Here is a 180167-nt window from a genome sequence, read left to right as displayed (position 1 = left end):
TCGAACTTTTCCTTGGCCATCGTCTTAACCTTCGCGCGGACAGGGTGTTGGAGGTGGAAGAGGGATCTGGAGCGGGTAGCGGGAATCGAACCCGCATCCTCAGCTTGGAAGGCTGCTGCACTACCATTGTGCTATACCCGCCCAAAGCGCGTTTACTTCGGTGGCGGGACGCGCCGCAAATCTCCTGTTTCATCCGGCGCCTTCGCCTTCCTTCAAGAACCTTAGAATTCTCGCGCGTGGTGGGGGAAGAAGGACTCGAACCTTCGAAGCTTTCGCAGCGGATTTACAGTCCGCCCCCTTTGCCGCTCGGGACATTCCCCCAGCGCGCGTGAACTCTCTGGCTCCCTGTTGCGTCGTCCTGCCAGGACCGGCGAACCGGGCCCGACGAGAACAAAAGCCTCCGCTAACGGTTGCGACCGGTGCTAAGAGCCAGGCCGGCCGTGTCACGGAGGCCTCAAGGCCCCAAATCGGAGCGCGTCTTATAGTGTCCTCTTCCCACGAACGCAACGACCGCAAATCGCGTTCTGACCATCATCGCAAACCGGCCCATTCCGGGCGCCGCGACGCGCCGAAAAGGCATGTGCGGGAAGAGGGTTACGACTGGTTGTGGGGCTGGCATGCGGTCGAAGCGGCCCTGGCCAACCCCCGGCGCGAGGCGCCCAAGCGCCTGCTCGCCACCGCCGAGCGGGCCAGGCAGATCACCCAGAAATTCGGCCGCGTCGATTCGCTCGAAGTCGCCGAGAACGCCGCCATCGCCCAGCTGCTGCCGCAAGGGGCCGTGCACCAGGGCGTGGCGCTGAAGTCGCCGTCCCTGGACTCCGCTTCGATCGACGAACTGGGCGCGCCAGCCAGCGGCCTTCTGCTGATGCTCGACCAGGTCACCGACCCCCAGAATGTCGGGGCCATCTTCCGCTCGGCCGCCGCGTTCGGCGCCAAGGGCGTCATCGTCCAGGACCGCCACGCCCCGGCCCTGGACGGCGCCCTGGCCAAGGCCGCCGCCGGCGCGGTCGACCTCATTCCCCACGCGCGCGTGGTCAACCTGTCGCGCGCCCTGGAGCGTCTGGCCGACCTCGGCTGGCGGGCGGTCGGACTGGACGGGAGCGCCGAGGGCGACCTGGCCCAGGTTCTCGATGGAACCCCTACGGTGCTGGTCATGGGCTCGGAAGGCGAAGGCCTGCGCCGGCTGGTGGCCGAGCACTGCGACGTCCTGGCCAAGATCCCGATGCCCGGCGGCTTCGAGAGCCTGAACGTCTCGGCGGCGGCGGCGGTGGCGCTTTACGAGGCGTCACGCCCGCGCGGGTGAGACAAACCGCGCACCCCCGCCTTGCACAAATAACCATGCTCGCGCATGTCAGTCGGCATGACCTTGCCAGTGCTCGCTGACATCGCCGGCGGATGGGCCGCGCCGCTCACCGCCTTCTTCCAGGTGCTGATGATCGACCTCGTCCTGGCCGGCGACAACGCCGTGGCCGTGGGCTTGGCCGCCGGGGGCCTGCCGGAGAAGGACCGCAAGAAGGTCATCCTCTACGGCCTGGGCGCGGCGGTAGCCATGCGCATCGGCTTCGCGCTGATCACCACCTGGCTGCTCGGCCTGATCGGCCTGCTGCTGGCCGGCGGCCTCTTGCTGCTGTGGGTGTGCTGGAAGATGTGGCGCGAACTGCGCGCCCAGGGCCACGCCGAGGCTCACGCCATCGAGCAGCCGCCCAAGACCTTCCGTCAGGCGTTCCTGCAGATCTTCATCGCCGACCTGTCGATGTCGCTGGACAACGTCCTGGCCGTGGCCGGGGCGGCGCGCGAGCACCCGATGATCATGGTGTTCGGCCTCCTGCTGTCGATCGTGCTGATGGGGCTGGCGGCGACCTGGATCGCCAACCTGCTGCAGAAGCACCGCTGGATCGGCTATGTCGGCCTGCTCATCGTGATCTACGTCGCCCTGCACATGATCTGGGAGGGCCACCGCAGCGTGGTCATGGATCTGAACGAGGTGCCCGCCTACAACGCCGCCGCGCCCAATCCGATCGACATCACGCCCAAGGAAATCGAAAAGCACGAAAAGCATCGGTGACCCGTGCGGGTCGCCGACGCCCGGCGCCTGAGCCCTATTCGGCGCCGCCGAAACGCTCGCCCCATTCGGCGATCTGGGTTTCCTCGATCTTCTTGAACAGCACCTCGGGCGCGCGCACCGGCTGGCCGGGAGCCAGGATCGACAGCGCCGCCTCGCCTTCCAGCTCGGGCCACGCCGCCGGATAGGCGTCGCCGACCGCCTCGGCGATCTTCTCGGCGGTGAACGGGATGAACGGCGCCGAGATGCGGGCGAACAGGGCCACCAGATTGAGGCCGGTGCGCACGATCACCGCCGCGCGGTCGCGGTCGGTCTTGATCGCCGTCCAGGGGGCGGCCTCCTGCAGGTATTCGTTGCCGAGCACCCACAGCGCCCGCAGCGCCTGGGCCGACTTGCGCAGCTCGATGGTCTCCATCTGCGTCGTCAGCTCGGCCAGGCGCGCGCCAACTTCATCATAGAGCTTGCGTTCCAGCTCGCCCGGCTCGCCGCCTTCCGGAACCACGCCGTCGAAGCGGCTCTCGCAGAACTTTAGGATGCGGTTGACGAAGTTGCCGAGCACGTCGGCCAGGTCGCGGTTGATGGCGCTGGCGAACTGCTCCCAGGTGAAGGCTGTGTCCGAGCCTTCCGGCGCGTTCGAGGTCAGGTACCAGCGCCAGTAGTCGGCCGGCAGGATGTCCAGCGCGGCGTCCATGAACACCCCCCGCTTCTGCGAGGTCGAGAACTTGCCGCCGTACCAGTTCAGCCAGTTGAAGGCCTTGAGCATGTCGACGGTCTTCCACGGCTCCTCCGAGCCGAGCAGGGTCGCCGGGAAGCTGACCGTGTGGAAGGCGACGTTGTCCTTGCCCATGAATTCGACATAGCGGACGTCGGACGCGCCCTTGTCGGTGCGCCACCAGCGCTCCCAGTCGCGATCCGGCTGGGCGTCGGCCCATTCCCGGGTGGCGGCGATGTATTCGACCGGCGCGTCGAACCAGACGTAGAAGACCTTGTCCTCGAAGCCCGGCCGCGGCAGGCCGTTGCGGGTGACGGGCACGCCCCAGGCCAGGTCGCGGGTGATCCCACGGTCGATCAGCCCCTCGTCCAGGTGCTTGTAGGCGATCGAGCGCGCCAAGTGGGGCCAGTCGGCGTGGCCGTCGACCCAGGCGCGGATGCGCTCGGCCATCCTGGTCTGCAGCAGATAGAGATGGCGGGTCTCGCGCACCTCCAGGTTCCGCGAGCCGGAGATCACCGAATAGGGGTTCTTCAGGTCGATCGGGTCGAGCAGCGAGCCGCAGTTGTCGCACTGGTCGCCGCGCGCCTTCTCGTAGTTGCAGATCGGGCACGTGCCCTCGACGTAACGGTCCGGCAGGAACCGCTTGTCGTCGATCGAATAGATCATCTTGTCGAGGCGTTCCTCGATCAGGCCCCTGTCCTCCAGCACGTCGGCGAAATGCTGGGTCAGCTTGTGGTTCTGCGGCGAGGACGAGCGGCCGAACCAGTCCCAGGACAGGCCGAAGGCGCGGCCGATGTCGTGTTGCAGGACGTGCTGCTCCTGGCAGTATGTCATCACGTCCTGGCCGGCGGCGGCGGCGGCCAGCTCGGCCGGCGTGCCATGCTCGTCGGTGGCGCAGATATAGAGCACCTCCCGCCCCCGCCCTCGCTGGAACCGGGCGTAGACGTCCGCCGGCAGCATCGACCCGGCCAGGTTGCCAAGGTGCTTGATCCCGTTGATGTACGGCAGGGCGGACGTGATGAGGATGCGGGACATGGGCTCGCTTCGTGAAATGGACGCGGCATATAAGGCCGGTGCGGGCGCGACGCAAAACCGCATGAATGGCCTGGGCTAGAACCAGCCCCGCCACTTGAACCAGGCGATGGGCGCCAGCGTCGACACCAGGATCACCGCCAAGCCGAACGGATAGCCGAAGTTCCAGTGCAGTTCGGGCATGTTGGCGAAGTTCATGCCGTAGATGCTGGCCACCAGGGTCGGTGGAATGCCGACCACCGAGGCGATGGTCAGCACCTTGAAGATGTCGTTCTGCTGGATGTTGATCAGGCCCAGCACGGCGTCGAGCAGGAACTGCACCTTGTCGGTGAGGTGCGTCTCGTAGTCGATCAGCGACTGGATGTCCTGCTTGGCGGCCTGCAGGCGGCTGTCGTATTCGTCGAGCGGCTGCTCGCCCTTGCGCTTGATCTCCAGAACGAACGGCGCGATCCGCCCCAGGCCCAGCAGCACAGCCCGCAGTTCCGACAGCCGGTCGCCCAGCCGCCCGAGCGAGGCCAGCAGGCGGCGGTGGCCGACATTGGTGCGGACCGCCTTCGAGGACTGCAGGTCCCGGATCGAGAACACGCTGTGGGAGATGCCGGTGAGCTCGGCGCCGCAACGTTCCAGCAGGTCGGCCTGGCGATCGATCACCGCCTCGACCAGCAGGGTGAACGCCCCCAGGGCGTCGCACGGCTTGCCCAGCGCCTGGATGGCCTCGGCGGCGGTCGCGAACGACTTGAACCGGTCGAAACGGATGGTGATCAGGGCCGTCGGCGCCAGCACGAACCCCACCGGCGACAGGTAGGGCTCCTCGCTTTCCGACTGCGACATCATCGGGGTGCTGAGATAGAGCACCCCCTGCTCCGTCCGCAGCCGGCTGGACACCTCGATCTCGCTCAAGGCCTCGCGCGAGGGAATCCGCACGCCGAGCATGGCCTCGACGGCGCCGATCTCGTCGGCGTCGGCGTTGAAAAGGTCGATCCAGATGGCTGACGGGTGGATCGGACCGGCGTCGGCGTGGTCCGGAAGGCGCGGATAGGCGCTCAGCATGAGAGGCGGGTCCTTGGGACGACAGGAGCCGCAGCATTACTCGATTTGCCCGATTTGGAACGCCGGGCGGCGCCAGTTTCGCTATTCGATGCGCTTCATGGCCGGCGGCCCGCGAAACGGTTGCCTACGACGCTGGGACGCGGCTAAAGATGCGGAGAATGACGCAGCTCGCGAAACGCTCCTGTGGTTTGCGCACGGCGCATCCTCGACGCCCCTGAAGACGCAGTCTTCCCAAGACGCCGGTTTAGCTCAGCTGGTAGAGCAGCGGTTTTGTAAACCGAAGGTCACGGGTTCGATCCCTGTAACCGGCACCACTCTTCTTCTCCCGCCGACGCCGCAGAAGCTCAAAAACTTGCCGGATCGACGCTCGCGCGCCTTGCGCCTGGCGCATATCGCTGTTGACTTCTATCCTGGCGTCAATTGACCACGCCGAAGACGGGCCGCCGGGCGATCTAAAGCGGCGGACGACGCCCCCGCAACCTTGACGCCCGGCGCCAGCGTGCGCATTCTGATGGGACTGGGCTAAACTTCGATGAGGCCGATCTGCATCGTCATGTGACAAATAGCCCGCGTCAGCGCAGGTGTTCCTAGCGTGCGCCCAGATTTCCGGGTAGATGATGAAATCGGGAATCCCGCCGGTCGCCAGCCGGCTCATAACGGCCGTCCGAAGGCGGTCAATTTTTCAGGACGAGATATGGCTCGCGGTACGGTCAAGTGGTTCAATTCGACCAAGGGGTTTGGGTTTATTCAGCCGGATGACGGCGGCGCAGACGTTTTCGTCCATGTCTCGGCTGTCGAACAGGCTGGTCTCCATGGTCTGAACGAAGGCGATCAGGTCGCCTACGAGATGGAGCAGGATCGCCGCTCCGGGAAGCTGTCGGCGGGCGCGCTCGAACTGCTCGCCGCCGGCGAGCCGTCGGCGGCCCCGCGGCGTGAACGGTCGTTCGACCGTCCGCAGCGCTCGTTCGATCGTCCGCAGCGCTCGTCCGAGCGTTCGGCGACCGGCGGCACGGGCGACGGCGTCGTCAAGTGGTTCAACCCGACCAAGGGCTTCGGCTTCATCCAGCCCAACGACGGCGGCGGCGACGTGTTCGTGCACATCTCCGCGGTCGAGCAGGCTGGCCTGCGCGGCCTGTCGGAAGGCCAGGCGGTGAGCTACGAGCTCGAACAGGATCGTCGCTCGGGCAAGACCTCGGCGACCAACCTGCGCGTCGTCGGCTAAAACGGGCTTCGGCGGCCCTCGCGGCCGCCGTCTCCCCTGTGGATCATAGGCCGTTCCGGCTCGCCGGGCGGCCTATATCTTTATCTGGCAGCAAAGAAGCTCATGAGCGACACGCCTCCGGACCGTCTGTCCGTCAATCCCAAAAGCCCCCACTACGACGCCGAGGTGCTGGCGCGCGGCGTCGGCGTCCGTTTCAAGGGCGTCGAGAAGACCAATGTCGAGGAATACTGCGTCAGCGAGGGCTGGGTCCGCCTCAGCGTCGGCTCGACGGTCGACCGCAAGGGCGATCCGATGACCATCAAGCTGCAGGGACCGGTCGAGCCCTATTTCCAGACCGAGGCCTGAACCGTTCCGGGCGCCCATTGCGCCCGGAGCGCCCCTCCACGCTGGAACGGCGGGCGGCGGGGCGATGTCAGATAAAACCAAGAGTTGCCTTTCGCGCCACTTCCCCCATAGGATGACCTATCTGTTCCGGGGGGAAATCAGATGCTGCGATCGTTTCTGCGCGCCGGTCTGGCCGCCGCCCTGCTGTTCGCGCCCGCCGGGCTGACGGCCGCCGCTCCCGCCATTCCCAACCCCATGACGGCGCCCGCCGGGTTTCTGCCCTGCGCCGGAGCGAACGCCGACGCCCTGTCCTATTCCCGATGCCTGACCGAGCAGGCGACGGTGATCGATCAGGTGCGCAAGCGCATGGCCGAGTTGGAGAACGCTCCGCCGCGCGGCGGCTGCCTCGGCCAGGACGACATCACCTGCATCGCCATGGCGACGCGCAAGCTGGTCGTGTCGTCCAACCCCTACGGCCCCACCTTCACGCCCCTGAAGCCGCCGGAGCGGACCCTCGACGGCGCGCCGCTGAAGCGGCTGCGCTATTTCGACGTCTACGTCCCGCGCCCGGGCGCCGACGCCGTCGGACGACAGGGGCTGGACATGAATCTCGACATCGCCGCCGACGGCGGCGTCTACGCGGCCCGGGTGGAATTGCCGCGCCCGGTCTTTCCCGCCGTCAGCGTCGGCGACTTCGACGAGACCGGCGTCTATGAGCTCGCCGCCGCCCTGCTCGGCGAAGCCTGCGTCGGCGAGGACCGCCTGGCCTTCTACCGCCTGGTGCGGGACATGCTGGCCCATGAGCGCGCCAAGGACGACTGGGCCGACCACCGCGTCAACGTCATCAGCGGCTCGCGCGAGATGTGCGGCCACCTGCTGACCATCACCTCCAAATGGACCTCTCCCAGCGTCCGCCGCCATTCGGACAAGGACAGCAACGTCCTCTCCGTCACGGCGCCGCCGACCTTCGCCCAGTCGGTGGCCAGGTTCCTGCTGGAAAACCCGCCCGAGCCGCGAAAGCCCCGCCGCCATCGCCGCGACGGCGACTGACGCGCGCGCCGCTGGCGGCCGCCCCCGCCCCGGCCTATGAGAGGGCATGTCCGACGCCGCGCGCAAACCCATCGAGATCTTCATCGACGCCGACGCCTGCCCGGTGAAAGACGAGGCCTACAAGGTCGCGGCCCGCTACGGCCTCAAGACCTGGGTGGTGGCCAACGCCTTCATGACGATCCCCGCCTCGCCGCTGATCGAACGCGTCGTCGTCGAGGCCGGGCCCGACGTCGCCGACGACTGGATCGCCGAGCATGTCGCGCCGGGCGACGTGGTGGTGACCAACGACATCCCCCTGGCCGAACGCACGCTGAACGCCGGCGGGGCGGCCATCGCGCCCAACGGCCGCCCGTTCACCCGCGATTCCATCGGCTCGGCCATCGCCCAGCGGGCGTTGATGGAGCAGCTTCGCTCGACCGGCGACATCCTCGGCGGCCCCAAGCCCTTCGACCGCAACGATCGATCGCGGTTCCTGCAGGCCCTCGACGAGGCCATCGTCCGTGAGCGGAGAAAGAGCGGGCGATGATCGTCGTCAACGACAGGCTGGTCATCGGCGAGGACGAGTTCTCCGAGAAGGCGGCCAAGGCCAGCGGCCCGGGCGGACAGCACGTCAACAAGACCAGCACCGCCATCGAGCTGCGCTACGACGTCCGCGCCTCGGCGCTTCCCGACGACGTCAAGGAGCGGCTTGAACGTCTGGCGGGCAGCCGCCTGACCCAGGACGGGGTCATCGTGCTGTTCTCGCAAGGCAGCCGGTCGCAGGAGATGAACCGCCAGGAGGTGCGCGAGCGGCTGGCCGAGCTGGTCCGCCAGGCGCTGTTCAGACCCAAGGCGCGCAAGAAGACCAAGCCGACCTACGCCTCCAAGCTGAAGCGGCTCGACGGCAAGACACGCCGCGGCGGCGTCAAGGCCATGCGCGGCCGGCCCGGCCGTGACGACTAGCGCCCGCACGCTAGGACGTTCCGCCCAGTAGGCAGCGGCCGCGGCGACCGCTAGCCTGCCCGTCGATCAAGCGCGGGGAGAGTCGGGATGCGAGCAGCTCATCTGGTGTTGACCACGGCGGCGATGGCGGCGGCCCTGGCCGCCTGCGGCAAGAGCGGCTCCAGCGACCAAGCCTCCACCGCCTCCGGCGCCGGCTCGCCGCCGGCCGCCGCGGCCAAGGGACCGAGCGCCGAGGAGAAGAAGGCCCTGCTGGCCGCCCTGCCCGCCCCCTACAACGCCGGCGACCTGGACAACGGCCAGCGCAAGTTCGCCCTCTGCCGCTCGTGTCACACCATCACCCAGGGCGGCCCGGACATGACCGGCCCCAACCTCTATGGCGTGTTCGGCCGCAAGGCCGGCTCCAAGCCGGGCTATCGCTATTCGGACGTGGTCAAGAACGCCGGCTTCGACTGGGACGCCGAACACCTGGACAAGTGGCTGTCGAGCCCGCGCACCTTCATGCCCGGCACCAAGATGTCGTTCCTGGGCATTCCCAACGAAAAGGATCGGGTCGACCTGATCGCCTATCTCAAGGTCGAGACCGGCTACCAGCCGCCCAAATAGACCCCTTCGGGGAAGGAGCCGTCGCCATGCGCCACGAAGAAAGCCTGCTGCGCGAACTCTACACCGCGTTCGACAACCGGGTGGTCGAGGAGGCTCTGGGCCTGCTGCACCCGCAGGTCGATTGGCCCGACCTGATCGACCACGACCGCCTGAACGGCCGCGAGGCGGTGCATGCCTACTGGAACCGCCGGTTCGCCAACACCGCCATGACCATGACCCCGACCCATTTCCACTTCGAGCCGGACGGCCGGGTGGCGGTCACCGTCGATCAGGTGCTGCGCGACCTCGCCGGCGACCTGCTGTCCGAACGGAAGGTGACCCACACCTACAGCTTCAAGGACGGGCTGGTGGCGCGGATGGACATCAGCCACGGCTGACGCGCCGCCCTTTCGCGGTCAGGCCAGCAGGTCGGCGCAGGCGTCGAGGATGGCGTCGGCGTCGAGGCGGTAGGTGCGGTAGAGGTCGGGCAGATCGCCCGACTGGCCGAAGGTCTCAAGGCCGAGCGCCCGCACCCGCTGCCCCCGCACCGAGCCCAGCCACGACAGGGCGGCCGGCGCGCCGTCCAGCACCGTGACCAGCCCGGCCTCGCGCGGCAGGACCGACAGCAGCCGTTCGATGGTCGAGGTCTCGGCCGCCCCCTTGGTCCAGCGCGAGCGCCCGGCGGCCGTCCAGTCGCGATGCAGCACGTCCGGCGAGGTCACCGCCAGCAGGCCCGCGCCCGGCTCGTCCTCCAGCAGGGCCTCGAAGGCCGCCAGGGCCTCGGGCGCGATGGCGCCGCTATAGACCAGGGCCAGTTTGGCGCCGGCCGCCGGGGCCTTGAACCAATAGGCCCCGTCGACCGCGCCCTGCCTCCAGGCGTCGTCCTCGCGCTTCGGCTGGACAAGGCTGCGGGTGGACAGCCGCAGATAGGTCGAGCCGCCGCCGTCGGCCTGGATGCGGTCGAAGGCGTGGGCCATCAGCACCGCCGTCTCGTCGGCGAAGGCCGGCTCGTAAGAATCGAGGCCCGGCTGGCTCATGCCGATCAGCGGCGTGCCGATCGACTGGTGCGCCCCGCCCTCCGGCGCCAGGGTCAGGCCCGAGGGCGTGGCCACCAGCAGGAAGCGCGCGTCCTGGTAGCAGGCGTAGTTCAGCGCATCGAGGCCGCGCGCGATGAACGGGTCGTACAGGGTGCCGACCGGGAACAGCCGCTCGCCGAACACCGAGGCCGACAGGCCCAGCGCCGCCAGGGCGATGAACAGGTTGTTCTCGGCGATGCCCAGTTCGACGTGCTGGCCGGTCTCGCCCTGGGCCCAGATCTGGGCCGAGGGGATGCGGCGGGCCTTGAACACGTCCTCCATGGTCCGGCGCTGGAACACCCCGCGGCGATTGACGAAACCGCCGAGATTGGTCGAGACGGTGACGTCGGGCGATGTGGTGACCACCCGGCCGGCGAACTCGTCGGCGGTCTTGGCGATCTCGAACATCACCTTGCCGAAGGCCGCCTGGGTCGACTGCTCGTCCGCGCCCTCGACGGCCTTGAGCAGGGTCTGCGCCGTGGGCGTGGCCACCTTGGGCGCGGCGTGGCGGCGTTCGGCCGGAGCGGCGAAGGGCGCGGCCTCGACCAGCGCCTTCATGGCGTCGATCTCGGCGTTGGACAGGCCGGAGAAGGCGTCCCACTCCTCGCCGGCGCGCACGCCCAGCCGGTCGCGCAGTTCGGCGATCTGGGCCGGGGTCATCAGGCCGGCGTGGTTGTCCTTGTGCCCCTGGAAGGGCAGGCGCCAGCCCTTGACCGTATAGGCGATGAAGAAGCGCGGGGCGTCGTCCTGGGCGGCGTGCTCGAACGCCTCCAGCACGGTCTCCAGGCAATGGCCGCCGAGTTCGGTCATCAGCAGGGCCAGCTCGGCGTCGTCATAGGCCGCTATCAAGGCCAGGGCCGGCTTGTCGGCGGCCAGGTCGGCGTTCAACCGCTCGCGCCACGCCGCCCCGCCCTGGTAGGTCAGGGCCGAAAACAGATCGTTGGGCGCGTTCTCGATCCAGGCCTGCAGAGCCGCGCCGCCGGGCTTGGCGAAGGCCAGGCGCTGGCGCTTGGACCACTTCAGCGTCACCACCTGCCAGCCGGCGGCCTCGAAGATCTCGCCATAGCGGGTGAACATGCGGTCCGAGGTGGTGGCGTCCAGGCTCTGGCGGTTGTAGTCGACGATCCACCAGGTGTTGCGCACGTCGTGTTTGCAGGCCTCGATCAGGGCCTCGTAGATGTTGCCCTCGTCCAGTTCGGCGTCGCCGAGCAGCGAGATCATCCGGCCCATCGATTGCGGATCGACCGCGCCGCGCGCGGCCAGATAGTCCTGGGTCAGCGAGGCGAAGGCGGTCATGGCCACGCCCAGGCCGACCGAGCCGGTCGAGAAGTCGACGTCGTCCTTGTCCTTGGTCCGCGACGGATAGGACTGCGCCCCGCCCAGGGCGCGGAAGCGTTGCAGCTGGTCCAGGGACTGACGCCCGAACAGGTGCTGGATGGCGTGGAACACCGGGCTGGCGTGCGGCTTGACCGCCACCCGGTCCTGCGGCCGCAGGGCCCGCAGATAGAGCGCCGCCATCAGGGTGGTCATCGAGGCGCAGGAGGCCTGGTGGCCGCCGACCTTCAGGCCGTCGCGGCTTTCGCGCAGGTGGTTGGCGTTGTGGATGGTCCACGACGCCAGCCAGAGAATTCGTTCCTCCAGCCGCCGGAGGGTCGCAATATCGTGCTCGCGAACCCCGATGCTCCCGTCAGCCATGACCGCCCTGTCGTTATTCGGCGGGCGAACTCTCCGCACCGCCTTCGCCGTGCTCATACGCCTCGATCCGCCTCGCCGTCCACTCCGGCGATTTCGTGAAGCGGGCGAGCAGGTTGTAGAACACCGGCACCACGAACAGGGTCAGCAGGGTGGCGAAGATCGCCCCCGAGAAGATCACCGCCCCGATGGTCTGGCGGCTGCCGGCGCCGGGCCCGGCCGCCAGGATCAGGGGCAGCGCGCCCATGGCCGCGGCGATCGAGGTCATGATGATCGGCCGCAGGCGCAGGCCGGCCGCCTCGATCACCGCCTCGCGCACCGGACGCCCCTCGTCGCGCAGCTGGTTGGCGAACTCGACGATGAGGATGCCGTTCTTGGCGGCGATGCCGACCAGGATGATCAGGCCGATCTCGGAATAGGTGTTCACCGACGAGCCCGCCATCAACAGGCCGAACAGCCCGCCCAGGGCCGCCAGCGGCACGGTCAGCATGATGACGCCGGGGTGGATCCAGCTCTCGAACTGGGCGGCCAGCACCAGGAACACCAGCAGCAGGGCGAGACCGAAGGCCAGGCCGACGCCGCCGGAAGCCTCCAGATAGTCCTTGGCCTGTCCGCCCCAGGCGATGACCACGCCGGGGTCGGGGTTCTTGGCGGCCAGGTCGCGATAGAACTTCACGGCCTCCGCGACGGTGTAGCCGGGCGCCAGCTCGGCCGTCAGGGTGATGGCGCGCTGGCGGTCGACGCGCGCGCGGTCGGGGGTGTCGCCGCGCACCTCGGTGCGCACCACCACGCCCAGCGGCACGAGGTCGCCCGCCCCGCCGCGCACATAGAGCTTGTTCAGGTCCTCCACGGTGCGGCGCTGGTCCAGCGGCGTCTGGAGGATGACGTAGTACTCCTGGCCGTTCTTGACGTAGGTGGTCTGGCGGACCGAGCCGAACATGGTCTGCAGGGCCGAACCGACCGCATCCACCGGCACGCCGAGGGCGGCGGCCTTCTCGCGGTCGATGTCGACCAGCAGGCGCGGCGAGGTCGGCTCGAAGTCGAGGCGCGGGCGGGCCAGACCCGGATTGCCCTGGGCCGCGGCCAGCATCGGCTGCATCCAGCGGGCCAGTTCGGCGTAGTCGTTGCCCTCGGCGATCAGGTCGATGTTCGAACCAGAGCCCGAGCCGCCGCCGCGCTGGAACGGGCCGCGCACGCTGGCGATCACCCGCACGCCGGTGATGCGGCTGAACTCCTTGTTGAGCTGGGCGGCGACCTGGGCGGCGCTTTCCTTGCGGTGACGCCAGTCGCCGAGCACGAGACTGCCGAAGCCGGTGTTGAACGCCCCGGCCCCGAAGCCGGGCACGCCGAGGAGGTAGCGGTCGGCCGTCCCGTCGCGACGCAGCTTGTCGAGCACCGGCTCGGCCGCCGCGGCGGCGGCGCGGGTGTAGTCGTAGCCCGCCCCCACCGGCCCGGCGATGCCGATGTCGACGCGGCCGCGATCCTCGGTCGGCACCAGCTCCTTGGGCAGGACCAGGAACAGCGCCGCGGCGGCGGCGGCCAGCAGCAGGACGCCGCCGCCGATCCCCGCCGTCCAGGCGCGGGCGCCCAGCATCATGCCCAGCGAGGCCTCGTAGGAGGCGCGCAGGCGGTTCATCGCCAGGTTGACGCGGCGCGCCAGCCAGCCCTCGCCCGAGGCCGGCCGCAGCAGCTTGGAGCTGAGCATCGGCGACAGGCTGAGCGCCAGGACCGCCGAGAAGGCCACGGCGGCGGCGATGGCCACCGCCAGCTCGACGAACAGGCGGCCGATATAGCCGGGCAGGAACATCAGCGGCGCGAACACCGAGATCAGCACCACCGTGGTGGCGACCACGGCGAAGAACACCTGCCGCGCGCCGCGTTCGGCGGCGACCAGGGGCGGCTCGCCCTCGTCGACCCGCCGCTGGATGTTCTCGACCACCACGATGGCGTCGTCGACCACCAGGCCGATGGCCAGCACCAGGGCCAGCAGGGTCAGCAGGTTGATCGAGAAGCCCAGCGGGGCCAGGACGATGAAGGTCGCCAGGATGCAGATCGGCGCCACGATCGACGGGATCAGGGCCGAGCGCCAGCTGCCGAGGAAGATGATGTTCACCGCCGCCACCAGCACCAGCGACAGGGCCATGGTGAACCAGACCTCGTGGATGGCCTCGGCGGTGAACACCGAATAGTCGACGGCGATGGCCAGCTTGGTCCCGGCCGGCAGGGTCCGGTTGACCTCCTCAATGGTCTTCTTGACGTTGCGCGAGATCTCCAGGTCGTTGGCCTGAGACTGGCGCGTCAGGGTGATGCCGATCTGGTCCTGGCCGTTCGAGCGGAACATCGCCCGGCGCTCGTCAGGCCCCTCCTCCACCCGCGCCACGTCGCCCAGCCGGGTGACATAGGCGCTGGCGACGCCGCCCGGATTGGTCACGCCGTTGGCGACGGCCTGGGTCCCCGCCGCCGGCTTGCGCGCGATGGGCAGCTTGGCGAAGTCCTCGGGGCGGACGTACTGGCGGTTCACCCGGATGGTGTAGTCCTTCGAGGCCGACTCCAAAGCGCCGGCCGGCAGCTCGACGTTCTGGCTGTTCAAGGCGGCGGCGACGTCCTCGACCGTCAGGCCACGCGAGGCCAGGGCGTCGGAATCCAGCCAGATGCGCATGGCGTAGAGCGGCGCGCCGCGCAGGTTGACCTGGGCGACGCCGGGAATCGTCGACAGCCGCTGCACCAGGAAGCGGTTGCCGTAGTCGGCCAGGGCCAGCCGGTCGAGGGTGGTCGAGGTCAGGCTGAGGAAGATCAGCGGCGAGGAATCGGCGTTGGCCTTGGCGATCTGCGGGGCCAGCGCCTGGTCCGGCAGTTGCGACAGCACCCGGCTGACGGCGTCGCGGACGTCGTTGGCCGCCTCGTCCAGGTTGCGGTCGAGGGTGAAGGTGATCGAGATGCGGGACTGGCCGTCGCGGGACGACGAATATACCCGGTCGATGCCCTGGATGCCGGCGACCTGCTGTTCGATGATCTGGGTGATGCGCACCTCGACCACCTCGGCCGAGGCCCCGGTGTAGGTGGTCGAGATCGACACCACCGGCGGATCGACATTGGGCAGTTCGCGCACCGGCAGGGCGAAGAAGGCCGCGGCCCCGATCACGCACAGGATGATGGCGGCGACCGCCGCGAACACCGGCCGCCGGACGGAGAGGTCCGAAAGCGTCATGAGCGGGCCGCGACCGGCGCGGCCGCGCCCTGCACCAGCCGCAGCGGCGCGTTGGGCTGCACCCGGTTGACGCCGTCGGCGACGATGCGGTCGCCGGCCTTGAGCCCTTCGCGGATTTCGATGAAGCCGTCCTCGCGGACGCCGGCGACCACGCCCCGCTGTTCGGCGACCAGCTTGCCGCCGCGCTCGGCGATGACGAAGACGTAGGGCTGGTCGGTCTCGAACTGCACGGCGGCCTCCGGCACCCCCACCGCCCGCCGCTGGCCGTGCTCGACCGCGACGCGCAGCATCATGCCCGGCTTCAGCCGGCCGTCGGGATTGGGGAACTCGGCCCGCGCCCGGATCGAGCGGGTGTTCTGGTTCACCCGGCTGTCGAGCTTGGCGATGACCCCGCCCGACTTCTGGCCGGGATAGGCGTCGGGCCGGGCCACGATCGGCAGGCCTTCGCGCAGGGTGGGCGCATAGCGGTCGGGCACGTCGAAATCGACGCGCATCACCGCGACGTCGTCGAGCGAGACGATCGGCGTTCCGGCGTTGATCAGCGTGCCGGGCGCGACGTCGCTGAGCCCCACCACGCCGGAGAACGGCGCGCGGATGACCCGGTCGAGCTTGTTGGCCTGGGCCACGCGCAGGGCCGCCAGCGCCTGGTCGTAGGTGGTCTTGTACTGTTCGGCCGTGGCGCGCGGCGCGACGCCCTTCTCGGCCAGGGCCCGCCAGCGGTCATGGTTGGATTTGGCCAGGGCCAGGGTCGCCTCGGCCTGGGCGATGGCGGCGTCCTGGGCCTGGGCCTTGAGGTCGACCAGCACCTGCCCCTTGGCCACCCGCTGGCCGTCGCGGAAATGCACGTCGGTGATCAGCTCGGTGGTGTTCGAGGTGATGGTCACCGACTGGCGGCCCTTGGCCACGCCGATAGCCTCGATACGGTCGGTGAAGGCGCGCTCGGCGACCACCAGCGGCGTCACCGTGGTGGCGCGCGCCGCGGCGGCCCCGGCCTGGGCTTGGGCCTTGCCCTGCCCGGCGGCCGACGCCGCGATCTTCAGTCCGCCGGCCACGGCCATCAGCACCAGCGCGCCCAGGGCGGCGAACAAGAAGAAATGGCGTCGGATCAAGGAAACTACTCCGGCGTCAGGTCCTGTAATCGTCGGACCAAGGATCGTTCGGAGGATATCGCCCAGGGGTTCAGCTTCGTCCAGCTACAGAAGTGTGACCGAACATATCAATTCTGTAATATTCCAGACCAAGCGGCCATACGCGCCGACGACGTTACCGCCATCGGCGCAGCCAGAGCGCGAAAACTTGGTTGTATCTAGGCGTCGTACCCCGGCAGAGCGCGATCGAGCTGACGCAGACAGCCGGGCCAGGCCAGGTTGCCGATCATGCCCATGCCGCCACCGGTCTGGCCCCGGACCTCGGCCTGGGCGGCGTCGGGCGCCAGCAGCACATTCTCGCGGCCGATCGACAGCGCCATCACCTGCTGCTTGCAGGCCCGCTCCAGGAAGAACATCCCCAGCCAGCATTCGGCCGCCGTCGCGCCGACCGACAAGGTGCCGTGGTTGCGCAGCAACATGGTCTTCTTGTCGCCGAGATCGGCGACCAGCCGCTCGCGCTCGTCGAGGTTCAGGGCGATGCCCTCGTAGTCGTGATAGGCCAGCCGGGGCAGCACGATCAGGGCGTGCTGGGTCAGGGGCAGAAGCCCGTCCTTGTGCGCCGACACCGCCACGCCCTGGTCCGAGTGCAGGTGCATGACGAACTGGGCGTCCTCGCGCGCGGCGTGGATGGCCGAGTGGATGGTGAAGCCCGCCGGATTGATGAAGTACGGCGTCTCCTGGATGATGTTTCCGTCGAGGTCGATCTTGACCAGGGCCGACGCCGTCATCTCGCCGAAGAACATGCCGTAGGGATTGATCAGGAAGTGGTGCTCAGGCCCCGGAATGCGGGCCGAGATGTGGGTGAAGATCATGTCGTCCCACCCGTGCAGCGCCACCAGCCGGTAGAGCGCGGCCAGATCGACCCGCGCCTTCCACTCGGCCTCGCTGACCTTGCCCTTGAGCGAGCCCACGCCGGGCAGCGAACCATCGGCCATGGCGTCATCCTTCCTGATCGGTGTTTATATTTGCCGGCAAGGTCGCCCCCGGCTCACCGGGCGTCAAGGGGAATGAGGCTCAGGCCTTCGGCAATCGCGCCCAGATCGCGTCCAGCGGCGCGGGCGAGGTCAGGCCGAAGACCCGGTCCAGCACCTCGGCCAGCTCCCGGGGGCCGGCGATGGGCCGGGTCTCGACGGTTCCGTCCGGTCGCCGCAGGCTGACCTGGTCGTTGAGCAGGGTGTGGCGCAGCGGCCCCTCGGTCCGCGCGGCGACAAGATGGCTGACGAAACGGGCGCTGGGATGGGTGGCGCTGTACCAGTTCGACACCTCGTAGTCGGCGCGGGCGCGGGGCTCCAGGGTGAAGCGGTAGAGCCCCGCCCAGCGCCCAGGCTCCAGTCGCAACTCCAACCGGAAGCCGTCCTCGGTCTCGTTCAGCCGATAGAGCCCGTGCGGCGTCGCCTGCTCCAGGCCCGCGACCAGCCGCAGCGCCGCCGTCGGGGTCTGGCCGCCGAAGCCGACGTCGGCCATCCACGGCTCGCCGTCGATGTCGAGGCGCAGCAGCATGTGCGTCAGGGGCGGCGTCGGCGCGTCCTCGGCCGCGCCCCACACCACGCGGGCCAGCAGGCCGGTGGTGCGAAAGCCCAGGGCGTCGAGCGCGGCGCGGAACAGGGCGTTCTGCTCGAAGCAGTAGCCGCCGCGCCGGCGGTCGACCAGCTTGGCGGCGATGTCGTCGAGGTCGAGCGACGGCGGCGCGCCGAACAGCGGATCGAGATTCTCGAAGGCGATCGCCTGGGTGTGCGCGGCGATCAGGCGGTCCAGAGTCGCCGCCGTCGGCGCGCGCGATCCGTCGTCGCCGACACGGGCCAGATAGGCGTCGAGATCGAAGGCCATGATCGCTCCTTTGCGCTTCGGCGGCGCGGACGGCGGATATTGGGCGGGCGGCGGGCCTCGGCAAGCCGGACGAACGGCATTTCGGGCTCCCGCTTTGCGGCGTTAGGCCGTAAAGACAGCCGCCATGACCGACCAAGCCGTCCAGATCATCGCCCGCGGCCCGCGCGCCGACGCCGAGACCGCCGCCGCCGCCATCGACGCCGACCCGGCCCTGGAGGGCGCGACCTATTCGATCCTGGAAGAGGACGAGGACCGCGGGATCTGGCGCATCGACGCCTTCCCGACCACGAACGACGAGGCCGACGGCCTGCGCCGCGTGCTGGCCGAGCATCCGGCCCTGACCACCGTCACCGAAAAGCTGGCCGACGCCGACTGGCTGGCCATGGCGCTGTCGGGCCTGCCGCCGGTGCGGGCCGGCCGCTTCTTCGTCTACGGCATGCACGACCGCGGCCGCACCCCGCCCAACGCCGTCAACCTGCGCATCGAGGCGGGCGCGGCCTTCGGCACCGGCCACCACGGCACCACGGTCGGCTGCCTTATGGCCTATGATCGCCTGCTCAAGGCCCATCGCTACGCCAAGGTGCTGGATGTCGGCGCCGGCACCGGCGTGCTGGCCATCGCCGCCGCCCGCACCGGGACCAAGACCGCCGTCGGCACCGACATCGACCGCGTCTCGGTGCGCATCAGCCGCGAGAACGCCCGCGTCAACCGCACGAGCGCCCGCTTCGTCCACGCCTCGGGCCTGGGACACCGGCTGGTGCGTGACGCCGCGCCCTACGACCTGGTGTTCGCCAACATCCTGGCCCGGCCGCTGGTGACGCTGGCCCAGGACATCAAGGGCGCTCTGCGCCCCGGCGGCACCGCCATCCTGTCGGGCCTGCTGCGCACCCAGGAGCGTTACGTGAAGGCCGCCTATCTGGCGCGGGGCTTCCGCGTCACCCGCCGCATCCACCGCGACGCCTGGGCGACGCTGGTCCTGCAACGCGCCTGACGGTCGATCGCCCCGGCGATCACCCATCCGTCAACGACCAAGCCTTGGCGCCGAGGGGGCGTCGAGCTTACATCCGCGCCATGCGCCAGACCTTCGACGAACACACCTCGCCCGACTTCGGTCCCCGCCACGTGCCGCTGATCCGCGCCGCCATGGCCCAGCAGGGCCTCGACGGCTTCCTGGTCCCGCACGAGGACGAGCATCAGAACGAATACCTGCCCGAGGCCAACGACCGCCTCGCCTGGGCCACCGGCTTCACCGGCTCGGCCGGGGCGGCGGTGATCCTGAAGGACAAGGCCGCCGTCTTCGTCGACGGCCGCTATACGCTCCAGGTCCGCGACCAGGTCGACCAGGCCCTGTTCGAGATCCGCGACCTCGTCGAGGGCGGCGTGCCGGCCTATCTGGAGACGGCCCCGAGAGCCGGCTGGACCATCGGCTACGACGCGCGCTTGCACAGCCCCGAGGCGCTGGAGCGCCTGCGCGCCGCCGCCGCCAAGGCCGGCGCGGCGCTCAAGCCCGTCGACGCCAACCCGCTCGACCTCGCCTGGGGTTCGGCCCGCCCGCCGCAGCCCGCCGCCCCGGTGGTCGCGCACGAACTGCGATACGCCGGCGAGGACTCGGCCTCCAAGCGCGCCCGCGTCGGCAAGGGCCTGGCCCAGCATGGCGCCGAGGCGACCGTGCTGACCGCTCCGGCCTCGATCGCCTGGCTGTTCAACATCCGCGGCGGCGACGTCATCCGCTCGCCACTGCCCCTGGCCCAGGCCATCCTGAGCGCCGACGGAACCGCCCGCCTGTTCCTCGATCCAGCCAAGGTCACGCCCGGCCTCGTCGCCTGGCTGGGCAACGAGGTCAGCCTGGAGACACCCGACGCCCTGCCGGCCGCCCTGGCGGCGCTGAAGGGCAAGACGGTGCTGGTCGACCCGGCCCAGTCCTCGGCCTGGTACTTCGATACGTTGGCCGAAGCCGGCGCGACCGTGGTCCGCGCCATGGACCCCTGCGCCCTGCCCCGCGCCTGCAAGAACGCCGTCGAGATCGAAGGTTCGCGCCAGGCCCACGCCCGCGACGGGGCCGCCGTGACCCGCTTCCTGCACTGGGTGGCCACCGAGGGCCAGGCCAACCCGCCCGACGAGAAGACGGCGGTGGCCAGGCTCGAGGCCTTCCGCGAAGCGTTGGGCGCGATGAAGGACCTGTCCTTCGACACCATCGCCGGGGCCGGCGCCAACGGCGCCCTGCCGCACTATCGCCCGACGGAGCGCAGCAACGCCCGCGCCCGCGCCGGCTCCCTGTTGCTGGTCGACAGCGGGGCTCAATATCTGGACGGCACCACCGACATCACCCGCACCATGGCCATCGGCGAGCCGACCGCCGAGATGCGCCAGCGTTTCACCCTGGTGCTGAAGGGCAACCTCGCCCTCGCCGGCGTCCGCTTCCCGGCCGGAACCACCGGCTCGGCCCTCGACGCCCTGGCGCGCGCGCCGCTGTGGATGGCCGGCCTCGACTACGACCACGGCACCGGCCACGGCGTCGGCAGCTATCTGGGCGTCCACGAGGGCCCGCAGCGCATCTCCAAGGCCCCGAACGCCGTCGCCCTGCAACCCGGCATGATCGTCTCCAACGAGCCGGGCTATTACAAGGAAGGCGACTACGGCATCCGCATCGAGAACCTGCAGGTGGTCACGCCGGCGCAGGAAATCCCCGGCGGCGAGCGGCCGATGCTGGGCTTCGAGACCCTGACCTTCGCGCCGATCGACCGGCGACTGGTCGACAAGGACCTGTTGTCGGCCGAAGAGATCGCCCAGTTCGACGCCTATCACGCCAAGGTGGTCGAGGTGGTCGGCCCGCAGTTGGAGCCGGACGTCCGCACCTGGCTGGAAGAGGCCTGCGCGCCGCTCTAAAGCCCCCTTTCCCCCTTGATGGGGGAAAGGTCGGCTATGGGGACGAGCGCGAAGCGCGTTTTCAACAAGGAAGGCGACACGCTCTGCGCCAGTCTTCGACGGGCCGCGCCTTCACCCCCACCCAGCCCTCCCCCATCGAGGGGGAGGGCGTTTGTGCGCCTACTTGACCCGCGTCCACTCCTGCGTCTTGCACAGCGGCACGACGATGCAGCCCTTGAGCTTGAGCGTGTCGGTCGACAGCATCTCGATGGTTCCCGAATAGGTGCCGCCGTCGTCGGGGTTGTAGACCTTGCCGTCGGTCCACTTGGTCGGTCCGCCCTTGAAGCCGGACAGCATGGGCAGGCCCTTCAGCAGCCGGCCGCGCTGGGCCTCGTCCTTGTTGCGGACATCCTTCAGTTCCGGATTGGCCTTGATGTTGTTCGAGGTGAGCAGCTTGCCGCAGAGATGATCGCCGCAATGGCTGATCTCGACCTGGCCGCCGGCGGTCGGCGTCTGCCACACGCCGGCGACGTCGGCGGCGAAAGCTTGCCCGGACAGGGCGACGGCCGCGACAGCGGCGAACATGGCGGTTCTGATCATGGGCGTCTCCTAGGGCCGGCGCTTCAAGAGGCTGATCTGAAGCCTCTGAAGCTTGGTCTTCTAAAGCGTGAAACCTGACAGCCGCCTGAACCGAAAACGCCGGACGGCGGCCGCGATGAAGCACATCAGCCTTTCGTTGCGCGATCCGGGTGGGGACGGCAAGCTCCACTTGAAAACAGGTCCCGAAGAGGACGGGGAAACGCTCATGTTCGTCGGACACTATTCGGCCGCCCTGGCCGCCAAGGCGGTCGAACCGCGCGCGCCGTTGTGGACCTATGTCGCCGCCGCGCAGTTGGTCGACATCGGCTGGAGCGCCCTGGTCATCGCCGGGGTCGAGAAGGTGCGCATCGATCCTTCGCTTCCCGGCAGCGACCTCGACCTCTATTTCATGCCCTACACCCATAGCCTGCCAGGCGCCCTGCTGTGGGCGCTGGCGGCGGCGCTGCTGGCCCGCTGGCTGCTGAAACTGCCCGTCGCCGCCGCAGCCATGGTCGGCCTGACCGTCTTCTCGCACTGGTTCCTGGATTTCCTGGTCCACCGGCCGGACCTGCCGCTGTGGTTCGGCGGGCCCAAGGTCGGCCTGGCCTGGTGGAACCACCCGCTGCCGGAGATGGCGCTGGAGATCGGCCTGGTCGCCGTAGCGGGCGCCGCCTGGGCGTGGCGGCGGGGCGCGGCGGGGCGCACGGGCTGGCCCGCCCTGACCTTCGTCGCCATCCTGGTCGCGGTGGCGGTGATCGGCTCCATGGGCGGCGCGGGCGGCGGCGACGCCGTCAGCATGGGCGTCACCGCCCTGACCACCTATCTCGTCCTCACCGTCATCGCCTGGCTGGTCGACCGCGGGCCGAAGCAACGGCTGGCCTGAGCCCTCAGCCGCCGACCAGGGCGATCCACTCGTCCTCGGTCAGCACCTGGACGCCAAGCTCGGTCGCCGTTTTCAGCTTGGAGCCGGCGCCGGGACCGGCCACCACCAGGTCGGTCTTCTTCGACACCGATGAGGCGACCTTGGCGCCCAGCCCCTCGGCCTGGGCCTTGGCCTCGTCGCGGGTCAGCTTCTCCAGAGAGCCGGTGAACACCACCGTCTTGCCGGCCACCGCCGTGTCGGTCTTGGGCCGGGCCACGGGCTGGATGATCAGTTCGGCCGTCAGCCGCTCGACCAGCCGGCGGTTGTGCTCCTCGCGGAAGAATTCGGCCAGCGACTTGGCCGCCACCGGCCCGACCCCGTCGATCGAGGCCAGGGCCAGATAGTCGTCGCCCGGCGCGCCCCGCGCCGCCTCAGCCAGGGCGGCGGCGAGCGCGGGCCAATCGGGGTAGCGCTCGGCCAGGGCGTTGCGGGTCGGTCGCGACAGGCCCGGCGCGACCTGGCCGATCTTGACCTCCAGGCTGTCGGCCTCGGGCCAGGGATCGGCGGAAAGGTCTCCCCTGCCCGCCTGGACCAGCAGGTCCAGCGCCTTGGGCCCGAGCCCTTTCGCCTCGGCCAGCTCCAGATAGGTCGCCCCCGGCAACTGCTGGGCCGCGCGCGTGGCGGCCGCCTCCAGTTCTGGGAAGTCGGCGAAGTTGCGGGCCAGCACGGTCGAGGTGGTCTCGCCGATGTCGCGAACGCCCAGGCCGTAGATGAACCGGTCCAGGCCGATGGTCCGCCGGCTCTCGATGCCGCGCACGAGATTGGCGACCGACGTCTCGCCGTAACCGTCGCGGGTCTTCAGCGCCTCCAGGCGCTCCGGATCGCGCGCCAGGCGGAAGATGTCGGCCGGCTCCTTGATCCAGCCCTCGTCGAAGAAGGCCTGGAGCTGCTTCTCGCCCAGCCCCTCGATGTCGAAGGCCCGGCGCGAGACGAAGTGGCGCAGATGCTCGATGCGCTGGAACGGACAGGCGAACTCGCCGGTGCAGCGCCGCGCCACCGTCTCGACCCCGCCGGCGGTCAGCTCGCGCGCCAACGGCGTGTGCAGCGGACAAGGACAGTGGGTCGGGAAGACGTAGGGTTCGGCGTCCGCCGGCCGTTCCTCAAACACCACGCCGACGATCTGAGGGATCACGTCGCCGGCCCGCTGCAGGATGACGGTGTCGCCGATGCGGACGTCCTTGCGGGCGATCTCGTCGGCGTTGTGCAAGGTGGCGTTGACCACGGTCACCCCGCCGACCGTCACCGGCCGCAGCCGGGCCACCGGCGTCACCGCGCCTGTGCGGCCGACCTGCACGTCGATGGCCTCGAGCACGGTGCGCGCCTGCTGGGCGGGGAACTTGCGCGCCACCGCCCAGCGGGGCGAGCGCGAGACGAAGCCCAGGCGCTGCTGCCAGTCGAGGCGGTCGACCTTGTAGACGACGCCGTCGATGTCGTAGTCGAGCTTGGGCCTCAGGGTCTCGAACTCGGCATAGGCCGCCAGCAGGCCTTCGGCGTTCTCGACGCGCCGCGCCTGCGGCGTGACCACGAAACCCCAGTCGCGCAGCTTGCCCAGGGCCTCCCACTGGGTCTCGGCGAACGGCGCGCTGAGCAAGCCCCAGGCATAGGCGAAGAACCGCAACGGCCGCCGGGCGGTGATGGACGGGTCGATCTGGCGCAGCGAGCCGGAGGCGAAGTTGCGCGGATTGGCGTAGGTCCGCTCGCCGGCCGCCGCCGCATCCTCGTTGAACGCCTTGAAGGCGGCCAGCGGCATATAGACCTCGCCGCGCACCTCGATCACCTCGGGCCAGCCGGAGCCCTTCAGGCGGTGGGGAATGTCGGCGATGGTCTTGAGGTTGACGGTGACGTCCTCGCCCGTGCGGCCGTCGCCGCGCGTCGCGCCCTGGACCAGCACGCCGTTCTCGTAGCGCAGCGACGCCGAAAGCCCGTCGATCTTCGGCTCGGCGGTATAACCGACCGTCTCGACGCCGCCCAGGCGCAGGAAGCGGCGCACGCGGGCGTCGAACTCGACCGCATCGTCGTTGGAGAAGGCGTTGTCGAGCGACAGCATCGGCACGCCGTGCTCGACCGGCGCGAACTGCTCGGCCCGCGCCGCGCCGACCCGCAGGCTCGGCGAGTTGTCGCGGATCAGGTGCGGGAACCGCGCCTCGATCTCGCCGTTGCGGCGCTTGAGCGCGTCGTAGTCGGCGTCCGACACCGCCGGCGCCTCGTCCTGGTAGTAGCGGATGTCGTGGGCGGCGATCTCGTCGGCCAACGCCGTCAGCGCATCGAGCGCCTCGGCCTCGGTCAGATCGGCTACGGGTTTGGAATCGAGGGAAGCCATGGGTCTGGTCTAGCCTTCTCTCCGGGCGGCGTCAGGCCCTGGCGGGCCTCATGCGTCCATCAGCGCCCGGGCGGCGGCGCGGGCGGCCTCGGTGACCTGGCTGCCCGACAGCATGCGGGCGAGCTCTTCCTCGCGCGCCGCCGGCGTCAGCACCTCGACGGCGGTGCGGATTTCCTCGCCGCCGGCCTTGGACACCCGCCAGTGCGCCTCGGCGCGGGCGGCGACCTGGGCGCTGTGGGTGACGACCAGCACCTGCGCCCCGGCGGCGAGGCGCTTGAGACGCAGGCCGACGGCGTCGGCCACCGCGCCGCCGACGCCCTGGTCGACCTCGTCGAAGATCATCAGCGGCTGGACGTCGCCGCGCGCCGCCAAGGCCGCCTTCAGCGCCAGGGCGAAGCGGGCCAGTTCGCCGCCCGAGGCGATGACGCCCAGGCCGCCGAACGGCGCGCCGGGATTGGTGGCCACCTCGAACTCCACCCGGTCGGCGCCCGAGGGCCCGGCCCGGTCCTCGCCCAGCGGCTCCACCGCCACACGGAAGCGGGCCTTGTCCAGCTTGAGCGGCGGCAGTTCGGCCTCCACCGCCTTGGCCAGGCGGTCGCCGGCGGCGCGGCGGGCGGCGGTCAGGGCGGCGGCGGCGGCGGCGTAGGCCTTGCGGGCGGCGGCGGCCTCGGCGTCGGCGGCCTTGAGCGCCTCCTCGGCGTTCTCGACGGCGCCAAGCTGGGCGGCCAGACGCACGCGGGTTCCGGGCAGATCCTCGACGGCGACGCCCAGCTTGCGGGCCATGGCGCGCAGGGCGAACAGGCGCTCCTCGGTCTTCTCCAGACGGTCGGGCTCGAAATCGAAGGCGGCGGCGGCGGCGTCGACGGCGGCCTGGGCCTCGACCGCCTCGACCAGCGCCCGATCGACGGCCTCGGCGGCGCGGGCGATCAGCGTGGCGGCCGATCCCTCGGCGCTGGCACCGGCCTGCACCGCGCGCTCGCGGGCGCGCTCCAGGGCGCGGAACGCCTGGGCCAGGCAGCCAGACAGGTTGTCGCCCAGACTGTCCCGGGCCGAGGCTATGTCGGCCAAGGCCTTTTCGGCGGCGCCCAGCAGCGCCCGCTCTTCGGCCAGGCGCGTCTCCTCGCCCTCGCGCGGGTCGAGCCGGTCGAGCTCGCCCAGGCGAAGGGTCATTTCTTCCAGTTCGGCGGCGGCGCGACCGGTCTGCTCGCGCAGGACACGGGCGCGTTCGTCGGCGGCGCGCCAGACGCTCCAGGCCTCGCCCGTCGCGGCCAGCTCGGGGCCGCAGCCGCCGAAGACGTCCAGCAGGGGGCGGTGGTTGCGCGCGTCGAGAAGGCCGACGGTCTCGTGCTGGCCATGCACCTCGATCAGCATAGCGCCGAGTTCGCGCAGCACGGCCACGCTGGTCGCCTGGTCGTTGACGAACGCCCGCGAACGGCCGTCGGCGCTGACCACCCTGCGCAGCACGAGGTCCTCGTCACGCTCGTAGGCGAGGCCCTTGTCGTCGAGGCTGGCCCAGACGGCGTGGTCGGCCGGCAGGGCGAAGATGGCGGCGGCCGAGGCCTGGGCCGCGCCACGGCGAACCAGCCCGGCGTCGGCGCGCGCGCCGGTCGCCAGACCCAGGGCGTCGAGGATGATCGACTTGCCAGCGCCGGTCTCGCCGGTGAGCGCGGTCAGGCCCGGACCGATCGACAGGTCCAGGCTTTCGATAAGCACCACGTCGCGAATGGCGAGGCCGATCAGCATGGGCGCAAGATCGCCGCGAATCCGTCAGGGCTCAAGGCCCGACGTTCGCTCCTTGTTCAGGTCTCACCAGGGAACGGGAACGCCGAAGATCTTCTTCTTTTTCTTGGCGGGCTGGTCGGCGGCCGCGGCGGGCGTCGCCTCGGCGGCCGGTTGGGCCGCGGGCTGGTCGGCCGGGGCCGCCGAAGCCGGGGCCTGGGCGACCGGGGCGCCGGCGACGGGCGGCGGCACGGCGGTCTTGGCCCCGGCGGTCGGCGCGGCGGCCTGCTGCGGACCATGTCCGTGCCAGAAGCTGCGGCGAGGTCCGGCCGTCGGCTCGACCGTCGGGCGCAGGCCGTTGTTGGTCATCAGCTTGTAGGCGTCCAGGTACCAGCGGTCGCCCGGATAGTTGTAGCCCAGCACGGCGGCGTTCTTCTTGGCCTCGTCCATCAGGCCGAGCGTCAGATTGGCCTCGACCAGACGATACAGCGCCTCGGGCGTATGGGTGGTGGTCTGGTAGCGGGCGATGACCGAATGGAACCGGCCGATGGCGGACAGGGTCTCGCCCTGGCGCAGGTACCAGCGGCCGATGGACATCTCCTTGCCGGCCAGCTGGTCGTTGACCATGTCGATCTTGACGCGGGCGTCGGCGGCGTAGGGCGTGCGCGGATAACGCTGCACCACCTCGCGCAGGGCGGCCTGGGCCTGTTCGGTGGCGGCCTGGTCGCGGCCGACGTCGACGATCTGTTCGAAATAGCAGATCGACTTCAGGTAATAGGCGTAGGCCGCCGACGGGTTGCCCGGGTACAGCGACACGAAGCGGTCGGCGTCGGCGATCGCCTCTTCGTACTGGTTGCCCTGGTAGTGGGCGTAGGCGGTCATCAGGATCGCCCGGCGCGACCATTCCGAATAGGGGTGCTGGCGCTCCACCTCGCGGAAGTAGTCGACGGCCTCGTTCCACTGGCCCTTGTCGAGGCGGTCGGCCCCGGTGGCGTACAGCAGTTCGACCGGCCGCTCCTCGTAGGCGATCTGCGGCTTCTTCGGCTTGCCGGCGCACGCCGAGACCGACAGCGCCGCGGTCAGGGCGGCGAAGACGACGGCCGAGCGGCCCAGAGAGTTACGAAGCACCGACCATCACCTCAATCACGGGACGCCCCCCAACGAGCGCTGTCGGGGCGGTTCTACACCACGCACGAACCTGCGCAAACGCGCGTTGATCGCGCGGATGTCGGGCGAAACTGCGGCGATTCAGACCGCCTCGGCCAGGTCTTCCGGCAGGTTGACCACCCGCCAGGCCGCCGGCCGGGCGTGCAGGGCCCGCACAAGGGCGTTGTTCAGGCCGTGACCGGCGTAACGCCCCTCGAAACGGCCGAGCACCGGCGCGCCGAGGACATAGAGGTCCCCGACCGCGTCCAGGGCCTTGTGGCGTACGAACTCGTCCGGGCGACGCAGGCCTTCCGGGTTGAGGATGCGGTCGCCGTCGATGACCACGGCGTTGTCCATGCTGCCGCCGCGCGCCAGGCCCATGCGGCGCAGCGCCTCGACCTCGTGGACGAAGCCGAAGGTGCGGCAATCGGCCAGCTCCTCGCGGAAGCCCTGTTCGTCGCAGAAGATATCCACGGCCTGCCGGCCGATGGCGGCCGAATCGAAAGCGATCTCGAACGCCATCTCGAAGCGGTCGGACGGCAGCAGCGCCGCGCGCTTGTCGCCGTCGACGACCTCGACCGGCGCCAGGATTTCGATGTAGCGGCGCGGGGCCTCCTGCCGGCGGCGGCCGGCGCGGTCGAGCAGCGCCACGAACGGCGCGGCCGAGCCGTCCATGATCGGCACTTCCGGCCCGTCCAGCTCAACGACCGCGTTGTCGACGCCCAGGGCGGCCATGGCCGCCATCAGGTGTTCGATGGTCGAGACCGAGACGCCGGCCGCGTTGGCGATCACGGTGCCGAGCTGGGTCTTGATCACCGCCTCGGCCGAAACCGGCACGCGGTTGTCGCGATCCTGGACGTCGGTCCGGACGAAGACGATCCCCGCGCCGACCGGCGCGGGACGGATCGACACGCGGACATGCTGGCCCGTATGAACGCCAACGCCCGCGAAGATCGCGGGCGCCGCCAGAGTGTGCTGATGAAACGCGGACACAGCCACGATGGAAACCTTCCACAATCCGCGCAGCCGAGCCGGCCGCTTCGATGCCTCGCCTACCATTTAGGAGGCGAGGCGCCGCACCGCAAAACAACTCCTGTTTCGGAATGTTTCGGGTGTAAGTTGCGGAATTATTTCAACTAATTCGCAAGCCTGCGAAGGAAGGAAGGAATTTCCAAATCGTCCGCCTGGTCGTGCGTTTCGGCCTCCGGCGCGGGCTGCGCCGAGCTGGTCGACCGGGCCTGGAGCACAGGCGTCGGATCGGCGCGATAGTCGCGGATCGGCGCCGGCGCCTCCTGCCGCGGACGGCCGAACATGCTGAAGAAGCCGCCCTTGCGCCGCTCCTCGCCCAGATGGGCGTCGGGGAACAGCGGGCTGTCGTCCACCGCCTCGTCGACGATGCGCGTCACCGGCCGCTCATAGCCGCGCTGCGGCGCGACCGAGGGCTCGGCGGCGATAGTCGGCGCGGCGTACAGATCATCCTGACGCGGAGCGATCTCCGGAGCCTGGGCGGCGGGACGGACCTCGACCGGCGCCTCGTAGGCGGCCGGGCGCGGCGGCTCGGCCCACTGCGGCGCCGGCTCGACCTGGGCGGCGGGGGCCGGAGCCTCGTAGCGCGGCGCCGGAGCGGCCTGCCGGGCGATCGGCGCGGTCTTTTCGACGATCAGCGGCTTGGCGGCGGTGTTGGTCGCCGTCTTGGGCTCGATGGCCGAGATCGAAGCGCCGTCCATGCCGGTGGCGACCACCGACACGCGAATCTTGCCCTCCAGCGCCGGATCGAAAGCGGCGCCGAAGATGATGTTGGCTTCCGGATCGACCTGGTCGGAGATGGCGTTGGCCGCCTCGTCGACTTCGAGCAGGGTCATGTCCAGGCCGCCGGTGACGTTGACCAGCACGGCCTTGGCGCCCTTGAGCGACACTTCGTCGAGCAGCGGGTTCTGGATGGCGTTCTGGGCGGCCATCAGCGCGCGGTCCTCGCCGCTCGCCTCGCCGGTGCCCATCATCGCCTTGCCCATCTCGGTCATCACCGTGCGGACGTCGGCGAAGTCGAGGTTGATCAGGCCCGGCAGCACCATCAGGTCGGTGATCGAGCGGACGCCCGAATGCAGGACCTGATCGGCCATGCCGAAGGCCTCGGCGAAGGTGGTGCGCTCGTTGGCGACGCGGAACAGGTTCTGGTTCGGGATGACGATCAGGGTGTCGACATACCGTTGCAGCTCGGCGATGCCGGCGTCGGCCAACCGCATGCGGTGGCGGCCTTCGAAGGTGAACGGCTTGGTCACCACGCCGACGGTCAGGATGCCGCGCTCGCGGGCGCACTTGGCGATGATCGGGGCCGCGCCGGTGCCGGTGCCGCCGCCCATGCCGGCGGTGATGAACACCATGTGCGCGCCGTCGAGATGCTCGCCGATCTCCGGCGCGCTTTCTTCGGCGGCGCTCATGCCGACCTCGGGATGGGCGCCGGCGCCCAGGCCCTGGGTCACCGCCACGCCGAGCTGGATGCGGCGGTCGGTCTTGGCGAACTGGAGTTGCTGGGCGTCGGTGTTGCCGACGACGAACTCGACGCCCTCCAACCCCGCCTCGATCATGTTGTTGACCGCGTTGCCGCCGGCTCCGCCGATTCCGAACACGACGATCCGGGGCTTGAGCTCAGTCGCACGCGGCGCGGAAAGATGAATAGCCATGGGACCCCTGCGTCCTTACACCCGTTAGTGACGAAGCGTTGGCGACCCGCCCGCCAAGCTCCGTGACGGATGGTGTTAACTAAGCCCCCACCATCCTTAATCGTGAGTTAACTTGCATAATATGAGTCGGGAGCCCGTCGACTCCGGTATCGAAGAAAAATCCGTTATTCCACAGACACTTTCCCCGCCGTGGTTAACCTGGGCGGGGGACGGACGCCGCCGCCGCCCATGCCGGCGGGGATCGGAATGGTGAACGGCCGCCGTTCGGCGCGGAACGAATGCTGTGGATGTCCGTGTACGGAGCCTGTCGCCGGGAGCGCCGGCTAGGCTGCGCCGCCCTTCTGGGGATGGATCGTCTCGCCGCGCTCCAGCATGTCCACGAACTTGGCGATGCGGGCGGCGCGGGTCTGCGGCTTCTTGGCGTCGTGGACCCGGTGAAGGATGGCGTAGCGGTTGGCCCGGCTCAGGCGGTCGAACATCGCCTGCGCCCGGGGCGAGGCGTCGAGCGCGGCCTGCAGGTCCGCCGGCGCGACCGCCGTCGCCTGCGACTGGTAGGCCGCCTCCCAGCGGCCGTCGGCCTGGGCCGCCGCCGCCTCGGCCAGTCCGGCCGGCGCCATCAGGCCGGCGGCGATCAGCGCCTCGGCCGCCTCGCGGTTGATCCGCGACCATTTGCTGCGCGCGGCGCGCGGCGTGAAGCGGACCAGCCAGCAATGCTCGTCGAACTTTTCGAGCCGGCCGTCGATCCAGCCGTGGCGCAGCGCCCCCTCGACGGCCTCCGGCTTGGAGAGCGTGACCATCGGCGCGCCCTTCTTGGCGAACTTCAGCCAGACGCCGCCGGCGTCGCGCGGCGCGGCCGCGAGCCAATCCAGCCATGCGGCCAGATCGGCGAAGGCCAGGATCGGCTGGCCGTCCTTCATGGAGACGCGGTCGCCCATCGGGGCCCGCGGGACTAGAGGTTCTCGCGCAGCCAGGCGGCGGCCTTGGCCAGCGGATTGGCGCGAGGGTCCAGGGTCTGCGGCCGCGCGCGGGCGGCGGTCAGCGGACGCACCTCGCGCGGGCCGAAGGCGGCCCGCTGCAACACGCCGGCGGCGGCGCAGAAGGCCGGGCCCGAGGCGGCGTCGGCCAGATGCGGCACCCGGCGCGGCCGGCCCAGGCGCACCGGCCGGTCGAACACCCGCACAGCCACCTCGCGCACGCCGGCCAGCTGGCTGGCGCCGCCGGTCAGGACGATGCCGGCGCCCGGCTCGACCGGCGCGCCCGAGGCCTTCAACCGTTCACGGAGCAGTTCCAGGGTCTCTTCGACCCGCGGGGCGATGATGCCCTTGAGCAGCGAGCGCGGCGCGACCACCGGGCCCGCGCCCGGATCGTCGCCGCGCGGCGGGGCCTCGATCATCTCGCGGTCCTCGTTAGCCGAGGCGATGGCCGAGCCGTGCAGGGTCTTGATCCGCTCGGCCCCGGCCAGCGAGGTCGAGAGCCCGCGCGCGATATCGGCGGTGACGTGGCCGCCGCCCACCGTCAGGCTGTCGACGTGGACGAGGCTGCCGTTGGAGAACACCGCGGTCGAGGTCGAGCCGCCGCCCATGTCGATGCAGATGCAGCCGAGGTCCATCTCGTCGTCCTCGAGCGCGGCCAGGGCCGAGGCGAACGGCGCGGCGACCACGCCCTCGAACGACAGGTGGGCGCGCTCGACGCAATGGCCGATGGTCTGGAACACGCTCTCGCTGATCGAGACCACCAGCAGCTCCAGGCCGAGGACGCGGCCGAACATGGCGCGCGGGTCGCGCACGCCCTTCTGGCCGTCCACCGACCAGGCGATCGGCAGCAGGTGCACGGCGCGCCGGCCCGGCAGGCGCACCTGGGCCAGGGCGGCGGAGATGGCCCGCATCAGGTCGGTGTCGGCGATGGGACGGGCGCCCAGCGAGACCTGGGCGGTGACGCGGTTGCTGGCCAGCTGGCCGCCGGAGGTGGTGACGGTCACGCCGGAGACGCTGACGCCGGCCACGGTCTCGGCCCGCTCCACCGCCTGGGCGATGGCCTGGGTGGCCTCGTCCATGTTGACGATCGCGCCGCCGCGCACCCCGTGCGACTGGACATAGCCGACGCCGGCCGTCTGCAGGGTGCGCTCGCTGCGATTGACGCCGCCCGGCTTCATGACGAAGCAGGTCACCTTGGCCGCGCCCAGGTCGACGGTCGCCACCACCGGTTGTCGGTGCAGCGCCGCCTTGAGGCCGTCCCGGGCCTCGCGTCGATCTTCCAGTCGCGACATGTTCTTCGCCGCCCCGCCTCGTCCTTAAGCCCCGCCGACGACCGTCGCCGCCGGCGTGTTGTCCCTCGGCCTCACGGCCACCGCTTCCGGATCGCGCAGGTCGATCCGCGCGAAACCCAGCTCCAGCAGCCGCGAACGCTGATCCAGCTGGTCCAGCTGGATCAGCGCCGAATCCTCGCCCACGGCCGGCAGCTGGATCAGCCCCCCGTCCTTCATCCGCAGGTCCCACCGCCGGTCGTCGACCCGCACCAGCGCCTCCAGCCGCTCCATCAGGCGCGGCCGCGCCCGCACCAGGGGCAGGATGGCGGCGGCGTTCTCGGCGGCCCCGTCCCCGACCACCATCGGCAGGTCCGGGAAGCGGCCGGGATCGGCCTCGGGGATCACCTTGCCCTCGGCGTCGACCACATGGGTCGCGCCCTGGTGCTGCCACACCGCCAGCGTCGGCCGCTCGGTGACGGCGATGACGATGGTGTCCGGCAGCAGCCGCACCACCCTCGCCTCCTTGACCCAGCCGACGGCCAGGATGCGCTGGCGCAGTTCGGTCAGGTCGACGCCCAGGATGGGCTGGTCCTTGTAGATTCCCGAAGCGCGGACGATGTCCGGCTGGGCCATGGCCGACGCCCCCTGGACGTGCAGGGCGCCGACGCGAAAGCCGAGGCCGGCGAACCGCCCGGCCAGCCCGCTCTCGGCGCCGTGGACCAGGGTCTGCGGCCGGTCGCCCGAGAACAGCGCCACGGCCGCGCCGATGACCAGCACGCCGCCGGCGACGATCAGGGTCAGCTTGGGATCGAGGCCCGCGCCGGCGCCGGCGCGGAGCTTGGCCGGCGCATAGGCGGCGGCCACGGGACGGCCGCCACGGGCGGCCTTGGAGGCAGGGCTCTTGGCTTGGGGCTTGGCCGAACTACGCGTTCCCCCCCGCACCGCCGCGCCCATAAGCGTCCTCCACAATCCACAAAACCAATTCGTCGAACCCGATTCCGACATGGGCGGCCTGCTCTGGAGCGAGCGAGGTCGGCGTGAAGCCGGGTTGGGTGTTGACCTCTAAAAGGACCAGAAGGTCGTTAATGTCGTCATAACGAAAGTCGCTTCGCGTAAGGCCTCGGCAACCAAGCGCGGCGTGGGCGGCCTCGGCCATGCGCAGGGCCCGCTCGAATGCGGCGGCGGGAATCTGAGCCGGAACAACATGTTGCGACCCGCCGTCGCCGTATTTGGCGTCGTAGTCGTAGAATCCCGTGCGCGGCACGATGTCGGTGACGGTTAACGCCTTGCCGTTCATCACCGCCACCGCCAGCTCCTTGCCGGCGATATAGGGCTCGATCATCACCTCTTCGCCGTAGGTCCAGGACGGCGAGGCCAGCTCCTGCGGCGGGCCGTTGGCGCCCTCGAACACCAGGAACACGCCGACCGACGAGCCCTCGGCGTTCGGCTTGACCACATAGGGCGGCTTCATCACGTGGTCGCGGGCCGCCTCGAAGCGGTTGTAGAGGCCGCCGCCGGGGACCACCACGCCGGCCGCCGCCAGCACCGCCTTGGCCTTGGCCTTGTCCATGGCCAGGGCCGAGGCCAGCACGCCGCTGTGCGTATAGGGCAGGCCCAGGGTCTCCAGCACGCCCTGGACGCAGCCGTCCTCGCCCCAGACGCCGTGCAGCGAGTTGTAGACCAAGTCCGGCCCGAGGGCGGTCAGCACCTGGGCGACGTCGCGGCCGGCGTCGACCTCGGTGACCTTGGCCCCCAGCCGGCGCAGAGCCTCGACGCAGGCCGCGCCCGACACCAGGCTGACCTCGCGCTCCGGCGAAAGGCCGCCCACCAGGACGGCGACATGTTTTCCGGCGAGAGGGGCGGACATGGGCGACTCCGAGAAACGACCGGCTGCTTTTGGCCGAAACGGAGCCGCCTGTTAAGCTCGAGCCCTATTTCTTGGCGGCGGCCCTCGGGTTGCGGAAGTCGACGTCGCTCTCGGCCGCCAGATAGAGCAAGGCCGCCCAGGCGGCGACGTTCTGGTCGAGGTCCCCGCGGTCGACCTTGTCCAGGGTGTCGTCGGCCGAGTGGTGCAGGTCGAAATAGTGGCTGGCGTCGTTGTAGAGAGACGCCACCGGCACGCCCAGCGCCTCCAGGCCCTCGACGTCGGAGCCGGCGAAGCGCGCCGCCTCGCGGGTGACGACGATCTTCAGCGGCGCGAGGATCGACGGCAGCGCCGCCATGGCCGGGTCGGCCGCCGCGCCCTTGGGCAGGTCGACCTTGAACAGCCGCCCGCCGCCGAGATCGCTCTCGCCGGCCAGGACCATCTTGGCGACCTCGTTCTTGTGCGCCTCGGCGTAGGCCTCGCCGGCGCCGCCGGTCTCCTCCGAACCCCACATCACCACGCGGATGGTGCGCCTGGGCCGTTGCGGCAGATCGCCGATCAGCTTGGCGGCGGCGGTGGTGATGGCCACGCCCGCGCCGTCGTCGATGGCGCCCTCGGCCGGGTCCCAGCTGTCGAGGTGGCCGCCGATGACGATGACCTCGTCCGGCTTCTCCCGGCCCTTGATCTCGCCGACGATGTTCCAGGCCGGGGCCTGGGCGATGACGGTCGAGGCCAGGTTCAGCTTCACCTTCACCGGCTTGCCGCGCTTGTAGAGGCGGGCCAGCAGGTCGGCGTCGGGCACGCCCAGGGCGGCGGTCGGGATCTTGGCGACGCCGTCGGCGTATTGCATGGCGCCGGTGTGGGGCTGGTTGGAATCCCCGGTCGAGATCGAGCGGGTCAGATAGGCGACCGCGCCGCGCCTGGCCGCCTCGGACGCGCCGCTGCGGGCGCGCACCGCCGCGCCGTAGCCCTCGCCCGTCTGGGTGCGGACCATCGGCTGGTTGACCACGGCGATCTTGCCGGAGAGCGAGCCGGCCGGCGCGGCCAGCATGTCGTTCAGGCTGTCGAACACGACGATCTCGGCCTCGATCCCCGCCGCCGGGGTGGCGACCGAGTTGCCCAGGCCCAGGATGGACAGCTTGTGCGGATAGGGCAGCGTCACCGACGCCGATTCAGGACCGCGCAGCCAGGCGTTCTGCTTCACGAACGGCTCGACATGGACGTTCTCGAAGCCCAGCGCCTTGAGCTTGGCCACGCCCCAGTCCTTGGCCCGCTCCATGGCCGGGGAGCCGGTCGGGCGGCCGCCGATCTCGGTGGTCAGGGACTCGACGATCTCCCAGGCGCCCGATCCGGCCAGCGCCTTGTCGCGCAGGCCTTCGGCGGTCGCGCGGACGGGATCGGCGTGGGCGGCGGCGGCGAAGGACAGGGCCGCGCCGGCGGCGGCGAGCAGAAGGAAACGACGCATCGAGGACTCCCCAACCCCTTCCCTTCCCGGAAGGGCCGAATGAACACAGGGGCGAGTCGAAGGCCGCCCCCATTGGCCGCCCTTGTCGAAGCACGCGACAGGCGCGCGCTCAAGGCCCCGCGCGCCCGAGCGGCGTTATTTCGACCGCCTATGACACACTCCTGACAAGACGTTGTCAGGAGGCCCGGCGCAAATAGACGGTCAAGAACACAACCGGAACGGAGACGCAGGTCATGGTCGTCGAAATGGTGCTTATGAAACTGCGTACCGGCGTGTCCGAGCCGGCCTTCCTGTGGGCCGCGGAGGGGACCACCGCCTTCCTGCAGGCCTGCCCCGGCTTCATCCGCCGCCGGCTGGCCAAGGACGCTTACGGCCAGTGGGTCGACTATCTGGAATGGGAGACCATGGACGCGGCGCGGCAGGCGGCCGAACGCTTCCACAGCGATCCGGCCATGGTGGTGTTCAACGCCGTCATCGATCCGGGCAGCGTGATCGGCCGCCACATGACGCTGCAGGCCAGCGCCGAACGGGCGGCGGCGGGCGGTCCCGCGTCCAAGGCCCTGCTCGCCCGATGCGCTTAAGGTTTCCGCCCCCATCCCTGCGCAATCGGGGATGGGGGTGATGAAATCCGCCCCCTAGGGCCGGCCGATCCGCTTGATCTCCCAGTCGAGCTGAACGCCGAGCTTGGCCCGAACATCGGCCCGGACCGCCTCGCCCAGCCCTTCCAGGTCGGCGGCGGTGGCGTCGCCGGTGTTGATCAGGAAGTTGGCGTGCAGCGGCGAGAACATCGCCCCCTGCCCGCCGCTCAGGCTGAACGGCCTGCCGCGCCAGCCGGCCTCGTCGACCAGCTTCCAGGACGAATGTCCCGGCGGGTTCTTGAAGGTCGAGCCGCCGGTCTTCTCGCGGATGGGCTGGGTGGTCTCGCGGCGGGCGGTGATCTCGGCCATGCGCGCCTTGATGGCGACCGGATCGCCCGGGACGCCCCGGAACGTCGCGCCCAGCACGATCAGGTCGGCCTCGTGCAGCACGCTGTGGCGGTAGGTGTAGCCCAGATCGGCATGGCCCATCTCGCGCACGGCGCCGGCGCGATCCATGACCCGGGCCGAGGCCAGCACCTCGGTAGTTTCCGAACCGTAGCAGCCGGCGTTCATCACCACCGCGCCGCCGACCGTGCCGGGGATGCCGGCGTAGAACTCCAGCCCCGCGACCCCGGCCTCGGCCGCCTTGCGGGCCAGCACCGCGTCGGGCACGGCCGCGCCGGCGCGCAGGCCGGAGGCCTCCAGCGGCTCGATCTCGCTGAAGCCCCGCCCGAGGCGGACCACCACCCCCTCGACCCCGCCGTCGCGGACCAGGAGATTGGAGCCGACGCCGATCGGCGTGACGGGCACGCCGGCGTCGAGCGTCCCGAGGAAATCGGCCAGGTCGGCCTCGTCGGCCGGCATGAACACCACCTCGGCCGGTCCGCCGACGCGGAACCAGGTGAACGGCGCCAGCGGCTCGTCGCGCAACAGCCGGCCGCGAACCTGCGGCAGCCGGTCCTTCCAGCTCATCGGGCCAGGGCTTCCAGCTGGCCCGGCAAGGCGTAGGCCCAGGCGGTGATGTCGCCGGCGCCCAGACAGACGACAAGGTCGCCGGCCTTGGCTTCCTCGGCGACGACGCCCGCCAGTTCGGCCGGACCGTCGAGGGCGATGACGCGGCGATGGCCCCAGCGGCGCAGGCCTTCGACCAGGGCGTCGCGGCTGACGCCCTCGATCGGCTGCTCGCCGGCGGTGTAGACGTCGGCGACGATCACCGCATCGGCGTCGTTGAAGCAGGCGCAGAACTCGTCGAACAGGTCGCGCAGGCGGGTGTAGCGGTGCGGCTGCACCACGGCGATCACCTTGCCTTCCGACACGGCGCGGGCAGCCTTGAGCACATAGGCGATCTCGACCGGGTGGTGGCCGTAGTCGTCGATGACGCGAACCCCGCCCGCCACGCCGGTGGTGGTGAAGCGGCGCTTGACCCCGCCGAACTTGGCCAGGCCCTCGCGGATGGCCTCGCCCGAGACGCCCAGCTCGCGGGCCACGGCGATGGCGCCGGCGGCGTTGAGCACGTTGTGCATGCCCGCCATCGGCAGCTTGAGGCCCTCGAGCGCCACCTGCTCGCCTTCCAGGGGCGAAATGGTCACGTCGAACTGCGCCCCTTCCGGGCCCATGGCGACGTTCTGGACGCGGACCTCGGCCTGCGGGTTGGTCCCGTAGGCGATCAGGCGGCGGTTCTCGACCCGCGCGGCCATGGCCAGGACTTCCGGGTGGTCGGTGCAGACGGCGGCGAAGCCGTAGAAGGGAATGTTCTCGACGAAGTCCTGGAAGCCCTTCTTCACCGCGTCGAAGTCGCCCCAGTGGTCGAGGTGCTCGGCGTCGATGTTGGTGACGATGGCCACCGTCGACTTCAGGCGCAGGAAGGTGCCGTCGCTCTCGTCGGCCTCGACCACGATCCAGTCGCCCTCGCCGACCTTGGCGTTGGTGCCGTAGGCGTTGATGATGCCGCCGTTGACCACGGTCGGATCGAGCCCGCCGGCGTCGAGCAGGCTGGCGACCATCGAGGTGGTGGTGGTCTTGCCGTGGGTCCCTGCGACCCCGATCGAGAACTGCAGCCGCATCAGCTCGGCCAGCATTTCGGCGCGCCGCACCAAGGGCAGGCGCTTGTCGCGGCCGGCGACCATCTCGGGATTGTCGGCCTTGACCGCGGTCGAATAGACGATGGCCGAGGCCCCGTCGACGTGGGCGGCGTCGTGGCCGATGAAGATCCTCGCGCCCAGCTTCTCCAGCCGCTCGGTGTTGGCGCTGGCCTTGGCGTCGGAGCCTTGGACGGTGTAGCCGATGCGCAGCATGATCTCGGCGATGCCGCTCATGCCGATGCCGCCGATGCCGATGAAGTGCACGGGGCCGAGGTCGAAGGGTACGGGGCGACGGTTCATCACGGCTGATTAGACGATTTGTCCGGCCGCGAAAACCGCCGCCGGCCGTTAATCCCCGGTCAGCATTATCGGCCCATCATCGCGCACAGGCGATACGCGCGAGACCTTCGCAACCCATGGTCATGTCGATCGACACCTCGATCCTGACGGCCTACTTCAACGCGAAGGAAGGCCTGTCGGCCGACGGCTCGGGCGCCGCCGGGGCCAGTCCCGCCGGCGCGGCCCCGACCAATCCGACGCCGCCCTGGTCCAACCGCTCGACCGCGGCCCAGCCCAGCGCCCTGATGCAGTCGGTGCTGGCCGGCGGCAAGTTCATCGACACCGACGCCGCCAAGCTCGACGTCGCCGCCGGCGGGGCGACGGCCAACGCCAACTACCGCAACACCTTCGCGCTCTATCAGGGCTTGTCGGCCCTGCAGGCCCTGGCCGCGCGGATGACCGCGACCAATGTCGGCTCGGCCGAGAAGGCCCAGATCCAGCAGGCGTTCCAGGCCGGCCTCGCCCAGGTCCAAACCTATCTGGGAACCAGCCCGTTCAACGGTTTCAAGGTGGTCCAGGGCGCGCTGATGAGCAGCGACCAGAGCACCGTCGGCGCGCCGACCCAGACCAACACCTACGCCACCGGCGTGCTGCACACCGGCGCGGCCACCGACGAGGTTCCGGCGTTCCAGGGACCGCTGCAGTTCAACCTGACCGTGACCAAGTATTCCGGCGCCCAGACGCAGGTCGCCTTCGACCTGTCCGAGATGGGGTCGACGCCGCGCTCGATGCCCAACGTGGTCAGCTACCTGAACGGCAAGCTGCAGGCGGCCGGCGTCAGCACCCGCTTCGCCGACCAGATGACCCCGGCCGCCCCCCGCACCGTGCAGATCGGCGGACAGAGCGTCACCCTGCCCGCGCTCGGCGACCAGTACGCGCTGAAGATCGTCGGCTCGTCGGTCGAGACCCTGTCGTTCTCGGCGCCCGCCGCCGACCCGGCGGTCTATGTGGCCCAGTCGATGGGCGCCGCCGGCGCCTCGCAGCAGCAGCAACTGGCCAAGTTCGACGCGTCCTCCGCGCCGACCGCGACGGCGACCGCCAACGGCCAGGTGTTCGCCCAGTCTCTGGGGGCCAAGGCCGGCGCGGTCCACGCCACGGCCACGGCGCCGGACGGCTCGGTCTATGTCCTGGCCGACGTGGTCGGGGCCACCGACGACGGCAAGGCGATCAAGGGGGCGCAGGACGTCGCCCTGTTCAAATACGATTCCGCCGGCCATCTGACCTATTCGCGGACCCTGGGCGCGGCGAGCAGCGCCTCGGGCCTGGCGCTCGCCGTCTCGTCCGACGGCAAGCAGGTGGCCATCGCCGGCTCGGTGACCGGCGCGCTGGACGCCAAGGACGGCCAGGCCGCCGCGACCGCCTCCGACAGCTTCGTCAGCGTCTACGATTCGGAGGGCCAGTCGCTGTGGAGCCAGCGGACCGGCGCGACCGGGGCGAACGACCAGGTGAACGCGGTCGCGTTCGGCCCCGACGGCACGGTCTATGTCGCAGGCCAGACCGACGCGGCCCTGCCCGGGGCCGGCGGCTCCCAGGGCGGCACGGACGCCTTCGTCCAGTCGTTCCACGCCAAGGCCGTGCCGTTGTACGACGGCTCCGGCGGTCAGGCCTGGGTGGCGACGCCCGCCTATGTCAGCCAGTACGGCACCAGCGGCCAGGACAAGGCGACGGGGATCGCCGTCTCCGGCGGGCAGGTCTATGTCGCCGGAGTCGAGAACGGCCACGCGGTGGTGCGGGCCTTCGCCGCGGGAACCGGCGGGGCCTTGTCGGCCGGGACGACGCGCGACCTGGGCGACCTGCAAGGCGGCTCGGTCGCCGGGATCGCCGTCGCCGCCGACGGCTCGCTGGTGGTGGCCGGCTCGACCCACAACGGCGCGCTGGCCGCCGGGACCACGACCCAGGCCTACGCCGGCGGCAAGGCGGCCTTCGTCGCCGACATCGCCTCCAGCCTGCAGCCCGCCGGCTCGGACCGGCTGACCTATCTCGGCGGCGGCGCCGACCAGACGGCGTCGGCGGTGACGGTGTCGGGCGGACAGGTCTACGTCGCCGGCCAGATCGCCGTCGCGCCCTTGCCCGGCGACGGCCAGACCACCGCCTTCGACGCCTATGTGGCCGCCGTCGATCCCCTGACCGGACAGGTCGGCTGGACCCAGCGCTACGGCGGCCCGGACCGGCAGGCGGCCCCGACCTCGATCGCCGTGGCCCAGGGCGGCGCCTCGGTCCTCGACCGGCTGGGCCTGCCGTCGGGAACCATCGACTATTCGGCCTCGCCGCTGGTGACGGCGGCCACGTCGATCCGCCCCGGCGACCAGTTCTTCGTGCAGAGCGGCTCCAGCGGCCTGACCCAGCCGGTGACCATCGCCGCCAACGACACCTACCAGACCCTGGCGCGCAAGATCATGCAGGCGTCGGGCTTCAACGCCTCGGCCTCGGTGGTCACCGTCGCCGGCCGCCAGCAGATCCAGATCAAGGCCGCCGGCGGAACGCCGGTGCAGCTGTTCGCCGGCCCAGGCGGCCAGACCCTGCAGTTGCTCGGCCTGCGCGAGGGGGCGATCAGCACGACCGCCGACCAGGCGTCGTCGCTGATCCCGGGCGATACGCCCCAGGGCGGCGGACGGCCGACCGCCTCGCTGAAGCAGGCCTACGCCCTCAACCTGTCTTCGGCGCTGGACCTCAAAACGCCGGCCGACGCCAAGGCGGCCCAGGCGGCGCTGGCCTACGCCATCTCCGAGGTGCAGAACATCTATCGCGACATGACCACCGCGCCGCCCCTTCCAGGCGCCGGCGCGGCCAGTGGCGGCGACGTGCCCGCCTACCTGACCAACCAGATCGCCAACTATCAGGCCGCGCTCGACCGGCTGACCGGCGGCTCCTGAAGCCCCCGCGCCGGCTCAGACGCTGGCGGCGGTCTTCTCCACCACATCGGCCAGCCGCTCGGCGGCGTCCGGCATCGCCGCCGAACGGGCGCCCGCCGCCATGCGCGCCAGCCGCGCGGGGTCCTTCAGCAGGGCGTTGAGCGCCCCGGCCATGGAATCGACCGTCAGTTCGTCCTCCAGCGCCACCGCCGCGCCGCCGGCGTCGGCCAGCAAGCGGGCGTTGAGCCGCTGGTGGTCGTCCATGGCGATCTTGAGCGGCACCAGGATCGAGGGCCGCCCGGCCACGGCCAGCTCGCACACCGTCGAGGCGCCGGCCCGGCCGACCACCAGATGCGCCATGCGCAGCCGCCCGGCCATGTCGCGGAAGAAGGGGGCGACCTCGCAGTCGACCAGGGCGTCGCGATAGACCTTGCGGGCCTGCTCCATCGATTCCGGCCGGCTCTGCTGCTGGACCTTGAGCCGCAGGCGGATGTCCTCCGGCAGCTTGGCCACCGCCTCGGGCACCAGTTCGGACAGCAGGCGCGCGCCCTGGCTGCCACCGGTGACCAGCAGGCGAAGCTGCACTTCCGGCGGGATGTACGGCACCTCGGCCAGGGCCCGGACCTCGGGGCGGACCGGGTTGCCCACCACCACCGCGCGGGCCTTGACCTTGGGCTTGGCCATTTCCAGCGTCGGGAAGGCGCAGGCGAGGTTGCCGACATAGGGGGCCAGGAAGCGGTTCACCCGGCCGAGCACCGCGTTCTGCTCGTGGATGACCGTCGGGCGCTTCTGGCTGATCGCCGCCAGCAGGGCCGGCAGCGACGGATAGCCGCCGAAGCCGACCACCACGGCCGGGTCCATGTCGCGGAAGGCGGCGCGGGCCTGCATCACGCCCTGGAAGATCTCGATCCCCGCCTTGGCCAGGCCCAGCACGTCGCCCTTGGCCGCCGTGGCCGCCGACAGGGCCAGCCGATGCTCGGCCGGGAACTTGTCGGCGTAGAGCGCGCCCCGCTCGTCGGTGGCCAGGACGATGCGCCAGCCGCGGGCCTTGAGGACTTCAGCCAGGGCCTGGGCGGGAAACAGGTGGCCGCCGGTGCCCCCGGCGGCGACGACCGCGATCTTTCTACTCATGACCCGCCTTTGGCTTTCAAATGCGCCGCTTTTGGGGAAAGCCGCCTGTTTAGGCGAAGTCGCCCGCGCGAGCCAACCCGTCTCCCTGGGCGTAGGCGCCGGGGCGGCGGCGTGTCAGGGCCAGGGCCAGGCCCATGGTCAGGCCCATGGCCAGCATCGACGAGCCGCCATAGCTGATGAAGGGCAGCGTCATCCCCTTGGTGGGGATCATGTTCAGGTTCACCGCGACATTGATGAAGGCCTGCTGGCCGACCAGCACGAACAGGGCGCCGGCCGCCACCTGCTCGAACGGGTCGGACAGTTTCATCGACTTGTAGAGGCCGCGGATGACGATGAAGGCGAACAGGGTGATCAGGCACAGCGAGAAGACCAGGCCGAACTCTTCGGCCGCGCCGGAATAGGCGAAGTCGGTGTGAACGTCGGGCACCTGCCGCTTGAGCACGCCCTCGCCCGGGCCGCGCCCGAACAGGCCGCCGGCGGCGATGGCCTCCTGGGCGCGGTCGATCTGGTGGGTGTCGGTCTTGTCGGGGTCGAGGAAGCGGTTCACGCGGCTGGCCACGTGGTCGAACACGAAATAGAGCGACAGCGCCCCGCCCATGGCCACCGTCGCCAGGCCGATGATCCAGGCCCAGGGCACGCCGGCCATGAAGAAGGCCGCCCCGAAGGCGATGGTGATCAGGATGGTCTGGCCGACGTCGGGCTGCAGCAGCAGCAGGACCACCGCCAGTCCGTAGAGGCAGAAGGCGATCGACACGCCGGGAACGCCCTGCCCCTTCTGCCCTTCGGCGAACATCCACGACACCAGGATGATCAGCGCCGGCTTCATGAACTCGGACGGCTGCAGGGTGAAGCCGCCGAGCTCCAGCCAGCGGGTGGCCCCCTTGGCGTGGTGTCCCAGGAACGGCAGCGCCGCCATCACCAGGATCGCCAGCAGATAGATCATCACCGACGCCCGCCGCGCCCCGCGCGGCGTCAGCAGCGACACCGACAGCACGATGGCCAGGGACGCGACGCCGAACAGGGTCTGGCGGGTGGCGAAATGGAAGGGGTCGCCCACGTGCATGCGCGCCGCCGCCGCCGGGCTGTTGCCGAAGGACAGCAGCACGCCGATCAGGATCAGCAGCACCGTGGCGCCCAAGAGCCAGCGGTCGGTGGTCCACCACCAAAGGCCCAGGGCCGACCTGTCGGTGCGGGCGAAGGCGTGGTGTTGGGAGGGATTGGCGGCGGTCACGCCCGCGCCTCCTTGGCCGGCGCCCCGCCGAGGCCCTGCACCGCCGCGCGGAAGGCGTCGCCGCGAACCTCGAAATCGGGGAACTGGTCGAACGAGGCGCAGGCTGGCGACAGCAGGACGATGGCGTCCTCGCCGGAAAGCGCCGCGTCGGCGTAGGCGGCGGCGGCGGCGGCGGCGATGTCGCCCGACCGCTCATAGGCGGCCTTGCCCTCCAGCGTCTCGGCGAAGGCCTCGGCCGCCTCGCCGATCAGATAGGCCTTCTCGATCCGGGGAAACAGGTCGACCAGGCCGTCGATGCCGCCCGCCTTGGGCACGCCGCCGGCGATCCAGTAGAACTTGGGGTAGCTCGACATCGCCTGGCGCGCGGCGTCGGCGTTGGTGGCCTTGCTGTCGTTGATGAAGCGGACGCGGCCGATCTGGCCGACCGTCTCCATGCGGTGGGCGAGGCCGGGGAAGCTCATCAGGCCGGCGGCGGCGTCCTCGACCGACACGCCCAGGGCGCGGGCGGCGGCGTAGGCGGCGGCGGCGTTCTGCCAGTTATGCCGGCCGGGCAGCGAACGGGCGTTGAGCAGGTCGGCGACCTCGATCACCCGCTCGCCGGTGGCGTCGTACAGCACGCCCTGCAAGGCGTACACGCCCCGGCCCATGGCGCGCCCGGCGCTGATCGGCCAGATGGTGCGGCGGTTGGCGGCGGTGATCTCGGTGCAGATGCGCTGGCACCAAGCGTCGTCGACGCCGATGACGGCGGTGTCGCCCTTGCCCTGGTTCAGCAGCACGCGGCGCTTGGCCGCGACATAGCCCTCCATGCCGCCGTGGCGGTCCAGATGGTCGGGCGTGATGTTGAGCAGGATCGCCACGTCCGGCTTCAGGCTGGAGGTCAGGTCGAGCTGATAGGACGAGACCTCCAGCACATAGACCGCGCCCCCGTGCATGTCGTCGAGGCCGAGCACGCCATAGCCGATGTTGCCGCCCACCCGCGCGTCGCGCCCGGCGGCGGTCAGCAGGTGCCCGATCAGGGCGGTGGTGGTCGACTTGCCGTTGGTGCCGGTGATGGCCACGACCTTGGGCTTCTTGTGCGCCGGCGCGGCGTTGACGGTACGGGCGAAAAGCTCGATGTCGCCGACGATCTCGACCCCGGCGGCCTTGGCTTTCTCGACGGTCCAGTGCGGCGTGGGATGGGTCAGCGGCACGCCCGGCGACAGCATCAGGGCGGCGAACTGCGACCAGTCGGCCGTGCTCAGGTCGACCAGCGGCAGGCCCTCGGCCTCGGCCGCCTCCCGCGACGCCGGCTTCTCGTCCCACAGAGCGACCTCGGCCCCGCCGGCCTGGAGCGCGCGCGCGGCGGTCAGCCCGGTCCGGCCCAAGCCGAACACGGCCACTCGCTCGCCCTCGAAGCCACGAACGGGGATCACGGTCGCGCGCCCTCCCCTATCTCAGCTTCAGGGTGGCCAGGCCGATGATGGCCAGCATCACGCTGATGATCCAGAAACGGACCACGACGGTGCTTTCCTTCCAGCCGAGCTTTTCGAAGTGGTGGTGGATCGGGGCCATGCGGAACACCCGCTTGCCGGTCAGCTTGAACGAGGCGACCTGGATCATCACCGACAGGGCCTCGACCACGAACAGGCCGCCGACGATGGCCAGCACGATCTCGTGCTTGGTCGCCACCGCCACGGCGCCCAGGGCGCCGCCGAGGGCGAGCGAGCCGGTGTCGCCCATGAAGATCTTGGCCGGCGGGGCGTTGTACCAGAGAAAGCCCTGACCCGCGCCGATCAGCGCGCCGCAGAACACCGCGATCTCGCCGACGCCGGGGACGAAGTGGACCTGCAGGTACTGGGCGAACACGAAGTTGCCGACGAGGTAGGCGATCAGGCCGAAGGCGGCGGCGGCGAACATCACCGGCACGATGGCCAGCCCGTCCAGGCCGTCGGTCAGGTTCACGGCGTTGGACGCCCCCACGATGACAAAGCCGCCGAACACGACGTAGAACCAGCCGAGGTCGAGCAGCATCCGCTTCAGGATCGGGAAGGCCACCGAGGTCGACAGGCCCGGCGCCTCCGGCGACTTGCCGCCGTAGAGCACCAGCAGGGCCACGGCGGCGAAGGCGATCAGGAACTGGACGAGCAGCTTGACCCGGCCCGAGACCCCGGCCGTGGTCTGCTTGGTGACCTTGGCGTAGTCGTCGAGGAAGCCCAGCAGCCCGTAGCCGGCGGTGACCAGCAGCACCACCCAGACATAGAGGTTGGACAGGTCCGCCCACAACAGCGTGCCGACCAGCAGGCCGGCCAGGATCATGAAGCCGCCCATGGTCGGCGTGCCCGCCTTCTCGACCACGTGGCGCTCGATGCCGTCGGTGCGGATCGGCTGGCCCTTGCCCTGCTTGGCCTGCATCCAGCGGATGAAGCGCGAGCCCATGGCCACCGCCACCAACTGCCCGGTGAACAGCGCCGCGCCCGTGCGGAAAGTCAGATATTTCAGAAGGTTGAGCAGCGGGATGTGCTCGCGGTAGCCCGACAAATGCTCGTACAGCAGATAGAGCATCAGACGCGCCCTCCCCGATCGCCCGTCGACCCCGCGGCGAGCGCCGCCAGGGCGGAAACCACCATCGACGCCTTCGAGCCGTTGGACCCCTTCACCATGACCGCGTCGCCCGGCGCGACGGCGCGCGCGACGTGCGGCGCAAGCTCGGCCGCGCTTTCGGCGTACCCGCCAAGGCGAGTCGAAGGAAGGGCGTCGGCGAGAGATTTCATCAACGGTCCGGCGCAGAACACCAGATCGATCCCGGCGGCCTGGACGTCGCGCGCCAAGTCGGCGTGGAATTCCGCCGCGCGCGGGCCCAGTTCGAGCATGTCGGTCAGCGCGACGATCCGCCGCCCCTCGGTCGGCCGCGCGCCGAAGGCCCGCAGGGCCGCGCTCATCGACACGGGGTTGGCGTTGTAGCTTTCGTCGATCAGCACGAACGGGCCGCCGGCGGCCGTGATCGTCCGCTCGGCGCCGCGCCCTTCGAGCGGTTCGAAAGCCGCCAGGGCGGCGACGCCGACATCCAGGTCGACGTCCAGCGCTTCCAGCATCAGCAGCACCGCCATGCAGTTCAGCCCCCAGTGGAAGCCGGTCTGCCGGATCGGGAAGCTCAGGGCGCGGCCGTGCAGCCGCGCCTCGATCCGCGAGCCTGCCTCGGTGCGGACGATGTCGACCAGGCGCGCGTCGCAGGTCTCGTCCGAACCGAAGGCGACTACGCGCGCCCCCGCCTGCTCGGCCTCGCGACGGAGCAGGTCGAACCAGACGTTGTCGGCGTTCAGCACCGCCGCGCCGCCGGGCTCCAGGCCGGCGAAGATCTCGGCCTTGGCGCGGGCGACGCCGGCCTCGCCGTCCGGGAAGTTCTCGGTGTGGACCGGGCCGACCGTGGTGATCGCCGCCGCGTGCGGCCGGACCATGCGCGACAGGGGACGGATCTCGTCGGCGTGGTTCATGCCGATCTCGAAGACCGCCCGCTCGGTGTCGGCCGGCATCCGCGCCAGGGTCAGCGGCACGCCGATATGGTTGTTGTAGGACTTCACCGAGGAGTGCGCCCGCCCGGCCAGGGCCAGCCCGACCCGGATCGCCTGGGTGACGCTGGTCTTGCCGACCGAGCCGGTGACCGCGCCGCGCCGGGCGTGGACGGCGCGGTCGCGGGCCGCCGCGCCCAGGCGCTCCAGTCCCTTGAGGGTGTCGTCGACGATGACCTGCGGCCCGGCGACCGGGCGCGAGACCAGCGCGCCGCCGGCGCCGGCGGCCATGGCGGCGGGGATGAACTCGTGCCCGTCGCGCACGCCGCCCAGGGCGACGAACAGGTCGCCCGGCTCGACAGTGCGGCTGTCGATCGAGACGCCGTACGCCTCGAACGCCGCCCCCTCGCGCCGGCCCCCGACGGCGCGGGCGATGTCGTCCGCCGTCCAGAGCGGCCCGCGCGCGTCAGTCATCGCCTGCCTCCAGGGCGGCGCGGGTCTCGGCCATGTCGTCGAAGGGATGGACGACGCCGGCGACGGTCTGGCCCTGCTCGTGCCCCTTGCCGGCGATCACCAGCACGTCGCCCTCGCCCAGCAGGCGCACGCCCTCGCGGATGGCGGCGCGGCGGTCGCCGATGTCGGCCGCGCCCGGGGCGGCGGCCAGGATGGCGGCGCGGATGGCGGCCGGATCTTCCGAACGCGGATTGTCGTCGGTGACGATGGCGACGTCGGCCAGCCGCTGGGCGATCTCGCCCATCTGCGGACGCTTGCCGCGGTCGCGGTCGCCGCCGGCCCCGAACACCACGATCAGGCGGCCCCGGACGTGCGGCCGCAGGGCGGCGAGCACGGTCTCCAGGCCGTCGGGGGTATGGGCGTAGTCGACATAGGCCTCGCCGCCCCGGCGGCCGGTCCCGACCCGTTGCAGCCGGCCCGGCGCGCCCTGGAGGGTCTCCAGCGCCGCCAGGACGTCGCGGGCGTCCTCGCCGGCGGCGATGCACAGCCCGGCCGCCACCAGCGCGTTGGAGGCCTGGAAGGCGCCCGCCAGCGGCAGGCGCACGTCGTGGACCTTGCCGGCGGCGCGGATCTTCAGGCGCTGGCCCTCGGGCAGCAGCGAGCGTTCCAGCAAGGCCAGGCCCTGGCCCTGCTCGCCGACCGAGAACAGCGTCTGCCCCGAAAGGCGGGCGGTGGCGGCGAAGGCGCCGAAGGCGTCGGAATCGGCGTTGAGCACCGCCGTCCCGCCACGCGGCAGCAGGGTGTCGAACAGCCGCAGCTTGGCCGCCCGGTAGACGCCCATGGTGCCGTGATAGTCGAGATGGTCCTGGGTCAGGTTGAGGAAGCCGGCGGCCGTCAGCGCCACGCCGTCGAGACGGCGCTGGTCGACCCCGTGGGACGAAGCCTCCATCGCCAGATGGGTGACGCCCTCCCCGGCCATGGCCGCCATCAGCTGGGCGACGTCGGCGGCGTCCGGCGTGGTCAGTCCTGGCGGGGTGATCTGGCGGTCGGCCTCGCCGGCGGCCGAGATCGAGACGCCCAACGTGCCCATGCTGGCGGCCCGCCGGCCGAGCCGAGCGAAGATCTGCCGGCAGAAGGTGGCCACCGAGGTCTTGCCGTTGGTGCCGGTGACCGCCACCACCGTCGCCGGCTGGGCGCTCCAGAAGGCCGCCGCGGCCAGGGCGTAGGCCCGCCGCAGGTCGCCGGCGTGGACCACCGGGGTCGGAAGACCGGAGACGTCGTCCGGCGCCAGGAAGGCCGCCGCCCCGGCCTGCAGGGCCGCGGGGATGAAGCTGCGGCCGTCGACCTTGGAGCCGGGCAGCGCGGCGAACAGCATGCCCGGCTTCACCCGACGGCTGTCGGCGGTGACGCCGGTTATCAAGGGATCGCCCAGCCCCTGGCCGGAAAGATCGCGGCGGACCAGTTCGGAAAGCTTGCGCGCGGCGCTCATCAGTCGGCTCCCAGCGCGCCGGACACCGGCGCCGGCGCGGTCGGCCCCGGCGGCGTCATCGGCGGCGCGGCGCGCTTGACGCCGAGGAACGGCGCGATGCGGTTGATCACCGCCCCGGCGGTCGGGGCGGCGGTGAAGCCGGCGGTGGCGAAGCCGAAGGTGCCGGGCGCCGGATGCGGCTCGTCCAGCAGGATATAGACGAAGTACCGCTTGTCGCTGATCAGGCCCGAGGTCGGGAACACCGCCGCGAACGAGGCGACGCGGGTGTTCAGCATGTAGCGGCCGTCCTTGGCCTTCTGGGCCGTGCCGGTCTTGCCGCCGACCGAAAGGCCGGGCACGTCGGCCTTCTTGCCCGAGCCCTTGGGCTCGGTGACGTTCAGGCGCATGAAGTCGAGCATGGTGCGCGAGGTGGCCTCGGAGATCACCCGGTGGCCCTTGCGCTGGGCGTCGGGCGCCTGCTTGCGGATGGTCAGGGGCAGGTATTCGCCGCCGTTGAAGATGGCGGTCATGGCCGTCGCCACCTGCAGCGGCGTCACCGAGATGCCCTGGCCGAACGACATCTGGGCCATGGTGATGTCGCTGAGATTGCCCTGGCTGTTGCGGCGGGGCAGCAGCGGGCGGGTCGATTCCGCCAGCTCGCTGGGCGCGGCGTTGTAGAGGCCGAGCCCCTTCATGTAGCGGTCGACCGTCGGGCTGCCGGCGGCCATGGCGATCTTGCTGGCCCCGATGTTCGACGAGTGGGTGAACACCTGCGGCAGCGCCAGGATGGTGTCGCCCTTGTCGTAGTCGTGGATCGGCTTGCTGTTGCCGATCACCAGCGGGTGGGCGACGTCGAAGGTGGTCAGCGGCGTCACCAGCCCGGCGTCGAGGCCCATGGCCACGGTGAACACCTTGAACACCGACCCGGCCTCGTACACCGAGGCGGCGACGTTGTTCTTGCGGTTGACGTCCGGCGAGGCGTTCAGGTTGTTCGGATCGAAGGTCGGATAGCTGGCCATGCCCAGGATCTCGCCCGTGTGGACGTCGATCACCAGGCCGGCGCCGCCGAGCGCCTGGAAGCGCACCGCCGCCTTGTCCAGCTCGTCCTCCAGGGCCGCCTGGATGCGCATGTCGATGGACAGCGGCGTCGGCGCCTTGCCCACGTCCGACTTCAGCACGTCGTCGAGGGCCAGCTCGGCGCCGGCTATGCCCGTCCCGCCCCGGTCGGCGAAACCGATCAGGTGGGCGGCGGTGGTCCCCAGCGGGTAGACGCGGCGATCCTCGTCCTCGAACGTCACGCCGGGCAGGCCCAGGTCGTGGACGCGCGCCTTCTCCTGCGGGGTCAGGCCGCCGATCAGATAGGTGCGGCGGTCGGAGCTCAGCGCCGCCTCGAGCCGCGCCGGCGCCAGCCCCGGCAGGGCGGCGGCCAGCTTGCGGCGGGTCTCGTCGGTGTTCCAGATCTCGCGCTTGTCGATGTAGACGCCGTAGTGCGGCAGGTCGAGCGCCAGCAACTGGCCGTTGCGGTCGACCAGGTCGGCCCGAGCGCCGGGGGGGCCCAGCGCCGCGCCGGCTCCGCGCCCGGCGTCGGCGAACAGGGCCGAGCGGGTGGCGCCGACGCCCAGGGTCAGGAACCCGGCCACGAACAGCGCCAGCACGAAGAAGATGCGCAGGCGGGTGTCGTCCTCGGCCCGGCCGCGCGCCTTGGCGCTCTCGAAGGCGCGCTCGACCAGCCACACCCGCTCGATCAGCCAGCGCCACAGGAACGGCGCACGATAAAGGGCGAGGTCGGCCGGCCTCATCGCGGCGCCCCCGAAGCGGCGGCGGATGCGGACGCGGCGGGAGAAGCGGCGGTCGTCGCGGGAGCGGCCGGCGGAGGCGGAACGGGCGAAGGCGGAACGGGCGTCGAGGCCGCGCCTCCCTTGGCGGGCTTGGCCATGGCCGCGTCGCGGGCGATCTCGACCAGGGCGTCGGGATCGGTCTCCCGCTTGGCCACGGTGGGCTGCAGGCCCAGATACTGGCTCGACAGCCGTTCGATGCGCTCGGGCTGCTCCAGATAGGCCACCTCGGCGCGCAACATGCGGATGCGGCTGCGCTCGTCCTGGATCTCGCGCTGAACCTTGGCGGTCTCGGCCCCCTCGCGGCCGGCGCCGGTCTTCGACAGATAGACGCCGAGGGCGAGCGCCAGCAGGACGGCCAGCGCCCCGACCTCGATCACCCGGAAACCGCGGACGCGGCGGTCGAACAGGTCCGACAGGCTCATGGCGCGCGCTCCCAGGCCGGAGCGGCGGTTCGCACCGCGGCCCTTAGCTTGGCCGAGCGCGCGCGGGGGTTCTCGGCGGCCTCGCGCTCGTCCGGCGCCCGGGCGCCGTTGAACAGCAGCGAGAAGGTGGGGGCCGGACCATGGACCTGCGGCGGCAGGTGGCGCGACCCCGCCGGGGTGCGTCCTGCGCGTTCTGTGAAGAAAGCCTTCACGATGCGGTCCTCGAGCGAGTGAAAGGTTACGACAGCCAGTCTGCCACCTTCCCGCAGGATTCGCTCCGCCGCGTCTAGTCCCGCGTCGAGTTCAGACAGTTCTTCGTTCACCGCGATACGCAAGGCTTGGAACACACGGGTCGCCGGATGCACCTTGGCGCCGCGCCGGCCGCCCAACGCCCTCTCGACCGTCTCGGCCAAATCCAGGGTCCGCGTGAACGGTTGCTCGGCGCGGCGGCGGACGATGAACGAGGCGATGCGCCGGCTCTCGCGCTCCTCGCCATAGAGCCAGAAGATGCGGGCCAGTTCGGCCTGCTCGGCCTCGTTGACGAGGTCGGCGGCGGTGACGCCGTCGGCGGCCATGCGCATGTCCAGCGGCCCGTCGCGCATGAACGAGAAGCCCCGCTCGGCCTCGTCGATCTGCATGGACGACACGCCGATGTCGAGCGCCACGCCGTCACAGGCCTCGACATGGTCGGCCATGGCCGAGAAGCGGTCCTCGATCAGGCGGAAGCGCCCCGTCGCCTCCAGCGGCGCGGCGAACCGGCGGGCGCTGGGGTCGCGGTCGAAGGCGACCACCTCCGCGCCGGCGTCGAGAAAGGCCCGGCTGTAGCCGCCGGCGCCGAAGGTGCCGTCGACGATCAGCTTGCCGGGGCCGGGCGCGAGCGCGGCGACCACTTCGTCGCGCAGGACCGAAACGTGCGGAGCCTCGATCATGCCGCGCTCCCGGCCTTGGCCTGGCGTTGGCGGAGGCGCAGGGCGGCGAGCCCGTCGCGGGCCCCCTGGCGGGCGGCGGCGCGGCGAGCCTGGAAGGCTTCCAGCGGCCAGATCTGGAACCGGTCGCCCAGCCCGACCACCGCCACCTGGTCGGTCATGCCGAAGGCGTCGCACAGGGCTTCGGGCAAGGTGATGCGGCCGGCGGCGTCGAAGGCCAGCTTGACCATGCCGCCATAGATCGCCGTTTCGAGGTCGTGGCGCAGCTCGTCGCCCGGCGGCAGCTCCTCGATCAGGGCGGCGTAGCGGTCGAACAGCGCCTTGCCGCCGCATTCGATGCAGTCGGCGTCGATGGCCGGCAGGCAGAACACCCCGTCGAAAGGCCCGGACAGGGCGGCGCGGTACTCCTGCGGCACGACGATGCGCCGCTTCGCGTCCAGCTGTTTCTCGAAGGTCGAGAGAAACACCTCGTGCAGCCCCTGAACAACCCATCCGGCGCTCGCGGCGCCCCGCGCCAAACCCGCCGCCCATCGCCGAGTTCGGACTTGATTGGGTTAACATGGGATTGACTGGGATACAATGACACCGACGCCCGATTCATAGAAAAAACAAGGATATTTACAACATTGGCGACCGCGCCAGAGCGACTATCAACAGAACATACAGAGAACTGTTAAGCATCGACGCCGGCCGGAGGCGCCGCGTCCCATTTTCTCGAAGACGATGATGACCAGACGGCCTGTAAGCCGGGTTCTGTGCCGCCCCGCGAGGGGACGCGGCGATCATTCCTCTGGACCGCCCATTGCTGGACGGTTCTCGCACCCTACCCGGGCGACTGGGCCGGTGAAGCCCTGCCCTCGACGGATCGAGAGCGCGCCGCCCCTATTCGGGCTTGCTCCAGGCGGGGCTTGCCATGCCGTCCCCATTGCTGGGTCCGCGGTGGGCTCTTACCCCACCCTTTCACCCTTCCCGGCCGCGAACGGCCGGCGGTTTGCTTTCTGTGGCGCTATCCCTGGGATCGCTCCCGGCGGGCGTTACCCGCCGCCTTTTCACCGTGGAGCCCGGACTTTCCTCGACGCCCGCAAGCGAGCGCCGCGACCGCCCGGCCGTCTGGTCGGCGCGGAAAGTGATCGCGACCGGCCGTTCAGTCAACCGCGTCGTTCACCCGCCCATAGACGATCTGGTCGCAATAGGCGCCTTTCCAGAGGGCGTAGTCGCGCAACACGCCCTCGCGCTGGAAGCCGTGACGTTCGAGCAGGCCGCAGGAGCGGGCGTTGCCGGGCGTGACCATCGCCTCCAGGCGGCGCAACGCCAGCGCCTCGAAACCGAAGGCGACCATCCTGGGCAGCACCTCGGCCATCACGCCCCGCCCCCAGTGCGCCCGCGACAGGTCGTAGGCGATCTCGCCGCGCCGCCCGCGCTGGACGACCACCGCGTTGAAGCCGCAGGTGCCGATCAGGGCCTCCCCGCCCAGGGCCCGGATCGCCCAGCGGACGCCGACGCCGTCAGCGCGCACGCCCTGGGCCCAGTCGACGATCTCGTGCGCCTGCGACCGCACGGTCAGCGGCTCGATGTCCATGAACTCGGTCACGGCCGGGTCGGAGAAGTGGTCGAACAGCGCGCCGACGTCGCCCCGCTCCAGCGGCCGCAGCTCGAAACGGGGCGTGGTCAGGACGATGTCGCCGCCGAGGACCGCGCCCACGTCCATGGCCTCAGGCCGCCGCCCGCAGCAGATTGACCAGCCGCGCCCGGGTCTCGCCGTCGGCGACGCCGTCGACGCGGGCCGGACGCCAGTGCCGCTGGAAGGCCTCGACGATGGTCGCGGTCCCTTCGTCGAACCTGCCCGAGGGGGCGCTGTCGTAGCCCAGGCGGGTCAGGCCGGCCTGCAGCGCGAACACACCCGTCCCCTCGTCTCCGAGCGACAGCGGCGCGCCGGGCGAAGCCGGCGGCTCGACCCACAGGCCGTGCCCGGCCTCGGCCAGGCGCTTCCAGGGGAACAGCTCGCCCGGGTCCTGCTTGCGGCCGGGGGCGACGTCGGAATGGCCGAGGATGCGGGCGTCCGCCACGTCCCAGCGGCCGCGGACCTCGCCCAGCAGTTCGATCACCGCCGCGATCTGGGCGTCGGGAAAGGGCCGATAGCCGAACTCGTGCCCCGGATTGACGATCTCGACGCCGATCGAGACGCTGTTGATGTCGTTCTCGCCGCGCCAGAACGACTTGCCCGCGTGCCAGGCGCGGCGTTCTTCGGCGACCAGCGAGAACACCCGGCCGTCCTCCTCGACCAGATAATGCGCCGACACCTTGGCGGCCGGATCGCGCAGCCGGGCCAGAGCCGCCTCGCCGCCGCGCATGCCGGTGTAGTGCAGGACGATCATGTCCGGCGGCGCCTTGCGGGCGTCGAAGTTCGGCGACGGCGCGGGGATGAGGTCCATCAGACCCGGTTCCTCATGAGCAAGAGCAGCGAAGCGGCCCGGTTGGGCCGCAGGGCGATGATCAGCACGCCCAATAGCGCGATCGCGGCGCCGACCGCCATCCGCAAGTCGAAATGGTCGTGGGTGATCGCCACGCCGAAACCGATGGTGGCCAGGGGCGTCATCAGGGTGAGCGGCGAGATCAGATTGGCCTCGTAGCGCTGGATCAGGCCGTAATAGGCGGTGTGGGCGGCGACCGACACCACCAGGGCCGAGAACACCACCCCGGCGACGAAACCCCAGCCGGCCGAGACGCCGGCCGCGACCTGGCCCGGCTCGACGAACGCCGACAGCGCCGCCAGCGGCGGGAACGAGCAGAAACCCACCCAAGCCTGGAACTGCAATGGCCGCACGCCGTCCATCTGCTTCATCATCACCGCGCCCAGCGAGCCGGTGAAGGCCGAGCCGACGATGAATAGAAGGCCGCCCGACAGCGCCACCCCGCGCGGGTCCCAGATCACCGTCAGGGCTCCGATGAAGGTCAGGGCGATGCCCAGGCCGCGCCGCCAGCGGATGCGCTCGCCCAGGATCAGCACCGAGAGCAGCGTGGTGATCGGCACGCCGAGCTGGCTGACCACGGCCACGCCCGACGGGCTGGCCGTCTTCAGGCCCACGAACAACAGGGCGAAATTGCCGGCCCCCATCAGCAGGCCCACCGCGATCAGCCGCCAGATCGGCCGCGGCGCCGGCAGCAGCCAGGGCGACACCGCCGCCGCGACGATGGCGAAGCGGACGGCGGCGTAGAACAGCGGCGGCACGCCCATGTGGGCGATGACGATCTTGCTGATGACGTTGTTGAGCGCCCACACCAGGCAGACGGCGACCAGCAGGACGAAATCGCGGAGGGTCATGCCCTCGGCTTAGAGCGTTTCCGCGAGGGTCGGCAAGCCGGCTTATCGCCGTTCAGGAAACCCGCACCATCCGCTTGCCGACATTGTCGCCGGCCAGCAGGCCGATCAGCGCGGCCGGGGTGTTCTCCAGGCCGTCGACGATGTCCTCGCGCACCTTGAGGCGGCCCTCGTCGACCCAGGCCTGGAGATCGGCCAGGGCCTGCTCGCGACGGTCGTCGAAGTCGGTGACCACGAAGCCGCGCAGGGTGAGCCGCTTGGTGACGATCAGGCCCGGCACGCCGCGCGGGCCGTGGGCGGGCGCGGCCCCGTCGTACTGGGACACCGCGCCGCAGCAGGCGATGCGCCCGCCCAGGTTCATGGCGAACAGGCAGGTCTCCAGCACATCGCCCCCGACATTGTCGAAATAGACGTCGACGCCTTGCGGGCAGGCCGCCCTGAGCGCCCGGCGGAAGTCCGGCGCCTTGTAGTCGACGGCGGCGTCGAAGCCGAGTTCGTCCACCAGCAGCGCGCCCTTGGCCGCGCCGCCGGCGACGCCCACCACCCGGCAGCCCTTGATCTTGCCGATCTGGCCGACGATCGAGCCGACCGAGCCGGCGGCGGCCGACACCACCAGGGTCTCGCCCGGGTTCGGCCGACCGCATTCCAGCAGGCCGAAATAGGCGGTCAGGCCGGCGATCCCGAACACGCTGAGCAGGCGACTGAGCGGCTCGATCCTCGGCAGCTTCTGGACGCTGTCCGCCGCCAGGACGGCGAAGTCGCGCCAGCCGACGTCGGCGAAGACCAGGTCGCCGGGAGCGAGGCCCGGCGCGCGGGACTCCAGCACCTCGGCGACGCCGCCGCCGGCCATCACCTGCCCCGCCTCGACGGCGGAGCGATAGGTCGCGCCCTGCATCCAGGCCCGGTTGGCGGCGTCCAGCGAGATCAGGCGGACGCGGACCAGGATCTCGCCCGGGCCCGGCCGCGGCGTCGGGGCCTCGGCCAGCCGGAAATGTTCCAGCTCAAGCTTGCCCTGCGGCCTGGCGGCCAGAAGGATCTGGCGGTTGATCTCGGCCATCGGCGTTCCTCCGCGTTTTCTTCAGCCGACGATCCGCCGAAGCGCAGGGCGATCCAAGTGAAAACAGGAGCGGGGCGCAAAGCGAAACGGCCGCCTTCCCATGGAAGGCGGCCGCCCGCTCGGCTGATCCAGCCGCGAAATCGTGAAGGTCAGCGGGCCTGGCGGTCCCAGCCGTAGGCCACCCAGGAATGGCCGCCGACGTTGTGCGCCTCGATGATCGAGGGGTCGGCGGGCCGCGCGCGGGCGGTCGATCGGCGCGCGCGCATGGCCAACCCGGCCAGGGCCAGCAGGCAGCTGGCCATCAGCGCGATGACCACCACCGTCGCCGCGAAGAACACCGCCAGCACCGCCGCGACCGCGGCGGCGGCGGCGGTCGCCAGCGCACCGCCGATCCAGGCGAGACTCTTCCAGGCGGAACCGCCGTTCCGAGCGGCGCTCGATTGTGCGCCCATCAGCCTGTCCATCCGTATCCTCGTCGTAGGGGTCAAGCCCCAGCCAAACAGTATGTCGGCGCCCTCGGAGCTTCCGTCAACCTTTCGGCGGCGGAAGGGACCGAATTCGCCGAAGAAAACAGCACCTCGTCTTCAATAAGCGGCCAGAACGGGCGCCAGTTCCCGCCGCTCGCGAACCACCGCGTCATAGGCCGCGTTGATGGCCGCCGACTTGATCTGGGCCACCTCGACATATTCGGCCGGCAGGCCCTGGGCGATGACCCTGTCGGGGTGGGCGGCGGCCAGGGCGCGCCGCCAGGCCGCCCGCACCGTCTCGTCCGGGGCGTCGGCCGCCACGTCCAGCACCACGTAGGGATCGTCGGCGCCGGCGCCCAGATGGATCGCCTTGATCCGGCGGAAGGCCAGCGGCGACAGGCCGAACATCAGCGCCACCTGCTCCAGGTAGTCGAGCTCGTCGTGGGTGACGACGCCGTCGGACTTGGCGATATGGAACAGGCCGTCGAGCACGTCCTCCAGCAGCTGCGGGCAACCGCGATACCGCTTGGCCAGGCGCCGGGCGTAGCTTTCGAATCCCCTGGTGGACTGCCGCGCAAGATCGTACAGCCGTTCCACGTCGCGCTCGGCGGCGGGATCGGGTTGGAAGACTTCTGCGAAGGCCGCGAACTCCGAATGGTCGGCGCGGCCGTCGGCCTTGGCCAGCTTCGCGCCCAGGGCGGTGACGGCGGTCGAGAACGCCGGGTCCTCGCCGGGCGGGCCGGCAGGACAGTCCGGGCATTCGGCCGCGTCCACCTTGCGGACGGCCAAGCCTGCTATCTTGCGCCAGAAGCTCATGGGAACCATTGCAGTTTAGGATCGTGGCCGCACAATGACAACGACCAACGCCGCCGCAAGTTACGAATGGGTCATCTGGATCGACCGCGGCGGAACCTTCACCGACATCATCGGCCGCGACGGGGCGGGACGCACCCACAGCCTGAAACTGCTGTCGACCTCGGACGCCTACGAGGACGCCGCCGTCGAGGGGATGCGCCGGCTGCTGGGCGCGCAGCCCGGCCAGCCCTTCCCCGCCGAGCGCGTCACCGCCATCAAGATGGGCACGACGGTGGCCACCAACGCCCTGCTGGAGCGCAAGGGCGCCAAGACCCTGCTGGTCGCCACCCGCGGCTTCGCCGACGCCCTGGTCCTCGGCGACCAGGCCCGGCCGGACCTCTTCGCCCTCGACGTCGTCCGCCCCGCCCCCCTCTACGCCGGCGTCGTCGAGGCGGACGAGCGGCTGGCGGCGGACGGCGCGGTGGTCGCCCCCCTCGACCGCGATGCGTTGCTCGCCCGCCTGAAGCAGGCGGCCCTCGACGGCTACGAAAGCGCGGCCGTCGCCTTCCTGCACGCCGACCTCAATCCGGTCCACGAACTGGCCGCCGCCGAGCTGGCCCGCGAGGCCGGCCTGTCGTTCGTGGCCCTGTCGCACCAGGTCTCGCCCCTGCCCCGCTATGTCGCGCGGGCCGAGACCACGGTGGCGGACGCCTATCTGACCCCCGCCCTGCAGGCCTATGTCCAGCGGGTGGCCCGCGCGGTCGCGGGCGCGCCGCTGTACTTCATGACCTCGAACGGCGGCCTGGTCCGCGCCGAGACCTTCCGGGGCAAGGACGCCGTAGTCTCCGGCCCGGCCGGCGGCGTGGTCGGCGTGGCGCGGACGGCCGACGCCGCCGGCGCCCGCGCCGCCCTCGGCTTCGACATGGGCGGCACCTCGACCGACGTCTGCCGCTACGCCGGCGCGCTGGAGCGGCGCGACACCGCCAAGGTGGCCGGGGTCAAGGTCCGCGCGCCGATGCTGGACGTCGAGACGGTGGCCGCCGGCGGCGGCTCGATCCTGGCCTTCGACGGCCTGCGCGCCCGCGTCGGCCCGGACAGCGCCGGGGCCGATCCCGGCCCGGCCGCCTACGGCAAGGGCGGCCCGGCCACCGTGACCGACGCCAATCTGGTGCTGGGGCGGATCGACCCGCGCTTCTTCCCGGCGGTGTTCGGGCCGACCCACGACCGACCGCTCGACCTCGCCGCCGCCCGCGCGCGCCTCCAGGCCCTGGCCGACGCCATGGGCGCCGAGAGCGCCGAAGCCGCCGCCGAGGGCTTCATCGCCGTCGCCGTCGAACAGACCGCCCAGGCGGTGCGCCGCATATCCACCGAGCGCGGCTTCGACCCCCGCGACCACGCCCTGGTCGCCTTCGGCGGCGCCGCCGGCCAGATCGCCTGCTGGGCGGCCGAAGCCCTCGGCGCCGCCGACATCCTCAGCCCCCGCTACGCCTCGTTGCTTTCGGCCTGGGGCATCGGCCAGGCCGAGGTGCGCGCCCTGCGTCAGGCGGGACTGGAAAAACCATTGGACGACAACGGCTTGGCTCAGGCTCGTGACACGGCCGAGGCCCTGCGTCGGGAAGCCGAGACCGCCCTCGCCGCCCAGGGCGCGGCCGTGGGCGAGGTGCAGCTTCGCCTGATGCTGCGCTATGACGGCGCCGACGCCGCCCTGCCGGTCCCGCTAGGTCCCGTCGCCGAGGCCAAGGCCGCCTTCGAGACCGCCCACCAGCGGCTGTTCGGCTTCGTCGAGCCGACCCGGCCGATCCTCGTCGCCAGCGTCGAGGTCGAGGCGGCCGCGGCGGCCTCGCTGACGCCACCCGCCACAGCCGCCGCCCCGCCGCCGGCCGCTGGCGACGAAGGCGCGACGACGACGCGGCTCTACGCCGACGACGCCTTCCACGCCGCGCCCATCCTGCACGCCGAACGGCTGACCCAGGCTGTGGACGGGCCGGCCCTGATCGTGCGGGGCGACACCCAGATCGCCGTCGCCCCCGGCTGGCGCGCCCGTCCGGAGGCGGACGGCCTGATCCGCCTGGAGCGCATCGCCGCCGCCGCGATCCGCGCCGACGAGGCCGGCGACCGCCCAGACCCGGTGACGCTGGAGTTGTTCAACCGGCGCTTCATGGGCGTGGCCGAGGCGATGGGCGCGGCGCTGGAGCGCACCGCCCACTCGGTGAACATCAAGGAGCGGCTGGACTTCTCCTGCGCCCTGTTCGACGTCGAGGGCGGGCTGGTGGCCAACGCCCCGCACATGCCGGTGCACCTGGGCTCGATGGGGGCCAGCGTGCGGGCCGTCCGCGACCGCCATCCGGCCCTGCGGCCGGGCGACGCCTTCGTGCTCAACAACCCCTATGCCGGCGGCACCCACCTGCCCGACATCACCGTGGTCATGCCGGTGTTCATGAGCCAGGGCGACGCCGCGCCCAGCTTCTATGTCGCCGCGCGGGGACACCACGCCGACGTCGGCGGCGTGCAGCCGGGCTCGATGCCCCCCTTCTCGACCACCATCGCCGAGGAAGGCGTCCTGCTCGACGCCCTGCCGTTGATGCGCGACGGCCGGCTGCTCGAGGCCGAGATCCGCGCGGCCCTGGCCGCCGGCCCATGGCCCGCCCGCAATCCCGACCAGAACATCGCCGACCTCAAGGCCCAGATCGCCGCCTGCCAGGCGGGGGCGGCCTCGGTGGCCGAGATGATCCGGGCCTTCGGCCCCGGCGTGGTCGCCCGCTACATGGGCTTCGTGCAGGACAACGCCGCCGCCTCGGTGCGGCGGGCGATCGGGCGCCTGCGCGACGGGGCGGCCCGGGCGCCGATGGACGGCGGCGGCGAGATCGTGGTGCGCACCACCGTCGACGCGGCCGCCGGCGAGGCCGTGCTCGACTTCACCGGCACCAGCGCCGTGCTCGGCTCGAACTTCAACGCCCCGTCGGCCATCGTCGACGCGGCCGCCCTCTATGTGTTCCGCACCCTGGTCGACGACGAGATCCCGCTGAACGCCGGCTGCCTCAAGCCCCTGCGCATCGTCGTGCCGCCCGGCTCGATGCTGAACCCCGCCCCGCCGGCCGCCGTGGTCGCCGGCAATGTCGAGACCAGCCAGCATGTGGTCGACGCGCTCTACGCCGCCCTCGGCGTCATGGCCAACGCCCAGGGCACGATGAACAACTTCACCTTCGGCGACGCGACGCGGCAGTACTATGAAACCATCTGCGGCGGCGCAGGGGCGACCGCCGACGCCGACGGGGCCTCGGGCGTGCATACCCACATGACCAACTCGCGGCTGACCGATCCCGAGATCCTGGAACGGCGTTTCCCCGTGCGCGTCGAGACCTTCGCCCTGCGGCCCGGCTCAGGCGGCGCAGGGAACAAGCGCGGCGGCGACGGCGTGGTCCGGCGCATCCGCTTCCTCGCGCCCATGGAGGCGGCTCTGCTGTCCACCCGGCGCGAGCATGCGCCGCAGGGATTGGCCGGGGGCGATGCAGCCCTTTGCGGCCGTCAGCGTTTGATAACCTCCTCCGGCGCGGTAAACACCCTGCCGGGCTGTTTCTCAGTCGCCGTCCAGCCCGGCGACGCCATCGAGATCGAGACGCCGGGAGGCGGCGGCTTCGGTCCGGTCGGCGCCGCCGGCTGACGCAAGCAAGGACGTTTCCTGTATGGCCGTTGCGCCCCTTTTCGCCCTAGCCCTGATGATGACCGGCGCCGCCGGAGCGGCCGACGCGCCGCCCGGCCCGGAGACGGAGGAGCGCCTGCCCGCCGGCGCGCCCTCCGACGACTACGAGTTCGTCGCCTGGTGCTACGGGGTCCTCGGCGGCCACATGGAGCTGTTCAAGGAGGTCAAGCCGGAGCTGGACGCGATCTCCAAGCGCTGGAACAGCGTCAAGGAGGACGCCAAGGACTACGCCGAGCAGCAGGCGGCCGGCCGCGACGCGCTGAAGCTGTTCTCCGCCTCGATAACGGCGGCCGAGAAGGCCAGCCCGCAGCCGATTCACGACCGCGGTCTGGCCGCGGCCGCCAAGGGGCGCGGCATGTGGTCCCCCGCCCAGTTCGCCGACAAGAAGCTGGCCGCCTATTCCTGGATGAACTGGGGCCTGCCGGAACGGTGCGAGACCGTGGCCAAGCGGCTGCAGGTCCGCTCGCTGCTGGCCGCGCCCGCCTTGCAGGCCAACGCCGACCCGGCGCCGGCCGACGCCGCCAAGGACGCCCCCAAGGTCGAGGACGCCGCGCCGGCGGCGCCCGACGCGCCGGCCCCGGCCGAGAGCGCCGCGCCGGCCCCGGCCCCGGCCAAGAAGGGCAAGGCGGCCAAGAAGCCCGCCAGCTTCGTCGTCGATCCCAACAACCCGCAGCCCTGCCCCGGCCGGCTTGAGCCGGGCAAGAACGGCGCGATGCTCTGCAAGCTCTGACCGCAGGGCGAGGCGGTCAGGCGGCCGCCTCGCGCCTCGGGGCGTTGGGGTCGTAGTTGAGGATCGGCGACAGCCACCGCTCGGCCTTGGCGACCTCCCAGCCCTTGCGGCGGGCGTAGTCCTCGACCTGATCGCGGTCGATCTTGCCGACGCCGAAATAGTGCGCCTGCGGGTGGCCGAAATAGAGCCCGCTGACCGCCGCGCCGGGGCTCATGGCGAAGCTCTCTGTCAGGGTGATCCCGGTCTCAGCCTCGGCGTCCAACAGACGGAAAAGCGTGTCCTTTTCGGTGTGGTCGGGCTGGGCCGGATAACCGGGCGCCGGGCGGATGCCCTGGTATTTCTCGCCGATCAGCGCCTCGGCGTCGAAGCCCTCGTCCGGCGCGTAGCCCCAAAGCTCGGTGCGGACCTTGTGGTGCAGCGCCTCGGCGAAGGCTTCGGCCAGCCGGTCGGCCAGGGCCGAGGCCATGATCGCCGAATAGTCGTCCCCCGCCGCCTTGAACCTGGCGACGATCTCGTCCTCGCCATGGCCGGCGGTGACCGCGAAGCCGCCGACATAGTCGGCCCCCGCCCCGACCGGCGCGACGAAGTCGGCCAAGGCGAGGTTGGCCTTGCCCTCGGTCTTGGCCATCTGCTGGCGCAGAGTGTGCAGGCGGCCGATCTCACGGTCGCGGTTCTCATCGGCATAGACGACGACGTCATCGCCTTCGGCGTTGGCGGGCCACAGGCCGACCACGCCCCTGGCCTCGAACCAGTTCTCGGCGACGATCTTGTCCAGCATCTCGCGCGCGTCGGCGTAGAGGCTGCGAGCGGCCTCGCCGACCACGTCGTCTTCAAGGATCTGCGGATAGCGGCCGATCAGCTCCCAACTGGCGAAGAAGGGCGACCAATCGATGTATTTAACTAAATCTTTCAGATCATAAGGCGCGAAAGTTCGCGTTCCGATGAACGTCGGCTTCGGCGCGGCATAGGCCGGCCAATCGATAGCGAACCGCCGGGCGCGGGCGTCGGCCAGGCTGGTGCGGGCCTTGACCTCCTGGCCGCGGGCGAACTGCTCGCGCACGCGGATGTACTCGGCGCGGGTGGCGGCGACGGTCTTCTCCCGCTCGGTCGGCGACAGCAGGTTCGAGACCACCCCGACCGCCCGGCTGGCGTCCAGCACATAGGTGGTCGAGCCGCGATGATAGGCCGGCTCGATCTTGACCGCCGTGTGGGTGCGGCTGGTGGTGGCCCCGCCGATCAGCAGCGGAATGTCGAAGCCGCGCCGCTCCATCTCGGCGGCGACGAACACCATCTCGTCCAGCGACGGGGTGATCAGGCCCGACAGGCCGACCACGTCGACCTTGTGCTTCTCGGCCTCGTCGAGGATGCGGTCGGCCGGCACCATCACGCCGAGGTCGATGACCTCGTAATTGTTGCACTGTAGGACCACGCCGACGATGTTCTTGCCGATGTCGTGGACGTCGCCCTTGACGGTGGCCATCAGGATCTTGCCCGCCGCCTCGCGCGGCTTGCCTTCCTTCTCGGCCTCCATGAACGGCATCAGATAGGCCACGGCCTGCTTCATCACCCGCGCCGACTTGACCACCTGGGGCAGGAACATCTTGCCCGCGCCGAACAGGTCGCCGACCACGTTCATGCCGCTCATCAGCGGGCCTTCGATGACGTGCAGCGGCCGCTCGGCCTGCAGCCGCGCCTCTTCGGTGTCGGCGATGATGAATTCGGTATTGCCGTGGACCAGGGCGTAGCTCAGCCGCTCGGCCACCGGCGCGTTGCGCCAGGCCAGGTCGACGACCTTCTCGGCCCCCTTCTCGCCCTTGTACTTGGGCGCGAGGTCGACCAGCCGCTCGGTCTGCGAGCCGCCGCCTTTCGGCTTGCGATTGAGGATGACGTCCTCGACCGCCTCGCGCAGTTCGGCGTCGATGTCGTCATAGACCGGCAGGTCGCCGGCGTTGACGATGCCCATGTCCATGCCGGCGTTGATGGCGTGGTACAGGAACACCGAGTGGATCGCCCGCCGCACCGGCTCGTTGCCGCGGAAGCTGAACGACACGTTCGACACCCCGCCCGACACCCGCGCATAGGGCAGAAGCTGCTTGATCCGCCGCGTCGCCTCGATGAAGTCGACGGCGTAGTTGTCGTGCTCCTCGATCCCGGTCGCCACGGCGAAGATGTTGGGGTCGAAGATGATGTCCTCGGGCGCGAACCCGACCTTGTCGACCAGGGTGTTATAGGCCCGCTCGCAGATCTCGACCTTGCGGTCGGCGGTGTCGGCCTGCCCGATCTCGTCGAAGGCCATCACCACCACCGCCGCGCCGTAGCGCTGGCAGAGCCGGGCCTGCTGCAGGAACTTCTCCTCGCCCTCCTTCAGGCTGATCGAATTGACGATCGCCTTGCCCTGGACGCACTTCAGTCCGGCCTCGATCACCTCCCACTTGGAGCTGTCGATCATGATCGGCACGCGGGCGATGTCGGGCTCGGAGGCGATCAGGTTCAGGAAGGTGACCATGGCCTGCTTCGAATCCAGCAGGCCTTCGTCCATGTTGATGTCGATGACCTGGGCGCCCGCCTCGACCTGCTGGCGCGCCACCGACAGGGCGGCCGCGTAGTCGCCCTCGACCACCAGCTTCTTGAACTTGGCCGAGCCGGTGACGTTGGTGCGCTCGCCGATATTGACGAAAACAGGTCTCACTTACGCAGTTCCTTGATCGACGGGCGGCTCGCGGCCGGCCAGGGCCAGCCGTCGGCTGATGATCGCCTGGGGCGCGCCGGCGACGACGATGGCCGGCCAGCTCTCGGGCGACTTCTGTTTCTGTTGCTGAAGGATGGCGACAAGGCGCGACAGCAGGGTCATGTCCGCCTGCCCGGCCAGGCGCACGATGGCGGCCGGCGGGGCGGCAAGATCGGCGGCGGCGGTCGGTCCCGGCGGCAGCTCAAGGCGGCGGCAGACCTCGAAGAACGCCGTGCCCAGCGCGCCGAGCGCCTTGTCGCTGACCGCCTTGCGGCTCAGGCGGTTGCGCATGTCGCGGGCCTGCTCGACCTCGACGGGGCTGAGCGCCAGTTTCTTGTCGTGCGGCAGCATCAGGCGAGCTCGAACGGCTCCAGGCCCGACAGGCGCATGGCTTTCGGCCGCTCGGGGATCTGGCGCGGGGTCACTCCGGCCACCGCCTCGGCGACATGGCGGATGTGGTCGGGCGTCGTGCCGCAGCAGCCGCCAAGGATGTTGACCAGCCCCGCCTCGGCCCATTCGTGCAGCATGTGGCCGGTCTCGTGCGGCTCCTCGTCGTACTCGCCGAAGGCGTTGGGCAGGCCGGCGTTGGGATAGGCCGCGACCAGGGTGTCGGCGATGCGGGCGATGTCGGCGATGTGCGGCCGCATCAACTCGGCGCCGAGGGCGCAGTTGAAGCCGACCGCGAACGGCTTGGCGTGGCGCACCGAGTTCCAGAACGCCTCGGCCGTCTGGCCCGACAGGGTGCGGCCCGAACGGTCGGTGATGGTGCCGGAGATCCAGATCGGCAGCGGCTCCAGCCCGTCGTCCTCCAGGTCGAGGATGGCCTTGATCGCCGCCTTGCAGTTCAGGGTGTCGAACACCGTCTCGACCAGGAACAGGTCGACGCCGCCGTCGTGCAGGGCCAGGGCCTGCTCGCGGTAGGAATCATAGACCTGATCGAAGGTCACCGCCCGCGCGCCGGGATCGTTGACGTCAGGGCTGATCGACAGGGTGCGGTTCAGCGGCCCGATCGAGCCGGCGACGAAACGCGGCTTGTGCGGCTCCTTCGCGGTCCAGGCGTCGGCGCTGGCGCGGGCGATGCGCGCGCCTTGCAGGTTGAGGTCGCGGACCGCCGCCTCCATGCCGTAGTCGGCCATGCCGATGGCGGTCGAGGAGAAGGTGTTGGTCTCGGAAATGTCGGCGCCGGCGGCGTAGTAGGCGTCGTGCAGCTTGCCGATGATGTCCGGCCGGGTCAGGCACAGAAGGTCGTTGTTGCCCTTCTGCGGGTGGTTGTGGTCCCGGAACAGCGCGCCGCGATAGTCCTCCTCGGACAGCTTCTCCTTCTGGATCATCACGCCCCAGGAGCCGTCGAGGATCAGAATGCGCTCCTTGGCGGCCGCCTTGAGGGCGGCGATACGGTCGGCGCGAGTCATCGTGCGGCCCCCTGCTGGCGGGCGAGCTCCCGCTGGAATTCCTGTTCCGACCTGGCGACGTAGCGCGACATCTCGCCGGGATCGACAAACGGGTTCGAACCCGGGGTCAGCGCCCTGCCGCGCTTCGCGGCCAGGTCGGCCATTTCGGGATGGTTGGGCAGGAAGAGGTCGGCTGGCGTGGCCTTGAGGCGGGTGAAGCTCTGGCGATAATCATCGACGATGCGGGGATAGGCCTTGTTGCCGACCAGCGCGTTACCGGCCACCGAGGTCGACCCGTAGAACACCGCGTTCAGCGGCCGTCCCTTGTCGTTGACCGCCAGGGTCCAGGTCGTGCAGCCCGGCGTGTGGCCCGGCGTCAGCACGGCGATGAGCACCGTCTCGCCCAGCTTGATCTTGTCGCCGTCGCGCACGGTGCGGTCGACCTTGACCGGCGGGAAGCTGACCTCGCCGTTCTCGTTGTCGCCGATGTGCCGGCCCTGCTCCAGCGCCTTGCGGTCGCCGCCGCTGGCGTAGAGTTTGGCGCCGGTGTCGGCCTTGAGCTTGGCCAGCCCCCCGGCGTGGTCGATATGGGCGTGGGTGTTGAGCAGGATCTTCACGTCCGCCGCCTTGAAACCCAGCCTGCGGATATTGGCCTCGATGATGTCGGCGCCGCCGTCCGGCATGCCGCCGTCGATCAGGATCAGCCCGCTCGAGGTCGAGATCAGATAGGCGCTTAGCCCTTCGGACCCGACGTAATAGATGTTGCCGGCCACGTGATAGGGCTCGGTCGGCTTGGTCCAGGCCGCCGGCCAGGCCGCCGCCAGGGCCGGAAGCGCGAGGGCGACGAGGCCCGCGGCGATGCTGGCGAACTTCCTCATGCCCCGACGGCCTCCGCATGTTCGCGCACGCCCAGCACGCGGCAGATCGCGTAGACGAGGTCGGCGCGGTTGAGGGTGTAGAAGTGGAAGTCGGAGAAGCCCTGCTCCTCCAGCTTGGCGCACATCTCGGCGGCCACCGAACAGGCGATCAGCCGGCGGGTGTCGGGATCGCCATCCAGCCCGTCGAACAGGTTGGCCAGCCAGGCGGGAATGGTCGCCTGGCAGGCGGCCGCCATCTTCACCAGCCCCTTGAAATTGGTCACCGGCATGATCGCCGGCACGATGGGGATGGTGATCCCGGCGCCGCGCACCCGGTCGACGAAGCGCAGGAAGGCGTCGATGTCGAAGAAGAACTGGCTGACGCCCAGCGTCGCGCCAGCGTCGACCTTGGCCTTGAGCACGTCGATGTCGTGCTCCATCGACGGGCTTTCGGGGTGTTTCTCGGGATAGACGCCGACCAGCACCTCGAACGGGGCGACCGCGCGCAGGGCGGCGGTCAGCTCGGTGGCGTTCTTGTAGCCGTCCTCGCGCGGGACATAGACCCCGCCCACGCCGCCGGGCGGATCACCGCGCAGGGCGACGACATGGCGCACGCCGGCCGCCCAGTAGTCGCGGATCACCGCATCGACCTCCTCGCGCGAGGCGTCGACGCAGGTCAGGTGCGCGGCGGGCTTGAGCCCGGTCTCCTCGATGATCCGGCGCACGGTGCGGTGGGTGCGCTCCCGGGTCGAACCGCCGGCCCCGTAGGTCACCGAGACGAAGGACGGGTTCAGCGGCTCCAGCCGGCGGATCGCCGACCACAGGCTCTCCTCCATCTCCGGCGTCTTGGGCGGGAAGAACTCGAACGAGCAGCGGATACGGCTGTGTTCGCGCTCGCCGGCACGGGCCACCGGGCCGATCACGCGGCGAGGTTCGATGATGGCGGCGGCGGCGGTCATGCGGCGGTCCTTTGTTTCTCACCCTGGCGGGCGGCGGACCAGACCTTGACGGTCAGGCCCTGGGCGTCGGTCGGCGGCAGGGCGGCCGACGCGGGCGCCTCCAGGCCGGCGGCGGCGAACCAGCGGCCGATCTCGTCGTCCGAGAAGCCGAGCCGGCGATGCTGATGCGCCTCGCGCAGGAATTCCAGCCCGTGCGGGGCGAAGTCGACGATGAGCAGGCGGCCGCCCGGCGCCACCAGGCGCGCGGCCTCGGCCACGGCGGCGGCGGGGTCGGACAGGTAGTGCAGCACCTGGTGCACCACCACCAGATCGGCGGCGCCGTCCGGCAGCCGGGTGGCGAAGATGTCGCCATGACGCAGCTCGGCGCCCTCCAGCCCCTCCTCCGAGGCGTGGCGGCGGGCGATGTTCAGCATCTGCTGCGACATGTCGAGGCCGAGCACCGACCTGGCCCGCGGCGCCAGCAGGGTCAGCATGCGGCCGGTGCCGGTGCCCAGGTCGACCAGCCGCTCGAACGGCCCCGCCCCGGCGGCGGCCAGGATGGCGGCCTCGACATCGGCCTCGGAGACGTAGAGCGAACGGATCTCGTCCCAGCGGGCGGCGTTCTGGGCGAAGTAGGCGGCCGCCTCGGCCGACCGCTCGGCCCGCACCGCCTCCAGCCGCTCGGCGTCACGCTGGGTGACCGGGTCGGCGGGATCGATGAGGTCCAGCGCGCCGTCCAGCAGGGGCCGTGCGCCGCCGTGGGCGGAAAGCCGATAGAAGACCCAGGCGCCGTCGGGGAATCGCTCGATAAGGCCGGCTTCGCTGAGCAGCTTCAGGTGCCGCGAGACCCGGGGCTGGCTCTGGTCCAGTATGCGGCTGAGCTCCATCACGGCCAGCTCTTCGCTGGCCAGCAGAGCCAGGATGCGCAGGCGCGTGGGCTCGCCCGCCGCGCGCAGCACCTCGACCACCTGATCCGAACCCATCGCCATGGACCATATAAAGATATCTTTATATGGTTATGTAAAGCGAAAATCTCGCCTTGGGGACGGGTTCCTCGGGGGCGGGCTCGGAGACGGGCTCAGGCGGCCTTGGGCTCCCACAGCTCGATCTTGAGCCCGGCCGGGTCCAGCAGCCAGGCGAAGCGGCCGTTCGGATCGCTGTCGTCGCGGCTCAGCGGCTCGACGCCCTCGGTCTTGGCCCGCTCCAGCACCCCGTCGAGGTCGTCGACCATCAGGTTGATCATGAACGTCGCCTGCGACGGCGCGAAATAGTTGGAGTCGGCGCGAAACGGGCTCCAGATCGCCGCGCCCCGGCCAAGGGCCGGAAAAGCCGCTCCGCCCCACGGCTCGATCTCGAAGCCGAGCACCCGCCGGTACCACGCCCGCAAGTCGTCGGCGTTCTCGACCTTGAAGAACACGCCGCCCAGTCCGATCACCTTGGCCATATGCCGCTCCCCGCCAACGTCCGCGTTCCTCAGCGATATTCCTCGACCGCTTCTCTCGCGCGCGGCTCGGCCGAGCCGCCGACCGGGCTGGCCAGGGGTTCGCCATGGAAGAAGCAGCGCAGGTTCTCCAGGCACATGGCCACCATCTGCGGCGCCGATTCCAGGGTCGCGCCGGCGGTGTGCGGCGTCAGCACCGTGTTGGGCACGTCCTTCCAGCGGGCGGCCGGCGTCGGCTCCTTCTCGAACACGTCCAGGGCCGCCATGCCCAGCCGGCCGTCCTTCAGCGCCGCGATCAGGGCGTCCTCGTCCACCACCGAGCCGCGGGCGACATTGACCAGGCAGCCGCGCGGCCCCAGGGCCTCGATCACCGCCCGGTCGATCAGGCCCCGGTTCGCCGCCTCGGCCCGGCAGGCGACCACCAGCACGTCGGAATCCTTGGCCAGGTCGAGCAGGCTGGAGGCGCGCGGCCAGCGGGCGTCGGGCTTGGGCCGCGGCCCCCACCACGCCACCTGCAGGCCGAAGACCTCGAGCCGCCGCGCCACCGCCTCGCCGATGCCGCCCAGTCCGACCACGCCGGCCTTCTTGCGGCCGAGCGAGCGGCGGGCGTTGAGCCGCTCATGCCCCTCCCAACGGCCGTCGCGCACCCGGCGGTCGCCCTCCACCAGACCGCGCCACACCGCGATCAGCGAACCGACCGCGTGGTCGGCCACATCGTCGGCGTTGAGGCTGGGGGCGTGGGTGACGGCGACGCCGTGCGCCCGGCACCACGGCACGTCGACGCCGTCATAGCCGACGCTGACGCAGGCGATCAGGCCGAGCCTGGGCATCTCGGCCAGGAGGTCCGGCTCCAGGCGGAATTCTCCGGCGTGGACGACGGCCTGCACCTTGCGGCCGACGCCGTCCAGGAAGGCCAGCCGATCCTTGTGCTCCCACAATCGCGCGACGACATAGGCCGGTTCGAGCAGGGGCTGCATCGGCAGCAGCATCTCGTGCGAGAGCAGGATGACGGGCTTGGCGTCGGGCATCGGCGGGCTCCACGGACAGCGTCCGCCGAAAGACTATACCCGCCGGGCGCAGCCCGTCATGATATTCAACCGTATCGCGACGCGCCGCCGCGCAGATCGTCGTCCGTTCGCAAAACGAGAAAAGATCGCTCTCAAGGCGAAATCCAATGCAACGCTCCTCGTCCATCGGCGTTGTGCGCAGTGCTGGCTGCGATCTTGCAGCCGCCGAGATGAGGAAAACCGCGCAATGCTGTCGAAGACCTTTGTCCTTGGGGTCGCCGCCCTGTCCCTGGCCGTTGCGCCCGCCATGGCGAAAACGACGCACAAGAAGGCCGCCGAACCGGAGGCCGCCGGCAGCCCCAACGCCGGCCCGATCCCCTACGACCAACTGCCCAAGGACGATGCGCCGGCCGCCAAGGCGCCGGCCCACAAGGCCAAGGCGCACAAGGCCAAGCACCACAAGGCCAAGCCGAAGGCCGCCCCGGCCGCCGCCGCCCCGGCTCCCGACGCCGGCGCGCAGCCCAAGTAGGAGCGGATACGGCTCCCGACAAAAAAGGCCCGGCGATCGCCGGGCCTTTTCCTTTTCGGACGCGCCGTCAGGTCAGCGGCTGAACTTCTGGAACTTGATCCGGTGCGGGATCAGGCTGTCGGCGCCCAGGCGGCGCTTCTTGTCTTCCTCATAGGCCTCGAAGTTGCCTTCGAACCATTCGACGTGGCTGTCGCCCTCGAAGGCCAGGATGTGGGTCGCCAGGCGGTCGAGGAACCAGCGGTCGTGGCTGATGACCACGGCGCAGCCCGCGAAGTCTTCCAGCGCCTCTTCCAGGGCCTGCAAGGTTTCGATGTCCAGGTCATTGGTCGGTTCGTCGAGCAGGATCAGGTTGCCGCCGGCGGCCAGCGTCTTGGCCAGGTGGACGCGGTTGCGCTCGCCGCCCGACAGCAGGCCGACCTTCTTCTGCTGGTCGCCGCCCTTGAAGTTGAAGCCGCCGACATAGGCGCGCGAATTGATCTCGCGCTTGCCGACGACCATGACGTCGGTGCCGCCGCTGATCTCCTGCCAGACGGTCTTGTTCGGGTCGAGCGCGTCGCGGCTCTGGTCGACATAGGCCAGCTTGACCGTCTCGCCGACCTTGATCGCCCCGGCGTCGGGCGTTTCCTGGCCGGTGATCAGCTTGAACAGGGTCGACTTGCCGGCGCCGTTCGGGCCGATGACGCCGACGATGCCGTTCGGCGGCAGCCTGAACGACAGGTCCTTGAACAGCAGCTTGTCGCCGTATTCCTTTTCCAGATTGTCGACTTCGAGCACGACGTTGCCGAGGCGCGGGCCGGGCGGGATCTGGATGGTGGCGAAGGTCTGGGCGCCGCGGGCGTTCTCCTGCTCGGTGACCATCTTCTCATAGGCGGCCAGGCGGGCCTTCGACTTGGACTGGCGGGCCTTGGCGTTGGAGCGCACCCAGTCCAGTTCGCGGGTGAGCGCGCGCTGGCGGGCTTCGCTTTCGCTCTGCTCCTGCACGACGCGCTTCTGCTTCTGCTCCAGCCAGCCGGAATAGTTGCCCTCGTAGGGCACGCCCTTGCCGCGGTCGAGCTCCAGGGTCCACTTGGTGACCTGGTCGAGGAAGTAACGGTCGTGGGTGACCAGGATCACGCAGCCGGGGAAGGCTTCCAGGTGGTGCTGCAGCCAGGCCACCGACTCGGCGTCGAGGTGGTTGGTCGGCTCGTCGAGCAGCAGCATGTCCGGCTTGGACAGCAGCAGGCGGGCGAGCGCGATGCGGCGCTTCTCACCGCCCGACAGGCTTTCGACCGACCAGTCGTTGGGCGGACAGCGCAGGGCGTCCATGGCCATTTCGATGCGGCTGTCGATGTCCCACAGATCGCCGGCGTCGAGCTTCTCCTGGAGGGCGGTCATCTCCTCCATCAGCTCGTCGGTGTATTCCTCGCCCATCAGGGTGGCGACTTCGTTGTAGCGGTCGAAGATCTTCTTCTCTTCGCACCACGAGATGACGTTGCCCCAGACGTTGAGCTGCTCGTCGAGCTGCGGCTCCTGCTCCAGGTAGCCCATCTTGACGCCGTCGGCGGCGCGGGCCTCGCCCGAGAACTCCTTGTCGATCCCAGCCATGATCTTCAGCAGGGTCGACTTACCCGAGCCGTTGACCCCGACCACGCCGATCTTGGCGTCGGAGTAGAACGACAGCCAGATGTTCTCGAAGACCTTCTTGCCGCCGGGATAGGCCTTGGTCAGGCCCTGCATCTGGAAAATGTACTGCTGCGCCATGGCGGCTCGGGTCCGTTCGGTATCTGCGGGAGTTGGGCGCTCTCATAGCTGAGGGCGCCCCGCCCGTGCAACGTCGGCGCAGTATTCGAGCCGAGATCACCGCCCCGTCGGCATGTCCTTGAACGGCACGTCCTTGTCGACGCGGACCTCGCCCGGCAGGCCCAGGACCCGCTCGGCGATGATGTTCTTGAGGATCTCGTCGGTGCCGCCGGCGATGCGCAGGCCCGGCGCCCACATCAGGCTCTGCTGGAACGCCGCCTCCATCGGGGCCAGGGCCGGATCGTTGATGATCCCGTACTGGTCCTCCATCTCGACCGCCAGGTTCGACAGGTCCTGCAGCTGATTGGCGGAAATGATCTTGCCGATTGAACTTTCCGGTCCCGGCGTCTGGCCTCGCGACAGCGCCGTCATGGTGCGGAAACGGGTCAGCTTCAGCCCTTCGGCCTGGACGTACCAGTCGGCCAGCTTCTCGCGGAACGAGGCGTCCGACAGGGCCGGCCCGTTCCCGGCCGGCAGGTCGCGGGCGAGGTTCATGATCTCGGCGTAGTTCGGCCCGGCCGACCCGCCGACGGCGAGGCGCTCGTTCATCAGCGTGACCAAGGCGACCTGCCAGCCCTGCCCCGGCTCGCCCAGGCGCTGGCTGTCCTTGACACGGACGTCGGTGAAATAGACCTCGTTGAACTCCGAACCGCCCGACATCTGGTAGATCGGCCGCACCTCCACGCCCGGCGACTTCATGTCGATCCAGAACATGGTCAGGCCCTTGTGCTTGGGCGTGTCGGGATCGGTGCGCACCAGCACGATGCCGTAGTCGGAATACTGGGCGCCGGTGGTCCACACCTTCTGGCCGTTGATCACCCAGTCGTCGCCGTCGCGCACGGCGCGGGTGCGCGCCGCCGCCACGTCCGAGCCGCCGGCCGGCTCGGAGAACAGCTGGCACCAGATCTCCTCGCCGCGCACGGCCGGGCCGACGAAGCGCTGCTTGGTCTCGTCATCGGCGAAGGCCATCACCGTCGGCACGCACATGCCCAGGCCGATGGTGAAATAGCCGTAGTTGACGCCGGCCTTGCCCTCTTCCTGGTTGAAGATCACCTGCTGGATCGGCGATCCGCCGCCGCCGCCCCAGGCCTTGGGCCAGGTGATGCAGGCGTAGCCGGCCTCGGCCTTGCGGGCCTGCCAGGACTTGGCGGCGGCCATGTGGTCGTCGGTGTTGGGCCGGCGCCCGCCCGCGCTTCTGGCGGCGTGGTCGGCGGCGTTGGCCTCCAGCCAGGCCTTGGCCTGGGCGCGGTAGGCGGCCTCTTCGGGGCTGTCGTTGAAGTCCATGTTCGTTTCCTCGAATGTCGTTGAGCGGTGCGCGGCGCGGCGGTCAGGCCGCGTTGCGGCGCTCCAGCTGCTGAACCAGGCGTTCCTTCCAGACCTTGGGCGCGCCGGCGACCAGGGAAAGCTGTCGCGAGCGGCGATAATAGAGGTGACAATCGACGTCCCAGGTGAAGCCCATGCCGCCGTGGGTCTGGATGTTCTCCTTCGCGGCGAACCAGAAGGCTTCCGACGCCGCCACCCGCGCCGCCGAGGCGGCGATGGGCAGTTCGGCCGCGCCGGTGTTGAGCGCCCAGGCGCCGTAATAGGCGTTGGAGCGGGCGACCTCGTTCTTGACGTAGATGTCGGCCAGCTTGTGCTTGATCGCCTGATAGCCGGCGATGACGCGGCCGAAGGCGTAGCGTTCAAGAGCGTAAGCCTTGGCCATCTCCAGGCAGCGGTCGGCGCCGCCGACCTGTTCGAAGGCCAGCAGCACCGCCGCACGGTCCATCACCTGCTCGACCAAGGCGAAGCCCTCGCCCGCCGCGCCGACGCGGGTCGCCGAAGCGCCGCTGAAGGTCAGCCTGGCCGCGCCGCGGGCCGGATCGAGGGTCTTGAGGGTCTCGCTCTGGACGCCCGCGCCCTTGAGGTCGACCAGGAACAGGCCGGGCTTGCCGCCCTCGTTGGCCAGGACCAGCGCCACGTCGGCGATGTCGCCGTCGGTGACCGGGATCTTGACGCCGGTCAGCTTGCCGCCCTCGACCTTGGCCTTGACCGAAGCGGGCGTGACCGGGCCGGGACCTTCGGAGGTGGCGAAGGCGCCGATCAGTTCGCCGGCGGCGATCTTGGGCAGCAGCTCGCCCTTCTGCTTGTCGTCGCCGGCCAGCAGCAGCGCCTCGGCGAGGAAATAGACGGTCGAGGCGAACGGGATCGGGGCGACGACGCGGCCCAACTCCTCGGCGATGGCGCAAAGCTCGACATGGCCGAGCCCCAGGCCGCCGAAGTCCTCGGGAATGGCCGCGCCCAGCCAGCCCTGAGCGGCCACGGCCTTCCACAGGCCCTCGTCATAGGAACGGTCGGCGTTGTCCATCACGCCGCGGACCACCGCAGGCCCGCAGTTCGCCTCCAAGAACTTGCGCGCTTCGTTCTTGAGGAATTTCTGGTCGTCGGAATAGTCGAAGTTCACGGCCCAAACGCCCTCCCGGCATGCGCGCCCAGGCGGCGCGTCGTCTTTGTAGGCGACGAGCATAACCACTTGTGCGCACAGGAAAAGATTGACCTGGCGTCAACGATTCCGGGCGATAAGCGAAGGTTGCGAACAACGGTTTGGGGGCGTGCGCATGGCCAAGGCTCAGTTTCACCGCAACCAGAAGGTCTGGGTCGAGAGCGTCGGCGCCTGGGCGGTGGTCGAGAAGATCGTCCCGGTCTGGGCCAAGGGCTTCGACGAGCCGGTGCGGATCACCTACGACGTCGGCCTCGGCCGCGAGTTCCTGGCCAACGAACTGCGGGCCGAGGACAAGGGCGAGGACGGCGGCGACGCCGACCTCGGCGACTGGCGGTTGCTGCGCGCCCGCAACAAGTGGCAGACCCAGGAGGACTGCGCTCATCACCCCTATCCCGGCACCTATCCGGTGGTGGTGACAGACCCCAACGACTGGGGCGGCTGGCGCACGCCGGGGGCCGAATACGACCGCGACCCGCGCAAGATCGAGTTCCAGGCCCGGCTGATCGCCAGCGCCCCGAGGTTGCTGAAACTGGCCCAGGACCTCAACGACCTCGTCGCCGAGGCGCCCGAGGACGCCCCTGGCGACATCCTGGCCCTGGCGCGGCGCGCCCAGACGGTGCTGCGCTACCTCGCCGAGGTCCCGGCGCCGGCGGCCCAATGAGCGCCGCGGCCCGGGTCGGCGGCGAACGGGCGAGGCCGCTCGGGGGCTGAAAAAGAAGACGCCGCCTCGAGATGACACCGCGACGCGGCGGCGCTACATCCGGAGCATGCGCACCGACACGCCCGAACCCGTCCGCCTTTCCGACTATCGCCCGCCCGCGTTCCTGATCGACGAGGCGGCGCTGGAGTTCCGGCTGGAGCCGACGGCGACGCGGGTTCGGGCCCGCCTGTCGGTGCGGCGCAACGGCGTCCACGATCAGCCGCTGACGCTCGACGGCGTGCGCCTGTCGCTGCTCGGGATCGAGATCGACGGCCGCGCCCTGTCGCCCGCCGAATACGAGGTCGCCCCCGAGACCCTGACCATCGCCGCCGTCCCCGACGCCTTCGTCCTGGTCACCGAGGTCGAGATCGATCCTGAGGGCAACAAGGCCCTGGAAGGCCTCTACATGTCCGGCGGCCGCTTCTGCACCCAGTGCGAGGCCGAGGGCTTCCGCAAGATCACCTACTTCCCCGACCGGCCGGACGTGCTGGCCCGGTACACCGTCCGGATCGAGGCCGACGCGGCCTATCCGCGCCTGCTGTCCAACGGCAACCTGATCGAAAGCGGCGAGACCGCCGACGGCCGCCGCTACGCGGTCTGGAACGACCCCTTCCCCAAGCCCTGCTATCTGTTCGCCCTGGTCGCCGGCGAGCTGGACGAACTGGCCGACAGCTTCGTCACCCTGTCCGGGCGCGAGGTCGCGCTGCGGATCTATGTCGATCCTGGCCAGGCGCCCCGGGCCGCCTACGCCATGGACGCCCTCAAGCGCTCCATGAAGTGGGACGAACAAGCCTTTGGCCGGGAATACGATCTCGACCTGTTCATGATCGTCGCCGTGCGCGATTTCAATTTCGGCGCGATGGAGAACAAGGGGCTGAACATCTTCAACAGCTCCCTGCTGCTCGCCGACGCCGAAACCGCCACCGACCTCGACTATGAGCGCATCGAGAGCGTCGTCGCCCACGAGTATTTCCACAACTGGACCGGCGACCGCATCACTTGCCGAGACTGGTTCCAGCTGTGCCTCAAGGAGGGCCTGACCGTCTTCCGCGACCAGAGCTTCTCGGCCGACATGCGCGGCGAGGCGGTGCAACGGATCAAGGACGTCAAGGCGCTGCGCGCGCGGCAGTTCCCCGAGGACGCCGGCCCCCTCGCCCATCCAGTGCGGCCGTCCAGCTATATGAAGATCGACAACTTCTACACGGCGACCGTCTACGAGAAGGGCGCCGAGGTCATCCGCATGCTCAAGCTGCTGCTGGGCGAGGCGGACTTCCGGCGCGGCATGGACCTCTATTTCGACCGCTGGGACGGCCAGGCCGCCACGGTCGAGGCCTTCATCGCCTGCTTCGCCGAGGCCTCGGGCGCCGATCTCGGCGACTTCTTCCGCTGGTACGAGCAGGCCGGCACCCCCGAGGTGTCGATCTCGGCCGAGTGGGACGAGGCCGGCGCGGCGCTCGACGTGCTGCTCACCCAGAAGACCGCTCCCACGCCCGGCCAGGCGATCAAGGCGGCGCTGGTGACGCCGGTGGCCCTGGGCCTGCTCGACGAGGACGGCCGGGTCCTCAAGGACACCGAGGTCGTCCTGCTGGCCGAGGCCGAACGCCGGGTGCGGATCGAGGGCGTGCCCCGTCGCCCGGTGCTGTCTGCGCTGCGCGGCTTCTCCGCGCCGGTGCAGTTGGCCGTCGACGCCCCGTCCCGCCACCGCTACGTGCTGCTCGCCGCCGACGTCGACCTGTTCAACCGCTGGGAGGCCGGCCAGGAGCTGGCGCGGGAGCTGATCCTGGCCCGCGCCGCCGGCCACGCCGACGAAGTCGGCGAGGAACGCTTCGCCGAAGCCCTCGGCCGCGCCCTTGACGACCAGGCGGCCGAACCGGCGTTCAAGGCGCTGCTGCTATCCCTGCCCGGCGAGCAGGACCTGGCCATGGCCAGCACGCCGGCCGATCCGCACGCCATCCACGCGGCGCGCCAGGCCTTGCGCCTGCGCATCGCCGCCCATCTCGGCGACCGGCTGCGCCGCCTGCACGCCGACATGCGGGACGCCGCCCCCTTCTCGCCCGACGCCGCCAGCGCCGGCCGCCGCGCCCTGCGCAACGGCGCGCTCGAGGCCCTGGCCTGCGATCCCCACGCCGACAACGTCGCCCTGACCGTCGCGCACTTCGAAGGCGCGGCCAACATGACCGACGCCATGGGCGGGCTGACCGCGCTGTCGCAGATCGGCGGCCCGGCCTTCGAACAGGCGCTGGCGGCGTTCTACGCCCGCTGGAAGGACGAACCGCTGGTGATCGACAAGTGGTTCGCGATCCAGGCGCGCGATCCGTCCGACCTGGCGCTCGGCCGGGTGCTCGGCCTCACCGCCCACCCCGCCTTCGACCTCAAGACCCCGAACCGCATGCGCGCCCTGGTGCAGACCTTCGCCAACGGCAACCCCGCCCGCTTCCACGACCCCAGCGGGGCGGGCTACCGCTTCCTGGCCGACCAGATCCTGGCCGTGGACGCCTTCAATCCGATGACCGCCGCCCGGCTGGTCGAGCCGCTGGGCGGCTGGCGACGCTACGCGCCGGCCCTGGGCCAGGCCATGCGCGCCGAGCTGGAGCGGATCGCCGCCGCGCCGGGCCTGTCGAAGAACGTCCTCGAACTGGCGTCGAAAGCCCTGGCCTGACCCTTAGATTTCCAGCGCCGCCACGCTGTTTTGCGCCGTTACGGCCGTGACTCGAATCTAAGGCGCCGCCTAAGCTGGTTAATCGGGATTCGGGGCGAGGACGACGTTTTGGCGCGCGTTGGGGGCGACAGCAGGAAGGAGGCTCGCGGAGCGACCGCGGCCGCCATGCCGGCCCACATCCGGGTCGCCCTGCTCGCCGCCCTGCTGATGCTGGCCGTCTACACCGCCTTCGCCGCCATCCGCCTGCAGCGGCCGCCGGCCGCCGGCCCCGAGGCGGCGGCTTCCGCCGCCGCCCTGACGGCGGCGCGGCTGGACGGGGAGTTCGCCGCCACCCGCGCCGCGCTGACGGCCGCCGTCGAGGTCGCCGGCCGCAACCCCGACCGCCCGCTCGACGCCGCCGAGACCGGCCTCAAGGCCGCCGACGGCGCAGCCGACGCCCTGGGCCTGGTCGGCGCGGACGGCCTGAAGGCCTCGGCCGGACGCCCCTCGCCCACCCTGGTGCGGGCCGCCCAGGCCGCCGCCCGCTCCGGTGAAAGCTTCTGGGTCGGGCCGGTCGAGGGCGACGGCGCGGGACGGATCTATGCGGTGCTGGCCGCCCCGGCGGGCCGCGAGCGCGCCTGGGCCGTCGCGGCCCTGCGCCTCCAGAAAAGCCTGGACGACGTCGCCGAGGCGGTGGCGGTGACGACGCCGGCCGGCAAGATCCTGGCCGCGACCGGCGGCGTCGCCAAGGCCGGCTCCCTGGCCGAGGCCTTCTCCGTCAATCCTACCGATTTCAAGTCCGGCGCCGCCGCCGGGGTCTTGCCGTCCGGTGCGGCGGCGCGGGTGGCGATGAAGCCGGTCGCCGGCGGCGCGCTGCTGATCGTGGCCGCCGTCAAGACCGGCGGGCCGGCGGGCCGGCGGGCGATCTCCACCGACGACCTGGTGTCGCTGGTCGCGCCGCTGGCCATCGGCGTCGCCCTCATCGTCCTGCTGCTGCTCCAAGGGCGCAAGGCCAAGCAGGTCCAGCAGGCCGCCAGCGTCAGCGAAAAGCGCTTCCGCATAGCGGTCGAGGCCGCGCGGTGCGGCATCTGGGAATGGGACCTGCACGAAGACCGCGTGTTCATGTCCGACGTCACCGGCGCCATCCTCGGATGGGGCGGCGGCGGCGTCGTCTCCGGGCGCGAGGTGCTCGAACGCGTGGCCGCCGACCATCGCGACCGCGTGCGCCAGGCCCTGACCTCGGCGGCGGCCTACGGCGCCTTCGACGTCTCGTTCCGGGTGCCCAACCGCAACGGCCGCTCGGCCTGGATCGACGCCCGCGGCCAGGCGTTCGACACCGATCCGGCGTCGGGCGACTACGGCCGCATCGTCGGGGTGGCGCTGGACGTCACCGAGGAGCGCATCGCCCAGGCGCGGGCCCAGGCGGCCGAGACCCGGCTGCGCGACGCCATCGATTCCACCTCGGAAGCGTTCGTGCTGTGGGACCGCGCCGGCCGCCTGCTGATGTGCAACCGCAACTACCGGGAGTTCTTCTCGATCGAGCCGCGCGTCCTCAAGCCCGGCACGCCGCGCGACAGCGTGATCAGCATCGCCGCCCTGGCGGTGAAGCAGGAGCTGCCCGCGCCCGACGGCCGGCCGGGCGTGCGCGAGGCCGAGTTGAACGACGGACGCTGGGTGCAGATCTCCGAGCGCCGCACCGCCGAGGGCGGGCTGGTGATGACCGCCGCCGACATCACCGCCATCAAGAACCAGGAAGAGGCCCGTCGTCTCAACGAGGAGGCGCTGCAACGCGCCGTCGACAGCCTGGAGAGCAGCCAGGCGCAGCTGGCCGAGCTCGCCCGCAAATACGAGAGCGAGAAGATCCGCGCCGAGGGGGCCAACAAGGCCAAGAGCGAGTTCCTGGCCAATATGAGCCACGAGCTGCGCACGCCGCTGAACGCCATCAACGGCTTCTCGGAGATCATGGTCCACGAGATGTTCGGCCCGCTGGGCGACGACCGCTACAAGGAGTATTCGCGCGACATCTTGAGCTCGGGCCAGCATCTGCTCGCCCTCATCAACGACATCCTCGACATGTCCAAGATCGAGGCGGGCAAGATGAACCTCAAGCTGGAGCCGCTCCATCTCGACGAGGTGGTCGAGGACACGGTCCGGCTGATGCGCAACCGGGCCGAGACGGCCGGCCTGCGCCTGATCGTCGACCTGCCGCCCCTGCCCCTGATCGAGGCCGACTACCGCGCGCTCAAGCAGGTGCTGCTGAACCTGTTGTCGAACGCCCTGAAGTTCACGCCGCGCGGCGGGCGGGTGACCATCAGCGCCAGCACCGAACCCGCCGCCTCGGGCGAGCAGATGCGCATCTCGGTAGCCGACACCGGCATCGGCATCGCCAAGGAAGACCTGAAGCGCCTGGCCAGGCCGTTCGAGCAGATCGAGAACCAGCACGCCAAGACCCAGCAGGGCACCGGCCTCGGCCTCGCCCTGACCAAGTCGCTGGTCGAGATGCACGACGGCAGGCTGACGCTGGAGAGCGAGCCGGGCGTGGGCACCACGGTCAGCGTCATCCTGCCGGTGCGCCGCCCCGGGTCACTGGGCTCGGCCTACGTCGCGGCCTGAGCCGCCAGGTCAGCGGTTATTCTGTTTCTTAGGGGGCGGGCGGCGCAGCCCTTCGCCCAGCGCCGCCCGCTCGTCGGGCGGGAGGCCGGCGGCGTAGGCGACGACGGCGGTCTCAAGCTGCCCCCGCGCGGCGACGTCGGCGTCGCGGGCCCGGCCGAGCAGGGCGTTGGCCGCGGCCGGATCGAACTGCGGCTTGGCGAACTCGTCGGCGGCGGCGTTGCGCGCCTGCTTGGCGGCGGCGGTGATCGGGTGGACCTTGATCCCCTCTTCCTTGAGCATGTCGCGATAGGCCTCGCGATCCTTCTCGTTGAGGGCGTCGCCCGCCTTGACCAGGGCGCTGGGCTGCTTGGCCTGGGCCTTCTGGCGCTCGGCCCGCAGCTGCATGGCTCCGGCCCCCACGAAGGCGCCGACCACGAACACGTTGAAGATCAGCGAGATCGCCAGGGCGATCTGGAGGCCGCGCCCGTTCATCAGCTTTCCTCGGGCTCAAGGCCGACGCCGGGGCTCGGCGCCCCCTGGAACACGGTGGCCACCGCGATCAACGCCTCGCCGGCCGGATCGGGCGCGGCGCGGCCGGACAGGGCGGCCCCGGCCATCACGCCGGCGGCGCAGGCCGCGGCCAGGCCGGCTCCACGCAGCCAGGGGCTCGCCCAGACCCATGGGGACCGCCTGCGAGGGGCGGGCGCGGACGCGATGATCCGCTCGCGCAGAGCCGCAGAGGCCTCGGGCGAGCGCCAGGCGTCCAGCGCCGCGTCCAGGCCCCGCGCCTCGGCCAGAGCCTGGGCGGCGTCCGGCGACACGGCCAGGAACGCCCTGGCCTGGTCTCGCTCGGCCGCCGGCCAGCGATCGAGATCGCCGCCCCAGGCCTCGGCCAGGCCGCGAAAACGTTCCGCGTTCACAGTCGTTCCCTTCGCATCATCTCAGGTCGCCCAGCCGCGAACGCAGCGTCCGGCGTCCGCGCGCCAACAGGCTCTCCAAAGCCTCGACGCTGATCCCCAGGACATCCGCAGCCTCTATATTGCCCAACTCTTGATAGTGGCACAGCACTATGGCCTCGCGCTGCCGGTCGGGCAGCGCCCGTACGGCGGCCTCGACCCGCCGCCCGACGTCCAGCGCCATCAACCCACGATCGGGCGGCGCGCCGGGATCGACCTGCTCCGGCGGCTCGGCCGTCGGCTGTTCGCGTCGTCGCCTCAGCCGGTCGTAGCAGAGGTTCATCGCCACCCGATGCATCCAGGTGTCGAACCGGGCCGCGCCCGGCCGCCACTTGGGCGCCTGTCGCCAAGCCCGCAGGAACACTTCCTGCGCCACGTCCTCGGCCTCCGCTCCGTCGCCCAGCATGCGGACCGCCAGGGCCACCATGCGCGGCAGCTTGCGGGCGATCAGGGCGCGCACCGCCGCCGGGTCGCCACGCCCGACCCGTTCGACCAATTCTCCGTCCGGATCGGCGTCGCCGCCTGCCAACCGCCACCTCGCCCTGATCGACCCCGCGCGTCATTGGATCAGATCGAACCGCATCCGTCAGCCGCCAGGTCGCGACTGGGCGGCTCGCCTTTCGTCTTCGGTCAGCACGCCGTCATGGTCGGTGTCGGCGCGCATCAGGCGGTCGGCCTGCGCCTTCTGGAACTGCGCCAGGGTAAGGCCGGCCGGCGCCGGACCCAGCGGCGCGGCGTGGGCGGCCATGGCGCCGACGCCCGCCACGCCCAGCGCGCCAGCCGCCATCAGAAAGGTCTCGAGCATCGGCGTCTCCTTCCGAGCGCGCCGACGCTTCGGCTCGCCGCAGGTTCCGGTCGTTCAACGGCGGAGGCGGCTCGTTCCGTCGCCTGTCGGACGCTCAGCGAATCAACATCGCCGCAGCCGTCGCCGCCTCGGCCCGCGCGCCGCGCAGTTTCGCCTGCAGGGCGCGGAAGTCGCGCGCCTGTCCCGCCCGGGCCAGCAAAGCCTTGAAGGCGCGCGGCTCCTCGGCCGGGTCGACGTCGTCGTCCAGGGCCACCTTGAGCACCTGCGACAGGTCCTGCTGCAGCCGCCAGGCGGTCTCCAGCGTCTCGACGGCGCGAGCGTCGGCCAATCCAGCCTCGGCCAGGGCCCGCAGCGCCTCGCCGGTATGGGCGCGCAACGGGCCGCCCCGCGAAGCGTGCACGATCTGGAGATGCTGGGCGGCGAATTCGATGTCGACCAAGCCGCCGGGCGACAGCTTCAGGTCCCAGAATCCCTTGGCCGGGCGCTCCTCGGTCATCAGGGCGCGCATGTCGCGCACGTCACGGGCGGCGCGGGCGGCGTCGCGCGGGCGACGCAGGGCCGCCTCCAGCGCCGAGGCCGCCTCGGCGGCGAAGGCCGGGCTGGTGGCCCAGGCCACCCGTCCCCGCGTCAGGGCCAGCAGCTCCCAGGTCTCGGCCTCGCGGGCGTAGTAGTCGGCGAAGGCGGCGGCGCTGACCGCCACCGGCCCCTTGGTGCCGGACGGGCGCAGCTGCAGGTCGACCTCGTAGAGGCCGCCCTCCCCGGTCGGCGCCGACAGGGCCGCGACCAGCCGCTGGGTGAAACGCCCGTAGAAGGTCTCGGCCGCCCACCCCTTGCCGGCCGAGGCGGCGGCCGGGTCGGCGGCGCGATAGAAGGTCATCAGGTCGAGGTCGGAGCGCGCCGTCATCTCGCGCGAGCCGCACTTGCCCAGGGCGACGACGGCGACCTCGCCGGGGAAGGCCCCGCCCAGCCGTTCGACCTCGGCCAGGGCGGCCGGGGCCAAGGCTTCGATGCAGGCGTCGGCGAGATCGGCGAAGGCCGGCCCCGCCTGGGCGGCGGCGGCGGCTCCGCTCATCACTTGCACGCCGACGCGGAAGGCCTGTTCGCGCTGGGCGCGCCGCGCCGCGTCCATCGCCGCCTCGAAGCCGTCGGCCCGCCGGACCGCCTCGGTCACCGCCTCCGCCAGCTCGCCCGGCTCGACGGCGGCGAAGAAGCGGCTGTCGAGCATGGCGTCGAGCGCCGCCGGCCGTCGCGCCAGGGTGGCGGCGAGATTGGGCGCGAAGGCCATCACCTCGACGATCAGGCCGAACAGCCTCGGCTGGGCCAGGAACAGCGACTGGATCTGCACGCCGGACGACAGCCGGGAGAAGAAATCCGCGAACCGCAGGAAGGCCTCGTTGGGAGCCCCGGTGGCGTTGGCCGCCTCCAGCAGCCGGGGGGCCAGGCGGGTGAACAGCTCGCGGCCCCGCTCGGTCCGGGTGGCGCTGATGTGGCCATGATGCCAGGAACGGATGGTCGACGAGACCTGCGCGGGATTGGAGAATCCCATCCGCTTCAGGGTGGCCAGGGTCTCGGGATCGTCCTCGACCCCGGTGAAGACGAGGCTGCCGAAGCGCGAGGACAGGTCCTCGTCCTCCGAGAACAGCTCGCCGTAGCGGGCGTTGACGCCCTTGAGGATGCGTTTGACGGCGGCGTCGAACCGCCGCAGGTCGTCGTGGCCCCACAGCGCCGCCGGTCGCCGCCGCTCGGCGTCGGATTCGGGCAGCTTGTGGGTTTGCTCGTCGGCGACCATCTGCACCCGGTGCTCCAGCGCCCGCAGGTCGGCATAGGCCTCGGTCAGCTCGGCGCAGGCCTCGGGCGTCACGTGCCCCGCCTCGGTCAGCGCCGCCAGCGCCGCCAGGGTGCGTCCGGCGCGCAGGGCCGGGTTGCGCCCGCCGAGGATCAACTGCTGGGTCTGGACGTAGAACTCGATCTCGCGGATGCCGCCGCGCCCCAGCTTGAGGTCCGCGCCCTTGGCCTGCAGCCGGTCGTCGACCTTGTAGGTGTGGATCTGCCGCTTGATCGAATGGATGTCGGCGATGGCGGCGAAATCGAGGTTCTTGCGCCAGATGAACGGCTGCAGCTCGCGCAGGAACGCCTCGGCGCGCGGCAGGTCGCCGGCGCAGGCCCGCGCCTTGATGAAGGCCGCCCGCTCCCAGTTCTGGCCGACGGTCTCGTAATAGTCGAGGGCGGCCGCCACCGGCACGGCCGGCGGCGTCGACGACGGATCGGGCCGCAGGCGCAGGTCGACGCGGAAGACGTACCCTTCGGGGGTGCGGTCCTGCATCAGCCGCGAAACCGCCTGGGCCAGACGGACGGCGAACCCCTGCGGCTCGACGCCCTCGGCCAGCGGCAGGGCGGACGGCTCGTAGAACACCGAGATGTCGATGTCGCTGGAATAGTTCAGCTCGAAGGCGCCGTGCTTGCCCATGGCCAGCAAGAAGAAGCCGGGAACCGGCCCGGCCGCCGCCGCCGGATCGCTCGCGAGCAGGCGGCCGCGGGCGACCTCGGCCCTCGCCGCCAGCGCCAGGGCGGCGCGCAGGGCGGCGTCGGCGAACCGGCTGAGCGCGTCCGTGACCTGATCCAGCGTCCAGACGCCGCCGAGGTCGGCCAGGGCGATGGCCAGGTGGGCGTCTGCCTTGAGCTCGCGCAGGCGCGCGCCGCCGGCCTCCGGGTCGGCCTCCGAGGCCTCGACTGCGCCGGCCTCGGCGAGGATGGCCGCCAGGCGGACATCGGGGTCCTCGCCCAGGGTCCGCCGCAGCCGCTCGGGAGAGCGGCGGGCGAGCGCCGCCAGGTACGGGGCCGCCGAGAACACCGGCGCCAGGGCCGGCCAGCCTTTGGCCAGCAGGTCGGACCAGCCGTCCCGCGCCGCCGCCTTGGCGATCTGTTCGCGGGCCCGCTCGGCCGCCGCCGCGTCGAGAACGGGACCGCAGGGGACGGCTCGCTCGCTCAGGGACACCGCCCGCTCCTCAACCGACACGCGGCAGGACGAAGGCCACCCGCAGGCCCGGCCCCATCTCGCCGACCTTGCCCGGCCCCTCGCTCAGCTCCAGCCGCCCGCCGTGCGCCTCGGCGACGGCCGAGACCAGCGACAGGCCCAGGCCGACCCCCGGCTGGCTGCGGCTGTTCTCCAGGCGGACGAACCGCTGGACGACCCGCTCGCGGTCCTCGTCCGGCACGCCGGGTCCGGTGTCGGTGACCGAGAACTCGATCTCGCCGGACGAGCGCCGCCGCACGCGCAGCATCACCGCCCCGCCTTCGGGGGTGTACTTGACCGCGTTGTCGAGGATGTTGGCCAGGGCCTGGGCGATGAACTCGCGATTGCCCCGCGCGATCAGTCCCGGCGTCAGCTCGGCCTTGAACTCGACGCCCTTGTCCTCGCACAGCGGCTCGTACAGTTCGGAGACCCCGGCCGCCAGCTCGCCCGGGTCGAAATTGATCTGGTCGGGAGCGTTGCGCGCGGCTTGCAGCCGGGCGATGGCCAGCACGGCGTTGAAGGTCTTGAGCACGCCGTCGGCGTCCTGGAGGGCCTGCTCCAGCGCGCGGGTCGGGTCGCCCTTGCCGGCCTCGACGTCGAGCAGCGCCACCTCCAGCCGCGTCCGCAGCCGGGTCAGCGGCGAGCGCAGGTCGTGGGCGATGGCGTCGCCGGCGTGGCGCAACGCGCCCATGGTGCGTTCGAGCCGGTCGAGCATGTCGTTGAGCCCGCCGGCGAGGTCGTCGAACTCGTCATGGGCGCCGCGCAGTTGCACGCGCGCGCCGATATCCCCGGCCTGCACCGCCGCCACCGTGGTGTTCAGGCCGCTCATGATGCGGTTGACGTTGCGGCTGATCAGCGCCCCGCCGACGAGGCCGAGCACGATCACCAGCGCCCCGGCCCCCCAGAGCGCGCGGACGATCTTGGTGACATAGGCTTCCTGGGCGCCGACGTCGGCGCCGATGAACAGGCTCTCGCCGCCGGCCAGCTTCTGCTGCAGGCCGCGCGCCGGCCGCTTGACCTCGGCGCCGTCCATGTCGGTCTCGGTGACCTGGAAGCCGACCCACTGTTCGCCGCCCTTGAAGTTGCGGACCGGGCTCTCCTCAATGGTGCCGGAGATGCGCCGGCCGTCCTTATCGAGCAGGAGATAGAAGAACGGCCGGTCGCCGGCCGCGCGTTCGACCATGGCGGCGTTGAGCGCGTTCATGCCGCCCTGGCGATAGACTCCCTGGAGCGAGGTCATCTCGCGGGTGACCTCGCGGTCGGCCTTGCGCGTCACCTCCCCGGCCGTGGCGATGTAGATATAGGCCAGGAACGCCGCCGCCGCCGCGGCGAACAGCGCCAGAAACAGCAGGGTCAGCCGGAACGGCGTCGTTCTGAATATGGCGGGCAGGCGCATCCTGGCGCGCGATCAGGCGTCGAGGCGATAGCCCGCGCCGCGCACGGTCTGCAGCATGGCCCGGTCGAAACCCTTGTCGATCTTCGAGCGCAGGCGCGAGATGTGCACGTCGATGACGTTGGTCTGCGGGTCGAAATGGTATTCCCAGACCTTCTCCAGCAGCATGGTCCGCGTCACCGACTGGCCGGCGTGGCGCATCATGAACTCCAGGAGCTGGAATTCGCGCGGCTGCAGGTCGATCTCCCGTCCCTGGCGGTGAACCGTGCGGGCGATGAGGTTCATCTCCAGGTCGCCGACCCGCAGCAGGGTCTGCACCGAGCCGGTCTCGCGCCGGCGCGACAGCGCCTCGACGCGGGCGATGAGTTCGGCGAAGGCGTAGGGCTTGACCAGATAGTCGTCGCCGCCGGCCTTGAGCCCGGTGACCCGGTCCTCGATCTCGCCCAGGGCCGACAGGAACAGCACCGGCGTCTGGTCGCCCTGCCCGCGCAGGGTCTCGACCATGGTCAGGCCGTCCATGTTGGGCATCATGCGATCGACGACGAGGACGTCGAACTCGGCCGCCTGGGCGGCCTTCAGGCCCTCGGCCCCGTCGGGGGCGTGCGTCGGCTCGTGCCCGGCTTCGGTCAGGCCGCGGACCACGGCCGCCGCGGCGTCGAGGTCGTCTTCGATGATCAGAATACGCACGCGCTCACTCCCCCAATAGTCTTGGTCCCTCGGGACGGCTCCTTAGAGCCGGACGGACCGCCCCAGCCCCTGGGACGGCCCGCCTGAACGACCTATTTTTCGATCTTCACCGGCAGGAACAGCGGCCGGCCGTCGCGGACGATCTGCAGCAGGACGCTGGTGCGGCCGGCCTTGCGGGCCGCGTCGACCGCGCCGGCCACCTGGGCCGGCGAGGCCGCCACGACGGTGGCGTCGGCCAGCTTGACCCCCGAGATGACGTCGCCGCGGCGAAGCCCCTTCTGGCCGGCGTCGGACGAAGCCTGCACGGCGTCGATCACCACGCCGCGCACGTCCTTGCCGATCGTGTAGCGCCGGCGCGCGGCCTCATCGAGCGGCGCCAGGGTCATGCCCAGCACGTTCGGGCGGGCGGCGGGCGCGTTGTCGGGCGCGGCCGGCGCGTCGTCGTCGCCGCTGTTGTCGTTGGCCGCCAGCGTCTTCTCGGACGGACGGACCCCCGCGCGCACCTCGATGGTCTTGGTCTTGCCGTCGCGGACCACGTCCAGGCGCATGACGTCGCCGGTCTTGGTCGCCGCCACCTGACGGGTCAGGTCGGTGTTGTTGGCCACCGGCTTGCCGTTGATGCCGACCACGACGTCCCCTTGATGCACGCCGGCCTTGTCGGCCGGGCCGCCGGGCGTCAGCTCGGCCACCAGCGCGCCCTTGCGGCCGCTGAGGCCGATGGAGTCGGCGGTCTCGGGGGTCAGGGTCTGGATCACCGCGCCCATATAGCCGCGCGTGACCTTGCCGCCGCTGATCAGCTGCTTGACCACGCGGTCGGCGATTTCGGACGGAATGGCGAAGCCGATGCCCACCGATCCGCCCGAGGGCGAGAAGATCGCGGTGTTGACCCCGATCACCCGGCCATAGACGTCGAAGGTCGGGCCGCCGGAATTGCCCCGGTTGATGGGGGCGTCGATCTGGATGTAGTCGACGAACTGCTCGCCGATGTCGCGGCCGTAGGCCGAGACGATGCCGGCCGTGGCCGTGCCGCCCAGGCCGAACGGATTGCCGACGGTCATCACCCAGTCGCCGACGCGCGGCTTGCCCGAGTTCTCGAAGTCGACGAACGGAAAGTCGCCGCCGGTCTGGACCTTGAGCACCGCCAGGTCGGTGCCTTCGTCGCGGCCCACGACCTTGGCCTTCAGTTCGCGCTCGTCCTTCATGATGACGGTGATGTCCTCGGCGTTCTCGACGACGTGGTTGTTGGTCACCACGTAGCCGTCACGCGAGACGAAGAAGCCCGAGCCGGCCGACAGCGCCTCGCGCTGGGCGGGGGGGCCGTCCTGACCCTGCGGCGTCTGCGGCAGGATGTCGAACGGGAACCCGGGGATGCGCTTGGTCATGGCGCGGGCGTCGACCTTGGACTTGACGTTGATCGACACCACCGCCGGGGACACCCGGTCGAAGATGTCGGCGAACGACAGCGGCGCGCCGGGCGGCGGCGCGAAGATCGGCGACATCGAGGTCTTGGTCACGGCCAGCGGCTGATGCTGGGCGGTCTGCCCGACCGCGGGCGGCAGCCGCAGGCCTGCTCCCGCCAACGCCGCGGCCGCGACGCCTGCACCGGCGACCGCGCCAACAATGAAACCCGTCTTCTTAGCGGCCATACTAATGATCCTCGTCCTCAGGCCATGCAGCGCGCCCGAGCCTTTCAGCACCAAGTTAAGGTGCGTTGCCCGAACACGCCAATCCTCTCAAGTTATCTTTCAGTCATGTCGGAGGTGTTTCATGGGGCGGAAGTATGGCCGGGCGGTGTCAATCGCCCTTGTCGGGCTCGCCGCGCCCGATCAGGGCCGCCAAACGCGCCTCCTCCTCCGCGCTCAGACCGGCCGCCGCCTCGCCGCCCTCGCCCGCGCCGCGGCGGCGCAGGAACAGGACCGCGCCCACGCCGACGATCAGGAACGGCGCGCCCCACAGCGCCAGGTTGCCCCATGAGAACGCCGGCTTGAGCAGGATGAACTCGCCGTAGCGACGGACCAGGAAGGCGCGGACGTCGGCGTCGGTGCGGCCGGCGGCGATCTGGCCACGCACCGTCTGGCGCAGGTCGTGGGCGAGATCGGCTTCGGAATCGTCGATCGACTCGTTCTGGCAGACGACGCAGCGCACCTCGCGGAACAGCGACCGGGCCCGCGCCTCCTGCACGGGGTCGGGCAGGCGCTCGCCGGGATCGGCGGCGGCGGCCAGGCAGAACAACGCCGCCGCGACGACGGCCGCCCGCCGCGCCGCGCCGCCCGCCCAGGCGCGGCCGCGCGTCACGTGGCGGCCTCGGCGGCGGTCGCGGCGGAAGCCCGGCGAGGAAGGGCGAAACGCAGACGCCGGTCGGACAGCGAGATCGCCCCGCCCAGCGCCATCAGCAACGGCCCAAGGAAGATCAGCCGCGCCAGCGGGTTCCAGTAGACCCGCACCAGCCAGGCCGGCGCGCCGCCCTCGCCGGCCCGACGCTCGCCCATCACCACATAGAGGTCGTCGAGGCCGCGCGCGCAGATATGCACCTCGGAGGTGGTCTGGCGGCTGGCCGTGTAGAATCGTCGCTCGGGCGTGGCCACGCAGGCCTGGGCTCCGTCGCGCGTCGCCGTCAGGACGGCCCGCTCGGCCAGGTAGTTGGGCCCGTCGACGTCGCGCACGTCGTCCAGCCGCAGGCTGTAGCCTCCGACCTGCAGCGACTGGCCGATGGACAGGGCGCGCGCGCCCTCGTCGCGGGCGGCGATCTCGAAACAGGCCCCGAGCACGAACACGCCCAGGCCGGCGTGAGCCAGGGTCATGCCCCAGGCGCCGCGCGGCAGGCCGCCCAGCCGCCGGCCGACCTCGCCCAGCGGCGCGCGGCCGAGACGGACCCGTTCGGCCAGCTCGACCACGGCCCCGACCACCAGCCAGGTCCCCATCGCCAGCCCGCCCGCCGCCAGGCCCTTGCCCGGCTCGGCCGCGACGAAGCCGACGACCGCCGCCGCCAGGGCGGCCAGGGCCGCGCCCCACAGCCTTTGGACCGCGCCCAGCAGGTCGCCTCGCTTCCAGGCCAGCAGCGGCCCCGCCGGCAGGATCAGCAGGCAGGCGGCCATGATCGGCGCGAAGGTCAGGTTGAAATAGGGCGGTCCCACCGACAGCGGCTGGCCGCTGATCGCCTCGCGCAGCAGCGGATAGAGCGTGCCGAGCAGGACGGTGGCCGTCGCCGCCGACAGAAACAGGTTGTTGAGCACCAGCGCGCCCTCGCGGCTCACCGGCGCGAACAGCCCGCCGGGGGCGAGCCGGGGGGCGCGCCAGGCGAACAGCGCGAACCCGCCTCCGGCGGCGGCGGCGAGGATCGACAGCAGCAGCACGCCCCGGGTCGGGTCGACGGCGAAGGCGTGGACCGAGGTCAGCACGCCGGAGCGGACCAGGAAGGCTCCCAGCATCGAGAACGTGAAGGCGGCCAGGGCCAGGAACACCGTCCACCCCGCCAGCGCCCCGCGCTTTTCCGTCACCACGGCCGAATGCAGCAGCGCCGCGCCCACCAGCCAGGGCATGAAGCTGGCGTTCTCGACCGGGTCCCAGAACCACCAGCCGCCCCAGCCCAGCTCGTAATAGGCCCAGAACGAACCCAGGGTGATGCCGACGGTGAGGAAGCTCCAGGCCGCCAGGGTCCAGGGCCGCACCCAGCGCGCCCAGGCCGCGTCGACGCGGCCCTCGATCAGGGCGGCGACGGCGAAGGAGAACACCACCGAAAAGCCGACATAGCCCGAGTAGAGAAACGGCGGATGGAAGGCCAGCGCCGGGTCCTGCAGCAACGGATTGAGCGAGCGCCCCTCGACCGGCGGCGTCGCCAGCCGCAGGAAAGGATTGGAGGCCAGCGTCGCATAGGCCAGGAACAGCACGCCCAGCCCGCCCTGCACCGCCACCACGGCCGCCTTCAGCGTGGCCGGCAGGCCCCGCCCGGTCAGCGCCACCGCCGCGCCGAACCCGGTCAGGGCCAGGCACCACAGCAGCATCGAGCCCTCGTGGCTGCCCCATACCCCGGCGACCTTGTACAGCAGCGGCTTGGCGGTGTGCGAATTGGCCGCCACGTTCGAGACTGAGAAATCCGAGGTCACGAACGCGTACATCAGCGCCGCGAAGGCCAGGGCCACGGCGACGAAGGCTCCGCCCGCCGCGCCCTCGCCGGCGCCCGACAGCACGGGCGAGCGCGTGATCCGCCCGGCGGCGGAAAGGCCGGTCTGGGCCAGCGACAGCGCCAGCGCCAGCACAAGGGCGAAGGCCCCCAGCTCGGCGATCATCGGCCGCCCGCCTGGGCCGGGGCCGCCTCGGCGATCCCCGCCCCCTCGCCGCGCCACTCGCCCGAGGCCTTCAGCGCCTTGGTCACCTCGCGCGGCATGTACCGCTCGTCGTGCTTGGCCAGCACCTCGGTGGCGACGAAGACCCCGTCCTGGCGGAACGCGCCCTTGGTGACCACCCCCTGCCCTTCGCGGAACAGGTCGGGCAGGTCGCCGCGATAGACCACAGTGTCGGCGGCGGCGTGGTCGGCCACGGCGAACTCGACCGTGCCGTCCGGATGCTTGGCGACGCTGCCCGGACGCACGAGGCCGCCGAGTTGGATGGTGCGGCCGGCGGGAACCTTGGCCGCCTGGGCCTGGGCCGGCGAATAGAAGAAGGAGACGGTGTCGCCCAGGGCGAAGAAGGCCATGACCGCCGCGCCGCCGAGAACCACGGCGGCGGCGGAGACGACGAACAGGCGGCGGCGGGCCTTGCGGGATTTGGGCAACAGGGACATCAGCGCTCTCGGCGGCGAGACATAGCCGCATCCCCCGGGCGACGCATCATTTTCCGCCTCCGGCCTCGGACTCGACGACCTTGAGGGCCTCGGGACGGCCGGCGAACAGGCGGCGCGCCTCGGCCAGGGCCGCGTCGCGCCGGGCCTTGTCGCCGAGGACGCCGTACGAGCGCACCAGCCGCGCCCAGCCCTGCGGGTCGTCGGGCTGGGCCTTGAGGCGCGCGGCCAGTCCGTCGACCATCGAACGGATGAAGGCCTGTTGCGCGCCGGCTTCTTCCGGAACGGCGGCGGCCGACGCGGCGGCGGGCTTCAGCCCTCCGTCGCGAACGACGGCGGCGATCTCGTCCTCCAGCCCGGCGCGGCGCGGATCTCCGGCCGGCAGCTCGGCCGCCAGACGACGCCATTCGGCCAACCCGGCCGCGACATCGCCGGCCGCGAGGTTGGCCCTGGCCAGATGGTAGCGGGCCGACGGCGCGGCCGGATCGAGCGCCACGGCGCGACGGAAGGCCGCCTTGGCGTCAGGGCCGATCTCGCCGCCGGCCTCGGCGACCAGGGCCTCGCCCGCCGCCGTCCACAGGTCGGCGCGGGACGGGGCCAGCGCCACCGCCTTCTGCAGGCTGCGCACGGCCGAGACCATGTCTCCCGACGCGGCCTGGGCGCGGGCGAGATAGTAGAGCGCCTGGGGATCGCCGGGCCGCTCGGCGGTCGCCGCCTGCAACAGGGCGACCATCCGCTCAGGATCGAGGGTGGCGGGATCGGCGGCGCGCCATTCGGCCAGCCGCTTCGAGAACGGCTGATCCGCATACTGCGGCGAGCCGATCGCCAAGTAGATGGAGACCGCCAGCAGCGGCGCGCCGGCGGCGATCAGCACCACCGCCCGGCGGCCGGCCGGCCGCCCAGCCGCCGGCTCGGGCCGCGCCTCCCGGTCGGCGGCCGACAGCAGCCGTCGCGCGGCCTCGGCGCGGGCCGACCGGCGCTCGGTCTCGGCCAGCAGGCCGCGCTCGGCCAGTTCGTCGATCTCGCTCAGCTGCCTTTCATAGACGGCGGCGGTCGGATCGACGCCCCCGCCGGCGCCCGCCCGCGCGGCGCGATGCAGGATCAGCGCGGCGGCGGCGGCGGACAAAAGGGCGGCGACGAGCCAAAGGGCGATCATGCCGCGCTGTTAGCCCATCATCCGCCAGCATGCGAGGGTCTATCGCCGCGATCAGGCGGCGGCGGCCCGGCGGCGCATCACCTCGGCGGCGCGGTCGCCGTTGACCCGGCGGGTCAGGCGCGCCGCCGCGTCCAGGAAGCGGCGGACCCGGCCAGGGTCCTCGGCGTCGCCGACGTGCAGCAGGTCGAGCAGATCCTCGCTGTACTGATCGATCTGCTTGGCCGCCGCCTCGGACGCCTTCTGCCAGGCCACCCCGAAACCGGCGTGACCGGCGCTGACCCGGGTGGCTTGCAGAAAGACCAGCATGGCGTCGGCGCGATCGACCGCGCCGAGGTCGAGCTCCTCGCTCAGGCGCGGCACGTTGCGCTGCTGCCGGCCGAGCCCGCGCTGGGGCTGCACGGGCAGAGCGGCGGCCAGCGCCTTGTCCAGGGCGCGAAGCCGCGCCTCCACCACCGCGGCCAAGGTCTGCTTCTGCTGGGCGATGCGCCGCCCCCAGGGGCCGTCGCGGCTGAGGTCGAAGTCGCTTTCGAACTGGGCGACGATACGGGCGGCGACATCGACCGAGCGGGCGGCGGCCAGGGCGGCCTCGTCGCCGGCGCCGTCGAAGTGCTTGATCGTATCGAGGCGGGTGTCGACCTCGTCCAGCAACTGCTCGCCGAACCGCGCCACCTCCGAGCCGGACACGTAGCTGTCGCCCGGCCGGTCCATCACCGCCGACAGGACGCGCAGGATCATCCACGGCTCGTCGAGATGCAGGGCCAGGATGTCGAACAGCCAGGGCCCCGCCCCCGCCGACACCGCCACGGAGTCTGCGTAGGCCAGGCGGGCGGCGGCGGCGCCTTCGTCGCTCATCCGCCCGAACCAGTCCGGCAGGCGGCGCAGGGCGCCCCTGACGATGGGCGCGAGGTCAAGGCAGATGGCGAACGCCTCGGCGCCGCCGGCCTGGTCGGCGTCGAGCAGCCTGGCCGCCGCCGCATAGGCCGCGGCGGGTTCGCGCAAGCCCTTCGCCGCGCGCCGGCAAAGCTGGTCGAACACCTCGGGCTCGGGCGCGTCGGGGTCGCGCAGGTCGCGAAAGGTCGCGGCGGCGGCGGCGATCTCGTCCGGCGCATGCGCCTTCAGACCGCGCCAGACGGCCGCCAAGGTCGAGGGTGGAAAGCCGAGTTTCCGGCCGCCGCGCTCGGCCGCGCACAGCCGGGCGATGGGGTGGAACACCGCCGCGCGGACGCGTCGCTGCTCCAGTTCGGCCCGCACGAGGTCGCGGATTTCGGCCATGGCGCCCGAGGCGCGCAGATCGGCCGCGAGAGCCTGGGCGAGCGCGCCGACCGTGCGGTCCGGCGCCATGTCGAGCATGGTCAGGACGCCCGCCGCCTGCTTGTCGGTGAGACCCGTCATCACCACCCCGCCACACGCCCTGCTCCACCAGGGCCACCGATGATGCTCAACGACGGGTTAAGGCTTTCCGAAAATCCAGCTTTCAGTTTTCTGCGCGCGGCAGGACGACCTTGACCATCAGGCCGCCGAGCGGGGAATCCGACAGGATGATCGAGCCGCCATAGGCCCGCGCCAGTTCGTCGACGATGGACAGGCCCAGTCCCGACCCCGGCGCGTTCTCGTCCAGGCGGGTCCCGCGCTTGAGCACCTCGTCGCGGCGGTCGGGCGGCAGGCCGGGGCCGTCGTCCTCGACCACCAGCCGCAGCCGGTCGGGCGCGATGGCCGAGGCCGAGACCCGCACCCGCCCGTTGCTCCACTTGCAGGCGTTCTCCATGACGTTGCCGGCGACTTCGAGCAGGTCCTGCCGCTCGCCCTGGAAACAGAGGTCCTCGGGCGCCCGCCAGTCGATGGTGACGCCGTCGCTGCGGAAGATGCGCTCCAGCGTCCGCGCCAGTTCGTCCAGCACCGGCTCGACCAGCGTCCGCTCGCCCGAGCCCTGGGCTCGCGCCGCCGCCCGCGCCCGGCGCAGATGGTGGTCGACGTGGTCGCGCATGGCCTCGGCCTGGCGGGCGACCACGTCGGCGAGAGAGCCAGGCTGGCTCCGGGCCTCGGCCAGCATCACCGACAGCGGCGTCTTCAGCGCATGGGCGAGGTTGCCGACGTGGGTGCGCTGGCGCTCGACGACCTCCTGGTTGTGCGCCACCAGCGCGTTGAGTTCGTAGGCCAGGGGCTCCAGCTCGACCGGATAGCGGCGCACCAGCCGCTCGGCCCGGCCCTTGCGCACGTCGGCCACCTCGCGGCGCAGGGCGAACAGCGGCTGCAGGCCCACCCGGACCTGGAACAGCACGGCGGCGATCAGGCCGCCGCCGAGCAGGACCAGGGCGATGGCCGCCGTGGTGGCGAAGCGCCGGGCGTCGGCGTCGATCGGACCGCGGTCCTCGGCGGCGATGAAGATCACCGGCGTCGAACGCCCCGGCAGGCGGCTGAGCATGGCCACCGCCCGCAGACGCTGATCGAGCGGGCCCACGGTGTCGTAATAGATCGGCTTGCCCGGCTTGGCGGCCAGGGCGGCGGCCCCGCCCGGCGGCCCTTTCAGCTCGCTGTCGAACAGCGACCGCGACGGGACCAGCGTGGCCAGGCCGCCGTTCTTGCCGGGTTCGGAAATCTGCCAGTACTTGCCGGAATAGGCGCGCAGGGCGCGGGCGTCGGTCAGGGCCGGGGCCAGCACCTCGCCGTTGTCGCCGATGGTCGAGCCGGCGTAGAGGCCGTCGGCGACGTCGGTCAGGCTCTTGTCGAACCGGCTGAGCGCCGCCTGCTGGAAAAGGGCGGTCAGGACGCCGCCGGTGATGAGCAGGGCGGCGAGAATCCAGGCGGCGGCCAGGACGACCAGCCGCCGGACCAGCGACGGGCGCCGCCAGACGCGGGCGGTGTCGCCCAGCGTCACGACGCGGCCGCCTCGCCCTCCAGCGGCACCAGGCGGTAGCCGAGCCCGCGCACCGTCTCGATGCGGTCGGGGCCGACCTTCTTGCGGACGCGGCCGATGAACACCTCGATGGTGTTGGAGTCGCGGTCGAAGTCCTGGTCGTAGAGATGCTCGACCAGCTCGGTCCGGCTGATCACCCGGCCCTGGTGCATCATCAGATAGTGCAGGAGCCGGTACTCCAGCGAGGTCAGGCGCAGGGGCTCGCCCTCGACGCTGGCGCGCGCGGCGCGCGGGTCGAGCCGCAGCCCGCCGCAGGACAGCGTCGCCGCCGCATGACCGGCCGACCGGCGCAGCAGCGCCCGCAGGCGGGCCAGCAGCTCCTCGGTATGGAAGGGCTTGGTCAGATAGTCGTCGGCGCCGGCGTCGAAGCCGGCGACCTTCTCGCTCCAGGCGCCCCGCGCCGTCAGGATCAGCACCGGCGTGGCCACCCCGCCCCGTCGCCAGCGCTCCAGCACCGAGACCCCGTCGACCTTGGGCAGGCCGAGGTCGAGGACCACCGCGTCATAGGGCTCGGTCTCGCCGAGGAACTGGGCCTCCTCGCCGTCGGGCGCGTGGTCGACAGCGTAGCCGGCGTCGGCCAGGGCCGTGCGCAGCTGGCGCGACAGATCGGGATCGTCCTCGACGAGCAGGATACGCATTCGTTTCTCAACCCCCGCGCAGAATGGCGCCGCTGACGGCGTCGACGATGTAGTCGATCCGGCGGCCGTCCTCGGTCGCCCACCGCACACGGTAGACGGCGCGGCCGCCCTGATCCTCCAAGCCGGCGTCCAGGGGACGGCCCGGCGTGCGGCGCCGGATCTCCTCGATCACGCGGCCGAGCGGAACATACTGGCCGCGGCGCACGCCCTGACGGGCGTCGTCCTGCTGGGCCCGCCAGTCCGGTCCCAGGGAGTCGGGGTCGCCGCGGTCGCCGGGCCGCGCCTCCGCCGCCGTCATCGGGACGGCGGCGAGGAAGGCGCTGGCGATCAGGATTGCGAGCCGTTTCATGCGACCGGTGTAGGCGCGTCCGGCTGAACGAGGACTGAATGTCCGATTTCGGAACAGGCTAGGTTTCACCGCCGGCCCCGCTCAACCCTTGCGGCGCGGCGCGTAGGGCCGCTCCCGGCGCCAGGCCTCGGCGAAATGCTCCAGCTCGGCGTCGACCGTCTCGGGCAGGCTGACCACCAGCCGGGCCAGCAGGTCGCCGCGCTTGCCGGTCTTGGCGTTGGGCATCCCCCGTCCTTTAAGGCGAAGGACCGATCCCGAGTTCGAATGCTTCGGCACGGTCAGGGCGACGGCGCCGTCCGGCGTCGGAGCTTGGATCTTGGCCCCCAGCACGGCGTCGGGCACCGAGACCGGCAGGTCCATGGTCAGGTTGTCGCCGTCGATGCGGAAGACCGCGTGCGGGCGGATGTTCAGCTCGATCAGGGCGTCGCCGGCGCCGCCGCGTCCGGGCTGGCCCTGGCCCTTGAGCCGCAGCACCTGCCCCTGCGCGGCGCCGGCGGGAATGGTGACGTCGATCGGCCGGCCGTCGGAGAAGGCGATGCGCTTCTTGCCGCCCTGGATGGCCTCCTCCAGGTCGATCTCCAGCGTGGCGCGCACGTCCGAGCCCTTGGCCGGGGCGCCGCCGAAGCCGCGCCCGCCCCCGCCCGCCGCGCCGCCGCGGCCGCCGAACATCTGGCCGAGGATCTCGCTGAAATCGACGTCCTCGAACTGGCCCTGGAAACCGCCGCGCCCGAAGGGCTCGCCGCCGGCCCCGCCGCCGAAGCCGCGGGCGTTGAAGGTCTCGCGGCCGTCGGCGTCGATCTCGCCGGCGTCGAACTTCTTGCGCTTGTCGGCGTCGCCGACGATGTCGAAGGCGGCGCTGACCCGCTTGAAGCGTTCCTCGGCGGCCTTGTCGCCGGGATTGGCGTCGGGGTGGTTCTGCTTGGCGAGCTTGCGGAACGCCTTGCGGATTTCGTCCGCGCCGGCGGTGCGGGATACGCCCAGCTCCTGATACGGATCCTTCGCCAAGTCTCTACGGCCCCTGTTCGATAAACACGGTCATGGGGCCGCCGAGCGTTCCGGTCAACCGACCGCGCCCCAGCCCCAGCGGCATCAATTAGGGGGTTCGCCTCTCCGCGCAAGAGGGACTGTTGCACTTTTGCAACGGTCGACCCCGGCCCCGCGAAGGCGCTCAGCCGCCGAACAGCCGCTTCAGGACCCCCGACAGGCGATGGCTCGCCTCTTTCTTCTCCAGGGCCTGGCGGTCGCGCAGCCAGGCGGCCTGCACCACCCGGCGCTCGCCGGTGAACGGCGTATGGCCGTGCCAGGAGCTGTCGGAGCGCAGGAACGCCACAAAGGTTCCGGTGATGGGCGGTATCTCCAGCACGCTGTCGTCGAGGGAGGCGCTCCGCAGCAGGCGCAGGCGGCCGTCGGGCGAGGTCCAGGCGTCGTTGAGATAGAGCAGCAGGCTCATCACCTTCTTGTCGCCGTCGGTATGGGCCCGCCCCTCGTGCGGCGCCGAGACCCGCCGGACGGTGACCAGCTGGGGCAGGTTGTTGAAATCGCGACCGAACTTCTCGCCCAGCGCCGCGCCGAACTCGGTGTCGCGCAGGTCGTCCGTCAGATCGGCGAAGGCGCCGCCCGCCTTGATGGAATCGACCGGATGGAAGCCGCTGTGGCGGATGTCGGGAAAGCTCGCCCGCAGGTCGGCGGCGGTCTCCGGCCGGACCAGCCCCTGACCGCTGATGAAGACGAAGGGCTCCGAGCGAACCTCGGCCCTGCGGATCACGTCCAGATCGAGCACCCTGGTCATCGCCAAGACGCCTCCGCCCCGCCGCCGACGCCCCGATAACGATGTTACGACGTAACAGGTCCGCCCATGCGCACTTTTGCCGCACCCGGACAATCCGCCCCGGGGTCAGTCCTCGTAGGGCTCGTCGCCGCGATCGCGCAGCAGGTCGGCGGCCTCGAAGTCGAGCGCGTCGTCGGGGTCGTCCAGGCAGGCCTCGTTGACCACCTGCCCGCGCACGCTGACGCCGGCCTTGTGGACGCTGTCCGGATCGCCGGTGATCAGCGGGTGCCAGTCGGGGAGCGGCTTGCCCTCATGCAGGCGGCGATAGGCGCAGCTGGCCGGCATCCACATCAGGTCGTCGATATTGTCCGGCGTCAGCTTGATGCAGTCGGGCACGTGTTTGCGCCGCTCGGCGTAGTTGGAGCACCGGCAGAGGTCGGCGTCGAACAGCTTGCAGGCCACCCGCGTCGGGATGATCTCGCCGGTGTCCTCGTCCTCGAAGCGGATCAGGCAGCACAGGCCGCAGCCGTCGCACAGGCTCTCCCATTCCCTGACGGTCATCTGGCGGAGAGTCTTGGTCTCCCAAAAAGGTCTGTGCGTCATGACGCCGCCGTCCTAAACGGAACGCCCGCCAAACGCCAATCAATCCCGGGGCATCGTGACAGAGGACAGGCCGCCCGAACCCGCAGACGCCACGGCCTTCGGCCGGCGCCGGACGCCGCCGTCCGAACCTGCGTGGCCGCCGCGCCGGCCAAAGCCGCGGCGCGGCGTCGGCGGCGTGATCCTGAGGCTGGTCCTGGCGCTGGCCCTGCTGGCGGCCGTCGGCGCGGCGGCCGGCGGCTTCTACGTCTGGCGCACCTATCTGTCCGACCTGCCGCCCATTCCCGACCAGCAAGCGCTTTGGTCGGTCAACCGCGCCCCCGGCATGCGCTTCGAGGACCGCTACGGCCGGGTGATCGCCACGCGGGGCCCCAAGCACGGGTCGCCGGTGCGGCTGGCCGGACTGCCCAGCTATGTCCCGCGCGCCTTCCTGGCCGCCGAGGACCGCCGCTTCTACCGGCACGGGGCGCTCGACTGGCAGGGCATGACCCGGGCGATGCGCGCCAACCTCGCCGCCCATCGCTGGGTGCAGGGCGGCTCGACCATCACCCAGCAGATCGCCAAGACCCTGTTCCTGAAACCCGACCGCACCCTGAAGCGCAAGGCGCAGGAGGCGGTGATCGCCTGGCGGCTGGAACAGCGGATGGGCAAGGACGAGATCCTCGAGCTCTATCTCAACCGCATCTTCTTCGGGGCCAACGCCTACGGCCTGGACGCCGCCGCCCAGACCTATTTCGCCAAGCCGGCCAGTCAGCTGACCCTGCCGGAGGCGGCGCTGCTGGCCGCCTTGCCCAAGGCCCCGACGCGCCTGGCCCTGACCAACGACTACGACGCCGCCCTCGCCCGCTCCCGGCTGGTGCTGGCCAACATGCGCGAGGAGGGCTGGATCACGCCGGACGACGAGCGCGCCGCCCTGGCCCAACCGCCGAAGCTGGCGCCGGAATCCCCCGGCGAGGGCGACTTCGGCTACGTGCTCGACCTCGCCGCCGCCCAGGCGGTCAAGATCGCCGGCGAGACCGCGCCCGACCTGGTGGTCCGCCTGACCATCGACCCGGCGCTGCAGACCGCCGGCCAGACCATCGTCCGCCAGGAGATGGCCGGCGCGGGCCGCGCCGCCGGCGCCCGCCAGGCCGCCCTGGCGGCCATGACCCCGGACGGAGCCATCCGCGCCCTGGTCGGCGGCGTCGACCACCGGCTCAGCCCCTTCAACCGCGCGGTGCAGGCCCAGCGCCAGCCGGGCTCGTCCTACAAGCCGTTCGTCTACGCCGCCGCCGTCGAGAACGGCGCCCGGGCCGGCGACATCCGCCAGGACGCGCCGATCCGCTTCGGCCGCTGGGCGCCCGAGAACTACGGCGGCGGCTATCGCGGGCCGGTCAACCTGGCCACGGCCCTGGCGCTGTCGATCAACACGGTGGCGGTGCGCCTGGGGGCCGAGGTCGGCCAGGCCAAGCTGGGCGAGATCGCCCATCGCTTCGGCCTCGTCGACATTCCAGAACGGCCGGACCTTTCGGTGTCGCTGGGCGCCTACGAGGTCAACCTGCTGGAGCTGACCTCGGCCTACCAGGTGTTCCAGAACGCCGGCGGCCGGGTCGATCCCTACCTGATCGAACAGATATCGACCTCGCGCGGCGACCTGATCTTCGCCCACGCCGGCTCGGCCCCGACGCCGGTCTACGGCCGCGACGACGCCGGGCGGATGGTGGCCATGCTGGAGGGCGTCGTCACGCGCGGCACCGGAACCCGCGCCGGCTTCGGCCGGCCGGCGGCGGGCAAGACCGGCACCAGCCAGAATTGGCGCGACGCCTGGTTCATCGGCTTCACGCCCGACTGGATCGCCGGGGTCTGGGTCGGCAACGACGACGAGCGGCCGATGAACAAGGTCACCGGCGGCTCGATCCCCACCGAGATCTGGCGGCGGTTCATGGTCGCCGCCCACGACAAGCTGCCGCCCAGGGACTTCGACTTCATCCCCGTCGACCAGCCCGGCGAAGGCGACGGCAAAGAAGCGGTTCCCGATCCGCGCAATGGGTTCTATGACGGGCTCTCCTCGGACTTCGCGCGCGCGGCCGACGAGGCGGACTCGGATGCCGGGCCGCCGCGGCGCGAACCCGATCCCAACGACCCGCAGCCTCCGGAGCCGCCAAACTGAACGCGCGCGCGCCTGTCCTGGCCCTCAAGGACGTCCGCCTGGCGGACGGCCCCTCCATGTTGTTCGACGGCGTCGACCTCGGCGTCGAGCCGCGCACGCGCGCCTGCCTGGTCGGCCGCAACGGCGCCGGCAAGTCCACCCTGCTGCGCATCCTGGCCGGCGAGGTTCTGCCCGACGCTGGCGACCGCTTCGTCACGCCTTCGCTCAAGGTGGCGATGGTGCCGCAGGAGCCCCGGATCGTCGGGGCGACCCTGCTCGACTACGCCGTCGCCGGCGGCGCCGAGCACTACGAGGCCGAGGCGGCCCTGGAGACCTTTGGCCTTTCGCCGACCAAGTCGACCGAGGGCCTGTCCGGCGGCGAGATCCGCCGCGCCGCCCTGGCCCGCGCCTTCGCCGAACAGCCGGACGTTCTGCTGCTGGATGAGCCGACCAACCACCTCGACATCTTCGCCATCGAGACGCTGGAGGCCGAGATCGCCGCCTGCCGGGCGGCGTGCCTGATCATCAGCCACGACCGCGCATTCCTGGAACGCACCACCCAGCGCTGCTTCTGGCTGGAGAACCGCCGGGTGCGGCGGCTGGACAAGGGCTTTTCCCATTTCGACGACTGGGCCGAGAAGATCATGGCCCAGGAGGCCGACGAGGCCCGCCGCCTGGACAAGGCCATCGAGCGCGAGCAGCACTGGATGGCGCGCGGCGTCACCGCCCGGCGCGCCCGCAACGAGGGCCGCCGCCGCCGCCTGATCGAGATGCGCGAAACCCGCGCCGCCCGGCTGAGGGAAGGTCGCGGCGCCCTGTCGATGGGTCTCGATTCCGGCGCCGTCTCCGGCCAGCGCGTCGCCGAGGCCAAGAACGTCTCCAAGAGCTGGCTGGCCGCCGACGGCGGCGAGCGGGTGATCTTCAAGGACTTCTCCACCCGCATCCTGCGCGGCGACCGCATCGCCGTGGCCGGTCCCAACGGCGCGGGCAAGACCACCCTGGTGCGCCTGCTGCTCGGCGAAATCCCGCCGGATTCCGGCTCGGTGAAGCTCGGCGTCAATCTCGAGATCGCCTATGTCGACCAGGCCCGCGCCGAGTTGAAGCCCGACGCCACGCTGTGGAGCACCCTGGCCCCGTTCGGCGGCGACCAGATCATGGTCCGCGGCCAGCCCAAGCACGTCGCCGCCTACGCCAAGGAATTCCTGTTCAAGGACAGCCAGTTGCGCCAGCCGGTCGCCAGCCTGTCCGGCGGCGAGCGCAACCGCCTGCTGCTGGCCCGCGCCCTGGCGACCCCGGCCAACCTGCTGGTGCTGGACGAGCCGACCAACGACCTGGACATGGACACCCTCGACCTGCTCGAGGACCTGCTGGCCGACTACGACGGCACCCTGATCCTGGTCAGCCACGACCGCGACTTCATCGACCGGCTGGCCACCTCGACCATCGCCCTCAACGGCCACGGCAAGGTGGTCGAGACGCCCGGCGGCTGGACCGACCTGATCGCCCAGAATCCCGGCTTCTTCGACAAGCCCGAGATCAAGGCGCCCAAGGCCCCCGCCCTGGCCGCGCCCGTCCGGGCCGAGCCCAGGAAGGCCGCCAAGCTGACCTACAAGGATCAGCGGCGGCTGGAGGAGCTGGAGGGCCTGGTCGCCAAGCTGCCGGCCGACATCGCCGCCCTGGAGAAGCGCCTGGAGGACCCCGGCCTCTACGCCCGCGACCCGGCCGGCTTCGACAAGATCATGAAGGCGCTCGACGCCGCCCGGCTCCAGCTCGGCGCGGCCGAGGAGGAGTGGCTGGCGCTGGAGGAGAAGCGCGAGTCCCTGGGCGCCTGAGCGAAACCGCCGGCCAGTTTCCTGTGGATATCTTCAAGCTGCGGATCGAAAACGGTTAATCCGGAAAATCCTCCGGATACCCACAAGTTTTCAACCGGCCGTCACGCCGCAGCGCACACCGCGCACGGCGTGGAGCGTTGCGTCATAGCGGGTTTGGTGGGACCGTCAAGTCGCCGAGGGAAACCAGCGGCCCTGACCACGGAGGGCGACCGAAGTAGACAGGCGGCAGGAAGGCCTTCGGTTCGGCGCGGCGGTGCAACCCGCTCCGCCCAATTGGAGGGCCAAGTCGAGGGGCCTGACATGCCTGTCGATCCGCAAGGATCGCCGGACGTGATCTCCCAGCGGCGAAAACCCCCGGCGCAAGTCCGCCTAGGACTTGGGTGAGAGGACAGTGTCGGGAGCGATCCGGACATTGCCCTCTCGCTCTGCGTTCGGGCCTCAGCCCTCGGCGAACCTCCGCAGATCTTCGTTCAGCCGCGCCGCATGGGTCATGAACAGGCCGTGCGGGGCCTCGTCATAAACCTCCAGCCGCGCGCCCGGTATCAGCGCCGCCGTCGGCCGGCCGGTCAGGTCGATGGGCGCCGAAGCGTCCCGGGTCCCGTGCACGACCAAGACCGGCCGGCGGATCGCACGCAGCTCCGGCCGGAAGTCGGTCCGGGTCATCACCCGGTTCATCTCGATCACCGCCTGCAGCGAAGTCCGCTGCATGAGGTCCTTGATCCAGCGGCGCCGGCCGGCCGAGGTTTCCGGCGTGACGAACGCCTCCTCGTTATCGTCCATCCACTTGGGAAAATCGTCGGCCATAGCCTGGCGCAGCGCCTCGAACGCCTCGGCCGGAACGCCGTGCGGGTTGTCGGCCGTCCGCAGCAGGAACGGCGTGGTCGGCGCGACCAGGACGACGCCCCGCACCGCCGCGTCGCCGTGCCGCGACAGGTAGCGCGCCACCTCGCCGCCGCCGAACGAGTGGCTGACCAGCACGGCGTCGCGCGCCTCCCTGGCCGCCATCACCGCCGCCAGATCGTCGGCGAGGGTGTCGTAGTCGTAGCCGCCGCCCGTGTCGCTGGAGCGGCCGTGCCCGCGCCGGTCGAAGGCGATGCAGCGGAAGCCCTGCCCCGACAGGGCCAGCATCTGAGAGGTCCACATATCCGACGGCAGCATGGCGCTGGCGACGAACACGATCGGCCGCCCCCGCCCCCATTCGCGGACGAACAGACGGGCGCCGTCGGCGGCGACCGCCGTGGAGACGGGAATGGTCGCGCGTGCGGCGGCCGGCTTGAAAACGTCCTGTTCGATCATGGCGGTCTCCTTCGTTCGATGGGCTTCGATGGGCCGATCAAACCGCCGGTGCGGACGCAAAGCGATTACGCGCCGGGTAATGGCGACGGCGAGACCGCCGCCCGGGATTGGCGCGCGCCGCCAACCGCCCTAACCTCCGCGCCGCATCGGGAGGGATCGCCTTGAAAGTCTTGCGTCTTGTCGCCGTCGCCGCGCTGCTCGCGCTGGCCGCCGCCTGCTCACCCGGCAAGAAGGCCGAGGCGCCGGCCGCGCCGGGCGCGACCAAGATCCGCTTCGCCACCGACTGGCGGGCCCAGGCCGAACAGGGCGGCTTCTATCAGGCGCTGGCCACCGGCGAGTACAAGAAGCGCGGCCTGGAGGTGACCATCATCCAGGGCGGACCGGCGGTGAACGTGCCGCAGCTGCTGGCCGCCGGCGCGGTCGAGATGGGCATGGGCTCCAACAGCTTCACCGTGCTCAACCTCGCCGCCGAGAAGGCGCCGGTGAAGGCGGTGATGGCCTCGATGCAGAAGGACCCGCAGGTGCTGATCGCCCACGCCGACCAGGGCCTCAAGGGCTTCGCCGACATGAAGGGCCGGCCGATCCTGATCTCGGACTCGGCGGTGACCACCTTCTGGACCTGGCTGAAGGCCAAGTACGGCTTCACCGACGATCAGGTGCGCAAATACACCCACAGCAACGCCACCTTCCTCGCCGACCGCCGCGCGATCCAGGAGGGCTATGTCACCTCCGAGCCGTACACCATCGAGAAGGCGGCCAAGGAGAAGCCGGCGGTGTTCCTGCTGGCCGACGCCGGCTATCCCGGCTACGCGGCCATGGTGCTGGCCCCGGACAGCCTGATCGCCAACAATCCCAAGGCGGTGCAGGCCTTCGTCGACGCCACCGCCGCCGGCTGGACGTCCTATCTGCATGGCGATCCCCGGCCTGGCGACGCCCTGATTCTCAAGGACAATCCGGAAATGACCCAGGACGTCCTCGACCAGGCCCGCGACAAGATGCGCGCGTATGGCGTCGTCGACGGCGGCGAGGCCAAAACCGCCGGGATCGGCGCGATGAGCGACGCCCGCTGGAAGGAGGTGTTCGACGTCGCCGCCGGCCAGGGCGTCTATCCCAAGACCATGGACGTCGGGCGCGCCTACACCCTGCAGTTCGTGAACAAGAGCACCGCGAACTGACATGGCCATAGCCGCGCTGGAGGCCGTCGAGGTCGACTATCCGGGTCGGGGCCGGGCGCTCGGGCCGTTCAGCCTGTCGCTGGAGGCCGGCGAGATCGTCGCCCTGGTCGGCCCGTCGGGCTGCGGCAAGTCGACGGCCTTGCGACTGCTGGCCGGGCTGGAGACGCCGACGCGAGGCGCGGTCCGGCGCACGCCGGGGCGCGGCGAGACCTCGGTGGTGTTCCAGGCCCCGACCCTAGCGCCGTGGGCGGATGCGGCCGCCAACGTCGCCCTGCCGCTGGAGTTGGCCGGCGTCGACCGCAAGGCCGCTCGCGCCCGGGCGTCCGAGGCGCTGGCCCTGGTGAAGCTGCATGGCGTCGAGACCGCCAAGCCGGCCCAGTTGTCCGGCGGCATGGCCATGCGCGTGTCGCTGGCCCGCGCCCTGGTCACCCGCCCGCGCCTGCTGCTGCTCGACGAGCCGTTCGCCGCCCTCGACGAGATCACCCGCCGCGCCCTGGCCGAGGACGTCCACCAGCTCTGGCGTGAACTCGAACCGGCCGTGGTCTTCGTCACCCACAACGTCGAGGAGGCGGCCTATACCGCCCAGCGCGTGGTGGTGATGAGCGCCGGCCCCGGCCGCGCCGCCGGCGAGACGGCGATCGGCGCCCCCCTGCCCCGGCCGCCCGGCTTTCGGGCGACCGCCCCGTTCCGCGAGGCGGTCGAGGCGATCTCGAACCAGCTCGAACGGGCGATGGCGGCATGAGCCGGATCGCCGACCTCCTCGCCCCGCTGATCCTGGCCGGGCTGCTGCTGGCGGCGTGGGAGATCGCCTGCCGCGCCCTCGCCGTGCCGACCTATTTCCTGCCGACGCCGACGGCCGTGGCCAAGGCGGCGGTCGACAACGCGCCGATCCTGCTGGCCTCGGCCTGGAACACGCTGCTGATGGCGCTGGCGGCCCTGGCGTGCGCCAGCGTGATCGCCTGCGGCCTGGCCCTTCTGGTGGCGACCCATCCGCTGTTGGAGCGGGCGGTGCAGCCGCTGGCGGTGGCCATCCAGGTGACGCCGGTGGTCGCCATCGCCCCGATCGTGGTGATCTGGGCCGGCCTCGAGCATCCGGAGCGCGCCATCGTCGCCCTGGCGGTGATCGTCGCCTTCTTCCCGATCTTCTCGGGCGCCCTGACCGGCTTCAAGGCCGCCGACCCCGATCTGGAGCGATTGTTCGACCTCTATGGCGCGACCCGGCTGCAAAGGCTGCTGCGCCTGCGCCTGCCGTCCGCCGTGCCCTACCTGCTGGTGGGGCACAAGATCGCGGCCGGCCTCGCCCTGATCGGCGCCGTGGTCGCCGAGTTCGTCGCCGGCTCCGGCGGGGCCCAGGGCCTCGCCTGGCGGATTCTGGAAGCCTCCAACCGCCTGCAGACCGCCAAGATGTTCGCGGCCGTGGCCATCCTGGCCCTGATGGGCGGGGCGCTCTACGCCCTCATGCAGGCGGTCGAGACCATGCTGCTGCGGCGCTGGCGCGGCCGTTAGCGCGGGGTTAAGCGCCACGGGACTAAGGGATTCGGGATCGACCTTATTGGGGGGTCCCGATGCGCTTCATCATCGCGTTCGCGGCCGTCGCGCTCGCCGCGCCTTTGACGGCCCAGGCCGAAGACCGATACGGAGCCGGCCCCGGGCCGGCGGCCGCGCCCGTCCCCGCCTCCGCCCTCGCCGCCCAGGGCGCTCCGGCGTCCGGCCGCGTGCTCAGCTGGCCTGGCAAGCGATCCGGCCCGGCCGAGACGCCCTCGCCCGCCGCGTCCCAGGAAGTCGCCTCGGCCCCGGCCGCGCCGCCGGCCTTCGTTCGCGCCCGCCCGCCCGCCGCCGCGCCGACGTCCGCTCCCGCGCCGACCTTGCCGACGAGCATCTACGCCCCGGCGCCGCCCCGGACGATGACCGCCGCGCCGCTGGCGCCCGCCACGCCCGCCCATGTCCAATCCGCGCCGGCCGCGGTCGCCGCGCCCCAGGCGGTCGCGACCGCGCCGCGCAACCCCAACGGCCCGCATTTCTATTCGGTGCACCGCGAGTTCGGCATGTCGCCCGATCCGATCCCGCTGTCGCCGCAGTTCTTCGCCGGCGCCTCCGCCGGCATGGCCGAGCCCGACCCGCCGCCGACGGCCGCCGCCAAGCGGGTGACCAACGCCAGCGGCGTCACCCAGGTCGTCCGCGACACCACCCAGCCCTCTTCCTCGCCGGCCTCGAACGCCCCCAACCTGTTCTGATCCGTTTTTCCAGATGTCCGAAAAGCTGCAACGCCTGATCGCGCTCGCCCACGAGCCCTCCAGCCAGAGGCGGCGCGACCTGCTTCGCGAGGTGACCGACCTGTTCCTGGTCGCCCCCGAGGGACATGGCGCCAGCGAGATGGGCCTGTTCGACGACGTGATGAGCCAGCTCGCCGGCGAGATGGAGGAAGCCGTGCGGGCCGAGCTGTCCCAGCGGGTGGCCTCGGCCGCGGCGGCCCCGCGCAACCTGCTGCGCAACCTCGCCGCCGACGCCTCGATCCAGGTCGCCGGCCCGGTGCTGACCGAGGCGGCCAGCCTCAGCGACGCCGACCTGCTGCATGTCGCCCAGACGCGCGGCCAGGAGCACCTGAGGGCCCTGTCCCAGCGCGCCAACGTCTCGGAGACCGTCGCCGACGCCATCGTCCAGCACGGCGACGACGCCACGCTGGGCGTGCTGCTGCGCAACGACCGGGCGCAGCTTTCCCGCGCGGCCCAGGAGGCGGCGGTCGACCGCGCCGCCGCCAATCCCGACCTGCACGAGGCCGTCGTCGGCCGGCGCAGCCTGCCCACCGACCTGCTCAACGAGATGTATTTCGTGGTCGAGGCGCGCCTGCGCAACCGCATCCTCGAACGCAACGCCGAGCTCGACCCGGCCACGCTGGAGGCGGCCCTGGCCGCCGGCCGCAAGAGCGTCGCCGCCCGGCACGGCTCCCTGCCCGCCGACTACGCCGAGAGCGAGAAAGCTGTGCAGTCGCTGCGGCGGCGCAACGCCATCACGCCGAGCGCCCTGGCGGCCTTCCTGCGCAACGGCGAGACGACCAAGTTCCTGGTCGCGCTGGCCGAGCTGAGCGGCGTCGATTTCCACACCGCCGGGCGCATCCTGGAGCGCAAGGAACTGGACGCCCTGGCGATCATCTGCAAGGCGGCCGAATTCGACCGCTCGCTGTTCCTGACCTTCGCCGTGCTGATCCTCGACCGCGACGCCGACGCCTTGGGACGGGCGCGGGAATACGGCGAGCTCTATTCCAGCCTGCCCCGGGAATCCGCCCTGCGGACCGTGCGTTTCTGGCGCATGCGGCGCCAGACCGGCGACGTCGCCGCCGCCTGACCGCCCGCCTGCGACGACCTCAGCGCTTGATCTGGATGCGGACCGGGATGTCGACCGGCGAACCGGCCAGTGAACGCCCGTCGTCTGCTGTCGGATCGATGCGGAACTGGGCGGCCATGGCCAGGGCGGCCGCGCCGACGCCGAGGTCCGACGGCGTCTCGCCGGTCACCTTGCAGTCCGTCACCCGGCCGTCGGCCTGGGCGGTGCAGCGCAGCAACGCCACCGCCTCGGTGGCCGACAGCGCCTCGGCCTGACGCTCGATGGCGGGCTTGTAGGCCGTGGGCGAAGCCGTCAACGCGGCGGCGGCGATCAAGGCGGTGAACATCCATACTCTCCCTGGCGGCGCCGGCCCTATGGCCGGTCGCCGTGTGAACTTCCCTGCGGCCGGGCGGCGCGCAGCCGCTCCAGCCCTTCGACGGTCAGGTCCGCGAGACCGCGCAGGCCGTGCTCGGTGAAAACGTCGAGGGCGCCGCACAGCGCGGCCGCCGCGCGGTCGCGCTCAGCCGAGCCGTCGCAGCCGAGATCCGCCCTTGCCTCGTAGACGCGGGCCAGATTGACCTGGCGCACGGCCCAGCCGACCGGATCGCGAGCGGGGTCCTCGGCCGCCAGCTCGCAGCGCAGGGCCGCCTCGGCCCCGTCGAGCAGCCCCCGGTCGCCGCAGACCTCGGCGTGCCGCGCCAGGCAGGCGCCCCGCTCGCCGGCGGCCGTGGCGCGCAGGGTCAGCGAGGGCTCGGCCTTCAGCAGGACCAGCGCACGGTCGAAACAGGTCAGGGCGTGCTCGAAAGCCTTGCCGCTGTCGGTGAGGTCGGCGAGCGCCCACAGCCCCAGGCCCAGCGCACGTTGGGCCCGCGCCCAGTCCAGCGGGCTGTGGTCGGGCGACAGGCGGCCGAACACGGTGGTCATCAGGTCGACGCCGTCGGCGACCATGGTCACGTCCTGCGTGACCTGGCCAAGCTGGGTCATCAGCCGGCCGCGCACGGCGGTGAGGCGGGCCCAGGTCAACGGCTCGTAGGCCGGATCGAGCGGCCCGAGCGCCGAGCCCAGCTCGGTTAGGGCCTGGTCGAACAGTTGCGCGTCGCCGAGCCGCACGGCGTAGTCGCCCAGCAGGTCCGCGCGCGCGGCGTGGGCCCAGGCGGCGGGCAGCCGCCCCGAACCGCGATGGCGCGCCCAGGCGTCCAGCGCCGTCACCGCGCCGTCGAAGCGGGCGACGGCCTTGCGGGCCTGGGCGGCGTCGACGGCGGCCGCGCCTGTCCGGGCTTCGAGCAGGGCCTGGGCGACGACGGCGATGGCGCCGGCCACCGAACCGCCAGCGGCCGTCCGCGCCTCGGCCAGGGCCAGGTCGGCCGCGGCGTTCAGCCCGTCATCGCCGAACAGCTCCGCGCCGAGCATGGCGCATTCGGCCTGCTGCCCCCGCGCCTGGGCCCAGAGCTCCGCCTGAGCGCGGCGGTCGATGCCGGTCAGGGCCAGCTCCGCCGCCGAGGCGGCCTTGCGCAACGCCTCCGGCGAGCCGGTGCGCCGGGCCATCTCGCGCCAGACCGCCGATTGGATCAGGCGCTGGGCCGGGCGCTGGGCGACGGCGGCGTGCAGCACGGCCGCGTCGACCGCCTCGCCTTCGGCCTTGAGCAAGGCGAGGTTAAGCAGCTCCAGCAACGCCGGATCGCCGCCGGCCAGACCGACGCGCGGCGTCGACAGGCGGCTGTCGACCCGGAAAATGCGCTTAAGTTCGCGGGCGAACTCAAACATAGGCGGCTCCCTATCCTGCGGGCCGCCTCAAATCGGGACAGCCGCACAGGCTCTGACGCCCATGGAGCAAGGTCCGGTCCGGAAAAGCTAATAAAAAATTAAGATTTTCGTCTTGTTAACCATACTTTTTAAAGGATCGCTTCAGGCGCGCGCCGTCGTCGCCTCCGGGGCCCCGCCATAACCGTCCCGCTCCAGCAGCCGGCGCGCCCGCTCGCCGTCGCCTGTGGCGGCGGAGTCGTAGTCGCGGTCAAGCAGGCGCAAGGGGTGCATGCCGTCGACATGTCCCATGAAGGGCGGGTGGATGGAGTAGCCGAGCATCGCCCGCACCCGGTCGGACAGCCCGCGGGCGGCGTCGCCGACGGCCAGCATCATGTTCTCCTGCTGACGGCACCAGGGCTCGCAGAACTGCGGCGTCACCGCCAGGCGCGGCGCGGGGGTGCGGTTGGCGCCGCCGCGATGCCACAGCGTCCCGGCGAACAACAGCAGCGACCCCGCCGGCATCGTCGCCCGGACGGCCTCCTCGTCTCCCGTCGGCCGCGCCTCGCCCCAAAGGTGGCTGCCCGGGATCAGTTCGGTCGAGCCGTTGTCTTCGGTGAAGTCGTCGATGGCCCAGATGGCGCTGACGCCCAGGGCCGGACGCGGACGCGGGACGCGATAGAAGCCGTCGTCGATATGCCAGGGCTGCACCGTCTCGCCCTCGCGCAGCTCGATGGCCAGATCGGCCGACAGCAGGAAGCCCGGCGACATCAGCCGGTCCAGCATGGCGAGCAGCAGCGGGTGCTCGACCAGGATCGCCGTCGTCGGCGCCTTGGCCAGCAGGGCGTAAACGCGCCGCGTCCTATGGCCCTCGAAGTCGTTGCGGCCGTCGCGACCGGCGTCGAGGATCGGCGTCAGTTCAGCCCGGATCGCGGCGACGTCGGCCGGGTCCAGGGCGCGCTCGACGATCACATAGCCGTCGCGGGCGTAGCGGCTCAGCAACGCGTCGACAGGGGTCTTGGCGGAATGTCTGTCTGCGGTCCTCATGCCCGCAGCCTGGCACGATCACGACGCCAGGCAAGGCTGACCTGGCGTCAAGTCGGCGCGCCGAAGGTCGGGCCGCATTCCAGGCAAGGGCGTTCCGCCGCGCCCGCCGGCCTGGCCCTCCCCGCCGTCAGCCGCGTTCCTTGGTCCGCTGGAAGGCGATCTTGGGGAACCGCTCGCCGACATAGCCGATCTCCCACGACGACTTGGCCAGGAACACCGGCTGGCCGTCGATGTCCTCGGCCATGGCCGTGCGGTGCTTGCCGGAGAAGTCCTCGATGTCGGCCTTCGCGCCGCCGAGCCAGCGGGCTTCGGCGTAGGGCGCGGCCTCGAACACGCAATCCAGATTGTATTCGTTGGACAGCCGGTCGGCCATGACCTCGAACTGCAGCTGGCCGACGGCGCCGACGATGAAGTCCGAGCCGATCTGGGGGCGGAACAGCTGGGTCACACCCTCCTCCGCCAGGCCTTCCAGCGCCTTCTTCAGGTGCTTGGCCTTCAGCGGGTCCTTGACCCGCACGCGGCGCAGGATTTCCGGGGCGAAGTTGGGAAGGCCCGAATAGCGCACGGTCCCGGTTTCGGACAGGCTGTCGCCGACGCGCAGCACCCCGTGGTTGGGAATGCCGATGACGTCGCCGCCGAACGCCTCTTCCGCCAGTTCGCGGTCGGAGGCGAAGAACATGATCGGCGCGTTGATCGACAATTGCTTGCCGGTGTTCTGCACCTTCAGCTTCATGCCGCGCTGGAACTTGCCCGAGACCAGTTTGACGAAGGCGATGCGGTCGCGGTGGTTGGGGTCCATATTGGCCTGGACCTTGAACACGAAACCGCTGACCTCCGGCTCGCCCGGGGCGACATGGGTCGGCTCGCCGCCGCGCTCGGCCGCCACCGGCTTGGGCGCCGGGGCGTAGGCGCCGATGCCCTCCAGCAGTTGGTCGACGCCGAAGTGGCGCAGGGCCGAGCCGAAGAACACCGGCGTCATGTGGCCCTCAAGGAACGACCGTACGTCGAACGGCTTGCCGGCCTCCTGCACCAGCATGGCCCCCTCCTCGACCTCGGCCTGCTCCTCGGGGTCGAGGTACTGGACGATGGCGTTGGAGTTGAAGGCGACGGCCGGCGGATGGCCCTCGTCGTCGGTCGAGGACTTCTTGGCGAAGGGAATGAACCTGCCGCCGCGCAGGTCGAGCATGCCCTTGAACCGCCCGCCCGAACCGGCCGGCCAGTAGAGCGGCGCCGGATCGAGGGCCAGCTTCGAGGCGATCTCGTCGAGCAGCTCGAACGGGTCCTGCGCCTCGCGGTCCATCTTGTTGATGAAGGTGATGATCGGGATGTCGCGCAGGCGGCAGACCTCGAACAGCTTCAAGGTCTGCGGCTCGATGCCCTTGGCCGCGTCCAGCACCATGATGGCGGCGTCGGCGGCGGTCAGGGTGCGGTAGGTGTCCTCCGAGAAGTCCTCGTGGCCCGGCGTGTCGAGCAGGTTGAACATCAGCCCTTCGTGGTCGAAGGTCATCACGCTGGCCGAGACCGAGATGCCGCGCTCGCGCTCGATCTTCATCCAGTCCGACTGGGTGCGGCGGGTCTGGCCGCGCGCGCGCACCGCGCCGGCCGCGCGGATCGCCCCGCCCGACAGCAGCAGGTTCTCGGTCAGGGTGGTCTTGCCGGCGTCAGGGTGGCTGATGATGGCGAAGGTGCGCCGACGCGCAGCCTCGGCGGCGGGGGAATGGGTGCTCATGCGCGCGGGGTAGCGCGCCGCCGGGGCCTTGTCACCCCGGCGCGTCGCCGGAGGCGGCGGCCGTCGCCGCGTCGGTGGGCGGGCGCTTGGCGGCGGCCTCGACCAGCATCTTGCGCGAACGATCGGCGAGATCGCCGCCATGCGGATCGTTGGCCAGCACGGTCAGCAGGATCGTCGCTTCTTCGAACTGCTTTCGCCGCATCAACGCCGCCGCGGTCCGGAACGAGATCGCGTCCACCTGCGGCGCGAGGCGATGGGCCGTCCGCAGGACGTCGAGCGTGTTGTCGGAAGGATAGCCGGGATCGGCCGAGCGGGCGACGGCGTAGGCGTAAAGGGTCTGATAGCGATCGGGATCGACCTTGAAGGCGCGGCCAAGCAGCGACCGGGCCTCGGCGAACAGCGCGGCGCGGCGGCCTGGGTCCTTCTGGCCTGCGGCCAGACGGCTGGCCGCCAGCATGGTCAGCAGTTCGACATCGTCGCCGTCGCCGGCCAGGCGCCGCTGGAGGATGGCCTCTCCGGCGGCCCGGTCGCCGAAGTCGATCTCCGCGCGCGCCAAGACCGTTTCGGCCAACCGGTCTCCCGGGAACTTGGCGGCGGCCGCGCGGACGGTCTTGAGCAGCTCCGCCTCGTCGCCCTTCTCGACCCGCCCCGACTTGAGCCGCTGACCGACGAGAAGCAGAGCATCCGCCGAAGGCGGCAAGGCGGTGATCTTCACCTCGGCGTCGACATGGTCCTTACGTGTCAGGCGGTTGTAGGCGATGGGCTTGGTTTCGTAGGCGCGCAGCTGGCCGTCGAGGGCCTTCAAGTTCGCGCCCGTCGCGGTCTCCATGGCGCGCACCGGGTCGGCGCCGGCCCCGACCGCCTTCACATAGGCGTCGAGCTGCCGCTTGCGGCCCGGATCGTTCAACATGTAGTGCACCATAAGCCAGGCCTCGGCGTAGAAAGCCGACCGTTGCGACGCCGACACTTCGAACGCCCGCTTGCGCAGCAGCTCCGACAGCGGCAGCCACGAGCCGGCCACCAGGGTGTAGGCCCGGTTGCGGCTGTACTTGCCGACATTGATCCTGTCCGTGAGGATTTCGGTCGGCGCGAAATACTCCGCCCACCCCTCCATCAGCCAGCTGGGATAGCCGTAGGGAAAGTACTGTTGCGTGAAGTGATGGGTGTACTCGTGGAAGATGACTTCGTCCCGGCCCAGGTCGGAAAAGCTCTCCCGGGATGCGACGGCGAAGATGTCCTCGGTCTGCGCCGCATAGAAACCGGCGAGATTCTGCGGGGCCTTTGGGAAAAGCTCCAAGATCTGTCCGCGGCCGCTGGCGAGGTAGATGTCGAGTTTGCGCGGCGGCGGCGCGTCGGCCGGCAGGCCGTGGAACAGCCTGAGGACCCCGTCGAAATCCTCTAGCTTCATCGCGTAGTCGCGCAGCTGGCGCTCCGCGCCGTCGCTGTAGATGACGAAGCGCGCGCTTTCGGCCCTTAGCCAGCGCGCCTGCGCCGGAACGGCCGACGCCAGGGCCAGCGCCGCCGCGAGAAAGGCCAGCCAGATCCGCTCCGCCCCGATCTTCCGACCGCCCATTTCCGTTCCCCCAGGTCGTCCCAGACTAACGCGAGGGTTGAAACGGCGTCCAGGGCGCTCTTGATCAACGAAACGGACTAGCCGTTCAGACGTTATCGAGTCATGATTCCGTCATGCGGGATGTTTCGCCCTAGAGAGCGAAGCGGTCGTAAAGGAGGAAACGAAGTATGGCCCTGCTTGATGTTCAACGGTTCCGGTCGGAAGCGTCCTGCGTTCCCATCCTGGCGGCCGCCGCCCTGGTGTTCGCCGGCATGTTCGGGATCGCCTTCATCATCCACATGGCTTTCGACCTGGTCTTCTGACCAGGCGGGCCGTGGCCTCGCTCAGGCGGCCAGACGCCGCCAGACCTGCCTGTCGGCGTAAAGGGTCGTCAGGCTGTCGTTCTTCTGCCGCATGTAGAGATCGCTGATGATCTCGATGCCCACCTGCGCGAAACGGATCGTCACCTGATCCGGAGGGCAGTTCCTGCCAGGCGACACGAACAGCGCCGCATTGATCTGCGGGGCCTTGGCCGCGATCAGCAGGGCCAGCCGTTCCGCCCGGGGACGATCCACCCGATGCAGCAGCGGCTCCTCGGCGAAGATCTCCGCGCCCAGCTTCTTGACGAAGGCCAGGTCGAGCGTCTGGAACTCGCGCACCCTGGACGGAGGGGCGGCCGACTGGCTCGACACGTTCAAGATCACGTCGTTCAACAGAAAAAGCATAGGCGCTGGCCGTCCGTACCGGGGCGAAAACTCCAAGACGCCAGAGTGACGCGTCGCGCTTTCGACGCGGTTTAGGAAAGCGGTTAACGATTTTCGACAGGCTCGACGAGGAAATGCCGCCCCTCGCGATCGTCGATCTCGACCACCCACACATCCGGATCGATGCGGGCCGACCGCTCGGCGTAGGCGTCGAGATCGGCCTCGGCCTCGGAAGCCACCGGCTGCATCCACACCCGTTCGCCGTCGCCGCGCGTGGCCTCGGCGTAGAGGCGCGCGATCCCGGCCCGCCGGTCGAGCACCTTGATCAGCACGGCCCCGGCCCGCGCGTCGCCCTTGCGCAGCACGGCGGCGAACGCCCCGCCCTGCTCGGCGCGGCGGATGAGGGCGCCGACCCAGATGTCGGTGGAGAGGATCAAAGGCCGCGCTCCCGGAACCGCCGGCGAAACGCCGGTCGATAACCCGGCGGAAAGACCCTTCCTATTAGGCCGTGTCGGAAGCGAATGCGAGATCACCCATGCCGCGCCGGGTTTCCAGCCTGCTGATCGCCGCCTGCGGCGTCCTCGCCGCCCCGGCCGTCGCCCGGGCCGATGCGGTCGGCGCCTATTACGAACGCACGGCGATGACGGAAGCCGACCGTCGCTGCGGCCTGTTCGCCCCGCCCGTGGCTTTGGCCCTGACGGCCGCGCGGGCTCAGGCCCGGGGCGCGGCCCTGCGCGGCGGCGCCTCGCCCGACCAGCTCGCCCAGGTGTCGGCCCGCGCAACCGCCAAGATCGCCGCCGCCGATTGCGCCTCGACGGACATCCGCACCGCCGCCGACCGCGTGCGCGCCGCCTTCGCCGCCTATGGCCGCATGCCCCGCCTCGACCTTCCCGGCGCCAGCCGCGGCTGGACGGCCGTTCGACCGGCGCCGGACGGGCCGGTCGCCTGGCGGCTCCGGCAGTCCGCCGCCTTCGGCGCCGACGCGATGACCTTCGGCCTGGCCGGGCGCGGACGGCGCGACGCGCTGATGGCCGTGGCGGTGTTCGCCGACGGCGCCCGTCCCTACGCGGCGAGGCTGGTGGCCCGCGACCCCCGGCGGACGTCCGAGCCCTACCTGCCGCAGGGCGGATCGGGGCCCCTTTCCGCCCGCCTGCCGCCGCCGTCGGCCACCCAGACCTTCACGGCCGAGGCCCGCAGCGTCGCCGGGACCGACCTGCGCCCCGCCGGCGCGCGGGCGGCCGACGCCTTCCGCTTTCCGGCCCAGGGCGCGGCGGCGCTGGCGACGCTGGACCCGCGCGAGGCCGTCGCCGTGGAGTTCCTGTTCGAAGGCGACCGCACGCGCACGGCCTTTGTCGAGGTCGGCGACTTCGCGGCGGGAACGGCGTTCCTGGCCGCCGGGGACGGCGCCGGTCAGCGCTGAGGGTTGAAGGCGATGACGTTGCCGGTCGAGGCCCGGCCGCCGGCCTGGGCCGCCAGCACCGGCAGGCGCACCATCACCGCCGTGCCCTCGCCCAGCCGGCTCTCGATGCCCATGTCGCCGCCATGCAGTTCGGCGAAGGCCCGCACCAGCGACAGGCCGAGCCCCGTGCCCCGCGCCTTCTGGTCCGCGCCGCCGGCCTGCTCGTAGGGCCGTCCCAGCCGTTCCACGTCCTCGGGCGGAATGCCGACGCCGGTGTCGGCGACGGTGATTTCCAGCATCCCCTCCACCGCCTGGCCGCTCACCGTCACCGAGCCGCCCTTGGGCGTGAACTTCAGGGCGTTGGAGACCAGGTTGAGGACGATCTGCTTGAGCGCGCGGCGGTCGGCGTCGACCTCCAGCGGCGCGCCCGGCAGCATGCCGCGCAGCTGGACGCCCGCCTCGTCGGCCTGAAGCCGCATCAGCCGCAGGGCGGCCGAGACCGGTTCGCGCGCGTCGAACACCTCGCGCGCCAGCTCGTAGCGCGCCGCCTCGATCTTGGACATGTCGAGCACGTCGTTGATGAGATCGAGCAGATGCCGGCCCGATTCATGGATCAGCTCGGCGTATTCCACATATTTGCCGGGCAGCTCGCCGAACATGCGCGACCGCATGATGTCCGAGAAGCCCATGATGGCGTTCAGCGGCGTGCGCAGCTCATGGCTCATATTGGCCAGGAAGCGCGACTTGCCGGCGTTGAGGGCCTCGGCGTCCTGGCGGGCCTGCTCCAGCGAAGCTTCGCGGGCGTGCTCCAGGCCGGCGTCGCGCAGCACCCCGACCAGCCGTCCGTCGGCCGCGCGCCGAACGTCCAGGATCGCGTGGTGGTGCAGGGCGTCGGCGGGCGAAAAGCCGGCGCGTCCCTCGCCGTCAAGCTCGGCCCTGCGCAGCGCGGCCTGCAGGCCGGGCCGGTCGGGCGCGTGGGCGATGGCCAGCAGGCCCCGCGCGCGGAGCTGGTCCGGATCGATCCTGTCGGGCGCCTGACCGAACGCGGCCTCGACCTGGCCGTCGGCGGCGAGCACCAGCACCAGATGCGGCTGTTCGGTCAGCAGCGCCGCCAGGGCCTGCTGACCGGCGGCGTCGACCGCCCGGGCCCGCAGCACGGCGCGGCGCGACAACAGCAGGCCCGCGCCCAGCCCCACCGCCGTCGTGGTCATGCTGGTGATGGCCAGCCAGAAGGCCGCGCCCGGCGTGGGCTGCGGTCCGGTCGCGCCGGCGATCTGGGCCACCGCCGCCAGGGCCGCGGCCAGCAGGCCGACCGCGGCGGCCTCGGCCAGCAGGCTGGCCCCGCCCAGCAGCGTCGCCGCCGCCACCGGCGCCAGGCACCAGGCCGCCAGCGGCCCGGTGATCCCGCCCGTCAGCACACAGGCGGCCACCGCCGCGACCGCCCACAGGGCCAGCAAGGCGGCGCGCTCGCGCGGGCCGTCGCGCAGCATCAACCCGAACGCGGCCAGCGCCGGCGCGATCCCGGCCAGGATCGCCAGGGCCGGCTCGCGCGCCAGGCCCAGAAAGGCGCTCAGGGCCGCGCCGGACACCAGCAGCGCCGCCGCCCAGCCTCCATGCCACCACAACACCGCGTCCCGCTCGACGGCGGTCCGAGATGCAGGCGCGGCGGGAACATGTTCGGCGGGTCCGCTCACTGGACTCCTTGGCGAGAATCGACGGGCTAGATGAAAAAGCTAGCCCCTCGACGCGGCCGTAGCGAGGCCGCTCGCCTGCCGGGCGACCCAGAATGGGCGCCCAGCGCGCGTGGAAACGGATTCGTAAGCGCGTTGCGACAGGATGTCCCGCTTGTCAGTCACCGCGAGACCGTTTCCTCATGCCGCAGGCGGCACAGTCCATACCGCCCCGCCCGTCGGCGGTTCCGCCCACGCCGCCGGGAACGATATCCCGGCGCGGGGTCGCCACGCTCGAGGACGCCAGGCGCTCCTTCCTGCGGATGGTCAGCCATGAGCTTCGCACTCCGCTGAACTCGATCATCGGCTTTTCCGAGATCATCGCCTGCGAACTCTACGGCCCGCTGGGCGCGCCGCAGTATCGCGAATACGCCGATCTGGTCCGCGAAAGCGGCTTGAAGATGCTGGCCCTGGTCAATCAGGTCCTGGAGATCATCCGCCTGGAGAGCGGCGCGGCCGATCTCGACTGCGTCGTCCAGAACCTCGACGACGCGGTGAACGACGCTCTGGAGGCCTTGGCCGTCGAACCGCGCGGCGTGCGGCTGCAGGTCGAAGGGCCGACCGCCGCCTTGCCGCCGGTCGTCGCCGACCACCGCGCCCTGCGCACCGTGCTCGGGGCCCTGCTGCAGAACGCCTTCGCTTTCTCGCCGGACGGCGGGACCGTTCGCCTGCGCGCGCACCGGCGCAGCGGCGTGGTCGAGATCGAGATCGAGGACGAGGGCAAGGGCGTCGACCCCGACGACATCCCCCGCCTGATGCGTCCGTTCGAGCAGGGGGAAAACGCCCTGACGCGGCGCACCCAGGGCGCGGGGCTGGGCTTGCCTATCGCCGATCAGCTTTGCGCCGCCCAGGGCGGCGGCCTCGCCCTGCGCTGCGAGCCCGGGCGCGGGCTGGTCGCCAAGGTGCGCCTGCCGGCGGCCTGACCGAACCGCATTGTCAGCGGGGGGGCGAACCCCTAAGTGCAGGGCATGGCCCTGGCAGATCACATCGCGGCGCCCGCCCTGTCCATGCAACAGACCTTGGACGATCTGGCGGCGGAATTCGAACTCCTGGGCGATTGGGAGGAACGCTACCGCTACGTCATCGAGCTGGGGCGCGACCTGACGCCGCTGAGCGACGCCGAACACGACGACGCCAACAAGGTGCGCGGCTGCGCCAGCCAGGTCTGGCTGGTCACCGAGACCGGCCCCGACGGGCTCTTGCGGTTTCGCGGCGATTCCGACGCCCACATCGTGCGGGGCCTGATCGCCATCCTGCTGAAGCTCTATTCCGGACGCCGGCCGGCCGAGATCCTGGCGTTCGACGCCAAGGCCGCGTTCGAGGCGCTGGGCCTGGCCGGCGCGCTGTCGGCGCAGCGGTCCAACGGACTGTTCTCGATGGTGGGACGCATCCGCAAGGACGCCGAGGCGGCGAGCTGACGCCGCTCGCCCGGGACCGGCCTCAGGCGGCGCGGATGCCGGTGGGGTTTGCCGATCCCTGGAAGCCGATCAGCGCGTCGTAGCCGAGGATCATGTCGACGTCGCGGCCGTTGGAGGCCAGCGGCAGGCGCAGCCACAGCAGCGAGAGATGGTTGGCGCCGCGCCAGGCCAGGCTGTGCACGCCGACGCCGGGCCTGCGCTGCTCGACCACCTTGTCGAGCTCGCCGCGCCAGTAGTCCGCCGCCGGAGCGCTGTAGACATCGGCGAGGCCGCGCCCCGTGATCTCGCGGCCATAGACCCCGTAGAGCCCGGTCCCGGCCAGCCGCAGGCGATAGTCGAAGCGGTGCAGGCCCTCTCCCGACCGCACGTCGATCAGGCTGATGGTGGGCAGATGGCGCTTGAAGTGATCGGGCTGGATGTGAGCGCGCGCGGGCAGCCGCCCGCCCTCGCGCAAGGACGCCCAGTAGGCGAAGAGCTCTTCATGTGCCCGCACCGCGGTGGCGGGCGCCCCCATCTGCATCGTCATCTCCGGATTCCTTAACAACCCCTTGGAATCACGATGATTCACTATCCCTTAACTGCCGATTCGCTGGCAAGGGGAAAAACGCGGCCGATCTCAAGATTATGTAGGCCGAGTCAATCAGGACACGAAATGTCGGGACCCGGATACGACGACGCCCGCCGTCCGGAGACAGCGGGCGTCGCGGCTTCGCAGCGATGCGATGCGGATGGGATCAGCGCGCCTTCTTGGTCGCCTGACGGCCGCCCTGGCCCAGGCCCATCTGCTTGGCCAGGTCAGACCGGGCGCGAGCATAGTTCGGCGCGACCATCGGGTAGTCCTTGGGCAGCGCCCACTTGGCCCGGTAGTCTTCAGGACTCATATTGTACTTGGTGCGCAGGTGCCGCTTGAGCGACTTGAACTTGCGGCCGTCCTCCAAGCAGATCAGATAGTCCGGCGTGATCGAGCGCTTCACCGGAACCGCCGGTTCCTTCGGCGCGACTTCAACGGCCTCGGGCGCGCCGGACACCGTGGAGAGCGCACGGTGAACGCTCTGGATCAGGGCAGGAAGATCGCCCGCCACCACAGAGTTGTTGCCCACATAGGCGGACACGATGTCCGCAGTCATCTCGATGATTTCGGATTTGTCGTCCATGATCTTCTTTGCCTGCCGCCGCCAACGCCCCCGAGCGCAGCGCCGATTCTTCTGAATGAATTATAGCTGCATATAGTGGGTTTTCACAGAAAACAACAGTGTTGGCCCAATAAAATCGGCCCAGTTTGATCTTTGTAATGAAGAAGTCACGTGATGCGCTCAGCGAACACAGCGCTTTCGCGAACATTTTCGACAACATGCCCAGGGAACGACACAACTAAGCCGCGAAGCGTTCGCGCCGCCCCAGTCAGGCTCAGCGGCCGAAATCGCTCGACATGACGAGCATAGCCGCCCGCTGCGGCGGCGAGTATTCGTCCACAGCCCCCTCGTCGCCTTCCCGAAGCGCCTTGATCAAGGCCGGCGTCAGCGCCGAAGACAGCGACCAGTTCCAATAACGCAGGACAGTCTGGGCCCGGTCGACCGCGATGATGTCGAACACTTCGAGCACGCGGGCCAGGGCCGGCGCCGGCGCGCCCGCCGCGTCGACCTCCGGGCGCCGCAGCCCGCGCCACAGGTCGAGCAAGGCGGCGCGCGGCAACCCGACGGCCTTGCACAGCACCGCCAGCGGCTCGCCGCCGATGTCGGCCATGATCTTGGCGCCCGTGGCCGGCTTGAGCCCCGACAGATACGAGATCTCCTCGGCGATCTCGCGCGTCATTCCCCGGCCCGCGGCCGTCACCGCGTCGTCGAGGCTGGCGAAGGGGCTCTTGTCGATCGCCGCGCGATTGCGCTGGCGACGCTCGATGAACTGCAAGGCCTTGCGCGAGAGCGGGTCGCTCCATCCTTCGGCGGCGGCCATGGCGAAGATGTCGCCCACCGCGTCCTGCAGCACCTCGCGGGAGACCGCGAACCGCTGGAGCACGGCGCGGCGCGCGTCCGCGTCGGCCCACCAGAACAGCACATAGGCCTGCGAAGGCCTCAGCTCGGGACGGCGCAGCAGGGGGCCGATGAGGCGGGGGGCGTCGCGCGTCAGGGCGACCACCCGCTCCGTCCCGGCCGGCGACAGGCGCGCGAGGTCGTTGCGCAGCAGCACCTCGAGCGCCGACAGGTCGCCGGTCTCGATCAGGGCGTCGGCGACCACTTCCGACACCCCCCGACGCTGGGCGATCAACCGCCGGTGCTCGGCGGCGCCCATGCGGGCGCAGTCGACCAGGTCGACGTCGCGCAGGGCCGGGCAGTCCTCGATCAGGGCGGCGGCGACCGAAATCTCGTCGCGCAGCAGCAGCCGCGCCAGCATGGCCGGCAGTTCGCTGAGCACCGACAGCCGCCGCGCCACCCGGCGACGCTCGTCGGGGGTCGCCTCGCGCAACAACTCGATCAGCAGGTCGGCGACGATGCTGCGCTCGAAGACGTTCACCCGGCTGGCCGGCAGGCAGACCAGATCGGCCAGCCGCTTGAACAGCGCCGCCCTGGCGCGCGAGACCGGCGGGACGCGGTCGGCGAGAGTGGAAAGCTCGGTCATCGGGGAGAGACGCACATCCGGCAGGCCCTTCCGGCTGGCCGCAGATCATCGGAGCGCCGGCGAAGGCGCAGGTTCACGGGCGGCCCGGTAAGGGCCGTCCGTCTTATAGCAAACCCCAGGTTAACCCCGGGTGTTCGCCGAACCGGCCGCCGTCAGGCGAAGGCCCCGGCCGGCCGCTTGGGCTTGGGCGCCAGGGCGTGGACCTTGGCCCGCTCCATGGCTATGGAGCCCACCGAGATCAGGCCGATGGCCAGGGCGAGCAGGAACATCGCTCCCTTGTCCGTCGGCAGGTTCATGGCGGCGATCTCCATGGCGGTCTTGCCCTGGGCGAGCGCCGCCGAGGTGCGGGTCAGGTCGGGAACCTGCACGCCCAGCCACGGGCTCAGGTGCATGGCCAGCGCCCCGACGACGATCAGCAGGGCCAGCATCGCCCCCCGCGACCGGGTCCGGGGATAGAGCAGCAGCGCGGCCGCGACCACTTCGGCCGCGCCCGTGACATACCGCATCACCGGTTCGAACAGGCCGACGCCCGAGCGGGCGGCGATCAGGCCGAACACCGGATTTGGATTGAGCCAGAAAAATACCTGCCACGCCTCAAAAAGCAGAAGGGCGACCAGAGTTAGCGCCAGCGTCCAGCTGCCAACACGTTCCATCATGTCGAATCCTCCTGGAGGTCTCTGACGGACCTCCTGACGGGACCGAGCATGACACATCGCGCGCAGGAGGCAATTCACACCTGCGCGCGAGAGCGTCACGATTACTGTTTCAGAGAACGCGAAGACTTATCGGAATTCCGGCGGGCTCCATTCCGGCCAGATGTCCGGCAGGTCCGCCGACACCCGGTTCGGATAGGCGGGCGGCCGCTTCTCCAGGAAGGCGCCGACCCCCTCCTTGGCGTCGCCGGACGCCCCGCGGGACTGGATGGCCCGGCTGTCGACCCTGTGGGCGTCCATGGGGTGCGCCGCCCCGAGGTTGCGCCACATCATCTGGCGGGTCAGGGCGATCGACACCGGCGCGGTGTTGTCGATGATCTCGCGGCAGATGGCCTGCGCGGCCCGCAGCAGTTCGTCGGGGGCGTGCACCGAGCGGACCAGTCCCCGTTCCTGGGCCTCGGCGGCCGGGAACACCTTGCCGGTGTAGCTCCACTCCAGGGCGGTCGACACCCCGACCAGCCGCGGCAGGAACCAGGACGAAGCCGCCTCCGGCGTGATGCCCCGCCGCGCGAAGACGAAGCCGAACTTGGCGTCGGTCGAGGCGATGCGGATGTCCATCGGCAGCTGCATGGTGACGCCGACGCCGACAGCCGCCCCGTTCACCGCGGCGATCACCGGCTTCAGGCTGTCGAAGATGCGCAGGGCGACGCGCCCGCCGCCGTCGCGGTAGACGCCGCCGACCTTGGCTTCCTCGCGGGCGCCGTCGCCGCGCTGGGCGTAGTTGAAGGTGTCGCCGCCGGCCTGGCCCAGGTCGGCCCCCGCGCAGAACGCCCTGCCCGCCCCGGTGACGATCACCGCCTTGACCGCGTCGTCGGCGTCGGTGGCGTTGAAGGCGGCGATGAGGTCGAGCATCATGCCGCTGGTGAAGGCGTTCATCCGGTCGGGACGGTTGAGGGTGATCGTGGCGATCCCGTCCTCGACGTCATAGAGCAGGGTCTCGAATGTCGGCGCGGCCATCGCGGGGCTCCCTCCGGGGCTTAAACGCCCGTATGAAACCCGCCTGACGCCACGGCCGTCAAGAGCGCCTTCCAAGGCCGGCCGCTTCGGTCCACTATCCGACTGAACATTGATAAGCGCGACGAACGCGTAATCTGGGAGGATGGAATGAACGGGTCGATCGAGGCCGACTACATCATCGTCGGCGCCGGCTCGGCCGGCTGCGTGCTGGCCGACCGCCTGACCGCCGACGGGCGGACGACCGTACTGCTGCTGGAGGCCGGCGGCGACGACCGCCCGACCAAGAACCCCTCGCAGTTCATGTCGAACCTGATGATCCACGTGCCGGTCGGCTATTCGCAGACCCTCAAGGACCCCAAGGTCAACTGGCTCTACACCACCGAGCCCGACCCGGGCACGGGCGGGCGCCAGCACGTGTGGCCGCGCGGCAAGGTGCTGGGCGGCTCGTCCTCGATCAACGGCCTGCTCTATATCCGCGGCCAGCACGCCGACTATGACGGCTGGCGCCAGCTGGGCTGCGAGGGGTGGGGCTGGGACGACGTCTATCCCTATTTCCGCCGCTCGGAGAACCAGGAGCGACGCGGCGTCGGCGACTGGCACGCCGCCGGCGGCCCGCTGAACGTCTCCGACGTCACCACCACCCACCCGGTGTCCGACGCCGTGGTCGAGGCCTGCGCCGAGGCGGGCATCCCCCGCAACGACGACGTCAACGGTGAGCAGCAGGAAGGCGCGACCTACTATCAATTGACGGTCAAGAACGGCCAGCGGTGTTCGGCGGCGGTGGCCTATCTGCACCCGGCCATGGGCCGGCCCAACCTGCGGGTCGAGACGGGCGCCCTGGCCGGCCGCGTCCTGTTCGAGGGCAAGCGCGCCGTCGGCGTCGAGTACAGCAAGGGCGGCGTCAAGCACACGGCGCGGGCCCGGGCCGAGGTCATACTGGCCGGCGGCGCGATCAACTCGCCGCAACTGCTGCAACTGTCCGGCGTCGGCCCCGGCGACCTCCTGCGCGAGCACGGGATCGAGGTGGTCGCCGACCTGCCCGGCGTCGGCGAGAACCTGCAGGACCACTACGTCATCTCGATGCGCTATCGCCTGAAGGCGGGCGTGGTCTCGGTCAACGAACTGACCAAGGGCGGCCGCTTCCTGGGCGAGACGCTGAAGTTCCTGTTCCAGCGCAAGGGCCTGCTCACCCTGTCGGCGGCGCACATCGCCGTGTTCTGCAAGTCGCGGCCGGACCTCGTCTCGCCCGACATCCAGTTCCACATCCTGCCGGCGACCATGGACGTCGACAAACTGGTCAACGAACAGAAGATGGAGCTGGAGGCCCTGCCCGGCCTGACCATCGCGCCCTGCCAGGTGCGGCCGGAAAGCCGGGGCCACATCCGTATCAAATCGCCCGATCCGTCGGTCTACCCGTCGATCTTCGCCAACTACCTGTCCGACCCGCTCGACCAGGAGGTGGCGGTGGCCTCGCTGAAGTGGGGCCGCAAGATCGCCGAACAGCCGGCGCTGGCCCGCTATGTCGACCACGAGATGGACCCGGGCCCGGCCTTCGCCAGCGACCAGACCCTGCTGGACTACGCCCGCGGCGCGGGCTCGACCATCTACCACCCGGTCGGCACCTGCCAGATGGGCCATGGCCCCCAGGCCGTGGTCGACCCGCAGCTTCGCGTCCACGGCGTCGAGGGCCTGCGGGTGGTCGACGCCTCGATCATGCCGCGCCTGGTGTCGGGCAACACCAACGCCCCGACCATCATGATCGCCGAAAAGGCCGCCGACATGATCCTGGGCAAGGCTCCGGCCGCGCGGCTGGCGGCCGAATAGCCGTCCCGGCGTTCCGCCCCGGTCAGGCCCGCAGGCGGAACGCCGCGAGCCGCTCGTAGAGCGGGCGGGCGGCGTCGGCGACCGGCTTGAGGTCCTCGCGCAGTTCAGCCCGCGCCTCCGACGGCGATGGCGAGAAGCCGGTCGACCGTTCGACGGCGTCGTACCAGGCCGGCGCCCATACCCCGTCGGTGTCGCGACGCCCCGCGGGCCAGGCCAGCATCCGCTCGCTGAACGGGACGCCCAGGGCCGCGCACAGCGCCGAAAGGGTCCCGCGAGGGTCGGCCAGCACGTCGCCGCCGTCGACCACCGGCGGGGCGGCGCCCAGGCGCTGGCACTCGCGGTCGAACAGCTCGACCTGCCGTTCGAGCCCGATGTCGGCCAGGGTCGGATCGTCGCGCTTGGCGGCGTAGGAAGCCAGCACCGCCTCCGGCGCTCGGATCAGGAAGGCGTTGCGCAGCGCCGCCGTCCAGCCGAGGCCGAAGCCGGGCAGCATGTGGTGGGTCATGTGCTTCTGATACTGGATCGCCCGCCCGCCGGGGACGGGACCGGTCAGCGTCAGGGCCACCGCCCGCCAGTCGGTCGGCTGGCTCTCCAGCACCGCCTCGCGCATCGGATGGTCGAGCCCGGTCTCGGCCAGGTAGGCGGCGTAGAACGGCTCGTCGACCACCGTGGCGTCGGGGCGGTTCTCGAAGGCGCGCATCATCGCCGTCGAGACATTGCGCGGCCCCGACCACATGGCGATGCGGATCGGCTCTTCCATGGTCATCCTCCCCGCGCGGCCTGGGCGTCCTTGAGCGCCTCGTAGAGCGCGCGCAGCCGCGCCGTCGTCGGCCCCGGAAGCGCCAGCGGCAGGGCGCGGCCGTCGATCTCGCGCACCGGCGTCAGGCCGCCGAAGGTGCCGGTGACGAAGGCCTCGTCGGCGGCGCGGGCGTCCTCGACGGCGAAGTCGCCCACCTGCAACGGCACGCCGTGCTCGCGGCAGAGGGCGATGACGTTGGCCCGGGTGACGCCGTTGAAGCAGAACTCGCCGGACGAGGTGCGGACCTCGCCTTCGCGGACCCAGAAGAAGTTGGTGGCGTTGCAACTGGCCACCAGGCCGGAGGGGTCGAGCATCAGCGCCTCGTCGGCCCCGGCGGCGATCGCCTCGCGCAGGGCCAGGATCAGGTTCAGCCGGCTGTGCGAGTTCAGCCGCATGTCGAACATGTGCGCCGGGGTGCAGCGGATCGACACCGTGGCGAGCGACAGGCCGCGCGTGACGATGGCCGGACTGGGCGTCTTCCATTCGGCGACGATCACCACGGTCGGACGGCCCAGCCAGTTGCGCGGGTCCTGGTTGGCCGCCGCCTTCTCGCCGCGCGTGACCATCAGGCGCAGATGGACGCCGTCGGTCATGCCGTTGGCCGCCAGCACGACCTCCAGGGCCTCGACCACCTGGCCGCGCGTCATGCCGAAGTCGAGGCCGATGGCCCGCGCGCCGGCGAACAGCCGGTCGAGATGGGCGTCGAGGAACAGCAGCGCCCCCTTATGCAGGCGCAGCCCCTCCCAGACGCCGTCGCCCAGCACGAAGCCGGCGTCGAACACCGACACCCTGGCTTCGGCGCGCGGCGTGAGCGCGCCGTTCAACCAGATCAGCGCCGTCTCGTTGCGCGGATCGATCGCGAAATCCTGGCTGCCGGCCATGCGCCTCCCCCTTGTGCCGACCCAAGCTGGCACGAACGGCGCAGGCGGTCCACGACGTGGCGTCAGCTTCCCCGACGGCGCCCTTGAGCGGCGCCATGGGCTGGGCTTCTATCGCTCCAGGATGGCGAGACGCCCGCGAGAGGCGCCCGCCACGGGAGACGCCAGCGCCGGGAGGCCCCATGCATCCGTCCGTACACGCCAGGACCAGACCCGACCGCGCCGCCTATGTGATGGCCGGCTCCGGCGAGACGGTGACCTATCGCCAGCTCGACGAGCGATCGAACCAGGGCGCGCACTTCTTCCGCTCGCTGGGCCTGCGGCCAGGCGACGTCGTCGCCCTGATGATGGAGAACAATCCCCGCTACTTCGAGATCGCCTGGGCGGCCCAGCGGGCCGGGCTCTACTACACCTGTATCTCGTCCAAGCTGACGGCGGCCGAGGTCGCTTACATCGTCGAGGATTGCGGGGCCCAGGTCCTGATCACCTCGGCCGCCCTGGCGCCGCTGGCGAACGAACTGGCGCCCCTGGTCCCGGGCGTGAAGCTCTACATGGTCGGCGGGGCGGCCACGCCCTACGCCAGCCTGGAAGAGGCGTTGAGGAGCCAGCCGATCACGCCGATCGCCGACGAGACGGCCGGTTCCGACATGCTCTATTCCTCCGGCACCACCGGGCGGCCCAAGGGCGTCAAGCCGCCGCTGACCGGCGGGCCGATCGACGCGCCGAACGCCCTGCAGATGATGGTCCAGTCGCTGTTCGGCTTCAGCGAGGACAGCGTCTACCTGTCGCCGGCGCCGCTCTATCACGCCGCGCCCCTGCGCTGGTGCATGACCGTCCAGAGGATCGGCGGCACGGTGGTGGTCATGGAGCGGTTCGACCCCGAGACCGCCCTGGCCCTGATCGAGAAGCATCGCTGCGACGCAGGCCAGTTCGTGCCGACCCACTTCGTGCGGATGCTGAAGCTGCCCGAGGCGGTGCGCGCCAGGTACGATGTCTCGTCCATGCGCTCGGCGGTGCACGCCGCCGCCCCCTGCCCGCCCCCGGTCAAGGCGCAGATGATCGACTGGTGGGGGCCGGTGCTGCACGAATACTACGCCGGCACCGAGGGCAACGGCTTCTGCTACATCAATTCCGAGGACTGGCTGAGCCATCGCGGCTCGGTCGGCCGGGCGGTGCTGGGGACCTTGCGCATCTGCGACGAGGCGGGCGACCCGGTGGCGGCGCGCACGGAAGGGACCGTCTACTTCGAGGGCGGCCCGCCGGTGAACTATCACAACGCCCCGGAGAAGACCGCCGAGAGCTACAACAGGCACGGCTGGACCACCCTGGGCGACGTCGGCTGGATGGACGAGGAAGGCTTCCTTTATCTGACCGACCGCAAGAGCTTCATGATCATCTCGGGCGGGGTGAACATCTATCCGCAGGAGGTCGAGAACCTGCTGGTCACCCACCCCAAGGTCGCCGACGCGGCCGTGGTCGGCGCGCCGAACGAGGAGATGGGCGAAGAAGTGGTGGCGGTGATCCAGCCGCTCGACTGGCGCGACGCGGGCGAACCGCTGGCGGCCGAGTTGCTGGCCTTCGCCCGCGCCAACCTCAGCCACGTCAAGATCCCGCGACGGATCGACTTCATGCCGGAATTGCCGCGCCATCCCACCGGCAAGCTGTACAAGCGGCTCATCCGCGACGCCTACTGGGGAAAGACGGACGCGCGCATCGTCTGACGGGCTTGCGGCCGGCGCCTGGCCTGTGGGACAGAGCAAACATGCGTTTGAATCGGGAGATGCACCATGCGTGAAGTGGCGTTCGCCGACCTGCCAGGCCTCGCCGACCAGGAAATCGGGGTGTCCGACTGGGTCGAGGTCACCCAGGAGCGGGTCAACCAGTTCGCCGAGGCCACCGGCGACCATCAGTGGATTCACGTCGACGTCGAGCGCGCCAACCGCGAAATCGGCGGCCCGATCGCCCACGGCTATCTGACCCTGTCGCTGATCCCCTTCCTTGGCGCCAAGCTGCTCAAGGTCGACGGCGTCACGCGCGGCATCAACTACGGCTCGGACAAGGTGCGTTTCACCAACATGGTCCGCGTCGGCAAGCGGGTGCGCATGCGCCAGAAGCTGGTGTCCGTGCAGCCCAAGGCCGGCGGCCTGCAGATGATCAACGAATGCACCATCGAGATCGAGGGCGAGGAGCGCCCGGCCTGCGTGGCCGAGACGATCAGCATCCTCTACGGGGCCTGAGGCCTCAGACCAGGATCGACACCAGGGAGCCGGGCGCGGCGGCGGCGTTGAGCCCGCCGCCGGCCTGGGCGGCGGCGGCCATGTCCTTGTCGGCCTGGTCGACCGCCTTCTCCGCATCCGTCCCGGCCGAGCGAAGCGCTTTCAGGTCGCCGCCCTTCTTGACGTCGCGCAGGGCGTGTTCGAGCGCGGCCTTGGCCTGCTTGGCCAGGGCGCGGGCCTCGCGGATGAAGTCCAGATCGGCCGGATCGCGCTTGCCGCGCGACGCAGCCGTCTGGTCGACGACGGGCTTGGCCTTGTCGTCGGCGGACTTGTCGCCGTTCTTGTCGTGGTCGGAAGCGGTCTGGCCAGGCTTGCCGCCGGCGGCGGACTGGGCCGCGCCCGGGTCCTGCTGAGCCTTGTCGGCCGCCTGCGCCGGGTCCTCCCCGGCCGTCTTGTCGGCCGCCGCGACCGCGTCGGCCCCGGCCTTGGCCCCGGCTTGCCCCTCGCCGTCCTTGGCGGCGGCGGGCGCGTTGGTCGCGGCTCCGGAGGTCGCCGCGTCGGCCGGCGCCCCGCCGGCGGCGGCGTATTCCTTGGCGGCGGCGGCGATCTCCTTGGCGATCCGCGCGGCCTGCTGGGCGACGGAGCGCGGGTCGCCCCCCACCATCCGCAGCATATGAAGCTGCTGCTTGGCGCGGTCGAGCCTGGCCCTGGCCGCGGCCTTCTGGGCGGCGGACGACTTCGCGCCGCCGGCCTGCATCGCCTTCAGGCTTGAAAGGGCGCTCTCGGCCTGCTGGTCACGCTTCGACTTGGTCTTGGCGCCGGAGGAGGCGTCCGCGCCGGAGGCGGCGTCTCCGCCGGTCGCGCCGGCCGCCTTCTGGGCGATCAGCGACGGCGAAACGCCGCCCCCGCCTACCGATCCGATCATGTCGCGCGCTCCTCGCCCTTGGCGCGAAGCTGCGGCGATCGCGTTAAGGAAGCGCTAATCTCCGCGTTGAAAAGCCGGCGTGGCGGCCGATAGCGCCTGGTTGGGCGCAGGCTTGAGGGCGGCCGGCGGCGGCTGCGGAGCCTGCGCTTCAGGCTTGTCGAGCAGGGCCACCGTGTCGCGCACGAAGCTGGCCTGGGTGACGATGCCGATGGCCAGCCGTTCGTTGTTCAGCTCGACCTGCTGGGTGAGGATTCCGGCGATGAACTGCACCTCCTCGGCCTCCTTGGCGCCGGGCCTGCGGCGCGCGCCCTGGGCCATGAACACCGGCCCGCCCGAATTGCCGGGGAAGACGGTGAAGTCGAGCAGGAAGGTCGGAAAGGCGGCCGGCGGCGACAGCGGATAGGAGGCCACCCGCCCGGCGCGCAGGATGGGAAAGCCGGCGCCGTTGGCGGCCAGGCCCCGCGGAAAGCCCAGGGCCATCATCTCGTCGCCCGGACCGATCTGGTACTTGTCGAAGGTGTCGGTCTGGGCCAGCCAGTTGAGCGGGATCGCCGCCTTGGCGAACTCCGGCGGCGCGCTCACCGTGATCGCGGCGATGTCGCGGTCGGGGTTCTTGGTCCACAACGGCTCGCCCTCGCCGTCGCGGATCTTGAGGTCCTGCGGCGCATAGCTCCAAGAGCCGTCCTTAGCCTGGACGCGATAGCCGATGCGGGCGTTGGCGAAGGGCATCTTCTGGAACACGTGCGAGGCGGTGACCAGGACCGTGCGGGGCGATCCGTCCGGACGCGGCGCCTCGATCAGGAACCCGGTCCCGACCGTCCGCGTGCCGTCGCCCAGGGGTTGCTCCAGCTGCACCGTCGCCTTGATCAGTTCGACCGACAGGTCCCAAGCCATCAGGTTAAAGCACTCCCGGCCCCACGGCGGGCGGATTGACGCCCGAACGGTCTACACGACAAGGTGGCGCCATCGCGGCGAGGCTGCGACATCGGTGAAACCATCGGGCGCGCCCTTCAACCGGGCCGCCGCGCGCCGCAAGTCCGCTTGCGGTCGGCGAAGGGAGGCCCCATTGAACCGGCGCGACCTGCTGGCGACCTCGGTCGCCGCCGCACTGACGGCCCAGACCTCCAACGCTACGCTGATTCCAAAGGCTCCCGAATGACCGCGTCGAACGCCCGCCTCAAGCCCCCCGTCGCCAAGAAGGAGCCCAAGCGCATCGAGCAGCTCGGCCGCGTCCGCGTCGACGACTACGCCTGGATGAAGGACGACGGCTGGCAGAACGTCCTGCGCGACCCGAGCCTGATCAAGGCCGACGTCAAGGCGCACCTGATCGAGGAGAACGCCTACACCAAGGCGATGCTGACCCCGACCGAGGCGCTGCAGGCCAGGTTGTTCGAGGAGATGAAGGGCCGCATCAAGGAGGACGACGCCTCCGTGCCCTCCCCCGACGGGCCCTGGGACTATTATTCGCGCTACGAGAAGGGCGCCCAGCACCCGGTCTACGCCCGCCGGCCGCGCGGGACGAACGACGGCGAGCAGGTGCTGCTGGACGTCGACGCCCTGGCCAAGGGCCAGGCCTTCTTCCAGGTGGCCGCTGTCGAGCACAGCCCCGACCACGCCCTGCTGGCCTACGCCGTCGACGAGCAGGGTTCGGAGTTCCACCGCATCTACGTCAAGGACCTGGCCACCGGCCAGCTGCTGCCCGGGCCGGTGGAGAACTCGTCCGGCGATTTCGCCTGGTCGCCGGATTCGCAGTGGCTGTTCTGGATCTTCCGCGACAAGAACGGCCGCCCCTCGCAGGTGCTGCGCCGGCCGGCGCGCGGCAAGCCGATCGAGGACACGGTGATCTACCACGAGGGAGACGAAGGCTTCTTCCTGTCGGTGGGCGCCACCGCCTCGCGGTCGTGGATCGTGATCCACGCCGGCGACCACGAGACCAGCGAGAACCTGCTGATCCCCGCCGCCGACCCGACCGCCAAGCCCCGCCCGCTGGAGCCCCGCCGCAAGGGCGTGATGTACGACGTCGAGCACTGGGATGGCCGCTTCGTCATCCGCACCAACGACGACGGCGCGGTCGACTGGAAGATCGTCACCGCCGAGGAGGCCCATCCGGGCAAGAGCGGCTGGAAGGAGTGGATCGCCCACAAGCCCGGCCGTCTGATCGTCGGCATGACCGCCTTCAAGGACCATTTCGTCCGCCTGGAGAAGGCCGACGCCCTCAACCGCATCGTGGTCACCGCGCGGGACGGGCTGAAGGAGCACCAGATCGCCTTCGACGAAGAGGCCTACGCCCTGGGGCTGGAGGGCGGCTACGAGTACGACACCGCCGTCACCCGCTTCGTCTACCAGTCGCCGACCACGCCGCGGCAATGGTTCGACTACGACATGGCCAAGCGGACGCGGACCCTGCGCAAGACCCAGGAAGTCCCTTCCGGGCACGATCCGTCGAAGTACGTCACCCGCCGGCTGGACGCGACCGCCGCCGACGGCCAGAAGGTCCCGATCTTCGTGCTGATGAAGAAGGACACGCCGCTCGACGGCTCGGCGCCGCTGCTGCTCTACGGCTACGGCTCCTACGGCATCGCCCAAGAGCCCAGCTTCTCGATCCGCAACCTGTCGCTGGTCGACCGCGGCTGGATCTGGGCCACCGCCTGCGTGCGCGGCGGCTCGGAGAAGGGCTGGGGCTGGTTCCTGGACGGGCGCAAGTTCAAGAAGGAGAACACCTTCACCGACTTCATCGCCTGCGCCGAGCACCTGCACGCCCACGGCTACGGGGCCAAGGCCAGGACGGTCGCCTACGGCGGCTCGGCCGGCGGCATGCTGATGGGCGCGATCGCCAACATGCGGCCCGACCTGTGGGCCGGGATCATCGCCGCCGTGCCGTTCGTCGACGTGCTCAACACCATGAGCGACGTCAGCCTGCCGCTGACCCCGCCGGAATGGCCCGAATGGGGCGACCCGATCCACGACGACAAGGCCTACGACTATATCGCCAGCTACAGCCCCTACGACAACGTCGCCGCCAAGGCCTATCCGGCGATCCTGGCCACCGGCGGCCTGTCCGACCCGCGCGTGACCTATTGGGAGCCGGCCAAGTGGACGGCCAGGCTGCGCCCGGCCACCACCAGCGGCCGGCCGATCCTGCTCAAGATCAACATGGAGGCCGGCCACGGCGGGGCCTCGGGCCGCTTCGACTTCCTCAAGGAGATCGCCCTCGACTACGCCTTCGCCCTTTGGGCCGTCGACAAGGGATGGGAAAAGGCGTGATCGTCCGCCCGAGCGTCGCCGCCGACGCCGCCGCCCTGCAGGCCATCTACGGCCATCACGTCCTCAACGGCCTGGGCACGTTCGAGGAGGCTCCACCCTCGGTGGAGGAGATGGAAAGGCGCCGCGCGGCGGTGGTCGCCCGCGGCCTGCCTTATCTGGTGGCCGAGATCGACGGCCGCGTCGCCGGCCTGGCCTACGCCGCGCCGTTCCGCCTGCGGGCGGCCTACCGCTACACCGTCGAGGACAGCGTCTATGTCGCCCCAGACGCGGTCGGCCGGGGCGTCGGCCGCGCCGTGCTGTCGGCGGTGATCGCCGCATGCGAGGACCTGGGCCTGCGCCAGATGATCGCGGTGATCGGCGACTCGGGCAACGCCGGCTCGGTCGGCCTTCACCGCGCGCTCGGCTACGAGATGAAGGGCGTGATGCCCGGCCTCGGGTTCAAGCATGGCCGCTGGGTCGACATCGTCTGGATGCAGAAGGCGTTGAACGGCGGCGCGGGCGCGCCCCCCGACGCGCCCGGACTGGCCTTGCACGGCGTCTGACGCGGCGGCCTAGCCGACCAGGACCTGGGCCAGTTCGTCCTGCTCGTAGGGCTTGGCCAGATAGCTGGAGCCGGTCCTGCCGCGCGTCTCGTCGGGCGCCTCGCCGTAACCGCTGGCGAACACCACCTTGAGGCCGGGACGCAGGCGCAGGGCCTGCTCGGCCAGTTCAGGCCCGCGCACGCCCGGCAAGCCGATGTCGGTGAACAGCACGTCGATGCGGCCGTCGCCCTTGAGCACCTTCAGGGCCTCCTCGGCGTCGGCGGCGCCCACCGGCGTGCAGCCGATCTGGCGGATCATGTCCAGCGCCGACAGCCGCACCAGGGCGTCGTCCTCGACCACCAGCACGATCGGACGGACGACGGCCAGCGCCGTCGAGATCTTGCGCGCCAGCTCGTCGCGCGAAAACGGCTTGCTCAGCAGTTGAGCCCCCTCCTCCAGCCGCCCCTGGTGGAGGATGGCGTTCTCGGCGTAGCCCGAGGTGAACAGGACCGGCAGGCCCGGCCGCCGGCGCTGGGCCTCGCGCGCCAGCTCCGGGCTCTTGACGGGCCCGGGCATCACCACGTCGGTGAACAAGAGGTCGACCTTGGCGCCGCTGTCGAGCACCTCCAGCGCCGCGCGGCCGTCGTCGGCGTGCAGGCAGTCGTAGCCGAGGGTGCGCAGCATCCCGACCGTCGCCGCCTGGACCAAGGGGTCGTCCTCGACCACCAGCACCACCGCGCTGCGCCCCCGCACGCCCAGCCCCGGCGGCGGCGGCGGCGCGACCTCTTCGGGACGGTCGGTCCTCGGCAGATAGATCTTCACCGTCGTGCCCTTGCCGGGCTCGCTGTAGATCTGGATATGGCCGTTCGATTGCTTGACGAAGCCGTAGACCATGGAAAGGCCCAGCCCCGTGCCCTTCTCCTCGCCCTTGGTGGTGAAGAACGGCTCGAAGACCTGCTCCAGGGTCTCGCGCGACATGCCGTGGCCGGTGTCCGACACCGCCAGCATGACATAGGGCCCGGCGGCGATCTCCTCGCCGCTGCTGGTCACGCCGGCGTCGAGGGTGCGGTCGGCGATCTCGATGACCAGCTGGCCGCCGCCCGGCATGGCGTCGCGGGCGTTGAGGGCCAGGTTCAGCACGGCGCTCTCGACCTGGGCCGGATCGGCCAGGGTGCGGCCCCGCGCCTCGGCGATGGCGGTCTTGACGACGACGGCCTCGCCCAGGGTCCGCCGCAGCATGTCGGCCATGTCGCCGACCAGCCGGCCCAGGTCGACGACGCGCGGCTCCAGCGGCTGGCGGCGGGCGAAGGCGAGCAGTTGCCGGGTGAGCTGCGCCGCCCGGTCGGCCCCGTGCAGCGCGCTCTGGACCCGCACGGCCGCCTGCGGGTCGGCGGCGATCAGGGGCGATATCAGCTCCAGATTGCCGCGGATCACCTGCAGCAGATTGTTGAAGTCGTGGGCGACGCCGCCGGTGAGGTGGCCGACCGCCTCCATGCGCTGGGACCGGCGGGCCGCCGCCTCGGCGCGCTCGCGCTCGGTGACGTCGCGGGACGAGCCGACGATGCGCTCGACGCGGCCGTCCTCGCCGAACACCGGCACCAGCACCGATTCCCAGACCTGCCGGCCGCCGCGCCAGCGCATCTTGTCCTTGCTGGAAAGCGGCCGCCGCTCGGCGACGACCCGCCGATAATAGGCGGTCAAAAGGTCGGCGTCGGCCTTGGGCAGCAGCTTGTAGAGGTCCACTCCCCGAACCGCGTCGCTGTCGGCGCGGACGGCGTCCTCGGCCGAGGGGTTCATCTCGGCGATCGAGAACACCCCGTCCCGCGACACGTTGATGACGAAGATATAGTCGGCCGAGTGCTCGAACACGGCGCGGTAGAGGGCGTCGGTCTCCAGCCGCGCCGTCTCGGCCGCCTCGCGGTCGCGTATCTCGTCCGACAGCCGGCGGTTCGACCTATAGAGACTGAACACCGCCACCAGCAGGGCGATGATCGCCAGGACGCGGACGATCACCGCGCCGACGAAGTTCAGCCGCTCCGTCCGCTCGGCCTTCTCGACCCGCAGGTCGAGCAGCGCCTTCTCGGCCGCGACGATCTCGGCCATCTGGCGGCGGGCCAGCGCCATGCCGGCCAGGCCGCGCTTGGGGGCGTACTGCAGGTTCTCCTTGGCGCGCCCCTGCCGGATCAGCTCCACGCGCTGGCCGATCAGATTGAGCCGGTCGTTCAAGGTGGCGGTCCAGGCCTCGATGCGCGCCTGCTGTTCGGGACTGTCCTTGGCCGCCAGCTCCCGCAGGCGCGCCGTCGCGGCCGGGGCCTGGCGCACCGCCTCGGTGTAGGGGCGCAGATATTCCGGGCTGGGCTCGGGGCCGACGCCGGCGATCTCGGTGCTGAGCTGGTAGCCGCGCTGGCCGGTCTCGGCGTCCTGCACCAGCGAGAACAGCGCCTGGGTGGCTTCGATCACCGCATGGCTGTGATCGACCATGGCGCGGTTCTTGCGCAGGGCGCTGACATGATTGAGCACCTGGAACGCCGCCATGGCGACGAGCAGGGCCAGCATCGCGATGGTGACGGCGAGAACGCGGCGTCCGGAATGAGCGCGAGTCATGTGCTGGAAGTGTTCGCTCGTTCTTCTGCAAAAAGCGAGCGGCGACTAGCGAGCGATGGCTGGGGAACTAGGACTCGAACCTAGAATAACGGTACCAAAAACCGCTGTGTTACCATTACACCATTCCCCAGCGGACCGCGCCGGCGAGGCTTTGTCGGCGAGGACGAAGCGGCCGCGTGTTCGCGAGGCGGTGGAGATAACCCAACCCCCCCGGCATTGCAACAGCCCCATGACGAGGATTTCGCGCCCCCAAAACCGGCTGTGGAAATCCCTCACAAGGCCGCTTGCGGCGCAAAGGCCCCTCCTCTATAAGGCCGCCCTCACGTCGGAGTATAGCTCAGTCTGGTAGAGCACCGTCTTCGGGAGGCGGGGGTCGCAGGTTCAAATCCTGCTACTCCGACCATCACATTTCCCGCCCCGCCCGCCCTGGCGCCCCTTGGCGCAAAACTGCGGGATTGCTGACTTTCTCTTCATTTGACCGCAACGGCGGCATGTTTAGGTTGGCGGTCGCAACCCCTGGGGCGGACTGAATCCATGAAGCAATTCCTGTTGACGATGGCCGGCGTGTTCGTCGGCCTCCTCTTGTTCTTCGTCGGGGTGCCGTTCGTCCTCATCACCATGGCCGCGGGCGCCGCCAAGCCGGCGGCGGTCCCGTCCAACGCGGTGCTGTCGCTGGACCTGCGCGGCGGCCTGACCGACCAGGACCCGCAGAGCCCCTTCGCCGCCTTCAGCAAGCAGTCCCGGTCGGTGATGTCGATCGTCGACGGCCTGCGCCGCGCCGAGAAGGACGACAAGGTCAAGGCCGTGCTGATCCGCCTGCCGGAAACCGGCGTGGCCCCGGCGGCGGCCGACGAAATCCGCCTGGCGGTGAAGCGCTTCCGCGCCGCCGGCAAGCCGGTCTTCACTCACAGCCAGGGGCTCTATCCCGTCGGGATCGTCACCTCGACCTACATGCTCGGCGCTTCGGCGGACGAGTTCTGGATGCAGCCCAACGCGCCGTTCCAAGCGGTCGGCGTCGCCTCCGAGGAGCTGTTCTTCAAGCGCTTCTTCGACAAGTACGGGGTCAAGGCCGAGTACGAGCAGCGCTACGAGTACAAGAACGCCGTCAATCCCTACCTCTATTCCGACTACACCCCGGCCCACCGCGAATCGACGCTGTCGTGGATGACCTCGGTTTACGAATCGGCCCTCGGCTTCGCCGCCGCCGACCGCAAGAAGGAGCCGGCGGCCCTGCGCGCGGCCCTGGAGGCCGGCCCCTACGACGCCCGCGACGCCCTGGCCAAGGGGCTGATCGACAAGGTCGGCCAGGTCAAGGACGTGCAGACCGAGGCGCTGAAGCGCGCCGGGACCAGCGGCAAGCTGGTGGATTTCGACGACTATGTCGCGGCGGCCAAGGCGGTCGAGGCGGTCAGCGGGGCCGGCAAGCCGGTGATCGCCGTGGTCAACGCCGAGGGGCCGATCATCACCGGCTCCGCCCAGAACGGCAGTCCGTTCGGCGATGGCCAGACCATCTATTCCGACGACATCTCCAAGGCGCTCTACGACGCGGCCGAGGACAAGGACGTCAAGGCGATCGTCTTCCGCGTCTCCTCGCCGGGCGGGTCGGACACCGCGTCCGAGCAGATCCTGGCGGCCGTGCGCGCCGCCAAGGCGGCCGGCAAGCCGGTGGTGGTGTCGATGGGCACCTATGCGGCTTCCGGCGGCTATTGGATATCGTCCGAAGCCTCGTCCATCGTCGCCGAGCCCACCACCCTCACCGGCTCCATCGGCGTGTTCGGCGGCAAGTTCGCGGTCGGCGAGGCGTTGTCGCGCTTCGGCGTCGACGTGCACGGCCTCAGCGTCGGCGGCGAGTATGCGGGCGCTTACCGCATGGGCGACGGCTTCACCTCCACCCAGCGCGCGGCCTTCGCCGGCCAGATCGACAAGATCTACGACGGGTTCATCACCCGCGTGGCCGAGGGCCGCAAGCTGCCCCCCGAGCGGGTGCGCGAGATCGCCAAGGGCCGCGTGTGGACCGGCGCCCAGGCCAAGCCGCTCGGCCTGGTCGACGAGATCGGGGGCTTCTATCAGGCGGTCGACAAGGCCAAGGCCCTGGCCGGCCTCTCCGGCAAGGAAGTCCGCCTCAAGACCCTGCCGGGCGCCCGCTCGCCCTTCGACGCCTTCAAGCGGGCCTTCGGCGTCAGCGCCACCTCGATCCGCACGCTGGCGGCGGCCGGCTGGCTGCTCGGCGATCCCAACGCCCAGGCGGCGATGGATCAGATCGCCCAGGCCCGCCTGCGCGACAAGGGCGCGCTGGTGCTGGCCCCGACGCCGGTGCGGTAAGCCGGCCGACAGGCGACCAGAAAAGAGAACGCCCGCCGGTTCGACCGGCGGGCGTTTCGCTTTCAAGGGATGCTGAAGCCGGAAGGCGTCAAGTGCCCGCCTTCAACCCCACCGACTGGTTCTGTTCGAGGTTCCGGCGGTTCTCCATCCGCTGCTCATCCCACTGCTGCCGCGTCATGCAGACCTTGGCGCCGCCCAGCCGGCTGCCGGTTTCAGCTTTGGAGACGCAGATCTTCTCGTTGGGGTCCTTGTGTCCCTTGGTGTTGCCACCCGGGGCGACCGCGGGAGCCGAAGGCGCGGGCTCGGGCGTTCCCGCCTGAACAGATACGAAGGACGACGAAAGCGCGACAACCAACGCCGCACCGAACAACATCTGCCTGATCACTGGGCCATCTCCTCATGGACGCGGCCCTTTTCCCGCAAGCAAGAGTGGTTGTCCAATTAAACTATACCTACCGCCGAGCGCCGATCCTGCAGTCTTCCACAAGCAAGAAGCGGCGAGGACCGGAGTCCTCGCCGCCGATCTTGGAACCGCGCCGACGGATCAGAAGCGCAGTCGAAGGCCCGTATAGTAGCGGCGGCCGATGCCGTCGTAGACGTCGGGATAGGTGGTCCAGCCGGTCGCCTGGCCGGTGTCGCCGTTGGTGCCGCCGAAGCGGACATACTTGTCGAACAGGTTGTCGACGCCGAAGAAGCCGGTGATGCTGTCGGTGATGTTGTAGCGGAGCTGGGTGTTGACGAACACCCGACCGCCGACCACCGGGTTGGGGCTGTCGTTGAAGTACAGCTTGCTGCGGCCGATGTAGTTGGTCTGCACGCTCCATTGGAACGCCCGGTTGGTATAGACCGTGTTCAGCTGCCACTTGCTGCGGGCATACATCACCGTGCCCGCGTCGTGGATGATGTCGTCGTGGCCCGCGCCCTGGAACGGCGTCAGGTCGAACTTGTCGAGATAGGTGTAGACTAGGCTGTTCAGCAGGCTGCCGAGTTGCCAGCTGCTGCTCGACAGATAGGGCAGATCGTTCAGGGCCAGGTTGTAGCTGGCCTGCACGTCGACCCCGGCCGTCTGCCGGCGCGCAAGGTTGGCGTTAGTACGGTTGACGGCGTAGAGCGCGCCGACGTCCGGACCGCTGGCGATGCGCTGGACGTTCGAACAGAAGACCGAGCCCGGCTGGAACGAGGTGGCGGCCGCGCCGTAGCAGTGGTCGAGCGAAGTCTGTTCGAGCAGGGCGTCGATGACGTTGTCGATGTCGATGTTGAAGTAGTCGACCGACAGCGAGAACGGTTCGGTCCACTTGTACCAGCGCGGATTGAACAGCAGGCCGACCGTCCAGGTCTTGGCGGTTTCCGGCCGCAGGGTGGCCGCGCCGCCGTCGAAGCCGGTGACGCCCTGCTTCTCGGTCTGGGTCTGGGTGTAGATGCCGTCGCGCTGAACGCGGGCCAGCACCGCCGGATCGGCCAGGCAGTTGGCGGCGATGCCGCCGTTGACCAGGGCCCCGGACGAGGCGGCGGTGACGCCTTCGCAGGGGTCCTTGACCGACGGGAAGTTCTGCACCGCCGGCGAGTAGAGTTCGCCGATGTCCGGCGCGCGGACGGCGCGCGAGTACTGCGTGCGGAACTTCAGCCAGCTGACCGGCTGGTATTCCAGGGACGCCGCCCAGGCGGTGGTGCTGCTGACCGTCGAATAGTCCGAGAACCGGCCCGAGAGGTTGAGGTCCAGGGATTTGACATAGGGCAGATCGGCCAGCAGCGGCACCCGCAGCTCGGCGAAGATTTCCGAGACCTTGAACTTGCCGTTGGTGGCGGGGGTCGCGTTGCCCGAGGTGCCCCCGGACTGGGTCAGCGGATCGGGCTCGTCCTGAGAGCGCTCCTCGCGGTATTCCGAACCGAACACGGCGTTGACGGTGCCGGCCGGCAGATCCCACAGCTTGGCGTTGACGAAGCCGTTGATCACGAACTCTTCCAGCTGCGAGTCGCGGCTGGAGGCCGAGCGGACGTAGTTGGCGGCCGCCGGGCTGATCGAACCGGCGCCGAACACGTTGAGCGGCACGCAACCCTTGGCGCGGGCGTTGGGGTCACGGCAGACGATGTTGCCGCCGCCCAGGTCGACGGTGTCGACTGCGTTGCGGAAGTTGTTGATGTTGACGTCGCCGTTGGTCAGCTCGAAGTCGTGGGTGCGGCCGTAGTTGAAGCTGACCTCGTAGCTGATGCGCGAGGTCAGATCGCCGCTGACGCCGGTGACCACCCGGAAGGTGGTGCGGTCGATGTCGTTGCCGCGAGCGCCGATCTCGGTCAGGCGGCGGCGGAAGCCGACCACCAGACTTGAATCCGGCACGCCGGAGTTGGCCGCCCTAACCAGCTGCTTGACCGCGTCGGGCACCGAGGCGCTGGTCAGCGGAATGCCGTACTGGCAACCGACCGCGGCCTGACAGAACGGGCTCTGCCCGATCTTGGTGGCGGGATCGTAGTAGAGCTGGCTGCTGGCGAGCGGCGTGGGCTCGATGGTCGAGTGCAGCTCGTTGTGGACGATCGTCGCCTCGGTGAACAGCTTGGCCCAGGGGGTCAGCTCGTAGTTGATCTGGGCGTTGAAGGTCTCACGTTTCGATGGAACCTGCAGAATGCGGTAGGCGCTGCGGTTGAACCCGTCACGGGCCTGGCTGAACGGCAGGATGCTGCCGTCCGGCTGGTAAGAATAGGTGGCGTTGGAGGCGCCGGGACGGCCGACCAGGATCGCGCCCTGAGGCGGCGTGGTCGAGTAGAACGGCGAGATCGTCGAGCGGTAGCTGTTGTTGGTGCCGGTGCCGTCGTCGCCGTTGCTGCCGTCGATGCACATGTCCTCGTCGCAGCGGTCGCGGCCGTAGATGGATCCGATCTTGTCGTAGCTGACCGAGAACATGGCGCTGCCGCGGTCCTCGGCGAAATGGGTGCCGGCGGTGACGGCGATCTTGCCGCGCTCGTCGTCCCCGCGCTCGGAGATGCCGTACTGGCCGTTGATGACCAGGCCCTCGAAGTTCTTCTTGGTGATGATGTTGACTACGCCGGCCAGGGCGTCAGAGCCGTAGACCGAAGAAGCGCCGCCGGTGACCACGTCGATGCGGTCGATCATCTCGGGCGAAATGTCGTTGAAGTCGACGATGTTGGTGCCAGGCACGCCGGGCACGAAGCGGCGGCCGTTGACCAGCACCAGGGTCCGCGAGTCGCCAAGGTTGCGCAGATTGACGGTGGTGATGCCGTTCTCGTTGACGCCGAAGCCGGAATTGGTCGGCGTGATGCCCGACACGCCGGCGGCGGGCAGCTGGCGGATGATGTTGCCGATGTTGGCGTCGCCGGTGTTGGCGATCGCCTTGGCGTCCACCACCGACACCGGGGTCGGCGCATCCAGGTTGGGACGGGCGATGCGCGAGCCGGTGACCACGATTTCGGAAACCTGGCTCGGCTGCTCCGCGGCGGTCTGAGCCTCGGCGGCGCCCGCCACTGCGACAAATAGGCCGCAGATCATCGTCGACGCCAAAAGGCGCCCTCGCGTAGATTGTATTGTCAAAGACGTCCCTCCGAGCAGGAAGACACGCCGATTTTGCCCCCGGCGTGCGCAACCTGAAACTCAATGTCCCGGTCACCCGATTACACTGACGGTAAGAACGACTAACGTTTCTGGTCAATCCAGATTACGATTGCGCGTCAAACATCCGCATTTATGTCGCATCTTGGCCACACTCCGCCATTCTTCACCGGCCCGGCGGCGCCCTTGAGCCCTGCGGGCGTCGGAAGCGTCAGTTCGCCCAGATGCAAGAATCGGTTGCGGCGCGGGGTGGGAAAACGTCTTATCGAGCGCGATAAAGGTCCGTCGGAGGCTCGATGTATTCGTCCCGCGTTTCGGTCGCCGCCGGCGGCGCCCTGACCCTGCTCACCCTTCTTGCAAGTGCTCCCGCCCTCGCCGCCGAGACCGGCGCGAACAAACGCGCCGCCGCGTTCGACGCCGTGCTGGCGTGCCAGAAGGAGAAGGACGATCAGGCCCGGCTCAAATGCTACGACGCCGCCGCGGCCAGCATGAGCCAAGCCGAATCCAAGGGAGAGATCATCGTCGTCGACCGGGCCCAGGCCAACGAGGCGCGCCGGCAGGCGTTCGGCCTGCCGCTGCCCAGCCTGGCGTTCCTAGAGCGCGGGCTGAAGCCGGACGAAGTCAACAACATGGCCGGCGTGGTGAAGGGCGTGCGCAAAACCCTGCAGGACCAATGGGTGTTCACGCTGGAAGACGGCGCGATCTGGCGCCAGATTTCGGGCGACCTGAACCGCGACCCGCACGCCGGCTCCAAAGTGGTGATCCGCAAGGGCTCGATCGGCAGCTTCCTGATGAACGTCGATGGCCAGCAGGCCATCAAGGTGCATCGCGACCAGTAAGCGCCGTCGTATTAGGCCAGGATATCCGCCCCTGCCGGCGCTCTAAGAGCGCTGATAGCCGAAGGCGGCCACCCAGGGCTCCAGAATCGGCAAAATCTCCGAGACCTCGTCGCCATAGCGGCGCCATTGCCCCATCCCTTCGCGATAAAGGCCGCGGCGCACCTGTTTGGCGCTCGGCGTGCGCACGTCGCGCCGCTTGGCGGTTTCAGCGAAATCACGCATCGCTTCGCTCCACGGCACGCCGATAAAGGCGCAGATCGCCTGGACCTCAGTGTCGAAGTCTTCGACCAGGCTTTCGTGACGATGAATGTAGATGTCCAGCGTCAACTTCTCGCGATAGATGTCGGCCAGCATCATCACCGCATCGTAGAGCAGAGCCGCACGCTCAAGATTGGTGAATTCGCTGACCAGCGTGTTGCCGCGGAATCTTCGACGCAGACAGCTGACCACCACATCACGCGGATCACGGCGGGCGAACAGGATTTTCGCTTCCGGGAACAGCTTGGCCACCGCAGGCAGGTAAACCGTATACAACGGCTGCTTGTCGACGAAGATCTTGCCGGCCGGCTCAACGCCGAGCGAGCGGACCTGGCGCCAGTATTCATCCCGCCGCTCGGACGCCTCGGCCTCGCTCAGCTCGGCCAGGGCCTCGACGCCGCGATCGCCATGGAAAAAATCGAGCAAGGTGGAATCGAGCGTGGCCTTCTCCTCCAGGGCGACCATGTCCGGATGGCTGGCCAGAACTTGCTCCAGAAGGGTGGTGCCCGAACGCGGAAATCCGATCAGGAACACGTGCTTACGGGCTTCACCCGACGCCGGGGGCAGCTGCGGACGCGTGCGCCAGACATCAGCGGGCGCATCCCGGAAGACATCAATGATGCGGCGGCAAAGGTCCAGGCCAAGCTCCGCACCGGTCTCCTGGAACCGAACCATGTGAACTGAGCGCAATTGGGCGTTGGCCGCCTTGTAGGCTCGCATCGCCTCCTCGTAGCGCTCCAACGCATCCAATGCCTCGGCCTGAAGGTTGAGAGCGGAGGCCAGATGCAGCGGGCTCATGGCGCGGGCGGACAGCAGGCGCCGCAGCCGCGCCTCGGCGGGCGCGAAGTCGCCATCCTCCATCTCGACGGCGGCCATGGCCAAAACCGCGGCCGGCTGCTCCTCGTCGAGCTTCAAGGCGCGCTCGGCGTATCGGCGAGCGCTGACCAAGTCCTTGTCCTCCACGTCCATCGCCGCCAGAGCGCCGAGCGGTTCGGCGAAGTTGGGGTCGAGGGCGGCGGCGTGCTCGTGCGCAGCACGGGCGCCTGGGCGGTCGCCCAGCGTGGCCAGCGCCAGTCCCCGCCCGTTGTGGGCGTAAGGAAAATCCGGATTGATCCTCAGCGCGCCCTCGAACGCAGCCAGAGCGTCCTCGGGCCTTCCCAGCTTGGAGTGGCACACGCCGATGCTGTTGATGACAAAGGCGTCTCGCGGATTCAGCCGCAGCGCCCGGCCGAGCATGTCCAGCGCCTCGGAGAAGCGCTCGTCCAGTTCCAGCTGATAGGCGGCGAGGTTGAAGAGGATCGAATGCTCGATCCCCTCGGCCAGGCCGGCCTGGGCCAAGGCTACGGCCCGTGTCATGTCGTTGGCCGCGATGGCCGCCTCGACCTCGGCGACGAGATTGGCGTGGCCCGCCGAAGATGCGGCGTTCTGGGTCATCCTGCATCACTCCACATCCGGCGCAGATTGGTCCGGACGTACTGGAACCGCGTGCGGTTCTCCCAACTCATATTGAGCCCTTCGAGGGCGGCGACTTCGTCCAGTTCGTAGAGCAGCTCCCGATTGAACGGATCTGCGATCTGGCTTTCAACAAAGGTCAGCCCGACCAACCGTTCGCCGGCGGTGACCGGCCTGACCTCGTGTAAGGTCGTGGACGGGTAGACGATCGCCGAACCGGCGGCGCCCTTGAAGGCCACTGAAGCCCCGCCGAGCCGCACCGCCAGTTCCCCGCCCTCATAGCTATCGGGCGAGGCGATGAAGACCGTGCACGATATGTCCGACCTCAGGGACCGGCCGCCGATCTGGATAAAGGCCGCGTCGGCGTGGGCGCCGTAGCTCATGCCCGGCGTATAGCGAGCCAACATCGGCGGCGCCATGATCCGTGGGAAGGCGAAATTTCTGAACGGTTCGCTGCGCTGGAGCGCGGCGGCCAGCATCCTCGAGGACTCACCGTGGGCGTCGCCGCCATGGTCGATCTGGAGGTTGTTCTTGACCATGGAATGCGGGCTTGACGCGCGGCCGTCGACGAAAACCGCTGACGCGGCGATGGCGCGCAGGCGCGCGATCTCGTCGGCCGTCAGAACATCCGGAATTTCCAGGAACATGGGCAGGCGGCGCCGAAAGGGACACGGGCGGAAACGCTAACAAGCGGCTAAGCCGCTCGCAATCGTCAAACCAGAAGAAGAAACGGCGGGCCGATCAGCCCGCCGTTTCCCATTAGGCGACCGCTTGACTTAGAAGTCCGCGGTCAGGCCGACGAAGATCGTACGGCCCAGGTAGTCGTAGGTGCCCGGGAACGTATTGCCGTTGCCGAAGGGCGAACCCGAGATCGGGTAGTTGTTCGAGTCGAGGATCGGCGGATCCTTGTCGAACACGTTGTTGACGCCAGCCCGGAAGGTAAGGCCGTCGCGAACTTTCCAGGTGCCCGACAGATCGATCCAGTTGTAGGCCGGGATGCTGGCGTCCTTGGTGTTTTTGCGGCCCGCCGGGTCGCGCATGAACGGATCGTTGGTGTTGGCGTCCAGCGAAACGCTGGAGATATAGCGCCAAGCCAGCGAGACGGTGACCGGCCAGGGCGTGGTCCAGGTGGCGCGGAACTTGTGACGCCATTCCGGGATCGGTCCACCCTGGGTGTTGGTCGAGCAGATCGGACCATAGTAGCCGACGCAGTCGAACGAGCCGCCGCCGGTGACCGGCTGGGTCTCGAACGTATTGGTCCAGGTGCCGACCAGGTTCAACGCCACCGAACCCCAGCCGGACAGACCGACGTCGGCGAGGCCGAAGCGATAGTTCGCCTCGAGATCGACGCCGCTGGTCTTCAGGAAGCCGGTGTTGGTGAACGGCGCGATGATATAGCCGTTGTTGCCGAACAGCTGACCCGTCGCGGGATCGCGATGGAACAGCCCGCAGGCCTGCGCAGAACCGTTCAGGCAACTGATGACCGTCAGGTTCGGCAGCTGCGAGATGACGTTGGCGACCTTGATGTTGAAATAATCGACCGTCAGGTTGAAGCCGCTCAGGAACGTCGGCGTGAACACGAAGCCGACCGAATAGGTGTCGGATTTTTCGGCTTGCAGGTCGGCGTTGCCGCCGAGCAGCGCCGAGCACTGGCTCGACGGACAGGCGCTGATATGGCCGTACTGCGCCGGCGTGACGCCGGTGGTCTGGCAAAGAGCCAGGCTGGCCACGGGCGAAGCGCCGGCGCAGGGATCGGTCCCGCCGAACAGGCCGACCGCAAGCGGCGTATAAAGCTCGGCGACGTTGGGCGCCCGCACCGCGCGGTTGTAGCTGGCGCGGAAACGGATGTCGTCGATCGGCGCGTAGTCGAGCCCGACCTTGTAGGTATGCGTGACCCCGGCCGCGGTGCTGTAGTCCGAGAAGCGATAGCCGACCTCGGCGCTCAGATCCTTGATGAAGGGCTGGCCCTGGGCGATCGGAATCCGGGCTTCGCCGAACAGTTCATAGACGTCGAACGAACCCGAGTTGCTCTTGGACGGACCGCCCTGACCGGAAAGGTCGCCCGAGGCGAACTCGAGGTCGGTGCGCAGGTCCAGAGATTCGCGACGATATTCGCTGCCGAACGCCACGCCGACGCCGTCATTGGCCCAGGGCGTCTTGACGCCGTATTGGCCGAGATCGCCAGTGACCGAGCCGCTGACCACCTGCTCGGTCGTCTGGCCCGACTTGAAGCCCGGCGCGATGACGTACTTGAGCATCGCCGGTGACAGGGCGCCGTACTGGAAGATGTTCAGAGGCACGCAGCCGTCGGTCGTGCCAGACTTGCACTGGCCGGTGACCGGGTCGACCAGCAGCGCGTTCTGCACGCGCACGGTCGAGACGTCGTTGTTGTAGTGCTCGTTGAAGATCGACGTGCCGTACTGGGCGTAGGCGTCATAGTTCCAGCCGTCGCCCAGTTCCCCGCGCGAACCGATGTTGATCATGTAGTTGGTGTGACGCAGGTCGTCCTGGCGCGGCAGGGCGGCGAAACGGAAACCAATGTCCGCGTCGATCGTATTGTCGGCGTTGACGAACCCGGGCGTGCAGAGCTGAGCCTTCGCGGCGGCCATCAGCGGGTTGTCGCAGTTGATCTTGTAGGTGCTGGTCAGGTTCGGCCCCGTGCCGCGGAACAGGCCGCTCGGCGCGATCTGAGCGACCGTATGGTCGTCCGCGAACATGAAGTTGCTGTAGAGGTCGAACTGCTTGTTGACTTGATAGTGCCCGAAGAAGCCCGCTGTGTAGCGGTCGTCGGGGCGCTGGAAGTAGTTCTGCGGGCCGTAGTTGAAGCGCGCCGCGTTGGTGAACGGCACAAGCGGTCCCAATTGCCCGTTCGGATTGGTGGAGTAAGGGGTGCCGGTGACGCCGGTCGCCGTGTTGACGGCCATGAACCGGCCATAGGCGCTGTTGCTCGAGCCGGCGCAGAAGTGAGTGTCGTAGACGTTGCTCGTGACCGTGCTGCTCGTCGCGATCGAGCAGGCCGAATAGTCGCGGTTGCCCTGCAGAACCGCCTCGGTGTGGCGGTAGCTGCCGTAGGCGGTGATGTTGCCCTTGCCGTCCGGCGCGTTGGCGCCGAGGATGATGCTGACGTCCGTGGTGCCGCCGTCGGTGACGTCGCCGGTCGGGATCTTCACCGCGTAAGGCGCGGTCTTCAGGGCCGACAGCGCGTCGCTGTTGCCGTTGGAGTGCTGGGCGAAGCTGTATTGGCCGTCGATGCGCACGCCTTCGAAGTCGTGCACCATCTGGAAGTTGACGACGCCGGCGATGGCGTCCGAGCCGTACACCGCCGAGGCGCCGCCGCTGACCACGTCGACGCGGTTCACCAGCGCGGCCGGGATGTTGTTCAGGTCGGCGACGGGCGTGGCCGGGTCGCCCGGCATCATGCGGCGGCCGTCCACCAGGACCAGGGTGCGGGTCGAGCCGAGGCCGCGCAGGTTCACCGTCGCGGTGCCCGTCGAGCCGTTCGAGACGCCGCCGGTCTGAGCCGCGAACGCCTGAGGCAGGTTGTTGATGAGGTTTTCAACCCCAGTCGTGCCCTGGGCTTTGATTTCCTGGCTGTTGACCGCGGTGAGCGGGCTGACGCTGGTCAGGTTGGGTTGCGGGATGCGCGAACCGGTGATCACCACTTCTTCGACGGTGGCGGGCTGGTCGGCGGGCTTGGATTGGGCGAAGGCCGGCGAGACGGCCACGGTCGCCAGCGTGACGCCGCCGATCATCGTGGATGTCAGCAGGTACGTACGCGTGGATTGTTTCAGCAACTCTTTTTTCCTCCGAACGGAGGAAGGCGCGCTGATCTGCTCCGCAGACCCGCTCCCCTGCCCCCGGCGCGATTGATTCACCGGGGCGTCGCCGCCCCGACGGCCGGAAGTAAGTGTCTGGCGTGGCCCACGGTCAACGACCATTGCAGACCGATGACACAATCATCCACCTGCTGTCGCATTGAAGTCACAGCCTGGCCGATTTCTAGGCCGACATAAAATTTACAAATTTGAAACAATTTGAATGTTTCCGAATACGCTTAATCACTTGACCCCCCGTGGTCGGCCGCCCAGAAAATTCAGGGGACGCATCGGCCGCTTTACGGCCGCCCGCGTCCGCCTACGGGGCTTGCAGACGGGACCGCCGCCATGAACCGCTTCCAGGCCGCCCTGACCGGCGGCTCGATCGCCACGCTCGCCGTCCTTATCGCCGCCCCCGCCGCCTTTCCGCGCGCGCAGCAGCTGGCCCAGGCCTCCGCCGCCGTGGTCGACGAGGTCATCGCCTGCCGCCAGCGGCCCGACGGCGAGCGTCTGGCCTGCTACGACGCCGCCGTCGACAAGCTGATCCACGCCCGCACCGCCGGCGACGTGGTGGTGGTCGACCGCGACCAGATCAAGGAGGCCAAGCGCCAGGCGTTCGGCTTCGAGATCCCCGCCTTCGGCTTCCTCGACCGCGGCGCCAAGCCCGAAGCCGTCGAGCGCATCACCGCCAGGATCGAGCACGCCGGGCGCACGCCGGAAGGGCGCTGGCTGATCACGCTGGAAGGCGGTGCGGTCTGGGAGCAGACCGACGACGAGGCGGTGGACCAGCCGCCGCGCCAGGGTTCGACGGTCGAGATCCGCAAGGCCGCCCTGCAGAGCTATTTCATGAAGATCGACAATCAGCGTTCGATCCGCGTCAAGCGTCGCAACTAGCGGCGGCCCGGTCTACAAGGAGGGCTCTTTTCCGATCCGCTCCGAGGCCCTCATGACCGAATTTCGCCGCGTCACCGACGCCTTCGCCACCTCGCCCCAGATCGAGCTGGCCGACGTGGCCAGGGCCGCCCAGGAAGGTTATCGCCTGCTGATCAGCAACCGGCCCGACGGAGAGACGCCCGACCAGCCCAGCGCCGCCCAGGTGGCCGAAGCCGCCGCCGCCGCCGGCCTCGCCTTCCGCCACATCCCGGTCCAGGGCGGCCCGACGCCTGGCCAGGTCGACGCCATGCGCCAGGCCGTCGCCGAGGCCGACGGCCCCGTGCTGGCCTTCTGCCGCTCCGGCACCCGCTCGATCGTCACCTGGGCCCTGGGCCAGGCCGCCTCGGGCGCGCACCCGCGCGACGAACTGGTCGGGTTGGGCCGGGCGGCGGGCTACGACCTGTCCGGCGTCCTCGGCTGAACCGGCCCCGCCGATGATCCCCTTCGTGCGCGACATCCGCTTCGAGTACGGCCAGGTCGACCAGGTCTCGCCGCTGATCCGCCGCGTGGTGGCCGACAATCCCGGCCCCTTCACCTACACCGGCACCGGCACCTACATCGTCGGGCGCGGCCGGACGGCGGTGATCGATCCCGGCCCGGCGCTCGACGCGCACCTCGCGGCCATCCTGGCGGCGACGCGGGGCGAGACCATCAGCCACATCTTCGTCACCCACAGCCACCTCGACCATTCCCCCCTCGCCCGCCCCCTGGCCGAGGCGACGGGGGCGACGATCTACGGCTGCGCCCTGGGCGCGGGCGGCCCGGAGGACGGGCCGCCGATGGAGGCCGGCGACGACGACGGCTTCGTCCCCGACGTCAGCGTCTGCGCCGGCGCCCGCATCGACGGGCCGGGCTGGACCATCGAGGCGATCCCGACGCCGGGCCACACCTCGAACCACGTCTGCTACGCCCTGCTGGAGGAGAACGCCCTGTTCTCGGGCGACCACATCATGGGCTGGTCGACCACGGTGATCAGCCCGCCGGACGGCGACATGGGCGCCTATTACGACAGCCTCGACCGCGTCCAGGCGCGCGGCTTTGCGACGCTGTGGCCGACGCACGGGCCGCCGGTGACCGAGGTGTCGCCGTTCATCGACGCCTATCGCGCCCACCGCCGCGACCGCGAGCGGCAGATCCGCGAGCAGCTGGCGGCCGGCCGCACCCGCATCAAGGACATGGTGCCGGCCATGTACGCCGCCGTCGATCCGCGCCTGCATCCGGCCGCGGCGCGGTCGGTGCTGGCGCACATGCTGCACATGGTCCGCGCCGGCGAGGTCCAGGCCGCGGGCGAACCGGGCCTGGACAGCGACTACCGGCTGGCCTGATCAGCCGGCCTTGGCCGCCGCCGCGCCGGGCAGGACGTAGTCCTCGAACCGCGTGCGCAGCACCTTCTTGTCGATCTTGCCGGTGGCGCCCAGCGGGATTTCGTCGACGAAGACCACGTCGTCCGGCGTCCACCACTTGGCGATCTTGCCCTCCAGGTGCGCCAGGAACTCTTCCTTGGTGGCGGCCGCGCCGTCCTTGAGCTTGACCAGCAGCAGCGGCCGCTCCTCCCATTTGGGGTGGTGGACGCCGATCACGGCGGCGATCGCCGCCTTGGGGTGGCCGACGGCGATGTTCTCGATCTCGATCGAGCTGATCCACTCGCCGCCCGACTTGATGACGTCCTTGGCCCGGTCGGTGATCTGCATGTAGCCCTGATCGTCGATGGTGGCCACGTCGCCGGTGTCGAAGAAACCCTCCTGGTCGAGGATGTCGCCGCCGTCGCCCTTGAAATAGGCCCCAGCGACGGAATGGCCGCGAACCTTGAGGCGGCCGAAGGTCTTGCCGTCGTGCGGCAGGACCGCGCCCGCGTCGTCGGTCAGCTTCATCTCGACGCCCAGCGGGCAGCGGCCCTGCTTGAGCTTATAGGCCATCTGCTCGTCGTAGCTGAGCCTGGCCACCGCCGGCGTCTCGCCGCCGATGGTGCCGACCGGCGACATCTCGGTCATGCCCCACAGGTGGAAGACCTCGACGCCGTAGCGTTCCTTGAAGCCGCGGATGATCGATTCCGGACAGGCCGAGCCGCCGATGAACACCCGCTTGAGGGTGTCGATGCGCCCGCCCGTGGCGTCGAGATGCTGGAGCAGCATCTGCCACACCGTCGGCACGGCGGCCGAGACGGTGACGCCCTCGCTGACGATCAATTCGTATACGGACGGACCGTCCAGCTTCTGCCCCGGCATCACCAGCTTGGCCCCGACCGCCGGGGCGGCGAAGGTCACGCCCCAAGCGTTGGCGTGGAACATCGGCACCACCGGCAGCACCACGTCCTTGACCGAAAGGCCCATGACGTCGGCCTGCAGGGTCAGCAGGGCGTGCAGATAGTTCGAGCGGTGGGAATAGAGCACGCCCTTGGGGTTGCCGGTGGTGCCGGAGGTGTAGCAGAGCCCGGCGGCGGTGTTCTCGTCGAACCCGCCCCAGGCCGCCTCGCCCGCCCGGCCGGCGATCAGGGTTTCATACGAAATGGCGTCGGGAATGCCGGCCTGCCGGGTGCGCGCCTCGTCGGCCAGCACCACGAAATGCTTCACGCTCGGCATCTGGTCGCGGTGCTGGGCGAGCAGCGGCGCGAAGGTCAGATCGGTGAAGACGATCCGATCCTCGGCGTGGTTGATGATGTAGCAGAGCTGCTCGGCGAACAGGCGCGGATTGAGGGTGTGGCACACCGCCCCGATCCCCATGATCCCGTACCAGACCTCCATGTGGCGGTCGGTGTTCCAGGCCAGGGTGGCGATGCGGTCGCCGCGCTCGACGCCGAGCTCCAGCAGGGCGTCGGACAGCTGCTTCGCGCGCCGGTGGATCTGGCCGTAGGTGGTGCGGACGACCGGCCCCTCGATCGAGCGGGTGACCACCTCCCGGTCCGCATGCCAGTTGTCGGCGTGGTCCAGGATCTTGTCGACCGTCAGCGGCCAATTCTGCATCAGGCCCAACATGCGCCTCTCTCCAGTCATCAGTTTTTTGATTGATTGACTGGAAACGTATTGCGCAGCGCAGAACGGCGCAACGCGCGGGCGTTGAAATCCGGAATTTTGTCAGGTTTGTCGGTTTGCGGCGAAGCGACCGCGCCTCAGTCCTCGCGCAGCGGCGCCTCGGCGTCGAGCCGCTCCCAGCCGATCTCGCCGGCGTCGCGGTCGAGCTGGGCCTCCAGCACGGCGACGTCGGCGTCCGAAGCGTCGCCGGTGCGCGAGGCCACCCGTCCGCGCAGGACGTCGGGGGCCGCCTCCAGCCAGACGCCGCGGAACGGCGCGCCGGCCGCCTTGGCGACCGCCTCGGCCTGGGCGCGCTCCTCGGGACGCAGGAACACCGCGTCCAGCACCACCGCCCGCCCGGCGGCCAGGCAGGCGCCGGCCTCGTCGAACAAGGTCGCATAGACGCGGCGGCCGACCTCGGGCGCATAGGCCTCGGCCGGCAGCCGGTCGAGGGCGCCGACGCCCCACAGCCGCTTGCGGATCTCGTCGGTGCGCAGGATCACCGCGCCGGGCCTGGCTCCGAGCCCAGGCGCGGCCAGACGCGCCTGGGTGGACTTGCCCGACCCGGAAAGGCCGCCGAAGGCCGTCAGGCTGGCCGGCTCGGCCCCCAGGTGCCGGATGGCGGCGGCCATGTAGGCGCGGGCGGCCTCGGCGTCGCCGGCGTGGGCCGACACCTGCGCCCGCACCCCGGCCCGCACCGACAAGATCAGCGGCAGAAGCCCCAGGCCCGCATAGAGCTCGGCCGTCGGGAAGCTGCGCGCCGCCTCGTCCAGATAGCTGTTCAGCACCCGGTTGGCGGCGTCGGTGCGCCGGCGGAAATCCAGGTCCATCAGCAGGAAGCCCAGATCGTAGAGGACGTCCATGTCGCTGAGGGCGTCGTTGAACTCAATACAGTCGAACAGCACCGGCGCGCCGTTCTCGATCAGGATGTTACCTAGGTGCAGGTCGCCGTGGCAGCGGCGCAGGAACCCCGCCGCCCGCCGGCGCTCCAGCAGGCCGGCGGCGGCGGCCAGGGCGGCGTCCGTCCCGGCGCAGGCCGAGGCCACGACCGTCTCGCCGAACACCGAGACCTGCTTGCGGAACTGGGCGGCGTTGGACGGCACGGTGTAGCCCAGGGCGCCCTGGCCGCTTTCGGGCCGCAGCGCCGCGCCGGCGTGGAAGCGGGCGACGGCCCGCCCCAGGGTCTCCTCCAGGGCGTCGTCGATCGCCCAGGGCCGCTGGGACAGCACGGCCTCGTCGTCGAAGCGGCGCATCTCCAGCAGATATTCGACAGCCGGACCGGCGCCGTCCATTTCGAGCCCGCCCCTGGCCGCGCGGGTGACGCAGCGCACGCCGCGATAGACGTCCGGGGCGGTGGCGCAGTTGAACGCCAGCTCCCGCTCCAGCGCCCAGTGGCGCTTCTCCAGGGTCGAATAGTCGAGATAGCCGAAATCCACCGGCTTCTTGACCTTCAGCGCGCGGTCGCCAACCAAGTAGACGCTGGCGCAGGAGGTCTCGATCACCTTGTCGGCGCGTTCGGCCAGCCAGGCGGCGACCTCGATCTGGCGGCTATGGTCTTCGGACTTCAACGTCGCCTCCGGACGAATCGCGCGCTTACATCGTAAACGCTGGTGTCAATGCGCAATTCTGGCAGGGTTTCAGCGACTTGCGGCCGCTTGTCCGGCTTTCCGTTCCTGAGCATGTTCTGTCAAGCGTGAGTTCGGGATCGACAGTGGCCAGCAAGGAAGAACGTTCGGATCGTAAGCGGCGCGCGATCCTCGCGGCCGCTCGCGGGCTGTTCGTCAAGGACGGCTACGCCGGCGCCGGCATGGAGGCTGTCGCCCGCGTCGCCAACATCTCGACCGCGACGCTCTACGCCTATTTCCCCAGCAAGGCCGACCTGTTCCGGGCGGTCGTCGACGACGTGCTGGACGCCGTGCCGGACGCGCCGGTCGCCGCAGACCGCGCCGGCGACGCCCGGGAGCGGCTCTCCGGCTTCGCGCTCGACTACGCCGCGTTCATGACCGATCCGCTGCACCGCGCCCTCTATCGGTTGGTCGCCGCCGAGCGCCGCCAGTTCGCCGACCTGGCCGACCGCGCCGACCGCACCGCCCGCGCCCATCTGGGCGGAACCCTGATCCGGATCATCCAGGGGCTGGCTTCGGCCGGCGAACTGATCGTCGAGCGGCCGTCCGCGGCCGCCGGCCAGTTGCTGGGCATGATCGAGCACGCCACGCTGGTGGTGGCGATGATCCACGGCGACGAGACCCGCCCGGCCCGTCGCCTGGAAACCATCTGCGAAGACGCGGTCGAGACCTTCCTGGCCCGCTACGGCGCCCGCTGAGGCGTCACGGGACGGGAGGCGTCACGGGAACAGGCGCGTCGTCCGCCAGGGGCCGGTCTCGCTCTCGCGCAGGAAGACCAGCCGCTCATGCAGCCGGAACGGCCGGTCGCGCCAGAACTCGACGGCCGAGGGGATCACGCGATAGCCCGACCAGTGCGGCGGCCGCGGCACCTTGCCCAGGCCGAACTTCAGGCCGAACTCGGCCACCCGCCGCTCCAGGGCCAGGCGGTCGGGCAAGGGCCGCGACTGGTCCGAGGCCCAGGCGCCGACCTGGCTGTGCCGCGCGCGGCTGGCGAAATAGGCGTCGGCCTCGGCCGTCGTCGTCGGCTCGACCCGGCCGCGTACGCGCACCTGCCGGCGCAGGGATTTCCAGTGGAAGAGCAACGCCGCCTGCGGATTGGCCGCCAGTTCCAGCCCCTTGGCGCTCTCGGTGTTGGTGTAGAACACGAAGCCGCGCGGATCGACGTCCTTGAGCAGGACCATGCGCACGTCCGGCAGGCCGTCGGCGTCGGCCGTGGCCAGGGCCATGCCGTTGGGATCGTTGGGCTCGGCGGCCTTGGCCGCCTCCAGCCATTCGGCGAACAGGGCGAACGGGCCGCCGATCTCGGACAGGGGCGGACCGGCCTTCTCCTGGGCGGCGATGTAGTCTTCCTCGCTCGGCGAGGGCGGGATGAGGTCGGCGTCGTCCATGGCTTTGATATAGCGCCCTTCGGCGCGTGTGACAGGCTCGATCAGGCTTAACGCGTCGTTGACCCTGTTCGCTCAGCATGCGCGCCATGAGCGGGGCTTCCGACACCATGACGGTTCTCGAAGCGTTGGAGACGCTGGGCCTGCGGCCCGGCGCGACGCCGGACGACGTGGCGCGGGCCTTCCGCGCCACGGTCAAGACCGCCCACCCCGACCATGGCGGCGAGGCGCGCAGACTGCGCCGCATCGTCGAGGCCTATCGCCTGCTGGAGGCAGGCCGCGCGCCGTCGACCATCCCGCCGAGGCCCGAACGCCCGGTCGAGGACCGCCTGGAGATCACCCCGGCCGAAGCCCTGCGCGGCGGCGAACGGTCGGTGTCGCTGCCCGACGGCCGGCTTCGGCCGACGACGTTGCCGGCCGGCCTGCGCCCCGGCGACAAGGTGCGGTTGGACGGCGTGCTGCTGACGGTGTTCGTCCGGGGCGAAGACGGCGTGCTGGTCGACCGCGACCACCTGCATCTCACCGTCGCCGCCTCCCCCGCCCTGCTGCGCGACGGCGGGCGGCTGGAAGTACAGACCCCCACCGGGCCGCGCATGGTCTGGGTGTCGCGCGAGGCCGGCGCGCGCGGCCTGGTGCGGGTGCCGAACGAGGGCCTGCCCGCACGCGGCCGGCATGGACGCGGCGACCTGTTCGTGCGCCTGCAGCCCGACGCGTCGCGCTACGAGAGCCCCGCTCGCGCCAAGCGGCGGCGTTTCGGCGCAGCCTGGGCCGCATGATCCCTTTCGCATCGGCCCGATTTGTGGGCCGGCCGGCCTTCGGCTAAGACCAGCGCCATGTCGCACAACACCTTCGGCCACCTGTTCCGCGTCACCACCTGGGGCGAAAGCCACGGCCCGGCCCTGGGCTGCGTCGTCGACGGCTGCCCTCCGGGCCTGACCCTGACTGAGGCCGACATCCAGGTATGGCTGGACAAGCGCAAGCCGGGCGGCTCGAAGTTCGTCACCCAGCGGCGCGAGGCCGACGCGGTGCGCATCCTGTCGGGCGTGTTCGAGGACGAGCGCACCAAGGCCCAGTTCGGCGGCCAGGTCACCACCGGCACGCCGATCTCGCTGCTGATCGAGAACACCGACCAGCGGTCCAAGGACTATTCCGACATCGCCCAGGCGTTCCGCCCCGGCCATGCCGACTTCGCCTATTTCGCCAAGTACGGCGTACGCGACTATCGCGGCGGCGGCCGCTCCTCCGCCCGCGAGACCGCCGCGCGGGTGGCGGCCGGGGCCGTGGCGCGCAAGGTGCTGGGCGAGAGCGTGCAGATCCGCGCCGCCCTGGTGCAGATCGGCCCCCACGCCGTCGACCGCGCCCGCTGGGACTGGGCCGAGACCCACAACAACCCCTTCTGGTGCCCCGACGCCGGGACCGTCGCGGTCTGGGAGGACTATCTGGAAGGCGTGCGCAAGGCGGGCTCGTCGATCGGCGCGGTGCTCGAGGTCGAGGCGACCGGGGTTCCGGCCGGCTGGGGCGCGCCGATCTACGGCAAGCTCGACGCCGAACTGGCCGCCGCCCTGATGTCGATCAACGCCGCCAAGGGCGTGGAGATCGGCGCGGGCTTTGCCGCCGCCCTGCTGTCGGGCGAAGAGAACGCCGACGAGATGCGCATGGGGAACGACGGCGCGCCGGTGTTCCTGTCGAACAACGCCGGAGGGATCCTGGCGGGCCTGTCCACCGGCCAGCCGGTGGTGGCGCGGGTGGCGTTCAAGCCGACCTCCTCCATCCTGACCCCGCGCCGCTCCATCGACGAGACCGGCGCCGAGGTCGACCTGCGCACCAAGGGCCGCCACGACCCCTGCGTCGGCATCCGCGCCGCGCCGGTGGTCGAGGCGATGACCGCCTGCGTCCTGGCCGACGCCTTCCTGCGCCACCGGGCCCAGACCGGCGGCGGGGCGTTCGCCCCCGGCCGCGAGGGCCGAAGCTGATATTGGAAACAGTTACTGTTGCAATTTGGGCGACACGCCCTATCTAGGCGTTGAACCGGGACGCTTGGTCCCGAACAACGTCAACAGGGAGACCGCCATGATCGAGCGCAGACCCTTCAACGAACTCGGCCACGCCGACCACGGCTGGCTGAACGCGCGCCACCACTTCTCGTTCGCCAACTGGTACGACCCCGCGCGCATGGGCTGGGGCGCCCTGCGGGTGTGGAACGACGACGAGATCGGGCCGAAGTCCGGCTTTCCGCCCCACCCGCACGCGGACATGGAGATCATCACCTATGTCCGCAAAGGCGCGATCACCCATCAGGACAGCCTGGGCAACCAGGGCCGCACCGAGGCGGGCGACGTCCAGGTGATGTCGGCCGGAACGGGCATCCGCCATGCCGAATACAACCTGGAGCCCGAGACCACGACGCTGTTCCAGATCTGGATCGAGCCGTCCAAGCGTGGCGGCGCGCCGTCCTGGGGGGCCAAGCCGTTCCCCAAGGGCGACCGGTCCGGCAAGTTCGTCGCCCTGGCCAGCGGCTTCGACGGCGACGACGACGCCCTGCCGATCCGCGCCGAGGCGCGGGTGCTCGGCGCGACGCTGAAGGCCGGCGAAACCACGGTCTATGACCTGGGCGCCGCGCGCCACGCCTATCTGGTGGCGGCGGCCGGCCGCATCGAGGTCAACGGCGTCGAACTGGACGCCCGCGACGGCGCGGCCATCACCGGCGAGGAGCGGCTGGTGGTCAAGTCGTTGCAGGACGCCGAGGTGGTCCTGGTCGACGCCGCCTGAGGCGGCGGCTCGCGATCATTTGACTTTGCCTGAGACCCGCCTTCCCGGCGGGTCTCTTTTTATGGTTGACCTGCCGATAACCATGTTTCATTTGGGCCCCTCTGGCGTCGCGCGTTGAGTTCATCCGTCCGGCGGCGGATGCGTGCGCGCGTGAATATCTCGGGGGCGGCGCTTCTTCTTGCGGTTCGAACTGCTCAAGATTCTGCTGGTCGACGACAACCAGCACATGCGCGTGCTGCTGACCGAGATCCTTCGCGCCATCGGCGTGCGCGCGGTGCTGGAGGCCGAGGACGGGGCCGAGGCCCTGACCCTGATGCGCGCCCATCCCATCGACATCGTGATGACCGACCTGGCCATGACGCCGCTCGACGGCATCGACTTCGTCCGTCGGCTGCGCAACGCGCCCGACAGCCCCAACCAGCTGACCCCGGTGATCATGGTCACCGGCCACTCGACCTCCCGCCGGGTGACCGAGGCGCGCGACGCCGGCGTCAACGAGTTCCTGGCCAAGCCGGTGACCGCCAGGGGCGTGCTGGAGCGGGTGGTGGAGATCATCGACAATCCCCGGCCCTTCGTGCGATCGCGCGACTATTTCGGCCCGGACCGCCGGCGCAAGGCCGACCCCTATTTCGTCGGCCCCTACCGCCGCATCCACGAGCAGCACGCCGTCAACCTCGACCCCTGACCGGGGCCGCGGACGGCGGCGACGCCATCTAATCGCAACGATTCGGCCGGATGCTGGCGAGGCTCAGCCCAAGGAGCCTCAGATGCGAGCCCTTCCCTCCTCCAGGACCGCCGGCCTGTCGGCCGCGTCCGCCATCGCGCTGGCGGCGCTCGCCGTCTGCCTGCAAGGATGCGTCGCGGCGGCCGCCACCGGCGCCGTGGTCGGAACCGCCGTCGGGGTGACGGCCGGCGCGGTCGGCGCGACCGCCAAGGCCGGCGGCGCGGTGGTCGGCGCGGCCGGGCGGGCCGTCGCGGGCGGCGACGATCAGAAGGACAAGCCGGCGCCGAACGGCGGAAACCCGCCTTAGAGGTTCAGCGCGCAGCTTTCCCCGATGGTCGGCCGCGACACGACGATGCGCGACAGGCCAGGGAAGCGCGGACGCAGCTTGCCGGCGAAATGCAGGCACAGGCGCTCCAGCGTCGGGACCTCGAGGCCGGGATGATCGTTGAGCAGGCCGTGGTCAAGCTCGGTCGCGACGGCCCGCAGCGCCTCGTCGAGCGCCGACAGGTCAGCCACCCAGCCGGCCTCGGGGTCGGCCGGGCCGCGCACGCTGGCCTCGACCTTGAACGAATGGCCGTGCAGGCGCCGATAGCGGTGATCGGCCGGCCCCTGCTCCAGATAGTGGGCGGCGTCGAAGGTCGCGGCCTTCGTGATTTCGAAGTGAGCGTCGGTCATCTTGTCCGAAACATGGGGCCTGGGAGGCTCGAAATCCTCAGGGCAGGCCGAGATACTTGTGCGTCTGCACGCTTAAACGCCATTGCGGGTGCGAAAGGCAATAGGCGACCGCCGCCTCCGTCGCGGCGGCGCGGTCGGGACCATCCATCGGCTGAAGGAAGAAACGCTCGAAATCGAGGCCGGCGAAGCGTTCCGGATCGACCCCGGGCTGGGGGAAGACCAGCTTCAGCTCCTGGCCGCGGGTCTGCACCACCGGGGCGTCGGCCTTGGGGCTGACGCAGATCCAGTCGAGGCCCGCCGGCGCCGGCAAGGTGCCGTTGGTCTCCACCGCGATGGCGAACCCCCTGGCGTGCAGGGCGTCGATCAACGGCGCGTCCAGTTGCAGCAGCGGCTCGCCGCCGGTGCAAACCACCAACTGGTCGTGCGCCGGGCCGGTCCAGGCCGCCGCCACCGCGTCGGCCAGCCGCTCGGCGTCGGCGAAGCGTCCGCCCCCCGGCCCGTCCATCCCCACGAAGTCGGTGTCGCAGAAGGTGCATACCGCCTTGGCGCGGTCCTGCTCGCGGCCGGACCACAGATTGCAGCCGGCGAAGCGGCAGAACACCGCCGCCTTGCCCGCCTGGCCGCCCTCGCCCTGGAGGGTGAGGAAGATCTCCTTGACGCTGTAGGTCACGGCGCGGCCGCCGGCCGCCCCTCGGCGACCCAGGTCTCGAAGCCCCTGGCCCGCAGCTCGCAGGCCGGGCACGCGCCGCAGCCGTATCCCCAGGGATGCAGCTCGCCGCGCTCGCCGAGGTAGCAGGTATGGCTCTCGCGCAGGGTCAGGTCGATCAGCGCCTCGCCGCCCAGCCCCTTGGCCAGGGCCCAGGTCTGCGCCTTGGTCAGGCGCATCAGCGGCGTCTCGATGCGGAAGTCGCGCTCCATGCCCAGGTTCAGGGCCTGCTCCATGGCGTCCATGGTGGCGCGACGACAGTCGGGATAGCCGGAATAGTCCGTCTCGCACATGCCGCCGACCAGGGCGCGCAGGCCCCGCCGGTCGGCCAGGGCCGCCGCATAGGTCAGGAACACCAGGTTGCGGCCGGGCACGAAGGTCGACGGCAGGCCGCTGGCGGTCATTTCGATGGCCCGGTCGGCGGTCAGGGCCGACTCGGCCACGGCGCCGAACCCGCGAATGTCGAGCATGTGGTCCGGACCGAGCCGTTCGGCCCAGGCGGGAAAAGCCGCGATGAAGCCCTCGCGCACCGCGCGGCGCGCCTCCAGCTCGACCGCGTGACGCTGGCCGTAGTCGAAGCCGACCGTCTCCACCCGCGCGTAGCGGTCGAGCGCCCAGGCGAGACAGGCGGTGGAATCCTGACCGCCGGAGAACAGGACAAGCGCGCCTGAGGCGGTGGAAGCTGGATCGGACATGCGTATGCTGAAACCGGGATTGAACGAGGCCTGCGGCCGGCCGACGCTAGATGAGCACGCCCGCCGCCGGGCGCAACGGCACGCCTAGATCAGGACGCCTAGATCATGCAGGACGCGGTCTTCCTCTACACGACCTGGCCCGACGCCGAAACCGCCGAGGCCCTGGCGCGCGAAGCCCTGGAGCAGGGCCTGTGCGCCTGCGCCAACCTCTTCCCGCCGGTCCGCTCGATCTATCGCTGGAAGGACGCGGTCGAGGAGGCGGTCGAAACGCCGATGACCTTGAAAACGACTCGGGCCGCCGAGGGCGCGTTGCGCGGACTGATCGTCGCACGCCACCCCTACGACGTCCCCTGCATCCTGGCGTTGACCGTCGACAGCCAAGCGTCGCACCCCGAATTTCTCCAATGGCTGCAAGGAAGTGTGTCTTTCGCAGAACGATGTGCGGCGAGCCGGTGACATCGCATAACTTATCGCCGTTTATGTTCCTCCTCGCCAGTTGACAGCTTTCAAACGCGCGTATGCAATCCTCGTACGCCGCGAGGGTAAGCCGTGCACCCGACGTGGCAAATAATTGCGCGGCGCCGAGGAAACAGGACGTTCGCAGAACCAGCCATAAGGTTCGCGGCGTCACGGGAGGAATAAGATGTCGCAATCTCTGCGTTTGCGGAGCCTGCTCGCCATGGGCGTTTCGGCGGGGGCTCTCATCGCCATCGGATCACCGGCGCTCGCTCAGCAGACCCCGCCGCCCGCCAAGGCCGGCGGCACCGTCATCGAGGAACTGGTCGTCACCGCCCAGAAGAAGGAGGAGGCGCTGCAGGACGTGCCGATCGCCGTCTCGGCCTTCTCGCAGGACATGCTGCAGAAGCAGAAGATCGACGGCGGCCCCAACCTCGTCACCTCGATCCCCAACGTCAACTTCTCCAAGGGCAACTTCACCGGCTACAACTTCCAGATTCGCGGCGTCGGGGCCAAGCTGGTGGCGGCGTCGGGCGATTCCGGCGTGGGCGTGCACCTGAACAACGCGCCCCTGACCTCGAACAACCTGTTCGAATCCGATTTCTATGACGTCGAGCGGGTGGAAGTGCTGCGCGGACCGCAGGGCACGCTCTACGGCCGCAACGCCACCGGCGGCGTGGTCAACGTCATCACCGCCAAGCCGACGGACGACTTCGGCGCCAACCTCCGCGCCGAGTACGGCAACTACAATTCCATCAAGGTCCGCGGCATGATCAACGTGCCGATCTATGGCGACAAGCTCGACCTGCGGGTGGCCGGCACCTATCTGAAGCGCGACGGCTTCGGCAAGAACATCGCCACCGGCAACGACGCCGACGACCGCGACCTCTACGCCTGGCGCGCCACCTTGAAGTTCGCGCCGACCGACAGTTTCCGCGCCACCTTGATGTACGACACCTTCCACGAGGACGATAACCGCTCGCGGATCGGCAAGCAGCTCTGCACCAAGGACCCAGGCCCCGCCAATGTCGGCGGCGCGCCCTATTCGGCCAATCCGCTGGTGGCGCAGGTGGAGCGCGGCTTCTTCAGCCAAGGCTGTCAGGCGACGCCAGTGAATTCGCCCGGCGTGCTGGGCACCATCAATTCGCAGGCGACGCTCGGCGGCCTCTACGCCGCCCTGACCGGGCTGCAGACCGGCGACGCCTTCGCCGGCCAGATGCAGGACCCCAACATCCGCAACATCCAGTCGTCGTTCGATCCGATCTACCGGACCAACACCGACATCGTCGAATTCAACATCGATTGGGACCTGACCGATCAGCTCAAGTTCACGTCGCTGACCTCGTACACCAGCTACGACCTGTTCACCCGGCAGGACTACACCCGCTACATCCCCAACACGCCGTTCAACACCACGCCCAATCCGGTCAACGCCTTCGCGGCGGTTCCGGGCTATGCGGCGCTGTACGGCAGCCTGTTCCCTGGAGGCGTGGTCAACGACCCGCAGAACGGCGCCTCGAACCTCTTCCGCACCTCGGACATCTCGTCGGCCAAGTCCAAGCAATGGACCCAGGAGCTTCGCCTTCAGTCCAATTTCGACGGGCCGATCAATTTCAACATCGGCGGCATCTATCTGGACTTCAAGTCCAACCCGCAAGACTACTTCGTGATGTTCAACACCGCGGGCGCGTACTATTCTCTGAAAAACTACCTGACTTCGGCGGCGACAGGCGGAGCGGTGCCCTATCCCTGCCCCGCCGGCAACGCCAACTGCATCTATATCGACCCCAACCAGACGCCGACCGGCCAGGGGCATAACTATTACGACAACACCGGCGCCTATCACCTGAAGTCCCGCGCGGCCTTCGGCGAGGTCTATTATCAGATGACGCCGGACTTCAAATGGACCATCGGCCTGCGCTACACCGACGACAACAAACTGCAGCAGAACCTGGCGGTGGCCCTCGGCCTGCCCGGCAGCGGCTCGGCCGGCCCGCCCGCCGGTCAGCTGCCGATCAACCAGGTCCGCTTCCGCGAGACCACCGGCCGCTTCGGCTTCGACTGGAAGCCGCATCTGAGCTTCACCAACGACACGCTCATCTATGCGTTCTTCTCGCGCGGCTACAAGGCCGGCGGCCTGAACCCGGCCTGCAGCCTCGGCGTCGGCTGTCCGCCAGCCTCGTTCGCGCCGGAGTTCGTCAACGCCTACGAGCTCGGCACCAAGAACACCCTGATGAACGGCTCGCTGCTGCTGAACCTCACGGGCTTCTACTACGACTACAACGGCTATCAGGTCTCCAAGATCGTCAACCGCACCTCGGTCAACGAGAACATCGACGCCAAGATCTACGGTGTGGAGTTTGAAACCGTGTGGTCGCCGATCCGCAACCTACGCCTGAACGCCAACATCGGCTATCTGCACACCGAGATCAGCAACGGCGCCTCGGTCGACACCTTCAACCGCACGGGCGGCAACCCCAACCTGGTGGTGATGAAGTCGAGCGAGGCCTCCAACTGCGTGGTCACCATGACCGCCGCCCAGACGGCCCTGGGCATCGCCAACGCCACCAACCCCTTCAACCTGCTGGGGGCCTGCACCCCGGTCAGCGCGGCCGGGGCCGGAACGCTGCTGGCGCCCGGCGCAGTGGCGGTGGGCACCAACGCCTTCGGCGGCCTGGTTTCGGACGGCGTCGAGATGAACCTGAAGGGCAACGAACTGCCCAACTCGCCGCACTGGACCACCTCGATCGGCGGCCAGTACACCTGGGACCTGCCCCAGGGCTGGAACATGGTCCTGCGCAGCGACTTCTACTGGCAGGACAAGTCGTACGCCCGGATCTACAATACTGCGGCCGACCGGCTGGACAGCTGGACCAACCTCAACGCCACCCTGACCATCGCCAATCCTGGCAACGGCTGGACGTTCGAGCTGTACGGCAAGAACCTGACCAACGAGACGGTGATCACCGACACCTATCTGACCGACGACTCGTCCGGCCTGTTCCGCAACGCCTTCTATACCGATCCGCGCACCTACGGCGTCGCGGTGACCAAGACTTTCTAACCGCTCGCAGAACGCTGAAATCCTGAAGGCGGGGCGAAAGCCCCGCCGCTTTTCTGACCGACATCGAGAATGAACTTATCGACTTAACTACTCCGCAAGCGTGAGGCGCTAATGTGCTCGCCTGAAACAGCGGCGCGTCGTGTATGATGAACAGCTTTCTAGCCCTCGCCGAACGTGTGGCCCCGGCGGACCTGCATGGGTCGGCGGCTGAACTGATCGCTCGCTTCGTTCAAGAGCCGGCGCTGGATTTCGTCGCCGTGGTCGATCATGACCGACCGGTCGGCCTGTTTCCGCGCTCCAGCGCGCGCAGCCTGCCGCACGACCGCCTCGCCGGCCTGACCGTCGCCGCCGTGATGGACCCCGAGCCGTTCCTGGCCGACATCGCCGAAGAGCCCGCCGTCGTACGGGCCCGGCTGGTCGACACCCCCGGCGTGGCCGGCGTCGTCGTCGTCTCGCAGGGCCGCTATTTCGGCGTCTGCCCGCTCGCCGCCCTGCTGCGGGCCGCCGGCGAGGAACAGCGCGTCGCGCCGCCCAGCCGCGACCAGTTCCTCGACGTCATCAGCCACGAGATCCGCACCGCTCTCAACGGGGTGCTGGCCATGGCCGAACTGCTGCAACGCCAGCCCCTGTCCGCCGACGCGCGCACCTACGCCAACACCCTCGTCGATTCCAGCAAGAGCCTGCTCGGCGTCCTGGCCGACGCGGTCGACCTGTCGCGCGGCGTGGCCGGCCGGCTGGACATGACCCCGCGTCCGACGCCCCTGCGCGAGCTGATGGACGACGTCCAGGCCGCCTGGCGCGGCCGCGGCGGCGACAGCGTCAACCTGCTGGTCTCCTACGACGGCGACGACCTGACGGCGCGCATCGACGCCGAGCGCCTGCGGCAGGTGTTCGGCCTGCTGATCGAACAGGCCGTCCGCCTGACCCGCCACGGGGCCGTCGAGGCCGCGCTCTACGCCCGCCGTGTCGACGGCGGCGTGCTGATCGAAGGCCGCGTCCGCGACACCGGGGCCGGCTATTCCCCCGAGCGGCTGGCCCGCATCTTCGAGATTCCCACCGAACCCGGCGGCGCGGGCCTGGCCCTGCCGCTGTGCCGCCGCATCATTGACGCCATGCAGGGCTCGATCCGCGCCGAGAGCAACACCGGCGCCGGCGCGACCATCACCTTCGACCTGATGGCCGAAGAGGCCGCGCCCGCCGCCGCCGGCGCAGAGCCAGCGCCCCATATCGGCGACGGCGGCCGCAGCGCCCACGTGCTGGTCGTCGACGACAACGCCACCAACCGCATGGTCGCCGAGGCGCTGTGCGAGATGTTCGACTGCACGTCGGAGTGCGCCGAAGACGGCGTGGAGGCCCTGGAGGCCGCCCGCACCGGACGCTTCGACCTGATCCTGATGGACATCAGATGCCGCGCATGGACGGCGTCGAGGCCACCCGCGCCATCCGCAGCCTGGGGGGAGCGGTCGGCGGCACCCCGATCATCGCCCTCACCGCCAACGCCGATCCCGACGACGCCGCGATCTACCTGGCGGCCGGCATGAACGCGGTGGTGGAAAAGCCGATCAAGCCCGAGCGGTTGCTCGCGGCCATGACCGAACTGCTGCCGACGGACGCGGCGGCCGACACGGTCGCGGCCGCGTGATCGCCCCAGGCCGCTAGAGCTCGGCGGCGGCGGCCTGCATCAGCCCGACCAGCCACGCCACCGGCCCGTGGTCGCTCTCGCTGGCGCGGGTGACAACCCCGACCTTGGCCGGCGGCGGCGGATTCGGCGGATCGATCAGCGCCAGCTTGCGCTTGGCCGACGCGCTCTCGGCCAACCGGCGCGGCAGCAGGGCGACCATATCGGTCTGGCTGACGATGGCCAGGGTCGAGAAGGAATCCGGCACCGACAGCGAGATGGCGTCCGCCCGCGTATGGCCGTCGAAGATATAGTCTTCGCTCCAGGTCGACAGCCGCTTGAGGCCGAGGTTCGGCCGCTGCCCCCGCCGCTCCGGCTCCATCTCGTCCGAGTGCCGCACCATGACCTGATGCAGGCCCGCCAGCTTGGCGAGCGCGGCGCCGTCGGCGATGGCGGGATGGCCGGCGCGGACCGCCCAGACGCCGGTCTCCTCGAACAGGTGGGTGTAGGTCATCCCATCCGGCACCTGCTCGAAGCCGCCGACCACCGCGTCGACCCGGCCGCGGCTGAGGTCGTCGGCGAAGGCGGCGTCCTGTCCGTGTATGCGCAGCTTGGCCCTGGGCGCGGCCTCGAAGAACCGCCGGACCAGCCGGGGCATCAACACCGCGCAGATATAGGCCGTGGCGCAGACGTCGAACCGGCGCTCGGTGACGGCCGGATCGAACCGGGGAGCCGACACCGCCGCCTCCAGGAGCTTCAGCGCCTTCTGCACGGCCGGCGCCAGGTCCAGCGCCCGCGAGGTCGGCTGCAGCCCGGCCGGCCCTCGCACGAACAGGTCGTCGTCCAGCGACCGGCGCAGCCGGCCGAGGGAGTGGCTGATCGCCGACTGGCTCAACCCCAGCCGCGCGCCGGCGCGCGTGGCGCTGCCTTCGACCAGCAGCGCCTCGAACACGCGCAGGAGATTGAGGTCAAGATTGCGAAAATGAGGGTCGTTCATGATGGCTGTGACGGAATATCATTTGGCTCATGAAAGTGCGAGGCCTATCTCCGTCGTCACCGCGCCGTCGCATGGCGACGCGATCGATTCTCTAATGTCCGAAACCTGGCTGCGATCGCCGAGCCCGCCCCGCCCGATCGCGCGGAACGTGGAGCACGGCGCGTGAGCGACGCAGAAGGATATCAGGCCATCGGCGACGCCGAGGCCGAAGGCGCGCGCCGTCCCGGCCGCCGCACGCTGGGCGCCCGGCTGCGCTGGCCGCTGATGATCGGCGTCCCGCTGATCATCCTGGGCGTCGTGGCGTTCGTGATCCTGACCGGCGGCCGCTACCAGACCACCGACGACGCCTATGTCCAGTCGGCCCGCGCCGGCGTCAGCGCCAGCATCCCCGGCCGGGTGGTCGAGATCGAGGTCAAGGAGAACCAGGCGGTCCGCAAGGGACAGGTGCTGTTCAAGCTCGACCCCGCCGACTATCAGGTCGCGGTCGAGCAGGCTGAGGCGGCCCTCGCCGCGGCCCGCTACCAGGCCCAGGGCCTGCAGTCGGTCTACGCCCAGCGGCAGGCCGACATCGCCGCCGCCCAGGAAACCGTCGGCTATACGGCGCGCGAGGCCCGCCGTCAGCAGGACCTCGCCGCCGCCGGCGTCAGCTCCCGCGCCCAGGCCGACCAGGCCGCCCACGCCGCCGAGCAGGCCCGCCGCCAACTCGCCGTCGCCCAGCAGCAGGCGACCACCGCCCTGGCCGACCTCGGCGGCCGGGCCGGCGCCCCCGCCGACCAGCACCCGCGCGTGCTGCAGGCCAGGGCCGATCTCGACCGCGCCCGCCTCAACCTCGGCTACGCCGTGGTGGTCGCCCCGGTCGACGGCGTGGTGACCAAGGTCGAGCAGCTTCAGGTCGGCAACCGCGTGGCCGCCTCCCAGACCCTGTTCTGGCTGGTGTCCGGCCAGCCCTGGATCGAGGCCAATTTCAAGGAGAACCAGCTGGCCAAGATGCGGGTCGGCCAGTCGGCGCGCATCACCATCGACGCCTACGACCACGCCTTGAACGCCCACATCGCCAGCTTCAGCCCCGGCACCGGGTCGAGCTTCGCCCTGCTGCCGCCCGAGAACGCCACCGGCAACTGGGTCAAGGTGGTGCAGCGCCTGCCCGTGCGCCTGGCGCTCGACGAGGCCGCCCCCGGCCTCAGCGCCGGCCTCAGCGCCAAGGTCAAGGTCGACACCCGCCCGCCGCAGGGCGCGAAGACCGACAAGGCCGCCGGCCGATGATCGCGGCGGCGCGCAGGGCCACCGGCGACGGGTCGAACCGGGCGGCGATCACCGTCTCCATCATGCTGGCGACGGTGATGAACTCGCTCGACACCACCATCGCCAACGTCGCCCTGCCCCACATCCAGGGCAGCGTCTCGGCCTCGGCCGAGCAGATCACCTGGGTGCTGACCTCGTATATCGTCTCGGCGGCGATCATGACGCCGCTGACCGGTTTCCTGGCCGACAAGATCGGCCGCAAGATGGTGTTCCTGATCTCGATCGCCGGCTTCACCGCCGCCTCGGTGCTGTGCGGCGTCGCCAACAGCCTGGTCGAGATCGTGCTGTTCCGCCTGTTGCAGGGCGTGTTCGGCGCGGCGCTGATCCCGTTGTCCCAGGCCGTCCTGCTCGACATCAACCCGCCCGAGAAGCACGGCCAGGCCATGGCCGTCTGGGGCGCCGGCGCGGTGCTGGGCCCCATACTCGGCCCGGCCCTCGGCGGCTGGCTGACCGACAACCTCAACTGGCGCTGGGTGTTCTTCATCAACCTGCCGATCGGCGTCCTGGCCTTCGCCGGCGTGATGTTCTTCCTGTCCGAGAAGCGGGCGGCCGACCAGAAGCGTTTCGACTTCCTCGGCTTCGCCAGCCTGGCCCTGGCCATCGGCGCCTTCCAGATGCTGCTCGACCGCGGCCCGAGCCAGGACTGGTTCGCCTCGCCCGAGGTCTGGACCTACCTCATCGTCTGCGTGATCTCCCTCTGGGTCCTTTGCGTGCAGACCGCGACGGCGGCGCGCCCCTTCGTCGAGCGCGGCCTGCTGGCCGACCCCAACTTCCTGACCTGTTCGATCTTCGGGTTCTTCATCGGCATCCTGCTGTTCAGCACCCTGGCTCTGCTGCCGCCGATGATGCAGACCCTGCTCGGCTATCCCGTCGCCTTCACCGGCATCGTCACCATGCCCCGCGGCGTGGGGTCGTTCATCGCCATGTTCCTGGTCGGACAGCTGATCGGCAGGGTCAACACCAAGCTGATCCTGCTGGTCGGCCTGACCGCCAGCGCCGTGGCGACCTGGCAGATGAGCCAGTTCAGCCTGGGCATGGACACCCGGCTGATCATCATGTCGGGCTTCCTGTCGGGGATCGGCACCGGCCTGATCTTCGTGCCGCTGAGCACCATCGCCTTCGCCACGGTCAAGCCGGAATACCGCACCCAGGGCGCGGGCCTGTTCACCCTCATCCGCAACATCGGGTCGAGCGCCGGCATCTCGATCATGCAGGCCCGCTTCGTCGACGGGGTGGAGATCCACCACTCGGCCATGGTCGAGCACGCCCGTCCCGACAACCCGCTCTATCAGGCCTATCTGGGCGCGCCCCTGGGCTTCGACACCCAGGCCGGCCTCGCCGCGCTGAACGGCATGATCACCCGCCAGGCGTCGATGCTGTCCTATGTCGACGACTTCCGGCTGATGCTGGTGATCACCGTGCTGTGCGCGCCCCTGCTCCTCCTTATGCGAACCCCGAAGAAGAAGACCGGGGGAGAGGATCTCCATGTCGCCGTCGACTAACGCCTCCCGCCTCGCCCTGGCGCTCGCCGCGACCGGCCTCCTGGGGGCCTGCGCCGCCGTCGGGCCCGACTTCGCCGCGCCGCAGCCTCCCAAGACCGCCGGCTACGCCATGGCCGGCGACGCCGCCCCCGCCCAGGCGCGCCTCGACGGCGCGGCGGCGGCCGGCCCCTGGTGGACCGCGCTCGGCTCGCCCGCTCTCGACCGCACGGTGCGTCAGGCCCTGAGCGACAGCCCGACCCTGGCCGAGGCCGACGCCACGCTCGGCCAGGCCCAGGCGGCCCTGGCGGCGGCGCGCGGCGGCCTCGCTCCCCAGGTCGACCTCACGGCCGGCGCCAACCGCGAGCGCGCCAACCTCCAGGCCTTCGGCTTCTCCGGCGGCTTCGGCGGCGTGGCGCTCAGCAACCCGACCTTCAGCCTCTATTCGCTCGGGGGAAGCGTCGGCTACGACCTCGACCTGTTCGGCGGCCGTCGCCGCCGGGTCGAAAGCGCCGCCGCCCAGGCCGAGGCCCAGGCCCGCCGCGCCGACGCGGCCTATCTGACCCTCACCGGCAATGTCGCCTTGCAGGCGGCGACCATCGCCGCCCTGCGCGCCCAGATCGCCGCCGTCGAGCGGATGGTCGCCGCCGACGAGCAGAACCTCGAACTGGCGCGGCGGGCCAACGCCCTGGGCGGGGCCGCCAGCACGGCCAAGGTCGCCGCGCAGACCCAGCTGGAATCCGACCGCACCCAGCTGCCCGGCCTGCGCAGCCAGCTGGGCGCGGCCCGCCACGCCCTGGCGCTGCTGGTCGGCCGCGCGCCCGCCGACTGGACCGCCCCCGAGTTCGACCTCGCCGAGTTCGACCTGGACGCCGCCGTCCCCGTCAGCCTGCCCTCGCAGCTGGTGCGCAAGCGTCCCGACATCCTGGCGGCCGAGGCCGAACTGCACGCCGCCACCGCCGACGTCGGCGCGGCCACGGCCGACCTCTATCCCGACATCAAGCTGACGGCGTCGCTCACCCAGGGCGCCATCTCGCCCGGCGACATCTTCTCCTACGATTCCAGCGCCTGGAACCTGGGCGCCGGCCTGACCGCGCCGATCTTCCACGGCGGCGAGCTCCAGGCCCGGCGGCGGCAGGCGGTCGAGGCGGCCCGGGCCGCCGACGCGCGCTATCGTCAGACGGTGCTGACCGCCTTCGTCCAGGTGGGCGACGCCCTGCAGGCCCTGGCCGACGACGGCGAGGCCATCGCCGCCCAGACCCGCGCCGAGGCCCAGGCGGCGGAGTCGCTGCGGCTGGCCAAGATTGCCTTCGACAAGGGCGGCGGCACGATGATCGACGTCCTCGACGCCCAGCGTCAGCTCAACCAGGCCCAGGCCGCGCGCATGCGCCTGCAGGGCCAGAGGCTGGCCGACCTCGTCCGGCTGTTCGCAGCCTCGGGCGCCGACTGGCGCGGCGCGGGAAAGGGCTGAACCAAAGACACGCGGATTCAATCCGCAAGCGGCTTGAAGCGACGGGAATCACCCCCTATAACCCGGCGCTCCCAAACGCTGCTGTTGGGGCTGGGTAGCTCAGATGGTTAGAGCGGTGGATTCATAACCCACAGGTCGGCGGTTCGATCCCGCCCCCAGCTACCACCGCGCCGGACATCACCGTCCAGGCGCGGTCTTCATGAAGACCTGGCGGCGCGGCCTTCTTCCCCCTTGCGACCAGGCGGCGGCGACCGCCATTGACTCGCCCGGCGAGCGCCATGATTGTCGCCTATCGGAGGTTGCCCGGGCGACGGCCGACCGGCCCTGAGAGGCCGGCTCTCCCGCGCGCCGCCGCTTTTGTTCATGTCGCTCAGCTTCGGGAACCGCCATGCCGCATCTCGTCAGCAAGCAGACCTGGGGCACTATCGACTTCGACAGCGACACCGGCCGCATCTTCGTGCGGGAGGACTGGCTCTATAGCTGGAAGCTGTGGCCCGGCGCGGCCAAGGCCTGGACCTATCGCGAGAAGCGGACGGCGCATTCGCTGATCGACCGCTCGGTCTGGGCGATCTGGAGCAACCGCCTGGCGCTGAACGTGCGATCGAGAACCGGCCCCCCGCCCCGTTTCGGCGTGCGCGCGCCGGTCAATTTCGACGTGCGCTGGACGCTGCACAAGGGCGACTGGGCGGTGACGGTGTGGAAGATGCCGCCCGGCGCCGGGCCGACGCTCCATCGCTCGTTCGTCATGCCGTCGCAGCAGAGGATCGAGCTGAACACCGCCGACCTGCGGTTCCGATCGGCGGGCAACCAGGCGGGGGCGTGGAACCCGCATTTCGTCACGCCGCCGCACGAGTTCGCGCACACCATGGACAATCCGGACGAATACAACACCGGCAGTCCGTTCCTGGCGGACAGCGCCAGCCTGGTGAACATCGGGCGCGAGGTGCGCGCGCGGCACCTTCACCTGCTGGTCGACGCCCTCAACGCCCTGGTCCCCAAGCTCGAGTTCAGCGCTTGAGGCCCGGCGGCGGCGCGCTCGCGGCCCTGGCCTGCGCCATGGCCTCGGCGCCCGCCTGGGCGGACGCCCCGCCGGCCGCGCCGGCCGCAACCGTGTGTTCGCTGAGCGGCGAGGTGTGCGCCACGCGGGAGCCGGCGTCGCGCTCGACCGTGGTCTGGCGGCGCCTGCCGCGCGGCGGCCGGGCGACGCTCTGGCGGGCGGGCGTCCTTCCGGTCAACGTCCAGGTCAGCGACGACGGCCGCACCCTGGTCGAGCTCTATCCGGGGAGCAACCTTCTCGACGCGCGGGCCGGCCCCAGCGCCGTCGTGCTGACCTTCCACCATGCCGACCGCGCCCCGGCGACGGTCAGGCTCGATCAGGTGATCGCCCGGCCGGAGGCCCTGCCGCGCACGGAATCGAACCGCCTGTGGGCCAACGCCTACGGCTTCGACGCCGCCGGCCGCTATGTGCTCGAAACCGCCGAGGGCCGGCGCTTCCTCTTCGATCCGGCCACCGGCCGGCCGATCAAGGGCGCGCTGCTCCGCCCCTAAGCCGCCGACCCGCCGGCGGCGACCGCCATCGCCAACTTCGTCACCGATCGCCTTCCGTAGGTTCGGAACCCTGACCGGTCCGCGACGGCGGGCGCTCCCCCTCGCGGGGAAAGCAGGCTAGGTTCCGGCGCAATGAGCGTGCTTCATCTTCTGGGCTCGCCCGCCGACGGCGGGGCCGAAACCTATTTTACGAGCCTGGTGGGCGCCTTGGCGCGCGGGGGCGTGGATCAGGCCTGCGCCGTGCGCCGGCATGAGGGCCGCCTGCGCGCGCTGGAGACGGCCGGCGTTCCTGTGCGGCCGTTCCGGTTCGGCGGCCCGCTCGACCTGCTGACGACCCCGCGCATCGCCGCCTACGCCCGCGAACGCCGCGCCAAGGCCCTGGTCGCCTGGATGAATCGCGCCGGCGGCAAGGCGCCCCGCGGCCCCTGGGCCAGGATCGGCCGGCTCGGCGGCTATTACGACCTCAAATACTATCGCGGCTTCGACATGCTGGTGGGCAACACCCGCGACATCGTCGCCTGGATCGAGGCCCAGGGCTGGCCCGCCGACCGGGTGCGCTACATCCCGAACTTCGCCGCGCCGGCCGAGGACGTCGAGCCCCTGCTCCGCGCCGAGGCCGACACGCCCGAGAACGCGCCGCTACTGCTGGCCATGGGCCGGCTGCACGCGGTCAAGGCCCACGACGTCAGCCTGCGCGCCCTGGCCCAGTTGCCCGAGGCCTATCTGTGGATCGCCGGGGCCGGGCCGCTGGAAGGCGAGCTGAAGGCGCTGGCCAGGACGCTGGGGGTCGAAGGCCGCGTCCGCTTCCTCGGCTGGCGCGAGGACGCCTCGCGCCTCTACGCCGCCGCCGACGTCTGCCTGTTCCCCTCGCGCTACGAGCCGCTGGGCAATGTGGTGATCCAGTGCTGGGCGCACGGCCTGCCGGTGGTCGCCGCCGCGTCGCAGGGGCCGTCGGCCCTGATCCGGGACGAGGACGACGGCCTCCTGGTCCCGGTCGACGCCCCCGACGCCCTGGCGGCCGCGACGCGGCGGCTGCTCGACGATCCCATGCTGCGCATCCGCCTGATCCAGAAGGGCTTCGACCGCGTAGAGGGCGAGTTCTCCGAAGCCGCCGTGGTCGCCGAATGGTGCGACCTGTTCAACCGATACGGAGCCCTCTGATGTGCGGCATCGCCGGCGTCCTGCACGGATCGGCCTCCGCCCGGCCGCTGATCGAGACCCTGACCCATCGCGGCCCCGACGGCGTCAGGGTCGAGGCCGGCCCGGACTGGTCGATCGGCCACGCCCGCCTGTCGGTCATCGACCTGGAGGGCGGCTGGCAGCCCCTGCACGCGGCCGGCTCGACGATCATCGGCAACGGCGAGATCTACAACTATCTGGAGCTGGCCGAGACCTTCGGCCTCAAGGACCGCCTGGCCACCGGCTCGGACTTCGAGCCGCTGCTGCATCTCTACGCCCTGGAAGGGGAAAAGGCGTTCCAGCGGCTTCGCGGCATGTACGCCTTCTGCCTGGTCGGCCACGACGGCCGCACCTGGCTGGTGCGCGATCCGTTCGGCATCAAGCCGCTGTACTACGCCGAGGCGGGCGCCGGCCTGGCCTTCGCCTCCGAGCCGCGCGCCCTGCTCGCCGCCGGCTACGGCCGGCGCGCGACGGCGGCCGAGCGGGCCGAGGAGGTGCTCAGCCTCAACTATGCGCTGGGCGACGGCGCGACCATCTTCGAGGGTGTCCGCCGGTTGACGCCGGGCGAGATCGTCGAGGTCGTCGACGGCCGGATCGCGCCCCGCCCGGCCCGCCCGGCCCTGCCGCCCCCGGGCCGGCCGCGCGCCGACGACGAGGCCGAGGCCCTGGCCGCCCTCGACGCCGTGCTCGAGGACAGCGTCATGGTTCACCAGCGTTCGGACGTGCCCTACGGCCTGTTCCTGTCCGGCGGCGTGGACAGCGCCACCATCGCCACGGTGATGGCCCGCCTCAACGAACGGCCGGTGACGGCCTATACCTGCGGTTTCGACGCTCCGGGCGCGCGCGACGAGCGGGCCCAGGCCGAACGGGTGGCGACGGCGCTGGGCCTGGACTGGCGCGAGACCACCTTCGACGAACAGGACTTCTGGCGCATTCTGCCCCAGGTGGCCTGGGCGTTCGACGACCCGACCTGCGACTACGCCACGCTGCCGACCTTCAAGCTGGCCGAGGCCGCCAAGGGAACCTTGACCGTGGTGCTCAGCGGCGAGGGCGGCGACGAGCTGTTCGCCGGCTATGGCCGCTACCGCCGGGCCCTGCGGCCGGCCTGGCTGGGCGGCCGGGCGGCCGAGCCCCAGGTCGACGCAGGTTTCCTCAAGGACGGCGGCGCCGGCGCCCTGGCCCGCTGGCGGCGGGCGGCGGCGGAAGCCGCGCTTCCGGGCCGCACCCGCCTGCAGGCGGCCCAGGCGGCCGACGTCGCCACATGGCTGCCCAACGACCTGCTGCTCAAGCTCGACCGTTGCCTTATGGCCCACGGCCTGGAGGGGCGCACGCCGTTCCTCGACCCGGAGGTGGCGGCCTTCGCCTTCGACCTGCCCGACCGCTTCAAGGTGCGCGGCCGCTTCGGCAAGCACCTGTTGCGCCGCTGGCTTGAGCGGGCCTGCCCGGCCGCCGAACCCTGGGCCCGCAAGAAGGGCTTCACCGTGCCCGTCGCGGCCTGGATCGCCCCGCGCGCGGCCGACATGGCCTCCCGCGTCGCCGACAACGCCGGGATCGCCGCCCTGTGCGACCGCGACGCGGTCAGGGCCGCCTTCATCGACGACCGGAGCCCGGCGCGGCGCTGGCCGTTGCTGTTCTTCGCCCTGTGGCATTCGATCCACATCGGCGGCGCTTCTCCCGAGGAAGCCCTGGCGGAGATCGCGGGAACCGTGTGAGACTCGCCGGGATCGATGTCGGGGAGTCGGAAGGATTTCACATGCGCGCCGTTGCGGTATTCGCGCTGTCTCTGGCCTTGGCCGCCTGCGGCCAGCACGACTCTTCCTCGGCCAAGACCGCGCCGCCGCCCGGCGGACCGGTCGAGACCCAGCCTCCGAACGGCAAGGGCCAGTCGCCGGCCTTTCCCGGCCAGACCCGCGCCCCGCTACGCACCACCAAGACGGCCTTCGAGGTCCAGACCGTCGCCTCGGGCCTCGAGAATCCCTGGGGCCTGGCCTTCCTGTCGGACGGCCGGCTGCTGGTCACCGAACGGCCGGGCCGCCTGCGGCTCGTCGAGAAGGGCGGCGCGCTGTCGCCGCCGGTCGAGGGCCTGCCCGCCGTCGAGGCCAAGGAACAAGGCGGCCTTCTGGACCTGGCGCTCGATCCAGCTTTCGACCGCAACCACCTGATCTATTTCACCTATCTTGAACCGCGCCCCAAGGGCTCGGGGATAGCCGTCGCTCGCGGCAAGCTGATCCAGGCCGGCGGCAAGCCGCGACTGGAGGCGGTGAAGGTGATCTTCCGGGCCGAGCCCGGCGTCGAGGACGACAAGAACGTCGGCTCGCGCCTGGTGTTCGCGCCGGACGGCAACCTGTTCGTCACCATCGGCGACCGCTTCAAGACCCGCGACAAGGCCCAGACCCTGGACAACGACCTGGGCAAGGTGGTGCGCATCACTCCGGAGGGCGGCGTGCCGCCGGCCAACCCGTTCGTCAACAGGCCGGGAGCGCGGCCGGAGATCTGGTCCTATGGCCATCGCAACCCGGAAGCGGCGGCCATCAACCCCAAGACCGACCGGCTGTGGGTGATCGAGCACGGGGCCAAGGGCGGCGACGAGTTGAACATCCCGCAGGGCGGCAAGAACTATGGCTGGCCGGTGATCACCTACGGCGTCGACTATTCCGGCGCCCCGATCGGCGAAGGCACGCAAAAACCCGGCATGGAACAGCCGGCCTACTACTGGGACCCGGTGATCGCACCGTCCGGCATGGCCTTCTACGAGGGCGAGAAGTTCCCGGCCTGGAAGGGCAGCCTGTTCGTCGGTTCGCTGCGGGGCCGTCATCTCGCCCGCCTGACCTTGAACGGCGACCGGGTGGTCGGCGAGGAGCGGCTGCTGGTCGATCTGGGCGAGCGCATCCGCGATGTCCGCGTCGGGCCGGACGGCCTGATCTACCTCCTCACCGACAACCCCAAGGGCCGCATCCTGCGCCTGGCGCCCAAGGCCTGATTTCCCGTCCGCTGGAGTTCCCGTGCTTATCCGATCCCTGACCCGCGGCGCGATCGCCGTCCTCGCCCTCGCCGCCGCGACCACGGCCCAGGCCGAAGCCGCCGCCGACCTCAGCCCCGAGGCCCTCGCCCGCGCCGTCGAATGCAAGGACGGCGACGCCTACCGCGCCATCGGCGAA

General features: G+C 70.5%; 154 protein-coding genes, 6 tRNA genes, 1 other RNA gene and 3 pseudogenes (1 of these 164 cut by a window edge). 63 read left to right on the top strand and 101 right to left on the bottom strand.

The genetic code is table 11. The annotated features are described in order from the left end of the window. Positions 1 to 67 precede the first annotated feature (67 nt). Both C5708_RS13390 and C5708_RS13385 read right to left on the bottom strand, forming a co-directional pair. A tRNA-Gly gene (locus tag C5708_RS13390) sits at positions 68 to 141 on the bottom strand. 96 nt (positions 142 to 237) lie between these two features. Continuing rightward, positions 238 to 321, bottom strand: a tRNA-Tyr gene (locus tag C5708_RS13385). Positions 322 to 580: 259 nt separating this feature from the next. Here C5708_RS13385 and rlmB point away from each other — a divergent pair. Together rlmB and C5708_RS13375 are read left to right on the top strand one after the other, a co-directional pair. Beyond that, entirely contained in the window at positions 581 to 1303 is a 723-nt protein-coding gene (gene rlmB / locus C5708_RS13380; protein ID WP_242921854.1) for a 23S rRNA (guanosine(2251)-2'-O)-methyltransferase RlmB, read from the top strand. A gap of 57 nt (positions 1304 to 1360) precedes the next feature. Continuing rightward, positions 1361 to 2065, top strand: a complete 705-nt coding sequence (locus C5708_RS13375; protein WP_242921876.1) for a TerC family protein — start codon at positions 1361 to 1363, stop codon at positions 2063 to 2065. Between the two features lie 34 nt (positions 2066 to 2099). Here C5708_RS13375 and metG read toward each other — a convergent pair whose 3' ends face one another. Beyond that, entirely contained in the window at positions 2100 to 3809 is a 1710-nt protein-coding gene (gene metG, locus C5708_RS13370; protein WP_242921853.1) for a methionine--tRNA ligase, read from the bottom strand. A 75-nt stretch (positions 3810 to 3884) separates the two neighbouring features. After that, a complete protein-coding gene (locus C5708_RS13365; RefSeq protein ID WP_242921852.1) occupies positions 3885 to 4856 on the bottom strand; it encodes a magnesium transporter CorA family protein in 972 nt (323 codons plus the stop codon). A 238-nt stretch (positions 4857 to 5094) separates the two neighbouring features. Here C5708_RS13365 and C5708_RS13360 point away from each other — a divergent pair. The 9 genes and pseudogenes from C5708_RS13360 to C5708_RS13320 all read left to right on the top strand — a co-directional run bounded on the left by C5708_RS13360 (position 5095) and on the right by C5708_RS13320 (position 9374). Next, positions 5095 to 5170: transfer RNA gene (locus C5708_RS13360), tRNA-Thr, on the top strand. Between the two features lie 380 nt (positions 5171 to 5550). Further along, positions 5551 to 5757: pseudogene (locus C5708_RS13355) on the top strand (cold-shock protein); the annotation flags it as partial. Positions 5758 to 5871: 114 nt separating this feature from the next. Next, positions 5872 to 6078: pseudogene (locus C5708_RS13350) on the top strand (cold-shock protein); the annotation flags it as partial. A 102-nt stretch (positions 6079 to 6180) separates the two neighbouring features. Then, entirely contained in the window at positions 6181 to 6423 is a 243-nt protein-coding gene (locus tag C5708_RS13345) for a DUF3297 family protein (RefSeq protein WP_242921851.1), read from the top strand. A 141-nt stretch (positions 6424 to 6564) separates the two neighbouring features. Then, entirely contained in the window at positions 6565 to 7452 is an 888-nt protein-coding gene (locus tag C5708_RS13340) for a hypothetical protein (RefSeq protein WP_242921850.1), read from the top strand. Positions 7453 to 7498: 46 nt separating this feature from the next. Further along, on the top strand, positions 7499 to 7978 hold the full coding sequence (locus tag C5708_RS13335; protein WP_242921849.1) for a YaiI/YqxD family protein: 480 nt from the start codon (positions 7499 to 7501) through the stop codon (positions 7976 to 7978). Continuing rightward, on the top strand, positions 7975 to 8394 hold the full coding sequence (gene arfB, locus C5708_RS13330; protein WP_242921848.1) for an alternative ribosome rescue aminoacyl-tRNA hydrolase ArfB: 420 nt from the start codon (positions 7975 to 7977) through the stop codon (positions 8392 to 8394). Before C5708_RS13335 ends, arfB begins: the two co-directional genes overlap by 4 nt. Before the next feature lie 87 nt (positions 8395 to 8481). Next, the gene (locus C5708_RS13325; protein WP_242921846.1) at positions 8482 to 8997 is read left to right on the top strand and encodes a cytochrome c family protein; all 516 of its coding nucleotides are present in this window, start codon (positions 8482 to 8484) and stop codon (positions 8995 to 8997) included. A 26-nt stretch (positions 8998 to 9023) separates the two neighbouring features. After that, positions 9024 to 9374, top strand: a complete 351-nt coding sequence (locus tag C5708_RS13320) for a nuclear transport factor 2 family protein (protein WP_242921844.1) — start codon at positions 9024 to 9026, stop codon at positions 9372 to 9374. A gap of 18 nt (positions 9375 to 9392) precedes the next feature. On the opposite strand, the gene C5708_RS13315 is transcribed toward C5708_RS13320, so the two are convergent. The 5 genes from C5708_RS13315 to C5708_RS13295 form a co-directional block, all read right to left on the bottom strand. Beyond that, positions 9393 to 11747, bottom strand: a complete 2355-nt coding sequence (locus C5708_RS13315) for a transketolase (protein ID WP_242921842.1) — start codon at positions 11745 to 11747, stop codon at positions 9393 to 9395. 13 nt (positions 11748 to 11760) lie between these two features. Continuing rightward, on the bottom strand, positions 11761 to 14952 hold the full coding sequence (locus C5708_RS13310) for an efflux RND transporter permease subunit (RefSeq protein WP_242921840.1): 3192 nt from the start codon (positions 14950 to 14952) through the stop codon (positions 11761 to 11763). After that, positions 14949 to 16061, bottom strand: coding sequence for an efflux RND transporter periplasmic adaptor subunit (locus C5708_RS13305; RefSeq protein WP_242921838.1), 1113 nt, complete (start codon positions 16059 to 16061; stop codon positions 14949 to 14951). The genes C5708_RS13310 and C5708_RS13305 overlap by 4 nt, the downstream gene beginning before the upstream one ends. 197 nt (positions 16062 to 16258) lie before the next feature. Then, on the bottom strand, positions 16259 to 17035 hold the full coding sequence (locus C5708_RS13300) for a class II aldolase/adducin family protein (RefSeq protein WP_242921836.1): 777 nt from the start codon (positions 17033 to 17035) through the stop codon (positions 16259 to 16261). Positions 17036 to 17114: 79 nt separating this feature from the next. Continuing rightward, positions 17115 to 17927, bottom strand: coding sequence for an arylamine N-acetyltransferase (locus tag C5708_RS13295; protein WP_242921835.1), 813 nt, complete (start codon positions 17925 to 17927; stop codon positions 17115 to 17117). Between the two features lie 124 nt (positions 17928 to 18051). Here C5708_RS13295 and C5708_RS13290 point away from each other — a divergent pair, with 124 nt between their 5' ends. Continuing rightward, positions 18052 to 18918, top strand: a complete 867-nt coding sequence (locus tag C5708_RS13290; RefSeq protein ID WP_242921834.1) for a 50S ribosomal protein L11 methyltransferase — start codon at positions 18052 to 18054, stop codon at positions 18916 to 18918. A gap of 80 nt (positions 18919 to 18998) precedes the next feature. Next, complete coding sequence (locus C5708_RS13285; RefSeq protein ID WP_242921833.1) at positions 18999 to 20813, top strand: aminopeptidase P family protein; 1815 nt, start codon at positions 18999 to 19001, stop codon at positions 20811 to 20813. 159 nt (positions 20814 to 20972) lie between these two features. On the opposite strand, the gene C5708_RS13280 is transcribed toward C5708_RS13285, so the two are convergent. Beyond that, entirely contained in the window at positions 20973 to 21392 is a 420-nt protein-coding gene (locus C5708_RS13280; protein ID WP_242921832.1) for a DUF2147 domain-containing protein, read from the bottom strand. A gap of 205 nt (positions 21393 to 21597) precedes the next feature. Here C5708_RS13280 and C5708_RS13275 point away from each other — a divergent pair, with 205 nt between their 5' ends. Next, positions 21598 to 22254: a hypothetical protein gene (locus tag C5708_RS13275; protein ID WP_242921831.1), complete on the top strand. Its 657-nt coding sequence runs from the start codon at positions 21598 to 21600 to the stop codon at positions 22252 to 22254. Positions 22255 to 22258: 4 nt separating this feature from the next. Here C5708_RS13275 and ligA read toward each other — a convergent pair whose 3' ends face one another. The 10 genes and pseudogenes from ligA to C5708_RS13225 all read right to left on the bottom strand — a co-directional run bounded on the left by ligA (position 22259) and on the right by C5708_RS13225 (position 35733). Next, positions 22259 to 24613: an NAD-dependent DNA ligase LigA gene (gene ligA / locus C5708_RS13270; protein ID WP_242921829.1), complete on the bottom strand. Its 2355-nt coding sequence runs from the start codon at positions 24611 to 24613 to the stop codon at positions 22259 to 22261. Between the two features lie 48 nt (positions 24614 to 24661). Continuing rightward, positions 24662 to 26356, bottom strand: coding sequence for a DNA repair protein RecN (gene recN, locus C5708_RS13265; protein WP_242921827.1), 1695 nt, complete (start codon positions 26354 to 26356; stop codon positions 24662 to 24664). Positions 26357 to 26644: 288 nt separating this feature from the next. Continuing rightward, positions 26645 to 27460: pseudogene (locus C5708_RS13260) on the bottom strand (outer membrane protein assembly factor BamD); the annotation flags it as partial. A gap of 120 nt (positions 27461 to 27580) precedes the next feature. After that, the gene (lpxC, locus tag C5708_RS13255) at positions 27581 to 28477 is read right to left on the bottom strand and encodes a UDP-3-O-acyl-N-acetylglucosamine deacetylase (protein ID WP_242921825.1); all 897 of its coding nucleotides are present in this window, start codon (positions 28475 to 28477) and stop codon (positions 27581 to 27583) included. Between the two features lie 137 nt (positions 28478 to 28614). Further along, positions 28615 to 30159, bottom strand: coding sequence for a cell division protein FtsZ (gene ftsZ / locus C5708_RS13250; RefSeq protein ID WP_242921823.1), 1545 nt, complete (start codon positions 30157 to 30159; stop codon positions 28615 to 28617). Between the two features lie 323 nt (positions 30160 to 30482). Further along, positions 30483 to 31094: a YdeI/OmpD-associated family protein gene (locus C5708_RS13245; protein ID WP_242921821.1), complete on the bottom strand. Its 612-nt coding sequence runs from the start codon at positions 31092 to 31094 to the stop codon at positions 30483 to 30485. A gap of 14 nt (positions 31095 to 31108) precedes the next feature. Then, on the bottom strand, positions 31109 to 32425 hold the full coding sequence (gene ftsA / locus C5708_RS13240) for a cell division protein FtsA (protein WP_242921819.1): 1317 nt from the start codon (positions 32423 to 32425) through the stop codon (positions 31109 to 31111). Positions 32426 to 32449: 24 nt separating this feature from the next. Further along, positions 32450 to 33358, bottom strand: coding sequence for a cell division protein FtsQ/DivIB (locus C5708_RS13235; RefSeq protein ID WP_242921817.1), 909 nt, complete (start codon positions 33356 to 33358; stop codon positions 32450 to 32452). Then, positions 33327 to 34271, bottom strand: a complete 945-nt coding sequence (locus C5708_RS13230; protein ID WP_242921815.1) for a D-alanine--D-alanine ligase — start codon at positions 34269 to 34271, stop codon at positions 33327 to 33329. Before C5708_RS13230 ends, C5708_RS13235 begins: the two co-directional genes overlap by 32 nt. 64 nt (positions 34272 to 34335) lie before the next feature. After that, the gene (locus C5708_RS13225) at positions 34336 to 35733 is read right to left on the bottom strand and encodes a M20/M25/M40 family metallo-hydrolase (RefSeq protein ID WP_242921813.1); all 1398 of its coding nucleotides are present in this window, start codon (positions 35731 to 35733) and stop codon (positions 34336 to 34338) included. Between the two features lie 254 nt (positions 35734 to 35987). Between C5708_RS13225 and C5708_RS13220 the strand changes: the two genes are divergently transcribed. Further along, a complete protein-coding gene (locus tag C5708_RS13220) occupies positions 35988 to 36314 on the top strand; it encodes a hypothetical protein (protein WP_242921812.1) in 327 nt (108 codons plus the stop codon). Positions 36315 to 36368: 54 nt separating this feature from the next. Here the strand turns inward: C5708_RS13220 and murB are convergent, their stop codons facing one another. Beyond that, a complete protein-coding gene (gene murB, locus C5708_RS13215) occupies positions 36369 to 37283 on the bottom strand; it encodes a UDP-N-acetylmuramate dehydrogenase (RefSeq protein WP_242921810.1) in 915 nt (304 codons plus the stop codon). Continuing rightward, the gene (gene murC, locus C5708_RS13210) at positions 37280 to 38692 is read right to left on the bottom strand and encodes a UDP-N-acetylmuramate--L-alanine ligase (protein WP_242921808.1); all 1413 of its coding nucleotides are present in this window, start codon (positions 38690 to 38692) and stop codon (positions 37280 to 37282) included. The genes murB and murC overlap by 4 nt, the downstream gene beginning before the upstream one ends. 116 nt (positions 38693 to 38808) lie before the next feature. Here murC and C5708_RS13205 point away from each other — a divergent pair, with 116 nt between their 5' ends. After that, the gene (locus tag C5708_RS13205; protein ID WP_242921806.1) at positions 38809 to 41604 is read left to right on the top strand and encodes a transcriptional regulator; all 2796 of its coding nucleotides are present in this window, start codon (positions 38809 to 38811) and stop codon (positions 41602 to 41604) included. Positions 41605 to 41619: 15 nt separating this feature from the next. Here the strand turns inward: C5708_RS13205 and murG are convergent, their stop codons facing one another. The 17 genes from murG to C5708_RS13120 all read right to left on the bottom strand — a co-directional run bounded on the left by murG (position 41620) and on the right by C5708_RS13120 (position 58196). Next, the gene (gene murG, locus C5708_RS13200) at positions 41620 to 42714 is read right to left on the bottom strand and encodes an undecaprenyldiphospho-muramoylpentapeptide beta-N-acetylglucosaminyltransferase (protein WP_242921804.1); all 1095 of its coding nucleotides are present in this window, start codon (positions 42712 to 42714) and stop codon (positions 41620 to 41622) included. A 49-nt stretch (positions 42715 to 42763) separates the two neighbouring features. Further along, on the bottom strand, positions 42764 to 43945 hold the full coding sequence (locus C5708_RS13195; protein ID WP_242921802.1) for a putative peptidoglycan glycosyltransferase FtsW: 1182 nt from the start codon (positions 43943 to 43945) through the stop codon (positions 42764 to 42766). Continuing rightward, positions 43942 to 45357 (bottom strand): UDP-N-acetylmuramoyl-L-alanine--D-glutamate ligase, encoded by a 1416-nt coding sequence (gene murD / locus C5708_RS13190; protein WP_242921800.1) that lies wholly within the window; start codon positions 45355 to 45357, stop codon positions 43942 to 43944. The genes C5708_RS13195 and murD overlap by 4 nt, the downstream gene beginning before the upstream one ends. A gap of 16 nt (positions 45358 to 45373) precedes the next feature. After that, complete coding sequence (gene mraY / locus C5708_RS13185; protein WP_242921798.1) at positions 45374 to 46486, bottom strand: phospho-N-acetylmuramoyl-pentapeptide-transferase; 1113 nt, start codon at positions 46484 to 46486, stop codon at positions 45374 to 45376. Continuing rightward, positions 46486 to 47904: a UDP-N-acetylmuramoyl-tripeptide--D-alanyl-D-alanine ligase gene (gene murF, locus C5708_RS13180; protein WP_242921796.1), complete on the bottom strand. Its 1419-nt coding sequence runs from the start codon at positions 47902 to 47904 to the stop codon at positions 46486 to 46488. Before murF ends, mraY begins: the two co-directional genes overlap by 1 nt. Continuing rightward, complete coding sequence (locus tag C5708_RS13175) at positions 47897 to 49372, bottom strand: UDP-N-acetylmuramoyl-L-alanyl-D-glutamate--2,6-diaminopimelate ligase (RefSeq protein WP_242921795.1); 1476 nt, start codon at positions 49370 to 49372, stop codon at positions 47897 to 47899. Before C5708_RS13175 ends, murF begins: the two co-directional genes overlap by 8 nt. Continuing rightward, on the bottom strand, positions 49372 to 51150 hold the full coding sequence (locus C5708_RS13170) for a penicillin-binding protein 2 (RefSeq protein WP_242921793.1): 1779 nt from the start codon (positions 51148 to 51150) through the stop codon (positions 49372 to 49374). Before C5708_RS13170 ends, C5708_RS13175 begins: the two co-directional genes overlap by 1 nt. Next, positions 51147 to 51611 (bottom strand): cell division protein, encoded by a 465-nt coding sequence (locus tag C5708_RS13165; RefSeq protein ID WP_242921792.1) that lies wholly within the window; start codon positions 51609 to 51611, stop codon positions 51147 to 51149. The genes C5708_RS13170 and C5708_RS13165 overlap by 4 nt, the downstream gene beginning before the upstream one ends. Further along, positions 51608 to 52540 (bottom strand): 16S rRNA (cytosine(1402)-N(4))-methyltransferase RsmH, encoded by a 933-nt coding sequence (gene rsmH / locus C5708_RS13160; RefSeq protein ID WP_242921791.1) that lies wholly within the window; start codon positions 52538 to 52540, stop codon positions 51608 to 51610. The genes C5708_RS13165 and rsmH overlap by 4 nt, the downstream gene beginning before the upstream one ends. Next, positions 52537 to 53004 carry a division/cell wall cluster transcriptional repressor MraZ gene (locus C5708_RS13155; protein WP_242921790.1) on the bottom strand — a complete coding sequence of 156 codons (468 nt, stop codon included), beginning with the start codon at positions 53002 to 53004 and terminating at the stop codon, positions 52537 to 52539. Before C5708_RS13155 ends, rsmH begins: the two co-directional genes overlap by 4 nt. A 259-nt stretch (positions 53005 to 53263) precedes the next feature. After that, positions 53264 to 53651, bottom strand: an RNA gene (gene rnpB / locus C5708_RS13150) — RNase P RNA component class A. A 30-nt stretch (positions 53652 to 53681) separates the two neighbouring features. After that, positions 53682 to 54245 carry a GNAT family protein gene (locus tag C5708_RS13145; RefSeq protein ID WP_242921789.1) on the bottom strand — a complete coding sequence of 188 codons (564 nt, stop codon included), beginning with the start codon at positions 54243 to 54245 and terminating at the stop codon, positions 53682 to 53684. 4 nt (positions 54246 to 54249) lie between these two features. Next, positions 54250 to 54969, bottom strand: a complete 720-nt coding sequence (locus tag C5708_RS13140) for an N-acetylmuramoyl-L-alanine amidase (protein WP_242921788.1) — start codon at positions 54967 to 54969, stop codon at positions 54250 to 54252. After that, positions 54969 to 55859, bottom strand: coding sequence for a DMT family transporter (locus C5708_RS13135; RefSeq protein WP_242921787.1), 891 nt, complete (start codon positions 55857 to 55859; stop codon positions 54969 to 54971). The genes C5708_RS13140 and C5708_RS13135 overlap by 1 nt, the downstream gene beginning before the upstream one ends. Positions 55860 to 55911: 52 nt before the next feature. After that, on the bottom strand, positions 55912 to 56913 hold the full coding sequence (locus tag C5708_RS13130) for an NADP-dependent oxidoreductase (protein WP_242921786.1): 1002 nt from the start codon (positions 56911 to 56913) through the stop codon (positions 55912 to 55914). Positions 56914 to 57062: 149 nt separating this feature from the next. Beyond that, positions 57063 to 57365: a hypothetical protein gene (locus C5708_RS13125; RefSeq protein WP_242921784.1), complete on the bottom strand. Its 303-nt coding sequence runs from the start codon at positions 57363 to 57365 to the stop codon at positions 57063 to 57065. Positions 57366 to 57497: 132 nt separating this feature from the next. Next, on the bottom strand, positions 57498 to 58196 hold the full coding sequence (locus C5708_RS13120; protein ID WP_242921782.1) for a TerB family tellurite resistance protein: 699 nt from the start codon (positions 58194 to 58196) through the stop codon (positions 57498 to 57500). Positions 58197 to 58230: 34 nt separating this feature from the next. On the opposite strand from C5708_RS13120, the gene C5708_RS13115 reads away from it, so the two are divergent. Together C5708_RS13115 and C5708_RS13110 are read left to right on the top strand one after the other, a co-directional pair. Beyond that, positions 58231 to 61836, top strand: coding sequence for a hydantoinase B/oxoprolinase family protein (locus tag C5708_RS13115; protein WP_242921781.1), 3606 nt, complete (start codon positions 58231 to 58233; stop codon positions 61834 to 61836). 22 nt (positions 61837 to 61858) lie between these two features. Further along, complete coding sequence (locus C5708_RS13110) at positions 61859 to 62605, top strand: hypothetical protein (protein WP_242921779.1); 747 nt, start codon at positions 61859 to 61861, stop codon at positions 62603 to 62605. A 16-nt stretch (positions 62606 to 62621) separates the two neighbouring features. Here C5708_RS13110 and metH read toward each other — a convergent pair whose 3' ends face one another. The 8 genes from metH to C5708_RS13070 all read right to left on the bottom strand — a co-directional run bounded on the left by metH (position 62622) and on the right by C5708_RS13070 (position 70988). After that, positions 62622 to 65294, bottom strand: a complete 2673-nt coding sequence (gene metH, locus C5708_RS13105) for a methionine synthase (RefSeq protein ID WP_242921777.1) — start codon at positions 65292 to 65294, stop codon at positions 62622 to 62624. Beyond that, a complete protein-coding gene (locus C5708_RS13100) occupies positions 65295 to 65684 on the bottom strand; it encodes a hypothetical protein (protein ID WP_242921775.1) in 390 nt (129 codons plus the stop codon). It abuts the gene before it with no gap. Next, entirely contained in the window at positions 65684 to 66745 is a 1062-nt protein-coding gene (locus tag C5708_RS13095; RefSeq protein ID WP_242921774.1) for a homocysteine S-methyltransferase family protein, read from the bottom strand. Before C5708_RS13095 ends, C5708_RS13100 begins: the two co-directional genes overlap by 1 nt. After that, positions 66742 to 67602 (bottom strand): subclass B3 metallo-beta-lactamase, encoded by an 861-nt coding sequence (gene bla, locus C5708_RS13090; RefSeq protein WP_242921773.1) that lies wholly within the window; start codon positions 67600 to 67602, stop codon positions 66742 to 66744. Before bla ends, C5708_RS13095 begins: the two co-directional genes overlap by 4 nt. Beyond that, positions 67599 to 68540 (bottom strand): methylenetetrahydrofolate reductase [NAD(P)H], encoded by a 942-nt coding sequence (gene metF, locus C5708_RS13085; protein ID WP_242921772.1) that lies wholly within the window; start codon positions 68538 to 68540, stop codon positions 67599 to 67601. The genes bla and metF overlap by 4 nt, the downstream gene beginning before the upstream one ends. After that, complete coding sequence (locus C5708_RS13080; RefSeq protein WP_242921771.1) at positions 68537 to 69508, bottom strand: metalloregulator ArsR/SmtB family transcription factor; 972 nt, start codon at positions 69506 to 69508, stop codon at positions 68537 to 68539. The genes metF and C5708_RS13080 overlap by 4 nt, the downstream gene beginning before the upstream one ends. An 89-nt stretch (positions 69509 to 69597) precedes the next feature. After that, complete coding sequence (locus C5708_RS13075) at positions 69598 to 69963, bottom strand: VOC family protein (protein WP_242921770.1); 366 nt, start codon at positions 69961 to 69963, stop codon at positions 69598 to 69600. A 29-nt stretch (positions 69964 to 69992) separates the two neighbouring features. Beyond that, entirely contained in the window at positions 69993 to 70988 is a 996-nt protein-coding gene (locus tag C5708_RS13070) for a 2-hydroxyacid dehydrogenase (protein WP_242921769.1), read from the bottom strand. 226 nt (positions 70989 to 71214) lie between these two features. On the opposite strand from C5708_RS13070, the gene C5708_RS13065 reads away from it, so the two are divergent. Beyond that, positions 71215 to 71496 (top strand): hypothetical protein, encoded by a 282-nt coding sequence (locus tag C5708_RS13065; RefSeq protein ID WP_242921768.1) that lies wholly within the window; start codon positions 71215 to 71217, stop codon positions 71494 to 71496. A 72-nt stretch (positions 71497 to 71568) separates the two neighbouring features. Here C5708_RS13065 and ettA read toward each other — a convergent pair whose 3' ends face one another. The 3 genes from ettA to C5708_RS13050 form a co-directional block, all read right to left on the bottom strand. Further along, on the bottom strand, positions 71569 to 73236 hold the full coding sequence (ettA, locus tag C5708_RS13060; protein ID WP_242921767.1) for an energy-dependent translational throttle protein EttA: 1668 nt from the start codon (positions 73234 to 73236) through the stop codon (positions 71569 to 71571). Between the two features lie 96 nt (positions 73237 to 73332). After that, entirely contained in the window at positions 73333 to 74559 is a 1227-nt protein-coding gene (locus C5708_RS13055) for an acyl-CoA dehydrogenase family protein (RefSeq protein ID WP_242921766.1), read from the bottom strand. Positions 74560 to 74602: 43 nt separating this feature from the next. After that, entirely contained in the window at positions 74603 to 75718 is a 1116-nt protein-coding gene (locus tag C5708_RS13050; RefSeq protein ID WP_242921765.1) for an acyl-CoA dehydrogenase family protein, read from the bottom strand. A gap of 154 nt (positions 75719 to 75872) precedes the next feature. Between C5708_RS13050 and C5708_RS13045 the strand changes: the two genes are divergently transcribed. The 3 genes from C5708_RS13045 (at position 75873) to C5708_RS13035 (ending at position 81708) form a co-directional block, all read left to right on the top strand. Further along, positions 75873 to 76418 (top strand): hypothetical protein, encoded by a 546-nt coding sequence (locus C5708_RS13045; RefSeq protein ID WP_242921764.1) that lies wholly within the window; start codon positions 75873 to 75875, stop codon positions 76416 to 76418. A gap of 106 nt (positions 76419 to 76524) precedes the next feature. Continuing rightward, a complete protein-coding gene (gene pepN / locus C5708_RS13040; RefSeq protein WP_242921763.1) occupies positions 76525 to 79116 on the top strand; it encodes an aminopeptidase N in 2592 nt (863 codons plus the stop codon). Positions 79117 to 79281: 165 nt separating this feature from the next. After that, complete coding sequence (locus C5708_RS13035; RefSeq protein WP_278253950.1) at positions 79282 to 81708, top strand: PAS domain-containing sensor histidine kinase; 2427 nt, start codon at positions 79282 to 79284, stop codon at positions 81706 to 81708. 9 nt (positions 81709 to 81717) lie between these two features. On the opposite strand, the gene C5708_RS13030 is transcribed toward C5708_RS13035, so the two are convergent. The 19 genes from C5708_RS13030 to C5708_RS12940 form a co-directional block, all read right to left on the bottom strand. Next, entirely contained in the window at positions 81718 to 82179 is a 462-nt protein-coding gene (locus C5708_RS13030) for a periplasmic heavy metal sensor (protein WP_242921762.1), read from the bottom strand. After that, entirely contained in the window at positions 82179 to 82607 is a 429-nt protein-coding gene (locus tag C5708_RS13025) for a hypothetical protein (protein WP_242921761.1), read from the bottom strand. The genes C5708_RS13030 and C5708_RS13025 overlap by 1 nt, the downstream gene beginning before the upstream one ends. A 16-nt stretch (positions 82608 to 82623) precedes the next feature. After that, positions 82624 to 83172, bottom strand: a complete 549-nt coding sequence (locus C5708_RS13020) for an RNA polymerase sigma factor (protein WP_278253949.1) — start codon at positions 83170 to 83172, stop codon at positions 82624 to 82626. A gap of 57 nt (positions 83173 to 83229) precedes the next feature. Next, a complete protein-coding gene (locus C5708_RS13015; RefSeq protein ID WP_242921759.1) occupies positions 83230 to 83448 on the bottom strand; it encodes a hypothetical protein in 219 nt (72 codons plus the stop codon). 94 nt (positions 83449 to 83542) lie between these two features. Then, positions 83543 to 86464 (bottom strand): bifunctional [glutamine synthetase] adenylyltransferase/[glutamine synthetase]-adenylyl-L-tyrosine phosphorylase, encoded by a 2922-nt coding sequence (locus C5708_RS13010; RefSeq protein ID WP_242921758.1) that lies wholly within the window; start codon positions 86462 to 86464, stop codon positions 83543 to 83545. Then, complete coding sequence (locus C5708_RS13005) at positions 86454 to 87857, bottom strand: ATP-binding protein (RefSeq protein ID WP_242921757.1); 1404 nt, start codon at positions 87855 to 87857, stop codon at positions 86454 to 86456. Before C5708_RS13005 ends, C5708_RS13010 begins: the two co-directional genes overlap by 11 nt. A gap of 12 nt (positions 87858 to 87869) precedes the next feature. Continuing rightward, the gene (locus C5708_RS13000; protein ID WP_242921756.1) at positions 87870 to 88541 is read right to left on the bottom strand and encodes a response regulator transcription factor; all 672 of its coding nucleotides are present in this window, start codon (positions 88539 to 88541) and stop codon (positions 87870 to 87872) included. Between the two features lie 92 nt (positions 88542 to 88633). Beyond that, on the bottom strand, positions 88634 to 90187 hold the full coding sequence (locus tag C5708_RS12995) for a Do family serine endopeptidase (RefSeq protein WP_242921755.1): 1554 nt from the start codon (positions 90185 to 90187) through the stop codon (positions 88634 to 88636). Positions 90188 to 90335: 148 nt separating this feature from the next. Beyond that, the gene (locus tag C5708_RS12990) at positions 90336 to 90836 is read right to left on the bottom strand and encodes a cytochrome c-type biogenesis protein (RefSeq protein ID WP_242921754.1); all 501 of its coding nucleotides are present in this window, start codon (positions 90834 to 90836) and stop codon (positions 90336 to 90338) included. Continuing rightward, complete coding sequence (locus C5708_RS12985; RefSeq protein ID WP_242921753.1) at positions 90833 to 92827, bottom strand: heme lyase CcmF/NrfE family subunit; 1995 nt, start codon at positions 92825 to 92827, stop codon at positions 90833 to 90835. The genes C5708_RS12990 and C5708_RS12985 overlap by 4 nt, the downstream gene beginning before the upstream one ends. Beyond that, positions 92824 to 93321: a cytochrome c maturation protein CcmE gene (gene ccmE, locus C5708_RS12980; protein WP_242921752.1), complete on the bottom strand. Its 498-nt coding sequence runs from the start codon at positions 93319 to 93321 to the stop codon at positions 92824 to 92826. The genes C5708_RS12985 and ccmE overlap by 4 nt, the downstream gene beginning before the upstream one ends. 46 nt (positions 93322 to 93367) lie before the next feature. Further along, complete coding sequence (ccmI, locus tag C5708_RS12975) at positions 93368 to 94474, bottom strand: c-type cytochrome biogenesis protein CcmI (RefSeq protein ID WP_242921751.1); 1107 nt, start codon at positions 94472 to 94474, stop codon at positions 93368 to 93370. Positions 94475 to 94525: 51 nt separating this feature from the next. Beyond that, the gene (locus C5708_RS12970; RefSeq protein WP_242921750.1) at positions 94526 to 95866 is read right to left on the bottom strand and encodes a hypothetical protein; all 1341 of its coding nucleotides are present in this window, start codon (positions 95864 to 95866) and stop codon (positions 94526 to 94528) included. An 82-nt stretch (positions 95867 to 95948) separates the two neighbouring features. Beyond that, positions 95949 to 97349 (bottom strand): sensor histidine kinase, encoded by a 1401-nt coding sequence (locus C5708_RS12965; protein WP_242921749.1) that lies wholly within the window; start codon positions 97347 to 97349, stop codon positions 95949 to 95951. Beyond that, positions 97346 to 98026 carry a response regulator transcription factor gene (locus tag C5708_RS12960; protein ID WP_242921747.1) on the bottom strand — a complete coding sequence of 227 codons (681 nt, stop codon included), beginning with the start codon at positions 98024 to 98026 and terminating at the stop codon, positions 97346 to 97348. The genes C5708_RS12965 and C5708_RS12960 overlap by 4 nt, the downstream gene beginning before the upstream one ends. Positions 98027 to 98033: 7 nt before the next feature. Continuing rightward, complete coding sequence (locus C5708_RS12955; RefSeq protein WP_242921745.1) at positions 98034 to 98375, bottom strand: PepSY domain-containing protein; 342 nt, start codon at positions 98373 to 98375, stop codon at positions 98034 to 98036. An 81-nt stretch (positions 98376 to 98456) separates the two neighbouring features. Beyond that, entirely contained in the window at positions 98457 to 99380 is a 924-nt protein-coding gene (locus tag C5708_RS12950) for a J domain-containing protein (RefSeq protein WP_242921743.1), read from the bottom strand. 163 nt (positions 99381 to 99543) lie between these two features. After that, a complete protein-coding gene (locus C5708_RS12945) occupies positions 99544 to 100164 on the bottom strand; it encodes a 2OG-Fe(II) oxygenase (protein ID WP_242921741.1) in 621 nt (206 codons plus the stop codon). 105 nt (positions 100165 to 100269) lie between these two features. Then, entirely contained in the window at positions 100270 to 100746 is a 477-nt protein-coding gene (locus C5708_RS12940; RefSeq protein ID WP_242921740.1) for a YcgN family cysteine cluster protein, read from the bottom strand. Positions 100747 to 100921: 175 nt separating this feature from the next. Between C5708_RS12940 and C5708_RS12935 the strand changes: the two genes are divergently transcribed. Beyond that, positions 100922 to 102892, top strand: a complete 1971-nt coding sequence (locus C5708_RS12935) for a PBP1A family penicillin-binding protein (protein WP_347567020.1) — start codon at positions 100922 to 100924, stop codon at positions 102890 to 102892. Positions 102893 to 102948: 56 nt separating this feature from the next. Continuing rightward, positions 102949 to 104703 (top strand): ABC-F family ATP-binding cassette domain-containing protein, encoded by a 1755-nt coding sequence (locus C5708_RS12930; protein WP_242921738.1) that lies wholly within the window; start codon positions 102949 to 102951, stop codon positions 104701 to 104703. Positions 104704 to 105141: 438 nt separating this feature from the next. Here the strand turns inward: C5708_RS12930 and C5708_RS12925 are convergent, their stop codons facing one another. Further along, the gene (locus C5708_RS12925; RefSeq protein ID WP_242921735.1) at positions 105142 to 105999 is read right to left on the bottom strand and encodes an alpha/beta hydrolase; all 858 of its coding nucleotides are present in this window, start codon (positions 105997 to 105999) and stop codon (positions 105142 to 105144) included. A 161-nt stretch (positions 106000 to 106160) separates the two neighbouring features. On the opposite strand from C5708_RS12925, the gene C5708_RS12920 reads away from it, so the two are divergent. From C5708_RS12920 to C5708_RS12900, 5 genes are read left to right on the top strand one after another with little or no spacing between them, the layout of a single operon-like run. Next, positions 106161 to 107174 carry an ABC transporter substrate-binding protein gene (locus C5708_RS12920; RefSeq protein WP_242921734.1) on the top strand — a complete coding sequence of 338 codons (1014 nt, stop codon included), beginning with the start codon at positions 106161 to 106163 and terminating at the stop codon, positions 107172 to 107174. A 1-nt stretch (position 107175) separates the two neighbouring features. Then, positions 107176 to 107916: an ABC transporter ATP-binding protein gene (locus tag C5708_RS12915; RefSeq protein ID WP_242921732.1), complete on the top strand. Its 741-nt coding sequence runs from the start codon at positions 107176 to 107178 to the stop codon at positions 107914 to 107916. Continuing rightward, entirely contained in the window at positions 107913 to 108680 is a 768-nt protein-coding gene (locus C5708_RS12910) for an ABC transporter permease (RefSeq protein ID WP_242921730.1), read from the top strand. Before C5708_RS12915 ends, C5708_RS12910 begins: the two co-directional genes overlap by 4 nt. A 59-nt stretch (positions 108681 to 108739) precedes the next feature. Next, positions 108740 to 109408: a hypothetical protein gene (locus tag C5708_RS12905; RefSeq protein ID WP_242921728.1), complete on the top strand. Its 669-nt coding sequence runs from the start codon at positions 108740 to 108742 to the stop codon at positions 109406 to 109408. 13 nt (positions 109409 to 109421) lie between these two features. Further along, complete coding sequence (locus C5708_RS12900) at positions 109422 to 110516, top strand: DUF2336 domain-containing protein (protein WP_242921726.1); 1095 nt, start codon at positions 109422 to 109424, stop codon at positions 110514 to 110516. Between the two features lie 19 nt (positions 110517 to 110535). Here C5708_RS12900 and C5708_RS12895 read toward each other — a convergent pair whose 3' ends face one another. From C5708_RS12895 to C5708_RS12875, 5 genes are all read right to left on the bottom strand, one after another. Further along, the gene (locus tag C5708_RS12895; protein WP_242921724.1) at positions 110536 to 110841 is read right to left on the bottom strand and encodes a hypothetical protein; all 306 of its coding nucleotides are present in this window, start codon (positions 110839 to 110841) and stop codon (positions 110536 to 110538) included. Between the two features lie 26 nt (positions 110842 to 110867). Further along, positions 110868 to 112259: a hypothetical protein gene (locus tag C5708_RS12890; RefSeq protein ID WP_242921722.1), complete on the bottom strand. Its 1392-nt coding sequence runs from the start codon at positions 112257 to 112259 to the stop codon at positions 110868 to 110870. 141 nt (positions 112260 to 112400) lie between these two features. After that, a complete protein-coding gene (locus C5708_RS12885; protein ID WP_242921720.1) occupies positions 112401 to 113282 on the bottom strand; it encodes a phytanoyl-CoA dioxygenase family protein in 882 nt (293 codons plus the stop codon). Positions 113283 to 113409: 127 nt separating this feature from the next. Then, positions 113410 to 115011 (bottom strand): peptide chain release factor 3, encoded by a 1602-nt coding sequence (locus C5708_RS12880; protein ID WP_242921718.1) that lies wholly within the window; start codon positions 115009 to 115011, stop codon positions 113410 to 113412. A gap of 31 nt (positions 115012 to 115042) precedes the next feature. Continuing rightward, complete coding sequence (locus C5708_RS12875; protein WP_242921716.1) at positions 115043 to 116584, bottom strand: DUF1570 domain-containing protein; 1542 nt, start codon at positions 116582 to 116584, stop codon at positions 115043 to 115045. Between the two features lie 167 nt (positions 116585 to 116751). On the opposite strand from C5708_RS12875, the gene C5708_RS19455 reads away from it, so the two are divergent. Continuing rightward, the gene (locus tag C5708_RS19455; RefSeq protein ID WP_278253948.1) at positions 116752 to 116886 is read left to right on the top strand and encodes a hypothetical protein; all 135 of its coding nucleotides are present in this window, start codon (positions 116752 to 116754) and stop codon (positions 116884 to 116886) included. 21 nt (positions 116887 to 116907) lie between these two features. Here C5708_RS19455 and C5708_RS12870 read toward each other — a convergent pair whose 3' ends face one another. Together C5708_RS12870 and C5708_RS12865 are read right to left on the bottom strand one after the other, a co-directional pair. Further along, a complete protein-coding gene (locus C5708_RS12870) occupies positions 116908 to 117288 on the bottom strand; it encodes a hypothetical protein (protein WP_242921714.1) in 381 nt (126 codons plus the stop codon). Positions 117289 to 117371: 83 nt separating this feature from the next. After that, positions 117372 to 117704 carry a DUF1491 family protein gene (locus C5708_RS12865; protein ID WP_242921712.1) on the bottom strand — a complete coding sequence of 111 codons (333 nt, stop codon included), beginning with the start codon at positions 117702 to 117704 and terminating at the stop codon, positions 117372 to 117374. A 98-nt stretch (positions 117705 to 117802) separates the two neighbouring features. On the opposite strand from C5708_RS12865, the gene C5708_RS12860 reads away from it, so the two are divergent. Beyond that, complete coding sequence (locus C5708_RS12860; RefSeq protein WP_242921710.1) at positions 117803 to 118687, top strand: hypothetical protein; 885 nt, start codon at positions 117803 to 117805, stop codon at positions 118685 to 118687. Here C5708_RS12860 and C5708_RS12855 read toward each other — a convergent pair. Continuing rightward, on the bottom strand, positions 118678 to 120360 hold the full coding sequence (locus tag C5708_RS12855) for a HAMP domain-containing sensor histidine kinase (protein ID WP_347567019.1): 1683 nt from the start codon (positions 120358 to 120360) through the stop codon (positions 118678 to 118680). The genes C5708_RS12860 and C5708_RS12855 overlap by 10 nt on opposite strands. 179 nt (positions 120361 to 120539) lie before the next feature. On the opposite strand from C5708_RS12855, the gene C5708_RS12850 reads away from it, so the two are divergent. Then, a complete protein-coding gene (locus C5708_RS12850) occupies positions 120540 to 121319 on the top strand; it encodes a HAMP domain-containing sensor histidine kinase (protein ID WP_242921708.1) in 780 nt (259 codons plus the stop codon). 84 nt (positions 121320 to 121403) lie between these two features. Further along, positions 121404 to 121814 (top strand): SufE family protein, encoded by a 411-nt coding sequence (locus tag C5708_RS12845; RefSeq protein WP_242921874.1) that lies wholly within the window; start codon positions 121404 to 121406, stop codon positions 121812 to 121814. A 22-nt stretch (positions 121815 to 121836) separates the two neighbouring features. On the opposite strand, the gene C5708_RS12840 is transcribed toward C5708_RS12845, so the two are convergent. The 5 genes from C5708_RS12840 to C5708_RS12820 form a co-directional block, all read right to left on the bottom strand. Beyond that, positions 121837 to 122340 carry a PAS domain-containing protein gene (locus tag C5708_RS12840; protein WP_242921706.1) on the bottom strand — a complete coding sequence of 168 codons (504 nt, stop codon included), beginning with the start codon at positions 122338 to 122340 and terminating at the stop codon, positions 121837 to 121839. Positions 122341 to 122548: 208 nt separating this feature from the next. Beyond that, complete coding sequence (locus tag C5708_RS12835) at positions 122549 to 122968, bottom strand: MucR family transcriptional regulator (RefSeq protein WP_242921704.1); 420 nt, start codon at positions 122966 to 122968, stop codon at positions 122549 to 122551. 253 nt (positions 122969 to 123221) lie between these two features. After that, positions 123222 to 124430 (bottom strand): DUF2336 domain-containing protein, encoded by a 1209-nt coding sequence (locus tag C5708_RS12830; RefSeq protein ID WP_242921872.1) that lies wholly within the window; start codon positions 124428 to 124430, stop codon positions 123222 to 123224. Between the two features lie 152 nt (positions 124431 to 124582). After that, positions 124583 to 125086, bottom strand: coding sequence for a hypothetical protein (locus C5708_RS12825; protein ID WP_242921702.1), 504 nt, complete (start codon positions 125084 to 125086; stop codon positions 124583 to 124585). 126 nt (positions 125087 to 125212) lie between these two features. After that, positions 125213 to 126100, bottom strand: coding sequence for a crotonase/enoyl-CoA hydratase family protein (locus tag C5708_RS12820; RefSeq protein WP_242921700.1), 888 nt, complete (start codon positions 126098 to 126100; stop codon positions 125213 to 125215). A 147-nt stretch (positions 126101 to 126247) separates the two neighbouring features. Between C5708_RS12820 and C5708_RS12815 the strand changes: the two genes are divergently transcribed. Next, positions 126248 to 127924 carry a choline dehydrogenase gene (locus C5708_RS12815; protein WP_242921698.1) on the top strand — a complete coding sequence of 559 codons (1677 nt, stop codon included), beginning with the start codon at positions 126248 to 126250 and terminating at the stop codon, positions 127922 to 127924. Positions 127925 to 127946: 22 nt separating this feature from the next. Here the strand turns inward: C5708_RS12815 and C5708_RS12810 are convergent, their stop codons facing one another. Continuing rightward, positions 127947 to 128684 (bottom strand): sulfotransferase, encoded by a 738-nt coding sequence (locus C5708_RS12810; RefSeq protein WP_242921696.1) that lies wholly within the window; start codon positions 128682 to 128684, stop codon positions 127947 to 127949. 2 nt (positions 128685 to 128686) lie between these two features. Further along, on the bottom strand, positions 128687 to 129604 hold the full coding sequence (locus tag C5708_RS12805) for an aminotransferase class IV (protein ID WP_242921694.1): 918 nt from the start codon (positions 129602 to 129604) through the stop codon (positions 128687 to 128689). 179 nt (positions 129605 to 129783) lie between these two features. Between C5708_RS12805 and C5708_RS12800 the strand changes: the two genes are divergently transcribed. Together C5708_RS12800 and C5708_RS12795 are read left to right on the top strand one after the other, a co-directional pair. Continuing rightward, entirely contained in the window at positions 129784 to 131322 is a 1539-nt protein-coding gene (locus C5708_RS12800; RefSeq protein WP_242921692.1) for an acyl-CoA synthetase, read from the top strand. 66 nt (positions 131323 to 131388) lie between these two features. Further along, the gene (locus tag C5708_RS12795) at positions 131389 to 131838 is read left to right on the top strand and encodes a MaoC family dehydratase (RefSeq protein WP_242921690.1); all 450 of its coding nucleotides are present in this window, start codon (positions 131389 to 131391) and stop codon (positions 131836 to 131838) included. Between the two features lie 4 nt (positions 131839 to 131842). Here the strand turns inward: C5708_RS12795 and C5708_RS12790 are convergent, their stop codons facing one another. Further along, a complete protein-coding gene (locus C5708_RS12790; RefSeq protein ID WP_242921688.1) occupies positions 131843 to 132742 on the bottom strand; it encodes a hypothetical protein in 900 nt (299 codons plus the stop codon). Positions 132743 to 132796: 54 nt separating this feature from the next. Then, positions 132797 to 133636: a serine protease gene (locus tag C5708_RS12785; protein WP_242921687.1), complete on the bottom strand. Its 840-nt coding sequence runs from the start codon at positions 133634 to 133636 to the stop codon at positions 132797 to 132799. Positions 133637 to 133897: 261 nt separating this feature from the next. Here C5708_RS12785 and C5708_RS12780 point away from each other — a divergent pair, with 261 nt between their 5' ends. After that, the gene (locus C5708_RS12780) at positions 133898 to 136006 is read left to right on the top strand and encodes a S9 family peptidase (protein WP_242921685.1); all 2109 of its coding nucleotides are present in this window, start codon (positions 133898 to 133900) and stop codon (positions 136004 to 136006) included. Beyond that, positions 135991 to 136548, top strand: coding sequence for a GNAT family N-acetyltransferase (locus tag C5708_RS12775; protein WP_242921683.1), 558 nt, complete (start codon positions 135991 to 135993; stop codon positions 136546 to 136548). The genes C5708_RS12780 and C5708_RS12775 overlap by 16 nt, the downstream gene beginning before the upstream one ends. Positions 136549 to 136557: 9 nt before the next feature. On the opposite strand, the gene C5708_RS12770 is transcribed toward C5708_RS12775, so the two are convergent. Both C5708_RS12770 and C5708_RS12765 read right to left on the bottom strand, forming a co-directional pair. Beyond that, complete coding sequence (locus C5708_RS12770; protein ID WP_242921681.1) at positions 136558 to 139131, bottom strand: response regulator; 2574 nt, start codon at positions 139129 to 139131, stop codon at positions 136558 to 136560. Positions 139132 to 139187: 56 nt separating this feature from the next. Continuing rightward, a tRNA-Gln gene (locus tag C5708_RS12765) sits at positions 139188 to 139261 on the bottom strand. 196 nt (positions 139262 to 139457) lie between these two features. Between C5708_RS12765 and C5708_RS12760 the strand changes: the two genes are divergently transcribed. Further along, positions 139458 to 139534 (top strand) — tRNA-Pro (locus tag C5708_RS12760). Positions 139535 to 139665: 131 nt separating this feature from the next. After that, positions 139666 to 141453 (top strand): signal peptide peptidase SppA, encoded by a 1788-nt coding sequence (gene sppA, locus C5708_RS12755; RefSeq protein ID WP_242921679.1) that lies wholly within the window; start codon positions 139666 to 139668, stop codon positions 141451 to 141453. A gap of 88 nt (positions 141454 to 141541) precedes the next feature. Here the strand turns inward: sppA and C5708_RS12750 are convergent, their stop codons facing one another. Together C5708_RS12750 and C5708_RS12745 are read right to left on the bottom strand one after the other, a co-directional pair. Beyond that, positions 141542 to 141838: a hypothetical protein gene (locus C5708_RS12750; protein WP_242921677.1), complete on the bottom strand. Its 297-nt coding sequence runs from the start codon at positions 141836 to 141838 to the stop codon at positions 141542 to 141544. Positions 141839 to 141997: 159 nt separating this feature from the next. Further along, positions 141998 to 144964, bottom strand: coding sequence for a TonB-dependent receptor (locus tag C5708_RS12745; RefSeq protein WP_242921675.1), 2967 nt, complete (start codon positions 144962 to 144964; stop codon positions 141998 to 142000). Between the two features lie 344 nt (positions 144965 to 145308). On the opposite strand from C5708_RS12745, the gene C5708_RS12740 reads away from it, so the two are divergent. After that, positions 145309 to 145851: a hypothetical protein gene (locus tag C5708_RS12740; RefSeq protein ID WP_242921673.1), complete on the top strand. Its 543-nt coding sequence runs from the start codon at positions 145309 to 145311 to the stop codon at positions 145849 to 145851. A gap of 42 nt (positions 145852 to 145893) precedes the next feature. Here C5708_RS12740 and C5708_RS12735 read toward each other — a convergent pair whose 3' ends face one another. The 3 genes from C5708_RS12735 to C5708_RS12725 form a co-directional block, all read right to left on the bottom strand. Beyond that, positions 145894 to 147543: a sulfotransferase gene (locus C5708_RS12735; RefSeq protein WP_242921671.1), complete on the bottom strand. Its 1650-nt coding sequence runs from the start codon at positions 147541 to 147543 to the stop codon at positions 145894 to 145896. Continuing rightward, positions 147540 to 148208, bottom strand: a complete 669-nt coding sequence (locus C5708_RS12730) for a Fe2+-dependent dioxygenase (RefSeq protein ID WP_242921669.1) — start codon at positions 148206 to 148208, stop codon at positions 147540 to 147542. The genes C5708_RS12735 and C5708_RS12730 overlap by 4 nt, the downstream gene beginning before the upstream one ends. Positions 148209 to 148337: 129 nt before the next feature. After that, positions 148338 to 151355, bottom strand: a complete 3018-nt coding sequence (locus tag C5708_RS12725) for a TonB-dependent receptor (protein ID WP_242921667.1) — start codon at positions 151353 to 151355, stop codon at positions 148338 to 148340. Positions 151356 to 151724: 369 nt separating this feature from the next. Between C5708_RS12725 and C5708_RS12720 the strand changes: the two genes are divergently transcribed. Genes C5708_RS12720 through C5708_RS12710 form a run of 3 tightly spaced genes read left to right on the top strand, consistent with a single transcriptional unit; the run spans position 151725 to position 153634 of the window. Then, positions 151725 to 152270 carry a hypothetical protein gene (locus C5708_RS12720; RefSeq protein ID WP_242921665.1) on the top strand — a complete coding sequence of 182 codons (546 nt, stop codon included), beginning with the start codon at positions 151725 to 151727 and terminating at the stop codon, positions 152268 to 152270. 52 nt (positions 152271 to 152322) lie between these two features. Further along, the gene (locus C5708_RS12715) at positions 152323 to 152730 is read left to right on the top strand and encodes a TIGR01244 family sulfur transferase (protein ID WP_242921663.1); all 408 of its coding nucleotides are present in this window, start codon (positions 152323 to 152325) and stop codon (positions 152728 to 152730) included. Positions 152731 to 152743: 13 nt separating this feature from the next. Continuing rightward, positions 152744 to 153634, top strand: coding sequence for an MBL fold metallo-hydrolase (locus C5708_RS12710; RefSeq protein WP_242921660.1), 891 nt, complete (start codon positions 152744 to 152746; stop codon positions 153632 to 153634). Here C5708_RS12710 and C5708_RS12705 read toward each other — a convergent pair whose 3' ends face one another. Both C5708_RS12705 and C5708_RS12700 read right to left on the bottom strand, forming a co-directional pair. Next, positions 153635 to 155281 carry a long-chain-fatty-acid--CoA ligase gene (locus C5708_RS12705; protein WP_242921658.1) on the bottom strand — a complete coding sequence of 549 codons (1647 nt, stop codon included), beginning with the start codon at positions 155279 to 155281 and terminating at the stop codon, positions 153635 to 153637. It lies immediately after the preceding gene. Positions 155282 to 155415: 134 nt separating this feature from the next. Beyond that, positions 155416 to 156885: a bifunctional aminoglycoside phosphotransferase/ATP-binding protein gene (locus C5708_RS12700; RefSeq protein WP_242921656.1), complete on the bottom strand. Its 1470-nt coding sequence runs from the start codon at positions 156883 to 156885 to the stop codon at positions 155416 to 155418. 143 nt (positions 156886 to 157028) lie between these two features. Here C5708_RS12700 and C5708_RS12695 point away from each other — a divergent pair, with 143 nt between their 5' ends. Further along, positions 157029 to 157640, top strand: coding sequence for a TetR/AcrR family transcriptional regulator (locus C5708_RS12695; RefSeq protein ID WP_242921655.1), 612 nt, complete (start codon positions 157029 to 157031; stop codon positions 157638 to 157640). A 21-nt stretch (positions 157641 to 157661) separates the two neighbouring features. On the opposite strand, the gene pdxH is transcribed toward C5708_RS12695, so the two are convergent. Beyond that, positions 157662 to 158330, bottom strand: coding sequence for a pyridoxamine 5'-phosphate oxidase (gene pdxH / locus C5708_RS12690; RefSeq protein WP_242921653.1), 669 nt, complete (start codon positions 158328 to 158330; stop codon positions 157662 to 157664). Positions 158331 to 158416: 86 nt separating this feature from the next. Between pdxH and C5708_RS12685 the strand changes: the two genes are divergently transcribed. The 5 genes from C5708_RS12685 to C5708_RS12665 all read left to right on the top strand — a co-directional run bounded on the left by C5708_RS12685 (position 158417) and on the right by C5708_RS12665 (position 162127). Then, on the top strand, positions 158417 to 159103 hold the full coding sequence (locus C5708_RS12685; RefSeq protein ID WP_242921651.1) for a molecular chaperone DnaJ: 687 nt from the start codon (positions 158417 to 158419) through the stop codon (positions 159101 to 159103). A 57-nt stretch (positions 159104 to 159160) separates the two neighbouring features. Continuing rightward, positions 159161 to 160300 (top strand): chorismate synthase, encoded by a 1140-nt coding sequence (gene aroC, locus C5708_RS12680; RefSeq protein WP_242921649.1) that lies wholly within the window; start codon positions 159161 to 159163, stop codon positions 160298 to 160300. 97 nt (positions 160301 to 160397) lie between these two features. Beyond that, positions 160398 to 161096, top strand: a complete 699-nt coding sequence (locus tag C5708_RS12675) for a pirin family protein (RefSeq protein WP_242921647.1) — start codon at positions 160398 to 160400, stop codon at positions 161094 to 161096. Positions 161097 to 161274: 178 nt separating this feature from the next. Next, positions 161275 to 161781: a response regulator gene (locus tag C5708_RS12670; RefSeq protein ID WP_242921645.1), complete on the top strand. Its 507-nt coding sequence runs from the start codon at positions 161275 to 161277 to the stop codon at positions 161779 to 161781. 82 nt (positions 161782 to 161863) lie between these two features. Continuing rightward, a complete protein-coding gene (locus C5708_RS12665) occupies positions 161864 to 162127 on the top strand; it encodes a hypothetical protein (protein ID WP_242921643.1) in 264 nt (87 codons plus the stop codon). Here C5708_RS12665 and C5708_RS12660 read toward each other — a convergent pair. Genes C5708_RS12660 through queC form a run of 3 tightly spaced genes read right to left on the bottom strand, consistent with a single transcriptional unit; the run spans position 162124 to position 163896 of the window. Next, entirely contained in the window at positions 162124 to 162495 is a 372-nt protein-coding gene (locus tag C5708_RS12660) for a 6-carboxytetrahydropterin synthase (protein WP_242921641.1), read from the bottom strand. The genes C5708_RS12665 and C5708_RS12660 overlap by 4 nt on opposite strands. Before the next feature lie 37 nt (positions 162496 to 162532). Beyond that, the gene (queE, locus tag C5708_RS12655) at positions 162533 to 163165 is read right to left on the bottom strand and encodes a 7-carboxy-7-deazaguanine synthase (protein ID WP_242921639.1); all 633 of its coding nucleotides are present in this window, start codon (positions 163163 to 163165) and stop codon (positions 162533 to 162535) included. Next, positions 163162 to 163896, bottom strand: coding sequence for a 7-cyano-7-deazaguanine synthase QueC (queC, locus tag C5708_RS12650; RefSeq protein WP_242921637.1), 735 nt, complete (start codon positions 163894 to 163896; stop codon positions 163162 to 163164). The genes queE and queC overlap by 4 nt, the downstream gene beginning before the upstream one ends. A gap of 105 nt (positions 163897 to 164001) precedes the next feature. On the opposite strand from queC, the gene cutA reads away from it, so the two are divergent. The 3 genes from cutA (at position 164002) to C5708_RS12635 (ending at position 168957) form a co-directional block, all read left to right on the top strand. Continuing rightward, positions 164002 to 164352: a divalent-cation tolerance protein CutA gene (gene cutA, locus C5708_RS12645; protein WP_242921635.1), complete on the top strand. Its 351-nt coding sequence runs from the start codon at positions 164002 to 164004 to the stop codon at positions 164350 to 164352. Between the two features lie 187 nt (positions 164353 to 164539). Next, a complete protein-coding gene (locus C5708_RS12640; RefSeq protein WP_242921633.1) occupies positions 164540 to 167416 on the top strand; it encodes a TonB-dependent receptor in 2877 nt (958 codons plus the stop codon). Positions 167417 to 167562: 146 nt separating this feature from the next. Next, the gene (locus tag C5708_RS12635) at positions 167563 to 168957 is read left to right on the top strand and encodes an ATP-binding protein (RefSeq protein WP_242921631.1); all 1395 of its coding nucleotides are present in this window, start codon (positions 167563 to 167565) and stop codon (positions 168955 to 168957) included. Between the two features lie 114 nt (positions 168958 to 169071). Here C5708_RS12635 and C5708_RS12630 read toward each other — a convergent pair whose 3' ends face one another. Beyond that, positions 169072 to 170031 (bottom strand): LysR family transcriptional regulator, encoded by a 960-nt coding sequence (locus C5708_RS12630; protein ID WP_242921629.1) that lies wholly within the window; start codon positions 170029 to 170031, stop codon positions 169072 to 169074. Positions 170032 to 170193: 162 nt separating this feature from the next. Between C5708_RS12630 and C5708_RS12625 the strand changes: the two genes are divergently transcribed. The 10 genes from C5708_RS12625 to C5708_RS12580 all read left to right on the top strand — a co-directional run. After that, complete coding sequence (locus C5708_RS12625) at positions 170194 to 171294, top strand: HlyD family secretion protein (RefSeq protein WP_242921627.1); 1101 nt, start codon at positions 170194 to 170196, stop codon at positions 171292 to 171294. Beyond that, complete coding sequence (locus C5708_RS12620) at positions 171291 to 172835, top strand: DHA2 family efflux MFS transporter permease subunit (RefSeq protein WP_242921625.1); 1545 nt, start codon at positions 171291 to 171293, stop codon at positions 172833 to 172835. The genes C5708_RS12625 and C5708_RS12620 overlap by 4 nt, the downstream gene beginning before the upstream one ends. Next, positions 172819 to 174282 carry an efflux transporter outer membrane subunit gene (locus C5708_RS12615; protein WP_242921623.1) on the top strand — a complete coding sequence of 488 codons (1464 nt, stop codon included), beginning with the start codon at positions 172819 to 172821 and terminating at the stop codon, positions 174280 to 174282. Before C5708_RS12620 ends, C5708_RS12615 begins: the two co-directional genes overlap by 17 nt. A gap of 88 nt (positions 174283 to 174370) precedes the next feature. After that, a tRNA-Met gene (locus C5708_RS12610) sits at positions 174371 to 174447 on the top strand. Positions 174448 to 174670: 223 nt separating this feature from the next. Then, a complete protein-coding gene (locus C5708_RS12605; RefSeq protein WP_242921621.1) occupies positions 174671 to 175300 on the top strand; it encodes a hypothetical protein in 630 nt (209 codons plus the stop codon). After that, positions 175297 to 175830: a hypothetical protein gene (locus tag C5708_RS12600; RefSeq protein WP_242921619.1), complete on the top strand. Its 534-nt coding sequence runs from the start codon at positions 175297 to 175299 to the stop codon at positions 175828 to 175830. Before C5708_RS12605 ends, C5708_RS12600 begins: the two co-directional genes overlap by 4 nt. Positions 175831 to 175962: 132 nt before the next feature. After that, a complete protein-coding gene (locus tag C5708_RS12595) occupies positions 175963 to 176991 on the top strand; it encodes a glycosyltransferase (protein WP_242921617.1) in 1029 nt (342 codons plus the stop codon). Continuing rightward, the gene (gene asnB / locus C5708_RS12590; protein WP_242921615.1) at positions 176991 to 178721 is read left to right on the top strand and encodes an asparagine synthase (glutamine-hydrolyzing); all 1731 of its coding nucleotides are present in this window, start codon (positions 176991 to 176993) and stop codon (positions 178719 to 178721) included. Before C5708_RS12595 ends, asnB begins: the two co-directional genes overlap by 1 nt. A 41-nt stretch (positions 178722 to 178762) precedes the next feature. Beyond that, positions 178763 to 179989, top strand: a complete 1227-nt coding sequence (locus tag C5708_RS12585) for a PQQ-dependent sugar dehydrogenase (protein WP_242921613.1) — start codon at positions 178763 to 178765, stop codon at positions 179987 to 179989. Between the two features lie 22 nt (positions 179990 to 180011). Then, positions 180012 to 180167 carry the start of a hypothetical protein gene (locus tag C5708_RS12580; RefSeq protein ID WP_242921611.1) on the top strand. 495 nt of this gene lie beyond the right edge of the window, so 156 of the gene's 651 nt are visible here — the first part of the coding sequence; its start codon is at positions 180012 to 180014; its stop codon lies beyond the right edge, outside the window.

Origin of the sequence: Caulobacter sp. CCUG 60055 (assembly GCF_022750545.1) — a bacterium.
In the GTDB taxonomy this organism is placed as follows: Bacteria; Pseudomonadota; Alphaproteobacteria; order Caulobacterales; family Caulobacteraceae; genus PUIC01.
The sequence above is the reverse complement of the archived record's forward strand: the minus strand, read 5'-3'. Positions and strand labels throughout refer to the sequence as shown.

What these genes read in the sequence shown, in the direction of transcription:
- C5708_RS13280 (WP_242921832.1), bottom strand. Translation starts at nt 21,392, where the DNA reads ATGATCAGAACCGCCATGTTCGCCGCTGTCGCGGCCGTCGCCCTGTCC.
- C5708_RS13335 (WP_242921849.1), top strand. Translation starts at nt 7,499, where the DNA reads ATGTCCGACGCCGCGCGCAAACCCATCGAGATCTTCATCGACGCCGAC.
- C5708_RS13100 (WP_242921775.1), bottom strand. Translation starts at nt 65,684, where the DNA reads ATGCTGCCGCACGACAAGAAACTGGCGCTCAGCCCCGTCGAGGTCGAG.
- C5708_RS13375 (WP_242921876.1), top strand. Translation starts at nt 1,361, where the DNA reads ATGACCTTGCCAGTGCTCGCTGACATCGCCGGCGGATGGGCCGCGCCG.
- ligA (WP_242921829.1), bottom strand. Translation starts at nt 24,613, where the DNA reads ATGGCTTCCCTCGATTCCAAACCCGTAGCCGATCTGACCGAGGCCGAG.
- C5708_RS12710 (WP_242921660.1), top strand. Translation starts at nt 152,744, where the DNA reads ATGATCCCCTTCGTGCGCGACATCCGCTTCGAGTACGGCCAGGTCGAC.
- C5708_RS12740 (WP_242921673.1), top strand. Translation starts at nt 145,309, where the DNA reads ATGTATTCGTCCCGCGTTTCGGTCGCCGCCGGCGGCGCCCTGACCCTG.
- metG (WP_242921853.1), bottom strand. Translation starts at nt 3,809, where the DNA reads ATGTCCCGCATCCTCATCACGTCCGCCCTGCCGTACATCAACGGGATC.
- queC (WP_242921637.1), bottom strand. Translation starts at nt 163,896, where the DNA reads ATGTCCGATCCAGCTTCCACCGCCTCAGGCGCGCTTGTCCTGTTCTCC.
- C5708_RS12620 (WP_242921625.1), top strand. Translation starts at nt 171,291, where the DNA reads ATGATCGCGGCGGCGCGCAGGGCCACCGGCGACGGGTCGAACCGGGCG.
- cutA (WP_242921635.1), top strand. Translation starts at nt 164,002, where the DNA reads ATGCAGGACGCGGTCTTCCTCTACACGACCTGGCCCGACGCCGAAACC.
- C5708_RS13145 (WP_242921789.1), bottom strand. Translation starts at nt 54,245, where the DNA reads ATGGACGTGGGCGCGGTCCTCGGCGGCGACATCGTCCTGACCACGCCC.
- C5708_RS13140 (WP_242921788.1), bottom strand. Translation starts at nt 54,969, where the DNA reads ATGGACCTCATCCCCGCGCCGTCGCCGAACTTCGACGCCCGCAAGGCG.
- C5708_RS13035 (WP_278253950.1), top strand. Translation starts at nt 79,282, where the DNA reads ATGCCGGCCCACATCCGGGTCGCCCTGCTCGCCGCCCTGCTGATGCTG.
- C5708_RS13110 (WP_242921779.1), top strand. Translation starts at nt 61,859, where the DNA reads ATGGCCGTTGCGCCCCTTTTCGCCCTAGCCCTGATGATGACCGGCGCC.
- C5708_RS12875 (WP_242921716.1), bottom strand. Translation starts at nt 116,584, where the DNA reads ATGGGCGGTCGGAAGATCGGGGCGGAGCGGATCTGGCTGGCCTTTCTC.
- C5708_RS12585 (WP_242921613.1), top strand. Translation starts at nt 178,763, where the DNA reads ATGCGCGCCGTTGCGGTATTCGCGCTGTCTCTGGCCTTGGCCGCCTGC.
- C5708_RS12795 (WP_242921690.1), top strand. Translation starts at nt 131,389, where the DNA reads ATGCGTGAAGTGGCGTTCGCCGACCTGCCAGGCCTCGCCGACCAGGAA.
- metF (WP_242921772.1), bottom strand. Translation starts at nt 68,540, where the DNA reads ATGACCGCCGCCGCCGCCATCATCGAACCTCGCCGCGTGATCGGCCCG.
- C5708_RS12770 (WP_242921681.1), bottom strand. Translation starts at nt 139,131, where the DNA reads ATGACTCGCGCTCATTCCGGACGCCGCGTTCTCGCCGTCACCATCGCG.
- C5708_RS12715 (WP_242921663.1), top strand. Translation starts at nt 152,323, where the DNA reads ATGACCGAATTTCGCCGCGTCACCGACGCCTTCGCCACCTCGCCCCAG.
- arfB (WP_242921848.1), top strand. Translation starts at nt 7,975, where the DNA reads ATGATCGTCGTCAACGACAGGCTGGTCATCGGCGAGGACGAGTTCTCC.
- C5708_RS12995 (WP_242921755.1), bottom strand. Translation starts at nt 90,187, where the DNA reads ATGGCCGCTAAGAAGACGGGTTTCATTGTTGGCGCGGTCGCCGGTGCA.
- C5708_RS12705 (WP_242921658.1), bottom strand. Translation starts at nt 155,281, where the DNA reads ATGTTGGGCCTGATGCAGAATTGGCCGCTGACGGTCGACAAGATCCTG.
- C5708_RS19455 (WP_278253948.1), top strand. Translation starts at nt 116,752, where the DNA reads ATGGCCCTGCTTGATGTTCAACGGTTCCGGTCGGAAGCGTCCTGCGTT.
- C5708_RS13115 (WP_242921781.1), top strand. Translation starts at nt 58,231, where the DNA reads ATGACAACGACCAACGCCGCCGCAAGTTACGAATGGGTCATCTGGATC.
- murB (WP_242921810.1), bottom strand. Translation starts at nt 37,283, where the DNA reads ATGAGCTGGAAGGACCGGCTGCCGCAGGTTCGCGGCCGGCTGTTGCGC.
- ftsZ (WP_242921823.1), bottom strand. Translation starts at nt 30,159, where the DNA reads ATGGCTATTCATCTTTCCGCGCCGCGTGCGACTGAGCTCAAGCCCCGG.
- C5708_RS12775 (WP_242921683.1), top strand. Translation starts at nt 135,991, where the DNA reads ATGGGAAAAGGCGTGATCGTCCGCCCGAGCGTCGCCGCCGACGCCGCC.
- C5708_RS13095 (WP_242921774.1), bottom strand. Translation starts at nt 66,745, where the DNA reads ATGACTCGCGCCGACCGTATCGCCGCCCTCAAGGCGGCCGCCAAGGAG.
- C5708_RS13165 (WP_242921792.1), bottom strand. Translation starts at nt 51,611, where the DNA reads ATGAGCCTGTCGGACCTGTTCGACCGCCGCGTCCGCGGTTTCCGGGTG.
- C5708_RS13365 (WP_242921852.1), bottom strand. Translation starts at nt 4,856, where the DNA reads ATGCTGAGCGCCTATCCGCGCCTTCCGGACCACGCCGACGCCGGTCCG.
- C5708_RS13230 (WP_242921815.1), bottom strand. Translation starts at nt 34,271, where the DNA reads ATGTCCGCCCCTCTCGCCGGAAAACATGTCGCCGTCCTGGTGGGCGGC.
- C5708_RS12800 (WP_242921692.1), top strand. Translation starts at nt 129,784, where the DNA reads ATGCATCCGTCCGTACACGCCAGGACCAGACCCGACCGCGCCGCCTAT.
- C5708_RS13340 (WP_242921850.1), top strand. Translation starts at nt 6,565, where the DNA reads ATGCTGCGATCGTTTCTGCGCGCCGGTCTGGCCGCCGCCCTGCTGTTC.
- C5708_RS12615 (WP_242921623.1), top strand. Translation starts at nt 172,819, where the DNA reads ATGTCGCCGTCGACTAACGCCTCCCGCCTCGCCCTGGCGCTCGCCGCG.
- C5708_RS12825 (WP_242921702.1), bottom strand. Translation starts at nt 125,086, where the DNA reads ATGATGGAACGTGTTGGCAGCTGGACGCTGGCGCTAACTCTGGTCGCC.
- C5708_RS13080 (WP_242921771.1), bottom strand. Translation starts at nt 69,508, where the DNA reads ATGGCGATGGGTTCGGATCAGGTGGTCGAGGTGCTGCGCGCGGCGGGC.
- C5708_RS12880 (WP_242921718.1), bottom strand. Translation starts at nt 115,011, where the DNA reads ATGAGCACCCATTCCCCCGCCGCCGAGGCTGCGCGTCGGCGCACCTTC.
- C5708_RS12900 (WP_242921726.1), top strand. Translation starts at nt 109,422, where the DNA reads ATGTCCGAAAAGCTGCAACGCCTGATCGCGCTCGCCCACGAGCCCTCC.
- C5708_RS12730 (WP_242921669.1), bottom strand. Translation starts at nt 148,208, where the DNA reads ATGTTCCTGGAAATTCCGGATGTTCTGACGGCCGACGAGATCGCGCGC.
- ettA (WP_242921767.1), bottom strand. Translation starts at nt 73,236, where the DNA reads ATGGCGCAGCAGTACATTTTCCAGATGCAGGGCCTGACCAAGGCCTAT.
- C5708_RS13055 (WP_242921766.1), bottom strand. Translation starts at nt 74,559, where the DNA reads ATGGACTTCAACGACAGCCCCGAAGAGGCCGCCTACCGCGCCCAGGCC.
- C5708_RS12735 (WP_242921671.1), bottom strand. Translation starts at nt 147,543, where the DNA reads ATGACCCAGAACGCCGCATCTTCGGCGGGCCACGCCAATCTCGTCGCC.
- C5708_RS13120 (WP_242921782.1), bottom strand. Translation starts at nt 58,196, where the DNA reads ATGAGCTTCTGGCGCAAGATAGCAGGCTTGGCCGTCCGCAAGGTGGAC.
- aroC (WP_242921649.1), top strand. Translation starts at nt 159,161, where the DNA reads ATGTCGCACAACACCTTCGGCCACCTGTTCCGCGTCACCACCTGGGGC.
- C5708_RS12835 (WP_242921704.1), bottom strand. Translation starts at nt 122,968, where the DNA reads ATGGACGACAAATCCGAAATCATCGAGATGACTGCGGACATCGTGTCC.
- C5708_RS12785 (WP_242921687.1), bottom strand. Translation starts at nt 133,636, where the DNA reads ATGGCTTGGGACCTGTCGGTCGAACTGATCAAGGCGACGGTGCAGCTG.
- murF (WP_242921796.1), bottom strand. Translation starts at nt 47,904, where the DNA reads ATGACTGACGCGCGCGGGCCGCTCTGGACGGCGGACGACATCGCCCGC.
- C5708_RS13285 (WP_242921833.1), top strand. Translation starts at nt 18,999, where the DNA reads ATGCGCCAGACCTTCGACGAACACACCTCGCCCGACTTCGGTCCCCGC.
- C5708_RS12595 (WP_242921617.1), top strand. Translation starts at nt 175,963, where the DNA reads ATGAGCGTGCTTCATCTTCTGGGCTCGCCCGCCGACGGCGGGGCCGAA.
- rsmH (WP_242921791.1), bottom strand. Translation starts at nt 52,540, where the DNA reads ATGATCGAGGCTCCGCACGTTTCGGTCCTGCGCGACGAAGTGGTCGCC.
- C5708_RS13005 (WP_242921757.1), bottom strand. Translation starts at nt 87,857, where the DNA reads ATGCGCCTGCCCGCCATATTCAGAACGACGCCGTTCCGGCTGACCCTG.
- C5708_RS12885 (WP_242921720.1), bottom strand. Translation starts at nt 113,282, where the DNA reads ATGAGGACCGCAGACAGACATTCCGCCAAGACCCCTGTCGACGCGTTG.
- sppA (WP_242921679.1), top strand. Translation starts at nt 139,666, where the DNA reads ATGAAGCAATTCCTGTTGACGATGGCCGGCGTGTTCGTCGGCCTCCTC.
- C5708_RS12810 (WP_242921696.1), bottom strand. Translation starts at nt 128,684, where the DNA reads ATGGAAGAGCCGATCCGCATCGCCATGTGGTCGGGGCCGCGCAATGTC.
- C5708_RS13125 (WP_242921784.1), bottom strand. Translation starts at nt 57,365, where the DNA reads ATGGGCGCACAATCGAGCGCCGCTCGGAACGGCGGTTCCGCCTGGAAG.
- C5708_RS13175 (WP_242921795.1), bottom strand. Translation starts at nt 49,372, where the DNA reads ATGAGCGCCGCGCGCAAGCTTTCCGAACTGGTCCGCCGCGATCTTTCC.
- C5708_RS13225 (WP_242921813.1), bottom strand. Translation starts at nt 35,733, where the DNA reads ATGCGTCGTTTCCTTCTGCTCGCCGCCGCCGGCGCGGCCCTGTCCTTC.
- C5708_RS12910 (WP_242921730.1), top strand. Translation starts at nt 107,913, where the DNA reads ATGAGCCGGATCGCCGACCTCCTCGCCCCGCTGATCCTGGCCGGGCTG.
- C5708_RS13235 (WP_242921817.1), bottom strand. Translation starts at nt 33,358, where the DNA reads ATGGGCGCGGCGGTGCGGGGGGGAACGCGTAGTTCGGCCAAGCCCCAA.
- C5708_RS13015 (WP_242921759.1), bottom strand. Translation starts at nt 83,448, where the DNA reads ATGCTCGAGACCTTTCTGATGGCGGCTGGCGCGCTGGGCGTGGCGGGC.
- C5708_RS12970 (WP_242921750.1), bottom strand. Translation starts at nt 95,866, where the DNA reads ATGACGGGTCTCACCGACAAGCAGGCGGCGGGCGTCCTGACCATGCTC.
- C5708_RS12845 (WP_242921874.1), top strand. Translation starts at nt 121,404, where the DNA reads ATGCAACAGACCTTGGACGATCTGGCGGCGGAATTCGAACTCCTGGGC.
- C5708_RS12790 (WP_242921688.1), bottom strand. Translation starts at nt 132,742, where the DNA reads ATGATCGGATCGGTAGGCGGGGGCGGCGTTTCGCCGTCGCTGATCGCC.
- C5708_RS13075 (WP_242921770.1), bottom strand. Translation starts at nt 69,963, where the DNA reads ATGGCCAAGGTGATCGGACTGGGCGGCGTGTTCTTCAAGGTCGAGAAC.
- C5708_RS13205 (WP_242921806.1), top strand. Translation starts at nt 38,809, where the DNA reads ATGGTCATGTCGATCGACACCTCGATCCTGACGGCCTACTTCAACGCG.
- C5708_RS13345 (WP_242921851.1), top strand. Translation starts at nt 6,181, where the DNA reads ATGAGCGACACGCCTCCGGACCGTCTGTCCGTCAATCCCAAAAGCCCC.
- ftsA (WP_242921819.1), bottom strand. Translation starts at nt 32,425, where the DNA reads ATGTCGCGACTGGAAGATCGACGCGAGGCCCGGGACGGCCTCAAGGCG.
- bla (WP_242921773.1), bottom strand. Translation starts at nt 67,602, where the DNA reads ATGAGGAAGTTCGCCAGCATCGCCGCGGGCCTCGTCGCCCTCGCGCTT.
- C5708_RS12890 (WP_242921722.1), bottom strand. Translation starts at nt 112,259, where the DNA reads ATGTTTGAGTTCGCCCGCGAACTTAAGCGCATTTTCCGGGTCGACAGC.
- C5708_RS12850 (WP_242921708.1), top strand. Translation starts at nt 120,540, where the DNA reads ATGCCGCAGGCGGCACAGTCCATACCGCCCCGCCCGTCGGCGGTTCCG.
- C5708_RS13245 (WP_242921821.1), bottom strand. Translation starts at nt 31,094, where the DNA reads ATGGGCGACCGCGTCTCCATGAAGGACGGCCAGCCGATCCTGGCCTTC.
- C5708_RS13315 (WP_242921842.1), bottom strand. Translation starts at nt 11,747, where the DNA reads ATGGCTGACGGGAGCATCGGGGTTCGCGAGCACGATATTGCGACCCTC.
- C5708_RS13045 (WP_242921764.1), top strand. Translation starts at nt 75,873, where the DNA reads ATGGCCAAGGCTCAGTTTCACCGCAACCAGAAGGTCTGGGTCGAGAGC.
- recN (WP_242921827.1), bottom strand. Translation starts at nt 26,356, where the DNA reads ATGCTGATCGGCCTCGCCATTCGCGACGTGGTGCTTATCGAAAGCCTG.
- C5708_RS12960 (WP_242921747.1), bottom strand. Translation starts at nt 98,026, where the DNA reads ATGCGTATCCTGCTCGTCGAGGACGATCCCGATCTGTCGCGCCAGCTG.
- C5708_RS12940 (WP_242921740.1), bottom strand. Translation starts at nt 100,746, where the DNA reads ATGACGCACAGACCTTTTTGGGAGACCAAGACTCTCCGCCAGATGACC.
- C5708_RS12660 (WP_242921641.1), bottom strand. Translation starts at nt 162,495, where the DNA reads ATGACCGACGCTCACTTCGAAATCACGAAGGCCGCGACCTTCGACGCC.
- C5708_RS13220 (WP_242921812.1), top strand. Translation starts at nt 35,988, where the DNA reads ATGAAACTGCGTACCGGCGTGTCCGAGCCGGCCTTCCTGTGGGCCGCG.
- murC (WP_242921808.1), bottom strand. Translation starts at nt 38,692, where the DNA reads ATGAACCGTCGCCCCGTACCCTTCGACCTCGGCCCCGTGCACTTCATC.
- C5708_RS13300 (WP_242921836.1), bottom strand. Translation starts at nt 17,035, where the DNA reads ATGGCCGATGGTTCGCTGCCCGGCGTGGGCTCGCTCAAGGGCAAGGTC.
- C5708_RS12840 (WP_242921706.1), bottom strand. Translation starts at nt 122,340, where the DNA reads ATGACGATGCAGATGGGGGCGCCCGCCACCGCGGTGCGGGCACATGAA.
- C5708_RS12630 (WP_242921629.1), bottom strand. Translation starts at nt 170,031, where the DNA reads ATGAACGACCCTCATTTTCGCAATCTTGACCTCAATCTCCTGCGCGTG.
- C5708_RS13320 (WP_242921844.1), top strand. Translation starts at nt 9,024, where the DNA reads ATGCGCCACGAAGAAAGCCTGCTGCGCGAACTCTACACCGCGTTCGAC.
- C5708_RS12955 (WP_242921745.1), bottom strand. Translation starts at nt 98,375, where the DNA reads ATGAAACGGCTCGCAATCCTGATCGCCAGCGCCTTCCTCGCCGCCGTC.
- C5708_RS13290 (WP_242921834.1), top strand. Translation starts at nt 18,052, where the DNA reads ATGACCGACCAAGCCGTCCAGATCATCGCCCGCGGCCCGCGCGCCGAC.
- C5708_RS13135 (WP_242921787.1), bottom strand. Translation starts at nt 55,859, where the DNA reads ATGACCCTCCGCGATTTCGTCCTGCTGGTCGCCGTCTGCCTGGTGTGG.
- C5708_RS13310 (WP_242921840.1), bottom strand. Translation starts at nt 14,952, where the DNA reads ATGACGCTTTCGGACCTCTCCGTCCGGCGGCCGGTGTTCGCGGCGGTC.
- C5708_RS12780 (WP_242921685.1), top strand. Translation starts at nt 133,898, where the DNA reads ATGACCGCGTCGAACGCCCGCCTCAAGCCCCCCGTCGCCAAGAAGGAG.
- mraY (WP_242921798.1), bottom strand. Translation starts at nt 46,486, where the DNA reads ATGCTCTATCTGCTGTACGAGCATTTGTCGGGCTACCGCGAGCACATC.
- pdxH (WP_242921653.1), bottom strand. Translation starts at nt 158,330, where the DNA reads ATGGACGACGCCGACCTCATCCCGCCCTCGCCGAGCGAGGAAGACTAC.
- C5708_RS12860 (WP_242921710.1), top strand. Translation starts at nt 117,803, where the DNA reads ATGCCGCGCCGGGTTTCCAGCCTGCTGATCGCCGCCTGCGGCGTCCTC.
- C5708_RS13275 (WP_242921831.1), top strand. Translation starts at nt 21,598, where the DNA reads ATGTTCGTCGGACACTATTCGGCCGCCCTGGCCGCCAAGGCGGTCGAA.
- ccmI (WP_242921751.1), bottom strand. Translation starts at nt 94,474, where the DNA reads ATGATCGCCCTTTGGCTCGTCGCCGCCCTTTTGTCCGCCGCCGCCGCC.
- C5708_RS12605 (WP_242921621.1), top strand. Translation starts at nt 174,671, where the DNA reads ATGCCGCATCTCGTCAGCAAGCAGACCTGGGGCACTATCGACTTCGAC.
- C5708_RS12945 (WP_242921741.1), bottom strand. Translation starts at nt 100,164, where the DNA reads ATGACCAGGGTGCTCGATCTGGACGTGATCCGCAGGGCCGAGGTTCGC.
- C5708_RS13130 (WP_242921786.1), bottom strand. Translation starts at nt 56,913, where the DNA reads ATGGCCGAGATCAACCGCCAGATCCTTCTGGCCGCCAGGCCGCAGGGC.
- C5708_RS12665 (WP_242921643.1), top strand. Translation starts at nt 161,864, where the DNA reads ATGCGAGCCCTTCCCTCCTCCAGGACCGCCGGCCTGTCGGCCGCGTCC.
- C5708_RS13170 (WP_242921793.1), bottom strand. Translation starts at nt 51,150, where the DNA reads ATGAGGCCGGCCGACCTCGCCCTTTATCGTGCGCCGTTCCTGTGGCGC.
- C5708_RS13065 (WP_242921768.1), top strand. Translation starts at nt 71,215, where the DNA reads ATGCTGTCGAAGACCTTTGTCCTTGGGGTCGCCGCCCTGTCCCTGGCC.
- C5708_RS12895 (WP_242921724.1), bottom strand. Translation starts at nt 110,841, where the DNA reads ATGTTCACCGCCTTGATCGCCGCCGCCGCGTTGACGGCTTCGCCCACG.
- C5708_RS12820 (WP_242921700.1), bottom strand. Translation starts at nt 126,100, where the DNA reads ATGGCCGCGCCGACATTCGAGACCCTGCTCTATGACGTCGAGGACGGG.
- C5708_RS12915 (WP_242921732.1), top strand. Translation starts at nt 107,176, where the DNA reads ATGGCCATAGCCGCGCTGGAGGCCGTCGAGGTCGACTATCCGGGTCGG.
- C5708_RS13295 (WP_242921835.1), bottom strand. Translation starts at nt 17,927, where the DNA reads ATGGCCTTCGATCTCGACGCCTATCTGGCCCGTGTCGGCGACGACGGA.
- murG (WP_242921804.1), bottom strand. Translation starts at nt 42,714, where the DNA reads ATGAGTAGAAAGATCGCGGTCGTCGCCGCCGGGGGCACCGGCGGCCAC.
- C5708_RS12925 (WP_242921735.1), bottom strand. Translation starts at nt 105,999, where the DNA reads ATGATCGAACAGGACGTTTTCAAGCCGGCCGCCGCACGCGCGACCATT.
- C5708_RS12805 (WP_242921694.1), bottom strand. Translation starts at nt 129,604, where the DNA reads ATGGCCGGCAGCCAGGATTTCGCGATCGATCCGCGCAACGAGACGGCG.
- C5708_RS12985 (WP_242921753.1), bottom strand. Translation starts at nt 92,827, where the DNA reads ATGATCGCCGAGCTGGGGGCCTTCGCCCTTGTGCTGGCGCTGGCGCTG.
- ccmE (WP_242921752.1), bottom strand. Translation starts at nt 93,321, where the DNA reads ATGTCCCTGTTGCCCAAATCCCGCAAGGCCCGCCGCCGCCTGTTCGTC.
- C5708_RS12905 (WP_242921728.1), top strand. Translation starts at nt 108,740, where the DNA reads ATGCGCTTCATCATCGCGTTCGCGGCCGTCGCGCTCGCCGCGCCTTTG.
- C5708_RS12640 (WP_242921633.1), top strand. Translation starts at nt 164,540, where the DNA reads ATGTCGCAATCTCTGCGTTTGCGGAGCCTGCTCGCCATGGGCGTTTCG.
- C5708_RS12930 (WP_242921738.1), top strand. Translation starts at nt 102,949, where the DNA reads ATGTTGTTCGACGGCGTCGACCTCGGCGTCGAGCCGCGCACGCGCGCC.
- C5708_RS12685 (WP_242921651.1), top strand. Translation starts at nt 158,417, where the DNA reads ATGAGCGGGGCTTCCGACACCATGACGGTTCTCGAAGCGTTGGAGACG.
- C5708_RS12675 (WP_242921647.1), top strand. Translation starts at nt 160,398, where the DNA reads ATGATCGAGCGCAGACCCTTCAACGAACTCGGCCACGCCGACCACGGC.
- C5708_RS13325 (WP_242921846.1), top strand. Translation starts at nt 8,482, where the DNA reads ATGCGAGCAGCTCATCTGGTGTTGACCACGGCGGCGATGGCGGCGGCC.
- C5708_RS12830 (WP_242921872.1), bottom strand. Translation starts at nt 124,430, where the DNA reads ATGACCGAGCTTTCCACTCTCGCCGACCGCGTCCCGCCGGTCTCGCGC.
- C5708_RS12870 (WP_242921714.1), bottom strand. Translation starts at nt 117,288, where the DNA reads ATGCTTTTTCTGTTGAACGACGTGATCTTGAACGTGTCGAGCCAGTCG.
- C5708_RS13070 (WP_242921769.1), bottom strand. Translation starts at nt 70,988, where the DNA reads ATGCCCGACGCCAAGCCCGTCATCCTGCTCTCGCACGAGATGCTGCTG.
- C5708_RS13030 (WP_242921762.1), bottom strand. Translation starts at nt 82,179, where the DNA reads ATGAACGGGCGCGGCCTCCAGATCGCCCTGGCGATCTCGCTGATCTTC.
- C5708_RS12720 (WP_242921665.1), top strand. Translation starts at nt 151,725, where the DNA reads ATGAACCGCTTCCAGGCCGCCCTGACCGGCGGCTCGATCGCCACGCTC.
- pepN (WP_242921763.1), top strand. Translation starts at nt 76,525, where the DNA reads ATGCGCACCGACACGCCCGAACCCGTCCGCCTTTCCGACTATCGCCCG.
- C5708_RS12815 (WP_242921698.1), top strand. Translation starts at nt 126,248, where the DNA reads ATGAACGGGTCGATCGAGGCCGACTACATCATCGTCGGCGCCGGCTCG.
- C5708_RS12635 (WP_242921631.1), top strand. Translation starts at nt 167,563, where the DNA reads ATGAACAGCTTTCTAGCCCTCGCCGAACGTGTGGCCCCGGCGGACCTG.
- asnB (WP_242921615.1), top strand. Translation starts at nt 176,991, where the DNA reads ATGTGCGGCATCGCCGGCGTCCTGCACGGATCGGCCTCCGCCCGGCCG.